Raw genomic sequence first — 212,063 nt, 5'->3', positions numbered from 1 at the left:
GAATATAGTCGTTGCATTTGCTGCTCAATCTCGGATGAATACGGAGTCATAGAATCTCAGAATTCAGTGGGCATATTCTGCTTATTATTGCATGACCCATTTCTGGATCTTATTTAATCCTCGTTCCTTAATCAAGGTAATGGTGTAATTATTGATATTGCTTTAAAGAATAGTAAAAATCATTTTTTGTCTAGTATTGGTGGTCGTCTTATGGATCCGATACTTGCTAGATCTCTAAATATTAATATCTCTAATGTTAAGCCTAGACAGATTTTACCAATGATTACCTCAAAATGTGGTTTAGCGATCGCTGATATCGTAGTGGAGTGACACAGCTAATTTTGTATATTTTAGTCTGGTCACGCCACTACTTTCTTGATGTTTTATTTCTTCTTCCCTGAACTTTTAGCGGCTTTAGCTGCTTTCTTCGCCGCTTTCTCTTCAGCTATAGCAGCTTGTTTTGCTTGTTCTCTTTCCTCAGCCGTTTTCTCTAGATAGTAATGATAATCTCCTAAGTAAACTTGGAATTCGCCATTGCGAATTTCAACAATTTTGTTGGCTACTTGAGAAATAAAATAGCGGTCATGGGAAACTAAAATCGCCGTTCCATCATAGTTTTGCAGTGCTTCTTCCAACATTTCTTTTGCTGGAATATCTAGATGGTTTGTTGGCTCATCTAAGATGAGTAAATTGGCTGGGCGCAATAGCATTTTTGCCAATGCTAAACGAGCTTTTTCTCCCCCACTTAATGCCCCAACAGGTTTAAATACAGTGTCGCCAGAAAATAGAAACTTGCCTAGCAGGGTGCGGACTTCTTCGTTTTTCCAATCAGGAACTTCATCATGAATAGTTTCCATGACAGTTTTTTTCAAGTCCAATGCTTCGGCTTGATTTTGCTCAAAGTAACCAGGAATCACGTTGTGATCGCCTAAGCTGACGATACCTTCTGTGGGTGGTTCCATACCCATAATGATTCGCAATAGCGTAGATTTTCCTGCACCGTTAGGGCCAAGAAAAGCAATGCGATCGCCTCTTTCAATTAGGAGGTTCGCTCCCAAGAATAAAATTTTATCATCGTAGGTATGAGTTAAATCTTTGATGTTCACTACTTCCCGTCCACTGCGAGGTGCAGGGGGAAAACGGAAATGCAGGGTTCTCACTCCAGATATGGGTGCTTCGATGCGTTCAACTTTGTCTAGTTGCTTTTCTCGGCTTTTGGCTTGGGTACTGCGGGTAGCACTGGCGCGGAATCGATCCACAAAGGTTTGCTGTTTTTCGATTTCCTTTTGCTGACGTTCGTAAGCACTCAGCTGTGCTAATTGATTTTCGGCTTTTTGTTGCAGGTAAGCCGAGTAGTTACCCAGGTAGGAAGCGGAAACTCCGCGTTCAGTTTCAACTATTTGGGTACAGAGACGGTCTAAAAATTCTCGGTCGTGAGAAACTATCACCATCGGCGTAGTTAAGCCTTTGAGGTAAGTTTCCAGCCACTCGATGGTTTCTAAGTCTAAATGGTTAGTTGGCTCATCCAGTAGTAGTAAATCCGGCGCTTGCAGGAGGATTTTACCCAAACTCATCCGCATTTGCCAACCACCACTGAAAGCACTCACGAGGCGATCGCCATCTTCTGGGTCAAATCCCATCTCTGGTAAAATTTTGCCGATGCGTGCTTCTAAACCGTAACCATCCAAAGCTTCAAACTGACGCTGCAAACGATCCAATTTGTGAATCAACCTATCCAGTTCCTCTGGAGTAGCTGTTTGCATCTCATGCTGTACATCTGTCAGAGATAACTGTACTTCGTTTGCTTCCTGAAATACCGTCCAAAATTCTTCTCTGACTGTGCGGCTAGGATCAACTTCAAACTCTTGATTGAGGTAAGCGATGTGCAAACTAGCGGGACGAATAATTTCGCCAGATGTCGGTTCCATTTCCCCAGAGATGATTTTTAACTGGGTAGATTTTCCCGCACCGTTAACGCCGACTAAACCAATGCGATCGCCTGATTTGACTTCCCAGTTGATATCCTTAAGGACTTCGCCTGTAGGATAAATTTTACTAATATGTTCGAGTCGCAGCATCGAGTTTCTCTCAGGTAGGAAATATATGGTTAAGGACGAAGTACCAACACCGTGTCCAATATTAACAAAAATTAACTAATAATTCCTCCGAGTAAGTGGTAACAAACCTCAACTGCCGCTTAATTTTGGTTACTTACAAATTTTGTGCTGCTTGCTTTACTTCTTCAATACTTAAACCAAGCTCCTCCGCTACTTGTTCCACAGTCAACCCCAGTTTCAAAAAACGAGCGACCATTCTTAACTTTTCTTGACGCTGACCTTCTTCTATCCCTTCTTGCTTACCTTCCTGAAAAACATCCTGAAAATATCTGGTATTTTTTAATTCACTGATGCTAAACATTTTCTCCATCTCCTCTTTAGTCATCGTGGGAAACTTGTATAACAAGATAGTCTCTATTAATTGTAATAATTGCTGTTGTTTTATTGGTGAGTTTATTTCTAATCTTGTCCTTTCTACTAACTCCCTAGCCTCTATTATTGCTGTGTGTTCAGATGTCACAATTAATTTAACAGTTGCAATACCAATTGGTGGCGACGATTCAGAGCTTAATTCATCAAGATAAATACGCCTAACTCGCTGACTCATAAAGAATTCTCTGTAGTGCTTGATATCTCCTGTGTCTACACTTCTGCTTGGGTATAAAACAACAGCACTCCAATCATTGACAGGTTGATTTTGACGCAAATACAAGCATATTTCGGCAATCAAGCGCGAATACATCTTTGTATCTGCTTGAAACTGCACTTCCACAAAGTAAATTGGCTGATCAATTTCTACATTCGGAGCAAATACACCATCAATTCTGAATGCTGTTTGTTTAATTTCAACTGACGAAAATTAGTAAATACTAGCAGTATCAAGAGAATCCCCAATCAGTTCAAAGAAGATATCGGGAAATCCTTGAAATAGGCGGTAAAATACGCTGTCTGTTTTCACAGATGGATAAGAGTAGATAATTTTACATAAATAATTATGTGCCTGTTTGCGCTTCTCCACCATCCCGCACTTCTTGCACTCGCTCTTTGGATATCCCTAATACCCGTGATATCGGCGCTAACAAATTATCATCAATAGCTTCTCCAGCATAAATACTATTGAGTTCTGTGGGAGAAATTTTAAACGTATCGCAGAATTTAGTAAATTCCTGATTGTTGAGGTCAAGTTCTTTTTGTCGCTCTTGTAATAACAGTGCGATCGCTCTCGTTCCATATTTAGGACGTTCACTAACTTTTATATATTTTTGTACTAAATAATTAACCTTACTCGTATCACCACCAGTCTTTTTTAGTAAATCACCACAAGCTTTTTTGAGAGCTTTTTTTAAAACTTCTTCTTCATTTAAAAACTGAATAATTTCACTGGTGTATTCTTGCTTAAAAAAACCCACTAAACTACCTTTATGATAAATAGGTAGATAAGCTGCGTCTGGATCAAATTGCCAATCTGAAGGTTCGTTACGTAGTAACGACATAGCTGCACCTAGGAAAATTTAATGTTCACCATTCTAAGACTATTTATACTGGCTCGCCATTAGTAATACCAATTTGAAGAATGATCGCTACAGATGTAGGTTGGGTTGAGGGACGAAACCCAACGCCTTAAAACCTTGTAGATGTTGGGTTTCACTTCGTACCCTTCTCCTGACGGAGACGCTACGCGAACGGGAAGCAAGCTACTACCCAACCTACGCATCTGTCGCATTCTTTTTTTAAATTGGTATAAAATTTTCTAAAAATCATAGTTTAGATCCCCGACTTCTTTAAGAAATCGGGGATCTGGTTTTTAGCGACAAGCTGAATCAAGTACACGATAATTTTGTAATTCTAATTGCAGCGTAGACAATTCACCAATTGTATTAGCGGCTTCTATTATTTCTTCCCAATAACGGCTGATTGTTGGGCGGACAATGTTCATAATATCTGCTTCAGAGGTGTAGTGAATCCCTCTTACATGACGCTCTATTGTATCTATCGTACTTTCAAATAAATTACAAAATATTGCTGGACGTACCTGGCTCCAATTTCCTTTAGCCGATAACTCTAAAAAATTTAATTCTTTTTTAGTCAAATCAATAGAATGAATTACCGAACATAAACCACCGTTAAAATAATCAACTCCTTTATAACGTCCAGCAGGTGTAATTCCAGGATGATTCATCTCCCGAAATAATCCACCTAAAACATCATAAGAACTTGCGCCAGTAATACAATCTTCAATACGAGAAATAAACATATCACGAGGTAAAAGTTGTCTTTAAGTGATTTTAAGTATTTTAATGTTATGAATTAATCAGTGAAAATGGTAAAAAATATGGCTAAATTAAAAAACCGTCTGTGTGTTAAATATCGCAACACACCAGACGGTTTTCAATTAAGTTAATTCTCAAACTAAAAATTAGTTCATTGCACCAGAAGTTGCTAACTCCGCAAGACGTTCTTGTTGGTCTAAAGATATACAAGATTGGATCACCGTCTCCAAATCACCTTCCAGAACAGGGTTCAAGGAATAGTTTTGACCTAAGCGGTGGTCGGTGACGCGATTATCTTTATAGTTATAAGTGCGAATCTTTTCGGATCGCGATCCTGTACCAACTTGCGATCGCCGCATCGAGGTTACTTCTTCTTGTTGTTCCCGTAACTTTATTTCATACAGTTTCGCCCGCAGAATTTGCATGGCTCGTTCTTTGTTTTGCAACTGGCTGCGTTCTTCCGTACAGAAAATTCTGATTCCTGTCGGTTTGTGCATTAAGTCAACGGCTGTTTCCACCTTGTTGACGTTTTGTCCACCAGCACCACCAGAACGAGCTGTAGTCATTTCAATATCTTTCGGGTCAATATGAATTTCCACATCATCAACTTCTGGCATAATCGCCACAGTAGCTGTGGAAGTGTGAACACGTCCCCCAGCCTCTGTGACTGGTACACGCTGTACGCGATGCACTCCAGCTTCAAACTTTAACTGGCTGTAAACATTGTCACCTTTTATTTCCAGTATGACTTCTTTCCAGCCACCCATTTCTCCCAAAGATTCGCTCACCAAAGACACTTTCCAACCTTGAGTCTGGGCATAGCGAGTATACATCCGCATCAAATCCCCAGCCCAAATACTGGCTTCATCGCCACCAGTGCCAGCGCGAATTTCCAACATGATATTCTTCTCATCATTGGGGTCGCGGGGCAACAACAAAACTTTTAAGCGAGTTTCTAAGTATTCTATTTTTTCTTCTAATTCACTAACTTCCAAAGCTGCCATTTCTTGCATCTCTGGATCACTGGCTGCTTCTTTATAAACTTGACGCGCCCCAATTAAGTCTTCTTGGGAAACTTTCCAAGTTTCATAGGTATTAACTACTTCTTCCAAAGAAGAACGAGACTTGGCGATTGTTTGATACTCATCAGGGTTTTTCGCAGTATCAGGATCGGCAAGGCGACGTGTTAATTCATTAAAGGTTTGTTCAACGGATTTGAGTTTCTCCAGCAGGTATGATTCAGCCATGACGAGTTTAATGCTCCTTAAAATAACAAGTTGGCTCGGCAAAAAATGACAATCGACCCAGCTGATGCAGGGTCGTCGTTAACAGCAGAGCCAACCCGCTACTTTTTCTTTTTATCGTCAGAACTTTGCTCGCTCGACTTACCGTATTTGCGAAGAAAACGCTCTACTCGACCTTCAGTGTCGACAATCTTTTGAGTACCAGTGTAAAAAGGATGGTTTCCAGACCAAAGATCCACATGTAATTCTGGTTTTGTAGAACCAATAGTCATTACAACTTTACCGTTGCAATAAACTTTAGCATCTGGATACCACTTAGGATGAATATCGGGTTTAGCCATTGTTTTTTCTGTGGTGAATCTATATAAATTATAACTTTCTGATTTGGTAAGCAATTAGGGCTAGGAGGTCAAAAGCTAGAACGCTTTTGACTTTTGACTTTTCCATACCCAATCTCTTATCGTTTTGAGTACTGAGGAGCTTTCCGCGCTTTATGCAAACCATATTTTTTCCGCTCTTTAGCGCGGGGATCACGAGTTAGATAGCCCTCTGTTTTCAAAGGTGAGCGATTTTCTGGGTCTAGTTGGCACAAAGCACGGGCTACACCCAAACGAATGGAATCAGCTTGACCAGTTAAGCCGCCACCTTCAGCTTTTACTAGAATGTCATACTCGCTCTCTAATCCCAGAGTTTCTAGAGGTGCTTTAATGACTCCCAGGTAATTAGCATTGAATTGGAAGTACAAATCTCCAGGCTTGCCATTCACTGTCAGTTTACCTTCACCGGGTACAAGGCGTACTCGTGCTACTGCGGATTTGCGGCGACCAGTACCCCAGTACACGGCGCGACCGCTATTTGCTTCTGCTACTACCATTAACTTTCTTCTCCAGGAATTGTACTAATTTTTAGTTCTTTAGGTTGTTGAGCTTCGTGGGGATGAGTCGAACCTGCATAAACTTTGAGCTTGGTAAACAAATGCTTACCCAAGCTATTTTTAGGTAACATCCCTTTAATAGCTTGTTCTAAAATCCGCTCAGGTAGACGCTGTTGCAGCTTGGCAAAAGTTTCAGTTTTCATCCCTCCAGGACGACCAGAATGGCGGCGGTACAGTTTTTGAGTCCGTTTTTTACCTGTGACTGCGACTTTCTCGGCATTAATCACGATCACAAAGTCACCTGTGTCCATGTGAGGTGTAAATTCAGCTTTATTTTTACCTCTGAGAATCATCGCAATTTCGCTGGCGAGGCGACCAAGGCGTTGGTCGGTGGCATCTACTACATACCACTCATGCTCAAGAGATTCTTGAGAAGGAAGGTAGGTTTTACTCATTTTTGTTTGTCCTTTGTTATTTTTGAGCCACTGCGTTGGACAGGTTGCCCGGCTTGTAGCAAGTGACATCCTTTGTCAATGACTATTGACTAAATACTAATTTTGGTTGGGTGTCGTACCAAATATCGGGAGAAAAAGGAAAATCAGGATAACCGACTCGCAACAAGCACAAACCTTGAGGAGGTGCGGCATACTTTACTTTTTCCCGGCGCTGTTCTTGCCAAATGTCTGTGAAACTAGCCAGTGTGCGCTGTTTGGAGCCTACTTCCACTAGCATTCCTACTAGTAGCCTAACCATGCCATATAAAAATCCATCTGCTTGGATTTCGATATGGAGGAATGACCCTGTACGAAGACACTCTGCTGCTTGCACTTCTACCCAAGAATGCGATCGCTTTGAGCCGGCACGATGAAAGGCCGCTAAATGATGCTTGCCGAGCATTGGTTTCAAAGCCGCCTGGATTAAGAGTTCATCCAGAGGCGCATGATAATAATGCCAACTAAAGGGTTTGACGAACAAGTTTGGTCGTTCTTCAGTGTATATCGTGTAGCGGTATCGCCGATAGGCTGCACTAAAACGAGCGTGCCAGGTGTTACCTACAGATGCCGAAGCCCTGATTGTTACGTCTTGAGGCAGATAGCTATTGAGAACTGTTGCCCATTTGTGAGCCGGTATTGCGCCTGTAGCTTCAAAATGGGCTACTTGTGCAGCAGCATGGACTCCAGCATCGGTGCGGCCTGCACCATGTAGTGTCACATGATAACCAAGAATAGTAGCGATCGCTATTTCTATTTCTTCTTGAACTGTACGCTGCTGCTTTTGTCGTTGCCAGCCATGAAAATGAGTGCCTAGGTATTGGATTACCAAGGCTACTCTTTGAGTTTCTCTAGGCTGGTCAGTTTCTAACATAGAATCTACTAAAGTTTGAAGTATAAAGTATAAAATTTTTATCCTTCATACTTTAACCTTCACCCTTTTTAAACCAGTTCAATAATTGCCATTTCAGCATTGTCTCCTCGCCGAGGTACAGTATGCAGAATGCGGGTGTAACCACCACTGCGATTACCATACCGAGTTGGAGCTTGCTCAAACAACGCATGAACTAGTTGTTTATCGTATATGTAGCCCAAAGCCGAGCGACGTGATGCTAAAGAGCCGTCTTTAGCTAGGGTAATCATTTTATCTACTTCACTTCGCAGTGCTTTCGCTCTGATCAAAGTGGTGGTAATTCGACCATGACGAATTAGCTCAGTGGTTAAAGCACGCAACAGAGCGCGGCGCTGGTCAGTTGGTTTACCAAGTTTTTTGACTCGACAACGGTGACGCATAATAGTGGACTATGAACTATAAACAGTTTTGATTTAGCCGTGTTTGGAACTTCTTTCTTGCGGTAGAGTAATACCCAAGCGTCGCTGCAGGGCTTCCACAACCTCTTCCGCTGATTTTTGACCAAAGTTTTTGATCTCTAACAAATCTTCTTGGGTAAAATCCAATAAGTCTGCCACAGAATTAACTTGTGCGCGTTTAAGGCAGTTATATGCCCGGACTGAAAGCTGTAATTCTTCGATGGGAATTTGAGCAGTTGGGTCGTCTGGAATATCAGAACCGACATCTGTTGGTTCCAAGGAGATATCTTTCAGAGGGTTGAATAAATCTACTAGGATACTGGCGGCTGAAGATAGCGCTTCTTGGGGTGAGAGACTGCCATTTGTCCAAACTTCTAGTAGCAGTCGGTCTTTGGTAATTGAACCATCTGCACGCGCTTCTTCAACGCTATAGTTAACTTTTCGCACTGGCATAAATACCGAGTCGATTTGCAAAAAGTCCAAAGATGTGGCTTCTTCACGTCCTCGTTCTACAGTGCGATAACCTTTGCCTCTTTCGATCCGAAATTCCATTTCCAGCTTACCGCCCTCAGCTAAAGTAGCGACATACTGGGTGGGATCGACGACTTCCACTTCACTAGGTAAATCAAAATGGGCAGATGTAACTGTTGTTGGCCCAGTAACGAGCAACCTACCAATTTGAGGTTGAGAAGAATAGCTTTTGAGAATGACTTCTTTCATTCTCATCAGGATTTCTAGCACGTCTTCCCGCACACCCGGAACTGTGGCAAACTCGTGTGTAACACCTGCAATTCGTACTGCTGTAACTGCTGTCCCTTCCAGATTGGACAGTAACACTCGCCGTAGAGCATTACCAACAGTTGTGCCTTGACCACGCTCTAGAGGTTCTAAGACAAACTTACTGTAATGACTCCGACTTTCCTCTGTACTAGACTCTACACATTCAATTTGAAACTGCGCCACGGAGTAGCCTCCCTTGATTAAGGTGCTGCTAGCAATCAATTGCCTATTCAATTTACTTTTGCCCTAAGACATCTTCAGGCTGATCAAACTGCCAACATCCAATGGCGGAATTTGATCTGCTTATTCAGGGTCGATCATCAATAATATGGCGTTTTGGAAAGTACAGCAGCTCTCCCTTTAAGAAGAGCTAACTGGCTTTTTATCGCCTAAGCCGTCAGAAGTTATTTAATATTCACTCTGCTCGATAGTTTGAACACCAAAAGTGTAAGTAGCTATTTTATGCAGATGAATTTTTTTATTTAGACTTCTTGTCTTTGTTGCCCAGCAGATTTTATCTAGACTCGGCGACGTTTTGGTGGACGGCAACCATTGTGAGGAATTGGGGTAATATCTCGAATGAGTGTAATTTCCAGTCCAGCTCCTTGAAGTGCGCGAATAGCAGTTTCTCTGCCTGCGCCTGGTCCACTTACCATCACCTCTATTTGACGCATCCCTTGATCAATAGCTCGACGGGCTGCACTTTCAGCAGCAGTTTGCGCTGCAAAGGGAGTTCCTTTTTTTGCTCCTTTAAAGCCACTAGAACCAGCACTTGCCCAGGAAATAACATCGCCATTTTGATCGGTGATCGTGACAATGCTATTGTTGAAAGTAGACTGGATATAAGCAAGTCCGTTGGGTACGTTCCGTTTCTGCTTTTTACTCCCAGTTTTTTTAGTTGGTTGTCTCGCCATGTTTTTTTAATTAATTTACGGAAAAACTTGCTCATCAGAACAAGCAGTGAATGATTATTTGCCTGGAGCCTTTTTCTTCCCAGCCACTGTCTGCCTTCTACCACGACGGGTTCTGGCATTGGTACGAGTTCTTTGTCCTCTAACTGGTAAGCCCATGCGATGTCGGCGACCTCTGTAGGTACCGATGTCGATTAGGCGCTTGATGTTCATTGCCTCCAAGCGCCGCAAGTCACCTTCTACTTGATAGTTACTTTCTATTTCTGCACGTAGAGATGCTATGTCGGCATCATTTAAATCTTTAACACGGGTGTCTGGATTGACACCTGTAGCCGCAAGAATTTCCTGCGACCTTGATAACCCAATTCCATAAATGTAAGTCAGACCAATCTCAACGCGTTTATCGCGTGGTAGGTCTACGCCGGCAATACGTGCCACAATGAATCTCTCCCTGTTGTTCTCGCAATTTTTGTTGGTAAGACATGGACAGTAAACCATGTCTGTAGTTTTTTTGGTGATTTTTCTATGTCACATTAACTCCCAAATGTTGAGAGTGCTATCCTTGACGTTGTTTGTGCTTGGGATTAACGCAGATCACCATAACGCGACCACGACGGCGAATCACGTTACACTTTTCACAAATTTTTTTGACAGAGGCTCGGACTTTCATGCCTTTTGTAATTGACTCCAAATATAAAATTATAGCATTTTGAGGAAAATAGTTCAGTTAAGTAAATAAAAATCTACCAACGAACAAGTTGGTTCTATGGTAAGATTCCCTACAATATGACTAATTTTTTCTGGTTAAAATTATTTTTTCCGCAATCTATAAGTAATTCTGCCTTTTGTCAGGTCGTATGGGGTTAACTCGACTTTGACGCGATCGCCAGGCAAAATTTTAATGTAATTGCGCCGAATCTTACCAGAAATATGTGCTAACACGTTAAACCCGTTGTCCAAGTCGACGCGAAACATGGCATTTGGCAAAGACTCAGTAACGGTGCCTTCCATTTCAATTAAATCTTGCTTAGACAATTTTTTTGTTCCTCAACTCAATGATTTTTCGTTCACTTGCAGCACTCATCTGCAAAAAAACATAATGTGAGAAATATATCAACAGCTTATTAATATATCTTAGCTACAATTGACTGGTATCCGGTTTAAAGAGGGGAGTCGTGAGTTATGAGTACTCTATTCCTTACCTACTCACCACTCCCTGCGCTCTAGCTAGGAAGCTAAAATGTGTTTCAATTCAGCAGTGACTTCTTCTTGGGATTGATTACCATTGATTGTCAAAAGCCTTTCACGCTTACCGTAATAATCAATCAAGGGTGCAGTTTCATTGCGGTACACTTCTAGCCGACGGCGAATTACCTCTTCAGTGTCATCTTTACGCCCTCTAGCTAGTAAGCGTGCTATTACAACTTCATCTGGAGCATCTAAGTTAACTACTCGTTCCCCACCTTGATCAGTTTTTGCCAGCAATTCTTCTAAAAAAGCGGCTTGCGTTACTTTGCGAGGAAACCCATCTAAAATCCAACCAGATACAGAATCTGGTTGACTTAGGCGTTCTTCCACTAAGTCTTGTACCAACTGGTCAGGAACTAACTCACCGCTATCAACATAACTTTGAGCTTTAATTCCCAGAGGAGTTTGCTCTTTCATGGCTTGTCTCAATATTTCACCAGTAGAAATATGAGAAATACGCAAGTGTTTTGCCAAAACTTGAGCTTGAGTTCCTTTACCTGCTCCAGGTGGCCCCAAGAAGATTAATCGCGTCACTATTGTTTCACCATTCCTTCATAGCGCTGAGAGATAACATAAGTTTGAACTTGCTTGGCTGTATCAATTGCTACGCCGACCAGAATTAATAGGGAAGTAGCACCCAATCCCCTAAAAGTTGGTACTTTCAAAGCACTTTCCACTGCGGTAGGAATAATTGCCACCAGTCCTAAAAATATGGCTCCCAAAAAAGTTAATCGATTGATTACTCTCTCTATATACTCGCTGGTAGCTTTACCTGGGCGAATTCCTGGAATACTAGAACCCATTTTCTTCAAGTTTTGCGCTACATCAACCGGATTAACAATCAATGAAGAGTAGAAATAGCTGAAGAAAACAATTGATGTTAAGTAGACCAGGGCATAAACCCAAGGGGCAGAACCACCAGGACTAAGATATGTGTTGACTATATTCGCTAGGTCAGGGTTTTTCGTGAAGTTGGCAATCAACAGTGGCAAACTTAAGATGGCAGCTGCAAAGATAATTGGCATAACACCACCAGAATTAAGGCGCAAAGGTAGATAACTGCGCTGTTCTGCCAATACTCGCCGACCGACTTGACGACGAGCCGAAATAATCGGAATGCGGCGGATGCCTTCTTGAACAAATACAATTCCAACAATGGTTGCGAGAAATACTAATACTAGTACAATTACACGACCAACAGTTTCTCGACCGCCGACTTGTACCAGGTCAATAGTATCCCCTAAAGATTTCGGTAGGGAAGCAACAATGTTGACAAAAATCAACAATGATGCGCCATTACCAATACCTCGTTCTGTGATCAGTTCGGATGCCCACATGACGAACATTGAACCGGCAGTTAGTGCGATCGCAGTTTCAGCTACAAATAATGGGCCAGGGTTTAAGGCAAATTGTTGGAGAAATAGCGCAGAAAACGCCACACTTTGGATCAATGCCCAGCCTACAGTTACATAGCGTGTAATTTGCGAAATTTTCCGCCGTCCTGCTTCGCCTTCGTTTTTCTGTAAATTTTCTAAAGATGGAATAGCCGCTGTCAGCAATTGGATGATAATGGACGCATTAATAAAGGGCAAAATCCCTAAAGCAAAAACTCCCAAAGTTGACAGTCCGCGCCCAGAAAAGATATCCAGTAAACCAAATATGGAATTATTGCCTGAGATGGCTTCAGCAAACCTAGCTCTATCAATTCCTGGTACAGGCAAAAAGATACCTAGGCGAACCAAAATTAAAATACCGACAGTGACAAGCAGCCTGCCTCTTAGTCCAGCTGCTTGTGCCATCTGCATAAAAGTTTCTTGAGCCGTTGGGGCTTTATCTCGACTGATCATAGAGTGCTACCTTTGTCGTGAACCAGGCACTGGAAGCGAGTTAGCCGTTATTTAAGTGCGCGGTTGGCTTCACCCTAAAACTTCACAACTTCCTCCAGCTGCCTCAATTTTGCTCCGAGCTTGGCCTGTGAAAGCTGCTGCTTTCACATTGAGTGGAATACTCAATTCCCCATTACCTAAAATTTTCAATGGACCCTTGACAGCAGTTACAATACCTGCGTTTTTTAAAGAATCCAATGTTACTTCTGTATTGGCAGGGAGTATGCCTAACTTCTCTACATTAATCGTAGTGTAAATCTTGCGATTCACAAGTGGAAAGCCTTTCAGCTTGGGTACACGACGGTACAGTGGCTGTTGACCACCTTCAAAACCTGGTCTGGTACTGCTACCAGAGCGAGATTTTTGACCCCGCATACCGAGGCCTGCACTGGCACCTTGACCAGCAGAAATACCCCTACCTACACGGCGACGGCGCTTTTTCGAGCCTTTTTGAGGCTTAACATCGTTTAGTCTCATGATGTTATTAGTATTTTTTTACAAAAACTCTGTAAGTACATCTCTACTAAATGTAGAGTTTTTCAATAGCAATGCCTCTATCTTCGGCGACTTCAGCCAAGGTACGCAGTGTAGATAAAGCATTAACTGCGGCTCGAGCATTATTGAGTGGATTGTTAGATCCAAGTTGTTTAGCTAAGACGTTACGTACTCCTGCCAACTCCAGAACAGTCCGAACAGCACCACCAGCAATTACACCAGTACCAGGTGCGGCTGGGCGCATGATCACCTTAGCACCACCACCAATGCCATCAATAGGATGGGGGATGGAATTAGATTTAGTAATGGGGATATCAATTAGGTGCTTTTTGCCATCGGCTACACCTTTTTTAACGGCACCGATTACATCTGAGGCTTTACCCACTCCCACACCAACTTGACCTCGTTCGTTACCGACGACGACAATCGCTCGGAAGCTGAGTTTTTTACCACCCTTAACGACCTTGCTCACGCGTCGGATTTGAATGACCCGCTCTTGCCAGTTGGTTTCTTCTTTTTTTGCGCGGTTAGTTTTACGACGACCTGTTGCCATAATCAATGCCTTTAAAAGTCAAGAGTCAACAGTCAAGAGTCAAGAGCCAATAGTCATTACTTTTGACTATGGACTATGGACTTTTGACCAATTTAAAAATCTAAACCAGCTTCGCGTGCTGCTTCAGCTAGTGCTTTGATTCGACCGTGATATAGGTTGCCACCGCGATCAAAGACTACTTTAGTAATGCCTTTTTCTAGCGATCGCACTGCGATTAATTTACCAACTTGTGCTGATGCTTCGCAGTTAGCTCCAGAACTTAAACCCGATTTTAACTCTGTGTCTAAAGTTGATGCGGCTGCTAAAGTTTGATGCTCAGTATCATCAATTACTTGTGCGTAAATATGCTCGTTAGAGCGAAATATGGCGAGTCGTGGACGTTCTGGAGACCCGTGAACCTTGCCACGGACGCGGCGATGGCGACGCTGTTTTGATTCTCTACGAGTAAGTTTCATGTTTATTTCTTACCACTCTTACCAGTCTTACCAGCTTTCCGTCTTACCACTTCGCCAGCATAGCGAATACCTTTACCTTTGTAAGGTTCTGGTGGTCGGACGGCGCGAATTTTAGCAGCTGTATTACCTACTATTTCTTTGTCATAGCCACTGACTATAACGTTAGTGTTATTTTCTACTGCAAACTGAATTCCATCTGGTGGCTCAATTTGGACTTGATGGCTGAAACCCATGTTTAAAACTAGGTTACGACCTTGTACTTGGGCGCGATAACCAACCCCTTGAATTTCCAAGCGCCGTTGAAAACCTTGGGAAACTCCCTCTACCATGTTGGCAACCAAAGTCCGGCTTAAACCGTGCAATTGGCGGGAGGTACGGGAATCATCCTTACGGACTACTTGCAAAGTTTCTCCTTCTTGGGAAACTGCAACGTTAACAGGCAGATCCCGTGAAAGTTCACCTTTAGGGCCTTTTACCACAACCTTTGTGCCATCGATAGTGACTTGCACTTTAGCGGGAACAGTAATTGGTCTTCTACCGATACGAGACATGATCTTTTTTCCTTTGTGATTTGTCTTTTGTGATTTGTCTTTTGTCAGTTGCCAGTTTAACGACTCATGACTAATGACTAATGACAAATGACTACCAAACGTAGCAAAGCACTTCACCACCCAAGTTCTGACGGCGTGCTTCACGGTCGGTCATGATGCCACTAGATGTAGAAATAATGGCTATACCGATGCCACCTAGTACTCTAGGTAATTCTTTTCTATTGGAGTAAACGCGTAAACCTGGTTTACTCACGCGTTTTAAGGCAGTAATTAGAGGCTGACGATTTTTACCCTTATATTTTAAGGAAATCACCAAATGACGTTTTACGCCTTCTCCTGTTTCTGCAAATTCAGAAATAAATCCTTCTTCTTGTAGTACTTTAGCAATACTACGGGTCATTTTAGTAGTTGGCACTTGTGTAGTTTGATGCCTTGCCATATTGGCATTGCGGATGCGCGTCAGCATATCTGCAATTGTGTCGTTAGCCGCCATCGTTCCCTCTTTAGATGAACTTATTGATCGCGAAAGGGCATTCCTAATTCTTTTAGTAAAGCGCGTCCCTCTTCGTCATTTTTTGCTGTAGTAATGATTGATATATCCAGACCACGAACTTGATCGATGCTATCGTATTCGATTTCTGGAAATATTAGCTGTTCTCTTACGCCTAGAGTATAGTTACCACGACCATCAAAGCTTTTAGGACTAATACCCCGAAAATCACGAATTCTGGGCAGTGTCAAGCTGATCAGGCGGTCTAGAAAGGCATACATTCTCTCGCCTCTGAGAGTTACCATAATCCCTACAGGCATACCCTGACGAATTTTGAAGCCAGCGATCGCTTTCTTCGCTCTTGTGACTACGGGTTTTTGACCAGTAATTACTGCAATTTCGTTGATAGAAGCTTCTAGGGATTTAGCATTTTGCGCTGCTTCTCCCAAACCTCGGTTAACAGTAACCTTTACCAACTTCGGTACTTGATGAACGTTGGTATATTGAAACTGATTGGTTAGTTTGGGGACGATTGTCTCTTGATATAAGCTTTTGAGTCTTGTTGTCGCCATAGTTTTTTGTCTTGATATCCCTGGTCTTGGTCAGGGAAGATTATGAAGGATGAAGATACAATAAGTATTATTTATACTTCAAACTTTTAGCTTCATCCTTAATCAATAATCTCGCCAGTTTTTTTAAGTTTTCTTACCTTCTTGCCTTCTGGTGTGAAGGTGTAGCAAATACGACTAGCGACATTTTGCTTGGTGGAATAGATCATCACGTTGGAACTATGGATTGGGTATTCTTTGTTCACAATCCGTCCTGATTCCCCTTCTTGCTGGGGTTTAACGTGCTTAGTCTTAATGTTGACACCTTTAACAATGACTTTGCTCAGTTGAGGTAGCGCTTGAATCACTTCACCAACTTTGCCTTTGTCTTTGCCAGCAATTATTTGCACTGTGTCACCAGTTTTGACGTGCATTTTATGAAATTCTTTTTCCTTTTGGCTTGCCATTACAGCACCTCCGGAGCCAGAGAAACAATCTTAGTGAAACTTTTGTCGCGTAGTTCCCGTGCTACTGGGCCAAATACCCGTGTGCCTCTGGGGTTACCATCTTTGTTAATAATTACAGCGGCGTTATCATCAAACCGAATGGTCATACCACTATCACGATTAATATTATGGCGGGTGCGAACAATCACAGCTTCCACAACATCTGATTTTTTGACAGCCATGTTAGGAATGGCATCTTTGACAACAGCGATAATCTTGTCCCCCACAAAACCATAACGTCTATTACCCGCACCTAAGACACGGATACACATCAGTTTGCGAGCGCCGCTGTTATCTGCCACATTCAAGTAAGTTTGAGGTTGAATCACAATTGGTCTCCCTTGAGCAGTTGTTACTTGAATAACAACTATGAGTTTTTAGTGTTGAGGATCTCTGTGACTTGCCAGCGCTTGGTTTTGCTCAGAGGTCTAGTTTCTTGAATCCGCACACGATCGCCCACTTTGCATTTATTTTCTTCATCGTGAACTTTATAGCGCTGGGTTTTAACTACAATCTTGCCGTACTTGGGATGGGGAGCGCGGTTTTCGATGGCTACTACCACCGTTTTTTGCATTTTGTCGCTCACTACCAAGCCAACTCGTTCTTTGATTGCCATAATCTCTTATTTTTCTTCCTTAGGCGGTTGATTTGCTGCTCGTTTACGCTCTCCCTCTACTGTCATTAGTTGAGCAAGGCGATGTCGAGCATGGCGGAACTGGTGGGGTTTTTCGAGTTGTCTAGTAGCTTTTTGCAAGCGCAACTGAAACAGTTGTCTTTTAGTAGCGATAATTTCCTCAGCCAGTTTCTCGTCAGTTAACTCTCTAGCTTCTGAAATCTTGGGAAGCGGCATAATCTACTCCTGCGCCTCTTCGACTTGAGGGCGCACAATAAACTTGGTTTTAATTGGCAGTTTGTATGCTGCTAGGCGCATAGCTTCACGGGCGATTTCTTCAGTCACACCAGCGATTTCAAATAAAATCCGTCCTGGCTTGACTACGGCCACCCAAAATTCTGGATTACCTTTACCAGAACCCATCCGGGTTTCTGCTGGACGCATGGTGACGGGTTTGTCGGGAAAAATCCGAATCCAGATTTTGCCGCCCCGACGAATATAGCGAGTCATCGCCCGACGGGAAGCCTCAATTTGCCGAGAGGTAATCCAAGCTGGTTCTTGTGCTTGGAGAGCGAAATCACCAAAGTTGAGGGTACTACCCCGATGGGCTAGGCCTGCCATCCGCCCGCGCTGTTGTTTGCGGAATTTAGTTCTTCTAGGACTTAACATGATTTACCCTTCATTTGAACGGTCTTCAAACTGCTGGCGACGGCGCTGTTGTTGACGGCGACGAGGTTCACGTTCACGTGTTGCTGGTTGGGGTTGAGCTTCTTCCTGTCCAGGAATAATCTCTCCCTTAAATACCCAAACTTTGATGCCCAAAATACCGTAAACAGTTTTGGCTGTGCAGTAAGCGTAGTCAATATCAGCCCGTAGGGTATGTAGAGGTACTCTACCTTCGCGCGTCCATTCTGTCCGAGCGATTTCTGCACCGTTGAGCCGACCGCTGACTTGAATTTTAATTCCTTGAATACCTGCGCGTTGCGCCCGTTGAATTGCTTGCCGGACTACACGACGGAAGGAAACGCGCCGTTCTAATTGTTGAGCAATATATTCCGAAATTAAATAAGCATCAGCATCAACTCGTTGTACTTCCACAACGTTGATCCGAATTTGGCGATTACTACCCAACACTTCTTGTAGCCCGGTGCGTAAGGATTCGATACCTTGTCCACCACGACCGACAACTACACCTGGGCGGGCTGTACGTACTTCTAGATCAATTTGGTCTGCTTTACGCTCAATTCTGACTTCGGAAATACCGGCGTTATTTTGAGCAAGTCTACCCAGCTTTTGTTCTATGTACTTACGAAGTTTGTAATCTTCTTGTAGAAGTTCTGGGTAACGGTCAGGATCTGCAAACCAACGGGATTGGTGTTCTTGGGTAATACCCAGGCGAAAGCCAACTGGATGAATCTTTTGTCCCACAAATGCTTCCTCTAAAGTGTCTGGTAGTTATTACACAGTGTCGCCGACAGCAACAGCTACTGTGATGTGACATGTAGGCTTACGAATTTGGTAAGCTCGACCTTGCGCTCTAGGTTGGAAACGTTTCAGGACTGGGCCTTGGTCAGCAAACGCTTGGGTAATCACCAGTTGAGCGCGGTCTAGACCTGCATTATGTTCAGCATTTGCTGCTGCGCTTCTGAGAAGTTTTAGTACTGGTTCACAAGCACGATAGGGCATGAATTCCAGGATAATTAGCGCTTCTCTATAAGACCGCCCCCTAATTTGGTCGAGTACGCGACGCACTTTAAAGGGAGACATGCGTATATAACGGGCGATCGCTTTTACTTCTTTAGTATCAGTTGCCATGATTTTCTCCATTTTTGTCATTTGTCATTTATCATTTGCCATTGTCTTTAATTAATGACTAATGACTTATGACTAATAACTACCTACCCGCTTTTTTGTCACTTTTTCCATGACCCCTGTAGGTGCGTGTTGGGGCAAATTCTCCCAACTTATGCCCTACCATTTGATCGCTGATAAAAACAGGAACGTGTTGTCGTCCATTATGAACAGCTATGGTATGTCCTACCATTTGGGGCAGAATTGTCGAGGCTCTTGACCAAGTTTTAATAACTTGTTTTTCGTTTCTATCGTTCAGCTTTTCTATTTTGCTGAGTAAATGATCGGCAACGAAAGGACCTTTTTTTAGAGAACGACCCATAGTTAAATTTAGGATTTAGGATTTGTGATAGTGCCGCGTTAGCAAGTCTATAAGCATTTTTTGGATTCATAAATTTTGGACTTTTGATAATTTGTTAATCTAAAATCCCAAATTTAAAATCTAAAATTCTAAGATTGACGACCACCACGACCGCGCTTAGAAGATTTACGACGACGACGTACAATCAACTTACTACTTGGTTTCTTCGGCTTGCGTGTCTTGGCTCCCAATGTTGGCTTACCCCAAGGTGTTACTGGGCCGGATCTACCAATGGGCGCTCTACCTTCACCACCACCATGTGGGTGATCAACTGGGTTCATGACGCTACCTCTGACCTTCGGACGGCGACCTTTCCAGCGATTGCGTCCGGCTTTACCTGCACTCAGGTTTCTTGCGTCAGTGTTACCCACTTGTCCAATGGTGGCGTAGCATTCACGCCGCACCATCCGAACTTCTCCAGAAGGTAACTTGAGAGTCACGTAATTGCCTTCTTTAGCAACTACTTGGGCCGTAGCACCAGCAGCCCGGACAATTTGACCACCTTTGCCAGCCGTTAGTTCTACGTTATGAACGCTTGTACCCAAAGGAATGTTTGCCAAAGGCAAGGCATTGCCATCTTCAATAGGAGATTCAGGCCCCGCAATTAAAGTTTTACCAACAGTTAAACCGTTGGGTTGGAGGATATAGCGTTTTTCACCATCTTGATATTGCAGTAAAGCAATGCGAGCGTTACGGTTAGGATCGTATTCGATCGCTGCTACTGTAGCCGGGATATTTCGCTTATCCCTTTTAAAATCGATAATTCGATAAAGTTGTTTATGTCCGCCACCCCGACGACGGCTGGTTATCCGCCCTTGATTATTCCGACCTTTGGCACGGTGTTTATAAACCGTAAGGGACTTTTCTGGCTCAGTTTTAGTGATTTCCGCAAAGTCGGATATAGTAACTTGACGAGTGCTTGGGGTATAGGGGCGATAAGAACGAGTACCCATCTTGTTTTAGACCTCTGGGAATAGAATCTGTCTAATCTTTTGTTCGTCCCCAGGTGCGACAGTAACAATAGCTCGCTTGTATTGGGGTTTGTAACCAATGAATTTGCCAACGCGACGTTTTTTCCGTGGCTGCATGGCAGTATTAATTTTGACAACCTTGACTTGGAACAGGTCTTCAATAGCTGCTTTGATGTCTGGCTTGGTGGCTTTTGGTACTACTTCAAATGTGTATTGATTCTGTTCCATCAAAATCGTCGCTTTTTCGGTAACAATGGGGCGACGCACTAAGTCAGGCAAATCACGGGGGTCAAACTTAGGCACTGTAGACCTCCTGAATTTTTTCTAATGCTGATGCTGTGACTACAACCTTGTCTGCGTGCAGCAAGTCATAAACATTTAGCTGATCAGCTGCAATAATTTTTAAATTTTCTACGTTGCGTCCTGACAGATAAATGGTGTTGGCAATGTCAGACAAAATTAATAGGGTCTTTTGTTCTGAATTTGCTCCCCAACGTGTCAAAGCTGCAACTAAATCTTTGGTTTTGGGACGAGAGAGTTCGTTAGTGAATTCCTCTACCACAATTAAGTCGTCAGCACGACTTACGAAGACTGTTCGCAATGCTAACCGCCGTTCTTTACGGTTCATTTTTAGGTCGTAGTCTCTGGGTTTTGGCCCAAATATCACGCCACCACCACGCCATAATGGCGAACGAATAGAACCAGCACGAGCGCGGCCAGTACCTTTTTGCCGCCAAGGTTTGCGGCCACCACCTCTGACTTCAGCACGAGTTTTTGTACTAGCGGTTCCTTGACGAGCATTGGTTGTTTGTCTTACCAAGGCTCGGTGTACAATATGAGCCGCTGTTTCTTCTTTGGCAACCCGCAAGTCGAACGTTTTTTGTCCGACTTCTTCTCCTTGCCAATTTTTAACTACAGTCTCAACCATTTTTTTCTCCTCTCTTACAAAGTTCTGATCGCCGGAAACCGGCGCTCAGACTTTGCGCTTTGTCATTAGTCCATAGTCAATAGTCCATAGTTCAGCTACTAGTTACTATTGACTTTTAATTATTTACCAACTTTTTTTGCAGGTACAATACTCACTAAAGCACCTGGTTTACCAGGAATTGCTCCTTTGATGAGTAACAAGTTACGTTCTGCGTCAACGCGCACAACTTTCAATTTGCTAATGGTGACGCGGGTTCCCCCCAAACGCCCTGCCATTCTTTTTCCTGGATACACACGACCTGGGGTTGTACCAGCACCAATGGAACCGGGCGCTCTGTGGTTTTTAGAACCGTGGGACATCGGCCCGCGACCAAAGTTATTCCGCTTTTGGTTGCCTGCAAAACCCCGACCGATACTAGTACCCATGACATCTACAATTTGACCAGCACTAAAGATATCTGCCTTAATTTCTTGACCTAATGTATATTCGCTAGAATTATCTGTGCGATACTCACTGAGGTGACGTAAAGGTGGGGCAGATGATTTGGCTAGGTGTCCTAGTAGTGGCTTATTTAAGGCTTTTGGTTTGACTTCGCCATAACCAACCTGAACTGCTGTGTAGCCGTCAGTCTGTTTTGTTTTAACTTGCGTAACAGTGCATGGACCTGCTTGTATAACTGTGACAGGAATTGATACTCCTGCTTCGTCAAATATTTGGGTCATGCCCAGCTTGGTGCCGAGAATACCTACAGACACAGTAACTGGTTCTCCTTTTTATTTACTGAGCAGATTCATCGGGACTCTCGGTGATTTTCCGACTGAGGGAGGACGATCCTCAGCAATTTCCAGCGGCTAATGCTGCTTTCTCTTATCCGGAAAACAGAACCCGTTCCCTTACTTTTTGGTGAATCCGTTTACTTTAATTCAGTTGGTTACTAAAACAGCCACGAGTTTCTTCCCAATGGGGATTATAAACTTTTGACTTTAGGGCAATGCTCTGAAGCTTTGCACTTTGTGCAGCAATGCTCTCGTCCAAGCAGTTGCTTAGGCACTGTTTGAGGGTAGCCTTGGGAGCGGCAGCCTCGTTGTAGTAGGACTTAAGCAGTCAGTTGCCACTCAGTATCCTTTGACTAAGAATTCTGTAATACTACATTTCTAGTATTACTGCTTAGTTTCTACGTTTACGGAAAACCTTCAACTACTGTTCAAGATTTTGTTTAGCTTATCCGGGCTGCAAAATGAAACCTAGATTTGAGCTTGATTAATGAGCCACAAGTTTCTTACTGAACTTTAAGGCTTTTCTAGTTTAGCAGTCTCTTGGCAACTTGGTTTAAATCATCCCCTGATATTTTTAATCAGTTGTAGATGTTATTCCAAATTTAAATGACAGAGAAAAACTTAACTTTCCCGCTTGGTCACAATCTCGCATTATAAATGAGATGTGTGTTATTTGTCGAGCATTTTTCCAAGAATTTTTGACAATGCTTTGCTTGCAAAGATTATGTCTATATCCTGGCTAGAAACTTCCTGAAGCGACTGGTGTTGTCAGTTTAGTGTTTCCGAAAGATTTGGACTAGTTGCTATCTTACTGTACCTTAAATATTTTACTTAACAGTAAATAATAGAGATATGTAAGTGGGATAGGATAAACGAAAATCTATGGCACTCATTACCACTGGCAACGCTTTAATCCGAGATTTGGAAAAATTGGGCGCTCTCGGTGTCTATGTCCCGTTAGAAGGAGGTTTTGAAGGTCGCTATCGCCGCCGACTGCGGGCATCTGGCTATATTACTTTGCATATGACTGCTAGGGGATTGGGCGATGTAGCGGCCTATCTCACGGGAGTTCATGGAGTTAGACCACCTCATTTGGGGAAGAAAAGTACTAGTAGCGGTGCTGCTGTAGGTAATGTCTACTATTTGCCCCCAATTGTTAACTATCAGCTAGAACAGCTACCACCAAAATCGAAAGGTTTGGTGTTGTGGATTATTGAAGGGCATATTCTTTCTGACCAAGAAGTGGAGTTTTTAGCAGAACTGCCTAGTTTGGAACCAAGAGTAAAAGTAGTGGTTGAAAGAGGTGGCGATCGCGCTTTCCGTTGGAAGCCTCTAACAGCCACATTCTCTGTCAGTCCTCAGGCTGTGTAACTTTTTGTATTCAAGTTTGGGCGATCGCTACTCTCAGCTATGGATGCGATCGCCCATTTTTTTGATTAACCCTCTTTCATCAATCTCAGTTAGCTTGAGGCTATTTCAGAATTTCGTCTAGCAGGTTTCTTGCGGGTTGTGCTTTAGTCAGTGCTGCTTGATGATCGCTGTAAGCACGAACCAGACGAAGAAGACTGCTCATCCCCGTTTTAAGTTGCTCAAGCTCCTCTCCAGCAACTAACTCCCCATCCAGTATTCGTTCGACTAGGGGTTTGATATCACCGACTTCCTGGCGAATTTTTTGCAGCTTTTCTACACTACTAAGTAAAGCCTTAAGAGAGTTGAGGATTTCATCAATATCTTGGGCATTCTCAATTGGTTCAGGCAAATCTTGGGCTTTTTTGGTATCTTCAGTGTCTAAAACCACAGGTAACTCCTGTAGTGTTGTTTCATTTTTAACTCCATTTGATTTGGCCATTAAGGTTTTCTCAAATAATTTTTCCTAGTGTATCGCTAAAATTGGTCATCTAGGTTGTTAAGTACCTTGCCCAATCACAAATGAGCGATCGCTGTTGATCTGGGTAGAGTTGCGTTCAGCAGTTGTAATCTCAAGTTGATATTTTTTCCAAGGCTATTTGATTTATACTTTTAGGTTCGTCTGATTATCGAAAAGTTTAAGAGTTGTATGTCTAGCCTAAGTTCCGACACAGTTCGCGTTTATTTGCAAGAAATTGGTCAGTTCCCTTTATTAACATCTGACCAAGAAATAACTTATGCAAGGCTTGTACAACAAATGATTGCCATTGAGGAGCATAAAAAACAGCTTAGTCAACAATTGCATCGCCAAGCAACGCCAGCAGAATTAGCAAATTTTGTAAACAAAAGCGAAACTGAAGTAACTCAAATATTTCAGCAAGGGAAACGAGCCAAGCAAAAGATGGTGACAGCAAACCTGCGATTGGTGGTTTCGATTGCTAAAAAATATCAGCGTCGTAACCTGGAGTTCTTGGATTTGCTTCAAGAAGGAGCGATAGGTTTACAAAGAGGTATAGAAAAGTTTGACCCCAACCGAGGCTATAAGTTATCAACTTACGCTTACTGGTGGATAACTCAAGCGATCACCAGAGCGATCGCAGAAAAATCCCGCACGGTCAGGTTACCAATTCATGTTAACGAGAAACTGAATCAAATTAAGAAGGTACAGCGAGAATTGTTTCAAACGCTGGGTCGTCGTGCCACTGTTGCAGAAATCGGTCAGAAATTGGACTTAGAACCAAGCCAGATTCGAGAGTATCTAAGTGTTGCTAGTGGAACAATTTCTTTAGATTTAAAGGTGGGAGATAACCAGGATACAGAACTAAGTGAACTTCTACGCGATGAAGGTATTTCGCCGAATGAACAAATAACCCAAGAAATGCTGCGCCAAGATTTAAGTGATTTGTTAGCATCACTCAAACCTGTGCAACGCGAAGTATTAATCTTACGCTTTGGACTGTTGGATAATCAAGAACGAAGTTTGGCCCAAATTGGCCAGCAGCTAAATGTCAGTCGAGAACGTGTTCGTCAAATCCAGCAGCAAGCAATGACTGCTCTACGTCGTCAACAACCAGAAATTGGACAATATTTATCTTCTTAAAAAATGAGCCCAGATCACCCCATTAGGGGTATTATCTGAGGCACATTAATTCTTGACAAATTTGTGATATTGCTATTCTTACACAATCGGCAGAAATACCAGCGATCGCAATTTCCTATTTGAACGCCGTTGAATATTAATAGAAGACTAATGAATTGGAATAGTAATCATAAATTCTGAACCCTTTCCTAGTACAGAATATACATCTAATTTACCTTTATGCTTCTCAACAATAATTTGATAGGCAATTGATAAGCCTAAACCTGTACCTCGTCCGACTGGCTTAGTGGTAAATAATTGCTCGAAGATTTTCTCCTGGATATCAGCAGTCATTCCCACTCCATTATCTTTAATCCGAATCAAAGCATTGTTTTTGTCTTCACTGAGGAAAGTTTCAATCAAAATTTGATTAGGATTCTTTTCAATTTCACTATAGCTACGTCCTAGATTCGACTCTTCTAAAGCATCGATTGCATTAGCTAAAATATTCATAAATACTTGATTCAATTGACCGCTGAAGCAGGTTATGGAAGGTAAATGACCATAATTTCTCATAACTTCAATTTCCGGACGGACTTTAGAAGCTTTTAAGCGGTGCTTGAGAATCATAATTGTACTGTCGATGCCATTATGAATATTGCAGAAGACTTTACGATCTTTATCAGAACGAGAAAAGTTCCGTAGACTAGTACTGATATTACGAATGCGCTGAACGCCTTCTTTCATCGAAGTAATTAAGTTAGGTAGGTCAGCGCGCATATACTCTAAGTCTGTTTCAGCAATTTCTTGTTGAATAGCTGGTACAGGTACAGGATAGTTTTGCTGATAAAGGTCAATTATTTTGATTAAATTATGAAAATAATTGGCAGCGTGAGCAAGGTTACCATGAATACAGCTAACGGGATTATTAATTTCGTGAGCAATTCCTGTTACTAATTGACCTAACGCTGACATTTTTTCTTTCTGAATTAGTTGAAGTTGATATGCTTGTAAGTCTTTTAAAGCTTGGGAAAGCTCTGCCGTTCTCTCTGTAACTCTTTGTTCTAAACTTTTTGTTAAATAACGCAATTGTAGATGCGTTTTAATTCTGGCTAATACTTCTTCTTTTTGAAATGGTTTAGTAATGTAATCAACTGCTCCTAAATTTAGACCTTTTACCTTAGTTTCTGTATCAGAAATGCCAGTCATAAAAATTACTGGTATATCTTGAGTTATCGGATTTATCTTTAATTTTTTACAAGTTTCAAATCCATCAATAACTGGCATCATCACATCCAGTAAAATTAAATCAGGCAATTTATCTTGAATTTTTTGAAGTGCTTTTTCACCATTCCTAGCTGTAGCTACAAAAAATCCAGCATCAGTTAGTGCGTCAGAAATAATTTCCAGATTGGTGATAGTATCATCTACTACTAAAATTAAACTATTTTCTTGTGAATTCAACATCTCTATTGTTTTGGCTTTAGATATTAAAACAGTAATTGATTAATTGACAGAGGTTTAAACTACAAAAACTCTGGAAGAGTTTTGATAATAATTAAGTAAATATACAGTGAACAAATTAATATAGAGAGAAAGTCTGTGTCCACTACCCCCTATTATTCATTTTTCCCAAACTAGGAGCATCTGTTACTATTGGTGTAAAATTTTTGCTAACAAACTCTGTCTTTGCTAAAAATTTCCAACAAGACTAAAAGAATAAGTGATTTTTAAATTAGATAGATATTAATAAATTCCTTGTCGAATGGGAATGGCGATCGCAAATTTAGCACCCTGTCCTGGTGAAGCATTTACGTCCAAAGTTCCTCCGTGTTTTTCCACTATGATTTCTCTAGTGATCGCTAACCCTAAACCAGTACCTTTACCTAAAGGTTTAGTAGTAAAAAATTTTTCAAATATTCTTTGTTGCACATCCTGAGAGATGCCAATACCATTATCAGCGATCTCAATCAACACAGACTTTTCATCACTTGTTACTGTTGTGCTAATCCAAATTATTGGAAGTTGTTCACTAGTAATAGATTCCAGCTTTTCTATCGCCTCATCAATAGCATCGATTGCATTGGCTAAAAGATTCATTAAAACTTGATTAATTTTTCCTGCATAGCATTCTATCAAAGGTAAATCACCATATTTCTTAATAATATTAATAGTCGGGCGTGTCGATGTAGCTTTAATCCGACTGCTTAAAATTACCAAAGTACTATCAATACTTTCATGCAAGTCAATTAGCTGACATTCAATGTCATCCAATCTGGAAAATAGGCGGAGCGATCGCACAATTTGTTCAATACGCTCAGACCCCTTTCTCATTGAAGATAAAAGTTGTGGTAGGTCTTGCTTGAGAAAATCTACTTCTATTTTGGTTGAGAAAATTTTAATTTCTGGAATCGTAACTTTTGTATGAGTTTCATATAATTGGAGTAATTGCAATAAATCTTCAATATACTTTTCAGCATGAATCAAGTTACCAGAGATAAAATTAACTGGATTGTTAATTTCATGAGCAATACCCGCAACCAATTGCCCTAAAGATGACATTTTTTCTTCCTGCGCTAACTTTAATTGAGTCCTCCGCAGTTCTAGATGGACATTAATTCTGGCTAATACCTCTTGATGCTCAATTGGTTTAGTAATATAGTCTACCGCTCCCAGTTGTAAACCCTTGACTTTATTAACTGGCTCAGAAAGTGCTGTCATAAATATGATTGGAATGTCTTTTGTGTTCGGGTTTGCCTTCAAACAACGACAAGTTTCAAAGCCATCCATACCAGGCATCATTACATCTAATAAAATTAAATTAGGTATTGCCTCTTCTGCTTTTTCTAAGGCGCTTTTCCCATTTTTAGCAACAGACACTCTATAGCCTGCTTGAGTTAATATTTCCAATAAAATTTTGATGTTAATTGGCACATCATCAACAACTAAAATTGAGTTGCTAGTAATATTATTCATTGAAAAATATTTAATAAACAATTATCATTTAACTTTTAACCTAAATACGGCTTGAGCATTTCTACAATAGCTTCATCTTCAAATTCTTCTATTAATTTTAAAATTGTATTAGTAAATTTTACATATTTGCTATCTAGCTTTTGAATCCGGTCTATTTCTTCTTGAATACCCATAATATAACCAGATTTAGCTGCTTGATATAAAAGAGCTATTTCTGTTGCGGGAGGAATTATTATATCCTCAGTAGCATCTGGTAAAACTTCATGAGATTGATGGCTATTTGCATAAATCCAATCTAATTTTAAGTAAAGCTTTAGTTTAGAAAATAATTCCTCAGATTGTACAGGTTTGGGTAGAAAATCATTACAGCCTGCTGCTAAACTTTGTTGGCGGTTTAATTTAAATACACTAGCAGACGAAGCAATAATTACTGTTTCTGTAAATTCTGCTTGGCTGCGTAAATTTTGTGTCATTTGCACTCCATCCATTATGGGCATTTCTAAGTCAGTAATAATTAAATCTGGTTTATACTCTTGTGCCTTACTGATACCTTCTCGGCCATTGAGTGCTTCAATTACGCGAAATCCAAGTGATTTTAGTAAATTTGCAATCACAGCGCGATTATCCAACTCATCATCTACAACCAAAATAGTTTTTTGATTTCCTTTGTATCTAATGATGCGATCGCTTCCTTTGTCAAGATACGTAGCCTTGGATGTTACACAATCTGTAACTTTTGGTAAATCTATATCAAACCAAAATTTACTACCTTGACCGTACTTACTTTCTACTTGAATTTTACCCCCCATCATTTCTACAATTTGACAACTTATAGCCAGACCTAAGCCTGTCCCTTCTGCTTTACGAGAGCTATCTCCTACTTGTTCAAAAGGCAGAAAAATCTTTTGTAATTGGTCTGGAGATATTCCGATCCCTGTATCTTCAATTTTAAATCTAATTTTATAAGTAATTGCTTGTTCATATTGATGATTAGCTATTGCAATCGAATCATGATTAATTAGTTCTATGATGAACTTGACTTCTCCATAATCTGTAAATTTAATAGCATTAATTAAAAGATTTAATAAAACTTGGCGTAAATGTTTTTCATCAACATGAATAATATTTGGTATGTATTTGCTTATCTGATAACTAAAAGCAATATTTTTCTGTTCTGCTTTAATTAGGCATATATCATACACACCTAGTAAAAAGTCATGAAAATTAAATGTTTTAGGATATAGCTCTAGCTTGTTAGATTCAATTTTAGCAATATCTAAAACATCATTAATTAACATTAATAAATGAGTGCCACAATTATAAATAACTTTAATGCCATTTTGTTGTTCAGGAGTGGCTTTTATATCACGTTGCAGAAGTTGTGCATAGCCAAGAATACCATTAAGAGGTGTGCGGAGTTCATGACTCATATTGGCTAGAAATTCGCTTTTTGCTTGGTTAGCCGCATCAGCTAGTTCTTTTGCCGTTTTTAATTCTGTAGTTCTTAATTCAACACGCTTTTCTAGTTCTTGGTTGTTTTTTTCTAAAGTTGCAAAAAAATCTCCTAACTGTCCTGCCATTTTATTAAATGATTGGGCAAGAATACTCAGTTCTTTAACCCCGGAAATTTCTACTGCTTGGTTAAGATTACCAGAGGCGATCGCGCTACTAGCTTGCGTCAAATGTAAAATAGGTTGGGTAATCCAACGGGAAGTGTATATTCCTAGTAATGTTGCTACAATCAACGCACATAAACAAAGCAAAATAGTCGTCTGATTATTGGCATTAATTTCTGCCATAAAATCAGTTTCTGGAACAATCACAATCACTAGCCAGTCTAATCCTGATTTGTCTTGCCAAGGTGTAACTTTAACAAATTGTCGCTCACCTTGAAGTTGTAAAATAAATCTTTGGCTATCTTGAATTTTTTGAAAGCTGCCCAAATTTTGTTGTAAATAATCAGCTATATTCTTAATTAAGAGACTTTTACTATTAAAAACTGATAGTCTATAAGCTTTACCATAAATAACATTGTATGGTGGCTCACTCGTCGAAGAAGCTACTATTAATCCAGACTTTTCTAAAAGAAATACTTTACCATGTCTACCAAATTTTAAATTTGTTAAAAATTCACTAATTTGAGTTAACAATAAATCCACACTAATTACACCAACAATTTTAGTCGAGTCATCATAAAGCGGATAGCTAGAAGATATAGAAAATATTTCTGGTTTATCTTCCCATTGATAAATTTGACTCCAGACAGGTCTACCCATTTTGACTGCATCTGCATACCAAGCTTCTACACGAGGATCATAATCTTTAATTGCTGTCAATCGATGACGATTTCCTTGATTATCTGTAGTATAAACAGAGAGTTTATTGATGCCACTTTTCTCAGTAACTTCATTAATTAAAAGCTGACCATCGTCTAAACGTTCAACACCGATAAATTCGCCTTTAGGATTAGCAAAGCTAATATAGCCAATATTAAATACTCGCATTTGTTGCCAGAAATAGCGCCCTGTAAGCTGATAGTCTTGTAGATTTAATATTCCTAGATTAATTGCAGCTAAATTAATTTTATTAACCTGATCAGGAGTTGCTAGGTATGTATCAAGGTGCTGTTCTACAAGTTCATTCACCTTATTAGTCAACTGATCTGCGAGGTCATTGACTGCCTTTTGCCCATTCCTAAATGATAGATATCCTACCAGACTCACTGCGGCAAAGATTTGGATAACAAAGGGGACAATGAGAATTAGACGCAAAGGTAACTTTGACGAACGCAAAATACCAAAATATTTCATAATTTGCCGACTCTGGAATTCTGAGAAGTTTAACCTACATACATATAATTAGGTTGCCCATTTTCTCAATCTGGATATCATCAGCCGCAACTATCTAATGGTGGATATTTTGGCAACATCTAGGCGATCGCCTAGATATTAATTAATACTTTTTTAAGTGCAACTTATCTCAAATTGAATAGTATGGCAACAGTAATTGTGATAAGATTTACCAAGTAAATACAAAATTTAGACACGTCAAAAATTCTTTATTTGAATATCGTTTAAAATAATCTTTTTTATAAAAAAATTAAGCATCCTCAATTTTATATAGATGATAGAAAAATAAATATTAGTTTATTTTCCTTCTTCAGGTACTTTGATCACATCAAAAGCATGATGCGCTCTTAGTACAGCCAGTAATTACATTTTTAAATAAGAAGGAGATGGTTACATAATAACTATCTCCTTATTTATCGATTGCAAAATTAACCAGATACCTTCTCAGCAGCAACAATTTCAACCTGCTGTGTCTGTGGCAATAAATACTTTATACCCTGTTTAACAAAACCTTGCAGAAAAGCCATTTGCTGATTTTGCTGAAACACTTTTTGCAAGGTTTGGCGTAACTTATCGAGATTTAAAGTACTTCCCGAATCTAGAGCTATTTCTTGCTGTGCAAAATACTCAACTAGACTTAAACCTGCCACTCTAGTGAGATAAGCTGCACTCACTCCCTGCACTAAACCACCGGCAACAAAGGTGATGGCGTTACTTTTAAGAACGCTGCTCACGGCTTTTGTAGAAAGTTCTACTAAACCCAGTTTTAGCATTAAACCACCCATTGTACCGGCTACAGTTTGCGCCTGTTCTAGAGAAAATTTTTGCTGATAAATATTACCTAAATCTATTACCATCTGGGCGTTAATTGCCGCAGTTGCTAATACATCTAGCGCTGGTACTGGGTTAGCAAAGGCTGTAGCCGCAGCTATCCATTGATATTGTTCAATAATTGGAGTAGCGCGATCGCATCTTGTTTTATTCAGCCAGTTTTTTGCTTCTGCTTTCAACGTCAGGGCTTTTCTCATGGTAGTTGTCCACACCAGCTTTTGCCCTTGCTGCACCAAAACTTCATTTAATTGCTGCGTCAGTTGCTGAATTTCTGGTGCTGGTTGTTCCATCCATTCTTGTACAGAACCATCAACTTCATGTTTCCGCACCTTGATGGGGATAGGGGATGCAGCCGTGGCTACGACATTGCATTGCATCCGTTGTTGTAATGACAGCAATACACTAGCACGTTCATCTGCTAAATACTGGTCTTGTTTGTTAAACACCAGGATTGTAGTCTGATTTGCTGCTTTTAGCTGTTGTACGGTTTGAAATTCTGTATCTGTCAAGTCACCACCAATCAGAAACAGGACAACATCTGATTTTTTCACTTCTGCTAAAACAGATCCGTCTGACTTATCACTGGCTTCTCTAAATAAAGGTGCTGTTTCTTGAAATTTGACTTTTGGCTGTTTTTTTTGCCAACTGCTAGACTCTAAAACTTCAATAAGAGTACTTTTACCTACAGATTTTCCCCCAGTAACAACCAATTTAATTTCTTGCCTATCTAATTCCAACAGCAATTGAGCTATTTGTTCTCTCAGCTGTTCTATGGTTGGATAACTTTCTGCTTCTTTTTGCAGTTGGTTAATTACTAGTTCGGTTTTGGCGATCGCGTTTTCTGCTGTTGCTCGATCCACTGGTGTACAATCTAGTTGCTCTAAAGGTGCTTTCGGACGGTTTTGCTGCCATAACCACAAGCCACCACCAACCGTTAAGATACTCAATAGACCAAATTCACCTAGCTGTACTATTGAATGATGCCAACTTTGTAGTACCCAAAGGGAAAAGGAGAGTCCTAATCCTCCCACTAAAATTGGTCGCTCTAACTTCACAACCATTATTCTCCGAGCTTTTTGGAAGGTTTCTTCTTCAGAATAGATCAAAACCCTGCTTCACTGAATTGAACAGACGGAGGTACACATTTTTTTTCCTTACTGTTGCTTGTAAGATTAAACCCCAAGCATTGCGGTATTGTGTACAAAGAGGTTTATGCTGTCTTTTTTCAGTCTTAACAAGGTGGATTTTGCTACCATATCCTATGAATACATCTACCGGGAAGATTACATAATTCGTAATTAACGCTCTTAATTATGGAATATGAATATCTCCCTCTACCTCAAATAAGTAGTCGGACACAATTAAATTTATAGGTGGAGATAGGAGACAGTCAAAAATTTGTGTACTTAATTTTGTCTGATTGTTTACTAAATAGTCATGTTGGCGATCGCAAAAAGTTTTAAACTCGCCTATGATGCTCTCAAGCTTTGATAAAAACAAACCCCCATAGCTTTAGTTAACTACAGGGGCTTGCTTATTCTTTCTTCAATTTGGTGGCGGGAAGTGGATTTGAACCACTGACCTTCGGGTTATGAGCCCGACGAGCTACCAGGCTGCTCTATCCCGCGTCGCTCTTGACTTTTCTAGTATAACCCAAAGTCTAGAGTCTGACAACTATAAAAGCGATAATTCTCCAACAACTTCTAAACGCTTGTATTTTCCGAAAGTCATAAACTTTTCTGCGAGAGTTTCTGCGGCACTGGGACTAATCCAACCCATGTGTTGTAGTAAGTGAATAGCTACAGCATATTTTGCCCGTTTTGCCCCATCTATGACTTTAATTGCTAATCCCATACCTTCACCAAGCCTGCCTATGCACTGTACGCCTTCAGCGCCAGCTTTACTGACTACTTCTCCTGGAGCTAAACGCATGAGTTCCGTATCAAACTCCCCATCTCCTGCAACTAAAGCTGGATGATGAGTCATGGCACGGACGACGCGCTCCATATCCAAATTACTACTAGAGGCTAGTAAGGCATATAAAGATGCCATCTGTCCGAGTTGCATGAGATAGGTTGGTGCGCCACAGTCGTCGTGAGCGCTGATAAATTCCTCAGATGGCATTCGCAACAACTCTGCGATTTTGCCCAAAATTAACTGCTGTATTGGGTGCTTACGTTCTAAGTAGTTATTTAAAGGCCAATGGCGTTGCTGACAAACAGCTAACATTCCGGCATGTTTACCAGAGCAATTATACTCCAGAGGACTCCGCTTACCTTCAGCTATGGGGCATTGAAGAGCCGTTGGATCAACATCGGCACGCCAAAGAATGTTAAATACCTGTCTGACTTGCTCTATTGTTCCTTTATGAGAACTTGCGATAATTGCTAAATCGCGATCGCTCAGATCGTAGCGTTCTAGTGTGCCTGTAGTAGTGACAGCTAGTGCCTGGAATGGTTTGAGTGCTGAACGGACAAACGTGGCCGTTTCAGCGTTACCTGCAACAGATAAAACCCGTCCTCGATCATCGCATACAACAGCTTGGACTATATGCCGCGATTCTATGATGCCTTCCCGCAGTAGCCGGACTTCCAGTACTGTGGCTTGAGTTCGTTTTCCCATTGTCATGGGTTAAAATTTATCTCTTTTATATTATGTTTCATTAGTCATTTGTCCTTTGTCATTATGTTTTTGATTAATGACCAATCACCAATGACTAATGACTGTTTACGACAAATGCCACACTATAGTACCAATTAGGTACATTCCCGCCAAGCCAGCAAAGGTAAATTGTAACCGTTGGAGAATTGGCTTAATTTCGTATGTCACAATCAAGCGATCGCGAGTTAAAATTTCCTGCGGCTTAATCCAAGTTTGACCATCATACCAGCCTGACTCTTCATAAAATACAGTCGTACTGTAGAGCCGATCGCGCACATAACGCCAGCCTAAATACATTCGTACTAATACTAAGATTACGCCCAGACTCGCCCCTGCTGCTCCACACAGGACAAAATGAACAGTATATTTTTGTAGAGGAAAGCTGGCGGCTGCTACTGGCCCTGACACTAGCCAGGAAAACCCCCAAATCCAAGTTATGTTTGTGATATATTCTCGCCAATTTAAGGTGCAATCACGAAACAGCCAGGAAGTTTTTAACTCTTCGTACTCATTAAGCGGTTGTTGCTCTGTGGGAACTGGGCAATTGGAGACAGAAGATTTTATCATGTAGGCTTACCCCCACCCTCATCAGCTTCTGGAATGGTAATACGTTCTGCATGAACCCAGAACGCTTCTAAATTATAAAACTCCCGCTCTTTAGGCATCATGATGTGAACAATCACATCGCCGTAGTCTTGTAACACCCAACTCCCTTCAGCTTTACCTTCAGTCCGCAAGGGACGACGTTGCCACTCAGTGTCTACTTTTCCTTCTATTGCTTGTGCGATCGCCCTCACTTGTACTTTAGAGTAGCCCGTCATCATCACAAAATAATCTGCTAGATAAGATACATCGGCTACCCTTAGTACCAAAATATCCCCTGCTTTACGCTCTGATGCTGCTTCAGCAACAGTTATAGCTAATTGCCCACTCAAATCTTTCATGCCTGCTTCTAGGCTTTTGAGTGGACTATTCTTCTCAGACACGGACTGTAACGGGAAATTTCCTTGGATATAATCAGACATTAAACCTCAGGTGCTTGATCCCTTTTGTTTTACAATTATTCACAAACAACAATTGAACAACAACTGTTTTTTTGAATACTAACAAAAAAACGTCTGTTTATGGGGTGAGTTAACAATTGAGTGTTCGGATTGCAACTAAAAACTAGAGCAAATAGCTAGTGGGTAATTTGCGGAGGTAAATCAAGCAGTAGACTTTCACTAAAAATTTTAACGAATAATTTCTTAACTATAATATAAAATCTTCGATCTTCTACCTAAAGAATGATTAGAAACTAATCTGACTGTTCTTCTCTAGCTGTCAACACTTACTCCAATTGACTGTATCTACGTAATATATTTAGCTATTGCCTTCTTGAAATGTAAATAAAACTGATGCACCCACGATTTATATAAGCCCTCACTCAAGAACATTACAGCTACTGATATTTTCTAGACCGTAGTTTTGCCATTGGCATTATTTAAGTAATTTCCGTCTTTAACTGTAGCTTTAGCTACTTTCTCAAACTACACTTCTTGTTTTGAAACTATTTTGTTCTCAATTATCTGACTATTGGCTGTGACTGATTCAAACAAAGTCTCGTAGTGATTTAAGGCTTGCTCGAAAGCGTATTGCTCTACGGCATATTGACGGCTATTGTAGCCTAGCGTTTTAACCTTTTCAGGGTGTTTATAAAGTTCTAAAATAGCTGCTGCCAAAGCTTGGGCATCTTCTGGAGGAACAATAACTCCGCCACCACTTTGTCTTACAGCTCGTGCAGCTGTACCATTTTCGGGTACAGAAGCAACTAATGCCCGACCACTGGCCAACAGAACTTGGATTTTTGACGGCATATTGAAGGATACAACATTCTTCTTCTGCACGACTAAACCAACATCAGCAGCTGCCAACATTTGCGGCAAATGTTCGCGGGGTTGAAAAGGCAGTAACAACACATTATCTGCACCGCACTCTAAACAGTACTGCTGCAATCGCTTTAAACCTTTCGCTTCACCAACAATCACAAAAGCCATTTCTGGAACATCACGTAGGACAGCAGCAGCTTGAATGACAGTTTCTAAGCCTTGAGTGAGAGCAATATTTCCAGAATACTGTACTACAAACTTGCCATTAAGATTATGGGCTGCCCGGAAAGGGTTGTTTTCTTTAGGTAAGGGGCGAATGAAATTTACATCAACCCAGTTAGGAATTTGCTCTATTTTGTCTGCATCTACACCCTTAGACAGCAAATTTTCTACAAATCCATCAGCGATAACGCTAATTTTTGAGGCTGAATGGTAAGCAAATTTTTCTAATGCTGTAAATACCTTGATGAGAAATTTATTTTTTAGTAATCCAACGTGAATAGCTGCTTCTGGTAGTATGTCTTGAAGATTGAGTACTACAGGGCAAGCGCGTAACCATCCCAACAAAGCGGCTGGTACGCATACGGGTAGTGATGGTGAAGTTGAAAGAATGACATCGGGTCGCCAGCCAACCAAAGCAGGGAAAAAACTTGTAACAACGAAACTAGCATCTAGCATGATCCGATCTAACAGATTCGGTTGTGGACGAATCCACACATAACTGCGTTGGATCTGAACACCATTTTTATACTCATTAAAATAAAATTTGCCCCGATAACCCTCATAAATTTGGCGTTCAGGATAATTTGGCATAGCGGTAACTACCCGCACTTCATGCCCACGCTTGGCCAGTCCTTCTGCTAATTCCGTCATCAAAGGGGCAATACCAATTGGTTCTGGATAGTAGTTGTAGGAGTAAATTAATATCCGCATAAGAAATTAGTCAGAGTCCCTGGCTGTTTGGATAACGCAACTGTTTGTTGCAATTTGTTGCGCCTACATCCAATTGTCTCTTTAGTTTCTTTTGATGTCAGTGGTTGTTCGTTGAAGATTGTGTAAAATTTTTTGTCTTTGCTTAAGTAATACTTGATAGAGTTTTTACTATTTAAAATAATATGTAAGTGTGTAATAAAAAACTAAAGCTAAGTATAAACCCAACTGTTTTTGCTATTAGCAGATAACTGCAATACGAAAAAATCAATGACATGAATTAGCTGCTCAACTCAATCTATGAGGCAAAAAGGGAGTCATGAAAGGAATGGAAACGCAGAGGAGCGCTGAGTTGAGCGCATACAGCCAAAGCGGAACCCACAGGGTAGGAGCGCTGAGTATTTTTGGAAACTTGATTTAGAGAATTTGAGATAAAAATTTGCGCGTTCTGTCTTCTTGTGGTTTGGTAAAAAAGATTTCAGGGGTGGCTGACTCTACGAGAGAACCACTATCCATTAAGATCACTCGGTCAGCAACTTCACGGGCAAATCCCACTTCGTGGGTAACAACAACCATTGTCATTCCATCACGGGCCAGACCGCGCATGACATCTAATACTTCCCTGACCATTTCAGGATCTAAAGCGGAGGTTGGTTCATCAAATAGCATAATTTTAGGTTGCATGGCTAATGCACGAGCGATCGCCACTCGTTGTTGCTGTCCACCAGACAACTGTCCTGGATATTTCTGCGCCTGTTCTAATATTCCTACTCTTTCTAACAGTTGCATGGCTAATTCTTCGGCTTTAGCCTTAGACCAGCGATGTACCCAAATTGGTGCCAAGGTAATATTTTGCAGCACAGTGAGATGAGTAAACAAATTAAACTGCTGAAAAACCATTCCGACTTCTCGCCTAATTGCTTCAATATTTCGTAAATCGTTGCTCAGGGTAATACCATCAATAATAATTTTTCCCTTTTCATATTCTTCTAAAGCATTGAATGTGCGGATAAAGGTTGATTTACCTGAGCCAGAAGGTCCCATCAACACTACTACTTCTCCACGATTGACTGTTAAGCTCACACCCTGGAGAACATGAAATTTTCCATACCATTTATGAACATTTTCAGCAATAATTATTGGGGTTTGTTCTTTGGTCACGGATTTTAACCTCTGAATTAAGAGAAATAGGAAACAAATGAGAAAATAATTATAACTATTGATTAATTAATTAACTGTTTTTCTAAACGTCGAGAAGCCAGCGACATTGAATAACAAAATATCCAATAAATTAGTCCAATAAATAAGTAAACTTCTGCATAACGACCGAGAAACTGCGGCTGTGCCAAGATAGAGCGGGCAATACCTGTGAGTTCTACTAAGCCTACTAAAGATAAGAGTGAAGTATCTTTAAATAATCCGATTAATTGTCCTACAATGGCGGGAATTACAGCGCGTAAAGCTTGAGGAAGTACAATTAAAAGAATTACCAAAGGTGTTTTTAATCCCAATGCTTTTGCTGCTTCAATTTGTCCACGAGGGATTGCTTGGAGTCCACCACGGACATTTTCTGCCATGTAAGCGGCACTAAATAAAATTAATCCAGCAATTCCTCGGAATACTCTATCTAAACGCCAATCTGTTGGCAAGAATAAGGGAAGCATTACCTGAGCGAGAAACAAAACTCCAATCAGTGGTACTCCCCTAACAATTTCGATATACAAGATACAGAACCAACGTATTAGAGGTAGATTACTGGTGCGTCCTAAAGCTAGTAAAACCCCTATTGGAAAAGAAAGCACAATACTGACTACAGCCATGAGCAAAGTGAGGAGTAAACCATTCCACAAATTTGTGGGTACAGGTTGCAAGCCAAATCCTCCGCCAATTAGCCACAGAATTACAGGAAAAGATAATAACCAGATTGGGGCAAGCCAAGGAGTTATTAAGTAAGAGAATTTTTTGCCGATCCAAAAACCTGCTAATAATAAAATAGCAACTAATCCTAACCAAATGCGGGATATTAAATCGAAAGGTAGAAGAATTAATAATAGACTATAAATAAAAGCATAAATAGCAGCAACTCCAAGCCTGGGTAACTGTTGTTTGTTAAAAAAAGTGCCTCCAGTGATAGCTAATGAAATAGAGGTGATCGCCAAGACAATCCACGCTCTCCAATATAGAGTTTGAGGAAATCTCCCAACTAAAAATAAACGTAAATTAACTTGAATTACTGCCCATTGTGATTGAGTAGTTACCCAACTTATTACTCCCGGTACTACCCAAAATAACAATATTATGCAGACAACAGTTAACAAGCTGTTGTACCAAGTACTAAATAGATTTTTCCGCAGCCATAGCAATTTTTGATTGTTTGTCATCTTATTTACTTCATTTATTAAGCTATCTTTCTTTAATCTGTACGGTGCGATTAAGTAAATTCATGACGATGGAGATAGTTAAGCTAAGAGTGAGGTATGTAAGCATAATTAGTAACATTACTTCTACTGCTTTCCCTGTTTGATTGAAGGTAGTAGAAGCGACAAAATACATGTCGGGATAGCCGATAGCGATCGCAAGACTGGAATTTTTTGTCAAATTGAGATACTGGCTGGTTAGTGGCGGGATGATTACCCGCAAGGCTTGGGGAAAAACCACTAGTCGCATAACTAACCCTGGTTTTAAGCCAAGCGATCGCGCTGCTTCCCATTGTCCTTTGGCGACTGATTGAATCCCGCCTCGGACAATTTCTGCAATAAACGCACCTGTGTAAAAAGTTAATCCCAAAAGCAAAGCCGAAAATTCTGGGGATAAAGTAAACCAAGGTAGTTCTATGCCATTTTGACTAATACCAACAATTCCCCACAGAGAAATTTTAGCTGCTGTTTTGGGAAACCCTAAAAAAACAGCAAAATACCAAAACAGTAATTGCAAAAGCAAGGGTGTATTGCGAAAAATTTCGACATAAATTAAAGCGATATTTTTGACTAACCAATTGTCAGATAAACGGGCAATTCCTGCACTAATACCGACAATAGTGGTCAGAACAATTCCTGTAATTGCTACTCGCAATGAGTTGATCAACCCTACCCATAAAGCAAGAGTGTAGGTGTCAGTAGGTCTGTAATTAATAGCTGTTTCGCCAATATCAAAAGATGCTTGTTGTTTGAGAAAATCAAATCCGAATTGAATGCCTAATTGTCGCAAATTCCGGTTAAGGTTACTCCATAGTATTGCAACTACAGCAACCGCCAAAAGTACAGCGATGAACTGTCCAACAAATTGCCAAAAGCGATTGTCACGCCATATAGGTGGTTTGAAATTGGTCATTTGTTATTTGTTATTTTCACTCAGCATTTTGCCAGACTTCATCGAAATGGCGGAGAATAGAGTAGTCCGCCTTTTGACCAGAGTTGATTTTGGCCACGAACGAGATTGAATTTTGTTTTGGAACCAAGGTTGCGATCGTAGACCTCAGCGTAATTACCAACGTGTTTGATAACTTTAGCGGCGAAGTCGTTAGTTAAACCCAGTCCTTCTCCCAAGTTTCCTTCTTTGCCTAAAAACCGCTTGATTTCTGGATCATTACTATTGGCAAGTTGATCCACATTCTGGGAATTAATACCCAACTCTTCGGCTTTGACTAGGGAATAAACTACCCACGTAACAACATTGTTCCAAGTTGTGTTTCCTTTGGCGACTGCTGGTGCTAAGGGTTCTGAGGAAATAGCTTCATCCAAAATCATGTTATCTTCTGCTTTGGGTAAAGTTGTTCGGCGGGAAACCAAGGCGGAACGGTCTGCTGTAACGCCGTCACAACGTCCTTCAGCGTAGGTTGCGAAAGTAATATTAACGTCTTCAAAAACAACGGGTTTATAGTTTATCCCACGTTTTCGCATTTGGTCGGCTAAGTTTTGTTCGGTGGTTGTACCAGTTTGTACACAAATTGCTTTATCTTTTAAGTCTGCCAAGGATTTAATACCACTATTTTTGCGAACCATAATCCCTTGGCCATCATAAAAAACTACTGGGGCAAATTCTAAACCAACGGAGGTATCACGGCTCAATGTCCAAGTGGTATTGCGGCTGAGAATATCTACTTCCCCAGTTTGTACAGCGGTAAACCGTTCCTTGGCGTTGAGATTGCGAAATTCTACGGCATTTGGGTCATCAAACATTGCAGCTGCTACTGCACGGCAAACATCTACATCTATACCACTGTATTTGCCGTCAGTACCCACAAAGCTAAACCCTGGAATTTCGCCACTAACACCACAAATTAGCTGACCACGACTTTTAACCGTATCTGTGCGATCGCTACCTTGGTTACTGGTTGTTTGATCTGATTCTCCACTACAAGCGGCGATGGTAAAGATTAGAGGTGCGATCGCTAGGATTAAAGCTGATTTTCGCATAAACTTCATGAATATTAAACGCTAAAACATGTGTAGACGACTATAATATTTTTGTTAAAAAAGTCGATGTTTGTAATATAAAGCTTTTTGCAGTTTTTTTAAATCGAGAGTCTCAGATCCCCGAACTCTTTTAAAAGTTGGGGATCTTATTTTTAATTAATAATTTAAGAGTGCTATTTTTAAAAATAGACTATTGAAGTTTTTAACTATTACTTAAATATTGATTCTTGAGATACAAATGTTTATAGATATTTTGTCCTCATGCTTACTTCCTAAAACATAATTTTCTTATTTCATAGAATTTAGATAAATCAGCAAATAAATTCAGCAAGTGTGCAGAAATTAATTGCATACTTCTCAATAAGCAGAAGTAGCCACACCAACCTAAACACATGCCCTTAGCAGGTTACACTAGTTTTGGTGACAGCCGCTCCACCATTTCTTATGAGGCTTTTATGGGAGCAAATCTCGAACAGATTGCCAATTACTTAGACAAACTAGGTTGGGACTACCGCTTTGATGATGAAGAAGACCGAATTATCACAGGGGTGGAAGCTGATAACCTGGAAGATTTTCTCATAGTTGTCCAATTGGATGAGGAGGGAAAATTTTTCCGAATTTTTGCGCCTCAAGTTTTGGCAGGAGTGCAAGACCATCCTCACAAAGGGGCTATTCTACAGACGATGTTAGCCATTTCTTGGGAAACCAAAATGCTGCAATGGGAATATGACCCATCCGATGGTGAAATCCGTGCCATTATTGAATTTCCGCTGGAAGACTCGATTCTCACAGAAAAGCAATTTCATCGTTGTTTGAGTGGGTTAATTCAAATTGTCGATGGCATAGCTATCCCTCGGTTGCAAGAAGTTATGGCAACAGGCGAAGATCCAGGGAATATAGAGATTGGAGAAAGAATGTTACTCAGTATTCAGGAGGAAGCACCCGGTTTACTAGAGCTTCTAGAAAGGGCTATGGAAGCTAGAAAAAAGCGGGGAATTTTTCCTAGTGAGTGAGGCGAATCACCACTTAAATAGCTATACTCCAAAGTGATACCCTCACTATATACTGAAATTTTTTAGGGCTGGATTTTATGACATCCTATGCAACCTCCTCTGCCAAAGCAGAAATGAGTGAACTCCGGCGATTAAAAGGCTTACTACCACCAGAATTGCAAAGCTGGGTCACAGTTGAAGGTACAACTGAGGTCAATCCACCCCTGATCCGTAGCGAAGAAATTGGTAAAGATCAGGTAGAAATCCAAGTTGACTTGGTGAAATGGGATGCTCTCGCAATGGATCAGCGTAATCTGCTTTTCTGGCATGAAGTTGCCCGCATACAAAATGACACAATTCCCAAAGATGGTTGGGAAATGGCAGCATTAGCTATTGGGTTAGGCGGTGCTGTAGGCGAGTTGTGGGTACAAGATGGCTTATTGCTGGTGTTAGCTTTAGCGCTGTGTGGTGTTTCTGGCTGGCGACTATATCAAAAGAATAATGGTGAGAAGCAAGTGAGAGAATTGCTAAATGCTGACGAAAAAGCGATCGCATTAGCAACTCGCTTTGGTTACAGCCTCCCCAATGCTTATAAGAGTCTTGGTAGTGCTTTAAAAACACTAATTGATACTACTCCCAGCAAACGCCAACGGTCTCGTTATGAAGCACGACTCTCTGCCCTCAAACGTAGTGCCAATAAGGCAAAAGCTAAATCTCGTTCTACAGATGAGGACAGACTGTAGAAATCAGACAGTCGTGTGGGTAGGCAATACCCACACGAAAAAGAATTTACTTACCCTTGAATAGATTTAAACTGCCGCTTCAAAAACAAAGCACTAGAAGCTAGTAAGACTAGTCCAGCAGTTGTTGTTGGTTCTGGGACTCTGGCTGGTGGTACGAATCCTGCTAATTCCTGTTGACTGGCTCTAAAAGCGTAAACGAATGTAGGAACAAGTGACTGTCCTGTTGGACAACCACTGTCAATGGGGACTTGCGAGAAGTTAGTCCCATCTGTACAAACATCAAACTGCACATTACTGTTGTTCTGAGTCACACTGAAGTCATTATCTGTACCCACAATTAAGGCGTAGGAACCATCAACAAGTTGTGGCCCAATTGCCAAGCCTTCAAGTTTTTCTGGAATGGGTTGTCCGGCGTTTCTCAGAAATTCGGCAATATCAGCAAACAGCGTCTTGCTTACAGGCGTAACATCAGCAGGTAAGGTATTTGTACCTGTCAAGCTAATATCAGTCACATCGGTTGCACCGGTCAGGTCGATTTTGTAGATGCGTTTAGTCCCAACTGGGATTGCACCAGTGGGATCTTCTACACCAAAACCACGATTATCTCGCTCTAAGACTAAAAATTCATTATTATTCAAGGCTGTGATGGCGCTAATACCAATATTGCGCCCTTGGGCGTTAGCTCCAAAAAGATTATCTGGGACACGAGCATTAATATCTGCCAAACTCTCTAGCTGATAGATGTATTGAGCAGTACTATCACCAGTGTTTGTATCGAATTCTACTATTCTTAGATTGCCACTGCGCCGTCCGTCGGGAGAACCTTCATTAACTAAGGGGTCTTGCAGCATAGCAAATAGTCTACTGCCATCTGGGCTGAGGGTTACGCCTTCATAGCCACGATTATCTTGACGGCCAGTGGAAATGGTTGGAAGACCATCAACGTAGTTAATTGTGCCATCACTTTGTCTCGGAATGAGATTGCTGGGAGTGGCAAATGCCCGAAGGAAGGAACCTGTTGGGCTGAATTCATACACAGAAGGGCCATATTCATCGGAAATATAGAAATTACCATTAGGTGCGATCGCAAATCCTTCTGGATCAAAGCTGCGACCGAGAACACTGGCATTCCCATTAAGTATTCTGGGGTTCAATCCGTTAAAATTTTGACCATTTTGGGTGAAGAGAATGGTGTCTAATAACTGAAAATTGCTAATTGCACCAGTATTTTGGTCGACATCTAAGGAAAATTTCTGTACCCGTGTGTTGTAGTCGATAACACCGCCACCAGGTCCGCGATCGGCCAAACTGTAATACACGTTGTTGTTGCGATCGTAGTACAAGTCAGAGAAAAACCCTAAGCGATTGGTGTTAGCACTATTAGTACTAGATGAAGATAAATCTGTACTATCAGCAGGTATAGTGATGCCATTCACCAGAGAAACAGCACCAACAGTACTTGTAGATCCTGTAATACTAACTACGGCAGTTACTAGCGAAAAGCTAAATCCAGAAATCCAATGCTTTACAGAAATCATGTACATTTCCCAAAAAGGCACAGTTTTCTCAGCTTTGGACTTCCAGATTAAAAAAGAGTTAATCAATGATTAAGGTAAATAATGCCACATATTTGCTTAATAGAGTGCGGTTTTTACTTGAACACGACTTCATCAAACTTTTATAGTTGATTTAGCATCTTATGAGTCTGAGGTATAACACGGACATAAGATACAAACTTTTTCATTAAAGCTTGCCATATCAACACTTGATCAGGATTTGGGGCAAGTATTGATGTTGCGGTGAACTTTTCAGAGGTAGCCAAAGGTGTAACTGGTTGCAGAAATACAGGGATATCTGGACTGATATCTGCTATCAACAAAGCAGCTTGTTTTAACTCTGCTGGATTTGTACTTTGCGAAATAATTATCTTGACAAAAGTATCTAACGATGGGTGGCTGTGGCATAATTGGAGAAATTTTGCATGATCTTGCCAATAGTCTTCGCCGCTGACGCTGGGAAGTTTCAAATCCATACCAACAGAGTCCAGGTAAGGCAGAATCATAACCAATTGTTCTGGGCGATGTCCGCCAGTCTCTAAGTATATGGGTAGATTGGTGAGCGATCGCACTTGAGGCAAAAATTCATGCAAAAAAGGCGCATGTAAAAGTGGTTCGCCTCCAGTTAAGCTAATGCTATCGTGTAGAGACGGTAGATTTTGGCGCTCAATCCATTCGAGTAATGTTGTTAAGGGGACGGGATTAGAGTGAATTTCAAAATCTCGGAATCCAGGTGATCGTTCTATCTGACAGGTATTGGGTGCATTCCATGTGTGGGAGCTATCGCAAAAGTGACAGCGCAAGTCACACAAAGCAAAGCGAATAAAAATTTGACGTGTCCCGACATTCAATCCTTCCCCTTGAATAGCAGAAAAGACCTCAATCAGGCGTGCGGTAGGTTCAACTGTGATGTTAGCAGTCATGGGATAGTGGCAATGCGATCGCGCTGCGGCGATATAAAAGCAAGTACGTTTTTTAGTTCTTGTTCTATTGTGAATCGTCGTTGGCAATCTCGGTTCTCACCTTAGATAACTAACAATCAGTCTTTGTTTCTACCGAGTCAATATGAGGTTAAGTAATTTTCTAGGACACAATAATGTTTGGCAGATTAAATTTACATGGCAACGAAAGTGCAGAGCTTCATGACTAGCCAACCCACAGAGGTAAATCTCTTAGTTACTTCCCTAAATGAAACGGCGATAGTGCAGGTATCTTCTCGCTTAAGCGTACTGGAAGCAGTTAGCTTTAAGCAAACCTGCCAAGACTTAACCCAAGCAAACCCACATCCCAAGAAAATCATTATTGATTTTCAGCAAACTATTTTTATGGATAGTAGTGGTTTAGGCGCTCTGGTCAGTAATTACAAAACTGCCCAGGAAAAAGGAATTACTCTAATTCTACGGGATGTTAGCCCTCAAGTAATGGCGGTGCTAAACCTCACAGGATTAGATCAAATTTTTCCGATGGAATCTAGTGGCGATCAAACACTTATAGAAGCGGAAAACGTCATAGAAGCGCCAAAAAGTGGTTCTCGTAAACTAGAGCAGCTACCCACCACTCATCCCTCTGTAGCTTCTTGGATGAAACGTTTTATAGATATAGTTGGCTCACTAGTGGGTTTGATGATTACAGGAGTTTTGTTTATTCCGATTGTGGTTGCTATCAAAATTGACGATCCTGGCTCCATTTTCTTTAGTCAAACTCGCTGCGGCTGGATGGGGAAGCGGTTTAAAATTTGGAAATTTCGCTCTATGTGTGTAGATGCGGAAGCCAAAAAAGCTTTAGTTAAAAATCAAGTACATGGTGCATTTTTCAAGAACGCAAACGACCCCAGAATTACCAAGGTAGGGCGATTTTTACGCCGCACAAGTTTAGATGAATTGCCACAATTTTGGAACGTTTTAAAAGGTGATATGAGTTTAGTAGGAACTAGACCACCTACACCTGATGAAGTTGAACGTTATGAAGTACCAGAGTGGCAACGTTTAGATGTTAAGCCTGGAATGACTGGCGAATGGCAAGTTAACGGTCGGTCTACAGTCCGCAGTTTTGAAGATGTCATTCGTTTAGATTTGCAATATCAAAAAAATTGGAGTTTGTTGTACGATTTAAAATTAATTTTTAAAACTGTAGCTATTTTGTTTAACAGAAAAAGTGGCGCTGTTTAGCAACAAGATTAATTTTACATTTGTCAGTAAATTGTATTTTTTCAAATCCCCGATTTCTTAAAGAAGTCGGGGATTTTATTGCTCACGAATGCTTGAGGACTGCTATAGTTTAGCTGTTAACTTTTTCCTTTCGGGCGATCGCAGTGATATGGATAAAGCCACTCACACCTAAAAATTCCACGAGTGTGTTTCTCTAAAAATGTACCAGCATGATACCTGCTTGATATATCAATTCCGGCTTTCGTTTTAATTTCATATAATTTAGGGAAGGCTGCGGCTAAAATGGCGATCGCCGCGAAGAAATAAAATACCGTGGTTCCAATTTTGGCAAATCTGCGAGAATTGCTGTTGACGTTTCGAGACATAGATATTAAAGACTAACAGCCTATCCTAGGTTAGCCTAACTTTGAAAATGTCGCCAAAAACGTTGATCTGTTTTGTCTGATTTTTCTTGGTTACACGTCAAGCAAAGAGTATGCAAATTGCTGATATCGTTTTGACCGCCCAGTGCCAAGGGGATGATATGATCGATAGTAAGGTCAGCTTCTAAAGCTGTTTTACCACAGCTTTGACATTGGTATTTATCGCGTTGAAATACATATTGCTTAACTTCTGCTGGAATGCGAATACGTGGGGTTTTATTCATTAACTTTCCTCTTGAATTAGGCGGCGCAAATCATCAAGAGGCGATTCTAGTTCTGCGATTTCTGGTTGATCAGGAATGAATTCTAGAGTTATTTTGATTCTTAATTTTCCTGGTAGCCAAGCTTTTGCACCAAGCTTCAGTATTTCACAGTCTATGCCTTCAGTAAACCATCTTTGGTACTGTTTGTAATATTTACTACCTACTAAATATCCACCCGGCTCGATTTGTATTCCACAGAAATTTAATGAGTTGTAAATTACAGAAGATAAGTCACCACAAAATACTTTTTTAATACCTTCCTGTATTTGAATAATTTTAAACACCTTATCTTTGACTGATAAAGCATCATCGGGATTGCAATTTTCTATATTAAAGTTATCTTCCATATTAATTTCTCAAGTTTTCTTACACTTCCCCAGGATTCAGATACCCGACCTCTCAAAAAAGTCGGGTATCTTGTCGTTTACTTCCTGATTTAGGTCTAAATTTGTGCTACACCATCCAACAAACCATCAGAAATAATCACCCCATTACTAGCAGCAATCTTATCAACAACATCTAATTCACCAAAATTAATCACTGGTAAAAAATAATCATATAATTGCATTGCGTGTAAACAACTATTAATTCCAGATACTGCTGCGTTATAGTCCTCAATCTTTTGTTCCACAGCACTCAGCAAGCATCGATTATTTAAAATCTTCTCTTCAGCCTCTTTTTCTAAAGTCTGCTCTAAATAAACACGAGCTTGCGGATACTGCTGTAAAATGTCATCAGCTTGTTGTTCCGCCATTGGCTGCAACTGAGTTAAGAGAATTTGGTTGATAGTTTGACGGAAAGATTTGCGAATTGTATGGGAAACTTTAGGTTCAAAATCTAACTTTAATAACTGCCTGATTGCTGGTTCAGCTTCTATCATACTTTCACAGTCATAACTTTGCGAAGTTTGCTGTAAAGTTTGACGAAATTGATAGATAGAAAAAGTGCCTTCATCATAAAATCTCGGACTTTCTCGGACGAAGCGATCGCATTCTACCCGTGCTGCACTTACTAAAGCTAATGATACCTGTTTTTCTACAACTTTTAACTCTTGTTCAATCCCGCCATCATTACCCAACAAGCGATATAACTGACGATAATATTCTGTTTTCCGAATTTTCTCCATTAACCGCTGGAATAAATTCGCAACCACTTCTTCAGAGGAATTTACTAAAATATCTTCCAATTGATTAGATAAATAGTAAAATGCCTCTACTAAAATGGCAATTAACGGTGCAGTTGCATTACGCAGATGACTGAGAGTAGCACGTCGATAAGCATCAGCTACAGAAAAAGTATCTAGCAATTCATCTAAACGCCGAATCATGCGTGATTGCAATTGCCGAAAATCTGTTTCAAAAGCATCACCAGCCTGATTAATTACTTGGTTAATTTCTTCTGTAATATGTTGGTTGAAATCTTTACCAATTTGCTGTAATTGCTGATTGAGTCGCTGTAATTCCTGCGACTTCATTGCTTCAATTTCTCGTGGTTGACTGTCTAAATCTCGATAAGTCGATTGATAATATTTTTGCAGTTTAATACAACTATCTTCTAAGTCATCAGCTAGATTTTGAAAAAGCATAGGACGCTTTTCTTGAGTAAGATAACGAGTAATTGCTGTACGAAACTCCTCAATCCCACTATCAAGAATTAGCTGATTAATTAAAGGCGTTCCTTGTTCATTTAAAATCCGCAGATAGTTCTGATTTGGAGTTTCAAAACCATTGAGCGAAATCCGAAAATTAGTATGGGAAAGCTTACCAGAAGTTACACAGTAATTATTGAATGCGTAAACAAACTGTGGTGTTTCTTCTTGACCATTTAAACCTTTAACACTTTCAGCAAAAATAGAATCTAAACCAAATCTATCACTTATGCTAGTCTGTTTAATTTGACTGCCGTAAAATCCCAGTAAACCACTGGTTTTGTAAACTCTGCTGCTATCACGAAACTGGCTGCTAATTAAATCATCTAATCGCTGCCTTAGTTGGGTATTATACCAAGTTTCGTCAATGCGGTTGAAGACATAAAAAACGCGATCGCGTATTCCCCCATTTCCCCGCATAGTTTCCAAAAGTGTAGTTTCTTCTTTTGTCATATCACCAGCAGACGCAGGTTTCAATACACACACGACTGCTGATGTATCAGAATGTTGAATTTTGGTGTAAGTTAATTGTGCATCCTTCTCTACTGGTGCATCAATTCCTGGGGTATCAATAATGACGTTGCCATCTTCCAAAAGTGGATGATTACAATAATATTCAATCCGTTTTAAAACTGCACTATTACTTCCTCTGCGTGCATATCCAGCAGCTTCCTTAAGATTGGAAAAGTTAAATTTCTCCATTGAATATGTGGCATTATTGACTGTATGAATCTGTTCGCGGTTTGCTTCATATCCTGCTAGTAATAAAATTAAGGCTTTAGCTTGTTTTGCACGTTCAGATTTACTTTCGCCACCTTCCTGCTGAATAATCGCCTCACAGCCTTGATGTAGCAAATTACTGACTTCAACTTGATTTATATTTGCGTCAGTTTTAAATCCTAGTTGTTGACATAAATAACTCGCTTGTTCACGAATTTCTACTTCACTTAAAAATGTTAAAACAACTTTTTCTTTATCCATCTCTGCATACTCAATTTTGCATTCTGTACCTGTAGCATGTCCCTCTGCACTGTAAAGTAATTCTCTCTCCAGGAGTGCATTAATTAGCATAGATTTACCTGCACTAAATGCACCTGCAAATACAATTTCAAATTTCGGGGATATTGCCTTACCTAAAGAAGTTTGCACAGATGTGATATCTTGGGAACGTAAAGCAGGTTCTTGCTGTAAAAGTTGTAATATTAATTCAACTTGCTCTTTTAAATTTGCACACTGAATAGGCAGATTTGCCATTTTAAATCCCTGGTATATTAAATATATATTAATAATGATTCAATACCCTAAACATCAGTAAATTTACTTTGAAGCAAATCGTTTGAGCTTACTAACCTATAATACAGTGCGTAGCATTGAAGTTTGACTCAACGTTTCCTTGATTTCAGATAAAAACTCATATTGCACTCCTATTTAATTTATAAAAATCGAGATACTCAGATTGTTGACTTCTTTGAAAAATGAAAAATCTTGTTGTTCACAAATGATTCAAGACTGTTATGGATGTGATAATAGGCAATTAATTACTTACGAATACTTATTAATTAAATTAGTTTTGCAAAACAATTTTCTTTTACAATTTAAATAAATAAATGTATCAATTGGCATAGTCTCTTAATCTTTTAGTAGAAATCTGAGCTATTAATAAAATCTAGCTAGAGAGGGATGAAATAAAAAACGTTTTTATAAAAGAACGTCAAGATTTGCTGGTGAAACTAAATTCAAGCATCGGTATTGAAGGTAAGTAGCCAAGTAATTTTAACTTCTAGAAATGGATTTCATCCTATTGACAACTACCACCGGAATTGTAGGTTTAATTACTCATGCTTGACGACAAATCTCTTGGCAACTCAATATACACTCAGCAACTGCTTGACGCTAACGACTGGAATGTTATTGAAACAAAGTTTCATCCAAAACAGCTACACCACAAAGAAACAGTTTTTACCACCAGTAATGGCTATTTAGGAACGCGAGGAAGCTTTGAGGAAGGATATCCGCAAGATAACGCAGCAACGCTCATTAATGGTGTTTATGATGATGTAAACATTGCTTATACAGAACTGGTAAACTGCCCTAACTGGTTGCCTTTGGTGGTGACAGTGGCAGGCGATCGCTTTAGTATGGACTCTGGAGAGATTCTCAAATATGAACGTCGGCTAGATTTGCGTTTGGGTTTACTTAGTCGTGATGTGCGTTGGCGCAGTCCTAAAGGCCATACCCTAGATTTACATTTTGAGCGTTTTGCAGGTTTAGCAGATCAACATGTTTTAGCAATTCGTTGTCAAATCACATCTATAGATTTTGAAGGTGAAATTACAGTCGAAGCAGGATTTGATGCGGAACCCACAACCGAAGGCGTTCCCCATTGGCAAATTTTACACCAAGGTGGCTTAGATCAAATTATTTGGCAGCAAAGCAAAACTCTGCACTCAGGCATTGGCTTGGGGATGGCTGCTAAGTTGGTTGTAGATGGTGATGATAATGCACCTATTTTTGTAGAAAATGGTTCTGATTCACCAGTTTTAACAACCACTCTAGAATGTTTCCCACAACAAACGGTGACTGTAGAAAAGATAGTCACGGTATTTACTTCCAGAGAGTGTAACCTACCGATCGCCTCAGCTTTATACAGACTAGCCGATGAACCGAGATATACTACCCTACTAGCAGCACACATTGCAGCCTGGGAGCAAATTTGGGAAGATAGTGACATTATTATTGAAGGCGATCGCCAAGCTCAGTTAACTGTCCGCTATAATCTTTTTCAACTCCTGGCTGTCGCACCCCACAACGATAACCGAATAAGCATTCCACCCAAAACTCTCTCCGGTTTTGCCTATCGTGGTCACATCTTCTGGGATACGGAAATTTTTATCCTACCTTTCCTCACATTCACTCAACCAGCCGTAGCCCGTAACCTACTCACCTACCGCTACCACACCTTACCAGGCGCAAGACGTAAAGCCCAAGAAGCTGGCTACCAAGGTGCAATGTTCGCGTGGGAAAGCGCCACAACTGGGGATGAAGTTACTCCTCGTTGGGTTCCTGGTGCTAACGGCGAGTTGATTCGTATTTGGTGCGGTGATATTGAAGTACATATTACTGCTGATGTCGCCTATGCAGTTCTGCACTATTGGCAAACCACCGACGATGATGAATGGATGCGTGACTACGGCGCAGAAATTATTCTCGATACAGCAGTTTTCTGGGAAAGTCGAGTGCAGTGGAACGAAGAACGCCACAGCTACGATATTTTAGATGTCATCGGCCCTGATGAAAATCACGATCGCGTTGATAATAATGCCTTTACTAACCTCATGGTACAGTGGCATTTACAGTCTGCTTTGGCGCTATGGGACTGGTTCAAGCAAGCCTATCCCGAAAAATCTGCCCAATTAGTGCAACAACTAAACTTAACTACAGAACGTCTGCACCACTGGGCAGAAATTCAAGAACGCATATTTGTTAATCAAAATACAGCAACAGGTTTAATTGAGCAATTTGAAGGCTTTTTTCAGCTAGAAGATGTTAATCTTGCTGACTATGAACCTCGTACCAAATCTCTACAAGGTCTGTTAGGAATTGAAGCCACTAGCCAAAAACAGATTCTCAAGCAGCCGGATGTGTTAATGCTGCTGTATTTGCTGCGTCAGCGCTATGACCATAATACCTTGGCTAGTAACTGGGAATATTACAATCAACGCACCGACCACACCTATGGTTCTTCCCTAGGCCCAGCAATTCACGCCATTTTAGCCTGTGACTTGAATCAACCAAGTGAAGCCTACACTCACTTTTTACGCGCGGCGTTAGTAGATTTAGAAGATGTGCGACGCAATGCAGCAGAAGGCATTCACGCCGCCAGTGCTGGAGGAGTTTGGCAGTCTGTAGTCTATGGATTTGGTGGTGTGCGGATGACACAATTTGGCCCTGTGGCTTGTCCCAATCTACCGCCTAGCTGGACACGCCTCAAGTTTCGCTTGCAATGGCGCAATGAGTCCTATGATTTCGACTTATGCCAAGAAACCACAATGGTTGTAGGTACACCAGAAGCAGCTGTCCCCGCTTGGGAAAATACTATTAATGGTGTCTTAATTGAGGCTTCTGAGTTGCATTAATTAATGCAGAATACCACCGCATATTTATTATGTACGGTTAAATGAGGAGCGCAAATTACAATAGGTTTGAGAAGACATAAAACCACAGAGAAATACAGATAAATCGTCTGTGTTTCTCTATAATTTTAACCCTAATTAAATAGTTACAGGCGATTCTACATAAATCGTTGGATCTTGTAGCTTGAATTCAATACCATGATTCATCAACTTTCTAGAGATTTTTTCGTTTGCCAACTCCAATAGACGTTTACGCAATTGTAGAGAATTTTCACTAGAACCTAAAATAAAGAATGTTACTCTTGTACGACTGGACTTCTCCTCATCTTTATGATTTAAAAAAGTAATACTAGTACTACCTGGGTCAATTCCAAATAGGGAATTAGTACTCTCAACAATTACCTGCTGCACTAAAGCTTGTTCTCGTTCTTGCAAAATGTCTAAAAAATCGAGGTAAAGTAAAACCATCACTTTTTTACCACGAGTAATATTCTCAATTTCTAAGTTTGCCAATATTGAATTAGGGATAATAAATAAGGTACTCTTAGCCGCAGTACGAATTTTGGTTGATCTGATACCAATTGACTCTATTCTGCCAAACAAACCTTCGGGAATTTGTCCAGATTTCTGTAAACGAATATATTCCCCAGGAACAAAGGGTCTATCCAAATACAACACAATAGTTCCGAGTAACTGTTCTAAGGTTTTTTGGGCTGCAAAAGCCACAGCTAAACCCCCAATTCCTAACCCAGTTAATAAACCAACTAAATTAAATTGTTGACTTTGAGCAAAAGCTAAAACAGCAATAAATCCAATAATGACATTTGCTAAAGTTTCAAATACTAACAGTAATTCGTCTACTTCACGACCAAATTTTCTTACTAGTTCAATACCATAAGCACGAATAAACTGTTGAAATAGGCGAGAAGATAACCAAGCAAGACTAATAATTACAGCTAAATCTACAATGGGAGATAAAAAAATATAGATGGATTGGTAATCTTGAATCCATACTAAAGATAAAGAAATTAAAATTAAACTACCAGCAATTCTAAATAAGTTTCTTAAAGGATCTATGAGATTATTATAAATACTGGCTACTTGTTGCGGTGCAAATTTTTGCGTAATAATTCTCACAAATGTTGGGGTATATCTTCCAGCTAATAAAGATAGAAAGATAAAACAGAGAAATACACCAAATCTTGATAAGGCTAATATTGTACTTTCACGCTGAAAAAAGTTCAGAATAAATTGTGAAATATTGATCATCATCTTTAAATTGTAATCGGCGAGTCAACATAAATTGTTGGTTCTTCTATATCAAAAGCGATACCATATTCTTTTAAACACTGAGTCATAGTTTGAGTTGCTAAATCTAAAAGCTGACGGCGCAATTCCATTGAAACATCGCCAGAACCCAAAATAAAGAAAGCTACTTGCGCTTGAGTTTTTTCTGACTCTATCGCATGATTAAGACTCTTAAAAGTTACTTCTGTATTTCGTGAATCAATACCAAAAATGTCATTAGTACTATCAAGAATTACCTGACGAATTAAGGCGCGTTCTTCACTGATAATAGCTCGATAGAATGTCAAATAAAGTATAGACATGACTTTCTTTGCACCAGTGAAATTCTCAATATTCAATTGAGTCAAAGCGCTATTCGGAACTATCATCACAGTACCTTTACCAGAAGTTCTAATACGTGTGGATCTCAATCCTATAGATTCAACTCTGCCAAAAGTACCGTCAGGTAGTCCGATATAATCATCAATCACAAATGGACGATCAAGATAGAGAACAATACCACCTAAAATTTGTTCTAATGTTTTTTGAGCGGCAAAGGCTACTGCTAAACCACCAATTCCTAAACTTGTTAATAATCCTAATATATTAATTTGATGAGTTTGAGCATAAATCAGAATTGCTAACAAAATAATGATGAGATTAGCTATCCATCTGAAAAGAATTAGTAACTCACTACTAATTTTTTGCTTACTTTGAAATGCAGCATTTAATAAATAAAAATTAAAGAAATTTTTAAATAGTTGTGCTGCTAAAAAACCACCTGCGATCGCTAAACTTAAACTAATAAGAATTTCTAATGAGTTTGTCCAATAATTCTTTGGAAGCGCCACGGAAATAAGCTCACCAATGGTAATTATAACCACAACAATTAATAAGCTTTTGTTTGGTTTAACTAGCTTTTGATATACATCATCAATTTGAATAAAATTTCTAGGCTCTAATACTAATTTTATTAATGAAACTATTAACCGACTAATAAAAAATATAAAAGCTCCAAACACCAGACCTAATAAGCCAATTTGTATCTCTTTATCTGTCAGAATTTCTGGCAAAAAAACAAGCATGTTTCAATTAATTAAGTTACCAATAACTCAACTCACACCAAGATTTGGCGCTGATTAAGCCTAAAATATGCGCCTACAACTATCAACTAGTTTACTATTGTAGTGGCACAAGGCCTAAAATTAATTAGACCTTGCTCAACACTAAATTGCCTGTTGTCGTCATCTTTTTATTCATTTGTGTGTTGATAAAATGCTAACCACAAGTAGATACTCGATAGATAGGCTACTGCTAAACTACAGACAATTAGGATAAACTGAAAGTCATTCATAATATTTAGTTTCTAGGTAAATGTGCGCCAGAAGCCTACAAATTGAAATTTGTAAACTTTGAAATAAGCATCCAAATAGTGGAATGCAGATAAAATGGCTTAAAATTCAAAAGCTTGAATCAAGCACAAGGAATTAGGTCATTAATATTGAGAAAATGACCAGAAAGATGCAGCAATCTCTCCTCAACTCTGTTGAGGTATACGGCTAAACGGTAGTGATGAATTACACTTGCCTTATTTTTGACTAGTTTTTCACCTAAGCTTGACTTGTGCTGCCAACCCTAAACTACTGTAAAAATCAGCAGAAATGACTAGGTTGGTAGCGTTTGCGAGCCTATGATATTCAGGCGGTTGTTGCTACAGATTTTATTTGCTCTTATTCTATAATAGAACAGGGAATAATAACTGATTATTTTTTATTAAAAAAATATTTTTATCTAGGATATGTTAATTAGTTGCTAGAGTCTAACAGGACTAGCAATCCAATTTAAAAGAAAGTAATTCTTGAGACAATAATGTTTATCGTAGATTTTTTGCCGCAATAACCTCTATTTTGTCCTAAATTGATATTAATAAGCCATGAGATTAAGGTTATTAATGTTACTTACTAAGTTTTATTTATATATTATTTATTTTTATAAAGATATATTTGAATTGTAAATTAACCGTACTTTAATCTAAATTAAATTCAGCAATCTTACTCTAGCTTAGTGTCTCAAATTGGGGAAAGTATGCCCAGGGTACAAAAAAAGAAATTTTATAAATCACCTTAAACGAGCTAACTTCTAGACTTAACTTGACTGTAGTTAATATTTTTTGTTTATTTACAACGAGCGCGGCAGGGTTCGAACCTGCGACCGATTGCTTAGAAGGCAATTGCTCTATCCACTGAGCTACGCGCCCAAGTCAATATTGTGGCTCTGACAGGAGTCACCTGTATAATTATATCGTTATCGTTATCAAGAAGCAATCAAAAATTGCAGATTTGCTATGGGCAAGGCTAAGATGCTAGTCGAATAAAGCAAATCTGCCATTGATTAGCTATATTGGGTGGTCAAGGCGTGGTTATTTGCCTGTTGGTGTAGATATTCTTTGGATAGCTTACACTAGGGTGGCTCAAGAGCGATCGCACAGCCTACCCCAATCACATGCTAAGTAATCGCACTCTTGGCGATGTTATCAAATGGGATTATAGATCGCATATCCACAAAGCCCCTGTGAGGAGTTATTTGCTAGTGCCATGTTTATTCTCAAACGGCAGGATGTTGAAATATCAAGCATTCAGCACCCAAAAAGGGATCAGCAAGTGCCGATCCTCCATTATCAGGGGCAAACCTTTCGGCTGATTAGTTTATTTAAAGCTAATCAAGAAGAAGAAGCCCGCGCCTTGTGGAGAGATTTGACCGATAATCGCGGCAAAGCTTGTGTGTTGCTAGAAGAACCAGAGCGTTTTAGCGTCTGGGGAAAAATTCGCTTAGAGCAGCTAGATAGTGATACTGGTGGTCATGGTAAGACAATAATCCTTATCCAAGGGAGTATTTTGCTTCTGCAAGCTGTTCATCTGGATGTTGAAGAGTTTTTAGGCTCTCGGCAAGCAACATTATTTGAAAAAGATATTGGGGAAGTTTTGCGACAGCAGAAGTTTCCCGAAATATCTTCCCCTGAGTCAGTTAAAAACTTAGTGAAAATAGATCCTCTAGAAGGAACTAAACTTCCGGCTTGGCAAGAAAATCATGTGACTACTTTCTTGCAAGAACTTTACAAGCTAGGGAAAATTTATTTTGGTAATGCCAATTTTGCCAATAAAGTGACAGATAGGTTACAGGATATGTCAGAAGGCGAGCGATCGCTATTTATGTCTTGGCTAAATCAATCTTCACTGAGTAAACTGTGGCAATAGCATGAACAAGGATGAATTATATAGACACCCTTTGGGTGGCTTCCCGAAGGGTAGGATGAAGTCTGAAACCCTTTATCTCACTCAATCCTTCACATTTCAGACTACCCTGCGGGAACCCCAGGGGCGAACATATTTCAGACTTCTAGCGTGCATATACATAGTCAATTATTATGAGTAGCTCTTACCACAATTCTCTGCATTCTAAATCTATCTTCACAAATCAGAACATTATCCTAGCCAGTATTGGCTGGGGTGTGATGGCGCTATTATATTTTTTGTTATTTAGTGCTAAAATCCCAGAAGCCAACGGTGTAGAAAGTCGTGCTGAATGGTATGTAATTGGCACAAATATTTTTGAAGCGTTAGCTTACTTGGGTGCTGGTATTTTATGCTTAAGGAATTGGCGTAGCCCCCAAATCGTCAGTAGCCGAAATGTTTGGTTGGCAATTGCCATTGGTATGCTTTCTTATTTCCTAGGAGGGATATTTTTTGGCTATACAGAAATAGTGTTAAATGAAGAACCAGATGTTTCGATTGGTGATGTATTTTTTGTACTGGCTTATATTTCCCTTGGCGTAGGCATGATTTTAGCTGTAGCTTCGAGACGGATTAATTTAGAAAAATGGCAATGGCTGATTGTATCAGCAATAGGAGTGTTTGGCAGTTTGGTGGCATGGTGGATTTCGATGCAACAAACAACGCCAACAGAACTACTAGCTGCGATTTTGAATTGGTTTTATGTAGTTAGCGATGTAGTGCTACTGATTATTGCTACTATATTGCTTTTAGCTTTTTGGGGAGGGCGAGTTGCTCAATCTTGGCGAATGATTGCGGCGGCCGCGTTTTCGCTCTACATTGCAGATATGTGGTTTAAATTTGCTCAAGGGCCTAGTTACCAAAGTGGAGACATATTAGAAGTGTTTTGGGTATTTAGTGGAGTGCTATTTGGCATGGGCGCAGTCCTCGAACATGACGCATCATTGAGTCGAACTCGCCGGGAGCGTGGACGTAAACGAGCTTAGATTTGGTGTCTACCGTGAGAAAACTAACAGATTCAGATAAACAAGAAATTCTTAAGTTATATCGAGAGACTGCTGAAACGACCTCGACTTTAGCAGAGCGCTATGACGTGAGTAACTCAACAATTAGTCGTCTGCTCAAAAGTACCTTACCAGAGGATGAGTACGAATACTTAGTTTCTTTGAAACGAGCGGCTAGGACTCCTGAAGGTAGAGCGCAGGTAAACTACGAGCAGTTGCCTTTGTTGATTAATAAAGAGCCTGATATAGAACCTCCTCCGAGCGAGAGCAAGCCTTTAGAGTTGCCCAAGCTTAAGTCCCAGGAGACAATTATCGAGGCAGAACCGGAACCAGAAGAAGATACGGAAGAATCAAATTCCGCTATTAGACGGGTGCGGCGGCGTTCCTCGTCGACAGAAAAACCAAAGCCACGAGTAATTAAAAAATTAGACATTCCCAAAGAACAACCGCCGGAAATTGTCAGCGTTCCTAGTCCAATATTGAACGAGGAACATCCAAAAGTTACCGTCTTCGCAGGAATGCTAGACGAAGAATTATTGGATGAATCCGAGGATTTAGATGATTTAGAGGATGACTTAGATGATGAAGATTTAGAAGATGATGATTATGAAGAAGATGATGATTATTTAGAGGAGGCAAGACCTTTAGTTACAAGACGTAGGTTAGGTGAAGCAGCAGTTCAAGTTTTACCTTTGTCGGCAGCCCATTTGCCGAAAACTTGTTATTTGGTAATTGACCGCGCCGCAGAGCTAATTACCCGCCCACTCAAGGATTTTGGTGATTTGGGGCAAATACCCACCATTGAAACCCAGCAAAGAACTCTGCCGATATTTGATAACCACCGGGTGGCGAAGCGTTTTTCAACTAAACGCGATCGCGTTATTAAAGTTCCTGATAGTAGAATGCTGCATAAGGCTCGTACTCATTTACAAGCTAAAGGCATCACCCGACTGTTAATTGATGGTCAAGTCTACTCTCTGTCGATGGTCTAACAAAAGAGGAATAGGGAATAGGGAATATAAAAATTTCTACACTATTGCCTGTTACCTGTTCCCTTTTAATATTAACTAATGACCTTTGACCCCGCATAAGGATTAAAAATGTAGAGATTCTTTAATAAATAGAAATTTTAGCGAAGATCAGAATGTTCTGGCTAGGATTATATTGATTAATTTCGGATAAATAAGTTGATAAATTGAGAAAATCAATCTATTTTTAAATAAATTAAATTAACTTACTGGTGGATTGCCTAATTATTTGAATAAAAAGTGAAGTTCAACCAGAAAATTTAGACTTGAGAACAATCTTCTGGGTTTGACTTTTAAATACTTTTTTACTTCAGTGGGATACAAACATTGTAAAAATTAGTATTTTTACAATCAAACGCAATAGCCGCCGCGATACTTTCAAAATGCGCCTATGCGAGACGCTGCGCGTAGACTTCGGCGTGAGTTCAGTCGAACGCTTGCTTCCCCGCAGGGGTATGCGTACTTTGCGGTTCATTATTTCATCCCTAAATTCAGCAATGCTGAATTTCGCTGTGGCAGTACATCTTAACTGGTGTGGACACTGGCAGAGTCCCAACTAACTAACTGACCAAGGAATTGCTCGACTACTGTGACTCTCTCAAAGCTAACGTTACTGAGCAAGGTGAGAAACTGCTAGGCGGTAAACACATTCAAGGTAAGTTAATGAGTAAAGTCACAAACTTGCTGTTTGCTGAACTGTGTAAAATGACATCAACCTGATGTTTAACCCTTCATGATCATGAAGGGTCTTAAAATCTCAGAAACTTTCAGTTACCCTGAACTTACTAAAAATTCTTCTAACTCCCCTTGTAATTTCTAGAATAGGCTGCTAAGATTGGAAATCGTGGGACATATGGGTCGGTGTCCGAGTGGTTAATGGAGACGGACTGTAAATCCGTTGGTTTACGCCTACGCTGGTTCAAATCCAGCCCGGCCCACCTTCAATTTTAGATTTTGAACTTGAGTAAATCAAAAATCTAAAATTCGTAAAAAGCTCGCCCGTGTGGCTCAGTGGTAGAGCACACCCTTGGTAAGGGTGAGGTCACGAGTTCAATCCTCGTCACGGGCTTTTTGAACTTGAATCTGTACAACCTTAGAACTCATTAGATTGTCCTAAATCTGTCTTAAGTTTAGGACAGTTTCCAGTAACTTGACTAGCGCATATCGCAAGATTTAACTTTGTAGATGGCGATCGCTACAGGCACACCTCCGATAAACCTGAAGAAATGCTAATAGTGCTTAGACGCGTAAGGGCTAAAAGTGTATAGGTTATGGGTAGCCTGCACTTCTCTTTCAGAAGCTCTTAGGCATCCCCTGATCTGCACTACCACTGATGAAAGTCTATCGGCTCCTTCTCCTTAGCTACTCTTTGGGCATTATATTCGTCTTCTAAAGGTAATATTGGCGTTGCTGAATTTAGGGATGAAATAATGAACCGCAAAGTACGCAAAGTACGCATTCTCTACGAGAGGCTTCCGCCAACGCGCAGCGTCTCGTAGAGAAGAAGAGGTTTTGAGAGATAAATATCAGAAAATCATCCCGCATTTATGCAACACCGTAATATTTTATTGCATGAAATATTTTTGTCTTAAAACCAACAAAGTCAACAGCCTAGTTTGAGGGTGAACAGAAAGCGCGAAGAGCTAAACGCAAATATGATTAGTCTTTTACTGAATCCGATCGCTTAACATTTGTTCTAACTCGGCAATTCGAGCTTGTAAAGGAGTCATCATCGCTGCAACTTCAGTCTCAGAATAGCGGATGGGAATGTGCTGGGGACAATTCTCACTCACGGCTTCGACATGAAACAGAATAGCTCGTTCAATTTCGGCTGGGTAATCAGGGATACGGAGTTGTTTAATCAACGCGGAATCTCCTTCAACATATTCGGCTCTTCCCCAGATTTTAATGCGTTGGCGGTGGCGATAATCCATTAAGAACAGAAATGCTTTCCCTTCTCCTGATAAGTTACCCACTGTGATGTACTGCACATTCCCTGAAAAGTCTGCAAAACCCAAGGTTTTTTCATTCAGTACTTTAAGAAAACCAGTCGCTCCGCCGCGAAACTGGATATAAGGATAGCCATTAGAACTGACTGTTCCCAAATAAAATCCATCAAGATGAGCAATAAATTCGGCAATTTGTGGGGTAATTGAATCATTAGCAGGGCCATTAGCAATATAGCGTTCGTAGGTTTGGCGCGAACCCCGTTGTAACTGCGCGGCTTGAACTTCGGGCGTAAAAGCAATTTCTCCAAATTTGCGTGGCATAATGCGCTCCTAGAGAGATAAACGAACGTGTGTCAGTCTTGTTAACATATACTGTCATAATTGTTGTGCAGATGGGTGAAACAAAATTAGACAAGCATGAGTGGCAAATTAATAGTATTTGAAGGAGTAGAAGGTTGCGGCAAAACAACACAAATGCAGGTATGTTGTCAGTGGTTGAAAAGTTTGGGTATTTCGGTGGTTGTGACTCGTGAACCAGGCGGAACAGAGTTAGGTTTGCATTTGCGGCGTTTATTGCTAGAGAAGTCTGAAGATAAACCAGTTGCTGATGTCACTGAACTTTTATTATACGCAGCAGACCGCGCCCAGCACGTTGAACAAGAACTCAAGCCCAATTTAGCCGCAGGAAAATATATACTATGCGATCGCTACACTGATTCTACAATTGCTTATCAAGGTTATGGTCGGGGTTTGAATATGAGTTTAATTGAACAACTCAACTACATTGCTACAGCTGGCTTAACAAGTGACTTGACTATTTGGTTAGATGTCGATGTTGAGGTAGGACTAAGCCGTAAACAAGGAGATAAAATAGGTTTAGACCGCATTGAACAAGAAACTATCGCCTTTCATCGCCGCGTTCAGCAAGGATATAACCAGTTAGCAGCAGCGCACCCATCCCGGATTATGCGGGTAGATGGCAGTTTGAGTAAAGAGACTGTACATAATGTAATTAAAGAAATTTTAGGCGACCGCTTGCCAATTTGGAGTTAGTCAATTGACTAGTAATTTATTTGCACAACTTGTTGGACAACAACAAGCCATAGAATTACTAACTCAGGCCGTTCACCAAAATCGAGTTGCACCAGCCTATTTGTTTGTCGGGCCAGATGGTATAGGACGGAGTTTAGCAGCCCGGTGTTTTGTAGAATTGTTATTCTCTAGCGTTGTGGAGACGCATTTATTTGCATCTGTGCAGAATCGAGTACGTCAAGGGAACCATCCAGATTTGTTGTGGGTACAGCCAACATATCAATATCAAGGGCAAAGGTTAACAGTAGCCGAAGCTGCCGAGAAAAAACTGAAGCGCAAAGCACCGCCTTTAATTCGGCTAGAGCAAATTCGGGAAATTACACAATTTCTCAGCCGTCCCCCTTTAGAAGCACCCAGAAGTGTAGTGGTGCTAGAAGAAGCCCAAACAATGGCAGAACCAGCAGCAAATGCCCTATTAAAAACTTTAGAAGAACCTGGACAAGCAACAATAATTTTAATTGCACCTTCGCCTGAATCAGTTCTGCCAACTTTGGTGTCGCGCTGTCAACGTATTCCTTTTTATTGCTTAGATACAGCATCCTTAACTCAAGTGTTGATGCAAACCAATAATCAGGAAATTTTGCAGCATCCGGCTGTGTTGAGCATAGCAGCTGGCAGTCCGGGAAGCGCGATCGCCGCTTACGAACAATTACAAACTATTCCCCCTGAGTTACTCATAAACTTAACCACAGCATCAAAATCTTATCGCCATGCTTTGGAATTAGCCAAGAAAATAGATCAAGATTTAGATACAGAAGCACAACTTTGGTTAGTTGATTATCTACAACATTCCTATTGGCAACAGTGGCATCAACCCGGAATTATTAATCAGTTAGAACAGGCGCGTAAATCTCTATTAGTTTACGCTCAACCACGCTTAGTTTGGGAATGTACTTTATTATCTGTGCATCAACAATGCAATATGCAAAACTAGTACTTTGTCAAGTTTAAATCGTGGGATAAATCAATTTTTGATTAGAGGCAGGGGGCAGGGAGCAGGGAGAAGAGGGGACTGTAGGTACAAACCGAACTTCGTTCAGGCTCCCTTGCTCCCTTTCACCTTTGGTTAAAACCCCATCTCTTGTAGGTGGCTTTTCTCCCCTGCTAAGAGTTCCCTTCCCTCCTGCTTTTTTATTTTCTTCTTTTTCCCTTTCTTGTAGCTTCTTTGCGCGTCTATGCGCCCTTTGCGGTTCGTTCTTTTATCCTACAAAACTAATTTGACAGACTACTAGAAACATTTTACAACAATTACCCAATGCAAAATTCACAACTGTAACCAAATCGAGAAATTAAAAAATTTATAACGACTGCGGCTGAATTAGGAAGCCTACACTGTACCTTTCGCGTTAGTGTCTCGTAAGAGAAGATCAGTGTAGGTAGTTCACTAATTCACGTATTGACCGACTACTATTTATTTAGCTGAGTGTGATTTCTCCTGCATAATGACATTGTTTTGAGCCACCTTACCGTTTTTGCCGTTGGTATTACCGTTATTATTACGGGGTTGAATTACGCCGTAACCGCCGTGGTTGCGTTCGTAAATAACGTTAATTTCTCCCGTTTCTGCATTGCGGAACATATAAAAGTCGTGTCCCACTAGCTGGAGTTGTTCTAAAGCCTCATCAAGAGTCATCGGTGGCATGGAAAAATATTTAGTGCGGACGACTTCGCTGGGTAGTTCGGGAGTGCGATCGCCAATTAAATCTGGTACAACTGGTTCTGGTACAACTACTTCGTTTGTAGGTTGAGCATGAGTTTTCTTATCTTGCCGTCGTTCTTTATATTTGCGTAATTGACGGGCAATTTTATCTGCAACTAAATCAATACTGGCGTATAAGTTTTCGCTGCTTTCCTCGGCACGGATGACACTACCATTTGCATAGATAGTGACTTCAGCTGCTTGTTTGGGATTAATTCGGGGATTGCGAGCTACGCTCAGGTGGACATCCACTTCATTTGTCAGGTTTTGAAAGTGACTAACTGCTTTTTCTATCTTCTGATGCACGTAATCCCTAATTGCTTCGGTGATTTCAATATTTTTGCCGTGGATGACAAGCTTCATGTAAACTCTCCCGCTCTATATTTGATGTGTGATGTGAGTTTGTTTTGCGTAAAAGGAAGTTGCGGTAAGGTCTATCACTGCTGCCAAAACAAGTTTTGTTGTAGGTTGATGCACTGCTGAATTTGCTCTAAATTTGTTGCTTTCAATTTTCCCGCGTTCCCTTGATTTATATCATCAGTGGATGTTTGCGCTTGTATCCTCTTGTTGGTCAACAATTGGATTGAGCCGCAGAATGATTAAGTATCTCACTTTGAGCAACTGCTATCTTAACTATCTTGTACATGCAGGCAACTTCTATGTATTTTCATAGGTTTGCTTGCTTTTAGTTGATAACACAACTCTTTGTCCAAGTTTTATCCAGTTAAAGATGCAAACAATATTATGAGAGTCATCAGCCAGTTCATTCTTTCTTGTTGTTTTGGCGTGATGCTTATTGCAGAGAATTCCTCCTAAGACCGTTGCGGTTATATATTCAAACTAGCACTTTGTATTTTATATAGCAGGTTCCCTTGACGTTCCTTTAAAATCCTTTGCATAGCTTGACAATTGTTGACTCTAACTGCCTAAGTTGCAATATATTTCCTGATTTTTCCAGTTGATTTTTGACATGATCCGTAGTATTAGACCATCACTTAACCGTTGTTTGCTTTATAACCAGGGATTGATGCCTTACATAGACGCACATGTATGGCAGCGATCGCTTTTGGCAGAACGTATTCAAGACCCCAGTCTCGATGATGTATTAATCTTGCTAGAACATCCCCCTGTCTACACTTTAGGACAAGGAGCCACCCCAGAATTTCTCAAGTTTGACCTTGATAATAGTAATTTTGATGTCCATAGAGTTGAACGCGGTGGTGAAGTGACTTACCATTGTCCTGGTCAACTGGTGGGGTATCCAATTTTAAATCTGCAACGTTATCGCAAAGACTTGCATTGGTACTTGCGCCAACTCGAAGAAGTAATCATTCGAGTGTTAGCAGTTTATGGTTTGGCAGGCGATCGCCTGACTGGCTTCACTGGTGTATGGTTAGAAAATCGTAAAGTTGCGGCGATCGGGATTAAAGTCAGCCGTTGGATTACGATGCACGGTTTTGCTTTAAATGTTTGTCCCGATATGACAGGCTTTCAACATATTGTCCCTTGTGGTATTGCCGATAAACCAGTAGCCAGTTTAGCTGAATGGATTCCGGGTATCACCTGTGAGGAGGTGCGCTCCCATATTGTCCAATCTTTTGCAGATGTGTTTGGTGTTGATCTCGTGGATTCTACTCATTAGAGCTAAAGCACATAATTCTATGTAGTTGTTGGTTCAAACAAAGTTGCTGGAGGTATGATTACAGAAGTGCTTCGCTTACAAAATGAGGATTAATAAAAAATCTTTTAAATTCTTATTTCTTTGCTTCTTTCTTTGCGAGACGCTGCACAAATGTGGTTTATTTCAAATAATAGTCTGATGCTAAAGATTATTAATCAAAAATCCAAAATTGGTATAACCGCCAACACTCACAAATCAACACAAATAATCTTCCCTAACTATCTGCGTTAATCCGTGTACATCGGCGGTTAAAAATTTAATTAACAGTAGACTTCGCAATTACCCCCAACTGTAATCCTGGTGGATAACTACCTTCTTCTTTGATCCGCTTAATTTCCACATCGGTGAACTGGATATTTAACTTTTGTGCGACTGCACTGACGATATCACCCCGGTCAATTACACCAGCCACCGCACCAGCAGGAGAAAGCACGGTGATGCGTGGTAACTGTTCATTTTCTAGCTTGTTGATAACTTCAGCCATAGAAGTTGATTCAGTAACTGTGGGTATTTCTGTGAGAGGATGGACGATACTTTGGAGAGTGCGGGTTTCCCATTCGCTTCTTTCTACCAAGCGCAAATCATCAATGGCAACCATACCCCGATAACGTCCATCAGAAGCTGCGAAATAAACTTGTGGCGCAGCTGAATCTAATAAATATGAGTCAGCAAAGGCGCGTAAAGTCTGATCAGCATCAACTACTCGATAGTCACGAGTCAGAGCATCACTAGCTACCATCTTCAACAAAGTTTCTTGTAATGTAGTCACGCGGTCGTAAGTGTTGGCGTTACGCAGTCCAAACCAACCTAACAGCGCAATCCATAAACCAAGTGCTAATTCTCTGGTGAAGAAATCTACAGCAAACCCTAAAGCGATCGCAGCATAACCCAAAATTTGCCCTGATTTTGCTGCCCAGTGTACAGCTTGAAAGCGATCGCCTGTAACTTTCCACAATGCTGCTTTTAATACCTGACCGCCATCTAACGGTAAGCCAGGAATTAAGTTAAATAACGCGACAACCAAGTTAATTCGCGCTAAGTCTCCCACCATCATACTGACGGGACTAGTATCAGGTATGACAATTGCTACAAGACTTAGGAGGAAAAATAACCCAACGCTTACCAATGGCCCGGCGATGGCTACTTGAAAGGCTTTACCCGGAGTTTTGGATTCTTCTTCAATTGCAGCAATACCGCCAAACAAAAATAAAGTAATAGAGTTAACTTTAATGCCTTGCGATCGCGCTGCTAAACTGTGACCTAATTCGTGTAATAATACTGAACCAAATAGCAAAAGCGCCATAATTAACCCAGCACTCCAAGCTATAGCAGACCCCCATTCTTGGTAGGCTACACCAAAATTCAAGGTTGCTAGTCCTAAAATTACGAACCACAAAGGGTCTAAAAACAACGGGATTCCGAATAAAGTCCCAATTTTCCAATTTGTTTGCATTACATTGTCCTAAAACTTAGATATCTTCAGCAGTTCACTCTAGTAACCATCAAGAAATTTCACAACTCCTCAAGGTTTGAAAATTCTTCCGCAAAAATCTTAATTAATCATATAGATATCTTACATAAATAATGGAGGTATCAAAAAATACTGTTAAAAATCAATATGAACTACGATAGGCAACAATAACTATTTTACAAAAAATAGGCGATCGCTTCCCTAACTTAATCATTCAACACCCGTTCTTTCTTCTGCCAATTCCATAAGCTCAAACTGTACTTTGTTACATAAATTTGTAGTTTACGGTAGAGTAAAGCGTAGACGCAAAGCAGTAAGCCAGCATTGCAAAGAAAAATTTCCAATCGCAACATTATATGATGAAGCTTAATTTTCTCACGTTAAGTATGGCAAGTGATAACTATAAAATTTGATGAATACTTTCAACGACTTGCTCTATAAAATCAACTGCATCTCCAAGCATTGATTCGTCGATATACCAGCGATTACCTATGTTAAGAGTAGGATCTATATCTGCTTCATGAGCAATTTTGTTTCTGCGATCCACAATTAGAGTAAGTTGTTGCTTAATATCTTTAGGAGGTTTACTCATTTTACTAGCAACCTCATCCCACAATTTTTTATCCGAAATATGCCTAATTGCATCAGCTATTTTATCAGGTTGCTGGAAGCTTTGATAGCTTAGACGTTCTCGAATCTCATCTTCTAACCATGAAGTATTATTTAATTTGTTCAAAATACTATTTGATATAGCTGGAATTAAACCAGAAATAGTATGAGACTGCTGTAAAAAGTTAGCTCCATAAATCTGCTGTATATCACTCTCTATCCAAGAGGCGATATCTATGGCTATTCTTCTATCTTCACGGGCGTTTCCCAAGGAAACTTGAAAACGGGAAAAGGCTGATTGAGTAGTATTAGCTGAAGATACTGGTTCAGTACGTTGTCCTCGATGAATTTCCAGCATACCCAATGTGACAACCTCATGGATATAATAATCCAAGGCACTAACAGTTAAAACTAGGGCAGCTCGTAAAATGTCTGAAAGATCCAGAACAGCAGTAGCTTGAACCTTAACTGAATTATGAAGAGCAATCAGATCCCGAACACGCTGGATACTAATACGAAATTGGTCAAGCGCTGACTGCATAACTGGATGATAGTGCAACAATTTTATCTGCTAAGTCAGAAAAAGTTCCTCTAAAATCATCTTGTTTCTTTTGATTAGCTCCTAAGACTACACCTTGTTGATCTAACTGTTCAGGTGTTAGCGCATAAACAGGTGTACTGTGTTCCTGTGATAGAGCGATTAAGCTGTTAAAATTAGAAATTTTTGTCATGGTAAAACTACCATTCATACCCTGCTCGGTATAGACTTGTTTTGGTAATAACAGATTGTTTTGCTCTAGAACTGGTACTAGTTTATGAGTAACTGTTTTCTCTATTTTTTCTATCCATGTTTGAAATGCCGCTGTTTCTTTACCCCTAATAATTCTATAGTTTTGAACTATCGTTCCTAAAAATTTTAAGGCAAATTCTGGAAATGGATAAGCAGCTTCCTTTAATATAGGGTTTGCACTTGCCATCCTTGCCCAACCACACCACTTTGATAAAATTCTAGACAGAGAATCAATTGCCATCACAGAAAAGAAATCAGCCGTTGTAGGCACTAAGAAAAAGTCACTTGTCATTAATAAGTTCTGATTGATTGCTCCTAAACTTGGACTCATATCAATCAGAATATAGTCAGCATTAAATTTATTAGCAGTTTTTTCTAAAAGATCAGAAATAGCACCTGGCAAGTTTTTGAGTGTCTGAATTGAGCCACTGAGTTCCTGCGCGATGCCTAATGTTACTTCGTATTCAGCAAAACCTACATGACCAGGTAATAAAAATAAACCTTCTTGTCCTTCTATCGGAATACAATCTACAGCTTCAATAGCCCGTGGCTGTGACTCAAAAGCAGGAGCCAAGCCAGTTTTGATATTTGAATGTGTGTTGTAAATGTTTTCTATTCTTGCTTCATCATCTTCAGTTTCTTCTTTTAGAGCTATTCCTGTTAAATTACATTGAGGGTCAGTATCTACAAGGATAACTGTCTTGCCCTTGGAAGCAAGCATCCAACCTAAGTTAAAAGTCGTTGTGGTTTTACTGACACCACCTTTGTGATTAAACAAGGCAATCTTGTGAACCATCTTATTTTGCTTTTGAACCTTCTGAAATCTTTTGAGTACAGGTATCATTTTAAAACCTGTATGACTTAAATATAGCTTCTGAAAAGCTTACAGAATAGTAAGTTATTTAACGTCTCCTGAACCCAACTCTTGTACACCTTCTGCTTCCAACTCAATAAGCTCAAAGTTTACTCTGTTATATAAATTCTGCAATGAAATCTCAAAGGATACGATAGCAAGTGTGATCGCTTCCCTACCGTACCCTTATCCTTCTGTACTAGCACTTCATGTTCTTCATCGTATTTCCACAGATTTGATTGCTATAAGCGATCTCACTCATGATTTTCTAATCACGTTAGCGTAGCAGTAGCAAGTCCGTGAGCGTCATTACGAATTAAAAATTATCCCCACAATCTTCTACCAGCTTTATCTTTTAATCTTTCGTGAGTATCTTCTAATAAAGCTGGAATATTTAACTCTTCTGGACATCTAGGTAAACAATCACCGCATTCTGTACAGCGATTAGCTTTCATTCCGGGAAACCAATGACCGGCATTTTCAAACATGCCATAACGATATTGCCCGTAGTCTGTCATATCGTATGCCACAGCTAAATTACGCAACCGCAATACCTCAGGGATATTGATATTTTCAGGGCAAGGTAAACAAGCATAACACTGGCTACATTTATCAGTTTCTAAAACTTTTTTTTGATGATTGTCTAAACGCTGAAAAATAGAAATTTCGGTTGATGTTAATTCACTATTACTATCAGCAACTGGTAAAGGTTCTACTAATTCTTCTGGCTTGGCTGGCCCTACACTCAAGGTAGTAATCCGGCTGTCACTGAGCAAAAATCGATAGTTTAAATCTAAAGGTGAGTAGGGCTGACACAAATCTTTGAGGGTTTGAGGTGGTGTGTAGAGTCGCCCTCCTTTGTCAGCCGGGGAAATAATAAACACGCCCATGTCTTTCTCGGTGGCTAACTGAATCGCTGCGGCATTTCGTTGAAAAAAATAGTAATAGTGCAGATTGACAAATTCAAAAAAATCTGTGTTGATTGCTGCTTGTATCACCTCTAAAGTTCCGTGAGTGGAGAAGCCAACATGTCGCACTCGACCATCTGTAACTGCTTCTTGTACAGCTTTCATGCAGCTACCTTTAGCTTGTACCCACTTTAGATGCTCCCAAGTATTTAAACCATGAATTCCCAAACAATCTAAATAATCTAGATGTAATCGTTCTAGGGATTCATCGATGTACTGACGCATACTATCAGCGTCTATTGTCGGGGGAATTTTAGTGGTGATGTACAGTTGGGAACGAGGTACAGACAAGCCGCTTTGAATGAACTGACCAAGAAACTCCTCACTTTTGCCGTATCCTCTGGCTGTTTCTAGATGATTAATTCCTAGGGCTAAGGCTTTAATGATGGTTTTTTGAGCATTTTCGACATCAGCCACATAACGCATTGTCCCTAAAGAAAAAACCGAGAGATGGAGATTTGTTTTGCCAAAGCGTCGGTATTGCATTAGTTCAAGTTCCCAGAAGTGATACCAATTTGAAAAATGATTGTGACATGGATTGCCTAAAAGCTTATACAATAGCTGTTTGACAATCCAAAATCCGTCTTGAAAAGTTTGCTACGGAGGGAAATCTTCCTTACAACTTTTCGGAAAATCCAAAATGGTATGAGTGCTGAATTCTGAGTATAAATACAATAAATAATGTCTAAGTAGAACAGTTTAAATAAACCGAAGTATGTAACGAAAAGTAAAGTTACCTAAAACCCTCTTCCTTTCTGCCTTCTGCCCTGTCATAACGACAATTTTTAACATCGAGCTACTTACATTGAGAATGAAGTGCGAAAAAGAAAGAAGGAAAAAATTATTTTGCCTCCTTAATTCTTGAACTCTTTCTTTCTCAGCACTCCGCACTCATTAATTAGCACTTTCTTTAGCTATCGCCATTATCAAAGCGCTTAATCAAATCCTCAGGACGGAGATTGGAGATAAATTCGCGAAAAGCTTCTTGTTCGGCTTCATCTGCATCACGATCTACAGGAATTGAGGCATCAGCAATGACTTCTTCCATTACCCAAATAGGCGTATTTGTACGCAGGGCAATGGAGATCGCATCACTGGGACGGGCATCAATTTCTTTTTTGACCTCGCCTTGTTGAACAATCAAAGCTGCATAAAATGTGTCCTTTTGTAAGGAATGAATAATCACCTTTTCTAGAGTCATATTCCATGTCTCTAGAAGATTAACAATTAGGTCATGGGTTAATGGCCTGGGTGGCTTTTGGTTCTCTAGCGCACCCATAATTGCTCTAGCTTGTTCTTGACCAATATAAATTGGCAAAGCGCGCCGATCTGAGGCATCTTTTAAAAGTACGATCGGGCTGCGGGTTATGGCATCTAATGCTATGCCAGCGACTTTCATTTCAATCATTGGCGAAGCCTCTACAATCCTGGGAGAGCTTGAGACATTGGTAACAATTTATACCCTTTTTTGGGCTGTATGGTGAAGGAATAAACATAGGCAGGTTCTCTATAATTGCTTCTATTAAACTCCGAACTTGGTGTGAAGACCAGAGTAAGTCAAAGGAGTCTACCTAGACAATAACCTTCTTAACCAAGTATGCCTTGAGAAAGATGTGAATGTGTTATCAACCTTATAATAAAAACAGTCAGGAATTATACTCAAAATGTCTTGCATTCTTGGAAGAATTACCAGTTTATTTTCGGACAAATTAGGCAATAAATAGAGATAGTTTCAAATAACAGCCGTGTTTACAGGATTAGTCCAAACTTTAGGAACAATCAAACCCTTAGGGGGTGATTCTTGGCAAATTACTTGTGTGAATCAGTCCTCTAATGTAATTATGCAGGATTTGGCTTATGGTGACAGTGTGGCTGTCGATGGGGTTTGTTTAACTGTTGAAGAAATTTTAAAAGACGGGTTTATTGCCACTGCTTCTCCGGAAACTCTTAGCCGAACTACCCTGGGACTTGAGGAAACACAACAAAGATATATGAATTTAGAAGCTTCGCTGCGGGTGGGGAGCAAAGTCGGTGGTCATTTTGTTATGGGTCATGTAGACGGCGTAGGTCGATTAATAGCAACAGAACAGACCGCTACTTCTTGGGAAATGACTTTTACTGCACCTGAAGCGATCGCGCGGTACATTGTCCCCAAGGGCAGCATTGCAGTGAATGGCATTAGTCTCACAGTAGCGGCTTACGAAGCAGAAGTTTTGCAATTTACTGTAGCTGTAATTCCCCTGACATACGCTGATACAAATCTTCGCTATCTTGTACCTGGCAGTTGGGTGAATTTGGAAGGGGATATTCTCGGTAAATACGTGGAAAAATTTCTTTACCCTGGTAAGCAACCAGCAACATCTACAGATGAAATTACACCTACATTTTTAGCAGAACATGGGTATTTATGAAAAGGCAAAAGTAAAAAGGTAAAAGTGAAAAGAAAAATCTTTTACTTTTTGCCTTTTTACTTTTTACTTTAACTTCCTGGTTCGCGAACTACTTGGGCTGTGCGTAAGGTTTGTAACAACTGAGCCAGACCTGCTTGTAATTGTCCGCCTGGGTCAACTGCAACCCAACCATTTTGTGTCAGGTGACGCACTTCAAAGTGCAGGTGAGGCCCAGTAGAGTTACCAGTACTACCAACTCGCCCAATCACCATTCCTGGTTCTACAATTTGACCGGGTTGTACAAAGATTTCGGACATGTGACCGTAAAGGGTTTGTTGGGCAGAACTGTGAGTGAGGATGACGGTTAACCCATAACCACCAGCCCAGCCAGCTGTATCGACCTGACCTTTAGCGGCTGCAAGAATTGGTGTACCCATAGGCGCACCCAAATCTGTACCGGCGTGGAAACGGCGATCGCCTGTTATTGGATGAATCCGCCAACCAAACAATGAAGTAATCGTCGCTGGCACAGAAAGGGGATAATTTATTCCTGTACCGCCACGATAGGCAATTGTATTTGTAAAAGGAATTTGGGGCAGAACTGATGCTAACGGAATATCGTAAGCCACAGTACTTACACGCGGTGCAATATTTCCCTCTATCATTGGTGGGGGTAAAGTACCGGCGCTTGGTGCAATGGGAGTTGCGCTGACTCTAGTAGCAAACTCGTTAGGATTAGGGACAAACCGATTAGGACGAAAAGCTGTCTTGACTTCACCACCAGAAGCAACGCGGGTAGAGCGCCATCCGTTGCTGTTGCTATTACTTGTCAAAGGTCGGGCTGGTGAAACGCTGGCTAACTGAGCATTTTGACTTTTTTTCAGCCAATTGGGGGCTGGTTTGCTATCAGAATTAGCTACACGCTGATTGTCAGTAGGTTTGCTTTGGTTACAAAAACCTGCTGATATGGCTTGCCCAGACGGTAAAATTGTGCGGCAACCACTAGAGCGTTCTGTGATAATTACAGAATTGGGTGCTTGATAGGTATTTGTAGTTGAGGTGCCGTAATTGTTGGGGTCAATATAGGCGTTGTTGTAGTCTTTGGTTTTCCCGGTTGTCGCCTCAGCTGTGCTGTTAGAGTTATTGGGTGGTTGGGCGACTTCTGGGAGTTTTTCTGGTGTAGCGCGAGGTGCAACTGGTTGGGCGACTTCTGGGAGTTTTTCTGGTGTAGCGCGAGGTGCAACTGGCTTGGCTACTTCAACTTTCGGTTGTTCTTCCCTAACACTTGTCGTTGGTTGAGAAACTTCCGGCTTGGGTTTTGCCGTGCGATCGCTAACTGGTTCTGGTTGTGAAGTCTTTGCGGCTTGTCGAGAGACATCGCGCCGAGTAGTAAAAACCGGTTCAGCTGCTGCTTCCACTTTGGGTTTAGATTGCCTAACTGGCTCTTTTGATTGCGAAACCTCTGGTTTGCGGATTCTTTGTGTTAGGTTAGCTCGCCTTTGCGAAAATTCCGTTTGCGCCTTCGGTGCTTCCGGGATAACAATATCTTTTTTTATGAAATTTGTTTTGCCTGTTGACTGGGAATTCGCAACAGGAACAATGTTGTCTATTGATGTTTCTGTTTGGGCAAATACGAAGCCACCACTAAGTAGGCTGACGCTACTTAGTAAACAGATTCCCTGTGCTGGTAGGGTAGACACAAAACGTTTTTTCGTCAGACCTTGCTTGCAAGAGTCTTGGGAATGATTATGGGCAGAGTTATTGCGCTGCGTCATTGGTTCTCTCAGTTAATTTAAATTTGCCTAAAGAGATGATGCCAGTGGTTTGTCTTGCCCAAAGAGCCAAATTAATAACAAACCTATAATGAAACCGAAGATTTACTGTAACCCAAAGTGATTGTACCGGGTTCAATGTAAAGTTCTGGTGTTTTTATTTCTGTTGTATCATAAGTTTCCAAAGAAACACGTAACTTACCCACAGATGTCACGCCGACCACAGTGCCTACCAAATTATCAATGTATACTTTGTCACCCATGTTAGATAATAATTCCAAATAGCGCGACAAGAGTATGCTTATTCCTTCTTGGTAAAGGCATTCCATACCGGATTGTAACCCCTGCAAAACAACAGAGGTGAGAATTTCCAGACAAGAAATTGGTTTGGTAGGGCGGGAGGCTTGCCATCGTTCTAGATTTATTCCAGTTTCTGGTACTGGATTTGTCCAGTTAATGCCAACCCCAATCACTGCTTGGATAATATATCCATTATTTATTTTAGTTTCTGTCAAAATGCCGCCTAATTTGCGACCATTTAATACTAGATCATTAGGCCATTTAATCCCGACATCTACGCCACACTGACGCAGTTGGGAAGCAATGCCCCAAGCACTAGCAAGAGTTAGTTGATAACTGGCAGTAGCTTCTAGTTTAGGCGCGATCGCAACCGAAAGGTATAAGCCTCCAGTAGGAGAAATCCACTGCCGTCCCCATTGTCCTCTACCGGCGGTTTGTTGTCTTGCAATCACTACAGACCAAGGTTTTTCCCCCTGTGCTAACAAATTCCAGAGGGTTTGGTTGGTGGAAGCAAGGCTGTCAAAAATATGCAGCGAAAATGGTAAATTTTCATCCTCCCTTCCTGCTTTCAAAGCTAATTCCAACTTTTGCTGATCAAATTCCACAGGCATGAACCGAAATCCCGTTGTTCAAGTTAACATTAATTGGCTGATTTTGATTTTTGTTTAGGTTAGGTTCAAGATGCACACTTGGCACTGGCGAAATTGGGAAGGATTGCCATACCTTACCTGTAGTCTCTTAGAAAATTGGCAACACGGCTTTTTTACTCACCAGTTCTGGCCGCGATCGCCCCAAGATTTAACACAAGTCCTGCACCCAAGCGCCTCAACTTATCGTTTGAAACAGGTACATGGTAATACAGTTCTCACACCCCAAGAAGTTGACTCGCAGTTAAACAATATGGCGGAAGATGAAGACTCGGCTTTCGCTGCGGCTGATGGTTTAGTCACCGAACAATCTTTACAAGCTGTGTGGGTAGCCAGTGCAGACTGTACACCTGTGTTAATCGGGGATGTTTGTACTGGACAGGTAGCTGCATTACACGCGGGTTGGCGGGGTACAGCCGCGAAGATTGTTCCCCAGGCGATCGCCCGCTTACAAGCCCAAGGCAGCAAATTAGAAGATTTAAGATTTGCGATGGGGCCGGCGATCGCTGGTGAAGTTTACCAAGTTTCTGTTGAGGTAGCTGCGGAAATTGGAGCCAGTATTATATCACATGAAGACGCACAAAAAATTGTTCATGGGTTACATGAGCTACCCAATTCCCCATTATTAGCTGATCCTGAACCTGGAAAGGTAAGAGTAGATGTGCGACGGGTAAATACTTTGCAGTTAGAAAATTTGGGAATTAGTGCAGAACAAATTGCGATCGCTCCTTATTGTACATACCAAAGTCCAGAGCATTTCTTTTCTTATCGCCGTGAACAACAAAAAAAAGTCCAATGGTCTGGAATTGTGAGTAGAAAAAATACACAATCAATCAGTGGGAGAAAAAGATCCGCCACTGATCCTAACGGTAAATATTCGCACCGAATTACTTAACCACTGTTAGCGATGAGTGAAACATCTTGGACACTGAAGCTTGAGACTGAACGCCTGATCCTCCGCCCTCAAAAATCCGACGATTATCAATCTTGGTATGCTGGTTTTTCAGGTCGATTGTCACAGCAGTACAAATATGACGAGGGGCAAATTAGCTTAGATGGTTGTGATTTCGATTGGTTTTCAAATTTGTGTAAACGCCACCAAGAACAAGCATTAAGCGATTATGCGTATATTTTTGGTGTTTTCTGTAGGCAAACGCATCAACACCTTGGCAACGTCGATATTTCAACCATTCAGCGCGAAGAAAAACAGTGGGCTAATCTAGGCTATAGCATCCATAATCAGTATTGGAGACAGGGTTTTGGAAAAGAAGCTGTAAATGCAGCACTTGTCGCGGGGTTTGAGAATTTTGGGTATCATCGTATCGAAGCCGCTATCAATCTGGATAATCATCTTTCTATTGCTCTAGCTGAAAGTGTTGGTTTGCAAAAAGAATGTGTTCGTCGTGGCTTTTACTATGAAAATGAGCAATGGGTAGATCATTTGATTTATGTAGCTCTCCCTTCTGATTTCGGTCTAGTAGAAAGACCACCAGCGATCGCTGTATAACAATCAAATGAGAGTAGAAAATTTTCAACATTCTTTTTAATAAAAACTAATGCTCTTTATGGGTAGAAAATTTTGAATTATGTTTATCAAATCTTCACCTGCTCTCTGTATGCTTTTGGCGTTATACCCATAAATTTGCGGAAAACATTAGTAAAATGACTCTGACTTTGAAAGCCAACTTGTTCAGATACTTGCTCGATAGTTTTTTCAGTGCCAGTTAATAGCTTTTTCGCTTTGGCAATTCGGCAATTCATCACATATTGATGCGGTGCAGAACCTGTAGATTGTTTAAATAGCCGGGAAAAATGATACATGCTCATTCCCACTACCGCAGCAATTTCAGCTAAAGTCAAATCCTTTGCCAAGTTTTCATGAATATATCCAAGAGCTTGACGTAACTTTCTTGGCGATAAACCTTTATCATTGGATAATTCCAGAACTTTATTACTAGTGACTGAGTGGTGTTTCAGCAAGTGAATGCAAAGTGTAGTTGTCAAAGATTCGATATAAATCTTGCTGCTTAAACCGTCTGATTCTAATTCTGATTTCAGTGCTAAACTAATCTGCTGAATTAGTGGTTCAGGTGCAGCAAAATGAGGTTTGATTTCAACATCTTTTAAATCGATAGATTCTAAAGTAATCCGATTGAAAAATGCTGGTTCCAGACTGAGGAGGATAAATTCAGCATCTGATGCCCAGCGAGAAATATGATGTGTGTTGGCTGGAATAATAGCTATATCGCCATTGAATATATTTTCATACTGAAAGCGTCCATCTAACACTCGTTCGGCTTTAGTTAAACGATGAGTCAAACTCATAGAAATGATGTGTTGCTGAGGCAAATGTTCGGGGGTTTCATGAGCAGGCTGTTGATGAATATCCAAACGAATCCCATCCCATTTAGCATGGTAACTAGAAATTATGTGCGATCGCGGCAGAACTTCTGCACAAGCATCTTCTTGAGCAAAATCAATCTTTAAGATTTTCTCTTCTTGCATCATTCTCACCGCAGACATAATTGATTTAGGTGTAACGCTATACTTAAACGGTAATCTGAAAAGAGGTACTATTTTAATGAATTATTATGTAGTATACGACGGAAATTGTAATCTCTGCGTTACTTTAGTACAATTTTTAGAAACCCTAGACCAAGGAAAGCTATTTCGTTACGCCTCCATGCAAGACGAACCAACACTTACACAGTGGGGAATTACACCGCAAGATTGTCAACAGGGAATGATATTGATCGATGCTAATACCCCTGAACGGCACTGGCAAGGTAGTGATGCAGCCGAAGAAATTGGTAAGTTATTACCTATGGGTAGTCTGTTTGTAGATGCTTATCGCGCCATACCTGGGATGAAGTGGGCAGGCGATCGCTTTTACGCACAAATCCGCGACAATCGTTATACCCTGTTTGGCAAGCGTGCTACTACCTATCAATCAGCATACTGTGTGGATGGTGGCTGCAAAATTGGTCATGATTAGTATATGAAAAGTTTTTGACAGTCTATTTTAGGGGGTTGGCATGACAGTCAGTAAGCCAAATTTAGAAATAACTTCCCAGACGGATGATATTGTGGACTGGGAACCCCCCATGCCACCCACAGATTTAATATTTGATGACGGAGAACCATTGGAGTCAAATCGCCACCGCATCGCCATGAATGTCTTAATCCGGTCATTGCAGCAAGCTTGGGCTGACCGAAACGACTTTTACACAGGTGGTAATATGTTCATCTATTACAGCAGTACCCAAGCGCGTAACAATGATTTTCGTGGCCCTGATTTTTTTGCAGTGCTGAATGTTGATGGTACTACCTCTAGGCAGGGTTGGGTGGTATGGGAAGAAAATGGTCGTTACCCAGATGTCATTGTGGAATTGATGTCACCATCTACGGCGCGGGTTGACAAAGTGACAAAAAAGGAAATTTATCAACAAATCTTTCGCACACCAGATTACTTTGTGTATGACCCCTTTGACCGCAATTCTTTGCAAGGTTGGCATTTAGATGCAAATCAGAATTACCAACCCTTAACATCTAATGAACGTGGTTGGCTATGGTGTCAGCGTTTAAATTTATGGTTGGGAACCTGGGAAGGCACGGTAGACCGAGAAACAGCAATTTGGTTACGATTTTACGATTCCGATGGTAATCTTGTGCCTTTACCAGAAGAAGCAGCACAGGCACAAGCCGATGCTGCACAGGCACAAGCTGATGCAGCACAGGCACAAGCCGATGCTGCACAGGCACAAGCTGAACGTTTAGCTGCCCGTTTGAGAGAATTGGGAGAAAATCCTGACGCTGAATAATGAGTGTATGGGTTTCAAGGTGTAAGAATGAAATTTCAGAGTTCATTAAACACTTCCAAAATATGCCGACAAAATTGTTTTAGCTTGTCGGCTATTTGTGCAGACGGCGCAGACTCACCAACGAAGTTCCAGTTTTCCACAGTGGAAAGTCGCCACGCTTCACCGCGATGATCAAAGCCTGCAACTTCTACACCAATTGCCCGACGTGTGTTTGTGATTGGATCTTGATAAAACCGGATTTGAATTAAAACACTGCGACTGCGCCAGGATTTACTGATTCCAGGAAAGTGAAATCCGATGTCTATGGAATCTGGATCAACTAAATCCCTGGTTTCTGGATCATTCTTCCAGGGTTTTAAATCTGATTTTGCATCGGGAAACTCGAATTTGAACAAATTAACTACCGTAGCAATCTTGCTGGCGAGTTCAAGGTTAGTTGCCTGTTCAGATGCGTTCACGGAAAAACACTCCTAAATAGTTAGTCGGCTTAAGGGGACTGTGACGACAGCAAACCGCCAGAAGGCTTATCTTATTGGTGTTTCAGCTTATCAAGACGTTTTAGATTTAGCAACTCTAAAATTACCCTTTCTTAACATTTATAAAGTGTGAAGTGTGAATTATGAATTATGAAATTTTAGTCTTAGGTTTAAGCTTTATTGAGCAATTATACTTAAAAATTTGGGAGGAATCTCAGAATTTTCCGCAAAATCATTTACTTGCTAAGACGAGAAATTACCCTGGCGATCTAAAATTACACTGTTAGCTGGCAAACACAAAACAAATTTAAGTTCAGTTTATGGCGCGTCAACGCTCGATTTTCTCATTAATCCTAGTATTATTGGCTACATTCCTCATTAGTTGTGGCGGCCCTGGAGTTGCAGTTGCACCACCAACATATACGGCAGATCAAATTGCACAAATTCAGGAATATTTACCTGAGATTCAGACTGTGCGCGATCGCGCAGATGAATTGAAAAATCTCATCCAAGAAAATGAGTGGATTAAGGTGGGTAACTTTATTCATGGCCCGATGGCAGAAGCTAGGCTGACCATGACTTACATTACACCCCATCTTTTACCCAAAGACCAAACCGCAGCACGTCAAATCACTAGAGATTTACTGAACCACTTGGTTAAAGTTGATCAAGCGGCTACTAATGGTAACAGTCTAGTTGCCTTAAGTAACTACAAAGCTGCTTTTACAGATGTTGACAAATTCCTACAAATACTGCCTGAAGCCAGTAAGCAAGCTGAGTCATAGGTGTTGAAGTCCTGAGTTATGAGTTAGAAGTTAGGAATTAGCTAGTCTTAACTTTTAGCTCATAACTTTTAAGTATCGAAGCAATGAGTCATGTAATTATTATCGGTTGTGGTGTCGTTGGGGCTGCGATCGCCTATGAACTGAGTCAAGTCACAGGGTTACAAATTACCGTTGTTGACCAACAACCACCCGCACAAGCTTCTACAGGTGCTGCCCTTGGCGTTTTAATAGGTGTCATTAGTCAGAAAGCCAAGGGTAAGGCTTGGCAGCTGCGGCAAAGCAGCATCCAACGCTATGAAACTTTAATTCCTGAACTAGAAGCATTAACCGGGCGTAAAATCCCTTTCAATCGTCAGGGTATTTTGCACTTATGTTGGGAGGCTGAAAATTTTGAAAGTTGGGAAAAACTAGTTGAAATTCGCTCCTCTCAAGGTTGGCAATTGGAAATTTGGGACACGGCAAAACTCAAGAGTATTTGCCCACAAGTGCATAATGACAAAATTACTGGCGCTGTCTACTCTCCTCAAGACCGTCAACTTGACCCTACAGCTTTAACCTTAGCGTTAGTTGCAGCTGCTCAACAAAAGGGCGTTACCTTCAAGTTTGGCGTGAATGTTTCAAATATCTCAGCAGCATCAATCGAAACTACAGAAGGAAAAATTGCCGCCGATTGGATTGTAGTTGCGGCTGGACTGGGTTCTACACCACTAACAGCCCAATTAAACCAAAAAATTGATATCCGCCCTGTTCTGGGGCAAGCATTACAAGTAAATTTAGGGCATTCCATCGGCAATCCTGAATTCCAGCCGATGATTACCTGTAATGATGTGCATATAGTCCCTCTGGGAGGCGGAGACTATTGGATAGGCGCAACGGTGGAGTTTCCTGCTAATGGCGATGAGATATCACCCAATTATGAACTATTGGAATCAGTCAAACAACAAGCGATCGCTTTCTGTCCCGAATTAGCATCAGCAACTATTACTCGCACATGGTCAGGGTTACGCCCGCGTCCTGAAGGTCGCCCAGCACCGATAATTGAGAAACTACCAGGATTTAGTAATATCCTCCTCGCCACGGGTCATTATCGTAACGGTGTGTTACTAGCACCAGCAACAGCCTATACAATTCGTGAGATGATTACTTCTATGGACTCTTAATAAAAAATACCTTTTTATCTTTATGCCTTGTCGTTGAATACACAAGGCTTTTGTGTGTAAAACAAATAGGAAAATAGCGTGTCTGTAACAGAACATAAAATAAAAGTTGATTCTTTAGAGTGGTTTTATCGGGAAGCTGCACCAATTGGGCAAAGTGATTTATTACCTGTAGTATTGCTGCACGGTTTAGTTTCACAAAGTTATAGTTGGCGGGATATTATACCTGCTTTAGCCAGTCAAGGAACACGGGCGATCGCACCTGATTGGATTGGTTATGGCTTTTCTGCTATGCCCGAAAAACGCGATTTTGCCTACACTCCTGAAGCATTCATTACAGCTTTAGAAGGATTTATTACAGCGTTAGAATTGGAAAAGTTTTCTTTGGTTGTGCAAGGATTTTTAGGTTCGGTTGGTTTACAATATGCTTTGCGTCATCCAGAAAAAATAGCCAACATTGCTATTTTAAATACTCCCATTTCAACTACTGCTAAAGTACCTTGGAAAATCAAACAAATGGGTTTACCATTAGCAGGTGAAATGATGACCCAAGACCCTTTATTAGTAGACCGTACACTAGAAGGTGGTAGCCGTTACCGCATAGAAGATAAAGATTTAGATGTTTACCGCAGACCTTTTTTGAAAACTTCTGCTGCTGGTAGAGGTCTACTATCAAGCATTCGCAATTTACAACTTCCCCAAGCCATGACCGAAATCGAAACAGGTTTTCAACAATGGCAACAGCCAATTTTAGTTCAATGGGGTATGATTGACCCTTGGTTATCTGTGGACATAGCACAAAAGTTTGTTGATTTAGCACCAAATGTTGAATTCATCAAACTTAATAATGTCGGACATTACCCGCAAGAACACTATCATAAAACAATTTTAGACGACTTATTACCTTTTGTGAGACGTATAGATAACTAGTTGGCAAAAATCGATATTATAAAAATGAAAGTACAGATAAACACAGAAAATTTATTTGTGTTTAAGAGATAGCTAATTGAAGATTTGGCAAAAAAATCTAATACTATTGTAAGTTAAATTTGCAAAATTTCTAGCAACTTACAAAGTATTAAAACCACATCAATGGAGATGGTGATTTATGGCTTATTCTTGGTTTAAAGCATTTCATATTATTGGCATTGTAGTTTGGTTTGCTGGGTTGTTTTACTTGGTGCGTCTGTTTATTTACCATGTTGAAGCTAACCAAGAACCAGAACCAGCACGCACGATACTGAAAAATCAGTATCAAATTATGGAAAAACGTCTTTACCGCATCATCACTACTCCTGGAATGATATTAACAGTAGCGATGGCAATTGGTTTATTAAGTACTGAACCAGATGTTTTAAAACAGAGTTGGTTACATTTCAAACTACTATTTGTCGCCATTTTACTGGGTTATCATCATTACTGCGGTCGTCTGATGAAAAAGTTAGCCGCCGATGAATGTCGCTGGACTGGCCAGCAGTTGCGGGCTTTAAATGAAGCGCCTACAGTTATGCTAGTGGTGATTGTACTCTTGGCTGTATTTAAAAACAATCTACCTACAGATATTACAGCTTGGGGAATTTTTGCCTTGATTATTTTCATGGCGGTTACTATTCAGCTATACGCCAAAAAACGCAAGCGTGATCAAGAAAAGCTGACAGCACAAATTGGACAAGTTCCTCAAGAACAAAGTTAGATAAAATAGCCTGAGATATCTTAGATAAAAAAGTTCAAAAGTATATTTGATATCTCAGGTGTGATTTGAGAAAGGCGATCGCAAAAGTAATAAAATTATTGCTGTCTACGCTATTTACGACATTACCGTTTAGGTAAGGTAACGAACCGCAAAGGACACGAAGGAAGAAATGCTTAACTGAACTGTATTGCCTTATAGGCGATATTTTAACTCAGCATTCAGCACTCTTCATTGAGCATTGGCGCTTTCAAAAACTGTCCGCTCATTCACGGCTTGAATTGGGCGATTATTATGGGGAAATAACTGGGCAAATTTAGCTATTTGTTCAGTAGATGCTTCAATGGGGGTTTCCATCACGTACCATGTAACATTTTCTGAGCAGGGTGGGGTGGTGAGAGAACCAGAGTAAGTTAGAAATCTGCGTTCTGCTGGTAGTAATGAAGCCGCGTTAATTATAGTATCTTTTACCTGGGTTTGTTCTCCCTGGGTTTGCGGTATGGCATCCCAGATAGTTTGGAGATTAGGGTTAAATTCTCCTGATTTTAAAAACACACCTATAACTGCTAAATTGCCAGCTTGATTACGGTGAACAAAATGCAGTTCCATATCATATTCTTTCCCGTTGATGTGGTGTTCACTGGGATGGTGAAAATGGAACTGAAGCAGCTGATAAGCTTGGCGATCGCTATCAATAAAACTTCCTGGTTGATAGTCAACTTCAATTGTTTTGCCATTATTAATCAAATTTAAGGGCGTTGGTTGATAGTTAACTACCAATAAATCTTGATTTTTATTATCAATACTTTTGACACTGGCAAGTTGTAAATCAATTGGCGTTTGTCTTTTACCGGAATAACAAAGCTCAAATTCAGGCGAAAGCTTACCCCAATATTCTGGCGCTTGCTTGCCGATATATCCCCAGTTCTTTGTTGTGGCTGCTTTTGGGGAAATTACACAACCAGAAAAGGAAGTTGCCAAGGCAGTCATGCTTAGTAACTTTAGTAGTTGCCGCCTGTTTAAAGTATTGCTCATGAGTTAAATTACACCTACTAGGGATTGTTTAAAAAGATCCCCCTAGCCCCCTTTAAAAAGGAGGGAAATGCTTCAGCCTCTAAGTCATCCTTTTTAAGGGGAGGCACTGTGTTGCGAGGGTTCCCACGACAGTCCGCTCAAGTCGGGAAAACCGCCCACGCGGCTGTCTCCCCGTTGTAGCAAGTGGCGTGGATTTAGGGGGATCTAAAATGTTTTGCTCCTAACAAGAGGATTTTAAAATATCCTCTCCAATATCAGTATCAGATTTACCCCCCGAAACCCCATAAAATCTAAATTTCTTAATTACAAATTATTCTTCCAACAGACGCAACAACGCCGCCGCTTCATGGTGTGCAACTTTATAGGTATACTCACCACCATCGCAGGTAGCCAAGTGCCGCGCTTTCCTAGCGTGCTTTAAAGCTTCATCTCGCTTACCTTGCAACTGTGTTTGCTCTGCTAAAAACAGTTGCACATCTACCCTTTGCAGCACATAACCTTTTGACTTTTGACTTCCGTCTTGCGGTATTAGGGCAACCAAAAATCAGGCAAGATAGACTTAGTTAGGTTACGAACTGTTTCATTGAGCGATCGCCCGATTTTGATATGTACTTCATCTTCTTGTACAGGTAAAATCTCAGCAGGTTGGCCTTCACCTAAATAAGACACTACAAAATTTGCTGCTTCTAAACCTGTAACATACGCTTTTTCTTGCGACCATGAACCGTGACGGTTGACAATCCAATCACCACTCATAAATACATTGGCAAAACTTGTCCTGGCTGGCAACATATATTGATAGCTACCAGGAGAGAAATGAGTTACCGCATTTGACAAGCGAATTACACTACTATCAATTACTTTTGCTTCTTTAAATGCAGGTATACAAGTTGCTAAATAATTCTGAACTATGGGAATAATTTCTGCATCACTTAAATTTAGAAACTGATTTGCATGATAAAAATCAGCTTCAATTACTGTTCCTGGCTCATTTTGATATTCATCATGCAGCGCATTCAAATCAAAAAATGTCCATCCAGTCGTGGCATCAAAGCCAAAGCAAGCATTAGAAGGGCGAGGAATATCAATTTTGCGGTCAAACCACAGCCGCGTTGCTAAAACATCAATCGCTCCTAAATTATTTAAATTCCGAAATTCTTCCCGACTTTGTAAACTAGGACTAGAAGCAACAATTTTTTTCATCCCAGTGACACCAACAGCAAAAACCACGACATCAGCGTTAAACACTTCATCACCACAAACCACACCTGTAGCGCGATTATTACTATCAATAATTAAATCAGTTACGCGATGTTTTGGTAATACTTTGCCACCAGCTTTTTCTATTCGTTCTACCCAAGGACGGAAGATTTTTTCTCCTACAGTTCCGCGACACCAAACCACATCAAAATTAGGCTGATGCGCCAAAATAAAATAATAAAGCATCCCTAATGTTGCCGCGGCTGAACATTGTTCGCCTGGAGCAAATAAACCTACCAACAACATCGGCTCAAACGCATCACGATAAAGCCTTGCAGACACACCAAAATCTTTGAACAGTTCACGCGCCGTCACAGAATCGTAACGCCGCCAAGCTGCATCAGAATTGTCAAAATCAACTACAGCATATAGTAAAGGTAGGGCGCTGAGACGTTCAACAAGTGGCAATCTCTGAAAGTGAGTGTAGAGAAATGTGCCTAAAGGTGCAGGTAGCTGGGGTAATTCTTGAAAAATTGGTGATTCTACTTCTAAACCTGCGGGTGAATATTGAGCAGAACGAGTCCAGGTAGTGAAGGGGTTAAGGTTTAATTCGTTGATGAGGGCAAAAATATTTCTGTAAGGATACCAAAAGCCATGAATTCCGGCTTCTACAGATTTACCGCCTGGGGTTTGCCAACCTGCTACTAAGCCACCAGGATAAGGGCCTGCTTCCAGAAGTGTCACATCATATCCTTGCTTGGCTAAATGGTAGGTTGCGCCTAAACCAGCCCAACCTGCACCAACGACTACCACACGTTTTTGTTGTGACTCTTCTACCATTTTACCCTCCGATTGTTGCAGCCCATCAATTAATGTATACGAACTTGCGTTCAGCCGGAGATGGAAATTTTCTATGACAAAATAGTTTTATTATTTTAGAGCCAGTGCGATCGCTTAAGACCTATGGTTTCTACAATCAAGCACCGCTACACTTTGGATGAATATCGCGCCATTGAAGAAAAAGCGGAAGGACGCAGCGAATACCGAGATGGAGAAATTGTGCCAATACCCGGAGGAACACTCAAACACAGCCGCATCAGTGGTAATATTTTGACCTATCTTAGCTTTCTGCTGCGCGATACTCAATTTGAGCCAATTAACAGCGATTTACGCCTATGGATTCCTGAATATCGGCGTGGCGTATATCCAGATGTGAAAAATTTATCGCGGTGTTGTATTTGAAGTTTAGTTGAAAAATTTGCTGTTTTATTCCTATCGTTGCAGGCTACATAATATTGCAGTTAATTGAAATTTATCATTTACAATCTCCACCCTCTTCCTCCCTAATATTCTTGAGATTTGAGTCAATAATCCAGCATTTCCGTTGACTTTTATAATCAAAAGTCAACGGACTGGTTAATGATTTCAAATTACCTTTAGAATCAAACAATATTTTCGATTCCTGCACTACTATAGCTGTATCATTGCTAAGTTTTTGCCATTCAGATTGTGAACTAGTTTGTGCTGTTAAATATTCAACACCTTCTGCGCTATTCCGAAACTGTAGAGTATAACTTCTCCCTTCAGTAGATGCTTTTTTTTGAGTTTCTAACAAAACTGCTCTTGCTGCCTCCATAGTTTTTTCAATGGAGCCTGACTTATTTAAAATATTTTTGAATATAAAACTACTACTTACCACTATCCATATTATACCTATGACAATAACCGCTATTAATAGCTGGGTAAAAGTGAACTTAAATGAGGTGTTGTTCTGTTTGGTAGTCATTACAGTATTAATCTTTGCTTATCTACTACTCTAATATAGCAATTCTGAATTATTAATGAGAAAATAGGCAAAATAATATTATATATAAATTTGATTATCTACTAAAAATTATATTTATACTCAGAACCAGAAACAAAAAACACGAAACAATAAATCAAATACTACTTTTATAATAGTATTTTTTCTTAAATTTAAGATAGCTATATTTTATTCGTTTATATACTCTTCTCCTATTTTATCTATATCTTTTACTCCTTTAATATTTGGCAATTGATTATATTTATCAAAATTTTTCTTAAAATGTTCTTTAAAATACTTGAAGATTTCATCTTTAGTAACATCTAAGCTAAGATAACGCAGAGATACTTCTTCTAAAGTTTTAGCGTATGCAAGGCTTACATTTAAAATATAAGTAGCTGCAATACCTCCCGCTATAGTTTCTCCAACAACAAATAAACCCGGAAATAAAATACTAAAAGTAGTAGAGCCTATGTCAAGTACCAAACCAGCCGCTAAAACAAGCCCTCTGTTCTGATCTATACTGTTAACTAATTCTTTTATCTCTTGTGAATATTTTTGAAAACTATAAATTTTGTCTAATTCTTGGAAAAGACTATATTGAGTACCAAAAGTTGCAAAAGGTGTAGTTCCTGGGATAGGTGTAAATGAACTAGCAAAAGTAGCGCTTGCGCCAGTTACAATAAACAACCAAGCTATTTTCCTTTTCTTTTTTATATTTAGTTCTTGTGAGTAAATAAAGGCATTTTGATAGGTGGTCGGTAATAATTCAATACTTTTATCTACAAGCTGCAATAGTTTTTCTTGATACTCTTGCTTCTCGATTATTGAGGTTCTTTCGTGTGGGTCTGCTGCAACTTCTAAGATTTCTATGTTTAAATTTTTTCTTGTCCCTTGAAGCTCTTTGGCTAATTCATCTACATAATTTTTCACTTCCGTCTTCAACTCAGTTAATTCTTTGTTTTTCAACATATCTATTTGGGTTAAAACAATAATTAGTGGTATTTTATTTTCCTTAATTTTTTTTATTATTGTTTTATCAAATTCTTCAAATCTTTTACCAGATCCAGCTACAGCGTACCAAACCAAGTGAATACTATCATCACTTGAAAAATTATTATTAATTACTTTTAATTTACGCTCATCTAAAAACTTAATTGTCTTATCTAAAAACTCCTGTGTTTTATGAGCTTCGTAGCCAGGAGAGTCATAAAGGTATATAGGTTTATCTTCTCTTGGATGCTTTGGATATTTTTCATACTCTGTCGTTTGGGGTTTACCAGCACCAGTTTTAATACCTTCTACTCCTTGGGTATCAATCCCAAATACTGCTTTTATTAAAGAACTTTTGCCAGCTCCAGTTTTTCCAATAATAGCTACACAAGGATATTTAAGACTATTTTTGATTTTTTGTAATTCTTTTTCTAAACTTTCTAAGTCCATAATTATTTTCTAATAAATCCACGTTGGACTAAATCATACCATAAAATTATCAAACAAATACAGTTTTTGATTTTGAATTTTGATTCAATTGTTTTGGGATGTTATTCTAAAATAGAATTATTGCAATTACATCTTAATTTACAATTTATTTTTATCAATTAAAGAAGATTTTAGTGTTACGTAATTACAGAAGAATTTATCTCACGCAAAGGCGCGGAGAGTATAATTTCTCCATGTCCTCTGCGTCTACCGAAGTTTGCTCAAAGGGGGGAACCCCCGCACGCAACTTCTCTCTGTGGTTCGTTAGAAATCTTAAGCCGCGTAACAAATAGGGGCAGGTTTTACACCCACCCCTTTGTTTTCTGATATTCTGCGTCCTACAGCAGATGCTACGGGCTTTAATGTATCAACTAAGTTCACCATGTCTTCTAAAGATAATGCTTGACGGGCATCAGAAACGGATTTTTCTGGTTCTGGGTGACACTCAATAATTAACCCATCTGCACCACAAGCCACAGATGCTTTGGCGACAGGTGCAACTAGTTCTCGTTTCCCGACGGCGTGGGAAGGATCTACAATCACAGGTAAGTGAGTGATTTGCTTGAGTGCTGCGACTGCGCCTAAGTCTAAGACGTTGCGGGTGTAATTATCAAAGCTGCGGATACCTCTTTCGCACAGCACTACATTTTGATTACCATGACTGAGAATGTATTCAGCAGCCATGACGAATTCTTCAATTGTGGCGGCTAAACCACGTTTGAGCAAAATTGGTTTGTCAACTTGTCCTAAAGCCTTGAGTAAGTCGAAGTTTTGCATATTGCGGCTACCAACTTGCAGCATATCAGCATGGGCGGCGATGACTTCAATTTGGGAAATTGACATGACTTCTGTGACTACAGGAATATTGTAGAGCGATCGCACCCTTGCTAAAATTTCTAATCCGGCTTCTGCCATTCCCTGGAAGGCGTAAGGCGAGGTGCGGGGTTTGTAAACACCACCGCGTAAGGCTTGCACTGGTGCAGAAGATAGCCTTTGAGCGACTGTTTCCATTTGTTCTAAGCTTTCAACTGTACAAGGGCCACCAATTATTACTAGTTCTTCGCCACCGAAGGCGATTGTATCTGAGAGTTTAACAATTGTTTGGTGGTTGGGATGAGATTGGGCGGCGAGTTTGGCGTTAATCATGGTTTGATTCTCCGAAAGTATAAAGTTTGAAGTCTGAAGTATGAAAGATATAGCCTAATACAGTTCGCTTAAGAAAAAATCGAAACTTAAGCGTAAACAGATCAACCCTTCTGTAGGGGGTTTGGGGGCGGCAGAATGCCCCCAATCGGGGGTATGGGGGAGAATCCCCCCAATTCTTGGTTTTTCCGACACAATCAAGTAGAAATCTGTTAACTGAACTGTATTTAAGTTAGGACAGTATTGATTGCTCAAAGCCTTGAAATTACTGGTTTTCCACTCAGCAATTTGCTATAAAAAAAACCCGGAGACTCTTAGTTTCCGGGCGCGTTCTGATTGATTGACATGACGCTATTTACCCGGAATTTGCTCTAGGCCAAAAGTAAAAGCTGTAAAAGTAGTTGTCGATATTAGCCATCATGCTCAATATTTTCAGAAACATAGGTAATAGGTGACAGGTAACAGGTGAAAGTGTAAGGGGATTTAAGGGGATTTAATACTTTTGACTTTTGACTTCCCCTCCTAGGGCGCTCCTAAAAACAAAAAAACCGCAGAGTGGGCTTCTGCGGTTCACCGGGCGGTTTCCATTGGGAAACGTGACTCACCCCCGGTGAACCGCCTTAAACCAAAAATAAAAGTAGTAATTGCTGCTGAACATAGATGATGCGCTGAGATACAAAATTGAATATATAGCTTTGCTAGGCTCACAATAACAAAAGCGATCGCTCCCGTCAAGCACCACACAACACCCAAAAAAACGATAGACTCATTACAACTCTGGGAATGCAAGCTTGTGGCTGGTTGATAACTGAAAAATGAGCTTAAGGGTGTCAGGATGAGGAGAATACTTTCCCCAAAACCCTTACAAGCTTGGTTATGCAATCTTGCGCCAACACATATACTTTTGCGGATAACTTAGTTTTATGATGCCCAGTTCCAAAATCTTCACCAAATCTTTTGACCATCATGGAGTTTATCCTTGTCCAGTTTGTCGAGTCGGTAAGATTTCACAAATGCCATTAATGGAGACGATGGCTTGTGATTTCTGCCAAGAGATTTTTACTGTTAACTTAGAGCAACAACAAATCAAGATGCCTTCGCGTCAACCGCCTTTAATTTGGCGTTGGAATGGTTTTAGTTGGACAGAAGCTCAGTTAGAAGGTGTGGAGTTGGGTTGGGGTTATGGGATAGCCGCGATCGCTTTTGTCTTTCTTCCTACTAGTTTAATTGGCATCGTCGCTTTCTACTTTCCTCCATCTATTGATTCTCCCATCACTTGGCTACCATACATCTGGACTATCTTAACTTTTTTGTCACATTTATCAATCGTTTTGTGGATTATTGTTGAGGTTTATCAAATTCCTGTTGCAGCATATTTCAGAGCTATGAATCGATGGCGAAATGGAGAAATAGGAAGATGACGGGAACACGGATAAAAAGGGACAATAACCATTGACTATTGACCATTGAAATTGACTATTAAAAACAGCTTATGAAAGAGTTGGAGCGGTATTATCGAGTCTTAGAATTAGAGCCTGGAGCAACGCTTGATGAAGTAAACCAGGCTTATAAAGATTTAGTCTTTGTGTGGCATCCCGATCGCCTTCCCAAAGATAATAGCCGCTTGCAACAAAAAGCTCAAGAAAAGCTCAAGGCAATTAATGAAGCGCGGGACAAATTGCGTTCTGTAAATGGTAACTCTTCAAATGGTAAGCATCATACTACTCCGCACTACCAGTCACCTCAACCAACAAAATCGCCACAACCCACACCTCAACCGCCAAAGCAGAGTACAGATTTGAGCGGTAAAGATTTTAGTCGAGCAAATTTAAGTAACAAAGATTTATCTGGGAGAAACTTGAGTTATGCGAATTTAAGTGGTGCTGATCTCAGTGATACTTTTATGCACAAAGTTATTCTTAGAGGTGCAAATTTGTCAGAAGCAAATTTATTTAGGGCTAACTTACTTTTAGCAGATATGAGAGAAGCAAATTTGCGTAATACTAACCTAATTGGTGCGGATCTTAGTGGCGCTGATTTGCGTGGAGCCGACTTAACAGGCGCACGAATTCGTTCTGGCGATCGCTTGCTAGTGAAACTGATTGGTGCTAACTTAGCAGGTGCAATTATGCCAGATGGTAACATTCATAGTTAATTAATGCTGCTTTATGGCTATCACTCCTTTGGCATTAAACCTAAACACTGTTCATCTCACAGACGAACAGTTCTATCAACTATGTCAGCACCAAGGTACTTATTATAAAATCTTATCGGTTTCTTCTTCTTAAAGCCTGTTCTACTGTTCCACCCTTACGGAACCGAGACAAAAGTACAGATGCTTCCGCTCGTGTTGCAGCTTTTTTAGGTGCATAGATGCGGGTACGTCCATAAACTCGCGCAAAGTTTTTACCACTAGCAGCATTACCTAAATCAAAGGCAATGAAAGGAACATATCTGTCGCTAATTTGAGCTTCATCAGTAAAGCCTTTTGTCTTGCCAATAAAGTTACGGTAGTCACGCAGAGCGTTAGGATAATTTCTTAGTTGAGGATTAGAATCGAAGTTGCTTTTGAGAGCAATCATCTGTTCTCGTGTCAAAATGTCATCTGGTCTAAAGTTACCATCATCAAACCCAGCCAGGAAACCTGCTTGATGAGCGGCTTGAATCAAAGAGAAGTGAGGATGAGAAGAAGATACATCAGGAAAAGCTAATCTGGCATTTTGCGGCAAACGAATTGGTTCCTGATGCAATTCATTGTAAGTCTTGACTAGCCAAGCCACGAACTGACCACGAGTAATGGGTGCTTGAGGTTGAAACTGACTGGATGTGGTTTCTAAGACTCCTAATTCGGCTAGTTGTCTAATTTCTGCTTCGCCGTAGACACCTCTAATATCAGTAAAGTTAATTCTACTCTCAGCAATTAGCAGTTGACGGCTTGGTTGTGACTGACAACTTGTAACAATTTTTTGAGCAGCACTGCTGAGACTATTTGTAGTTTGGATACAATTTGCCTGTGCTGAAGACAAATAACTCATTCCCAGCACACCTAAAGCTACAGCAGCAGAGCCAACCGTATGAACTATCAGTCGAGTATACATCATGACATTGCCTCCACTTGTATTTGTTAAAAGTATAAAAAGATTTGAGTAGATAGTATGGGTATAGTCAGCCAGTTTTTTTGTAGACTCAGAGATAAATATGTCCGAGTTAGCAGAAATATGCAGTTGTAGTAGATTGACACAGCTAAATTGGTGGATTATTAATCTGCATCCATCTACGGTTAATTTTATCTAACTAACTTATTACCTCATTTTAGTCGTGTCAATTCAATACATAATATCTAACTTTCATGATCTGCGTATTGGAAAAATTCAGATAATATTAACTATAGACTGTTGACTTTAAAAATTAATGAATATTGCTATCATTGGTTGTGGTTATGTTGGTTATGCAGTGGCTAAATATTGGCAGCAAAAAATGACTTTTGTTGTTACTGCTACCACAACTACCCCTGAACGTATCCAAGAACTACAAACTGTAGCGCAAAAAATCATAGTCACTAAAGGAAACGATCCTGAAACACTCCAATCAGTTTTGCAAAATCAAGATGTGGTGTTGCTGAGTGTGGGTGCAAAAAGTGCAAATTTTTATGAAGAAACTTATTTAGAAACTGCCAAAACTTTAGTTGCGATTTTGCCGCAAGTACCCAATATCAAACAAATTATCTACACAGGTAGTTATTCTGTTTACGGCGATCGCAATGGTGCTACGGTAAATGAAGATACACCAGTTGAACCTAACCATCCTCAGGGAGTAATTCTCAGAGAGACAGAAAAAGTTTTACTCTCAGCCGCCAGCGAGAAATTGCAAGTTTGCATCTTGCGTTTGGGTGGTATTTACGGAACTAATCGAGAACTGATTAAAATATTTAGTCGTGTGTCTGGTACAACCCGTCCCGGTCATGGCGATGATGTCACTAATTGGATTCATTTAGATGATATTGTGGGAGCGATCGAGTTTGCCCGTCAACAACGCCTACAAGGTATTTATAATTTAGTTGATGATGCACATCTAAGCAGTCGAGAATTGTTAGATACTTTGTTTACCAAACACAATTTACCCAAAGTGCAATGGGATGATTCTCTCAAGAACAATCGCCCATATAATGCCACAGTATCTAATCAAAAAATAAAAGATGCGGGATACAAATTGATTCATCCCCAGATGATTTATTGAGCAAAGTGCTGAGTGCTGACAATTACACTATTTTTAATCTTTAGACAGGCGTAGGCGTAGGTTGGGTTGAGGAACGTAGCTTGCTTCCCGTAGGGTAACCCAACATTTTCGGGCATTTGTTGGGTTTCACTTCGTTCAACCCAACCTACACTTATTCTTAACTGAACCGTACTGATTTATAGTAGGGGCGTATTGTAATACACCCTACGACAGATGTAGAAACTGTTTTAAAAGTCGCTACTGGTTGAATTTTTTAATTACGAATTACAAATTGGTCTAAATTCTTTCTAAAATTAATACTTTTATCGCATCTATTAAAACTTGATTTTGCTCATCTGTGCCAATAGTAATGCGGAGTTTATCTAATAATCCTGGATGGGGGAAGTAGCGGATGAGAATTTGTTGTTCTTTGAGTTTTTGATAGAGATATTCGGCGTTTCCTTGGGGTGGTTGAACTAGCAAAAAATTCGTCTGAGAATCCCAAACACAGAAACCTAATTGTTTTAAATCTCTTGTTAGTTGAATTCGTGACGCTTTAATTTTAGCTACACAAGCATTTTTATAAGTTTGGTCAGTGATGGCGGCTGTCGCCACTGCACAGGCGATCGCATCAATGTTATAACTATCCTTAACCTTAAATAATCCCTGCAACAGTTTGGGATTCGCTACACCAAAACCCAAACGCAAACCTGCTAATGAGTAACCTTTAGACAAGGTGCGAATAATCATCACATTCTCATATTCTTTTACCAAAGCCAAGGCATCTGCTTCGGCAAAATCTACGTATGCTTCATCAACAACTAAAACCCCAGATAACTGACTGGCTAGTTTTTCTAAATCTTCAATGGGTACAACATGACCAGAAGGACTGTTAGGTGAAGCAATAAATGTTACAGCACCATTGGCAGCAATTAATTCTGTTACAGGTAATTGGTAATCTTCTGTGTAAGGAATCTCGACAATATCAGCTGCTTGCATCTCTGTAAGTGTACGGTACAGCACGTAAGTTGGTGTGGGATAAACTACCTTTCGTCCTGGTTCCGTACAGGCTCGCATGACCACATTTAAAATTTCATCACTGCCATTGCCAACTATAATCCAATCACTAGACACTCCTAAAACCTGACTTGCTGCTTGGCGAAACTCACCACCAAAGGGTTCGGGATAGCGCCGCAACCAATCACCGTCAATATTTTGTAGTGCTGCTAAAGCAGTTGGTGAGGGAGGGTAGGCATTTTCGTTACTGTTAAGTTTAATAACTTGAGTACCGCGTTTTGGCTGCTCACCAGGAATGTAGCTGGCCATTGCATCAACATTGGCGCGGAAAAAATTGGTCATAGTTTTAGAGCAAAGGACAGTAAGCAACGGGTAGATGAGTATTTTATCTTGTGAATGAATATTGAAACCAGATAAATTTAGAGACGTTATACAATAACGTCTCTAAAGAAGTTTTATAGCAGTTCTCGGTTGAGTGAGGTACAGTTTTGAACTCTCTCCTGCGAGGTAGGTGTACACACAAGCTTTTTTGTCAGCAATGTTAATGCTTAGACTTGCAATATTAATTCATCGCATTGCAATGTTAATGCCTAAACTCACAATATTAATTCATCGCCTTGCAATGTTAATGCCTAGACTCACAATATTAATTCATCGCATTGCAATGTTAATGCCTAGACTCGCAATATTAATTCATCGCTCTGCAATGTTAATACTGTTAATATATTGACTTGTAAAAATTAACCCACCCTATTGGCGTAGCAACTTTAAAAGACTTGTGTGTACACGGTAGCTCCGCCTCGGAGAGGGGTTGAGGAGAGGTTCATTGAACTTACATTAATAATTAGTCTTTCACTGAAGAAGATATTAATCTGCGTTCAGAAATTGCAAATATCCATTACTGAGTTCTTTCACCGCTAAGTCATAGAATTGCTTACCGTGTTCTGGTGTTGCTAAAGCGGGATTTGAACCCATACGGCCATCTGGGTAACGGGTGCGAAAGTTAGCTGCACTGTAAATGTTGTGTCCACGTGCAACTTCTGGTGAAAGGGGTGCTTGCTTAATTGCTTCTGGATAAACATATTGAGTGACGGCTACTTCACTGGGGGTAGCATGAGATCCTTCTTGATCGCCGTATAATTCTTTAGCTAACTCGTATACAGATTTGCACATAAACCAGTTGGCTATATGACATTGCACTTGATGAGCATGGGAAATTTGTAAATCTTCTAGGTAAGCGTAAGTTTCTGAGAAAGCGGCTTTGAGAGTAGCAATATTACCGCCGTGGCCGTTGATAAAGTAGAACTTGCTAAAACCAGCTTTGACTAAACTAGTTACGTAGTCTCGCACTACTTGAATTAAAGTGCTAGGGCGCAGACTAATTGTGCCGGGAAAGGCGATGTGATGCAATGCCATCCCCACATTGATTGTAGGGCCGACGATCGCCCCAGTTGATTCACCCACACCACGCGCGATCGCTTCTGCACAAATCGCATCAGTACCAATTAACCCCGTCGGCCCGTGTTGTTCTGTAGAACCAATCGGGAGAATTATCCCCTGAGATTGCTGTAGATACGCTTCAACTTCTTGCCAAGTACTCAAATGTAGTAACATTTTTAATCTAAGTCCTCATTAAATTGCCGTGGAAAGCCAATTTTTCTGCTTTATGATTAACTCTCTACTACTCGACTTTAACTAAATTCAACAGCTTCAACCGGAGTAACGAACCTAGAGAAATAATCAAGGCTTAATCTAATTGTAAAGAAATAATAAAATTCTTCTGCTAGAGTTGCAGTTGTTTAAGTGCGACTTTACAAGAAGGGTGTATGCAGATACCAAATTTTGATCGCCTGCTATCAAGCCGATTGAGACGGCGACAAGTTTTGATTGGGGCTGGAAGCTTAACTGGTTTCGCGATCGCCAATCAATGGTCTAATAAAGTTCTTGCCCAATCTAGATTCTCCAATTATCTTTTTAGCTTAGGTGTCGCTTCCGGTGAACCATGGCCAGATAGTGTAGTGTTGTGGACACGTCTAGCTCCCGATCCGCTCAATGGAGGTGGGATGCCACAATATAACGTTCCAGTGCTGTGGCAAATTGCAACTGACGAAAATATGCGACAAGTTGTCCGCAGTGGCGTACAGATGGCTACTCCTGAATTTGGACACTCTGTACATGTGGAAGTGCAAGGATTACAACCTGCTCGTTGGTACTGGTATCGCTTCAGAGTAGGTGATCAAGTCAGTCCTATTGGGCGGACACGCACTGCTCCTGACTCCAACGCTTATGTCAATCGCTTTCGTTTTGCCTTCGCTTCTTGTCAAAACTGGCAGCAAGGATTCTATGCTGCCTATCAAAATCTGGCTCAAGAAGATTTAGACCTGGTGGTTCATCTTGGTGACTACATCTATGAGGGAGCGCCGTCAAATTCACCAAATGTACTCCGAAGACATGAAGGTACTGGGGAGCCATTCACACTGGAACAGTATCGCAACCGCCATGCTCAGTACAAAACTGACACCAGTTTGCAAGCAGCCCATGCAGCATTTCCTTGGGTAGTGACTTGGGATGACCACGAAGTTGACAATAACTGGGCAGATGAAATTCCTCAAGACCCAGATAGACAATCACCAGAAGTTTTTCTAGCTCGTCGTGCGGCTGCTTTCCAGGCATACTACGAACACATGCCACTGCGAGAGTTTTCCAGACCCAAAGGCATTGATTTGCAATTGTATCGACGCTTAAACTTTGGTAACTTGGTTGAATTTAATGTTCTCGATACTCGCCAATATCGTACCAACCAACCTTGTAATGACGGAATTAGAGCGCGTTGTGCAGAAGCTTTTGATGAAAACGCAACTCTGGTTGGTACTGAACAAGAGCAGTGGTTATTCAACAATCTAGAGCGATCGCAAGCACGCTGGAATGTTCTGGCTCAACAGCTTGTGTTTACCCAGTATGACTGGACGGCTGGCCCTGACAGTGCCTTCAATATTGATGCTTGGGATGGCTATGTAGCTTCTCGCAGTCGTATTCTCAACTTCATTGCTCAACGTCAGCCAACCAACCCAGTTGTAATTTCTGGTGACACACACTCCAGTTGGGTAAGCGACCTGAAGGCTGATTTTAATGACCCTAACTCTGCGACAGTCGCTACTGAATTCGTCGGCACATCTATTAGCTCAAGCTTTGGTGCAAGCGATCGCATCGAGGCTGCTTTACCAGAAAGTCCCTGGGTCAAGTATTTTAATGGTAGGCAGCGCGGTTATGTTGTTTGTGACCTCAATCATCAGCGCTGGCGCAATGATTATCGACTACTGGCTCAATCTCCAGCAACTGGGCCGACTGTATCCGATCCTAACGCCCCAATTGTAGAAACTGTGTCCTTTGAGTTGCCAAATCAAGGTACAGTAGAGCGCGTTTAAGGCGTTCTCGTAGCAATCATACAGAAACTTATGCACTTGACAAACTTTGCCTAAAAGACAACCTATCTAGCACCTTCTGGATAAGTTGCAAGAAAATCTTCTTTCGTTCAAAAGTTGCTTGACTTTACCGAAAATGATACAAACTAGGCAACGTTTAAGGATTACTAGAATGCTTGTTTTGTCTGCTTTCTAGCCTTAGCATAAGTTTCTGTATGGATGCTAATACTGATCAAAGTAGTTTGTACAGTAAATAGTGATATTATTTCTCAATAAATATTTCTGCGTCAAGGATACGAAATGCTAGATAACGAAGTGAATAGTATATCTTATGCCCTGTTATCGGCATTTTTTGCATCCTTGACGACTATATTTGCCAAGATTGGAGTCGAAGCTATTAATCCCAATTTAGCAACCGCAATCCGCACGGTAGTGATTCTAATCATGATTTGGGGTTGGGTTGTCGCTAAAGGACAACTAGATGCAATACTGACGATTAGTCCAAAAACCCTACTGTTTCTTGTTTTCTCTGGGTTATCAACTGGTTTATCTTGGTTATTTTACTTTCGGGCTTTACAAGCCGGAAAAGCTTCTTTAGTCGCACCTTTGGACAAATCGAGTTTGGTTTTGGTGCTGATTTTTTCGGTATTTTTTCTCAAGGAACCCCTCACGCTGCAAGTGATATTGGGAACTGGCTTGATTTTAACTGGTATACTTATTTTGATTCGTTGAGAGTCAAATCAAATAGTACTCAGTCAAGATATTCTAAACCATATATCTAACACCAAGTTTTCAAAACACGACCTTGTAATTCCTTTCCTAGCCAAGGTGTATTACTTGAAAGTGTATGCAGATTTTTCCTTTCAACTTTCCAGGTTTGTGTAGGATCAAATAACGTTAATTCAGCTTTTTGATTGGGAGTCAATGTATTCAATTTCTGTCCCAAACATTTCGCTGGATTGCTACTCAATGCTTGCCATAATTCTAAAGCTGTAAATTCTTCGGTTACGACAAGATTTTGCCACAGTAAAGACAAGGCTAACTCCAAACCAATTGCGCCGGATGGTGCTTCAGCAAAGGCTTGGACTTTTTCTTCATAAGTATAGGGTGCGTGGTCGATCGCGATCGCATCAATTACACCTGTGCGTACTCCTGCACGCAAAGCCTTTAAATCGCTGGGATTGCCTAAAGGCGGGTCTAAATGCAAGCTGGTATCGTAACTTTTAATGGCTGTGGTATCTAATAATAAGTGCATCCAAGTCGTGCTGGCGGTGATGGGTAAACCAGCAGCTTTAGCTGAAGCAATTAATTCCACACTGCGGGCTGTGGAAACACGCATAATATGAACTTGGGGATTACCTGTAGTCGCAACTAATTCTAGCAGAGCAGCGATCGCAGTTGTTTCGGCACTGGCGGGGATAGGTGGTAAACCAAAACGTAGCGCATCCACGCCTTCGCGCATCATACCATTGGATGACAACTGGCGATCGCAAGGCCAAAAAGCCATAGGTTTACCCAACGGCTGAACATATTCCAACACTCGCCGCACCAAACCAAAATTATCTAACGGATGACTATCAGTAAAACCGACAACCCCCGCAGCTGCTAAATCAGCTAATTCTGTTATCTGCTTTCCAGCCACATCCAACGTAATCGCACCCCAGATGTTAAGCAGGGGTGCAGGGAAAGAAGTTGTTCCTTGTTCCTGCATCTTCTGCAACTGTGCTACAAGTGCAGGATGATCAATAGATGGAGATGTATCAGGTAAAATACCAATTCTGGTAAAGCCGCCAGCAGCAGCAGCTTGCAACAGAGACGACAAAGTTTCCCGTTCTTCAAACCCAGGTTCGCCAGAGTGGCTATATAAATCTACTAATCCATTCCCCAGAATTAATCCCCGACAATCTCTAACTTTAGCATCGCCACCAATATCAGAAATCTGTGGAGCGACAGCTTGAATCTTACCATCAGCAATTAAGACATCTGCTATTTGGTCAATTCCCGAAACTGGATCAATTATCCGTACTTGTTGTAAAAGTTCAGTCATAAAAATTACAAGTTAGGAGTTACTAGTACCGCAAGGCGGAAGTCAAAAGGAGCCAGTGCGTTGGGCGGGTTACCCGACTTAAAGCAACTGGCGTTCAAAAGTCAAAAGAAATACAGCGTGAACGTTTCATTGATTTGAAATGGGTTGTTTATTTCCGCCGCGCTGTACTAGTTGAAAGTTATAAGTGATCTACTCTTCACTGTTCACTCCTAGCTTAGTTCCTCACTTCTTACTATTCACTCTGTTTTATAATGCTCCAGCTGCGGTTTTATCTAATAAACCAGCACCTAAATGAGCCGTGATATTCATTGCTTGTAATACAGGGAAACCACCGAGTCCGTTGGGGTAGTCAATAACGCTAACTGCACCATTACCTTGACGAAAATTCCAGAAGTTTTCCGTAGGTAAACCCAGAATATGACAAAGCAAGGTTTTATTAGTCGCGTCGTGAGCCACCACTAATCCAGTTTTAAGTTGATTGTCTAATGCTGTTTGCACAATCGATTGCCAAGCTACAACACTACGTTCCCAAACCTGTTGTAAATTTTCCCCTTCAGGCATTTGTACTTCAGCGGGTGTTGTCCGCCAACGGTGCAATTCTCCAGGAAATTCTTGGTCAATTTCTGTTTCTAATTTTCCTTCCCAAAGTCCATGACTAATTTCTCTTAAACCATCTTGTAGTTCTAAGTTAATGCTGGGATGCTGACGCAATATAATCTCTGCTGTTTCTTTTGGACGCAGCATTGAACTACTCACAGCAAAGTCAATTGCTACATCTTTGAGAAATTCCCCGGCTTTTTGGGCTTGATTTCTCCCATTATCATTAAGGGGAACGTCAATTTGTCCTTGAAATCTAGTTTGGCGATTCCATTCTGTTTCGCCGTGACGCACCAACAACAATCGCACTCCCTGATGGCTGGGACGCAATGATGGTAAAGTTTCCCCCATGTGTTGCGTCTGATTCATCGATTCTAGTTGGACTGCTTCATCCAATCCTCCAGCAAAATTCAACACCGTAACACCACAGTTAGATTGCTGTATGGAATGGTAACGACTGGGAGGAATACCCAATGCTGTGCTAATCAAAGCGCGATTAATGCCGTTATGTCCAAGTATCAGAATGGTTTTGCCTTGATGTTGCGGCAAAATTGCTTGCCAAAATTGTCGCGCTTGTTCGTACAAAGCCAAGACAGGAAAATGTTCTCTTGTTCCCTCCGCATTGCTAACGAGCATCGCTAATTCGTGAGGGCGTTCATGCCAAATACGGTAATCCTCGGCAAATTTTTGCTCAACCTCAGTAGTGAGCATTGCTTCCCACAAAGGTAGGTCAATTTCTAATAACTTATCGGAAGTTTGGACAGTAGCAGACTCTTGAACATTGGCTAACTCGCTTTGAATAATCTCGGCTGTGAGTTTGGCGCGTCGCAGAGGACTGGTATAAATCGCATTAAATGAAATATTACTGAGGGCTTTGCCTACTTTACTAGCATCTTTACGACCTTTTTCCGTCAATGTTGACGCATCGGTGCGTCCTTGAATACGCCGCTCAGTATTGTAGCTACTTTGACCGTGACGCACAATGATGACACGAGTCATGGGCTTTACCCTCCTCTATCTAAAGGATTAATTTTACTCTAAAGTGTTTGCAGAATAATCTATTTAGATAGAGTGACCAAAACTAGGGTGTGGGGTGTGAAGGGAGAAGAAAAAACTTTCTTTTAGTACAGTGTTTACTACCAACCCAAAAATTGTATCGCGGACTTTTCCAGAATTAGCGATCGCTCCTCATCAAGTTTTTGCCGCCGGAAATATTTGAAAAAAGAAGGCTGAAGCATAAAGGATGAAATTTCTTTTTCACACTTCATACTTCACACTTCATACTTCATTTACGGTTCAACTAAATTTTCTATTCCCTGAACCACCGTAGCTGATTCAATTTTGTCACCAGCCTTCAGTTTATCCAAAACATCCTTGCCTTCGGTGACATAACCGAAAACCGAATAACGTCCATCTAGCAAGTTACGTCCGGCTGGGGTGAGTTCTGGTTCAAACAAGAAAAAGAAGACTTGAGAAGAACCGCCATTCACTTGGCTTTCAGGACGAGCCATAGCCAACGCGCCAAAGGATGAGAAAGGTAACACGGGCATATCAAGATAACGACCCGCATCTTCTAAGGTAATGCCGTAGGTTGGTTTTTTATCCCCCTCTACGAGAATTTCTAGAGGAATAGCGCGATATTGACCTGTTTTGGGGTCAATAAAACCCTGTTCTTTTCCGGTCGGATCTCCAGTTTGCAAGACATAAGATTCTTCAGAACGGGTAAATTCTAAACCGTTATAAAAACCCCTTTGCACCAAATCCACGAAGTTACCAGCTGTGACAGGGGCGCTGTAGCCATCCACAACAACAGTTAAGTCACCTTTACTGGTTTTAAATTCAATGGTAGAACGACCTTTAAGTTGGGGTAGGTTGCTGTACTCCTCAGGAACTTCAAAGGGAAATTCCTTCACCATTGATTCTTCCAACAGAGAAACCAAATTCAGCAATTTGTTTCTATCTTGCAGAATTTGTTCTTTGTCTTTGGTTTTAACCAACTCTTGCAGTTTAGCCACGCCAGATTTTAACTCAGTAATCCAGGCATCTGCTTGGGATTGGCGTTCTTCAGGAACACTTGCTAGGATTTGTGCAGGCTTATCAAGAACCCTAGAAGCTTTACTGAGGTCTTTGGAGATAGCACCCCAGCGCCGATTAGCCCGCAACTGGTTAGAGATATCTTCTAGACTGGCTTGTAGTTGCCGTACTGGTTCATTATTAATTGGGAGTGCATAGCGCAACAAAGCTTTGCCGTCGGTAATTGCATTGCCAGATGGCAATGCGGCATAACTGGAAGAAGTCCAGCCAGATGTATTTATGCCTAAAAATATTGTTACTAACAGTATTGTTACTAGGCTGGACTTTAGCCAGGATTTTATGATTTTAAGCATGAGTATGGCTCAAATGCAGCATGAATATTGTTGACTGGGCATAACCCATCAATAATCTTCCCACAGTAGGAGTGCTGAGAAAGTATGAAGTGTGAACTGTGAAGTATGAAGTGTGAGGTGTAAAATTTAATCCTCCTGCCTTTTGACCCATCCCTGTTTTGACAAGTTCTATGGCGGGAAAACTGCACATCATTGACTGGCTAAACTTTTTGCTTTATGGGTGATACCGTTTCAGACTTCTAACTACCCTGCGGGAACGCCAGGGGCGAACAGACTAGCCTGCGGCAAGCCGCTAAAAGCGTCTACATACTTCAGTTGACTAATTAACCAATTACTCCGCTTGAAGGGTACAATTAATGCCGATTGTCTTCCAAAATTTGAAAGCTTCATGATTTCCAGTAACGATTTTCGACCCGGTGTATCAATTGTACTAGATGGGTCTGTATGGCGAGTGATAGATTTCCTCCACGTTAAACCCGGTAAAGGTTCTGCGTTTGTCAGGACAACCCTGAAAAACGTTCAAAGCGGAAAAGTGCTAGAAAAAACTTTCCGGGCTGGGGAAACTGTGCCGCAAGCGACTCTAGAAAAAATCACGATGCAGCATACCTATAAAGAAGGCGATGAGTTTGTCTTTATGGATATGGAAACCTACGAAGAAGGACGACTCAGTGCTACGCAAATTGGCGATCGCGTCAAGTATCTCAAGGAAGGTATGGAAGTCAATGTGATTCGTTGGGGTGAGCAAGTATTAGAAGTGGAACTACCCAATGCTGTAGTTTTGGAAATCACCGAAACTGACCCTGGACTCAAAGGTGATACGGCGACAGGTGGCACTAAACCAGCAAAATTAGAAACTGGTGCAACTGTTATGGTTCCCTTGTTTATTTCTCAAGGAGAACGGATTCGCATTGATACTCGTGAAGATAAATATTTAGGCAGGGAATAAATTATCTCTGAATCAGAGCTAATTCCGATTTAAATCCCTCTACAGGGATTAAATCCCTGCCCTCACTGAAAATTCTTAATTTACGGACAGGTTGAGGTAATAAAAGCTGTGCCATTGGACTTTAATGAAATCCGACAACTGCTGGTAACTATTGCACAAACAGATATTGCAGAACTAACACTCAAAAGTGATGACTTTGAGCTAACGGTACGTAAAGCTGTGAGCATTAGCAATCATGCTGTACCGATGAGTCAAGCTGCTGTCAGTGGTGTGGTTGGTGCAGCAGTGACAACAGTTGCGACTCCAACGCTTTCTACAGAACGTGTTATGGATAATGCGGCGGCAGGTGCTGGCGTGCAATTGTCTGTCAATGCACCTTCAACAATTGATAAAAGATTAGTCGAAGTTTCCTCTCCAATGGTGGGAACTTTTTATCGCGCACCTGCACCAAGCGAAGCACCATTTGTGGAAGTAGGCGATCGCGTCCGTCAAGGACAAACGGTGTGTATCATTGAAGCAATGAAGCTAATGAACGAGATTGAAGCCGAAATATCAGGACAAGTTATGGAAATTCTTGTCCAAAACGGAGAACCTGTAGAATATGGTCAACCTTTGATGAGAATTAACCCTGATTAAGTATTAATCTATATATGAAATGAGTAATTGTTAACCTTGTGTGTTTTTACGGGTCATTCCTGATGAAACAAGCGTTGCCTGTACCGCCGGAAGTGGTGCAACAAGTAGCCGAATATTTCAGCCTGTTAAGTGAGCCGATGCGTCTGCGGCTGCTGCACTTATTACGGGATGAGGAAAAATGCGTACAAGAATTGGTAGAGGCAACACATACTTCGCAGGCAAATGTCTCGAAACACCTGAAGGTAATGTGGCAAGCAGGAATCCTTAGCCGTCGCAGTGAAGGAACTTGCGCTTACTACCGGGTGGAAGATGAAATGATTTTTGAGTTGTGTAATCAGGTATGCGATCGCCTCGCCACAAGGTTAGAACAGCAAGCTCGTAATTTTCGTATTCTGAATACCAAACTTTAAGTTATTTGTCAATGGTCATTTGTCATTGGGATTGACCAAAACTAGGGTGTAGGGTGTGGGGTGTGAAGAGAGAAGAAAAAACTTTCTTTTTGTACACCCCACCTCGGAGCTAATAGGGTACAAGCCCCCATTAATTTCCCCGACACCCGACACCCTAACCTCCACACCCTTCTTTTTGACCTTTGACTAAAATTGACTAAAGCGGATAATTTTTATCAAAGCTTTCTCGCGTCAAGGGTTGTTGCAACTCTACACCTTCACCACCTAACACATCCAAAGGTTTACCATTCACGTCAATATAAACCTTGGCCTTAGGATTTAAGCTTGAGGCTGTGTAAACAACTTGTCCTACACGACCTACCATTGAGGTGCTACCACCACCACTGGTAAAGCTATCCGATAGATTAACATGTACTTCATCACCTTTGACTCTCAGCCCCAGTAGCTTAGTTCCTTTGGGAATTGTTGTTGTGGAATCTGTACTTTTACTTGGCCCTTCTAACAAAGCTTGGAAAGCTTTTTCTAAGGCTACATTAGGTTGGTTAGCTGCTACTTCAATTGGTTGGGGAGCCAAAGCAATATTTTTGTTTTGGGGTTTTAGCCAGTAAACTTGAGCAGGTTTTTCATTTGGCTGAGTAGCAGTTGATGGCTGTCCTGGTTTTTGGATAGTTTGAGAGGGATTTGAAGAATTTGATGGTACAGGAGTTTTGTTGGACTGGGAAGCAAACCAAGCTACGCCACCACTAACTGCAATAACGGACGCTGAGACGGCTGCTATTACACCCGAAGATATCCGATTAGATCCTTGTTGGTCATTCATAATTAAAAACCTTCCTGACTGAGGGCTGAGATATTTTTTTATGTGAAGAGCAGCCTGGTTATGGACGATACTAACAACTAGAGAGTTTCCAGAGATTTAAAGCATGGCTATATCAGCCTAAATAGTGCGATCGCTTATTTTAGAGATTCCTTCTCTAATTCTAGAATTTGCGCTTTAAATCCGTCATCTGCCAAATTCTATAAATCTGATTGTTTCGTGAGATTTTGGAAATTATTAACAATTAGGTGACAGGGAACAGGTGACAGGTGACAAGGAACAGAATTGTCATCTATTACCTTTTTCCCTAACTTTAAAAGTTATGTTGCATTCAATTGCAAACTACTGCCAGTATTATTCCTATGTATTTTTTGGCGTTTAATTTTTAACTTCTATTGCTGATGTAATCCATTGTTTAAGCGTAGTTATAACTTCATCAATAGCAATTTCTTGAGATTGACGAGTTGCTCTTTCTACCACTTCAACTTTACCGTTGGCGATTGCGCGTCCCGTAACAATTCTATAAGGTATGCCAATTAAATCAGCGTCTTTAAATTTAACTCCGGCGCGTTCATCACGGTCATCTAATAATGTTTCAATGCCGGCTTGATTGAGTTCACTGTAAAGTTTTTCGGCAACTTGCACTTGTTGGGCATCATTAATGTTAGGAATTGTGACGATCGCATGATAAGGTGCGATCGCTACAGGCCAGATAATCCCATCTTTATCGTAAGATTGCTCAACAGCTGACTGTGCCAAACGCGACACACCTACACCATAGCAACCCATAACCAAAGGTTTTTCTTCCCCTTGTTCGTTGGTATACGTTGCACCCATCGCTTGGGAATATTTTGTGCCTAATTGGAAGATGTGACCAACTTCGATGCCACGAGCGCTTTCTAATCTTTGTTCTGGGTTGTGGATAGCGCGATCGCCTGGTCTGGCTTTACGAAAATCTACTACACTTTCTGGTAGCTTAAATTGCTCATTCCAATTAGCACCAACAACGTGATAACCAGTTTCATTCGCGCCTGTGACGAAATTTTTTAAATCAACTGCGGTTTTATCTACCAACCGCACAAACTTAGCGTGAACTTGTTTGTTACCAGCAATATATTCGTCACCAATATCCGGTGCAATATAACCTAAAGGTAGAGATTTCGCCGCCCAGGTTTGTTGAGTTTCCACACTGGGTACATTTAAAGAAATGATTGCTTTTGCGCCGTAGTTACCTGCTAACCGAGTCAATTCATTTTGTAATTTGACTTCATTGACTTCTTGATCTCCGCGAATACTTACCAAAACCAACACAGTTAACCCATTGTCATAAACTGTTTGATATAGAACGGTTTTAACAATTTGGGTGGGAGAACATTTCAAGAATTGACAGAGTTTTTCAATCGTGTCGGTTCCAGGTGTTTCCCTTTTCTCATAGTTGGTAAACGGTGAAGCTTCTGCATCCGCAGGTAGAGAAACGGCTTTTTCGACGTTGGCGGCGTATTTACCATCTTCGGTGTAGAGAACCTCGTCTTCCCCAGCTTCTGCCAACACCATAAATTCTGTAGAACCAGAACCACCAATTGCGCCAGAATCAGCTTCCACAGGGCGAAATGCCAACCCAGCCCGCCGTAGCATGTTGCTGTAGGCTTGGTACATATCTTGGTAGGTTTTTTTCAGGCTTTCTTCATCGACGTGGAAAGAATAACCGTCCTTCATGATGAATTCCCGTCCGCGCATTAAACCAAAGCGGGGGCGAATTTCGTCACGGAACTTGGTTTGCAGTTGGTAGAGATGTAGCGGTAGCTGACGATAAGAGCGAATCATATCACGAGCGATCGCTGTGATGACTTCTTCATGAGTCGGCCCTAATCCTAATTGTTGCTCACGGCGATCGATTAGGGAAAACATAATTCCCTCAGCTTTGGTGTAAGTATCCCAACGTCCTGATTCTTTCCATAAATCAGCCGGTTGTAATTGGGGTAACAAACATTCTTGTGCGCCTGTGGCGTTCATTTCTTCCCGCACAATTTGAGAAACCTTTTGCAATACCCGCCACATGAACGGGAGATAAGCATAAATACCGCTACCGATGCGACGAATATACCCTGCACGGAGTAATAACTTATGGCTGGGAATTTCTGCATCAGCAGGATCATCCCGGAGTGTAACGAATAACATTTGTGACAGTCGCATCGTTTAGTCCTTTTCCAAATTGCAAATCTTTATGTCAACTAAAGTATGAAGTATGAAGTGTGAAGTATAAAGTGCTTGGTCATTAGTTAATTTTCATATCCCCTTCTGCCTTCTGCCTCCTGCCTTCCGCCTTCCTATTACTACTTCAGGAGAACCTTACCTTGTCAGACGTACTTTATCAAGCACAGCCACCTCTGGAATTTATTCCGCCAGCATTCAATCCTTTATTTTTACGAGTTGTTCACACGTTTCTACCTAGTTGGATACAATGGCAAACTGCTATTTCCCAAATTGAAGCAGAGAATGTAGAAGTTTTAGCGGATACTTATCGCCAGTTTCAGGAAGGTAAAATTCGCTTTTTGTTGGCGTTTCGTCATCCTAAAGTAGATGATCCCTTTTGTTTGGGCTACTTGCTGTCTCAACTTGTGCCGAAGGTAGCACGAGAACAGGGTATAGCATTACAGTCTCCCATTCATGCTCATTTTATCTACGATCGCGGCATTCCTTTATGGGCTGGTTCTTATGCTGGTTGGGTAGCTTCGCGGTTGGGTGGAACTCCTATCCAACGCGGTAAGGCTGACTGGACAGGGTTGCGTTCGGCGCGTGATTTGTTCGCCAATGGTAAATTCCCGATGGCTGCTGCGCCGGAGGGTGCAACAAATGGACTATCAGAGATTATCAGCCCATTGGAACCCGGTATTGCTCAGTTAGGCTTTTGGTGCGCGGAAGATTTGCAAAAAGCCGGACGCTCAGAACAGGTTTTAATTGTACCAGTTGGGATTAAATATAGTTATACTGCTGCGCCGTGGAGTGCGGTCGCGCAATTATTAAGTGAGTTGGAAGCTGCTAGTGGTTTGCCTGTGAATGCGGGAAGGACAGATAATATTGCTTCAATGGAGTTACTTTATCCACGATTGTTAAGTTTGGCAGAACATTTATTATCTTTAATGGAGCAATTTTACACGCGCTTTTATCATCAAAAGCTGGCTGATGCTCAAACTGTCGGGGAAATTAAAGATAGAAATGAAGCCCTAGCATTACGATTGCAAGCTTTATTAAATGCAGCATTACAAATATCTGAGCAATATTTTAACTTGCAACCGAAAGGAAATTTTACTGACCGTTGTCGCCGGGTAGAACAAGCTGGTTGGAATTATATATTTAGAGAAGATTTTAAGGATATAAAAGCATTATCGTCTGTAGAAAGAGCGTTAGGCGATCGCGTCGCTGAAGAAGCCAATGCGAGAATGTGGCACATGCGTTTAGTAGAAAGTTTCGTTGCAGTTTCCGGCAACTATATAAAAGCAAAGCCAACAGTCGAAAGGTTTGCCGAAACAACTTTAATTTTATGGCAGATGGTTGCCAAAATTAAAGGTGATAAATCTTTTCCGCGTCCACAATTAGGTAAACAGCGAGTCAAGATTACTATTGGGCAACCGATATCTATATCTGAGCGTTATTCGGCATATAAAGAAAGTCGTGCTGGTGCAAAGCAAGCTGTTGCTGATTTCACAAATGATTTACAACAAGCAATGGAAAGTTTGATTTGATTAGAAAGAATCGAACCCAATACTTTTCGGTATACTTGTAACGATAAAAACGCTCAGAAAGTTTTTTTGATTAGGGGTAGAAGTTACAAAAGACCGTAGCTATTCCGGTTAATAGCTACGGTCTTTTGTAAGTTGTATTATTCAGGGCGAACGATGGGAATTGAACCCACGAATGGTGGTACCACAAACCACTGCCTTAACCACTTGGCTACGCTCGCCATTGACTTATCGATTCCTCATCATAGCACCTTTTTAGTGATAGATCAAGCATATTTTAAGAGGAAGGGACTTTACTAATGTGTAGTCCAGGGACTCTAATAACTATCAGAGTATGACGGAGAGAAATATGAAACTCTTAACTATTATGGCATTTGCGATCGCTACAAGTATAGCTGTAGCTGGCGTAGCAATGTCCCAAACCAATCCCACTCAAGATAAATATGAAGAGTATGCGGTAGATCGGCTGACAGAATACTTAAAAAGTGATGTGTGTAAAAAAACATCTAAGCTAATAGAAAATTTACTAAATTCAAGTTGTAACAAAATAGTTGATTCAACCAATCCGCAGATCCGAGAGGTGGTTTCTAAAACGACGGACAGGCAGGACTTTTTGTTGTTTAGTGTGTATCGTACAGATTTAACATTGGGAACTTGGCTACCTGGTTACAAATTTGAAACGGTGGGAGCATTTAATAACTTTTATACTTACAGCGCCGAACAGCAATAATCGGCGTTGCTGAATACTGAGAGGATTGAGGCTGACACGGATACGCAAAGACACGGTGATTATTATTAATGCAAATCCCAACATCACAATTATGCAACACCCAATCATTTTTACTAACATTTAAGTAGAAAGGTGCAAATAAACCGAACTATGTAACGGAAAGTAAAGTAGCTAGAAAACCTCTTCCCTTCTGCCCTCTGCCTCCTGCCTTGTCATAACGACAATTTTTAACACCGGCCTACTTACATCTAGGATTAAGCTTAATTAGCAAGAGTTACACCTTTACCAATGTCATCTGCGTACCTGCTGGTATCTCACGGAAGCCGTGATCCACGTCCAGAAATTGCTTTGCAGCAATTGAAAGAGTTAATCGACAAAAAACAGCAAAGTTACTCATCAGATAAAAAGCTAGTAGGTTTAGCTTACTTAGAAACGCGTCCTGAAGCTTTGCACGTCCAAATTAAAGAATTTGCTCATAGTGCTGTTGTTGCTGGATGTAATAGCTTAATAATCATCCCGCTATTTCTGCTACCGGGAGTCCATGTAATGCAAGAAATCCCTGAAGAAGTAGCACTAGCACAACAAGCTATGGGTAGGGATATGATCATTGAGTTACAACCGCATTTAGGTAGCCACCTTGGTTTAACAATGTTATTTGCCAAGCAAATGACAGCCATCCCAACAGATAGATGGATTTTATTAGCACACGGTAGCCGTCGTTCTGGCTTTCAGCAACCAGTAGAAGCTATGGCGGTAAATTTGGGTGCTGTAGTTGCTTACTGGTCTGTGTCTCCTAGTTTAGAATCGCAAGTAGAAGAGTTGGTGGCGGCTGGCCAGGAAAAAATTGCGATTTTGCCATATTTTTTATTCGCAGGTGGCATAACCGATGCGATCGCTCAACGAACAGAGGCGCTAAAATTAAAATTTCCTGCTGTGACTTTCCAATTAGCTCAACCTTTGGGAGCAAGTGCAGAGTTAGCCGATTTGATTTGGGATTTGATGAATAAATGAACTGCACAGAACAAGAAAGGCAGAAAAATTTCGGAAAAGTTTATTTAGTCGGTGCAGGGCCAGGAGATCCCGGATTAATGACCCTCAAGGGTAAAAGTATACTAGAGTGTGCCGATGTAGTTATCTATGATGCCTTAGTGAGTCCGGCAATTTTGGCAATGATTAATCCCCACGCCGAACAAATTAACGCTGGTAAGCGGATGGGGAGACATTCACTATTACAAGACGAAACAACGCAACTACTAATTGATAAAGCTCAAGATCATGCCATAGTGGTGCGACTCAAAGGCGGTGATCCGTTTATCTTTGGTCGTGGCGGCGAAGAAATGGCAGAATTAGTTAAAGCTGGCATACCTGTAGAAGTTGTGCCGGGAATTACATCGGGAATCGCCGCGCCAGCCTATGCTGGGATTCCCTTAACCCATCGACTGTATAGTTCGTCAGTGACTTTTGTAACAGGTCATGAAGCCGCAGGTAAATATAAACCGAAAGTAAATTGGCAAGCGATCGCCCACGGTTCTGAGACGATTGTAATTTACATGGGCATTCACAATCTACCGCACATTATCGAAGAGTTTACAGCAGCAGGTTTGAGTTTAGAAACACCGATTGCTTTAGTGCGCTGGGGTACGCGACCCGATCAAGAAGAATTAATTGGTCAGTTAGGGACGATTATAGAGCAAATTGAAAAAACTGGATTTGAAGCTCCGGCGATCGCGGTGATTGGTTCAGTCGTGAAACTGCACGATATTTTGTCTGAGTGCCGTCCAGTTTGATTGTTGGTGTAACGCTTGTTCAAACATCAATACACCTGGCTTTGTATTTTATCTGTCGTAAGTAAGTTGGTAAGAAAAATTCCAGGTATATGAAGAAATATAAATTATTTGTAGGGTGTGTTATGCCGTAGGCTAACGCACCTTGAATTGCTGACGGTGCGTTGCGCTGCGCGACAACACACCACTACAGTTAATTTAATTTTACAAAGATAACAAGTTAATTATGGCTTTTGAATTCTAATACCTTACTTTTACCAGGATTCATCAATCCATAAGGATCAACCATTTCTTTAAATTTTAACTGCTCAGGATCAATTACTTTTCTACCGCCGTCCTCAATAATATAAGTGTGAGGATTGGCAATAAACACGCCCTTAGCTTCGTGGTAGTGAATAATTTCATTTAGGCGTTCTTCGGTGGTGTAGCGCACAAGTTGTAAAGCAGCAGGAATTACCCTACCATTGACGCGAATAAATTCTAAGTGCATCATCACTTCATCACCAAAATGATGATATAGCTCTTCTACCAATTCCAAAGCTTTGTCGGCAGGAAAAATACTTTGCAAGTAAGTAATCGAAGTATCTACAGTCCTGGCGTGCAAGGTGGTATGGTTCCAGGTAAATTCAGCCAAATTTATGCCTTTACCGGCTTCCTGTGCTGGCTTTTGATAGGTAATCTCTCCGCCATATTGCTGCACCAAACCGGGTAATAATTCTAAACTTGGTTCCGCAACCATCAAAAATGCTGGGTGAGTACCTTCAGAAATATATTGGTGCAGGGCAGTAAAATATTGGGGAATTGGAGATGCAAAGATAGCAATTAATTTTTTCATTATGCCATCGGCATTACCTAGAGACTGACCAAATTTTGCCGCTGTCATAAAATCGTCAAAGCTGACAATTACTTCCGCCCAAGGATAAGCAGGGGCAAGTGGAATTTCGACTACGGTGATAATGCCGTTAATTCCCCAAGCGTGGTTTACCTTCTGCACATCGTCACCGCGCAGTTCAATCACACGGGGTTCATCTTCTAAAGTTACCACGCGCAGTCCTAAAAGATTGCCGCGATCGCCTAATAACCCGTATTGTATCGATCCAATTCCACCACTTCCACCAGCGATAAACCCGCCAATGGTGGCTGTACGGTATGTAGAAGGAGCCATCCGCATTTCCCAACCAATTTCTCGTGCTTTTTTATCTAAAGCTGCTAATTTGACCCCAGATTCTGCCCGTGCTACTCCTGGTTTTACCCAGAGAATCTCCTGCATCTTTGTCATGTCTAAAATTACGCCGCCGTGCATCGGTACGCATTGCCCATAATTCCCAGTTCCCGCACCGCGCACAGTTACAGGTATACGTAATTTTGCACAGATAGCTGCGACTTTGAACACTTCTTGTTCATTGGCAGGACGCACCACAATATCTCCGACTTTACCAGCAAGTTTGGGTACGAGGACGGGGCTGAAGGTGTGGTAATCCTGGGATAATTTGGCTACTTGGTGGGAGTCAATGATGGTTTCTATATCTGCAAAAGCAGTGCGGAGATTCTCTAAATTGATATTGTGCATAACTTTTCTTTTTTTAGCGCAAAGTAACGGGGAAGTTCACGCAAAGTAACGCGGAGAGATTAATTCTCAGCGTACCTCTGCGCTTTCCTTTGTGTTCCTGTGCGTTTTAAAAATTTAGTTTTGTTTTGGACGGCGCTTTCGTGCCACTTACTTAATATTTTTGGTGTTGCATAAATGCGGGATGATTTTCTTATATTTATCTCTCAAAACCTCTTCTTTGCGTACTTTGCGGTTCATTATTTCATCCCTAAATTCAGCAACGCCATATTTTTCAACGGTGTAGGGTTCTGAGGTGATATAGCCTTGCTGTGCTGAAGTGTTATCTACCAAAAAAGGTGCAGGATTCAAGTTGTGGGGGCGTTTTTGGTCGTCTGTAAAACCATACTTAACTTTGAGAAGTGGCAATAGGTGACATTTGCTGCCGCAGAGACATAAATTGGTTTGTCTTTGAGGTCTGCAAGAGTTTTGATTGCTGTGTTGGGATGGACGATAAGACACTGCGGGTCTTTCTGAAAGATTGCCGCTACGGTAATTTTGGGGATTTCTTGGGCAATGGCGTTAATAGCATTGATGCCATATCCCATGAAAAAATTAACTGCACCCCCTACTAACAACTGAGTGCCGCTAGGTACTTGTAGATCGCCCATTTTAATGGTGACATCTAAACTGTACTTTTGGTAAATACCAGTAGCGATCGCTTGATAAAATCCGCCGTGTTCTGCTTGTGCATACCAGTTTGTCCCAAAGCTGACTTTATCTAACTATGAATTAGAATTTGCTGGTTGGCTACTGTTGGTGCAAGCAGCTTGCTTGCTGCTACCCATGCAAGCGGAAGCATACTGAATAAACTGGCGGCGAAGAAGGCGATGAATCACTGTTGTTGAGGGTGGTAACAAATTCAGAGAACAAAAGAAAGTTTTAACTCAGTCTGAGTGTACATTCTAAAATTAATTTTTGATTTACCAAAGAGAAAGGCTGAATTGCTAAAGCGCGTTTGAAAATTTTGATAGCATCCAAGTACTGTCCAATAGCGGCATAACATAAGCCCATACCATGCAATGCTCCAAAATGCACGGGATTAATCTGGATGACCATTTGACAGTCTGCCAGAGATTCTTTATATTTACCGACACTGTAATACAGAAAAGCGCGGCGATTCCATGCTTCGGCAAAATCAGGTTGTTCTTTAATCAGTTTGGTTAACACTGATTCGGCTTCAGTGGTTTTACCTGCATCCAGCAATTTTTGACTTTGGTCGATTTTTTCCAGCCCCTGAATTCCCTTTTGCTGAAACCAAATCCGCCATAGTTTCTTAGTTGCTTGTTCCCGAACTAAGGCATTAGGGTTTTTCAAATCTTCAAGTAAGGAATTGATTGATAAAGAATCCATGAATTTGAGAAAATTGGAGATTAGTGTTTTTATCTTAGTAATAACTTTCGCACAAAATTATCTCTTAAGTCATGTTTAAAGTCATCTTTAAATTTATCTCGCATCAGTATGAATTATCAGCAAATTTTGTGTAATCAATTGTATTAACTAATACTGGAACTCCGAAACTCTACATAATAAATTTGTAAACAATTAGCCATTAAAAAACAGAAATTTAAGAAAAGAAAACTTACTCTAGATAGTTGACAAATACTGAGTGATTAATAATTCATCAAAATACTACTTAAACCCAGATGAAGGGAGAGAACAGGGAAACAATGTGTGTCGTGAATTCTATTTAGCAACTTATGTGATTGAGGTGATGCGTTACAAGTACCTAGATTTGCAAATTTCGCTTCATTGGTCGTTAGCGGCATTTTGAAGCCCAAGGTGTGGCGCGTTTGGCAAAATTGAATCATCTGTTAGCCAGACTAACGCCTTTGCAACAAGCAACGGCTAAGTTCAATTTGGCAATTGTTAGTTTGTTATTTAGATGCTGGTACAGGGGATAACTGGCATTTTGTTAAATATTTACATATATCTATAAGTAGAGAGCAAGGTTTAGTTTCTTGACTATTATTTTTCTCATAGCTATGCCTAAGATAATTTGGCTGATTTTGCCAACTGATTTGTGGAAGTAACAAGTTTTGTTTAAATTTTATCAACCCTAGATATTTTTAACCAAAAAGTCTGGATTAAACTGTATTAGCTTATAAGTAAATAGACACAAATAAACGAAAGTGTCATACTTATTTTAAAATGAGCATAGCTTAGGTAATTATTGATTTATAAATCTTCGGTTATTCATCTGCGTAATTTATGTTTAATAAAGCCAGATTGGATAAAAATCAAATCTATTTTGATATTGATTATTTAAGGATAATGTTATATGTGATATAATAAAATTATGCAATAAAAATCAATATAAATTGGTTTTATAGTCAACTATTACTAAATTTAGAGGAAATCGCTAGAGCGTACATACTGACTAATGTCATACCCAACCATTGGACAACTTGAAAGAGAAATTGCACAGCGTATCAGTGCTTTATATAGTGAACAATTAGGGCAACGTCCTGTCCAAGTCGTTTGCCATTTTTTTGATACAGAATTGGTCATTTCTTTAGAAAAAGCTGCTACCCAAGTTGAGGTGACGCTGATATCTGGAGGCTATGAAAACTTAGCCGAGCAAGTACGTTTATTTTTAGACAAAATTATTAAACCGCAACTGCAAGATTTAATTGAGGAAGTGATTGGCAAACCAATACTTGATCTGATGACTAATACAAATTTAGCAACAGGTCGTACTGGGATAATTGTGGTTTTACAACAGATACCAGAAGTGCGTAATCCTGAATCTATTCCTAAAGCAAACTTAAAGAATTTGGCTGAGTGAGATGGCGAGACAGAACGACTTCTAATTTACTAAAATCATAGGGTTTAGCGAGATAGTCATCGGCACCTGTTAAAAGGAGGCGTTCGGAGTTATGTATGAGATACCCAGGAATAACTGTAATGATGGGAATTCCTGCGGTTTTTTGCTCTCGCTTTAGATAATCGATAACTTGACCGCTACTAATATCAGAAATCATCATATCTAAGATGATTAAATTAGGTTGATGTGTTTGTGCTAATATCAAAGCTCTTATTCCTTGTTTAGCACAAATACAATCAAAATTTAATGCTTTAAGGCAATAATTTAGCAGTTCTAAATTCTGTAAATTTTTTTCTACAACTAAAATTAGTGGCTGTCTATTCATAAACAACAAGTCACATTTAAATAAAAACTACGTACCCAAGTTCTACATTTTCAGCCTAAGAATGACCCCGCGAAAAGTGAGGTTGTGTTCTCTGGTAAATATTTTGAGGGTTGTACGAGGTTATCTTCACGCGGCTGTATGCGGCTTGAGATGGATTAGCTCGTGTATGGCTCACTAGGTTGATTGTCTATGCTGAAGTTGAGGGTAGACAAAAACAAGCTAGAGACACTATCAAGCAAACATCATGATTAAAAGTGTACATTTCGTCAAGTGTTGTTTGCAACTATAGCAAGTATAAATTTTTCTCAAGAGGTCTATAGTGTTTACTCGATTTTACGATTTTCTGGAAGATAGAGAACGCCCAAAGCCTTTGGAGGTGAGGCTTTACCAGCTAATCCCAGAAATGCTAATCATCAGGTAACATAATTAGAAACTGGTAAGGAATATTCGCACTCAAAGCCTGTATTCGCAACAGCAAAGCTTCCGTCACCCCAAACAGCAAACAAGCGATATAGGATGCCATGTATAGCAGGTGACAGGGAACAGGTGACAGGTGACAGGGTTAAAAGTCTTTTAGTGCATGAGTTTTATTATTGACCGATGTCCTAACTGCCTTGGCTACTGCTATACCAAAAATTAAAATAGCGATCGCAAGGTTCGAGCAAGCTTTGTATCACTTCTAGCTTGAGTTGAGCTTCTTTTGAGAGTTCCGTAGCAATAACATTGCTCTCAATAGTGCTACTCTGCCCAAGCAAGGCTGCGCTGAACTGCTTTTTGCCAAATAGTGAAGTTCACTACGGCATTATTCTTATCTTGATCAGGTTCAAAGATGCGGTCTATTTGCCTTTGACTGACCAATGTTGTGTAATTATCCCAAAATCCGGCCGCTAAACCGGCGGCAAACGCTGCACCTTGTACGGTTGTGTCGCGCATTTTCGGGCGTTCTACGGGAATACCCAAGACATCAGCTTGGAATTGCATGAGAAAGTTGTTCTCACAAGCACCACCATCAACGATTAACCGCCCCATTGGGGTATTAGAACAAGCATTGATAGCTTGAACTACTTCCACAACTTGGTAGGCGATCGCTTCCAAAACGGCACGAACTAAATGCTGGGGTTGAACGCTGGCAGTAATCCCAAAAAAAGCTCCTCTGGCATTCATATCCCAATGCGGTGCGCCCAATCCACTAAAGGCAGGGACAAAGTATACTCCACCATTATCTGGAACGTGGTTAGCCATTGCTTCGGTTTGGGCAGCAGTATTGATGAGTTTAATACCATCACGCAACCATTGGATACAAGCACCAGTAGTAAACATACTGCCTTCTAAGGCATAACCAATATCTAAATTACCGCTGTGGTTGACTTGTGTCCATGCCAGAGTTGAAATCAGTTGATTTGGAGAACGGACAATTTGTGAGCCAGTGTGAGCCACCAAAAAGCTACCAGTGCCATAGGTGCATTTCATTAAGCCGGGGCGATCGCAGCCATGACCAAACAACGCTGCTTGCTGGTCGCCTAAAATAGCGGTGATGGGAATTTCTACACCCAGCAAGGCCGTATCAGTAAGGCCAAATTTGCCTAAACTGGGTTGAATCTGGGGGAGAATTTGCAGAGGAATCTGGAAGATTTGCAACAATGTTTCATCCCACGCGCAGGTTTTGAGGTTCATTAACATTGTGCGGCTGGCGTTGCTGTGGTCGGTCGCGTGGACTCTCCCTCCTGTTAAGTTCCACAATACCCAAGTGTCAATAGTCCCTGCCAAAACATTGTTTAAGTCAACGCCTGTAACTTTGTCTAATAACCATCTCAACTTCGTAGCCGAAAAATAAGCATCAACCACCAACCCAGTGCGATCGCAAATTTCTGGTGCATAACCTTGTGCTTGTAATTGATGACAAAGTGGTGCAGTGCGGCGGTCTTGCCAAACAATGGCTGGATGTAGGGGTTTACCAGTGTTTTTATCCCAAATTAAGCAAGTTTCCCGCTGTACAGTTAATCCCAAGGCGGCTATTTCTGATGGAAAAATCTGAGCATTGGCGATCGCATTTCGCATCACCCAGCATGTATCTTGCCAAATTTCTTCAGGGTCATGTTCTAACCAGCCTGGTTGCGGATAATACTGCGTTAGTTCTTTATATGCTTGCCCAACAATTTGACCAGCGGCGTTAAACACAAAAGCCCGGTTGCCTGTTGTACCCAAGTCCAAAGCCAAGATATAGCCTGATGATGGAGATATACTGTCCAATGTCACTTATCAAGTATGAAGTGTAAAGTATGTAGACACCCTTTGGGTGGCTTCCCGCAGGGTAGTATGAAATATACTTTATATTGTTCGGGTAACAATATCACAAGGCGTTGGCTGGACATAACACTTGATGATATTTCTACATTATTTGCCAATCTTCCTGACTTAGACCGTAGACTAGCACTTCAGTTCCGAAGATTTCTGTTGTCCCTTGTAGTTTTTCGCCTAGTTTTTGGGCTACGCGCACAGAAGCTAGATTTTGGGGATGAATCAAACTAATAATATGCGATCGCTGTAGTTGTATAAAAGCATAGTTCATTGCTGCTGTTGCGGCTTCTGTCGCAAAGCCACATCCCCAATAAGACCGGCGCAACGACCAACCAATCTCAAACCCAGGCCAGCCTTCTGGTTGCCAACAGCCAATTCGACCAATCATTTCACCACTTTGGCGTTCTTCAACTGCCCACATCCCATAACCACGCAGTTGCCAATGACCAACTATCATCGCCATATTTCGCCAAGAATCCTCACGAGATAAAGGTTTACCAGTACCGATATAGCGCATCACCTCTGAATTACCGCACATATCAGCATAAGCATCCAAGTCTGCTTCAGCAAATTTTCGTAGGCTAAGGCGTTGAGTTTCAACTTGAGGAAACATGCTAATTTGATTTTAAATTATTCAATATTATGTGTTTTTTGGAATCAAAAGTAATTAAACCTTGTTGTTGTAATTTGCCTAATAATCGTGTGATTGTGACTCTGGTAGTGCCGCAGGCACTAGCTATATCTTCATGAGTGAAGCGCACGCTTAAGCGAGTTCCACCCTCTATAGATTCACCAACTTCTTGTTTTAGAAGCTCTAATAAATAGTGCAAACGGTCTTCTACCAATTGCTTTTTAGAGATAACTAAAAATGATTCTGTCTGTTGTAAACGCTGATTGAGTTTTGGTAACAAAATATAACTGAGTGCTGGCGTTACAGCTATTTCTGATACGTAAATTGGTACTAACTCAACATCTGATAAGGCTATAGCTTGGTAAATAGATAGAGAAGTTAGACTAGAGCCAAATACCATTTGTGTTTTTGCCAAGCCTAGCAAAATTTCTTCGCCGCTTTCGCTAAAGGTGCTAAGTTTGACCCAACCTCGACAAACATACCAAATAACTGAAGTATTGAGAGGAATAGTTTCACCTTTAGCATGTTTGTATATGGGACGATTTTGAATGAAATCACTGTAATTCTCGGCTGATTGTAATTCTGTTTGCTGGCGATCGCAAATCTTCCGCAGTAGCCAAAGTAAATATGTAGCTTGAGCTTGTTGATTCCGCAACACTGTGACTGTTAAAGCTGCGTCAAAGTATTCGCCATGAGATTCTTGCAAGCGCATGACTAACTCCTTGGCTCTATCTACATGATATAGCTCATTAAGTTCTTTACGAAAATGCTGTCGTTCTTCTAGACAGACAAAGTTAATTATTGATTTGCCTATCAGAAACTGTTTGGAAATATTCAGCAATTTAGCAGTAGTAATGTTAGCGTTTTGAATAATCCCTTCTGTATTCGTGACCAAATAACTGTCTGGTGCAAACTCGAATAAATCCTGGTAATTTTGGCGTTCGGTTTCTAGTAAATTTTGTGTTTCTTTTAATTCTTCGTTTTGCTGATACAGTTCTTCTGTTGCTAACTGTACCATTTTGGAAGTATTGTAAAGTTCTTGAAAAGCTTGTGGTAGCATATCTGGAGGAATCCAAGGCAAAACACTAGCAGTTTGATACAAATCTGCTAGAGGTTTGTGCAAGGCTTCTAAACTTTGGATAAATACTTTTATATTCACCTTTAATTCCTGGTATTCGCTTGCAAATATTTAACAAAGTTACCACACTTCAAAAATCTTATAAAGCATAATAATGTAGTAAGCTAAACCGCATTGTCATGCTTTGTCTCAGCAGGAATTACTGCTAGACTCATTCTAAATATTTTCATTAATTCTATTTTGTGCGAGTTTTGCAACTAAACACATAATAGGTAGCTTATCAATTAAGATACTCTCATTTTATTTAATTGTGCATATTATTAAATGTAGATATTATCTTGAGAATAATTTATTAACACAGATTTAGCCCAAAATTATCTTACACCTAACTGGTATAAGTAGAAAGGTGCAAATAAACCGAACTATGTAACAGAAAGTAAAGTAGCTTGAAAACCTCTTCCCTTCTGCCTTCTGCCCTCTGCCTCCTGCCTTGTCATAACGACAATTTTTAACACCGACCTACTTACATTGCTTTTAGCCTTGAGACAAAAATTTAGCATTTAGCTAAAAACTCTGATATCTAAGATTAAACAAAAACTGCGATCGCTCTGCACTCTTTAAGAGCATTTTTTTCAACATAATTTATATTTTCCTAAATCACTTCATGCAAAAATTTCTGTCTATTCGAGAAATTGTTAGTACATTAATATTGTTTATGCACTTCTGATTCACCTAGATTAACGATACGGATTACTTTTTCCCCTAGCTTCTATCGAAAGAATAAAGCCACTACTACCGTAGGTATAGCCTTACCTGTAGTAAAAAAAGAGAAACACCAGGCGATTGGAAATCGCGGCTACACAAACAAAGTCCGCCTACACGGACTCGGACTACCTCAAAACCCGTACAGGCGGGTTTAGTTTTTATAGCCTTAAACTTCAGTCTGTTCGCGTAGCTTGCGCCTTAATGCTATCGCTGTAACTAAAAAGTAGATCATAAATATAAAGGCTTAATAAATGCTTTTAAAGTTTCGTTTGTAATCCCTATCTAGACAGCTAATATCCATTTATTTCCTTTAGCTTAATTAAGCTTTCATTGGTCAGATATATGTAAAATTATAATTTATCTAAACTTTATATATTTGGTTTATTCTTATCGTTAAATATGTGATTAATTCAAACTTTTATAAAGATTATCAACATAAAAAATCAGTAATTTTCCTCTTTAGCTCTTGGCAAATAAGCCTTTATATTACTGATAGTTGCGTTGTGTGGCTCTATAAAACAACAGTATTTATCAGAACGGTGTGTGTTTATTGTCTAATTTTCTAGTTGCTAATTAAATGAAATTATTTAATGTAATTGATTTTAAAACAGCAACATAATGTTGTCTTTATCCTGAAGATATAAATCAGAATTTTAGGCTCAGAGCATGACGCAACTTGTACTAGCCTTAATAAAAAAACCATCATCCAATGAAGCAATATAACTTTACTCTGTTAATACTGCTATTAAGCACAGGTTTTCATTTTATCAGCATTCCATGTCAAGCTCAAACTGCCAGAAGAGCCAGTGAAATAAATAACAATATTTCAGCAGAGAACGTCTCTTCTAATGAGAATAATAATGAGCGATCGCCAATAATTAATACAGATGATTCTGCAAATACTAAATCAACTATCATTTCAGAAAATTTAGGAAATACAACTCCTGTTAGTGATAATCAAGCTAATACTCAATCTAAGTTCCGTATTCCCATAAGTAGCAGAATTTTTGCTTCGCCTTCGATGCAACAATAAAACAGCACTTTTATTTACTTGACTCAGAACCCCGATTTTTTCAAAAAATCGGGGTTCTTGTTGTTTACAAATGATTTATGGATGCTATGGAAATATTGCTTTTCAGTAAAACTTGTTCATAAAGTTTTCCGGCGATACCCCAGGTGAATTCTGTTTCTACTAATTGTCTACCGTTATGAGACAATTCCGATCGCAGTTGTGGATGATCAAATAGTTGGCTAATAGCTGTGACGTACTCTGCTGGCGTATTTGCTCTGAAAGCACGTAATGGCTGATTAGCAATATCTACAGCTAATCCTTCCAAACCGCGATCGCTTGCTACTACTGGTACACCAGCAGCCATTGCTTCCAAGGTTTTATTTTTAATCCCAAAGCCAGTTCTGAGCGGTACAACGCAAACAGTAGACTGATGTAAGTATTCTGCCATTGAAGACACACGACCAGTCACGACGACTCCGGGAATATTGTTCAATTCTAAAACTTCTGGGGTAGGTCTAGCGCCGACAATACTAAAGGTGGTGTCTGGATAATGTTTTTGCAGTTTAGGTAAGACTTCCACAGCAAAAAAACGGGCTGCATCAATATTATGTGACGCATCCATCGCTCCGACAAAGATTAATCGATATCCGCCTGGATCTTGGTGGCGATAAGGAAACAGTTCTAAATCTACACCGTTGGGAATAACTTCGATTTCTAGATCAGGACGAAGTTTGAGGAATTCTTGGCGATCGTCTTCTGTGGTGACTACAATGTTGGAAAATTTATTGCAGTAACGCTGCTCGTAGCGCTTGAGAATCAGAGACAGATAAAGGCGATCGCGCAGTGCATTTTGAGCCGCACCCATTTCCAAATGGTCACGCATCCAGCCGTATACTGAACTGTGGACATCAACCACCGTATTTACACTGTTACGGAATTCTGGTCTAATATAAATTTCATTTACACTATGTTCACATGTAATCACATCACACTTACTTAAGCGGACATAATCATCAACACAAGCTTGCATCTCTGGAGAATAGCGGTGTAGAACATTTGGTGGTGTAGCTTTTAAGGCTGACTCCATAAAGCGCGATGTCTTACCGAATAAACGAGCGATCGCATTTTTTTCTTGGGGTTGTGGCGGTAGGGGAAAAACAATCAATTCATTTACATATTTTCGTAATTCCTCTATCTCAGTAAATGTTGTTTCCTTAGTATTTTGTGTAATCAAAGTGACATCGTGGTTATACTGAAGGTATCTAAGTAGATTAAAAGTTCTGATTTCTGTTCCTCCACGACTGGGCGGATATGGAAATGTGGACGATAGCATTAATATCCGCATAAAATTTCTCTGCTCCTTTTACCGCTAAATATTTTTATGCAATTATTTTGTTAATCGATAATACTTTAACTTTTATTTTTTAAAATGTAAGCTGATTTTATTTAAAAAAATATCATAATTTGATTAAGCAATATTTCTGTAAATTTCTCAATAAAAAAGATGAATAATAAACCACTTCTGTCTATTATTACTCCTACCTTAGGGAAATTTTCTAACTATTGGCTAGAAAATCTTTTAAAAGTTGAAGGTTCTGTGCAATTCATTCTAGTTTATCCTCCAGCAATCAAACCTAAAAATATAGATGATCCCAGAGTAACAGAACTAATCAGCCCCTATAAAGGTGAAATGCCACAAAGGTTTGTGGGTTTACTTAATGCTCAAGGGGACTATATTTTAGCCTTAGATGATGATGATTATGTGCATCCCCAAGTGTGCGAATTATTAGCGAAATATTTTAAAAGATTTCCTGAAAGTTGGATTTTGCGGTTACAAAAGCTGAATATTGACATTAATGATGAAAAACGCATCAAACAACCGTGGGAAGAAATTCCAGATGTTGAGCAACTAGAAATATGCAAAAAAACTCCAGAAAATCCTTATCCTTACCAAAAAGGTAACTACAAGGGTTTATTAGAAGTTCCCATCGCTCCTTTAGACAAAAGCTTTGATTGGCGTTATCTTTTCTGGCCATTCTTGACTAGAGAAGATAACGATGGTTATCATGTTGAAAATTTTAATAACATTGTTTGGCGAAATGATCTAATTCAGCAAGCGCTTCCTGAACTATCACAAGCAACAAAGGTAATAGGAGCAGTAACGTGGATACCATCAAGTGGATTTGATCGATTATCTGGCTTATTTGTACAAGCTAACTTTTTCGAGAAAGATGCTGTTATCGGTCACTGGATGCCAAAACCAGAGCAGATTAGATATATAGATAAAGATCCAGCTTTGAAACCACTTAGATTTCATATTATTTCTGATGCTTTGTTAATTAAACACTTTCCCCAATATGGTTATTTGTGGAATCTTGTGTTTAGTAAGTTATATGATGTTCCGCGGCTTGCCGGAAAATTTATTAAGTTAAAGTTAGTTAAGAAGAGACAGAGATAATTATTCCTTTTATAGCAAAGTGCTGAGTATAAACCCACTTAATTTTAAAGGCTTTGAGCAATTAACAATGTCCTAATGGCCTTGGCAGTTGCCATAACACTAAATATACATGCAAAAATGGTACTTTTACTACTTTGATTCATTTTGATAACTTGTCACCCATTAAGGTCGAATTCACGTTAAATTATTCGTGAACAAAAAGAACCCCGACTTCTCACAAAAGTCGGGGTTCTGAGTTTTTACACGAAAAACTCTAGGCGATGCTCAAATCAACGCGGACAATTAAATCGTTGAAGTCTCTATCGCCACCTCTTGGTAAATCTTCAAATCCAAAGATGTTACTGCCTAACAAAGAGATTTGGTCTGCTTGTGTGGGATTCGCACCTAAGAATGGGAAGTAAACTGCGGGATTGCTGGGGTTGCTATCAAAAATTGCTTCTGGTGTGCCGTTAGCAATAAGGAATGGTGCATAGATACCACCTGGTTGGAAAGTTGCAGTGAAAGTTGCTGTGCCATTGTTGGCTGTGAGGTCAATACCAGGCACACGCGCATTTACAGCAGCTTCAGTATAACCAGTTTGTCCAGGTAAGATATCTGCTACACCATCGTCATTGAGGTCAATGCCACCATTAGCATCGGTAACTCGATAGAAACTGACGTAGTTTCTAAAGGCCGCATCTCTGCTTACTACAAAATCTGCTCTTACTAATTCAGTTACATCACGTAAGTCAATTAATTCGGCTTGTGATTGACCTTGCAAAGTTGTACCGATGGGTAAAACTGTGTCGGTAGATTGAATATTCACTACCAAATCTTGGAAAGGCTCATTACCTCGTTGAAATTCCCACGCGAGGGAGAATTGGTCGTTGCCCAAGTCGGTGATTCTTTGGGTATTGGCATTAGCAAAGACGACGCGGTTGAGGGGGATATTTCCAGCCAGAACAGCATCAGTTGTGCCATTTTGAACAACATAGAATCTGAGACGATCGCCTGATTCAAATTCTAGCAGCCGGGAGACATCAGATGGATTCAAGCCGCGATTCACGGCGGAGAATACTGTTGTTGCCCTACCTAAAGCAGCTTGGGTATAACCTGCTTGTCCTGGGGCGATACCATCGATTCTGCCTTCAGCATCATCTACGGTAAACACGGCCAGTTCGTTTGTACGATTGGCATTACGTCCTGTGAGGTCTACTTGCAGTCTAGTTTTTTCACCACTGCCTTTGATTGTAAAGACATCACTGTTAAGATTCTGGACTAGTGGGCGATCGTTATCGGCAATGGTGACGGTTGCAGTTGTGTTAAATGTGCCAAGGTTATAATTGTCTCCGTTCACCACAGTCAAAGTTACTGTTTCGTCACCTTCAACCAAATTATCATCAATTGGGTTGACGGAGATATCTACAAAGGTTTGACCAGCCGCGATGGTTGCAATACCTGTAAGGCTGTCGTAATCACTACCATTAGTGGCAGTACCGCCAATGGTGTAGTTGACATTTAAGGCATTATTTGTGTTACCTGTGCGAGAAATGCGGAAAGTTCCAGGGGTGGAATCGGTTTCTGCTGCATTGGGATTGGGACTGGTGATGCCGACAGAGGTAGCCAAATTCAGTGGCTTGTCTAACTCCAGGATAATGATTTCGTTGTTGTCGATATCTCCTGGTCTACCTTGGGAGAAGGGATAGTTGTTGTCGTTGGCAACTAAGATGGTGTTTGCATCCAACACCAACACATTTTCAATGGTGACAAAGGGGAAGGTAAATGTCGTACTGCCATCTCTATTCAAGTCGTTGGGGTCTTGAATATTCAGCAAGTCAACGATTAACTCTTTTTCGACAAAGCCGTTAGCATCTCGTTTGGAGAAGTCAACTTTGAAGATTTTTTTGAACTGTGCTGCACTACCTTGTCTGTTATCCCGTTCGATGACCAAATATTCATTTTCGTTGACTACGGTGAGGTCGCCAATGGCATTGCTGGGGTTATCTAACTGATAGTAACCAACCAAGCCTTGATATTGCTCTGACGCGACATCAAATTTATAAATCCGCAGTGAACCTACAGGATCGCCAGCTACAGTACCTTCCAGCAGTGGATACAAAGTTTGTCTGTCGGGACTGATGGCTAAACCTTCAAAACCTCTGGAACCGCCAAGGTTAGGGACAGCTGGTTGTCCAACAAATTGATCGCGGACTAAATCACCTATGCCGGGGAAGTCTGTGAAGTAGGCATCAACACCCAACTCAATGAACTGTTCGTATTCTGCTGTCGGGTCGCCATTGTAGTCTGGTGACAAGAAGAAACTTTCGCTGCGGAAGGTGTAAGGATGTACCTGCAAACCTGCGGCGTGGGCATCTGCGACTAAAGTTGTGGGAGTACCCAAAATACGATCGCCATCACTGATTTGTCCATCGCCGTTGAGGTCGTCTGGTCTACCATCACCGTTGCGGTCTACTGTGTTGGAGGGGACAATTGAGCGTTTGCTTGGCCCGATACCAACAGCGTAAGTTGCGATCGCAGCTAGTCCTGTGGGTGTAATTAAGTCGCCGTAGGTGCGGGTGTCGCCACTGACAACAAAGTCGAATGGTTGTTGGTTTAAACCAGCGATTAACTGAATCAAGGGCAGATTAATGCCAGCAGCGGGGAAGAGTTCTTGTCTCAATTCCCGCAGATTAGCTACCTCGAAGGATTGCACAAAGATGCGGCTGGGGTCGGTGAAGTTTTCCGCAACTAATGTGTCAACCAGTAATTGATTCAAACTGGTGTTGATTGGTGTTGTGCCGTCGAGGAGTTTACCGACCGACTCAAAGTAAATGGGGTGTTTGAGTTCGGGATAAATGCCAATTTTTTTGCCTGTATCGGCTTCGACGAGTTTGACTAAATCAATGATTTCTTCCAGAGTTGGAACTTTCAGCCCATCATTGTTGAATCGAGTTCCTCGCAATGCTGGTAGCCGTTCAATAGCGTTCAGGGTTTTGATTTCATCGAGGGTGAAGTCTTCTGTAAACCAACCTGTGAGAGGAACATCATCAACCAATTTAGTGGTTAGACGGTCAGCAAATTCAGGACGGAGGTAAACGTCGGTGCTGGTGACAGTCGTGTTGACTGAACCATCGCGGTTAAGCACTGCCAAAGCATTTTCATGACGGGCTACCAAACGTCCATCTTTGGTAGCTACTAAGTCTGGTTCGATGAAATCTGCACCTTGAGCGATCGCTAGGGTGTAGGCTTCTATGGTGTGTTCTGGTCGTTCACCACTTGCGCCACGGTGGCCAATAACTAAGGGTGCATTACCACTTAAGGTGTTAAATTCTTGGCGGTTGAGGACATCGGGATTTTGGGGCGATCGCACAAACTCTCCGGTGAGGCGATCGCGCACTAAATCACCAGTACCAGGGAAGTCACTAAAGTAACCATCTATTCCCAACTGGATAAACTGCTGATATTCCGCCTGGGGATTGCCGTTGTAGTCTATTGCCAGGAAACGGTCTTCGTCGCGGAAGGTATAGGCATGTACTAATAAGCCGGCAGCATGGGCATCATCTATTAAGGTGGTTGATGCTGTTAAGGTTTTATCAGCGTCGTTGATTAAACCATCACCGTTAACATCATCGGCTACACCATCACCGTTAGCATCCACACCTTGAACCGATACAATCATCCGCTTCCAAGGGCCAATGCCTTCGGCATAGGTGGCAATTTCTGCTAAACCTGCTGGTGTGCGTAAGTCTGCATAGGTGCGAGGGTCGCCACTAACTTGAAAATCAAAAGGTTGATACTCAATTAAGGAACCATCAACTCTGACATCACGAGCATCTAATAGCTGAATTAACGGTAAATCAATACCAGCAGCCGGTAAGAGGACATCATTGAGTTGCTTAAGATTGCCGACTTCAAAGGATTGAATAAATACTCTTGCAGGGTCAGTAAACTCATTGGCAACTAAGAGGTCAACTAACTTCTCAGTGATATCTTGATTGATTGGTGTTGTACCGTCTAACTGTGTACCAACCGATGCAAAGTAAACGGGATGCTTGGTTTCGGGATAAATGCCAATTTGCTTACCTGTATCTAGTTCCACCTGCTTCACTAAGTCAATAACTTCCTGCAAGGTAGGAATTTCGTACAAGTCGTTAAATACTTGGGTGCGGAAACTGGGTTGAATTCTAGCACGGAGAGTTTTAATTTCCGCTAGGGTGAAATCTTCTGTGAAGAAGCCATCTTCTTCAATACCATCAATAAATTTTTTGGTGCGGCGATCAGCAAATTCTGGATGATCTAAAACATTGGTGGTGTTAATGATATTCGGTTCGTGACGCGCAATCAACACACCATCTTTGGTTGTTACCACGTCGGGTTCGATGAAGTCTGCACCTTGAGCGATCGCCAACATGTAAGCACCAAGGGTATGTTCTGGTAGTTCACCGCTTGCGCCTCGGTGTCCAATTACAATTGGTGGTTGACCATCCAAAGTATTGAGATTGGTGATGTTGGGTGTAGGAATAGGTGCATCTAACAGTTTGCCAGTTGCATCAAAGTGCAGCAAATAGGGGCCAAACTCATCGCCAACCCAGAAAGTTCCGTCTTCCGCAATCACGAAGGATTCAATATCGAAGTCTGCACCAGTTAACAGGCGATCGCTGGTGTTCTCGTTGACAATCTGAAAAGGAACTTTGTTGTTAGGGTCAGATAACTGAATAAAATCCAAAATATTGACGCTACCGTTACCCCCTGGTTCTGCACCCCGGAAACTCGGATCGGCGCGATAAATCCGCAACAGGTAGTCTGCGCTGTTGTTTTGGCTACCAAAGCCGTTGTCAGAGAGGAAATAGAAGGAATCATTATCAGCCTTCTGTACGCCACTAAACCCTTGGATTGGTTGAGCAGCAAATGGTACATTCCGGCCGTTAGTATTTCCAGTAATTGCACTACCAGATCGTGGCCCTTCGGCAAAGGTATCTGCTGGAAGTGAAGCAAAACCCTTGAGTGTGACTCTGGGGACAAATAAAGAAGTATCGGGATTGCGCGGATCGTAGCTGGTGGTATCGATTACTAAAGCTTCCGGGAAAGCGTTGGCGATGTTTTCCCAAGGTACAAACTTAAAGTTGGTGTTGATGTTTTCGAGTTCACCGTCATCTTCCACAAGTACGGCGGGATCGTTAGAACCATCTTGGGTGATGAATAAACCAGAGGGGAAGTTGGGGCCTAAAGGCACATTCACAACATCTGCGCCATCGGATTCTTGTACACTGTCAATTGAGCCGTTACTACCGACAGCAAAGCTACCGATGAATTGATTATTGCCTTCACGGGTGTAAGCAACAAATGTGTTATCGCCTTGGCTGGAAGCTAAGAGATAGCCCTGACCATCTTTACCATAATAAATAGTTAGTCCTTCCACATCGTCGGTCAGGTTATTACCACCCAAAGCCCGGACTTGATCAATCAGTGTACCTGTATTGCTGGCATAGGGTTCGGCCTCGAATTTCCAAATACCAACATTTTCCTGACCAATGTAGAGGTAGCCTAATTCTTGGTCTGCTACCATCCCCTCAGTTTGGGGATCAATACCCTCTTCTGTCGGAATGCTAAATTCCCGCACTCGTTCTGCGCCAATTTTACCGTTACCTTGGTCGATAAGTTTGAACTGGGCAACATCTCCAGTTTCCCGACGACTAACGAAGGTATAGTAATCATTGGTCACAGGGCTACGGTATAATGCCAACCCGTAAGCACTGCGTTCGTCTGATATATAAGGTGGTTCAAAGGGCGGTGCTTGGAAGAGAGTACCAATACTACTATCGGTAATGTCTTCTAAATATTCACCAGGGGTTGAGGGGTTGGGGTTAATTTTAAAGATTACCAGTTTGTCATTTTCGCGATCGCTGGCTACGGCAATATCAATTGTGCTATCACCTAATTTGAAGCCGTATTGTAAATCAATATTGTTATAGCGAATGTCACCGGGATTCACTTCTTGCAATAGTTCCCCGGACAAGTTGTAAACCCGCAGTCCAGCATTTTTTACTGAAGTCAATACTAAGCTATCAGCGGCATTGTCGGCGTTGACATAAATAGCTGGGTCATCTGCATCCGCAGCTTCAATATCATCATCTAATAAATCGGGACGAGTTTCGACAGTTGGTACAACGCTGGGAATTAAATTTGCATCCAACGTCAAAATTTGCGTAAATTGAGTGGCGCTGAAGTTGTTGTCACTAACCAAAACAATTGACTGACGACCATCTGCTAGTTTGGGGCCAAATTCTATACCTTCTATGTTGTCCAATCCAGTTGGTAAATCCAAATCATTCAAATTCAACACCAAGCGCTTTTGGGCTGGTTGAATTGCGGCTAATTCTTCTGGACTCAAACTGTTGAGTGATTCGATACTGCTGATATCGGTTGCGCCTTGGAGAGAAATTTCGTAAATTTTGATTGTATTGCCTGTACCAGGAAGCCCGACAGAGAAGGAACGTTCTACAGCCAGTAATGTGCCGCGATCGTCAATAGCCAGTAAATCTACTAAGCCGTTGGTATTAAATCCATTAGCGGGTAGTGGTGCATCTGCGACTGCTTCAGTGACATATAGGTATTCTTTTGTTGGCTGTCCCGTGGCCAAGTTGTATTGCAGGATGCGCGTCGGCGTACCAGTGGAAACGGAAGCAACAGCCCCATCTTGGAAGAGGGCGTTTTCTGTAGCGGTAAATAAAGTTGTTTGGTCTGGTGTGATAGTCAGACTTTCAAAGGCTAAGTTATTCCGTATACCGGATGTTTGCGTATCACCTGCGTTAATGATGCCGTCGCCATTGGTATCTTCGACTACTGGCAAAAATTTTGTGGGGACAGGAAGCGATGCCTCCGGCAACCTAACGGAACGCAATTGCTGGCCTGTGCTGAGGGAAAATTCGCTCACAAACGGATTGATCACCCGTCCAGCACCAGGATTTACTTCTCCTTCCGAAGAAATGAAAACTGTACCGTTGTTAGTTAATACAATGTCTTCTGGGTCTAAACTCAATGCTGGAAAGAGGTTCCCGTTGATATCTCTCAGTCCAGTAACATTGGTAAAAGTTACACTACCAGCAGCAGGATCGCCTGTGAAAGTATAAAAACGGGCGTTTTCTGAGCGATCGTCCGAAATTACATAGTAACGATTATTGGCAGCATCGTAAGCTAGACCAGACAAACCACCGACTGCTACTGGTGTACCATTAATTGCACCTGCTGCACCAGAGGGAATAAAGCCTGTAGGAAAGATTTGCTGTCCTAAAAATCCTACGTTGGTGATAGTTTTACCTGCTTGCATATTTTTGGGGGTAGATAAATCAGGATTTAGAGAAGCAATTTGAACTTTTAGTCACCAAAGATTGCGATTAAACTTACAATCTCTGCTGTGTCAGTTGGTGAGGTGTGCGATCGCAATTGGGCAATAAAATATAACCACAAAGATAAACTTCGCAGTTTAGGCGATCAGCTACGCTGGGCGGTTACGCCATCGCGCAATTAGACTAATTTGGTATTCAGTGCTTCACGCTATCCCAATTAGATTAAGAAATGCCTAGCAAATGGTTAAAACAGGTGAAAAACCCACGGTGTCGTCAGACACGGTGAGTCACGCTCATATTTAGATTTTGGCAAGATTTACGCACAGATAACTCTGATTACTAGGTACGATGCTATTACAGCAGATCCTGTAAGACCTGTAGTAGCCATTGTCATTAGAAGTACAATTGCAGGTAAACCCATTCCAGCAGCTTTCTTTACGAATTCATCTAACAATTATGATTAACTGAATGATAGGACTTACGTAAAATACCTCTCAAACTCTTATTTCTCCGTCTACTCTGTGTCTCTGTGGTTCGTTTTTTCGTGACATGTACGTAAGTCCTGAATGAATAAGCCTAAGATATATAAAGAATTAAGATAGAGTCATAAAAATAGATAAAGTTAATTTAAACCTCGTCTACTTTGAGAATCGTAGTTTTTTATCGAGATTATGAGATTGCTTCCTTACGCCGCAATGACACAACAGAATAATCAAAAACTCCAGATCCCAACATAGATGAGGTTTAATATCGCGTCATATTCGTCGTGAGTTCCAAAAACTACCTTTTATAGTATCCTATTGATGGAATGATCGCCTTTCATCATCTAACCTCAAGCCATTGCTTCAAAACTTTTGAAATGTGCAGTAGTTTATAATTCCGCAAAAATCTACTGTCTGAGTAAGTTGGAGAAAATAGTGTTACCGTGAATCAAAATGAGCAGGATGAAGGGAATGAGGAAAACTAGAACTTTTGGCGAGTTCTTTAGCTTCCTGTGTTCCCCCATTTCCTGAAAAACAACATTTGGCGCTCTAAAATCAGTAACTATTAGCGGAAATTGCCAGGATTCAAACGAGTTCGTCCTTGAGATTGAGTGGGAGTTTGACGGCGAATTGCTACGCCATTTCTTAATTTTGTCCCAGTTCCACCATCTTTGCGATCGAGGAAAGGTTTGAGATTAATACCACTTCTAGATGAGCTAACTTGGCGATCGCGTCCACCCAAGATTGTACGACCGATGTTGTATATTTCTTCTACTCCGCCTCTATTGTTGCGATAAGTGTTTACAGCGGTGGTTTGCTGTCCACTATCAGCAGAAACTAAGTTTTGGAAAATACTATTGCGGACAGTATATGGGTCTTTGTCACGTGGTACTGTTAGGACAATGCGACAGCTAGAGTTAGCCTCGGTGGTAACACAGACAATATTTTCGTTGTTTAAGAAACCTGTCTGGAGTTCTTGCAAGCCATCAGGACGATATTGTTCTAAGCGTTGAGCAATGGTGACACAACGTTTATAAGGATCCCAACCACCACCCAACGCCGCAGGAGCCGCCCAAGAAAAGAATTGCCCTGGTTGGCTTTCAGGCTGATACATCACGATGTACTGACCATTGCTATTTTGGCAGCTAAACCTAGTACCAGCGGTTACAGTACCAGTGGAGGAAGTGGGTACGCCTGTTGATGTATCAACTGGAATTGATGAACCTGATGGATCGGAAGTGGTGGGTACAACGATCGCACCATCATCATTAACTTGAGCAAAGGCGGCAGAATTACCCAAAAATAAGGATAAACCCAGACCGCTCAAACACAAAAACTTCAGGGGTTGTAATGCCATAAATCATCCTTTGGTATATGAGGTAGCCAATTGATAATTAAATTGACGCAAAAATTTGTGTTTTGATTCAGCGAGAACGACGCTTTTTTTCTTCTTGTTCTTTTTTCTCTTTCAGCAGTTGTTTCACCCGTGCTTGAATGGCGGTGTGACGTTCGACTCCTTCATAGCTGTAGCGGTTGTAGTTACCACGAGTAATCAGGTTTTCTAAATAACTGACTCGTTCATTCCCTCCTGGGTGGGAAGATAACCAAGTAGGAGGAGCATTTTTTCTTTGTTTATCTAGAGTCGCCATTAAGTTACGCAATCCATCAGCAGCATAGCCACTAGCCACAATCAACCGTGTACCAAGGGTATCGGCTTGACGTTCCATGTCGCGGCTGTAACTGAGGGCGAAAAGTTGACCAACTGTACCACCTAAAGGCAGATATTGGGTGACGTTAGAAATCAAATTACCTTGGGTGACTAATTGAAAGCCGTGGGATAGAACTACGTGAGATAATTCATGACCGATTAATCCAGCTAGTTCTGCTTCTGAGTTACTTTTTGCGATCGCACCTGCATTAATAAAAACTTTACCGCCTGGTAGGGCAAAGGCGTTGAGTTCTTCTTCGGGAATCACAAAAAATTCGTATTTAAATTCGTTGCGTCCGGCAATTTTTGCTAGTTTTTGTCCGATTTCATCCACATAAGCCAGCACTTCTTCATCTTTTACTAGAGGTAGCTGTTTTTTTGCTTGCTTGGCGACTGAATCACCTACAGCACCTTCTCCCTGTAGGAGCAAGATGGTAGAGTCTAAGGCGGAAAACGGCCCAAGCAGGCTACCAGTTACGGCGTAACCTAATGCACCTGTGATGATGTTAGCTATGGTATTACCGCGAATTTCTCCTCGAATATGGGATTTGTAGCGTTTGAGATTTTTTTCTGCAAGTTCTGTAAACTCTGGTGCTTGGGGATCATTAGGATAGAGGATGGCAAACTGACGCGCTGCTAAAGAAGCTTCTATCCATTTCTTGTCGTCTGCCAATGCTGTGACTCTAGCTTTAATTAACTCTGGTTGATCTGGATATAGTGATGCTCCCCGTTCTAAAATATCTAAAGCTTCTTTTGGGCGATCGTATTGTTTGAGAATTTCGGCATAGCGAATATGACCGAGAATAAATTCTGGATATTGCTCAACCAGTAGTTTTAGTGGTACTTCAGTTCGAGTTTGCAACTTAGCGGCTATCCCCGCCTCTGATTCGCGCCAATATACTTTACCTGCTGGCGATAGTTGCGTAGGGTCAAGGATGGCTAATTTACGTTCTTGGGTTGGTGCATCTGTTTTGACAAAGGTTGCTTTTGCCTCACGGTAGAGTTTTTCTGCATCTGCAATTTGTCCGGCGATGTATAGCTTGTCTGCTTCGATAAACTTTTGTTGACGGGCGATTTCTTCGGGAGTGAGTGCGGGTTCTGTTGCGGTATCTGGTGGTTTGGATTCAGAGGCTTCTGGTTTTTCGGTCTGGTTTGGCTGTGGTGTGGGAGTTGAGGCTTCTGGATTGGGTGTATTTGTCGTTTCTACAGTAGTAGCAGGTTCTTGTGCTGGAACGGGGGCTATCGGTTGTGTCAGGATAATTAAAACTGATGTAGCAACTGATAACAATATCCAACTCAAGGTTAGCAGCAGAGACTTCCCGGTTCGTTTCATGCTGGAGTTTACCTATGCAAAGGGCTGTTATTTTAATGCTATGTGTAACACTCCCCATCCGCCTAGAGCGATCGCTATTATTTTACCTCTAGTAGGGACGCAAAGCCTGGCGGTGCTACATTCTACTAAATATTTTTCCCATTTTCTTCAAATCAGAATAATTACAATTTAAGAGTAAAAAAGTAATGATAAACACTATTTGAATTTTATCTTTCCTAAAAAAGTTAGGGGCTGAGAGAAGAAACACTATAATAGTGATCCAAGTCTGTTAAAGTGATTCAAGTCAATGCTATGCAGCAAAAAGCTGATGAGATTGTCAAAACACTCAAGAGTAAAGGATTGCGAGTGACTCCCCAGCGCTTCGCAGTATATGCAAATCTACTGGAACGAGAAGACCATCCGACTGTGGAGCAAATTCTGACAAACTTGAATCAGGATGCGCCGACTTCATCCCAAGCCACCGTTTATGCGGCGCTGCAAGCATTACGCGAGGTTGGCTTGGTGCGAGAAGTGCTTCTAGAAGAAGGCGTATCGCGTTATGATGCTAATGTTGCACCACACCATCACTTTCGCTGCAATTGTTGTGGTGCAATTGAAGATATTGATTGGAATACATTCCAATGTATTGATCTGAGCAAACTGCGGTTGGGATTAAAAGCGGAACGGTATGAAGTGACTGTTCAAGGAAGTTGCGATCGCTGTCAGGTGAAGTATGAAGTGTGAAATTTCAGTGCGATCGCCTGCTCATCATCAACACGAAAATCAAAAATATGATAGACCATGATCGTCTCTTCAAAGAATTATTATCTACTTTTTTTATTGAGTTTTTAGATTTATTTCTACCGCAAGTAGTCAGCCAAATAGATCGTGATTCCATTCAATTTTTCCCCCAGGAAGTATTTACTGATGTGACATTGGGAGAGAAGAAAGAAATTGATTTACTGGCTCAAGTGCGTTATCAAGAGCAGGAAACCTATTTTTTAATTCACGTTGAAAATCAATCTTATACTGAAACAGCATTTGCCAAACGGATGTTTAAGTATTTTGCTCGGTTACACGAAAAATATGATTTACCGATTTATCCAGTTGTTATCTTTTCTTTTGATGAACCAAAGCGCCCTGAGCCGCAAAATTATCGCGTGACGTTTGGTGATTTAAACGTACTAGAATTTCAGTTTGCAGCCATTCAATTAAATCGTTTAAGTTGGCGAGATTTTCTCACTCAGCCAAATCCAGTAGCAGCAGCGTTAATGGCAAAAATGAATATTCCTCAGCATGAGCGTCCGCAGGTGAAGGCGGAATGTTTGCGATTGCTGGCAACGCTAAAATTAGATCCAGCCCGAATGCAGTTAATTTCTGGGTTTGTGGATACATATTTGCGCCTGGATGACACTGAGAAACAAGTCTTTCAAGCAACAATAAGTACAATGGGGTTAGACGAACAGGAGGAAATCATGGAAATTGTTACTAGTTGGGAACAGGAAGGCGCTCAAAAAGCTTTAGAAAAAGTCGCACTAAATTTACTACACGAAGGTATAGAAACTGAAGTGATCGTGCGAGTAACAGAGTTAACTTTAGAGCAAGTTATTCAGTTACAAAAGCAGCTAACACCAAGAAATTAACCCTCTTGAATCACTAAATGGGTAAATTAAAATATTTTGATGATTTACGTCGTCATGCACCTGATGATTAATTCTGTGCGTTGCTTTGTTAACACACCCTACAAAATCAGGCGATCGCTGTACAATTGAGGTCTGAAGTCTAAAATTTCAGCGCGATTACAATACAATGGATGGGTATTCTATTGATATCTCAGTTCTATGAATGGTTCAAGTGAAATTGATGCTCAAGTAACATTGCCGATGGAATTATATCAGGCGATCGCACAACGAGCGCAGGCTCATGGACATTCGGTGAATCGGGAGATTGTAGCACTCCTGACTCCTTTGCTGATGCAAATACCCAATGAGCTAAAGTTGGAATTTGCAGCATGGGAAGCAGCAAGTGACGAGGATTGGCTGAGTACGGAAGGAATGTTGGCATCTCTGGAAGAATGAGATGGCGAGAGGGGATATTATATTAGTAAGTTTACCAGATTCGGATAAACGAGAAGAAAAGGGTAATCGTCCTGCGATCGCTGTACAAACAGACATTGCGGTTTCGCACATGTTGATGATTGTCCCAGTTACTTCTTCCTTGGCGGCATTGAGGTTTGCGTTTACTGTTAGGATTGAGCCATCAGCACTGAATGGGTTGACATTGCTTTCGGTAGCAATGGTTTTTCAGATGCGGGCGATCGATCCAAAGCGAATTATTCGTAAAATTGGTGAATTGGAGCCTGAGTATTTGATGCAGATTGATGGGGAAATTTGGCGAATGTTGAAGCCCCTGGAGGTTTAAAAATGAGCATTGTTACGACAATTTAGATATTAAACAGCCAACACTTCGAGATTAGGCGATCGCTGTCAATGGAAGGCTGAAGTGTGAAGTCTGAAATTTCAAACTTCATACTTCAGCCTTCATACTTCACACTTCATTACAGCATCTAATAGCAAATCTGCGCCAAATCGGACTACATCAGTACATGGTAAACCTGTTTCGGCTGTGGTTTGAGCGATCGCTTCTTGGGCTGCAAACTCGTCTAGATGAGCAGTATTCAACGCTATGCCCACTACAGGTACTTTGCCAAATGCGCCGCCAGCACTGGCAACAGATTCATACATTTGGATTACTTTCGTCAACGATGGAATGGGTACATGGGGATTATTCTTGTTATGGGTTTGTCCCGCCCGATGTACCAGTACTAGTTGGGTGGGTTGAGAACCACGCATCAAAGGTAAAGTTGCTGTAGAACCAGGATGCAGTAACGAACCTTGTCCTTCGATGTGCAGAATGTCATAGTTTTTGCCATAGCGCATCACTATTTGTTCGACAGCGCCAGCCGCAAAGTCTACCCTGACGGCATCTAAAGCTACACCATCGCCTTCTAACATTAAACCAGTTTGACCTGTAGCGATGAACTTAGAACTCCAACCCCGCAGTTTTCCCGCCCAATGTAGTTCTAAACTAGTAGACATTTTCCCAATCGCCATGTCAGTTCCCACCGTCAAAACCCGACGACAAGGAAGATTACGCGCCAGTCCACTAGCTACATCTATATTTGGTGGTTCTTTCCGTACATCCCAAATCAATTGTCCTGGTTTTAGCAGTGCATTTAACTCTGCGATCGTTGCCAATGGCGTGTGTAAACCATTTACCACGGACATTCCAGCTTGTAGCGCATCTTTGATTTCCACCCAATAATCATCGGGTACAGCACCACCTTTTGGCGCAATCCCAATTACCAAAACTTCTGGTTTGTATTCTAGGGCTGCTGCTACCGATGGCACAATCGGCACATCACGCTTGACACCTGTGATTTCTGGTAAAAATCTGCCAGCAGTTTCCCGGTCAATCACTGCTACGATTGGGGCTTCACTGTAGCGCAAAATTGCCAACCCTGTTTTGCCCTGAGATCCTGTAACTCCTTCATGCAGCAGAATAGCTATTCGTTGATTAAGTGGCAAACGCACTATATTGTACCCCCAAGCCTGGTAAATCGTTTGGTAAAACTCTCCCCTCCACCACCAATGCACCTGTAAACGGATCATCAATTAAGTTTAGGTGACTATCTAAATCTAAATAATCAGCTAGTGGTGCTAACTGCGCGGCGGCGGTGTTGGCTAGTGAACTGTCAGAATAGCAGCCAAACATCACTTGCAAATTATATGCCCGTGCTGTGTGTACCATCCGCATCGCCTCGGTTAAGCCTCCTGACTTCATCAGTTTGATATTAATACCATCTACGTAGTTTGCCAAATGGGGAATATCAAAGCTGGTAAAGCAACTTTCATCGACAAAAATTGGCAGGGGCGAATTTTGTTTGAGTTCGGCTAAACTTCTTTCTTGACCCCTTGCCAACGGTTGCTCTACATACTTTACACCTAAATCAGCCAGCCAATTGCACATTTCAATGGCATCTGTTAAACTCCAGCCGCCGTTTACATCCACAAAAAATTCTAAATTAGGTGCTTCTTGTTGCACAGCTAATAGCATTTGCCGATCTGCATCAATCCCATCTGGGCTACCAAGCTTTACTTTGAAAAGCCGGACATCCATAAATTTTAACCAGTCTCGCGCCCTAGCTTTAGCACCTGCTGGTGAATTGATCCCAATAGTTACTGAAGTTGGTACGATGATATTGCGATCGCAGCCCCAAATCTGCCACAGTGGTAAGCCGACACGCTTTCCTAACCAATCGTACATCGCCATATCTAACGCAGCATGTACTGATGAGGGAACCTGCTGTTGAGTTAACAGTTGCTCAACTTGTTGTCTCTGCAACGGGCTAAAAGATGCTAACAATGGTACAATTTGCTCTAAAGCGCCTTTGATTTGCTCTGTTTTTTGAGCATGATTACCGACACCAAACGGTGATGCTTCACCCCAACCCTCTATCCCATCTTGAGTGATCTTTACCCAGACATTTGTTGTCTGTGCAGTTGTCCCACGACTAATTGTTAAGGGAAATCGTTTATTGACAGTAAATACATTTACTTCGACTTGCATAAGTATGCTATTTGATGGCTAGGACAAAAAACTGTGTAAGAGGAAATTTTAGCTTATTTTATATTTATTAATTACTTGTCGGCGTTGCCCAGAGTTCTTACATAGCCAGATCAGATTATTTAACTTTCAACCAACTAAAAATATTTTCTGCTGTTACTTTCCAATCTATGAACACATCAATAACAGGTAAAATATCAGCATTATATTTCACTTCTGGTAGCTGGTTTGGTTGAAATACCATCACTGATTTATCATTAGGATCAATAAACCAACCTAATTTAGTTCCGTGGTTAATACAGAAAATAATTTTATTAATTACCCGATTAGGAAATTGATCAGGTGATAAGATTTCAATAGTCCAATCTGGGTAGCTTTCAAACCTATTTGCAATTTCCCCATCTTCGTCAGTTGGGATGCGTGACCATTCAAACACAGCAATATCCGGCACTAGAGAAAGTCCACTCAAAGTGCAGCGTAACTCTGTTAAAGCTAAAGCTTTTTGTTGAGGTGCACCAACTTGATTAATATTAGCTGATAAACGAGTTTGAATTATGCTATGTTTTCCTTGTGGCATTGCTTTTTGGTAAATGCGTCCGTCTATATATTCACTAGCTGGTTTAGTTTCTGGTAATTTCAAGAACTCTGCTAAGGAAAGGTTAGAAGATACTTGAGTTGATATAGCCATCAGCAATTACTCCTCTAATAATTCCAGCCAATAATCTACGGATATTCACAATAATTTTGCCAAAGGTAAGATAAACCCAGGGACAATATCTTCACCATTTAAAATTGCCGTAGCGGGATATTGAGTAATGGAACCATCCCGACGATAAACCAAAGCTTGCTGATTTTGGCGGTCAATTAACCATCCCAACTGCACACCGTTGGTGATATATTCTGCCATCTTAGCTTTGAGTTTTGCCAAGCTATCATTTTTAGAACGAATTTCTATGACAAAATCAGGTGCTAGATTGATAAAAGCATCCTCTTGCTGATCCCAATTTTCTGGTAAGCGTCCTTTAGCTACAAATGCAGCATCAGGAGACTTGACAGCAGTATTTGCTAATCTAAAGCCTGTACTAGAACCAAAAACTTCGCCTAAATCCTGACTTTCTACCCAAGCCATTAGATAGGTTATTGCTTTTGCCTCTCTATTTCCCGAAATTCCTCCAGTTGGTGGCATAGTTTCTATAGTTCCATCAGCATTACGTTCAAACCGCAGTTCTGGGTTTTGCGAACTCATCAGCATTAATTCTTCATCAGTGACAGTATACCAAGGCTGCACTGTTGCTTTTTCACTGTTCATGATGATGGTGTGGCGAGCTAGATGGACATTTCAATTTTAGGCTGAGATAGTATTGTATTGCTTGTTGATTCTATCTTCTATGCTTTTTGATCGTTTTACCGCAGCCCTTACCTATGCTACCGAACTCCACGCTAACCAAGTACGTAAAGGTTCTGGTGTGCCTTACATTGCCCATTTACTGGGTGTTGCGAGTATTGCTCTAGAATATGGAGCTAATGAAGATGAAGCGATCGCATCTCTACTACATGATGCCATAGAAGACCAAGGCGGTGCCGCCACACGCGCAGAAATTCGCCGTCGCTTTGGGGATACTGTAACAGCAATTGTCGACGGTTGTACTGATAGTGATACTACACCCAAGCCGCCTTGGCGATCGCGTAAGGAAGCTTACATCACACATCTTTCTACAGCTTCTGAGTCAGTCTTACTTGTATCAGCCGCCGATAAACTCTACAATGCTCGGTCTATTCTCAAAGATTATCGCCTGTTGGGTGATTCACTTTGGGAACGCTTTCAAGGTGGCAAAGATGGTACTCTGTGGTATTACCGATCGCTTGTCGATGCCTTTAAAAAAACTGGTGACACGGAAATTTTTGCTGAATTAGAACGAGTAGTAACAGAAGTCGAAATCTTGGCAGCCATAGGAATTATGGGCGTTGCTGAATAATGGGGCAATTAAGGCTGACACGGAGATGTACAGACACGATCACACGGTGAGGGAGTTGGAGTGTTGGCGGTTCTCGTCGAGTCCAAATTTAGTTATAGCAGGTGACAGGGAACAGGCTTCCGCCGTGAGCGTCAGCCGAACGGTGACAGGTGACAGGGTTAAAAGTCTTTTAGTGCATGAGTTTTATCATTGGCCGATGTCCTAACTGCCTTGGCTACTGCTTACATCTTTGAAGCTAATGTAGTGTAATTTACTAACTGGAAATACACTCCTTGGACTCAACAAAAAACCGCAGAAATATTTGGAGGGGGTTTGGGGGACGCAACCGTCCCTCAATCGGGGGCTTGGGGGAGAATCCCCCAAATCTTGGCTTAGACAATGATTAATTTGTACAGTGCGTAAGTCCTAAGCCAAATCATCATAAAATTTGAAGCACAAAGGAGGAAAACTTCCTCACTTCATACTTCAAAATTTAATATTTCTTGATGACAGACTGTAACTTGAATAACAGCCTTTTTTTGGCTAACGGAACATACTACTGACTGAGGTATCTTCGTGAATCCGCCAGATGGTTTCTCCTAAAAGATTTGCCACGGTAAGCACTACTAATTGGGGAAAGCGCTTGTTATCTGGTATGGGAATCGTATTTGTGACGATGACTTCCTCAAACAAGCCGCTCGACAACCGCTCAATTGCAGGTGGGGAGAATACTGCATGAGTCGCACAAGCATATACCTGACGCGCTCCTTCTTCACGCAGCAACCTAGCTCCTTCGGAGATTGTACCGCCTGTATCGATCATGTCGTCTACTAAAACGGCTGTTTTGCCTTTGACATCGCCAATCACGTTCAAGACTTCCGCCACATTATGGGCTTGACGGCGCTTATCAATAATGGCAAGTGGAGCATCATTTAGCTTTTTCGCAAATGCCCTCGCCCGTGCTACACCACCGACATCCGGAGAAACAACTACAAGATCAGGCAGTTGCTTGCTGGCTAGATAATCGAGGATGACGGGTGAACCATAAACATGATCAAAGGGTATATCGAAGTAACCTTGAATCTGAGCAGCGTGCAGATCCATTGCGACAACGCGAGCCGCACCTGATTCGGTAATCAGATTGGCAACCAATTTGGCTGTGATTGACTCTCGTCCTGCGGTTTTGCGATCGGCGCGAGCATAACCATAATATGGAATTACGGCTGTTACCTGTCTAGCCGAAGCTCGACGACAGGCATCAATCATAATCAGCAATTCCATCAAGTGATCGTTAACTGGTTGACAAGTTGGCTGGATTAAATAAACATCACAACCCCGAATAGATTCTTGGATTTGAACATAAAGTTCTCCATCCGCAAATCTTTTGCGAATCATTGGCCCCAAGTCCATCCCCAGGTAACGAGCGACTTCTTGAGACAGTTGGATATTAGCAGAGCCAGAAAATAGCCGCAGGCGATGGTTTTCAGTTAGTCCTGTTGCAACTGGCTGCACTTTTAAAGCGGCAGAACTTAGCACAGCAGATCCTCGAAGTGCATTCATGGCGAGATTATCATTTAAGATATTTACCAGATTTAACCGGAATAGGCTAAATAAACATCTGTGAGCTTTATTTAAGCTTTCATAAAAACTTTAAACATTTCTCAATAGAACTACCATCAGTCCATTTTTCAGTCTTTAGTGGTAAACAAACGATCGCATTCGTAACTGACATATAGTGTGTAATTTATCCCTGTGGTTGAGTTGTTCTCAACAACTCAAATTTCCTCTAGATTTAGTCTGGTAGAGTAATGCTCCTACCAATTGTGTTGATTAATGAGTCCAACTCTTTTCAGCTTAAATGAAGTAGAACTGGAACTCAGACCGTAGAAATACCCAAAATAATTTAATTTTGGGGTAGAAGAATATTTTATGATATCAGCTACAAAATTATAAACTGACAAACTAAATTTTTGGATTACAAATTGGACAAAAATTTTTAAATCTGCAAAATTAGCCTTGAAGCTAAAAAATCTGGATTTTAGGCTAGGGAATCAAGAAGAGGACTGAATGATTTCTCCTTTGCTATTTATGCAAGCTTTCCTGAACCAAAACACGATCGCACCTTTTATTAGGGTAGAATATCGCCGCAGGTAACTAACTTGAAAAAGGGAGTAGTCGTACTCCAGACTCAGCTTTGTGATAGCTATCTCTTCAGATATTCTTAAATTTGAATTTATTTATGCAACCACCAATTACAATCGGCACCGTCTTACAAAACCGTTACCGGATAATTCAAATCCTTGGACAAGGGGGATTTGGTAGAACGTATTTAGCCGAAGATCAGCGGCGCTTTAACGAACTTTGTGCAATTAAAGAATTAATTCCCATCGCTACGGGGGCTGCTGCTTGGGAAAAGGCACAAGAGCTTTTTCAGCGAGAAGCTACTATTTTGTATCAAATTGAACACCAACAAATACCGAAATTCCGTGAAAGATTCGAGCAAGACCACCGCTTATTTTTGGTAGAAGACTATATTGCAGGTAAGACTTATCGAGCTTTACTGGTTGAGAAACAATCTATAGGTCAAAGTTTCAGCGAACCAGACGTGTTGCAGTTGATGCGATCGCTATTACCTGTATTGGAACACATTCACAGTCGCGGGATTATTCACCGAGATATTTCCCCAGAAAATATTATTTTACGAGATAGCGATCGCTTGCCTGTCTTAATTGATTTTGGTGTAGTTAAAGAACTTGCAACCCGTTTGCAAATGCCAGATAGTAATATCAACGCTACCAGTGTCGGCAAATTAGGCTATTCTCCCAGCGAACAAATGCAAACAGGACGAGCTTACCCTAGCAGTGATTTGTATGCTCTAGCTGTCACAGGGATAGTACTACTAACTGGTAAAGAACCATCTGAGTTGTTTGATGAAACTCAACTTACCTGGAATTGGCAACGATTTGTGAAGGTGAGTCCGCAATTTGCTCAAGTAATTAATCGGATGTTACACCCTTTACCAAGCGATCGCTATCAAAGCGCAGCTGAGGTCGCCCAAGCATTAAAATTCATCGAGCAACCTGGTGTACAATCATCTCCAGAAGTGTCAAATTTCCAAACAATTGCGGTCGGTCGTCGTCCCGATGCTGTCATACCACAGCCATCCAACCGACCAGAACCCGTAATCCCCCCCAGTCGTTCTAACTCGGTTTTAGATAATCCCTTAGCGTTGGGCGCAATTGGTAGTGCGGTAGTTATCTTAGCTGGATTTGGTTCTTGGGCGTTGGTGAGTTCTATTCGCAGTCAGTCTAATACATCATCAGATACAACACCACCCACACCTCAAACTTTCCCATCACCAGTCATTTCTGGAGGTACAACATTTGGGACACCTACACCCACCAACGTTGAACCCACTATCACAAGTAAGCGTCTGAGATTGGGAGCATCTAACACAGCCACAGTTGAAAATTCTCTCAAAGCCAATCAAATTATTGAATATACCTTTTTTGGGCAAGCAGGAGCCAAGTTAACTACCATGTTAGAACAAGGAACAGGTATTGCGTTGACTGTTTTAGATCCCAATCGCCAACCAGTTGACAGTAGCGCTCAACAAGTAAGCTCTTATACAGGAATCTTGCCGACTAATGGTAGCTATACCATACAGTTAACTCTCGCTCCTGAAGTTAGTGAAAGTGATTATAATCTCAGGGTTGCGTTAGAAAATCCACTCCAGCCGTCACCGACAGAAACTCCCACCCCAACATTTACACCAACACCAACACCAACACCAACGCCAACACCAACATTTCCGTCAATATTTACGCTAACACCAACACCAACATTTCCACCAACATTTACACCAACACCTCCAACTGACGACGACAATCTACCTGTAGATAGCACACTTCAACCAGCGCCAGAGCTACAAAACACACCTTAATACGCACTCAGATACGGCGCATAGCTATGGTGTACACACAAGTCTCTTAGTCAGCAATGTTAATGCCTAGGCTTGCAATGTTAATTCATCGTCCTGCAATATTAATGTCTAGACTCGCAATGTTAATTCATCGTCTTGCAATATTAATGCCTAGACTCGCAATGTTAATTCATCGTCTTGCAATGTTAATGCCTAGACTCACAATGTTAATTCATCGTCTTGCAATGTTAATGCCTATAGCATCGATTCAGTAATCAAAAACCTAACCCCCCAACCCCCTTCCCTTGTAGGGAAGGAGGAGCTAAACTCCCCTCTCCGCGTCGGAGAGGGGTTGGGGGAGAGGTTCTTCCGGCATTACTGAATTGGTGTTCTAGACTCGTAATGTTAATACATCGCCCTGCAATGTTCTGTTAATACATCGACTTGTAAAAATTAACCCTCCCTACTGGCGTAGCAACTTTAAAAAACTTGTGTGTACACGGTAGCTCAACCAAGAGGACAGGTTACAGTCAAAAATTTGTGTAATTAATTCTGTCTGATTACTTATGACTATCTCTTATAACTACATCCCTCAATCTGATCCACCCCTACCTCCTTGGGAAACGCTACCAACAATGTATGATTTACCCAGCGATAACCCAGAGGAACCAGGTTTGCCAGACGATTTTCATTTTTTACAGCCGTTACTTTTATATTTAACTTTTCAACCAATTCACTGGAATCCAGACCTGGTTTATAGTGCGGCTGATTTAAATCTCTATTACGATGTTCAACATCCTTTGTGGTATAAGCGCCCAGATTGGTTTGGTGTTGTCGGAGTCAAAAAACTCTATAAAGGTAAGGATTTGCGTTTAAGTTATGTCACTTGGCAAGAACCTGCAAATCCTTTTGTTGTTGTGGAGTTATTATCTCCTGGGACAGAAGCAGAAGATTTGGGAATTAGCGAAAGAGCAGATGATAAACCTCCTAGCAAATGGGAAGTTTATGAACAAATTCTGCGAATTCCTTACTATATTGTTTTTAGTCGCTACACAAATGAACTCCAAGCATTTCGGTTAGTAGGCGGTCATTATGAACCGATGAATCTAACTGAAGGACGCGTACTCATGCCAGAGTTAAGTTTAAGCTTGGGTGTATGGCAAGGTGCGTTTCGAGATATTGAAAGGTTGTGGTTGCGGTGGTTCACTTTAGAAGGAGAATTAGTTCCTGCACCCACAGAAGAAACTGTTGCAGCTAATGAACGAGCTATTATTGCTGAACAAGAAGCGAGACATGCCAAACAAGAAGCCGAACAAGCCAAAAGAAAAGCAGAACAATTAGCAGAACGTTTACGAAAATTGGGTGTGAATCCTGATGAGTTAATTTAACGTGAGATAAACCCCCAGATAGACTTGCGATCGCCTAAAAATTGTCACAATTAATGACGAGAATAGTTATTTTTGGACAATCAATCCTATGGGCTTCGGTATTGGTGATTTATTCTGGATTTTTCTGCTTCTTTCTTCCCTACAACCTATCTGGCAAAAACGTCAGGTAGAATATCGGCGTGTTCGCAGCCTCCAAGAATTTCAGCAGCAACGCAAAAGTCGGGTGATTTTGCTGATACACCGCCAAGAATCTATTAGTTTATTGGGAATTCCCTTATCACGCTACATCACGATTGAAGATTCAGAACAAATACTGCGGGCAATTCGCCTCACGCCTCCAGATGTTCCCATAGATTTGATTCTGCACACTCCTGGTGGTTTGGTACTAGCTACCGAACAAATTGCTAGGGCATTAATTCGCCACCCATCAAAAGTCAGCGTTTTTGTACCTCACTACGCCATGAGTGGCGGCACAATGCTGGCTTTAGCTGCTGATGAAATTGTTATGGATGCTAACGCTGTTTTGGGGCCAGTTGATCCTCAATTGGGTAACTTTCCAGCCGCCAGCATTTTGAAAGTGGTGAAAGATAAACCCATCGGTGAAATTGACGACCAAACTTTAATCATGGCAGACCTTTCAGCTAAAGCAATTCAGCAAGTACAGCGCTTTGTGCGGACTCTGCTTAAAGATAATATCCCTAGACAAAAGGTTCAGCCAGAAAATATCGAACCGATTATCGAAGCATTGACAACCGGACGCGTTACCCACGACTATCCCATCACTGTAGAAGAAGCAACAGAAATGGGGTTACCCGTCACAGTCGGATTGCCCCGTTCCATTTACGAACTTATGGATTTGTATCCACAACCACAGGGCGGACGGCCAAGCGTACAGTACATTCCCATGCCTTACGATGACCGTCGTCCAATTTTACCTACACCCAAAGGTAGACCTTTAGAAGAACCTAATCAAAGATTTTGAAGTTTTGGCACTGTCTGGCTAATACTTAGGGTGTGGGTGTGGGTGTGGGTGTTGGTGTTGGTGTTGGTTTAGCTGTCGGTGTTGGTTTAGCTGTCGGTGTTGGTTTAGCCGTTGGTGTTGGTTTAGCCGTTGGTGTTGGTTTAGCCGTTGGTGTCGGTGTTGGCTGAGTCCTAGGCTGACCTATAATTTCCTTAGCTTCTGCATTTAGCTTCTGACGGAGTGCTAAATCAGCAATTCCTGTTTCTGGAAGCTGATTTTTTTTCTGATACTCCTTAATCAACTCTTCTGTCCGAAGTCCAAAGAATTGATCACGAGGGAGAGGGGTATTTGGTTTCAGTACTGCATTTAAATTTGCTTGCAGAATTTGCACAATGTTGGCAGCAAAGTCTTGGGTTTTGGGGCCTGCGATCCCATCAACACCAAGCTTGTAGCCTTTTTGAAAATCACTTATTGTCTTTTTTGTTTCCTCGTCTGTCAGAGTTGTGTTTGTGACTTTAACTTTGTAACCTAGTCCCCGTAGCACAGCACGAAACTCCTGTGGCGTATAGTTACGTTGACGAGCCGCAAAGGTACTGTCAGAAATCAGTACACCAGCAGTTACTAAGCAAGTAGCAGCAATGATTGCGCTAGATTTACTCAACTCACACCACATATCTCAAACTCCTTTGAGTTAAATCAGAATTATATAGAGATTAACAGGTGCATTTTACGTTTGCTAAAGTTTTTTTCTCAATGTTTAATCATTTGTGATTAATTAGCGTCCTGTTAATTAAAGTTAACTAAATATTGATATAAATTTTTTGCCATCTTTCTTGAGAAGTATTTAAGTACCTGTGCAGAATTAATTACATATTATAAAGTCATTGCGAATGTATATTTAATTTTGCATTACTACTTAGTAAACATGATTAACTTTAGGCAACTGTATATAAAAGATGACAAAGTAATTAAAAGGGAAAAGACAACAGAGAGCAGTTTTCCTCGTTAAGTTATAACTTATTACTTAAAGCTTGTATAATCTAAAACTAAAAATGGTTACTCAAACATTGTCAAAACGGAAAAACCTATGGTTTGAAAGATTGATGGCATTAATCGCCACAATAAACTTAGGCTTAGTTCTGTTTGATTTGACTTATGTACAGTGGCGTGATTTTTACTTGCGGAGATTACCCAATATTACCCAAATCTATGATCCAATTAAGGGCATTGAACCCCATAGAGAAACGCAAAGTTATTTAAAAGCAGTAGATGCACTAAAAGAACAGGTAAGTCAGACAGGGTTAACATCACCACAAGCGAAGACAAAGCTAGAAGAACTGAGTCGTCTTAGTGCTGAGATGATTGATAGCAATCCATTTGCAGCAGTTGGCAAGAGTGGTACTCTAGAAAAAATTAAAAACCGGATGCGCGATCGCATCGGCGAAAATTCTGCCAAGCAGTCCTTTGACACTTTTTGGAGTCAAGCTTATCTATCCGAAACAGGCTGGAATCAAGAAATTAACTTTTTTAATCAAAAAATTAGTCCTTTAATTGCTACCAACTACTATCGCCAAATCGATGAAAATGGTGAATATGTTAATGATTTTTGGCTAATTGACCTACCATTTGTCACTATATTTGCCGTAGAGTTTCTGGCACGTATCTTTTATATCAAACGTCGCCATCAAAGTTTTAGCTGGTTAAATGCGATATTTTGCCGATGGTATGACATATTTTTGCTATTACCATTTTGGCGATGGTTGCGAGTTATACCTGTAATCGTGCGCCTTGACCAAGCACAACTATTAAATCTCCAGCCATTGCAGCACCAAATTAATCAAACAATAGTCGCGAATTTTGCCGAAGAACTCACAGAAATTGTCGTAGTCAGAGTAATTAACCAAATTCAAATTTCGATTAAACAAGGTGATTTCACCCGCTGGGTGTCGCAACAAGAAAGTCTACGTCCTTATATAGATATCAATAATGTTAATGAAATAGAAGCGATCGCCAGCATTTTAGTGCAAACCGTCGTCTACCAAGTTCTACCTAAAATTCAGCCGGAATTGGTGGCCATTTTACGTCACAACATCGACACTGCACTTCATCAAGTCCCCATCTATCGCAATCTCCAAGGATTACCAGGAATCGGACAAGCACAAACTCAACTCAGCGAACAACTAGCCACCCAAATTACTACCAGCTTGTATGGTGCTTTAGTCAGCGCTGTCGAAGATCCTGTAGGTGCAAAACTCACAACTCAACTTGTGCAAAGCTTCACCACAGCTTTAGGGGCAGAAGTACAGCAAAAGCATGTAATTGCCGAAATTCAAAGCTTACTGTTTGATTTCTTAGAAGAAGTCAAGCTTAACTATGTGCAGCGCCTATCTCAAGAAGATATAGACGAAATTGTCGAGCAAACTAGACAGCTAAGAACACAACCATTCATTCAGCCAATAGTAGAGCAAGGTTCTGCGATCGTCGAAAGGCGCAGAAAACCTTTATAAATAAAATTTTTAGCACAAACTTTATTAACTTTGATTAAGCTCAAAGCTTTATGACATAAGCTGTTGAGCTTGTTCACATGGCTAAAATTACTGCGAAACTTTCAGATTTTTTTGTCATGTCAACTGAGAATAGTTCGCACTTGGGTTATTCTTATTTAAAGAGGCTGCACTCCCAAAATTCCAAAAATCAGGGAGCTAAGGCACGCTAGTTACTGCAAGTTTGTCGCACTTTGAGGGTTAGTCTCTTGAAATCGTTCAGTTTCGGTTCAGAAATAGACCAAAAATACCTTGTTGACGTTAATTGGGCAGATCGCTGGCAAGTCTATCAACGTTTAAAGGAGCTAGATATTCCCTGTTGCTGCGAGACTAACCAGCCATTGCAAGTTGAAATTGCTAACCCTTTGGCTGTAGTTCAATTTTGGTGTGTGATGCAGCGATTTACGGCTTGTCGTCAAGAACTAATTCAGATTCTTGAGCATAATTGGCACAGCCGCTACCAACAGTAATAACTAGGGACAGATGTCTGAAATCTCTCACGTAGTTAGAACAGAATTATTTGGTAAAAAAGAGGGCAAAAAATATGGGTACAATCTACAGTACGGAAATTACGGAATTTTGCCTTGAGGGCAGATTTATAGATTTTGTTATTAAAGATGGTTATAAGTTAAAAGGTTTAAGGTTAGAGACTTGCGAGGGTGAATGCTATGTTAAGCTGGCGAAACATTTAAGGGCTGCTTTTGATTGGCGATTACCACAAGGCACTTGGTTGCAAGTTGTTGGTACAAAAAAATACGACGCGAAAAAAGATGAGTTTACCCTCAAAGCTGAACGAGTCATGGCAGCGCGTTCTGATTTAGGAAAAGTTTCGTCAAGCACTGCATTACAGGAACCTCCAGCTAGTAATGATGCCCAGGCAAAACCAGCAAAAGCGAAACAGACAATTTTAATGTGTCAAAAGTCTGACTGTTGGAAACGCGGTGGTAAAGCCGTTTGTCAGGCATTTGAGGCAGCATTGAGCGATCGCGGTTTAGAAGACCAAGTTACCATCAAAGGTACTGGCTGCATGAAAAACTGTAAAGCTGGCCCCAACGTGGTTATGCCAGACAAAACTCGCTACAGCCGCATCCAAACATCCCAAGTTTCTACACTGATGGACAAGCATTTTGCTGACAAGCGCAAGGATAAGCAAACCGGCAGTTTAGAACCTTTAGCAATAAATATCTCTAATTTCGATGAAGTTTCTGTAAAAATTTCGGCAATTTAATGAGAATATTTAGAAGTGTTTTTTTAATGTGTTCCCTCAATGCTCGGCTGTAATTCTTGAAATAAATTTGCAAGAGTTACCTGTGAATGGCTTAAGCCAATTTAGTAAATTTTTGAAAAGTAAAAACTACAGGGCTAGTACCGCAAAGCGGAAGTCAAAAGTCAAAAGAAATACAGCATAAACGTTTCATGGATTTGAAATGGGTTGTTTATTTCCGCAGCGCTGTACTAGTATTTACCAGCCTGTTAATTTTTTAGGTAGGGTGCTGCACTCTACCCAAACTTATCAATTGCTAATTCTGTCAGTTTAGTTTTTTAACCCTGCCACCTGCTATAAAAAAACTACACCTGTCAGGCAAGGAGCAAGGGAAAAAGAACTCATGATAAATGACTCAGCACTTTTATCTGCCATTGTTTTAGCTGGTGGTAAAAGTTCTCGTATGGGACAAGATAAAGCTTTGCTTCTTGTTAAAGGTGTCCCTTTATTACAGAGAGTTTGTAACATTGCAGCGGCTTGTTCTGACACTGTGTATGTTGTAACTCCCTGGCCAGAACGCTATCAATATTTGCCTTTACCTCATTGTCAGTTTATTCAAGAAGTGCCTTTGTTGGGTGCAATTGGTAATGAACCTTTAAACCACGGCCCTCTGGTGGGGTTTGCTCAAGGCTTGGCACAGGTGCAAACTGATTGGGTGATGCTGTTAGCTTGCGATTTACCGAAGTTGCAGGTTGAGGTGTTGCAAGCATGGGTGGCTGAACTTGATAGTAATAGTATAGGAGATGCGATCGCGGCTTTAGCACATCATACTAAAGGCTGGGAACCTCTATGTGGTTTCTATCGCCGCCGTTGTTTGCCACAACTATTAGATTTTATCAACCAAGGCGGGCGATCGTTTCAGCAGTGGCTTCAGCAACATCCTGTAAAAGTTTTGCCATTGCCTGCTGCGGACATGCTACTTAACTGTAACACCCCAGAAGATTGGGCATTGATGCAATAAAAACAGCATTTCAGCCAGCAATTAACTGAAAATCCAAGTTTTGATTAATCTTTCTAACTAGTAAAAAGTTTTACTATAAATTTTTTACGAAAATCAACAATTGTTATTTAATTAACAATTATTTTTTAAGCTAGTACTGTATATTGTGTAAAGCTTTTCTCAATAAACCTTGTATACTTAAAGGCGAGTGGCGTAGCTATAAATTCTTGGGGAGTTTTGGCTAGTGTCTCCACTCGCCTTTTTTATAATATATTAGGCACAATCATAACAAGTGATTTTTTTATATGTATCGTCGTTGGATATTATCTGCATTAGCAATTATATTAGGTCTAGTTTTAAATGCGTGTAGCACTGCAACCATTCAGCCGCCACAGGCACAAGTAACCACAATTACGCCAACATCTAACCAGCAAAAATCAGCTAAGAGAGTTGTTACCCTTTCATCACTTGCTACAGATATTATTTATCAACTTGATAAAACAAAGCTAGTCGGTATTGCTGGAAGTACATTATTTAAAAATGACTCAAGCTTTAAAGATATTCCTCGTGTTAGCGAAGGCCAAACTCCTCCTAATTTGGAAAAAATTGTTGCCCTAAAACCAGATTTAGTCATTGGCGTAGAGGGTTTTTCTAACCAAGCAATTCAAAGGTTACAGGAATTAGGAGTTCCAACTTTACTCACTCAAGTGAAGACATGGGAATCTTTAGAAAATCTTACTCAAAAACTTGCTGAGTTAATTGGTGCGAATCCCCAGCCTTTATTAAATCACTACAAAAGTTTTTTGCCAGATAAAGCAACACATAATCTCTCTACTCTAGTTTTGGTGAGTAATCAGCCCATTCTAACGCCGAATAAAAACAGTTGGGCTGGAGATTTGCTAGAAAATTTTCAGGTGAAGAATGTAGCAGCAGAATTACAAGGAAAAAGTCCTTTTGGTGGTTATGTTACTCTATCAGCAGAAAAAGTTTTAGAAGCTAATCCAGAGACAATAATTGTAGTTAATCCTCCACAAGCAAATTCACAAACTGAGATTTTAGAATCATTTAATAAAGAACCTTTCTGGCAAAAACTAAAAGCAACTCAGAATAATCGAGTTTATATTTTTGACTATTATGGATTGGTAAACCCAGGCAGCATAGATGCAATTCAAAAAGCTTGTGAGCAGCTTAAAAAAGATTTGTTTGCATCAAATTGAACAACGCTTTGGCTTTCCTTTTTTTCTACAAAGCTATAGATAGCAAAACAAAGATGACTATAGAGAAAGGGGATTTAAGCTGAACATAATTTGTTAAACACAATTAATTGCACAGATATTAAAAATTAGTAGATTGAAAAATTTAGTTTTTCATATCGAACATAAATTGGCTCATTTAAAAAAATACTTAGCCATTAAAAATCGCGGTCGATAAAATATCTTACCGCGAGTCGCTAATCATACTGTCAACAATTATGTAGTTAAATCTTCTATCTAGAAACAAAAGAAATATTGTTCATGCTGTCATTATGTCTAAAGTTGTGATGAGGCTACAGCATCTTTGACTTTCCGCTTTTTTAAGAAACTGGACATAAATGGCCGTTCAAAAAATAAGTAAAACCAATAAGAAATGATGAGTGAAAATACTATGCCTAGCAAGTAAGATGCTGCTGCAAACATATCTGGTGAGATTGGCAGATAAAACAGGAAGTAACGCACAAAGACTAAAACTATACCATGAGTCAGATATAAGCTATAAGAAAATGTTCCAAGTGCGATCGCCCAAGGATGTTCTAATATCCGTAGTATTAAAGATGGCTGTTTTCCGTCAATTATTGATTTGGTTATAAAAATAAATAGACAAGCAAATGCCAAACCAGCAAAACTCTGATTAATCCATATGTGCAATCCTAGTGGCCGCCATTCAGTTATGAAGGCAATACAAGTAAAGATGATAGCCAAGCGTCCCCAAGGTAGAAAATTTCTCATAGCTGCTAGCTTGGGTTTTTGAGAAAATCCAATATCTGCGGCTGCCATTCCTAAACAAAATATGCCTAAAAGCCAAGGACTGGCTTGTTCAAGAAATCCATTTAACAAGTATAGAGGTGTTAAACCAATTGCAAAGGCGATGATGACAAGCATCAATAATCCAAAACGCCGCCATATAGGCAACAATAATAGCGGAAACAAAAAGTACATTTGCCATTCTGTGGCAATAGTCCACATAGGTGAGTTGATAGTTATGTATGTATGTTCACTAAAATTGTGGACTAATAAGAGGTGAGATAAAACATCAATCAAAGAAAACTTAGGTGAAAATGAGCCGAGTCCAGCTACTTCATTCCATTGAAATGCAGTGAATTTCTCTACAATGAAAATTCCTGCTCCTATTAAAAGACAGATAAATAAATTTACGTAATAAGGTGGCAGAATTCGCCGCGATCGCCTCTTGATATAATTAATCAAACTTCCTGGCAATTTGCCATCTTCAGAACGAGCTACTGGCAGCATTAAAACATAACCAGAAAGCACAATGAAACTAATTACACTAAATGCTCCATATTTCATAGTCCTGACCAACAAAAACCAGTGTAAAGGCAATTGCTCTCCAATGGCTGGTTCAATATGGACAAGTACAACATACAGAGATGCTAATCCACGTAAACCATCTAAATACGGGAGATGGAGTCTCTTCTGGGTAGATTTTTCTGTGATTTTTGTCATTGAGTTAATCTCCTACTATGTTTTAGATGGTAGATTCCCAGACTTTTCTTAGTAGTAGAATTCCTGTTTAATTAAAAAGCATTTATTTTTTATCTTCTTTTAAAAAGAAATTGCATATTGTGTTAGCTAATGGTCATTTATGTAAAGAGAAAACGACCAGTAGTTGATTACCTAAAAACTTAGTTTGGAGATGGCAGAGGTAATTCTGTAGACTTGACCACTTCTTTACCATCACGGCTTTTAATTACTTGGGCAGGTACACCCACTGCTACTGAAAATGGAGGAATATCTTTAGTAACAACAGCACCAGCACCAATCACACTACCTCTACCAATGGTTACTCCATCTAATACTTTCACTCCATGTCCTAGCCAACAATCATCTTCAATTACAATCCCCTTACAAGTAATACCTTGGTATTTAATTGGCTTCTTCGGATCTGTAAAATTATGATTATTGGCATATATTCCAGTATGGGCTGCAATTAAACAGTGTTTACCAATTTTGATATCTCCAGGGCCTGCAATACAAACGCTAGGGCCAATAAAAGTATCGTGATCAATGTGAATACAAGTATTATTTAATGCACCTATCACAACATTACGCTCAAGGATAACGCCGTTTTCTAGATGAATTATATTATTTTCGTGTCCTTTTCCATCTATACGTACACCTTTAAAAATATATACTCCATTACCAATTTCAATAGAATCAGTACTGATAAATTCAACACCATCTTGAATATAAACTGAGCTACCTATGTGCAAAAAAATAGTGCGATATAGCCAATTGCGTAACTTGACACCCCCAAGAATTGTTGGAACATCACTTAAAAAAGTCATTAATAAAAGTTCTTGAAGCCGCTTCAGTTTTGCAAAATATTTCAAGTTATTCATGGCTCTATTATTTCCAACTAAATTATGAATTTGGAGATTTGTAGAATCGTAAAATGCCTCAATAAAAACATCCTGTATTTGAGTCTTGCTATTTATCATCTTTATTTTTATATCTGCATTACTAGGCTGCTGATTAATAAAAAGTAAGATGGATCAAGCTTTTCAAATATTTGAAAAACTCAAGGCAAGCTCTAAATTTAGAAACTATTAAATACAGGTACTATTTAATTGTTAGACATAGCTATACAAGAAATGCTGTATTTATTTACAAGCAAATTCTGTAATTAGTATTTAGTGTATGTACTTATTTGGAAATTAGAGAAAATACTTTTTTATATTCGTTACTGATTAATACTGAAACTTAATGCTTTATCACAACATCAAATACCTAACTACCGATATTTGTTAGTTAGAAATTTGACAAGCTACTAGAATTTCAGATGTTCAGTTATCAAATATCAAAGTAGTTATTTCAATTCAATTACATCTGTTTATACTGTTCCAAAGTCGGAACCAAATTTACTCGCTGCTATCAAAATGTAATTGTTGAATTTCTCATGAAATTTCCAAGCAAGTACAAACACGTTAATTTAGGGGGGAGTGTCTCCAACTTCAGCCATCACGTTGAAGTTAATCATCGGAGCAAACAAATAAAAACTTCCCCGATTACTATAACGGCTTACTTGCAGCCAGTTTTTAGAGTCTGCTGCTGTTGTCATCATTACGTACACAGAGAATTTAGATACTCACTAAAGCGCCTTTATAGTGACACAAATAGTGTGCTTCCACCATCCTAAAAGAGACTTATAAAAGTATTATCAAGAAACGGTAAAGTTTAAAGGAAAAATATAAAGATTTCAAAATCAACATAATTGTTTTATCCGTAGCTTTCTAGTTTAAGGCATTAATTATACTGCTACATAAATTTCTATTAATTAAATAGATAACTACTAAAAAGCAGTGTAAATACAGACATTAAAAAGTGACCATTGCTTTAATTTTAGTGCTTCATTAGACCGTAAATTTTACTGTTAATCTTTAAAATTAACTATTGGCAGTAAGTTTTTATTTTTATTCAATAAAAACTTATCTAAAAAGCGATACAGGTATGTAGCTGCTGCTTAGTATTTAATCCTGCAATGTCTACATCCATTCCTGTAAAACTTTATTATTGCAACTTTAGCCCGTTTTTAACTTATTCGTATTGAATTTTACAAACGTAGTTTTTGACTGACTTTTTAACTCCCATAAAATATTTGTTTAAAATGTCTATTGTTCCGGTCACAGTTACCTATATTTAGAGGAAAAATGCTATTATGCGTCAGGGATTACCATTATTCGTCAGTATCTTGATTGTTAGTAATTTGAACGTTAATACTGTAGCACTAGCAAACATACATTTAGCCCAAAAATTCGATTGTAATGATGCTCAAACTCAATTAGAAATTAATATTTGCGCTCAGTTCGCATATCAAAATGCGGATAAAAAATTGAACCAAGTTTATAAACAACTGTTACCAAAATTGTCAAAGTCTAGACAACAAAAATTAATTGCTGCACAGTTAGCATGGATTAAATTTCGTGATGCTAGTTGTGAGTTTGAAAAAAGTGCATACGAAGGAGGAAGTATCGCTCCCGCTATTTATTCTGTCTGCTCGGAAGAAATCACAAAACAGCGTACTCAACAATTACGCAATTATCTCCAACGCGACCGTTAATTCAACATATTATGTATTGTTAAGTTATTAAAAATAAAGTAAAAAAATGTAAAGTAAATTAAAAATAAAATTGCCAGGAATGAAGCGATCGCAATTCGCGGAGTCACTCACTGCGGTAGTCTAGATGAGAGTGAATAATATTGCCTGGTTTGACATATCGTTATTATGACTTCAGTTGTTTCCAGTGCTACACGCACAATTCGTATTGGTTCTCGTAAAAGTCAACTTGCTCTAGTTCAGACCTATTGGGTAAGAGAGCAATTACAAAACAGCTTCCCAGATATAAATTTTGAAGTCCACACCATGTCTACCCAAGGCGACAAAATCCTGGATGTAGCATTGGCCAAGATTGGCGATAAAGGACTATTTACTAAAGAGCTTGAACTGGGAATGATCAACCAGGAAATTGACTTTGCCGTTCATTCTCTCAAGGATCTGCCGACTAATTTACCAGAAGGGTTAACACTAGCGGCAATCACGGAAAGAGAAAACCCAGCCGATGCCCTAGTTGTACATGAAAAGTACAATGACAAGCAAATTGACACTCTACCAGCAGGTGCAGTGATTGGGACATCCTCATTGCGGCGACTAGCACAGTTACGCCATCAATTTCCCCATTTTACTTTTAAAGACGTGCGTGGAAACTTGAATACCCGTTTGGCTAAACTGGATGCTGGTGAATACGATGCGCTAATTTTAGCAGCAGCCGGATTACAGCGCTTGGGAATGGGCGATCGCGTTCATCAAGTTATCCCCAAAGAAATTTCTCTCCATGCTGTTGGACAAGGTGCTTTGGGAATAGAATGCCGTAGTGATGACAAAGAGTTGATATCCTTACTAAAAGCGATCGAACATCCCGAAACACGCGATCGCTGTCTAGCAGAAAGAGCATTTTTGCGGGATCTTGAAGGTGGTTGTCAAGTACCTATTGGTGTAAATACTGAAATTGATGATGGTAATTTAACACTGACTGGTGTGGTTGCTAGTGTAGATGGTCAGAAACTAGTTAAAGATACCGTCTCCGGGACAGTCAGCAATGCCGAAGCATTGGGTACAGAATTAGCCAACCGCCTGCGACAACAAGGCGCACAGGAAATTCTCGAACAAATCTTTGCCGAAATCCAACGGGGTTCTTAAACTACTGGCAAACAGATGTGGTTAGATAAAAATAATTACTAATTCGTAATTCGTAATTCGTAATTAATGAACAGAGTAACTTCGTTTTAAAAAAGCAAATTGCAGATTTTTGCTTTGCCAAATGCTAAATGCAGCATTTGGATAAATGGCTTGATTGTGAAAATTTAGGCAGAACTGGGGAAACAACAAATACCATGCGGATTCTATTCGTTGCAGCAGAAGCAGCTCCCGTTGCGAAAGTAGGAGGAATGGGTGATGTTGTGGGAGCATTACCTAAAGTCTTGAGAGAAATGGGGCATGATGTCCGAATATTCTTGCCTTATTACGGCTTTTTGCCAGACAAAATGGAAATTCCCAAAGAGCCTATTTGGCGGGGATATGCCATGTTTCAGGACTTTGCAGTTTACGAAAGTGTTCTGCCTGGTACTGATGTACCCTTGTATTTATTTGGACATTCTGCCTTTAATACTCGCCGCATCTATGGCGGCGAAGATGAAGATTGGCGGTTCACTTTGTTTGCCAATGGTGCGGCTGAGTTCTGCTGGAATTATTGGAAGCCAGAAATTATCCACTGTCACGATTGGCATACAGGGATGATTCCCGTGTGGATGCACCAAGACCCAGATATTACCACTGTGTTTACTATTCATAACTTGGCATATCAAGGGCCTTGGCGCTGGTATCTAGAGAAAATTACTTGGTGTCCTTGGTATATGCAAGGACACAATACAATGGCAGCAGCAGTACAATATGCTAACAAAGTAAATACAGTTTCCCCAACTTATGCCGAGCAAATTAAGACACCTGCTTACGGCGAAACCCTCGAAGGTTTGTTGTCCTTCATCAGTGGTAAGTTATCGGGAATTGTTAACGGGATTGATACTGAAGTTTACAACCCAGCCAACGATAAATACATTACCCAAACCTTCACGACCGACACCTTAGAAAAACGCAAGGCAAACAAAATTTCTTTACAAGAAGAGATGGGGTTAGAAGTCAACTCCAACGCCTTTTTGATTGGCATGGTAACTCGATTAGTCGAACAAAAAGGTTTGGATTTGGTCATCCAAATTTTAGATCGCTTCATGGCCTACACAGATGCCCAATTTGTGTTGCTAGGGACAGGCGATCGCTATTATGAAACTCAAATGTGGCAATTAGCATCCCGCTATTCTGGACGGATGGCAACTTATTTGCTGTATAACGATGCCCTATCCCGCCGGATCTATGCTGGTACTGATGCCTTCTTAATGCCCAGCCGTTTTGAACCTTGCGGTATCAGCCAAATGATGGCAATGCGCTACGGTTCTGTTCCCATTGTCCGCCGTACCGGAGGATTAGTTGACACTGTATCACACCATGACCCCATCAACGAAGCTGGTACTGGTTATTGCTTTGATCGCTATGAACCATTGGATTTGTTTACCTGCATGATCCGCGCTTGGGAAGGTTTTCGTTACAAACCCCAATGGCAAGAACTACAAAAACGCGGCATGACTCAGGACTTTAGTTGGTATCGCTCTGCCAAGCAGTACGATAAGCTTTATCGCTCAATGTATGGTTTACCAGATCCAGAAGAAGAACAAGCACCACAACCAGAGTTAGTTTTGAATCAGTAAGATTGTTTATTGTTTCAACGCAGAGGAACACAGAACTTTTGATTTTCATCTGCGTTCATCTGCGTCCATCTGTGGTTAATTACAATTATCCTGATTGTGGTCTGCATTTTAGATTTGGAACTGTCAAACTGCTGGATTATCAACAACGATGGACGGAATTAGAGAATAGCGATAATCCTTTTGCAACAGTGGTAATGGCACATTTAAAGACGCAGCAAACTACTAAACAGCTAGGAGAACGGAAAACTTGGAAATTTAGCTTAATTAGGCGATTGTACGAACAAGGACTTGAAGAAAGAGATATTCGCAACCTCTATCGTTTTATCGATTGGGTTATGATTTTACCAAAAGGGTTAGAAGCAGAATTTTGGCAAGATTTTAAGTTATTCGAGCAGGAGCTTACCATGAGTTACATTACCACGGGCGAGCGCATTGGCTACGAGCGAGGAAAGGAAGAAGGTAAACAAGAAGGAAGACAGGAAGGAAGACAGGAAGGAAAACGAGAACAAGCTCAAGCCCTTGTACTACGGTTACTGCAAAAACGGGTGGGAAATTTACCACCAGAAGTTCGCCAACAGATTCAAAATCTTTCTTTAGAAAAATTGGAAGCACTGGGAGAGGCTTTATTAGACTTCAGTGCGAACGCTGATTTGCTGAACTGGTTACAAGCAAATCAAACTGTTTGATTGAATTTCGGGAAAGGCCGTTTACCTGTCCCTGGACTACGTAAAACTCAAAAATATTTACTTTTATCAACCCATTCCCAAATAATTCTGCACAATCTGCAAAATTCTCTCCGCTGCGTGTCCATCGCCAAAGGGATTTATGGCGTTAGCCATCGCATTGTAAGCAGTTGGATTACTTAATAACTCCGCCGCCGCCGCCAAAATATTCTTACTTTCAGTTCCCACCAGTTTAGCTGTACCCGCCTTCACAGCTTCAGGACGTTCTGTAGTGTCTCTCAAAACCAACACTGGTTTACCCAAACTCGGTGCTTCTTCTTGTAAACCACCAGAATCAGTCAAAAGAAAATGCGATCGCCCAATTGCTCCCACCAATTCGGCATAATCTAAAGGTTCAGTTAAAAATACTCGTGGATGTTTACCTAATAATGCTTGCAATGGTTCTCTGACTGTGGGGTTGCGGTGTAATGGTAAAACTAAAGCTGTATCAGGAAACTTATTTAATATTTGCAGAAAACCTTGGGCGATCGCTTGGAGTGGTTCTCCCCAATTTTCTCGGCGATGAACTGTGGACAATAACACGCGATATTCATTCCAGTTTAAACCCGGCACATTACAAGCTGGTTCAATCGCCGCCACATTCAACAGGGCATCAATAACTGTATTCCCCGTCAAGTGAATTTCCCCTAAAACACCAGAACGTTGCAAGTTCTCCACAGCTAAAGTTGTTGGTGCAAAATGCAATTGGGTGATTTGCGAAATTAACCGCCGATTCGCTTCTTCTGGATAAGGATTGTAAATATTATCAGTTCTTAACCCTGCTTCTACATGACCCACAGGGATTTTTTGATAAAAAGCTGCTAAGGCTGCGGCAAAAGCTGTTGTCGTATCTCCTTGGACGATGACTAAATCTGGCTTATTTTTTTGGAATAACTCTTCTAGTCCGCGCAAGCTACGGCAAGTGATATCACTTAAAGATTGTTGAGGCTGCATAATCTCCAAGTCGTCATCTGCTTTGAGGTTAAACAGTTGCATTACTTGTTCAACCATCTCACGATGCTGTCCAGTTAAAATAACTTGCAGTTCAAAGCTAGGAGACTTTTGGAAAACCTGAATCACCGGCGCTAGTTTAATTGCTTCCGGACGCGTACCCAGGATAATATAAACTCGCTTTTGATTAGTCATTGGTCGATAGTCAAGAGTCAGACAATTTTGGATTTTAGATTTTAAATTTTAGATTGACCCCACGGATCAATCCGCGGGCTTGTACCATTAAGGAATCATCGGTCAAAAGTCAAATGACTAAAGACACGTGACCATTAGTTAATAGTAATTGGTCAATCCTCAAAATCAACCATTGACAAATAAACATGAAAAAACCCGGCTTAACCGGGCAGATGTACTGTTTGTCGTTTTTAGTTAAATAGTTATACTTTGATGTCACAGGTTAAAGGACAAGCGGCATATACAGTAGTCTGGTGAAGATTTTCAGATTCTCCATGCAGCCAACTTAACCACTTGATTTGACTTGGATGCACACCTTTAAAGGTGAGGACAGCCGCTGCGATCGCAACTGCCAAAATGTTGAACAATATTAATCCGCCTCCTACTAGTAAAACCGCACTAACAGGCATGACAGATTGTAAAACAATCGACAACAGACATCCGACCGTAGCCATTAAAACAACTAAGGGAAAACCGACAACCAACAGGCATACTGCCAGCGTAAAAGTCCATATCAAAAAGCTTTTAATCATCATCAAGGAGTAGGTCTTTCCGAGATTAGAGCTTTGAGCCGAAACCATGACTTTTCCTCCTACAGGTACACAGCAAATAAATTTAATTTCAGTTAGATACCGCTGTTGGCGAATCAACTGACTCTTTCAGTGAATTCCAGTATATAAAAGGGACTATGAAAAATGAGCATTTAGTAACTTAACTTTACAGTTAATTTTTTGTAATTATGAATGTAAAGTTCGGTTGATTTCTTCCTAGGTAACTAGTTTCTGCCATCTATCGCAAGGAGTAGAAGCCACACAACATCAACTTGCCCAGAGTCTTTTCAACTCATCAAATTGATCCCCTTAACATTTCTTATAAAATACAGCTTTATTTCTCATAATTTACAAATGTGGCTGAAGAAAATACCTGCTGCCGATTTGGCTGTTAATTGCTAGTAAATTACGTTGATTCTGGTGAAAAATTTCTCATCTAACAGCAGGAAATTTTTAAGATTCCGCTGTTGTATATATTATTTCTATAATGCCTGCTGGTTATCACTGAAGGTTGTCACAGTATATAGTGTGCTAAACAGGTATGGATGGACTTAAGAGTTCTCTCATATGTGTGGCAAGGTTAGCAACCTATATAACAAAATATACTAGCAGCCAAGCCAAATGTAACGAAATATTGCTTTAAAGTCCTCAGCTAAGGAATAGCAACAAACCTGCTTTCTACCGTCCTTAGAACCACGAAGATAGATTTTTTGCGGATTCAAGTTGATAACTGCCCAATTTTGAAGATATATGACAGAATCACAGCCCCCTGCCAATTCAAACCCTGTTGCTTCTCGGAATGTGCCACCTATGCCACCGCCACCACCATCATTAACGACGCAGCGGCAGCACACGCAAACATTGGATATGTCTATGAGGAACACTACTCAACCTGCACCACCGCCACCAGCATCTCATCGTCCTGGAACTCCCCCAGCAATGGCTCATGCTGCATCAGTTAAAAGCAATCCTTCAGGATTAACTTTGGCGCAAATGATTAAAGAAGCTTTTGATAAAGGTTATTCCGATATTCACTTGGGTGTAGGTGAAATTCCGCGTTACCGCAACCGTGGAGAAATTCAACCAACCGAGCATCCAGAAACTGATCATGAATCTTTTATGAGTTGGTTGCGGGAAATTATGACTGAAGCAGAGATTCAGCGATTTGAGGAACACTTAGAATTTGATGGTGCAACTCAGTATGAGTTTGCCCGTGTACGAATCAACGTCTTTAGTTCACTCAAAGGCCATTCAATGGTGCTGCGGTTAATTCCACTAAAAATCTTATCGATGGAACAGTTAAGATTACCCTCAGTTTTCCGAGATATCTGTCATCATCACAAAGGTTTGATCTTAGTCACCGGCCCGACTGGTTCTGGTAAATCAACAACAATGGCGGCGATGATTGACTATATTAATCGAGAAATGGCCAAGCACATCATCACCATCGAAGATCCTGTTGAATTCGTCCACCAAAGCCGCAAGTCTTTAGTGAAACAGCGGGAAGTGGGGATGCACACGCGCAAATTTGACAATGCTTTAAAAGCAGCCTTGCGGGAAGATCCAGATTTGATTCTTGTAGGGGAAATGCGGGATAAAGAAACAGTTAACACCGCCCTGAAAGCTGCTCAAACTGGTCACTTGGTGATGGGAACATTGCACACCAATAGTGCGGTGAAAACCATTGAACGGATTCTCAATCTATACTCTGGTGAAGAACAGGATGCTATGCGAGTAGCCTTGGCTGAATCTTTGGTGGCAGTCATCGCTCAAGGATTATGCCGCACGACTGATGGTAAACGAGCCGCGTTCCACGATATCTTAATTAACACTGAGGCAGTTAAAGAATGGGTCAAAGACGGTAAGTATGATGAAATTACCGAACTGATGAAGCAAGCCAGTTTCGACGGTATGATTACGATGAATCAGTCACTGCTCAACCTTTATCAAGAAGGCCGCATTACTGAAGAAACAGCCTTAGAAATGTCACCAACTCCTAACGAAATGGCTCAGTTTCTCCGAGGACGAGTTTAATTACAGTAAAGGTAAAAAGTAATCTGCCTCTACTTTTTACCTTAGAGTTCTCTAACCCCTGTAACTAACTTGACTACAGATAAACTCTTTTTACCTAAACTCTTCAAAGGCATTGCCTTATTTACACCCGGAGGAGATTTAATTTATTGCATCGACCCGAATAAGCAGGGTCGATGGCATTTGCATTTGTGTGCTGCTTTACAAGAAATCCTAGATTTACCAGAACCGCCTCACTTTTTAGTACCTTGTTATACAGCGACAGTTGACCACTGGTTAGACCCTCATACTCAGCAAATCCGAACTTTTGCAGAAGCTTATCCAGCAGTTCTCCAATATCAAGCTTTGCTGAATGCGATTTTTGGCACTGGTGATTTAATCTGGCAAGCAGCGCCTTGGCAGGATGGATTGTGCGATCGCATGGTGTTGGCTACTTATCGTTCCACTTTTCCCCAACTTTGGGAAGACCACGACTTAATTATTAACCTAGACCTTTCGGAAAAAGCTCCCAAATACCATCCACCAGTCAGAGCTATACAGACGGTACAACAAAAAAACCAATGTTATGTTTTACGTTTATTTGTGGCAGGTCATAGTGCTAACACAGAACGTATTCTGCAAAATTTACACGAACTGTTAGAGCGATCGCTAGGATATCCCTACACGATGAAAGTGATTGATGTTTTAACTCATCCAGAACAAGCAGAAATCGATCAGGTGTCTGCAACTCCTACTCTGGTGAAAGTTTGGCCTCAACCGATTCGGCGCATTGTTGGCGATTTAGATAACGCCGAGAAAATTTTCCAGATGTTAGGTGCTACGGAAAAATCTTGAAAAAGTGCTGAGTACTGTTAGCGATAGCGGGGCGTTCAGCCCGTGCTGAGTAAATTTACATTTAGCTACTTAAACAGCGTTCAATTGTTGCTAAAACAGACTGGGAAAGAGTCAAAAAATCATAGCCGCCTTCCAAACCAAAGAGAATTTTCCGAGTTCTACCTAGACAACACTCAGTGAATAAACCATAATCTTCTGGCAATAAATTCATACTTGCCAAAGGATCAGCCGCATTGGCATCGTAACCGGCACTGATAATTAGTAAATCTGCTTGAAAATTTTCTAAAAATGGTAGTATCTTTTTTTCTAAAAGTGGGCGATAGACGGCGATATCGCTACCTGGAGGGATAGGCAAATTTAAGACATTATTATGAAAACCATGTTCGGAAGCTCTACCAGTGCCGGGATAGCAAGGATATTGATGTAGAGAACAGTAGGCAATTTGTGGGTGAGCTTCCACGATCGCCTGAGTACCATTACCATGATGTACATCCCAATCGAGAATAGCCACACGGTGAATTTCTGGTTGTTGTAGCGCATAAAAAGCCGCGATCGCCGCATTAGAAAATAAACAAAACCCCATCCCCGCATCGCTTTCAGCATGATGTCCCGGTGGACGCGCCAGTACAAAAGCTGGATTTTCTGTGGCTAGTACAATATCAACACCATCCAACCAAGCACTTACTGCCAACAACGCCACATCATAGCTGTTGGGAGAAACTGGTGTATCACCATCTAGATAGCCTCCGCCACTAGAAGAAATTTCCCAAACTTTTTTAACGTAGGATGGGCTGTGAGCTTGTAACAACAAAGACATCAGTGATGGTTTGTCTAAAACTGGAGTAGGCGATCGCCAAGTAATTTTATCGGCAAATGCAGCTTCTTTTAAAGCGTTGACGATCGCCGTCAGACGTTCTGGCTTTTCTGGATGGTAGTTTCCAGTCTTGTGATTCAAAAACTCATCAGAATAGATGACTGGTAGCATAGGAGGCAATCATCAAGTTACTGAATGCCATTGTAGCTTTAGTAGTCTTTCTACTCTTGTGTAAATCCAATCATTTCATCAGTTGGTTCATCTAGCATTTCTGGAACTAATGCTGGGTTACTTCTGCGTTCTTCTGCTGATTGTTCTCGAATCACATCATCCATTTTCGCTGGATGTTTTATTTTATCTAGCATTTCTGGGCTTAATTGCGTTGCGTCGCCTTCGGGATTCATTTTTTCCGCTTGGCTAGGAACTGTTTGCTTATCCATGAATTTTATCTCACCATTTCTAGACCCAGCTTAAGCAATGCAGCAACCAAGCAGACACTATCTTGAGGCTTAAGTTGCCATCTGACTGAGATTTAACCCTAAACTGTTGTGCTGTGGCTACAAGTTGCACTATTTCAATTATGGGTAAAAGCTTCACATCCTCTCGTGTGCTTCCCTGCTCCTCTGCGCTTATTTACCCAGTTCGGTAAGTAACCGCCTAATCACCACTGCATCATCAGCATCAGGAACTTTGAAAAGGTAATTTTGCAAATCTTCAACTGCTTGGGGATGATGCCCAAGTTGATAGTACAGCAGACCGCGATCGCGTATTTCTAACATCGCAGTGGGAAATAGCAGTAAAATTCGTTCAACCGCAGCCAGCGTTTTTGCCAAATCTTGCTGTTTCAGATATATGTATTTTAAATTCGTCAGCATCCGGGCTAAAAATTGCCGATTGCTGACAGTTGCTAAAAATTCTGGTTTTAAACTTACAGGTTGCTGAAACATTTGAGTCAGCTTTTCCTGGCAGTCTTCTGTAAACATTACCTCACCACCATTGAAGGCATCTACAAAAATCTCCATATCTGGAATATCTGGACGAATGAGAAAATGTCCTGGTAGTCCTACACCCACCATTGGGAAATCAATCCTACGAGTAATTTCCAGGTAAATCAACGCTAAAGTAATCGGAATTCCCGTGCGACGGTCAATCACGTCATTTAAAAAGCTGTTGCGGGGGTCGTAGTAGTTGGTACGATTGCCAGTAAATCCCAAGTCATCATAAAGATACTGATTTACACTTTGAATCAACCGCAGCGGATAGCGTGAAGCAGGTAAACGTTCTTGAACCTCTTGTGCCATTGTATCGAGGGCATTGGCATATTCCTCAGGGTCAAGGCTTGGATATTCTTCTTGGGCGATGTATAGTGCTGCCTTGGCCAAGTTGATATACTCGTCAGGTTGCTGAATCTCTTGGTAAAAATATTGTCTTGCTGACGAGAAATTCATAAGCAAATTCTGCTGTAAGTATATAGATGAAGCTAGAGCAAATAGGGACTGAGCGATTTTTGCACCTATCTCTATCTTAAGTTAATGGCCTTAAATTAAGGACTTAGAATTGAGAATCGAGAAATTATGTGGGGATGTAAACTCCCGCTGCATTGATGGCTGGTGAATTTATGATTTAATTTTGTGTCTGGAGGACAATTTCTTATCCACAAGTTAAACAATGCAATTTGCCCTACTTAGATTTTTACAAGAACTAGATATTTTGATCATAAATTAATTCAATATTTTTGCATCAATCTATCTATTAAGCTGTTATTAGCAATGTATTAAAATGATAATTGTCAAAACTTTATTTTCGCACAAATGTATAAATTTTTGTTTATTAGAGCTTCAAATAAATCTTATATTGTAGTTACTTAAAGTTCATAATTTAGATTTTAAAGGAATTAGATTTATTTACAAAGTTTTATTCTAAAATTTAGCTTGTATTTGCTTGTAAAGCTTACCAAATCTAGGTTTTTAAATTATTAAACAGAAATTAGAATTTAATTATTGTGTAAACTACCGTGTTTATACTAGTCAAAAAAATAATTAGCGATTAATCTAATTAAATATACGAGCGAGAGAAAAATAAAAATTACCTCGCTAATATTTTGAATACAGAAATGTATTTTAAGGTGTAGTTGTTACACCAATATCTATAATCTGCAATCGCCGCTAGAGATTAAGGAAGTTTTTGTCCATAGCATTTGTGGCTTTATGGCACAAAAATTGCTGGATTTTTACAGATGTAACCAAGGAAATTTACACTACTCACTTTTAATCATTTGAAAACTATGCAATCTCTGAAAAACTTTCTCAAAACAAGTGCATTTTCTCTATTGGGTTTAGGATTATTAACTGCACCTGCTCACGCTGTGAATATTACTACCACCAGTAATCCTAATGTTTTAGTTAATAACATTTTAGGTTCAGGTATTACAGTATCCAATGCTACCTACAACGGCGCATCAATTGCATCGGGAATTTTCACAGGTGGTTTGGCTTCAGGCATCGGCATAGAACAAGGTATCATTTTAACTACTGGTGATGCTAGATTGGCAGTTGGACTGAATGATAGAGATGATGCTACAAGTATCAATGGATTGTCAGGTGATGCTGACTTAAGTGCTTTACTTGGTGGATTAAACACTCTTGATGCTAGTGTTCTGGAATTTGACTTTACCTCAACTACTGGCAACTTATTTTTCAACTATGTCTTTGCCTCAGAAGAATACAACGAATTCGTGAATACGAATTTTAACGATGTATTTGGTTTCTTTTTGGATGGGCAAAACATTGCACTAATACCTGGAACAACCACACCAGTTTCTATTAATAGCGTCAACGGTGGTAATCCAATAGGAACCAATGCAAGCAATTCGCAGTTTTTCAATAACAATGCTGGTGGATTATTTAACATTCAATATGATGGTTTTACCAACGTCTTCACTGTAAATATTCAGGGATTGAGTGCTGGTACACATCGTATTAAACTAGCGATCGCAGATGCTGGAGATTCTAGTTTAGACTCAGCGGTGTTTATCCAAGCCGGTACTTTTTCTGGCGAACCCCCAAGAGACGTGCCTGAACCTACTACAATTTTAGGTGTATTAGCATGTGGTGGTTTAGGTGCAACATCACTCCGCAAGCGTAAACAGTCACAAAACCCAGTAACCAAAGCCTAAAGCATTAATGAATCCGGGCGATCGCATCTAGTACTAAGAAAGCAGAAGCCAAGCACGCTCCACGAGTAAGTTAAACGCAAAAAAATATCTAAATTATCTTCTTAAACTTGGTGAATTCCCCCTAGTGCAGCCTAGCTACACTAGGGGATTCTGTATTTATAGGAGAAATTATGCTAAAGCTTTGCAAGCGATCGCCTAAACTATTACACCGTGCTATTAACTCTCAATGAGTTTGGCAACCTCTAGGGTACAGTTTAGCAGTCAGCATCGGATAGTTCGATTAAAATAGGAATTACAGCGAAATCGCTTCAGCTGCTTTTTAAGGAATTACTAACGGAGTTATGTCCCCCTCCGGTGCTAGAGTGAAAGATGACATTGCTTAATCTTTTGTCATCTACGACCTCATCTGAAATATAGCTTCAATCATTAGGCTCAGCATGGTCACCACCGCAGAAAAAACAAACATAGGCTACATTACCCAAATCATTGGTCCGGTTGTAGACGTTAAATTCCCTGGCGGTAAATTACCGCGAATCTACAACGCTTTGACCATCAAAGGCACTAACGAAGCTGGACAACAAATCAACCTCACTGTTGAAGTACAGCAATTGCTGGGCGACAACCAAGTGCGCGCTGTTGCTATGAGTACCACCGATGGTCTAGTACGCGGTTTGGAAGCCGTCGATACAGGCGCTCCCATCAGTGTACCAGTAGGTAAAGCTACCCTCGGTCGGATTTTTAACGTCCTTGGCGAACCTGTGGACAACAGAGGCCCAGTCAACGCGGAGGAAACCTTACCTATCCACCGCGATGCTCCTAAATTAACTGATCTAGAAACCAAACCTTCCGTTTTCGAGACTGGAATTAAGGTTGTTGACCTCCTAACTCCCTATCGACGTGGCGGTAAGATTGGTCTGTTCGGCGGTGCAGGTGTCGGCAAGACCGTGATCATGATGGAGTTGATCAACAACATCGCTACCCAGCACGGCGGTGTATCCGTATTTGCTGGTGTAGGAGAGCGTACCCGTGAAGGGAATGACCTCTACAACGAAATGATTGAATCTGGGGTTATCAATAACGAGAACCTCAACGAATCAAAAATCGCTTTGGTTTACGGTCAGATGAACGAACCACCCGGAGCGAGAATGCGGGTTGGTTTGTCTGGTTTGACAATGGCTGAGTACTTCCGTGATGTGAACAAGCAGGACGTATTGCTGTTTGTTGACAACATCTTCCGCTTCGTCCAAGCAGGTTCGGAAGTATCGGCGCTGTTGGGTCGGATGCCTTCGGCTGTAGGATATCAACCTACACTAGGTACTGACGTAGGTGCGCTGCAAGAACGGATTACCTCTACTACAGAAGGTTCTATTACCTCCATCCAAGCGGTGTATGTACCTGCGGATGACTTAACTGACCCCGCACCTGCAACCACCTTCGCTCACTTGGATGGTACAACAGTACTGTCTCGTGGTTTGGCATCTAAGGGTATTTATCCAGCGGTTGACCCCCTGGGTTCTACTTCCACCATGTTGCAGCCCAACATTGTTGGTGATGAACACTACAACACTGCTCGTGCTGTCCAAGCAACCTTACAGCGCTACAAAGAACTACAAGACATCATCGCCATTCTGGGTCTGGATGAATTGTCTGAAGACGACCGTCTCATCGTAGCTCGCGCCCGGAAAGTTGAGCGCTTCTTGTCTCAGCCGTTCTTCGTCGCTGAAGTATTTACTGGTTCGCCTGGTAAGTACGTGAAGTTGGAAGACACCATCAAAGGCTTCCAGAAGATTTTATCTGGTGAGTTAGATGATCTGCCAGAACAAGCCTTCTACTTGGTAGGCGATATTAACGAAGCGATCGCCAAAGCCCAAAAGCTCAAAGGCTAATATTCAGTGAACAGTCATCAGTGAACAGTCGTTATTATCACAACGATTACTGTTCGCTGAACATTTTCTCACTGATAATTGATAACTGATAACTGAAACATGGCACTAACCGTTCGTGTAATTTCTCCAGACAAAACAGTTTGGGATGCTGAAGCTGAAGAGGTAGTTCTACCCAGTACAACTGGTCAGCTAGGCATCCTCAGTGGACACGCACCTCTGTTGACAGCCTTGGATACTGGTGTGATGCGCGTCCGTCCCAGCAAAAATCAAGACTGGAAAGCGATCGCTCTTTTGGGTGGTTTTGCAGAAGTTGAAGCTGATGAAGTGACAATCCTAGTAAATGGTGCTGAACGTGGCGATACTATCAACCTAGAAACTGCACGCACAGCTTATAACGAAGCTCAAACTCGCCTAGCTCAAGTACCAGCAGGCGATCGTCAAGCTCAAATCCAAGCAAATCAAGCCTTCAAACGCGCCCGCGCTCGTTTTCAAGCTGCTGGCGGTTTGGTATAAACATTGCTCATAATTTTCAATTTTGTAGGGTTGGCTATCTGCTTACCCTACAAATTTTTTAAGGAAGTGTTTTTATGAAAATCCTATTATTAACGTGATTTCGATGAACCTCTCCCCAACCCCTCTCCGACGCGGAGAGGCGCAGAAATATTACTAGTTTCCAACGGAAAAATCAGAGTTTTAAAGCCTCTAACGCCACTTGCTACAACGCGGGAAACCCGCGCAACGCAGTGGCTCCTCCTTGCAGGGGAGAGGTTTGGAGAGGGGTTTTTGATCTCCGTCGAACTCACGTATTATTCACGTGATTTCGATGAGTTATAAAACCGGAAACCCTTTTTTATTTTCCTGACTCACCCTGATTTCTACTTTTTCTCTACCTAGTGTCAAAAAAATCTAATCTTGTGGTTCAATACCTGCTGCTCGTAATTGGGCAGCTAGGCGTTCAGCACGTTGTCGTTCTTGTTCCGCTAACTCGAAACCCCAAAGTAGTAGTTTTCCTTGCTCATCCCACCACCGTAACCAATAACCTGTGCGATTCTCACGAGTACCTTGCCATACACCAAGGTAAAGGCTCACTGCAGCTATCCAATAACGTTGATTATCATTAGGTGTTTCTACAGTGTACCTATCTGTCTTGTCGTCTAAGCGATACATCTCAAAACTGCCGCTATCGGGTTCAAAAATAATGTAGTTTGGTACTTTGAGGATGCGCTCGTAGAAAAACCATTTGCCAGGAGGATAGGTTGGTTTGGCAGAATACTCTGTCCCTTCTGTATCGGAAATAAATTCCACTACAATTACGGGAATTTCACCCTGTAGTTGGGGGGTGTAACTGCGGATTACGTCTGCTCTATCAACGCTGATTTTGGGAATATACGCCCAATCAGGGGCTTTAATCACCATTCTACCGCTTAGAGTAGCGCAAATACCGTAATTGGTTGATGTTAAGGCATTTTCTGGAATTTTCCCCGCTAGTTGTAAGCTTTCGGTTAGTGCTGCTGCTAAGGCTGGTTGGTTGATGTTGTCCACAGGCTCATCTGGAAGTTTGTAATCATCAGGTAGTTTTTCCCAAGTGATTTGGTAGTTTTGGGTGGCGGCTGTCATGTTGAGGAAGGGTGTAAGTAGGTCGGTGTTAAAAATTGTCGTTATGACAAGGCAGGAGGCAGAGGGCAGAAGGCAGAAGGGAAGAGGTTTTCAAGCTACTTTACTTTCCGTTACATAGTTCGGTTTATTTGCACCTTTCTACTTAAGGGGTTTGTTTCTATTCTTCGTCGTCTATGTCTAAATCGCTTTCTTCTAGTGTTTGATGTGGTATGGCTGCAATAATTGCATCAATTACTTTAGATACTGGTAAAATTTCAATATTAAGGTCGGGAAATTTGGTTCCTTTCGGTACGATCGCTCGTTTAAATCCCAATTTAGCGGCTTCTTTCAACCGCAGTTCCATTTGGGAAACCGATCGCACTTGTCCGCCTAAGCCAACTTCGCCAATCAATACTGTACCTGGATCGACGATGCGATCGCGGAAACTGGCAACAATTGCGATCGCTACTCCTAAATCTACGGCTGGTTCTACTACACTCAATCCACCAGCAGAAGCAACGTAGGAGTCTAATTTTGACATGGGAATTCCTACACGTTTTTCTAAGACGGCGAGAATTTGTACCAACCGGTTGTAGTCTACGCCAGTCCCGGCGCGTCGGGGGGAGGGGTAACTGGTGGGACTCACCAAGGCTTGTAATTCGACAACGATGGGGCGAGTTCCTTCGCAAGCGACGACAATTGCAGTACCGGGTGCAGGATCATCACGATTGCCTAAGAATAACTCGGAAGGGTTAGGAACTTCCCGCAGTCCATGTGCAACCATTTCAAAGATACCGATTTCGTGGGTTGCACCGAAGCGATTTTTCACGGTTCTTAATAAGCGGTGAGAAGCAAAGCGATCGCCTTCAAAATACAGTACTGTATCTACTAAGTGTTCTAATACTTTCGGCCCGGCGATCGCGCCTTCTTTGGTGACGTGTCCGACAATTAACATGGTGATGTCTTCATGCTTCGCCACTTTCATCAAGGCTGCTGTACATTCTCTTACCTGCGCTACCGAACCAGGTGCGGAAGTCAGCGCCGGAAAAAACACGGTTTGAATACTATCAATTACTGCCACATTTGGTCTGAGGGAGTCTATTTCCCGTAAAATTTCTTCTAAATCAGTTTCTGGTAAGACATACAAATCTGCACCTATGCGCTCAGATGGGTCTATTTCTGTTTCAACTTCTAATACTTCGGCATTTACAGTCACTTCCAATTCTTCTGTGTCTACGGCTACTTCAGCTTTTTTCCCATTCTCAACCATGCTGACAGATTTGGATACACCCAAGCGCATAGCACGCAATTTTACTTGTTGTCCTGATTCTTCGCCCGAAATGTAGAGGATGCGGTATCTCTGCGCTAATTGATTTGATACTTGCAGCAATAATGTCGATTTTCCAATCCCCGGATCACCGCCGATTAATACCATTGAACCGGGAACAATACCACCGCCCAACACCCGATCTAATTCTCCATAGCCAGATTCCCAACGAGTGACTTGGCGATCGCTAATTTGATCAAATGTCAACGAAGCTCTTGCTTTGGCAGGTTTAGTAGGGGATTTACCATTATTTTGCTCTTTGTGCCAACTTCCGACTCCCCCTCTTGTGGGTACATCAACTGAAGATTGAATAGCAATTTGTTCTTGTAAAGAATTATAAGTATCGCAATTCGGACATTTACCAAACCACTGAGGGGATTCTGCCCCACATTCGTTACAAATGTAAAAGGTTTTAGGCTTAGGCATTATTAAATCTTAATTAACTTAATTATTCTTAATTTTTTCTTAATTCTCGCAAAAATCTAAAATCGAAGAATAGTGGTTTTTACAGCATTTTTCAAATCAATTGTGGGAATGATATCTTAATATTATGGTATTAAAAATTAATCATGAAAAATTTTAGTTAAGGAGCGTTGAAAAACTTTGGAAAGCCATAAAGAAAAAATCCTGGTGGTAGACGATGAAGCCAGCATTCGCCGGATTTTAGAAACGCGCCTTTCTATGATTGGCTACGATGTTGTGACTGCTGGCGACGGGGAGGAAGCTTTGGAAACTTTTCGCAAATCCGAACCCGATCTAGTTGTTTTGGATGTGATGATGCCAAAGCTAGATGGCTACGGCGTGTGTCAAGAATTACGTAAAGAGTCTGATGTCCCTATTATTATGCTAACAGCCTTGGGGGACGTTGCCGATCGCATCACCGGATTAGAATTGGGTGCTGATGACTACGTAGTTAAGCCATTCTCCCCCAAAGAACTAGAAGCGCGAATTCGCTCAGTATTGCGGCGGGTAGATAAAACTGGTGCTTCGGGAATACCCAGTTCTGGGGTAATTCACGTAGGAAACATCAAAATCGATACCAACAAGCGGCAAGTTTACAAAGGTGATGAGCGTATTCGCTTGACAGGTATGGAATTTAGCTTACTAGAGTTGCTGGTAAGCCGCTCTGGAGAAGCTTTTTCCCGTTCGGAAATTTTGCAGGAAGTGTGGGGATACACACCAGAACGCCATGTAGACACTCGTGTAGTAGATGTGCATATATCTCGGTTACGGGCAAAATTAGAAGATGATCCCAGTAACCCAGAATTAATCCTGACAGCACGAGGTACGGGTTATCTGTTTCAACGCATAATTGAGCCAGGAGAAGAGTAAGGAAAAAGTATGAAGTGTGAAGTATGAAGTGTGAAGACTTTCAAACTTGTTCCTCGTTCTCTCTTTTTCAGACTTCAGACTTCAGAATTTAGAAAGATGACTAAACCTGATCCCAATCGAGTTTTGCGCCAGCTACCCATAGTTGTCGGTGGACTAGGCGCAATACTTTTGCTAATTAACCGTTTGTTAACACCAGAACTCACACAATCCCAATCTCGTGGCGATGCGTTGGGTGTAATTTTGAGTGCTGTTTTGATTTTAACGGGTTTGATTTGGCAACAAGTACAGCCGCGATCGCCTGATGTTGTAGAACTAATTGGGGAAGAAGGTTTTATCCTCGCCGACGATTTACCAGAAACCGTGAAAACAGAACTAGCATGGGCATCTCATTTGATATTAACTAACACAGTCACGCGATCGCTGGTAGTTGTTTATCAAGGCAAAGTTTTGTTACGTCGCGGTATTCTGGGACTTAAATCTGAAGTAGTACCCGGAGCAATCTTAAAACGGGTGCTAGAGAAACAACAGCCAATTTATTTAGTTAATTTAAATATATATCCCGGCAAAATTGAATTTGATTATTTACCCGAAAATACTCAAGGTGTAATTTGTCAACCCATTGGAGATAGAGGCGTAATGATTTTAGGAGCAAATGCGCCGAGAAGTTACACCAAACAAGACGAAAATTGGATTACTGGAATTGCTGATAAATTGGCTGTAACTTTTCAAAAATCAGAAATTGAAAGTTAAAAATTAAGCATTATGCAAATTATTTATTGGCTCATATTAGCCTTAATGCTTGTGGGAATTATTGGTGCTGTAGTCCCGGCGATTCCTGGTAGTAGTTTGATTTTAATTGCGATCGTTATTTGGGGAATTGTTAGTGGTTCTTTTGCAGCGATAAAAATACCATTAATTGTGACAGTTATCGTTTTGCTTTTGAGTATAGGAGTCGATTTTTTAGCTAGTTATATAGGAGCAAAACAAGCAGGTGCTAGTAAATGGGGGCAAATTGGTGCAATTGTTGGGTTGATTTTAGGATTTTTGGGATTATTGCCAGCTTTACCTTTTGGTGGCCCCTTATTGGGAATGTTAATCGGGCCATTATTAGGAGCAATTATCGGTGAGTTTATTTACCGCAGAGAATTATGGCCAGCAGTTAAAGCCGGTATTGGAATTATCGTTGGTTCAATAGTAGGAAATTTGATTCAAGGGTTGTTAGCAGTTGCAGCAGTTGTAGTTTTTCTAGTCACAACTTGGCCACAAGTATTTGGGGCATAACCTCAAATTAAAACCTTAACTTTGAGAATCTTGCTTTCTTTGATTCGTTTGCTCAATGGGCTGTCTAATTGCTTCTTCTGCTACGAAATTTGGTGGCTACCGTAGTCGGTGCTGAGTTTGCAGTTTTGAGTGCGATTCGCCTTCCCATTAACTACCTCACTCATCACCTTTTTGAACGCGATCGCACGGCCAATCATTAAATAACACAGCACTATTCATCCTGATGATGATTCTGCTGGATTCTTTGAGCGATCGCTTCCTCGGCTATGCGAATATTTTCTTCTATGGGTTGACCATCTTCAGTAAAGATTGACGGATATATCATTGCTTCTGAGTCGGGAGTACGGCGACTAAACAGGATTTCCAACGCTTCTATATCTTCTCGATGAGCCAGTACATAAACTCTCAATTCTTTTGTAGACATCTGGGCAAAATTAGCCTTCATTTACAAATCTCCAAGTTCCATCACGAAATACAAGGATTTGTAGTTCATTACCTGCCAAAATAAACACATTGCCAGTTATGTCACTAAAACGAAATAGCTGAATTTACCGGTAGAAATTGGACAAGTACTAGCAAATAATTACACACATAAGTGCTTGGCGGGTTGTAGGATATATATTCTTTTCCTCAATTGTTGACAGAAATAATATTAGTAAATGTAGTGTTATGCCGTCAGGCGATCGCACCATTTTTACCAGGTGCGATCTACTTGACGAATAACTAAACAGTCTGCAACGATTTCTGCGCTTCTGTGGCGACTGCTTCAACTTCATCATTCACCAAAGTTTCTAATATAGATTTGGCTTCTGTACCACCTAATCGAGCTAAGGCTTGAACAACTCTATAGCGGATTTGCCAGTCGGGATTGGTAGCATAGGAAGCTAATAGAGGAATTGCTGCGGTATCTCCCAACTCCCCAAAAGAACTGATAGCAGCTGTTTGCACTAATTCATTTTCTGACGAAAGTGCTTCTGTGAGTAAGTCAAAGGAGCGTGGATCACCTAATTCTCCTAATGTGGCAATAATGCTGAATTGGACTAACCACTCACCACTAGAATGGTATAGCTGTCGTAAATCTTCAAAAGCATCGTGTAGTTTCAGCGCTCCTAAACAGTCTGCGGCGGCTGCTTGCACATCGGCTTCGGGGTCATTGAGCAAGCGATCGCGTAAAATATCCAAGGATAACCGTAAATCCTGCGTACCAAGTGTATCCATCTGACTTACAGCTGAGTACCGAACTCTTGAGTTACTATCTCCCATAGCAATTTGCAACAGTTCCAAACCAACTACTGGTTCTAGTTCGCGGATTTGATTGACAGCCCGCAAGCGATCGCCCAAATCTTCAGAACTGAGCATTTGTCTTACAGACTCAGGAGTAATACTCATTTAATTATCCTAATTTCAAAGATGTTTTAAAAAAATAGTCTATAGTTTATAGTCAAGGGTTAACTGTCCATAGTCAAGAAAACTCTTTACGGATGACCAATGAGTATTGATTATTGATTACGATTAACTTGCTGCCATTGCCCGAATCACATCACCACGGGTAAGGATACCAACTACTTGGCTCGCGCTGTCAAGTACAGGTAAACGATGCACATTGCGATCGTGCATCATTTGTGCGGCTTCTTTTAATGTTTTGTTTGGAGAAATAGTTACAGGATTTTTGCTCATTACTTCCCCAACCGTTTGCCCTAATGCTTTGTGTAAATCGCGATCGTAAGTAGCAGGATTTTTTAGATAAATTACACTATCCAAAAACATGATGTAAGCAGGCGGAGTCACACCAGTTTCTTGCCACATCAAATCAGTTTCGGAGATAATCCCTACTAATTTACCGACATTATCCACCACAGGTAGCCCACTGATGCGTTTCTCTGCCAAAATTTGGATAGCTTCTTTCAGTGGAGTTTCCGCTCGAACAACAATTGGATCGCGGCTCATTACGTCGGCAACAGTTTTAGACATTGGCTTGCTGACACCATTTTTTACAGTCCCTAGGACTATTGTAGAAAATTGCCGGGATGAACAGTATTGAGTTAATACATTGTTACTTGTGAACAATCAATTTTAGATTGACCCCACAAATAAATCTGGTGGCTTGTATCATCAAGGAATTATGGGCCAATGGTCATTTATCATTTGTTATCTCCCCATTTCACCTTAAACCTTGCTGATGCAGCAACTCATTCAGCCAAACTGTATCTGTTGCTGATAATGCGGGTATGGGATCACGAGCGTAATCTATCCTCAAGTCATAACTTCCTTGCTCGTAAAGGTCATTGATTATCTGTTGGAGATTCAATAATGGCTCCTTGTCTTGCGATCGCAATTATTAAGCGATGATGAATCCCAGACCATAGTGCTGGATGCTCTAAATAGGGATTCATCCCAGGAAATGGGAAGATCATAAGTTAAGTAAAAAGTCAAAAGACTTTAATGGCTGCTTTACTCAGCACTTTTCAAGGCGGCAATAATTTGACTGTTAGCTTGGGGAAAAGCATAATTCTCTAGCTCATCTAAGCTTACCCAGCAGATTTCATCGCATTCTAGCGGTTGGGGAATACCTGCTAGGAGATGACAGTGATGCACTGTTAAAGTAACGCGCAAATGGGTATAAGTGTGGTCGATGGTGATGAGATGCTCTTTTACTTCAATTGTTATACCTAATTCTTCAGCTATCTCCCGCCGAATACACTCTTCAATCGTTTCTCCAATCTCGATTTTACCACCAGGAAATTCCCACAAGCCGCCCATTGTACCTTCTGGACGACGGCGATCGATTAAAATTTGCTGCTGGTTATTCCAAATTACAGCAACACCAATAATTTTATGGGGAACAGAACTAATTTCACTCATAATTTATGGGGATGTTAGGTGACTAATCAAAAAACTCGGCAGACACTAAGATAGGCTGCCGAGTTTATAAAAATTTATCGTTTAAATTATTTTTAATTTATTAAATATTGTCGCAGATGTTGCTCAAAGTCACAAGCTATGATTTGACTGCTATTTATTAATCCTGGAAATTTGACGAGGCATATTCCCATTTAGCAAATCACCAGCGCGTTAACGATTAGTAGCTGTATTGAAGATGTCGCTAACGCATAGCCGGGATTTGGAATTTAGGGAAGGTAGGTTGTAAAGATTTCGCACGAGACAAATTTTTAAGTTTCATACCTTGGCTGTGACTGAAGATAAATTCAACAATTTTGAATTTTTGATGGCAAATTTGCCACCACTATTCAATTTCGTGGTTATTAGTTTCGGTTTCTTGTAATGCAATTTCAAAATCCATCCGCTGCTCTGCATTACGTAAGAAATACCCACTAATCATTGCGGAAGCAAGCAGACGACCGAGGCTTTCCCGACTTGTGGTAATGGTCATCCCAAAGTGTTCGGGAGGAAGATTCCCCAACAGACCGACAATGTTGCGCTCCATAACTTGAAATACTTCAGGAGATGTCGGTTTAGACAGATGGCTAACTGTTTCTGGACTCAAGGATTTAACATACTGCCACAGTAAGTTGGCGGTTTCGGAATCGCTGTTAAAAAATTCTGAGACTCGATTGGATTGGTTACTCACGTTTTGCCTCCTGTACTACCGTTGCCGGCTGCTATGTTTGCAACTGAGATAATTAAGTGCCTGTTGTGTATTTGACTTAGCTGCCATTTTGGCGTTCCTATCAAATAATGTAACAGGCACATTCTTACTTGGAAGTCGGTGTAACCGTACCTAAATCAGGGTATTTTTTCGCCCTCTAACTTGCCAAATACTCATTCATGCTGGCTTTAGATTTGCGGAGTTTGTTTAAGGCTTCTCTTTCGATTTGTCGAACCCGTTCACGGCTAATATTCAAGATTTCTCCAATTCTGGCAAGGGTTAAGGCTTGACCATCAATTAACCCAAAGCGTAAGGTAATTACTTCTCGCTGCTGGGGTGTGAGTTCCTCCATCAGTTGCTCTAAATCATAAGAAAGGGAAGTTTGCATGACAAATTCTTCAGGAGAAGCGCCTGGATCTTCCAACATTTCTCCGAGTTCTGTGTCGTAGTTATCTCCCAATCGCAAATCTAAAGAAAGGGGTAAACGAGCTTTTTCGAGATATTCTCGGACTTGTTTGGGCGTTAGGTCTAATTCTGTAGCCAATTCTCCTACAGAAGGAGCGCGTCCTAGCTTTTGAGATAGATGACGCTGGGCTTTTTTGATTTTATTTAACTTCTCGGTGATGTGAATGGGTAGCCGAATAGTGCGAGCTTTTTCAGCGATCGCCCGCGTAATTGCTTGTCGAATCCACCAATAAGCATAGGTTGAAAATCGATAACCTTTGGTGGGATCAAACTTTTCCACACCCCGCTGCATCCCAATGCTACCCTCTTGGATCAAGTCAAGTAAGTCAACGTTGCGCTTAATATATTTTTTCGCTACAGATACTACCAATCGCAAATTGGCTTCGACCATTTTACGTTTAGCAATTTCACCCTCAGCGATCGCTTCGTTCAACGCGGATGTTTCTAGTTTTGACTCTTTTGCCCACTCTTCTAAAGTCGGCTCACGACCCAACTGACTAGCTAAGGATTCTCTAACTTCTTGTAAAGTAGTTGAACGCTGCACCTGTTTGCCATAACAAATCTCTTCTTCATGGGTTAACAGTGGTACACGGCCGATCTCGCGCAGATAAGTCCGCACGAGGTCTGTGGCTGTCTGAGCGGTCTTCATGGCGCTACTCATTGGTGATGATGGGTTGATTGCTTGAGTCATTAACCAGTAGATAACTAACTAATAGATGTTTGTTGGGGGTGCTGCCCAGTTGACTGGGAACCCATGCTATGGTTTACGATTTACGCGCCCGGTGGTTTCGGTTGCTTTTATTAATCAAAGTTAGGCTCTTAATTGCTAGACGTTACAGTTTTTTCACGCTTTATACAAGTATCTACGGATAGATAAAGGTAGCTAGAACAACACCTTTTCTCTTTAAGCTTTGTTAAAAATTGTAACATTTCTGAGAAATCTTGAAAAGCCCTACAGCCTGAAAATAATTGGATTTGAGAATGGTTGTAATAGTCTAAGCACAGGAGTTAATCAACCTCTGTTGCTCATCAAGCAATAATTGAGAACCATAGACTGTAGTTGATGGGTGTAAAAAAGTCATGCGCTTGTTTTTCCTAAGGGATTATGCTGAAACTCTTAACATATGAAGCTTTGGGCATAAATATAATCACCTCATCTTGTTTAGCGCGATCGCTCCAGTCAATTAATAAATATTCTTAGAGAACAGAAATAATTTACTCATATTTGTTAAAATATCTCAATGAAAACTATAATGTTTCTTCTATAATAATTACTTAATTTTCCTTGTAAATACTGCTTAATGCAGATTCATAGAAAAAGGGTAGGAGACAAGATAAATCTTTAAACTGCCTCCAAACCCCTCATACTCCAGTTAAATTCAGTGCCACGCCGGGCGAAGAGACAACTAACGCCTCATGGAATAATCTTGAAGGGCTTTTACGTCCAAAGTAGTATTTTGTAGAGAACGGATAGCAGCGACTGTAGCTTTCGCCCCAGCAATGGTAGTAATGATGGGGATTTTGTAAGCTAAGGCTGTACGACGGATGAGCCGAGCATCAGTTTGAGCTTCTTCGCCGGAAGGCGTATTGATGATCAGTTGAATCTTCTGATTTTTAATCGCATCGAGGACGTGGGGACGACCTTCATGGAGTTTCAACACCAACTCAACATTTAAGCCATGTTCCTGAAGTACTTGGCGTGTGCCAAAAGTCGCCATGACTGTAAAGCCTAAGTCGATAAATTCCTTAACTACAGGAACCGCCGCAGTTTTGTCGCGATCGCTCATGGACACAAATACAGTACCATTCAAAGGCAAACGCTCACCAGCAGCTAATTCAGCTTTGGCAAAGGCGCGACCAAAGTCGCTATCAATGCCCATTACCTCACCTGTTGATCGCATCTCTGGCCCTAGTATTGTATCTGTACCAGGGAATTTATTAAACGGTAAAACTGCCTCTTTCACGGCAATATGTGAGGGGATAACTTCCTCGGTAAAGCCCAACTCCTCAAGAGTTTTACCCGACATAATTAAGGATGCCAGCTTCGCCAGTTGTACACCTGTAGCTTTAGAAACAAAGGGTACAGTCCGGGAAGCACGAGGGTTAGCTTCGAGAATGTAAACCTGAGGAGAATATGTACCTACACCCACAACCGCAAACTGAATATTCATCAACCCGATCACAGAAAGTGCTTGAGCGAGTTGCACAGTCCAAGTGCGGATTTGATTGAGAACGGCTGGTGGGAGAGAAATCGAAGGTAAAGAGCAAGCGGAGTCTCCAGAGTGAATTCCGGCTTGTTCGATGTGTTCCATGATCCCACCAATCACCACCCTTCCTGTATGATCGGCGATCGCATCTACATCAACTTCGATCGCGTTTTCTAAAAATTTATCAATCAAAATTGGGTGTTCCGGCTCTACCTGCACCGCAAATGTCATGTAGCGCTCTAATTCTGTATCAGAGTAGACAATTTCCATTGCTCGTCCGCCCAATACATAACTAGGACGCACCACTACCGGATAACCAATGCGTCTAGCAACAATTAGTGCATCTTCGTAACTCCGCGCAATCCCATTAGGTGGTTGAGCAATATTCAATTGCTTGAGAATCTTCTCAAACCGTTCTCTGTCTTCGGCGATGTCAATGGAATCTGGTGATGTACCCCAAATTTTAGTGCTGTTAGCGGTAGCGGGGCGTTCAGCCCGTGCTGAGGGATGTTCACTGAGCGAAGCCGAAGTGTGAGTGCTGAGTGCTTGTTGGAGGGGAAGGGATAATTTCAGGGGTGTTTGTCCACCGAATTGGACGATAATACCCACTGGATTCTCGGCTTCGATGATGTTGAGGACATCTTCTTTAGTTAATGGCTCAAAGTAGAGGCGATCGCTAGTATCGTAGTCAGTGGAAACTGTCTCTGGGTTGGAGTTGACCATGATGGTTTCATAACCTGCTCCTTTTAACGCATAAGCAGCGTGACAGCAACAATAGTCAAACTCAATTCCTTGGCCAATACGATTGGGGCCGCCACCCAAAATCATCACTTTGGGTTTATCTGTAGGTAAAACTTCCGTTTCTTCTTCGTAGGTGGAATAGTAGTAAGGGGTGAATGCCTCAAACTCAGCCGCGCAGGTGTCAACAGTTTTGTAAACCGGCACAACTCCCAACTGTTGGCGATATGCCCGAACTTCATCTTCTGTGGTTTTGGTTGCAAAAGCAACTTGGCGATCGCTATATCCTTGCCGCTTCACACTATAAAGTTGTTCTGTTGTCAACTGTCTTAAAGGCGTGCGCTTGAGGAATTTTTCTGTCTCCAACAATTGCTGCATTTTATCTAAAAACCAAGGGTCAATCCCTGTAAGTTCGTAGATTTCTTCAGGAGTTAACCCTACTTGCATAGCATGACGCACAGCAAAAATGCGATCGGGATTTGGTGTCCGCAGCAAGGCGCGGATTTGTTCACCACTGGGTAATTTTTCGGCTTTGTCACAACCCCAACCAGCGCGTCCCGTTTCCAGAGAACGCAATGCTTTTTGGAAGGATTCGTTAAATGTCCGCCCAATCGCCATTGCTTCCCCGACTGATTTCATTTGAGTTGTCAGCACTGGTTCAGAACCAGGGAATTTTTCAAAAGCGAAGCGAGGAATTTTGGTAACTACATAATCTATAGTTGGCTCAAAGGATGCAGGGGTTTTTTTGGTGATGTCGTTGTTAATTTCATCTAAGGTGTAACCCACAGCTAACTTTGCCGCAATCTTCGCAATGGGGAAACCTGTGGCTTTAGAAGCCAAGGCGGAACTGCGAGAAACACGGGGGTTCATTTCAATCACTACTACATCCCCAGTCACAGGATTAACGGCAAACTGAATATTAGAGCCGCCAGTTTCCACCCCAATTTCGCGGATGATTTTAATTGACATATCCCGCAGCCGTTGATATTCCTTGTCGGTGAGGGTTTGGGCGGGCGCAACGGTAATCGAGTCGCCAGTATGGATACCCATCGGGTCAATGTTTTCGATGGAGCAGATAATCACAACATTATCTGCCAAGTCGCGCATTACTTCTAATTCATATTCTTTCCAACCTAAGAGGGATTGGTCGATGAGAATTTGCGAAACCGGACTAGCATCAATCCCCACCTGAGCCATTTCTTCAAATTCTTCTTGGTTGTAAGAAATACCACCACCAGTACCACCCATCGTAAAGGCAGGACGGATGATTAGAGGATAAGTACCTATTTTCCGAGCGATCGCTTTGGCTTCTTCCAAAGATGAGGCTGTACCGCTAGGACAAACCTGTACACCTAACTTAGCCATCGCTTCGTTGAATAGTTTCCGGTCTTCAGCTTTTTCGATCGCTGCTAACTTTGCACCAATTAATTCCACATTATATTGATCTAAGACACCGTTTTTGGCTAGGGTAACGGCGATATTGAGAGCAGTTTGTCCTCCCATTGTCGGGAGTAAAGCATCCGGGCGTTCCTTAGCAATGACTTTTTCCACGAATTCTGGTGTCAACGGCTCAATGTAGGTGCGATCGGCCGTTTCTGGGTCAGTCATAATTGTTGCTGGGTTAGAGTTGACTAACACCACTTCATAGCCTTCTTCTCTCAACGCTTTACAGGCTTGGGTTCCAGAGTAGTCAAATTCACAGGCTTGCCCAATCACAATCGGGCCAGATCCTAACAGCAGTATTTTTCGGAGGTCTTGACGGCGGGGCATAGTCTTGGGGTTGGAGTAAGAGAATACAAATCCTGATTATTTTAAGGGTCTTTGCCCTCAGTCATATTGTCTATTATCAATTTTTCCGGGTTGGATCGAAAAGGAAGAGGCAGAATATCCACGCAGCACAAGCCTGCGCCCTGCTACGCTCTAAGCGCAGCCATGCCCGCAGGGCTTTACAGCACTTTTTCAAGCCTGGGCTGTCCGGAAATCAAGAAGTGGGCGAGAAAAAACAATTACATATCTTCATCTTTTACTATCTTATGCTCCTGACGCTTGTTTACTGATTCAGCGTCTCTACTTTTTTGTGCGCGCAGTTTTAATTAATTCTCAAAAAGTAAATTCTCGATTATGTGAGAGTAATTTTTATTTAAGCTAATCATAATTCCAATTATTTAGATATGATTTTCATGCTTGTATTAATATTGACCAATCTCAAAAATATTTTTTAAATAAAAATATTTCGCAGCCACTTAATTGCGAATAATTTTTAATATGTCTCTCTAACGATTATTCCATATGCTGATTTTTTGTGTATTTAAATAAAAAATGCAGAGAAGCTGATTACTTCTCTGCATTTTTTATCTTTTGTTAATATCGGGTGCTAGGATATTTTTCTTCAGTCTCTACTAGACTAAACTAGACAAGGCGAATTCTAGTTTTGGGCAGGTTGTACAAAACCTAAAGTTAAACTATCTTTTGCCAAGAAATGACCTAAGTGATAAGCCCGTTCTTCTGTTTTTAACAGAATTTTTTCGTACAGATAGCGTGTGCCACGGTCGCCCAAGCTCTCTGCCTGAGCGGCTTGACGGCGAATTACGTTGATGATTGCTTGTTCTGCTACTAGGTCATTTTCTACCATCTTCCGGGAAGAATATACGCCATCAGATTCCTGCTCGAAACAAGTTAATTCTGCCAGTTTGCTGAAAGAAGCTGCGGGTACGCCACCTAATCCATTTAATCTTTCACCAATTTCATGAACGTGGTCTTGTACTTCGTCGTAACTTTCATTAAAAAACTTATGTAGTGAGTAAAATTCTGCACCTTCTACTACAAAATGGTGTTTCTGGTACTGCAAGTAGAGTGCCTGAAAACTAGCTAATACGACGTTTAATCCTTCTGTAACTGGAGCAGTAACACTGTGGTCTAACAATACAGGATTGTCATAAACCTGACCAAAATTTTGTAACAAAGTTTGCGTATCAGACATGGTTCTCCTCGCTTTTTCACAGTTATAGCTTTTAACTGCTTAGTTTCTACATATTAACATTCTAAAAATAGAAGCAAGTCCAGAGAATATCATAAATTTTTAATTTTTTTGTTGGTAGAATTGCAAATTTTTACTCTTAGTAGACTCTATCTATACCTAATTACATAGTGCGTAGCTACTGCCATTGTGGAGATATTATCTTTTACAGCATATTTTTAAGAGCCATGGGAGAAGATACAGGCTTTCACAGGCTCAAGCGATCGCTAACCAATGGCGTTCAGCATTGGTGGCAGTAATTTTTTTTATGCACCGACTTCCTCCCCCTGTCCTTGAAAGGAACAAGAGAACTAATGACTATTGACTATTAGAGAAATGCGCTACACTCAATTTAGGGCGAACTATCATCAGTTCGTTACAAGACTTCTTGGAAGATATCCCTATCGCAGGAAGTGGGTCGAAGCCCACTTTTTTTATTGAATTTTCGCATGACTCATCCGTTAGTCCCACAAATTATTGATTTGGCGACACCAGTAGCAGAAGAACTGGGATTAGAAGTCGTTGGCGCAGTGTTTCACACCAACCAACGTCCACCAGTCTTGCGGGTAGACATCCGCAATCTCCAGCAGGATACTGGTTTGGATGATTGTGAAAGGATGAGCCGCGCTTTAGAAGCCTGCTTAGATGCAACGGAGATCATTCCAGATACCTATGTTTTGGAGGTGTCTAGTCCTGGTATTTCGCGCCAACTGGAAACCGACAGGGAATTTATTTCCTTCAAAGGATTTCCTGTAATTGTTTCCACTTCGCCACCCCACGACGGACAAGCAGAGTGGAATGGTCAGTTGATTCGCCGGGATGAAACCAAAATTTATTTAAACCAAAAAGGTCGTGTAGTAGAGATTCCTCGTTCTCTAATTACTAGGGTGCAACTAGACGAACGTCAGTAAACGAGGGATTAGAAGTTAGCAGAGACTAGGTGCTAGGGGCAGGGGACTAGAGTCAAACTAATCTCTAATCCCTATTCGTTAATGCGTAGTTTTGAATTTCTGTTTTCTTAACCCTAGCTTCTCAATTCTAGCCCTTAGCCCTTAATCCCTAATTTTTAAAGGAGATTGCTTATGTCAATGGTTAGTCTACCAGGTTTAAAAGAATTAATCGAAAGTATTAGTCGCGATCGCAATTTACCTCGTCTAGCAGTGCAATCGGCAATTAGAGAAGCACTGCTCAAAGGTTATGAACGTTATCGTCGCGCTCAAAATTTAGAACGCAAGCAATTTGATGAAGATTACTTTGATAATTTTGAAGTCGAACTCGATATCGATGAAGAAGGCTTTCGCGTCCTCTCAACAAAATCTATCGTTGAAGAAGTTAGTAACACCGACCATCAAATTTCTTTAGATGAAGTACAACAAGTCGCCCCAGAAGCTCAGTTAGGTGACTCTGTAGTATTAGATGTCACCCCTGACCAAGGAGAATTTGGTCGGATGGCAGCCATGCAAACCAAGCAAGTCCTGGCGCAAAAATTACGGGATCAACAACGCCAAATGGTGCAGGAAGAGTTCCAAGATTTAGAAGGAACTGTACTGCAAGCCAGAGTCCTGCGATTTGAAAGACAGTCAGTGATTTTGGCAGTCAGCAGTACTTTTGGTCAGCCAGAAGTAGAAGCCGAATTACCAAAGCGAGAACAACTACCAAACGATAACTATCGGGCTAATGCCACCTTTAAGGTATACCTAAAAAAAGTGTCCCAAGGTCAGCAGAGAGGTCCACAACTTTTGGTATCTCGTGCAGATGCTGGGTTAGTAGTATATTTGTTTGCCAATGAAGTCCCCGAAATCGAAGACGAAGTAGTACGCATCGTTGCTGTAGCGCGAGAAGCCAATCCTCCATCCCGTTACGTCGGCCCCCGGACTAAAATCGCTGTAGATACATTAGATCGCGATGTTGACCCAGTGGGTGCTTGTATTGGCGCTAGGGGATCACGCATTCAAGTCGTAGTTAATGAACTGCGCGGCGAAAAAATCGACGTGATTCGTTGGTCACCAGATCCAGCAACATATATTGCCAACGCTTTGAGTCCAGCTAGAGTAGATGAAGTCCGGCTGATGGATCCAGAAACCAGACAAACTCACGTATTAGTAGCCGAAGACCAACTGAGTTTGGCAATTGGGAAAGAAGGACAAAACGTGCGCCTAGCAGCCCGCCTAACTGGTTGGAAAATTGATATTAAAGATAAAGCCAAGTACGACTACGCAGGTGAAGATACAAGATTTGCCGCAGCCCGCGCTCAAGCTCAACTAGAGCAAGAAGCAATGGAACTAGAGGAAGATGACATGGATATGGAGGAGCAAAATCAACAAGAATTAGAAGATGAATCTTTTGACCCTAATGAAGAAGAGTAAATTAGCTTTGGACAGTTCTGCTAATATTTACCTCGGTATGAGTTTTAATAACTACTTGAGAAAAGATGAGGTATAAGTAAAAAATTCGCTATGCTAGACTGACCATCGCCTAAAAGTTTTTGACCGCAGGCCGCCTATAGAAAACTAATGAAACCAAATTATCGGCGTTGTATTAGTTGCCGCAAAGTTGGCTTGAAGCAAGACTTTTGGCGGATTGTCCGCGTCTTTCCATCTGGAAAGGTACAATTAGATCAGGGCATGGGGCGTTCTGCCTATATTTGTCCGCAAGCAAGTTGCTTGCAAGCGGCAAACAAAAAGAATAAATTAGGGCGATCGCTACAAGCAACAGTGCCAGAAACACTGTATCAAACATTGTGGCAACGTCTAGCTCCAAGTCATCACCAAAATCAAATCTCAGGTTGAAAAACTTGGTGGCGGTAATCCCCAGAGGGTTGTGCCGAAAGCCGAAAAACCTCGTGCTGAAGACATACTCTCTGTAATTGTTGGGGTTAGTGCCAGAATAGTAAATGGGTGTAATTAGCAAGCGGCTCTTTAATTTAAAAAGGAACCAAGCAATACCCCCAAAAGTTTTACTAGATTGTGTTGTGGAAGACTCAGAATCAGCAAAACAAAAAACTACAAAATGGCAACCTGGTAGCGCTCAGGCGCAGTTAGGCATCAAAAGTTCCGATAAAAAAAATTTATGGGGGCTAGTCAATTACCATTTTTGGCACAGATGCCAACATTAACCCGAAACATCTCTCTTTCCTGATTGGAGGCACCGGCAAAATTACCAAGGGCAACCGAAAAACAGTGATCTAAGGATGGAGATGTCGCACTCCCAGGCAACCATCCGCCAAAAAACTGTAAATTAAAGGGGAAGAGTGGATGAACAACGGCAAAGTTAGAATCTATGAATTATCAAAGGAATTGAATTTGGATAACAAAGAGCTATTAGCAATTTGCGACCAGCTCAATATTGCGGTCAAAAGCCATAGCAGCACAATTTCAGAATCAGAGGCAGAACATATCCGGACGGCTGCTGAAAAATTGGCAGTAACGAATGGAACACCTAAAAGAGAACTAGGAACAACCACCCACAAACCAAATTCACACCAAACTGGCTCCCATAGCCGACCTGCACCACCACACAAACAACAAATTTTGGAAATTCGCAAACCCAAAATATTGAGAAATCCTAACACCAATGCCCCAGAGGCATCAGTTGCTACCAACACTCAATTTGCTTCCTCTGAAGTCAATTCTCCAGCACCTCCACGGCCTTTCGCTACACCAGTCTCATCCATGAAGCCGACGGCACCAACTCGACCTGTACCCCGGAATCAGTCTGAGATTTCACAAGCACCTGCTGTCACAGACACGACCCAAAAACCGAATACTCAAGCAACAGAGAATATAGCAGCAGAAAAACCAGAAAAAACTGCTGTTGCCAAGTCTAGACCGGAAAAACCCCAAAAACCGCAACTATCTGCACCTCCTGCAAGACCAGAAGCGGAAGCGGAAACAGATGATGCAGTTAGTAATCAGTCAAGTCCGGCAGAAAAACCGATCCTGAAACGCGATCGCGACCCAGTTAAACCGACAAAGGCCGGTAAACCATCTGGCACAGAAACATCGCAAACTCCTGTGCAGAAGCAGAGTCGTCCCACTCCAGGCCCTGTTAAACCAGAGCAAAGAACCAATAGACCCACTGCACCAGGATCAGGAGACGGGCCACGTCCCCACAGACCAGTCAGGCCATCAGAACAAGTGGCAGCAATGCCAATTGCGACTCCGCCTAGTAGACCAGCAGCAGGAGCAACAGCGAAAGCCGGATCGGAAGATGATGCTGTAGTGCCAGACCTCTTAGATTTGAAGCGGCCAACGCCGCCTCGTCTAGCCAAAGGTGGGAAAAAGTGGCAAGAAGAGGAAATCATTGACGAAGTTAAAGAAAAAGCTGGCAAGGGAGTCCTCAAAGGTAAGCGGGTCAAACCGATTCTGGATGATGACTTTGAAGATGAAGATTTACTAGATGAAGAAGGTCTAGAAATACCTGCTACTGTCCAGGCAAGTCTTTCCATAGCTCGTCCGCCCAAACCGAAAGCGGCTCGACCAGCACAGCCAGCAATTGCCGCTGCGATCGCAGCTCCAACTTCTAGAGGCGCAAAGAAACCTCGTTCTCATCGCGGCGACCAAAACCAAAATCGTCGGCAAGAAGCAGAGCCAAAACGCGATCGCCCAGAAAAAATTGTGGTGACAGGCTCCCTGACAGTGCAAGAACTAGCCAATGAACTGGCAGTTGCGGATACAGAGATCGTGAAAGTCCTGTTCCTCAAAGGAATGGCGGTGAGCATTACCCAAAATCTGGATATTCCGACCATTACCTTAGTAGGTAAAGAGCTAGAAGTAGAAGTTGAAACTGCCGAACCAGAAGCAGAAGCCCGTAAAGTCACAGAAATGATCGACGTGGCAGATTTAGAACATCTGATCCGTCGTCCGCCAGTAGTGACAATTATGGGTCACGTAGACCACGGTAAAACAACCCTACTCGACTCAATTCGCAAAACCAAAGTTGCGGCTGGAGAAGCTGGTGGTATTACCCAACACATTGGTGCCTACCATGTGGACATAGAACATGAAGGTAAACCTCAGCAGATAGTATTCTTAGATACTCCTGGTCATGAAGCCTTTACAGCCATGCGAGCGCGTGGTGCTAGGGTGACAGACATCGCTGTTTTAGTAGTGGCGGCTGATGATGGAGTGCGTCCACAAACGGTAGAAGCTATCAGCCACGCCCAAGCCGCAGAAGTGCCAATTGTGGTGGCTATTAACAAAATAGACAAAGAAGGCGCACAGCCAGACAGAGTGAAACAAGAACTCACCCAATATGGTCTAACGCCAGAAGAATGGGGTGGTGAGACAATCATGGTTCCCGTGAGCGCGATCAAAGGAGAAAACCTCGATACGCTACTGGAAATGATTCTCTTAGTGGCAGAAGTTGGAGAACTTTCTGCTAACCCTGATCGCGTTGCTAAAGGCACAGTAATTGAAGCGCATCTGGATAAAGCCAAGGGAGCAGTCGCTACCTTGCTAATTCAAAACGGCACACTCCATGTGGGAGATATGCTCGTTGCAGGCTCGGCTTTTGGTAAAGTCCGGGCAATGGTTGATGACCGCGGACGCAGAGTCGATGTGGCTTCACCTTCCTTTGCCGTTGAGGTATTAGGTTTAAGTGATGTACCCGCAGCCGGAGATGACTTCGAGGTCTTCTTGAACGAAAAAGAAGCTCGTGCCATTGCCAGCGATCGCGCCGACAAACAACGTCTATCACGACTGTTACAGGGACGCATCACCCTCACAACCATATCGGCTCAAGCACAAGAAGGCGAGTTGAAAGAACTCAACCTGATCTTAAAAGGCGACGTGCAAGGTTCTGTAGAAGCGATCGTCGGTTCGCTGAAGCAAATTCCGCAAAATGAGGTGCAAATCCGGATGCTGTTAGCATCGGCTGGGGAAATCACCCAAACAGATATTGACTTAGCCGCCGCCAGTGGCGCAGTCATTATTGGCTTTAACACCACCTATGCTAGTGGCGCTAGACAAGCTGCTGATGAGGCCGGTGTGGATGTTCGGGAGTATAACATCATTTATAAACTCCTCGAAGATATCCAAGGAGCCTTAGAAGGTCTGTTAGAACCAGAGTTGGTGGAAGAACCCCTCGGTCAGTGCGAAGTCCGTGCTGTATTCCCAGTGGGCAAAGGAGCCGTTGCCGGTTGTTATGTGCAATCTGGTAAGCTGCTTCGCAACTGCAAACTGCGAGTGCGTCGCGGCGGTAAGGTGGTTTACGAAGGTGTCCTTGACTCCCTCAAACGGATCAAAGATGACGCTCGTGAAGTCAATGCCGGTTATGAGTGCGGTATTAACGTAGACAAATTCCACGACTGGGTAGAAGGTGACATCATTGAAGCCTACCAGATGGTTACTAAGCGTCGTACTCTGACATTGACAAGATAGTGGTCAATGCTAAGTGCTGAGTTAAAAGGTAAAAGTTAAGTGTGTTGAACTGAGAATAAGTTAGTTCCACACCTAAAACTTAAAATTTAAACTCAGCACTCAGAACTTAAAATCAAAACTTTTTTATGTCCTCGTTTCGCTCTGAACCTATATTGTGGATTCACATTGCTGGATTGGCGACACTGCCAATTTTTTTGCTAATGTGCTTGTTGTTCTTATCTGTGGGTGAGCCACTTTTACCAGTGTGGGGTGAGCTATTTTTAGTAGCTATTATTGGCGTTGCTCCACTGTTGTGGATGCAGCTACGCCGTCCATTTTATATATATTCTCTTTTGGGAGTAGCTCTCAAACCCGAAAATCTCACCGAGCAACAGCGTAAGATACTTTGTTTAATTAATACTAAGTTAAACCGTTTACTGTCCTTGGTAACAGCGATAATATTAACTCTGGTGTTGTGGCAGCTTTACAAGGCTGTTCCCCAGGTACAACATTTAGCCAGCTTTTTGCCACAGTGGCGCGGTTTGGGTTTAATATTGGCTGCTTTAGCTTTTTTAGCAAGTAATTTATTTTTACAAATTCCCGTGAGTGTGGCGCGAATTTTAGTGACTAATGACACAGAATTTGCTGCCTTAGAACCGTTATCTTTAGAAAGAATTAAGCATGATTTCACTATTTTAGGGGTGCAAGTTAATCAAATTTTACCCAGGTTGTTTCAATCCTTAATCGGGATCAATAGAAACTCGCAGCAGCCCTAAAAATTGGAACCTGATAAATATTTTGCAGATTACACACTGTTTTATATGGACAGCTTTGTATTTGCTCAAAACAAAAACTGCCATAACTGTTAAAGTTAAGGAATAAGGGACTATGACTCCAACTACTGCTGCTAATCGTCAATTTCCCGCTGATACCGAAATTTGGTATAACCTTAAATGTGCGATCGCTACCAGTTCCGGTTTCCAACGCTGGCAACTAGAACGTGATACCCAATTACAAGGGCTGCGCCTGGAACAGCAAGTAAAAAAATATTTAAGAGAAACTTTAGAAACTTTAGCTTACTAAAATCAAGTTAATCTGGGCGACTTGCTGATCAGAGCAAGTTTAAAGGAAAGCATTCTTACAGTGCTTTCCTTTAATTTTGGCTATACCATTTCACGTTAATCACGATGCACATAAATTTGTATCAAATTTTTTGTGAAATCGTATGTATCATAGCTGATTTCTGGCTTTGAGTTGCAGATATCTTTCAACTAACTGATCGGTAATCTGATTTGCTGGCGCATCTAGTACCAAGACACCTTTTTGCTTTAGTTGAGCAAAAGCAACCTGGCGCTGTGCTAATAAATCTAAAGCCACAGCACGACTATAAGCTGCTGTCACATCTTGAGTGAATGTATGTGCTAGGCGATCGCTTTGGGGATCTCGGAGAGTGACGCAGAACGGTAAATAGCGGGGTGCTAACCGCGACAGTGCAGCCAGCAGTTCTGTAGAAGCGGTGACATCTACTAAATCAGTGATGACTACCACAAGTGCGCGACGAGTTTGCCGTTGCACTACATTAGTGACAGCCCCTAAATAATCAGATTCCAGTAACACTGGTTGAATTGGAGTTAAACAATCAATTAACTTACCGAGATGAGATTGGCCGCGTTCTGGAGAAATCCATGTGTGCATCTGACGATCAAATACACCCACTCCAACGCGATCGCCCCGATGTAACCCCGCTAATGCTAAAGATAAGGTAGCATTCAATCCCCAATCAAATCGCTGTAAGCCCTGGACTTGCGCCGTCATCAACCGACCGCGATCTAATAAAATGATTAAAGTTTGCTCTTGTTCTGGTTCCAACACCCTAACCAACGGTGGTGTATTACCTCCAGTTCGACGCGCAGTAGCTTTCCAATCAATAAATCGTAAATCATCGCCAGTGCGATAGTTCCGCAGTTCAGCAAACTCCGTACCAATCCCCATGCGCCGAGATTGGCGAATTGAACCAGAGGATTGTAACGTTAGACGGATAGAGAGCGATCGCAACCCCACTAAATCAGGATAAACTTTGACGGGCAAACTTTGTGGAATCTGCCAATCATCCCAAGCTAATCCCCAAGTTCCCAACTGTCGCACTTGAATATTTCCCCAAGTAAATTCTCCTCGTTGTGTCGGGTGGACAGTGTAAGTTAATTCTTGAGTGGTGCTTGCGGGAACAGTAGCGCTGAGTGTAGGTGTAGACACGCCAAATTCGGCGGGATAGTAATCACGAATTTGAATAATCGCGTTGGTATTGGCCGATGTCACCGCCAACATCACCGGATTATCTCGCCCAATGGATAAGCGTTGCGGTAATTCGCGCTTAACTTGCACCCGCAAAGGACGGACTCGCAAACCATCAACAATCATTAATCCTAGAACGATCGCATCAAATAATAAAGTCAGGGCGATGCTGACGGGAATGGTGATCAATAGGGATAGGATGGGAGCGATCGCAATTCCCGATATCAATAAAAAATAAAGTCTTTGAGAAGGAACCATTTTTAAAATATTTATAATTTTTTGCTGATTGTTGAATTAGAAAATAATTATTTTTGTGAGAAATCTAAACCCAACTTTCCCAAGCAATTTCTCGTACTTGTCCCATTCGCTCAAAGTCACTATCACATGAAACAATGATCAATGAATGGCGTAAGGCTGTCGCCGCTATCCAAAGATCATTTTCACTAATGCCTATAGTATTTAATTGAGTGGTGCTACGTTTAATTTTTTCTTTTGGGCCAAAATGCTTGATTAATTCTGATTTAAAATCGCCATAAATTTCTGTGATTTCTTTATCAATTCCATATAAGTTAATTCGCTGCAAAAACGAATTTATTTTTATTAAGTTAGCAGCTTTTTGTTGCGAATTTTGTGCCATAAAGCGCAACTCTCCAGCAACAATGACACTAGTTACCAGTTGTATTTGACCAAGCGATCGCAAGTGATTGGCAACACTAGGTACACCCTCCATCAAGAAGGAACAGTGATTGGTATCAAGAAGATACATGATTAAAATTCAAGTTGCAGTCGGCTTTCATGAACTAGTTGCAGACATTCTCGGATATCAGAACCTTCCCAACTCCCGACAAATTCTAATAAATCTTCGGCTGTGGAATTGGTCAAAGTATCTGCTGCTATTATTTGTTGAGAAATTTGATTGTTTAATGATATATTTTCTGGTTGGTGTTTGGCTTGCAAAAACTGAATAAAATCTAAAATTTCCTGCAATAAAGGTTCAGGTATTTTTTCTATTTCTTGTTTAATCTGTTCTTTAATTGTCATTTTTACCTCGATATTTATCCAATTGTAAACCATTAATTGTCTTATCAATTTTCATCATTCATCTAGGGACTTGAACTTGATTAATTACCGACGCAATAATCGCATCAATTTGTAAACCGTCTAGCATTGCTTCTGGTTTGAGAAGCAAGCGATGGCGCAAAAGTGGCGAAGCTACAGCTTTCACATCATCTGGTGTGACAAAATCACGTCCAGCTAACCATGCGGCTGCTTGGGATGTCTGTAACCAAGCACCAGTAGCACGGGGTGATGCACCTAAAGCTAAATCGGGAAATTGACGCGAAGCTCTCACCAACGCTAAGAGATAATCGATAATCTTTTCAGATACTTCTACTTTTTTAACTTCTTGTCGTGCTTGTAAAATGTCAGCTACTGTAGCTACTGGTTTTAAGCGACTAATGTCTATACGTCGCGCTGCAAATCCGGCTTGACGATTGAGCAACATTTGTTTTTCTGCGGCTTGGTCGGGGTAATCTACTAATAGTTTGAATAAAAACCTGTCTAACTGCGCTTCTGGTAAAGGATAAGTACCTTCAAATTCCAAGGGATTTTGTGTAGCAATTACCCAAAATAAATCTGGAAGGGGTAAGCTTTCACCATCCAAAGTGACTTGCATTTCTTCCATTGCTTCTAACAGCGCCGCTTGTGTCTTGGGAGGAGTGCGGTTAATTTCATCTGCTAGTAGTACTTCGGTGAAGACTGGCCCTTTTTTCAGTGTGAAACTGCGACTGTTCAAGTCAAAAATATTTGTCCCAGTAATATCTGACGGTAAAACGTCTGGTGTGAGTTGAATGCGGCGAAACTCACCTTGAATTAATTGCGCTACAACTTTGACTAGGAGTGTTTTCCCTGTTCCTGGTACACCTTCCAAAATTACGTGTCCGCCAGATAACAACGCTACTAACAATTGCTGTACGAGGCTAGATTGTCCTACGATGATTTGATTAAGCTTTTGTTCAAGGTCAATAAATACAGAATGGTTTTGGCTCATAATTTTTCAGAATAGAATTTAGAAGTTAAAAATCAGAATTCAGAATGAATTCTAGACAATGCCTCAAATTAATGTGAATTTGACGAACCTCTTACTTCCACCTCCTCTACAAGCTACGGTGTACACATCAATTGCATCAACCTGCAATGCTAATTCATCGCCTTGCAATGCTATTCATCGACTTGCAATGTTAATTCATCACCTTGCAATGTTAATCCATCGACTTGCAATGCTATTCATCGACCTGCAATGCTAATTCATCGACTTGCAATGTTAATCTATCGACCTGCAATGTTAATCTATCAACTTGTAAAAATTAACCTACCTTACTGGCATGACAATAGGAGCGAGGTTTAAAGAGAAGTTAAATCCAGTCTATATTGGTTTACTTTTGAATTTTCCTAATAGCTCCCCATTTTGCCAACCAGCTTAACAGTTCTCGTTCACTGATGCGCTGTTTTCGGGTTGATGATTTTAATACTGTGTCCAGTTCTGCTGCACTTTTACCTGTTTTCTCTTGCCAAATTTGCAACAGTGGTTGCTGTTCTAGCGGTATTGTTCCTAATCCTAAAGCTTTTTGCAGTTGTAGTTGTTCTTCTCTACCCACCATTTCTACAACAAAGTCGCTGGATTCCGCTTTTTGCAATACTCCCGCTAAGGCTTGGATATATGCTTGGCTGTTGTCTATAACTGGCGTATCTAAGGCTATTGGTTTACCAAAGCGTTGATTTTGCGCCCAAATTAACACTAATAGTAAAATTCCTACTTGAACTAGTGCCGGTAAGAGAGGAGTTTTTGCAAAATAACTCCATAAGTCACCTTGGCCTTCACTTTGCCTCACGTCAGCATCTTTATAACCGTGAATATATTCATCTACAAATAATTTGTTGTCTTTTTGACTGACTAAACTTGCTAGATACTGGAAATTACTTAAATTATCTTGGTAAGCATTGGCAGCTAAATAGGGCGTGCTAGAAAAAATTACCTTGCCTTTATCAGCTTTTTCTTCCCAAACAATAGCACCAAAGCGATCGCCTAAATCAATTCGCTGCTTGTCGGCTTTTACATTACGTCTGCGTGTAGCAATTTTAATATCACCAAAACTTGATTTTTGCAAAGAGTGAAAGTTAGCTTCTGTTACAGATGTTTTGACACCTAAAATTATCAATGTATTGCCTTTCTTCAACCATTTCTGTTCATCTAACAACAAATAAGGTTCTCTGGGGTAGCTACTAACCCGCAGCAGAGTAACTGGGGTTTTTTCTGCTTTGAAATCGTCAAGAGGCTTTTGCCAACGCTGAATAGTAATACCCTGCTGTTGCATAAAAGCATACCAAGCACCATAGCCATCAGCAGCCCGACTATAAGTAGAACCAGTGTAAATTTTAGTGTTAGGAGCGGCGAATAGGCTAAGTAACATTATCACACCAAGAGCGATCGCTCCTATCCAAGCAATGCGGTTTGAACGTTTCATAAATTTTGGTCAATAATCGTTTGTCATTTGTCCTTTGTCCTTTGTCAAAAGGCTAAACGTTTAAATTTCATACTTAATACTTCATACTTGTTGACTAACAATCTCCTGGTATGCTTGCTGACATTGCTGATAATTTTCTGGCAAAATCTCAGCATTACCAAAACACAATCGCTCGTGGATAGTAATTAAGGTTTCGTAAGGCTGTACTGGGGTGACATTTGAGCGGAGCAATTGTAAATACTCACCATCTGTGCGACTAAATTTGTGAGGGACGAGTTTAGTATCATGCAAGTGCTGCAAGATTGCCAAGTAAAGACAACGACAAGCCTCACGATAGTTACCCTGACGGTAAAATTCTTGCGATCGCTCCAACAACAATGCTACAGATAAATCACTAGCGCGATTTTTGCTCGCAGCATCAAAAGCATCTTTTCCCCCAAATAGCCAAGAATATACATAAGGACTAAATTCTTGCCACAAGCGCCAAAGCACAACCGCCAAAAATAACGCAAGTATTAGCCAAAACAAAAACGTCAGCACATTACTCAGCCAAGGACTAATTTTCCATCCTGGAGACAAGCGCGGTAAAGAACCTTGAAAGCGCTCAAACTGATATTCAATCCATTCTCCGACTTGTTGCTGAAACTGAGACAGCTGCCAACTCCAGCTAGTTTTTTCAAATGTATCGGTGGACATAGAGGGAACTAGTAACTTTTTTTGCTCTTTTGTAGCATTATCCAGCCAATTAAAACAAGCAACGCCCCAAATACGAGAAATCCCAAATCCCACGCCAACTGATTTGTACCTGGTTTTACATGATGAATACCTAGAATTTGGTGGTCAATTATGCCTTCAACTACATCAAATAATCCAGCACCAATCAGCAAAGACCCAAAAAAAGTTTCGGATGACCAATCAACATTTTTACGACCGCCAGCACGCCACAAAAGGATGATTCCTGTCACAGTCAATACAAAGTCTAAGGCATGAAACAACCCATCCCAGACCATGTTTAAATCTATATTCGAATCGTTTGTCAAAGGTTTAACGTTACTGAGCATATGATGCCATTGGAGGATTTGGTGCAGCAAAATTCCGTCAATAAAGCCACTTAATCCAAGACCTAAGATAATTCCAGCAATAATTAGTGGTCGCTGCTGATACACATTTTCATTCTGTGTCACAATCATTAACCTCACATACAGGTTTTGTGATCACAATAGATTTGTTGTGTGTAGAATATCTTCTATCTTTTGGTATTTCCTTTAACCCTATCCGTCTGAAGCTTTAATCACCTTGAGGATAATCATTCCACAAAGTTGTAATTTCGCGTAAACTTTGGTGATTTCCATTACCTAAAATTACATGATCTAGCAACGGAATACCTAACAACTGCGCTCCTGCTAATAATTGACGCGTCAATTCTATATCTTCTTGACTAGGTTCAACGTTCCCAGAAGGATGGTTGTGGGCGACTATTGCTCGTGTTGCACCTTGACGAATCACCTCCCGAAAAATTTCCCGTGGTGAAGCGAGGGTTTCTGTAGCAGTACCAATAGTAATTACTTGCGTACCTAACAAACGGTTCTTAACATCTAATAAAAGTACGGCAAAACGTTCTTGCGTCTGCCACATTAAATCTTGACTAAGTGCGGCCACCGCAACCATCGGGCTATCAATTGGTGTTTTATCTAAAGGACGGGATTGAAACGCACGTTTGCCAAGTTCTACCGCAGCTAAAATGGTTGTGGCTTTTGCGGGGCCAATACCAGGAATTTGCATTAACTCAGCCGGGGTTACTTCTCGTAAAACTGCCAATGGGTCACGTTGGTGTTTGCTTAATTCTTGCAAAAGATACTGCCCTAAACCCACGGCTGAAAGTTTTCCAGGCCCTTGACCAGTACCTAAAAGAATTGCAATTAATTCCGCTGTAGCTAAAATTTTTGGGCCATGAGTCATCAAACGCTCACGCGGACGCTCATTTGTAGGTATATCGGCAATTCTGAGGCAATAGGTCATAGAAGCACTAATAAAATAGTTACCTAGATGGAACTATTTTTAGTTATCCCTTGCTTGCGCCCATAATTATCCTAAATTGTGAAAATCTTTAATTTTGGTAAGTTACGCTAAGTAGAAAGGTGCAAATAAACGGAACTATGTAACGGAAAGTAAAGTAGCTTGAAAACCTCTTCCCTTCTGCCTTCTGCCCTCTGCCTCCTGCCTTGTCATAACGACAATTTTTAACACCGACCTACTTATATGCGACTTAATATTCTGTAACAAGTTCGTCGAACTGAAGATGCCCATAATTGTGGCGATTAAGCCAGAAACAGACACTATGAGCTAAAATCTTGCGATTGAGACGACTGGTAAGATGCCACATATCTGTTCATACACTGGTCTTGTGTAACGAAATAATAAGTCGCACGTCGCGTTATATACCAATCCTGGTTGATTGGTAGACATCAAGAAGCTCAAAACCCCGACTTTCTTGAAGGATACTCTTGACGAATAGGGAGTCATATTCCTTAATAAAGCTTGTAATATTAGCAAACGTGAACTCAATTGAACGATACATAAAGTACATCTGATTGAAACCCTTGATGAGTTAACCCCAAACCTGATTATCAACGCAGAAACAACCGCAACTCCCGATGGGGAAATCACATCAATTATTCATCAACATTTGGCTCAAAAAGACTTGCTACCACGAGAACATGATGTAGCTGCTTATCCATTAGTGGTAAGTCATCAGGTTCATCCAGTTTCACTGAGATAGTTTAATTTATGTTACATTAGCGGAGTATTTACTTTCAATTAATGCTACTGTTAGTTGAGATACATAAAAATATATTTAATTTGTTTATTTAAAATGTTAATCCTAATCTAACAAAATTGATGCTTGATTTTCATACCTTAGCAGAATTTTCTCGCAGCAACTGTGTTGGTATTTGTGTATTTCTTGTACCAGCTAACTTAATTGCCACGCTATTAACTATAATCATGACGGTCTTACGTCGCCCAATACATCAAATACAGCCAGCCGTTAGTATTGCCATTATTTTTGCTTTAGTGATGATACTACACGTATATACTTGGTTTGTTATTGGTATAGTCATGGCTCCTACCTATATTTTATTGTCTCTAGCAATTAGTTGTTTGTTGACTAATATTGCAGTGATGATTTTCTACAGACGCTTTGTTAACAACTCTAATCTTTCTAAAACTGCCTAATAGAAACTAATTGACAAACAGTACCCAAGCATAAACGCCAACAGGTAAATACAGATTTATACTAGTAATGAATCTGTATTTACCTGTAATTTTTTTACCTATTAAAATTTTTGAGAAAATAAGCAATAGTCAAAATAAAGTCTTTAAACATCAATCTCTTTAAATATCTAAGATTAATGTCATGGTAGCTTGATTATAAGTTGCCCAGTGGTAGTCAGCCGCATACTGACTACTACTGGGAATTTCTCCGTAATTGATTAGGCCAACTAAGGAGACACAGCTTATCATGACAAATAACTACGAAGATTCGCATCTGCAAGATGATATAAAAAATTACCAATCTTTAGATGGTTTACAGATTCTTGTAGTAGATGATAGTGAAGATAGTCTTTTTTTGACTAGTTTTATTTTAGAAAGCTACGGAGTGCAAGTAACAACAGCAACATCAGCTTTAGCAGCACTGGAAATAATCAAAAATTCAAGATTTGATATTTTAATTTTTGATATTGCGATGCCAAAAGTAGATGGATATTCTTTAATTCGCAAAGTCAGACAAATGTTGCGGTTGCAAAAACAACTGACACCTGCCATTGCTTTAACTGCTTTAAATTCGGAATATAGCCATAATCTGGCGTTGTTATCTGGTTTTCAAAGTTATGTCAGTAAACCTGTAGAACCTAATGTTTTAATAGCTGAAATTACGAAACTTTTGAGATTTTATGAATGGGAAAATAGTGAATGACCAGTGCGATCGCTAAAATACATACAGACAGCATAATTTCTACCCAGGTAAATCCAGCAGGCGATCAATGATTAACCAATTCCAAAACTACAATCCTAGTGGTGTAGGTGAAATTAATGGCAACCTCTTTGGTTTGCCATGTGATTATGAGTCAGCAAACTTAATCGTTTTTGCAGTACCTTGGGAAGTCACGGTTTCCTATGGTGCAGGTACAGCAAAAGGCCCACAAAGAATTTTGGATGCTTCAATTCAACTGGATTTATTTGACTTTGACAACCCTGATGGCTGGAAACAAGGAATTTTCTTAGTTGACATTCCCCAAGATATTTTAGAAAAAAATAATTACTATCGTACCTTAGCTGCCCAAATTATCGAAAGACTCGCACAAGGTAAATCCCTCGCAGATACGCCAGACTTAACCCCAGTTCTGACAGAAATTAATCAAGCTTCTCAACAGGTGAATCAATGGCTATTTACCCAGTGTCAAGAAGCAATGAATCAAGGTAAGCAAGTCGCAGTGATTGGTGGAGATCACAGTTCGCCATTGGGTTGTTTCCAAGCATTAGCGACTACATATCACAACTATGGCGTTTTGCATATTGACGCACATGCAGATTTACGCAATGCCTATGAAGGATTTGAATTTTCCCATGCGTCCATTATGTTCAATGCTTTGAAGCTACCGCAAATCTCTAAGTTAGTCCAGGTAGGTTTACGTGATATTAGTCATGATGAAGTCCAAATGATTGACCAATCTCATGGTCGGATTGTTGCGTATTATGACCCAGCCATCAAGCAAAAGCTTTATTCTGGAACCACTTGGATTGATGTATGCCGCGAAATTATCAGTCATTTGCCAGAATATGTTTACATGAGCTTTGATGTGGATGGCTTAGATCCGAAACTTTGCCCAAATACAGGTACTCCTGTTGCTGGTGGGTTAGAATTAGAGCAAACGTTCTGTCTCTTGCGTGAGTTAGTGAATAGCGGGAGAAAAATTATAGGCTTTGATGTTTGTGAAGTTGGTGATGCAGAGTGGGATGGCAATGTAGGTGCGCGAATTGTGTACAAGTTGGCGAATTTAATGAAATTATCTCAGCGATGAGAGCAGGCGATCGCATCTTGCCATAAAACCAGGCGAGACAAAGGGCAATTGCGCTTTCAGCCAACAGAACCTAAGATAATTTCGGTTGATGCCACAGGCACAAATTCAACTGTGAACAATAGTAATCTCCATCACTAATTTGCTGCTTGTGGTCAGCTATCCAATCGTAAAGTTTTGCTGCTCTTGCTAATGCTACCCCTTCAGAACGATAAAGTTGAGGACTAGGAAAGAAGACTTCGCCATTGATGTGTATCCCTGCAATCAACCAATAGTCGCTGCTTTCACCCTCTGGTAAAATTTCTAGAAAGCCGCTATTGTAAGGCTTGATTATTCCTATATTCATGTACAAAGCAATCGAACTCTCAAAATATAATGTTGACAACAATCATTTCTCTTTAATTTACCGAGGGTTTTCCGAAATAAAAGTAGTGTAAGCTCTATTTGTTATGGCTCAGATATTTGATATATGATTAGTTCTGTGTGAGATATGTATAGTAGAGTGACTTTAATAACGGCGTGCAGAAAGTAAATACTTAATTTTAAACACTATTTTATTGCAGTCTAAATTTTATTAGCTGATTTATCCAAGCTTTCAGATATGCTCTACAAATGCACTTTGTATCGGTAGCAAAAAGTATTTAAGCAATTAAACATATCGTAACGAGAGGATAAATTCCATTGACTGATAACACACTTCTACAAAGAATAAATCAACATCAATATCTGCGTGACTTACGAAATAAATTGCTACATCTTCATCGGATGTTACTAGATACAGAACGTATCTCCTATGAACAGGTTCGCGGACGAGTATCAAGTAGTGAACTCTTTCAATTGGTTGTTGCTGATGAGCAATTTGCTTGGCTACATTGTATTTCTGAACTAGTTGTGCAAATCGATGAAACCTTGTCATCTGATCAACCCATATCATTAAAAGATGTACAAAATTTGATCGCCAGTGGCCGGATTCTAATTGCACCATCAGAAGCAGGTAATGAGTTTGCTAGAAAATACTATGCTGCTCTCCAGCGTGAACCTAGCGTTGTGTTAGCACACGCAGAGGTATCAGAACTTCTGGCCAGCAAGTAAATCAGGTTAAGTGAAAAACAGAGTACCTACGGATGCGTCAGATGGAAAAACTAATCAAGAAATTGCTGTGGCGCTGTACATTCCATCTGGAACAGTGCGAGTTCACATCCACGTAATTTTACAGAAGTTAGGAGTCAATGGGAAAAGAGATGAAGAGAGGTTGCAATGCAACCTCTCTTCAAGACGTATAGTATTACCCAGGTTTTCATCAAGATGGTGCAGTTCGCAAAGTGTCACTTATAATACTTGCGGTTATCGAACAGCGGTGTTATCTTTTATTTGTGTGAGGAGCAAGTTGAAATTAAAAAGCGTCTGGGGTGGAAACACGGCAACACTCCCAGGCGCTTTTTATTAGAGATACATTGGAATATAACGCCTGTACTAAAATTATTTATCGAAAAATTATTTTACCTGAACCGGATTGGGTTAATTGCTACTAAGATAAAGAGTTGGCTTGAAGACTTAATAAAGTGTTACATAAAATACTTGCCATTCCAGAAAAGCAGTGATAACTTCTAGTTGTGTGTGAGGAGCAAGTTGAAAATAAAAAGCGCCTGGAGTGGAAACACGGCAACACTCCTAGGTGCTTTTTAATTTAGGTGGCAAGGACAGCATAATTTGTACAGTTAATAAACTGTCACACAACTGATTTACTAATTCAAAAAATAAATGCTATTTTATATTTGTGTGAGGAGCAAGTTGAAAAGAAAGGGCGCTTGGGGTGGAAACACGGCAACACTCCCAAGCGCTTTTTCATTTGTCTTGATTGTTTTAACTGGCGACAAAAGTCCACTCCAACACCTTAATAGGAGCTTCTTGGAGTGCTTGAACTAGCTCGGATGGAGTTTCAAATTTTACTTGGGATAAATTACAAGTTTCGACATTGACTGTAAATTTTTCATCCTCAAACGGCCAAGGCTGAACCGTAACGAAGGAATCGCTGCGTTGCATAATGTCATAACGTTGACCATCAGGCCCCTTGCTAATTTCTAAAAACCGCTCATCAGCAGGTAGCTCGTGCTGACAGAGAATAAGAGACAAGCGATCGCACCACTGCATGAATGCGTAAGCTGCATCAGCTTCGTCTTTGTCAATCCCCAACTCTTCAAGCAAATATTGCTGCTTTGGAACTTGCTCGTCTAAAAACTTGTCTAACTCTGGGGCTTTACCTCGATTAGTCTCATTTATCCGACACAGATGCTTAGAAATTAGTAGAGTTACCCAGCGTCCGCGATAGTGAGCGTTTTTAACCAGATTTGCCAATTTATCAACATCAATGTTTGGATTCAACATAAAATCCATCGGTGCGCCAGCTTCCGTGAGATTATCTTCTTCCCACTCTTTTTCTAAATCATCGTGATGAGAAATTGCTGCCAATGTTTCATATAACCGTAATGGAGCATTTTTCCGTCGCCACTGTCCTGCTATTTGCGCTGCAAGTAAAGCATGGGCGCGATGATAAATAACTTCCCAACCATTTTGTGTAGGCTTAACAATCACAAATCAATCTCCCTGAGATAGTGCTGACTCACAAAAAGTAGACAAAAGAACACAATAAAGTGAGCCAGGGAATAAACTCCCACTGACTCAAGTCATTATCATTGAGGTTGGACAAAGGAATTAGGAAGAAAACTTAGGTAGTTTTGCTTTCTAGAGGGTTAGCAACATATTTGAATGCAGGCTCAGAATTCCACGGGCCGCGCTCATCATGACCATTGCCATTACTTGACAAATTGTAGTAAATATCGACCGTTTCATCAGGTTGAATATTGCCAAAAAATGGATCTGTCAATTTACCCAGTGAATCGAGAGCCTTCATAAACATTTGAGTATGAGAAACTTCCCGCGTTAGAAGATGCACCAAAGTATTTTTAGTACCTTGATCTGTTGCTAACTTAATTAACTCTTCGTAAGTTTGACGAGCGCCAGCTTCAGCTGCAATGTTAGCCCTTAAATCGCGCACCACATCTCCACCTTCGTTGATGTAGCTTGCTGTCCAAGCGTTACCTTGGCTATCTAGAAAGTGGGGGCCGATACCGCGAATAGCAAACAGAGTACTTTTATAAGCCTCTGTTTGATCTGTGTTTTTAGTATGAGCCTCAATGAGTTTACCAACCATCTCTAAATGCCCAAATTCTTCAATGGCAATATCCTGCAACATATCCCGAATTCCAGCATTTTCCACATGGAAGGATTGCACCCAATATTGCAAAGCAGCTGTTAGTTCTCCGGTTGCTCCGCCGAATTGCTCAAGGAGTAACTGAGCAAAACGGGGATTGCTGTCACCAATGTTTACAACATGAATCGGCTCTTTCTTATGGAAAAACATGCAATGCCTCTGCGATTATTTTCAACAAAAATATAGTGGGCAATAAATTTTATTAACTTGGCAGCTTTTAGATAATTTTGGATACTGCCAAGAATATGATTAGTGTGTTGCTGTCTGAAAACTAGCTTTCTACAGTAGGCACATCATTACAATGAGTGAGAACCCGTGTTTCAGAGCTTGAAAGAGTATTATTTGGCAACTCACCAAGCAGATTCTCGATTTAATAATCGTCTATTGACATCAGCTTAGACATTACTGCTTCTTTGCAGCAGTCCCCATAGGTAAATAGCGATAATTGCCCCAATTACTGCAATAAATAAACCAGGGAGACTAAAACTTGTGGCGGTTAATTGCAAAGTTCCTAATTGCAGTAATGAATATAAACTACCACCAATAAAAGCACCAATAATGCCCAAAATCATTGTCGAAAGGATTCCGCCGCCTTGATAACCTGGGTAAATAGCTTTAGCGATCGCACCAGCTAAAAGTCCTAATATTATCCAAGCAAGAATATTCATAATGACCTCAAAAATCTCATCTGTATCCAGATTATCAAAATGAATTTATCAGCGTTTCCTCCAGATGAGGTAACTTTTGAAGTCAAAAGTTAGATAAAAATTTATATACCCATTTATAGATAAAAAACTATTTTTATATGCAGTATATTTACTTATTAACACTCAAACTTTAGTGATTTTTGTCTAAAATTTAGTTTGTTAGGCTCAATTTATAAAGAAGAAGGAGTTTTTATTATGCTTGGGTTAATAATTACTTGGTTAGTCACAGCTATCAGCTTTTTGATTATTTCTCGACTACCGATAGGAGTGGAAATAGACAATTTTGGTAAAGCCTTAATTACCGCCGCAGTTTTTGGGATATTGAATGCACTCTTGCTCCCGGTTTTAACATTATTCACCTTGCCATTTATTATTCTGACTTTAGGTTTATTTTTCTTGATTTTAAATTCAATTATCTTTAGTTTATCAGCTGCTATAGTGCCTGGGTTTCGCTTAAAATACGGCTTTTGGAGTGCTTTGCTTGGCTCACTTGCGTTGGCAATCATTAATTCTATTCTCTTGAGAGTCATAGCACCGCTTACTTGAGCAAAACAGCGAATATTCTATAGGACTAGTATTTGATTTCTGAAAAAGCTCCGTACATCTGGAGAGAGAGAAAATCAAAGGTAGTGTTTCGGAGAAACCACTCAAACATCCACTTTAAATGAGAGAATGTTGGAATTAAAGCGCAAAAACGTCTAACCCAGGTTTTTGCTTGTAACCAAATATCTTCTATAGGATTTTGGGATGGGCAGTTAGGAGCAAAG

At 40.9% G+C, this 212,063-nt stretch carries 201 protein-coding genes, 5 tRNA genes and 9 pseudogenes; 77 read left to right on the top strand and 138 right to left on the bottom strand.

Going from position 1 to position 212,063, the window contains the following annotated elements; genetic code table 11:
* Positions 1-383: 383 nt before the first annotated feature.
* The 35 genes and pseudogenes from IQ259_RS01060 to rplC form a co-directional block, all read right to left on the bottom strand.
* The gene (locus IQ259_RS01060; RefSeq protein ID WP_193879526.1) at positions 384-2,078 is read right to left on the bottom strand and encodes an ABC-F family ATP-binding cassette domain-containing protein; all 1,695 of its coding nucleotides are present in this window, start codon (positions 2,076-2,078) and stop codon (positions 384-386) included.
* A 133-nt stretch (positions 2,079-2,211) separates the two neighbouring features.
* Positions 2,212-3,015 (bottom strand): annotated as a pseudogene (locus IQ259_RS01055) (Rpn family recombination-promoting nuclease/putative transposase).
* Positions 3,016-3,049: 34 nt separating this feature from the next.
* Positions 3,050-3,550, bottom strand: a complete 501-nt coding sequence (locus IQ259_RS01050; RefSeq protein WP_193879523.1) for a hypothetical protein — start codon at positions 3,548-3,550, stop codon at positions 3,050-3,052.
* A gap of 311 nt (positions 3,551-3,861) precedes the next feature.
* On the bottom strand, positions 3,862-4,311 hold the full coding sequence (locus IQ259_RS01045) for a type IIL restriction-modification enzyme MmeI (protein ID WP_228014266.1): 450 nt from the start codon (positions 4,309-4,311) through the stop codon (positions 3,862-3,864).
* 162 nt (positions 4,312-4,473) lie between these two features.
* Positions 4,474-5,574 (bottom strand): peptide chain release factor 1, encoded by a 1,101-nt coding sequence (prfA, locus tag IQ259_RS01040; protein ID WP_193879513.1) that lies wholly within the window; start codon positions 5,572-5,574, stop codon positions 4,474-4,476.
* 98 nt (positions 5,575-5,672) lie between these two features.
* On the bottom strand, positions 5,673-5,912 hold the full coding sequence (gene rpmE / locus IQ259_RS01035) for a 50S ribosomal protein L31 (protein WP_193879511.1): 240 nt from the start codon (positions 5,910-5,912) through the stop codon (positions 5,673-5,675).
* 116 nt (positions 5,913-6,028) lie between these two features.
* Positions 6,029-6,445 carry a 30S ribosomal protein S9 gene (rpsI, locus tag IQ259_RS01030; RefSeq protein WP_193879509.1) on the bottom strand — a complete coding sequence of 139 codons (417 nt, stop codon included), beginning with the start codon at positions 6,443-6,445 and terminating at the stop codon, positions 6,029-6,031.
* The gene (gene rplM, locus IQ259_RS01025) at positions 6,445-6,900 is read right to left on the bottom strand and encodes a 50S ribosomal protein L13 (protein ID WP_193879506.1); all 456 of its coding nucleotides are present in this window, start codon (positions 6,898-6,900) and stop codon (positions 6,445-6,447) included. The genes rpsI and rplM overlap by 1 nt, the downstream gene beginning before the upstream one ends.
* Before the next feature lie 82 nt (positions 6,901-6,982).
* Entirely contained in the window at positions 6,983-7,810 is an 828-nt protein-coding gene (gene truA / locus IQ259_RS01020; RefSeq protein WP_193879504.1) for a tRNA pseudouridine(38-40) synthase TruA, read from the bottom strand.
* 68 nt (positions 7,811-7,878) lie between these two features.
* On the bottom strand, positions 7,879-8,229 hold the full coding sequence (gene rplQ, locus IQ259_RS01015) for a 50S ribosomal protein L17 (RefSeq protein ID WP_193879502.1): 351 nt from the start codon (positions 8,227-8,229) through the stop codon (positions 7,879-7,881).
* A 33-nt stretch (positions 8,230-8,262) separates the two neighbouring features.
* Positions 8,263-9,210, bottom strand: coding sequence for a DNA-directed RNA polymerase subunit alpha (locus IQ259_RS01010; protein WP_193879500.1), 948 nt, complete (start codon positions 9,208-9,210; stop codon positions 8,263-8,265).
* A 335-nt stretch (positions 9,211-9,545) separates the two neighbouring features.
* A complete protein-coding gene (gene rpsK, locus IQ259_RS01005; protein WP_015113409.1) occupies positions 9,546-9,941 on the bottom strand; it encodes a 30S ribosomal protein S11 in 396 nt (131 codons plus the stop codon).
* Positions 9,942-9,995: 54 nt separating this feature from the next.
* Positions 9,996-10,376: a 30S ribosomal protein S13 gene (rpsM, locus tag IQ259_RS01000; RefSeq protein ID WP_193879498.1), complete on the bottom strand. Its 381-nt coding sequence runs from the start codon at positions 10,374-10,376 to the stop codon at positions 9,996-9,998.
* Positions 10,377-10,494: 118 nt separating this feature from the next.
* The gene (gene rpmJ, locus IQ259_RS00995; RefSeq protein ID WP_010998333.1) at positions 10,495-10,608 is read right to left on the bottom strand and encodes a 50S ribosomal protein L36; all 114 of its coding nucleotides are present in this window, start codon (positions 10,606-10,608) and stop codon (positions 10,495-10,497) included.
* A 140-nt stretch (positions 10,609-10,748) separates the two neighbouring features.
* Positions 10,749-10,973: a translation initiation factor IF-1 gene (gene infA, locus IQ259_RS00990; protein ID WP_006276978.1), complete on the bottom strand. Its 225-nt coding sequence runs from the start codon at positions 10,971-10,973 to the stop codon at positions 10,749-10,751.
* A 192-nt stretch (positions 10,974-11,165) separates the two neighbouring features.
* On the bottom strand, positions 11,166-11,720 hold the full coding sequence (locus tag IQ259_RS00985; RefSeq protein WP_193879484.1) for an adenylate kinase: 555 nt from the start codon (positions 11,718-11,720) through the stop codon (positions 11,166-11,168).
* Entirely contained in the window at positions 11,720-13,033 is a 1,314-nt protein-coding gene (gene secY, locus IQ259_RS00980; protein ID WP_193879481.1) for a preprotein translocase subunit SecY, read from the bottom strand. Before secY ends, IQ259_RS00985 begins: the two co-directional genes overlap by 1 nt.
* Before the next feature lie 69 nt (positions 13,034-13,102).
* Positions 13,103-13,549, bottom strand: coding sequence for a 50S ribosomal protein L15 (rplO, locus tag IQ259_RS00975; RefSeq protein ID WP_193879477.1), 447 nt, complete (start codon positions 13,547-13,549; stop codon positions 13,103-13,105).
* Positions 13,550-13,595: 46 nt separating this feature from the next.
* Positions 13,596-14,120 (bottom strand): 30S ribosomal protein S5, encoded by a 525-nt coding sequence (gene rpsE, locus IQ259_RS00970; RefSeq protein WP_193879474.1) that lies wholly within the window; start codon positions 14,118-14,120, stop codon positions 13,596-13,598.
* A 92-nt stretch (positions 14,121-14,212) separates the two neighbouring features.
* Entirely contained in the window at positions 14,213-14,575 is a 363-nt protein-coding gene (gene rplR, locus IQ259_RS00965) for a 50S ribosomal protein L18 (RefSeq protein ID WP_193879470.1), read from the bottom strand.
* A 2-nt stretch (positions 14,576-14,577) separates the two neighbouring features.
* A complete protein-coding gene (gene rplF / locus IQ259_RS00960; RefSeq protein ID WP_193879467.1) occupies positions 14,578-15,126 on the bottom strand; it encodes a 50S ribosomal protein L6 in 549 nt (182 codons plus the stop codon).
* Between the two features lie 91 nt (positions 15,127-15,217).
* The gene (rpsH, locus tag IQ259_RS00955; protein ID WP_193879464.1) at positions 15,218-15,619 is read right to left on the bottom strand and encodes a 30S ribosomal protein S8; all 402 of its coding nucleotides are present in this window, start codon (positions 15,617-15,619) and stop codon (positions 15,218-15,220) included.
* A gap of 20 nt (positions 15,620-15,639) precedes the next feature.
* Complete coding sequence (gene rplE / locus IQ259_RS00950) at positions 15,640-16,188, bottom strand: 50S ribosomal protein L5 (protein ID WP_193879462.1); 549 nt, start codon at positions 16,186-16,188, stop codon at positions 15,640-15,642.
* A 98-nt stretch (positions 16,189-16,286) separates the two neighbouring features.
* Positions 16,287-16,631 (bottom strand): 50S ribosomal protein L24, encoded by a 345-nt coding sequence (gene rplX, locus IQ259_RS00945; RefSeq protein ID WP_193879459.1) that lies wholly within the window; start codon positions 16,629-16,631, stop codon positions 16,287-16,289.
* Positions 16,631-16,999 carry a 50S ribosomal protein L14 gene (gene rplN / locus IQ259_RS00940; protein ID WP_193879456.1) on the bottom strand — a complete coding sequence of 123 codons (369 nt, stop codon included), beginning with the start codon at positions 16,997-16,999 and terminating at the stop codon, positions 16,631-16,633. The genes rplX and rplN overlap by 1 nt, the downstream gene beginning before the upstream one ends.
* Before the next feature lie 38 nt (positions 17,000-17,037).
* A complete protein-coding gene (gene rpsQ, locus IQ259_RS00935) occupies positions 17,038-17,286 on the bottom strand; it encodes a 30S ribosomal protein S17 (protein ID WP_193879453.1) in 249 nt (82 codons plus the stop codon).
* A gap of 6 nt (positions 17,287-17,292) precedes the next feature.
* Complete coding sequence (rpmC, locus tag IQ259_RS00930; protein ID WP_193879450.1) at positions 17,293-17,520, bottom strand: 50S ribosomal protein L29; 228 nt, start codon at positions 17,518-17,520, stop codon at positions 17,293-17,295.
* A 3-nt stretch (positions 17,521-17,523) separates the two neighbouring features.
* Positions 17,524-17,952 (bottom strand): 50S ribosomal protein L16, encoded by a 429-nt coding sequence (gene rplP / locus IQ259_RS00925; RefSeq protein ID WP_193879447.1) that lies wholly within the window; start codon positions 17,950-17,952, stop codon positions 17,524-17,526.
* A 3-nt stretch (positions 17,953-17,955) separates the two neighbouring features.
* The gene (gene rpsC / locus IQ259_RS00920; protein ID WP_193879444.1) at positions 17,956-18,711 is read right to left on the bottom strand and encodes a 30S ribosomal protein S3; all 756 of its coding nucleotides are present in this window, start codon (positions 18,709-18,711) and stop codon (positions 17,956-17,958) included.
* 30 nt (positions 18,712-18,741) lie between these two features.
* Positions 18,742-19,098: a 50S ribosomal protein L22 gene (gene rplV / locus IQ259_RS00915; RefSeq protein WP_193879441.1), complete on the bottom strand. Its 357-nt coding sequence runs from the start codon at positions 19,096-19,098 to the stop codon at positions 18,742-18,744.
* A gap of 79 nt (positions 19,099-19,177) precedes the next feature.
* Positions 19,178-19,456, bottom strand: a complete 279-nt coding sequence (gene rpsS / locus IQ259_RS00910) for a 30S ribosomal protein S19 (RefSeq protein ID WP_015113427.1) — start codon at positions 19,454-19,456, stop codon at positions 19,178-19,180.
* Between the two features lie 128 nt (positions 19,457-19,584).
* Positions 19,585-20,448, bottom strand: coding sequence for a 50S ribosomal protein L2 (gene rplB / locus IQ259_RS00905; protein ID WP_193879439.1), 864 nt, complete (start codon positions 20,446-20,448; stop codon positions 19,585-19,587).
* A gap of 6 nt (positions 20,449-20,454) precedes the next feature.
* Positions 20,455-20,769, bottom strand: coding sequence for a 50S ribosomal protein L23 (locus IQ259_RS00900; protein ID WP_193879436.1), 315 nt, complete (start codon positions 20,767-20,769; stop codon positions 20,455-20,457).
* Positions 20,762-21,394, bottom strand: coding sequence for a 50S ribosomal protein L4 (gene rplD, locus IQ259_RS00895; RefSeq protein ID WP_193879433.1), 633 nt, complete (start codon positions 21,392-21,394; stop codon positions 20,762-20,764). The genes IQ259_RS00900 and rplD overlap by 8 nt, the downstream gene beginning before the upstream one ends.
* 119 nt (positions 21,395-21,513) lie before the next feature.
* Positions 21,514-22,149, bottom strand: coding sequence for a 50S ribosomal protein L3 (rplC, locus tag IQ259_RS00890; protein WP_193879430.1), 636 nt, complete (start codon positions 22,147-22,149; stop codon positions 21,514-21,516).
* Between the two features lie 903 nt (positions 22,150-23,052).
* Between rplC and IQ259_RS00885 the strand changes: the two genes are divergently transcribed.
* Positions 23,053-23,541 carry an NAD(P)H-quinone oxidoreductase subunit N gene (locus IQ259_RS00885; protein WP_193879427.1) on the top strand — a complete coding sequence of 163 codons (489 nt, stop codon included), beginning with the start codon at positions 23,053-23,055 and terminating at the stop codon, positions 23,539-23,541.
* 100 nt (positions 23,542-23,641) lie between these two features.
* On the opposite strand, the gene IQ259_RS00880 is transcribed toward IQ259_RS00885, so the two are convergent.
* Complete coding sequence (locus IQ259_RS00880; RefSeq protein ID WP_193879424.1) at positions 23,642-24,019, bottom strand: hypothetical protein; 378 nt, start codon at positions 24,017-24,019, stop codon at positions 23,642-23,644.
* A gap of 207 nt (positions 24,020-24,226) precedes the next feature.
* Between IQ259_RS00880 and IQ259_RS00875 the strand changes: the two genes are divergently transcribed.
* Positions 24,227-25,177: an RpoD/SigA family RNA polymerase sigma factor gene (locus IQ259_RS00875; protein ID WP_193879421.1), complete on the top strand. Its 951-nt coding sequence runs from the start codon at positions 24,227-24,229 to the stop codon at positions 25,175-25,177.
* Between the two features lie 147 nt (positions 25,178-25,324).
* Here IQ259_RS00875 and IQ259_RS00870 read toward each other — a convergent pair whose 3' ends face one another.
* From IQ259_RS00870 to IQ259_RS00810, 13 genes are all read right to left on the bottom strand, one after another.
* Positions 25,325-26,623: a response regulator gene (locus IQ259_RS00870; RefSeq protein WP_193879418.1), complete on the bottom strand. Its 1,299-nt coding sequence runs from the start codon at positions 26,621-26,623 to the stop codon at positions 25,325-25,327.
* 279 nt (positions 26,624-26,902) lie between these two features.
* Positions 26,903-28,132, bottom strand: a complete 1,230-nt coding sequence (locus IQ259_RS00865; RefSeq protein WP_193879415.1) for a response regulator — start codon at positions 28,130-28,132, stop codon at positions 26,903-26,905.
* A 35-nt stretch (positions 28,133-28,167) separates the two neighbouring features.
* Positions 28,168-30,942 (bottom strand): hybrid sensor histidine kinase/response regulator, encoded by a 2,775-nt coding sequence (locus IQ259_RS00860; RefSeq protein WP_193879411.1) that lies wholly within the window; start codon positions 30,940-30,942, stop codon positions 28,168-28,170.
* A gap of 467 nt (positions 30,943-31,409) precedes the next feature.
* Positions 31,410-32,873, bottom strand: coding sequence for a YcjF family protein (locus tag IQ259_RS00855; protein ID WP_193879409.1), 1,464 nt, complete (start codon positions 32,871-32,873; stop codon positions 31,410-31,412).
* A gap of 490 nt (positions 32,874-33,363) precedes the next feature.
* Positions 33,364-33,440 (bottom strand) — tRNA-Met (locus IQ259_RS00850).
* Between the two features lie 46 nt (positions 33,441-33,486).
* Entirely contained in the window at positions 33,487-34,440 is a 954-nt protein-coding gene (locus IQ259_RS00845; RefSeq protein WP_193879407.1) for an asparaginase, read from the bottom strand.
* A 99-nt stretch (positions 34,441-34,539) separates the two neighbouring features.
* A complete protein-coding gene (locus IQ259_RS00840) occupies positions 34,540-35,040 on the bottom strand; it encodes a CGLD27 family protein (protein ID WP_193879404.1) in 501 nt (166 codons plus the stop codon).
* Entirely contained in the window at positions 35,037-35,498 is a 462-nt protein-coding gene (gene rsfS, locus IQ259_RS00835) for a ribosome silencing factor (RefSeq protein WP_193879401.1), read from the bottom strand. Before rsfS ends, IQ259_RS00840 begins: the two co-directional genes overlap by 4 nt.
* Positions 35,499-36,002: 504 nt before the next feature.
* Complete coding sequence (locus IQ259_RS00830) at positions 36,003-37,274, bottom strand: WcaI family glycosyltransferase (protein ID WP_193879398.1); 1,272 nt, start codon at positions 37,272-37,274, stop codon at positions 36,003-36,005.
* 414 nt (positions 37,275-37,688) lie between these two features.
* Positions 37,689-38,432, bottom strand: a complete 744-nt coding sequence (locus IQ259_RS00825) for an amino acid ABC transporter ATP-binding protein (RefSeq protein WP_339383863.1) — start codon at positions 38,430-38,432, stop codon at positions 37,689-37,691.
* Between the two features lie 62 nt (positions 38,433-38,494).
* Positions 38,495-39,652: an amino acid ABC transporter permease gene (locus IQ259_RS00820; protein ID WP_193879394.1), complete on the bottom strand. Its 1,158-nt coding sequence runs from the start codon at positions 39,650-39,652 to the stop codon at positions 38,495-38,497.
* Between the two features lie 22 nt (positions 39,653-39,674).
* Complete coding sequence (locus IQ259_RS00815) at positions 39,675-40,601, bottom strand: amino acid ABC transporter permease (protein WP_193879391.1); 927 nt, start codon at positions 40,599-40,601, stop codon at positions 39,675-39,677.
* 38 nt (positions 40,602-40,639) lie between these two features.
* The gene (locus IQ259_RS00810; protein WP_193879388.1) at positions 40,640-41,686 is read right to left on the bottom strand and encodes an amino acid ABC transporter substrate-binding protein; all 1,047 of its coding nucleotides are present in this window, start codon (positions 41,684-41,686) and stop codon (positions 40,640-40,642) included.
* 455 nt (positions 41,687-42,141) lie between these two features.
* Between IQ259_RS00810 and IQ259_RS00805 the strand changes: the two genes are divergently transcribed.
* Positions 42,142-42,699 carry a hypothetical protein gene (locus tag IQ259_RS00805; protein WP_193879564.1) on the top strand — a complete coding sequence of 186 codons (558 nt, stop codon included), beginning with the start codon at positions 42,142-42,144 and terminating at the stop codon, positions 42,697-42,699.
* 77 nt (positions 42,700-42,776) lie between these two features.
* Positions 42,777-43,421 carry a DUF3318 domain-containing protein gene (locus tag IQ259_RS00800; protein WP_193879385.1) on the top strand — a complete coding sequence of 215 codons (645 nt, stop codon included), beginning with the start codon at positions 42,777-42,779 and terminating at the stop codon, positions 43,419-43,421.
* 50 nt (positions 43,422-43,471) lie between these two features.
* On the opposite strand, the gene IQ259_RS00795 is transcribed toward IQ259_RS00800, so the two are convergent.
* Complete coding sequence (locus IQ259_RS00795; protein WP_193879382.1) at positions 43,472-44,959, bottom strand: esterase-like activity of phytase family protein; 1,488 nt, start codon at positions 44,957-44,959, stop codon at positions 43,472-43,474.
* A 140-nt stretch (positions 44,960-45,099) separates the two neighbouring features.
* Entirely contained in the window at positions 45,100-45,900 is an 801-nt protein-coding gene (locus IQ259_RS00790) for a 7-carboxy-7-deazaguanine synthase QueE (protein ID WP_193879561.1), read from the bottom strand.
* Positions 45,901-46,095: 195 nt separating this feature from the next.
* Between IQ259_RS00790 and IQ259_RS00785 the strand changes: the two genes are divergently transcribed.
* Positions 46,096-47,145, top strand: coding sequence for an anti-sigma factor antagonist (locus tag IQ259_RS00785; RefSeq protein ID WP_193879379.1), 1,050 nt, complete (start codon positions 46,096-46,098; stop codon positions 47,143-47,145).
* 116 nt (positions 47,146-47,261) lie between these two features.
* On the opposite strand, the gene IQ259_RS00780 is transcribed toward IQ259_RS00785, so the two are convergent.
* From IQ259_RS00780 to IQ259_RS00765, 4 genes are all read right to left on the bottom strand, one after another.
* Positions 47,262-47,510, bottom strand: a complete 249-nt coding sequence (locus IQ259_RS00780; protein WP_193879376.1) for a hypothetical protein — start codon at positions 47,508-47,510, stop codon at positions 47,262-47,264.
* Between the two features lie 35 nt (positions 47,511-47,545).
* Positions 47,546-47,791 carry an HNH endonuclease gene (locus IQ259_RS00775; protein ID WP_193879373.1) on the bottom strand — a complete coding sequence of 82 codons (246 nt, stop codon included), beginning with the start codon at positions 47,789-47,791 and terminating at the stop codon, positions 47,546-47,548.
* Positions 47,791-48,177 (bottom strand): KGK domain-containing protein, encoded by a 387-nt coding sequence (locus IQ259_RS00770; protein ID WP_193879370.1) that lies wholly within the window; start codon positions 48,175-48,177, stop codon positions 47,791-47,793. The genes IQ259_RS00775 and IQ259_RS00770 overlap by 1 nt, the downstream gene beginning before the upstream one ends.
* A 95-nt stretch (positions 48,178-48,272) precedes the next feature.
* A complete protein-coding gene (locus IQ259_RS00765; protein ID WP_193879367.1) occupies positions 48,273-50,732 on the bottom strand; it encodes a dynamin-like GTPase family protein in 2,460 nt (819 codons plus the stop codon).
* 584 nt (positions 50,733-51,316) lie between these two features.
* Between IQ259_RS00765 and IQ259_RS00760 the strand changes: the two genes are divergently transcribed.
* A complete protein-coding gene (locus IQ259_RS00760; RefSeq protein WP_193879364.1) occupies positions 51,317-53,614 on the top strand; it encodes a glycoside hydrolase family 65 protein in 2,298 nt (765 codons plus the stop codon).
* 135 nt (positions 53,615-53,749) lie between these two features.
* On the opposite strand, the gene IQ259_RS00755 is transcribed toward IQ259_RS00760, so the two are convergent.
* From IQ259_RS00755 to IQ259_RS00745, 3 genes are all read right to left on the bottom strand, one after another.
* Entirely contained in the window at positions 53,750-54,880 is a 1,131-nt protein-coding gene (locus tag IQ259_RS00755) for a mechanosensitive ion channel family protein (RefSeq protein WP_193879556.1), read from the bottom strand.
* A gap of 5 nt (positions 54,881-54,885) precedes the next feature.
* On the bottom strand, positions 54,886-55,983 hold the full coding sequence (locus tag IQ259_RS00750; protein ID WP_193879361.1) for a mechanosensitive ion channel family protein: 1,098 nt from the start codon (positions 55,981-55,983) through the stop codon (positions 54,886-54,888).
* 1,099 nt (positions 55,984-57,082) lie between these two features.
* Positions 57,083-57,155: transfer RNA gene (locus IQ259_RS00745), tRNA-Arg, on the bottom strand.
* Positions 57,156-57,285: 130 nt separating this feature from the next.
* On the opposite strand from IQ259_RS00745, the gene IQ259_RS27480 reads away from it, so the two are divergent.
* From IQ259_RS27480 to IQ259_RS00720, 6 genes are all read left to right on the top strand, one after another.
* Positions 57,286-57,411, top strand: coding sequence for a hypothetical protein (locus IQ259_RS27480; protein ID WP_255525216.1), 126 nt, complete (start codon positions 57,286-57,288; stop codon positions 57,409-57,411).
* A gap of 81 nt (positions 57,412-57,492) precedes the next feature.
* A complete protein-coding gene (locus IQ259_RS00740) occupies positions 57,493-58,152 on the top strand; it encodes an Npun_F0813 family protein (protein WP_193879358.1) in 660 nt (219 codons plus the stop codon).
* 170 nt (positions 58,153-58,322) lie between these two features.
* Positions 58,323-59,174 (top strand): hypothetical protein, encoded by an 852-nt coding sequence (locus tag IQ259_RS00735; protein WP_193879355.1) that lies wholly within the window; start codon positions 58,323-58,325, stop codon positions 59,172-59,174.
* A 14-nt stretch (positions 59,175-59,188) separates the two neighbouring features.
* Complete coding sequence (locus IQ259_RS00730; RefSeq protein ID WP_193879352.1) at positions 59,189-60,184, top strand: transposase; 996 nt, start codon at positions 59,189-59,191, stop codon at positions 60,182-60,184.
* 891 nt (positions 60,185-61,075) lie between these two features.
* A tRNA-Tyr gene (locus tag IQ259_RS00725) sits at positions 61,076-61,158 on the top strand.
* A gap of 59 nt (positions 61,159-61,217) precedes the next feature.
* Positions 61,218-61,289: transfer RNA gene (locus IQ259_RS00720), tRNA-Thr, on the top strand.
* A gap of 598 nt (positions 61,290-61,887) precedes the next feature.
* On the opposite strand, the gene IQ259_RS00715 is transcribed toward IQ259_RS00720, so the two are convergent.
* Complete coding sequence (locus IQ259_RS00715; protein ID WP_193879349.1) at positions 61,888-62,490, bottom strand: pyridoxamine 5'-phosphate oxidase family protein; 603 nt, start codon at positions 62,488-62,490, stop codon at positions 61,888-61,890.
* Positions 62,491-62,586: 96 nt separating this feature from the next.
* Here IQ259_RS00715 and tmk point away from each other — a divergent pair, with 96 nt between their 5' ends.
* Together tmk and holB are read left to right on the top strand one after the other, a co-directional pair.
* Positions 62,587-63,222, top strand: a complete 636-nt coding sequence (gene tmk, locus IQ259_RS00710; RefSeq protein WP_193879346.1) for a dTMP kinase — start codon at positions 62,587-62,589, stop codon at positions 63,220-63,222.
* Between the two features lie 4 nt (positions 63,223-63,226).
* Entirely contained in the window at positions 63,227-64,195 is a 969-nt protein-coding gene (gene holB / locus IQ259_RS00705; protein WP_193879343.1) for a DNA polymerase III subunit delta', read from the top strand.
* A 477-nt stretch (positions 64,196-64,672) separates the two neighbouring features.
* Here holB and hpf read toward each other — a convergent pair whose 3' ends face one another.
* Positions 64,673-65,323, bottom strand: a complete 651-nt coding sequence (gene hpf / locus IQ259_RS00700) for a ribosome hibernation-promoting factor, HPF/YfiA family (RefSeq protein WP_193879340.1) — start codon at positions 65,321-65,323, stop codon at positions 64,673-64,675.
* Between the two features lie 607 nt (positions 65,324-65,930).
* On the opposite strand from hpf, the gene lipB reads away from it, so the two are divergent.
* Positions 65,931-66,602 carry a lipoyl(octanoyl) transferase LipB gene (lipB, locus tag IQ259_RS00695; RefSeq protein ID WP_193879337.1) on the top strand — a complete coding sequence of 224 codons (672 nt, stop codon included), beginning with the start codon at positions 65,931-65,933 and terminating at the stop codon, positions 66,600-66,602.
* Positions 66,603-66,897: 295 nt separating this feature from the next.
* Here lipB and IQ259_RS00690 read toward each other — a convergent pair whose 3' ends face one another.
* From IQ259_RS00690 to IQ259_RS00670, 5 genes are all read right to left on the bottom strand, one after another.
* Positions 66,898-68,094 carry a site-2 protease family protein gene (locus IQ259_RS00690; RefSeq protein WP_193879334.1) on the bottom strand — a complete coding sequence of 399 codons (1,197 nt, stop codon included), beginning with the start codon at positions 68,092-68,094 and terminating at the stop codon, positions 66,898-66,900.
* A 418-nt stretch (positions 68,095-68,512) separates the two neighbouring features.
* Positions 68,513-69,262 (bottom strand): HEPN domain-containing protein, encoded by a 750-nt coding sequence (locus IQ259_RS00685; protein WP_193879330.1) that lies wholly within the window; start codon positions 69,260-69,262, stop codon positions 68,513-68,515.
* Positions 69,246-70,307 (bottom strand): ParA family protein, encoded by a 1,062-nt coding sequence (locus tag IQ259_RS00680; protein WP_193879327.1) that lies wholly within the window; start codon positions 70,305-70,307, stop codon positions 69,246-69,248. The genes IQ259_RS00685 and IQ259_RS00680 overlap by 17 nt, the downstream gene beginning before the upstream one ends.
* 380 nt (positions 70,308-70,687) lie before the next feature.
* A complete protein-coding gene (locus tag IQ259_RS00675; protein WP_193879324.1) occupies positions 70,688-71,818 on the bottom strand; it encodes an aldo/keto reductase in 1,131 nt (376 codons plus the stop codon).
* Between the two features lie 424 nt (positions 71,819-72,242).
* Positions 72,243-72,740: a bifunctional nuclease family protein gene (locus IQ259_RS00670; RefSeq protein WP_193879321.1), complete on the bottom strand. Its 498-nt coding sequence runs from the start codon at positions 72,738-72,740 to the stop codon at positions 72,243-72,245.
* A 337-nt stretch (positions 72,741-73,077) separates the two neighbouring features.
* Between IQ259_RS00670 and IQ259_RS00665 the strand changes: the two genes are divergently transcribed.
* Positions 73,078-73,743, top strand: a complete 666-nt coding sequence (locus IQ259_RS00665; protein ID WP_193879318.1) for a riboflavin synthase — start codon at positions 73,078-73,080, stop codon at positions 73,741-73,743.
* 68 nt (positions 73,744-73,811) lie between these two features.
* On the opposite strand, the gene IQ259_RS00660 is transcribed toward IQ259_RS00665, so the two are convergent.
* On the bottom strand, positions 73,812-75,497 hold the full coding sequence (locus IQ259_RS00660) for a M23 family metallopeptidase (RefSeq protein ID WP_193879315.1): 1,686 nt from the start codon (positions 75,495-75,497) through the stop codon (positions 73,812-73,814).
* 83 nt (positions 75,498-75,580) lie between these two features.
* A complete protein-coding gene (locus IQ259_RS00655; RefSeq protein WP_193879312.1) occupies positions 75,581-76,405 on the bottom strand; it encodes a biotin--[acetyl-CoA-carboxylase] ligase in 825 nt (274 codons plus the stop codon).
* Positions 76,406-76,475: 70 nt separating this feature from the next.
* Here IQ259_RS00655 and pgeF point away from each other — a divergent pair, with 70 nt between their 5' ends.
* Both pgeF and IQ259_RS00645 read left to right on the top strand, forming a co-directional pair.
* A complete protein-coding gene (pgeF, locus tag IQ259_RS00650; protein ID WP_228014263.1) occupies positions 76,476-77,336 on the top strand; it encodes a peptidoglycan editing factor PgeF in 861 nt (286 codons plus the stop codon).
* A gap of 12 nt (positions 77,337-77,348) precedes the next feature.
* Positions 77,349-77,948, top strand: a complete 600-nt coding sequence (locus IQ259_RS00645) for a GNAT family N-acetyltransferase (RefSeq protein ID WP_193879309.1) — start codon at positions 77,349-77,351, stop codon at positions 77,946-77,948.
* A gap of 86 nt (positions 77,949-78,034) precedes the next feature.
* Here IQ259_RS00645 and IQ259_RS00640 read toward each other — a convergent pair whose 3' ends face one another.
* Complete coding sequence (locus IQ259_RS00640) at positions 78,035-78,946, bottom strand: AraC family transcriptional regulator (protein WP_193879553.1); 912 nt, start codon at positions 78,944-78,946, stop codon at positions 78,035-78,037.
* A 76-nt stretch (positions 78,947-79,022) separates the two neighbouring features.
* Here IQ259_RS00640 and IQ259_RS00635 point away from each other — a divergent pair, with 76 nt between their 5' ends.
* Positions 79,023-79,436 carry a thiol-disulfide oxidoreductase DCC family protein gene (locus tag IQ259_RS00635; RefSeq protein WP_193879306.1) on the top strand — a complete coding sequence of 138 codons (414 nt, stop codon included), beginning with the start codon at positions 79,023-79,025 and terminating at the stop codon, positions 79,434-79,436.
* A 40-nt stretch (positions 79,437-79,476) separates the two neighbouring features.
* A complete protein-coding gene (locus IQ259_RS00630) occupies positions 79,477-80,262 on the top strand; it encodes a Uma2 family endonuclease (RefSeq protein WP_193879303.1) in 786 nt (261 codons plus the stop codon).
* A 35-nt stretch (positions 80,263-80,297) separates the two neighbouring features.
* On the opposite strand, the gene IQ259_RS00625 is transcribed toward IQ259_RS00630, so the two are convergent.
* On the bottom strand, positions 80,298-80,720 hold the full coding sequence (locus IQ259_RS00625; protein ID WP_193879300.1) for a hypothetical protein: 423 nt from the start codon (positions 80,718-80,720) through the stop codon (positions 80,298-80,300).
* Between the two features lie 338 nt (positions 80,721-81,058).
* Here IQ259_RS00625 and psbQ point away from each other — a divergent pair, with 338 nt between their 5' ends.
* From psbQ to hemJ, 4 genes are all read left to right on the top strand, one after another.
* On the top strand, positions 81,059-81,523 hold the full coding sequence (gene psbQ / locus IQ259_RS00620; RefSeq protein WP_193879297.1) for a photosystem II protein PsbQ: 465 nt from the start codon (positions 81,059-81,061) through the stop codon (positions 81,521-81,523).
* An 83-nt stretch (positions 81,524-81,606) separates the two neighbouring features.
* Positions 81,607-82,683: an FAD-binding oxidoreductase gene (locus IQ259_RS00615; RefSeq protein WP_193879294.1), complete on the top strand. Its 1,077-nt coding sequence runs from the start codon at positions 81,607-81,609 to the stop codon at positions 82,681-82,683.
* A gap of 78 nt (positions 82,684-82,761) precedes the next feature.
* Complete coding sequence (locus tag IQ259_RS00610; protein WP_193879290.1) at positions 82,762-83,610, top strand: alpha/beta fold hydrolase; 849 nt, start codon at positions 82,762-82,764, stop codon at positions 83,608-83,610.
* Positions 83,611-83,788: 178 nt separating this feature from the next.
* Positions 83,789-84,373 carry a protoporphyrinogen oxidase HemJ gene (gene hemJ, locus IQ259_RS00605; RefSeq protein WP_193879287.1) on the top strand — a complete coding sequence of 195 codons (585 nt, stop codon included), beginning with the start codon at positions 83,789-83,791 and terminating at the stop codon, positions 84,371-84,373.
* 228 nt (positions 84,374-84,601) lie between these two features.
* On the opposite strand, the gene IQ259_RS00600 is transcribed toward hemJ, so the two are convergent.
* The 3 genes from IQ259_RS00600 to IQ259_RS00590 all read right to left on the bottom strand — a co-directional run bounded on the left by IQ259_RS00600 (position 84,602) and on the right by IQ259_RS00590 (position 87,445).
* Positions 84,602-85,405 (bottom strand): carbonic anhydrase, encoded by an 804-nt coding sequence (locus IQ259_RS00600; protein ID WP_193879284.1) that lies wholly within the window; start codon positions 85,403-85,405, stop codon positions 84,602-84,604.
* A 310-nt stretch (positions 85,406-85,715) separates the two neighbouring features.
* Entirely contained in the window at positions 85,716-85,898 is a 183-nt protein-coding gene (locus IQ259_RS00595) for a hypothetical protein (protein ID WP_193879281.1), read from the bottom strand.
* Positions 85,899-85,933: 35 nt separating this feature from the next.
* Complete coding sequence (locus IQ259_RS00590; RefSeq protein WP_193879278.1) at positions 85,934-87,445, bottom strand: FAD-dependent oxidoreductase; 1,512 nt, start codon at positions 87,443-87,445, stop codon at positions 85,934-85,936.
* 123 nt (positions 87,446-87,568) lie between these two features.
* Between IQ259_RS00590 and IQ259_RS00585 the strand changes: the two are divergent.
* Positions 87,569-87,820, top strand: a pseudogene (locus IQ259_RS00585) (Uma2 family endonuclease); the annotation flags it as partial.
* 100 nt (positions 87,821-87,920) lie between these two features.
* Here the strand turns inward: IQ259_RS00585 and IQ259_RS00580 are convergent.
* From IQ259_RS00580 to aroF, 3 genes are all read right to left on the bottom strand, one after another.
* A complete protein-coding gene (locus IQ259_RS00580; RefSeq protein ID WP_193879275.1) occupies positions 87,921-88,391 on the bottom strand; it encodes a hypothetical protein in 471 nt (156 codons plus the stop codon).
* A gap of 207 nt (positions 88,392-88,598) precedes the next feature.
* Positions 88,599-89,852 carry a GTPase gene (locus IQ259_RS00575; RefSeq protein WP_193879272.1) on the bottom strand — a complete coding sequence of 418 codons (1,254 nt, stop codon included), beginning with the start codon at positions 89,850-89,852 and terminating at the stop codon, positions 88,599-88,601.
* Positions 89,853-90,164: 312 nt separating this feature from the next.
* A complete protein-coding gene (gene aroF, locus IQ259_RS00570) occupies positions 90,165-91,037 on the bottom strand; it encodes a 3-deoxy-7-phosphoheptulonate synthase (RefSeq protein ID WP_193879269.1) in 873 nt (290 codons plus the stop codon).
* Between the two features lie 923 nt (positions 91,038-91,960).
* Here aroF and IQ259_RS00565 point away from each other — a divergent pair.
* Positions 91,961-92,455, top strand: coding sequence for a hypothetical protein (locus IQ259_RS00565; protein ID WP_193879548.1), 495 nt, complete (start codon positions 91,961-91,963; stop codon positions 92,453-92,455).
* 71 nt (positions 92,456-92,526) lie between these two features.
* Complete coding sequence (locus tag IQ259_RS00560) at positions 92,527-93,189, top strand: pentapeptide repeat-containing protein (protein ID WP_193879266.1); 663 nt, start codon at positions 92,527-92,529, stop codon at positions 93,187-93,189.
* Positions 93,190-93,301: 112 nt separating this feature from the next.
* On the opposite strand, the gene IQ259_RS00555 is transcribed toward IQ259_RS00560, so the two are convergent.
* Positions 93,302-94,135, bottom strand: a complete 834-nt coding sequence (locus IQ259_RS00555) for an S-layer homology domain-containing protein (protein ID WP_193879263.1) — start codon at positions 94,133-94,135, stop codon at positions 93,302-93,304.
* Between the two features lie 310 nt (positions 94,136-94,445).
* Here IQ259_RS00555 and IQ259_RS00550 point away from each other — a divergent pair, with 310 nt between their 5' ends.
* Positions 94,446-95,270, top strand: coding sequence for an NAD-dependent epimerase/dehydratase family protein (locus IQ259_RS00550; RefSeq protein ID WP_193879259.1), 825 nt, complete (start codon positions 94,446-94,448; stop codon positions 95,268-95,270).
* On the opposite strand, the gene IQ259_RS27475 is transcribed toward IQ259_RS00550, so the two are convergent.
* The 3 genes from IQ259_RS27475 to IQ259_RS00540 form a co-directional block, all read right to left on the bottom strand.
* Positions 95,264-95,386, bottom strand: a complete 123-nt coding sequence (locus IQ259_RS27475) for a hypothetical protein (protein ID WP_255525215.1) — start codon at positions 95,384-95,386, stop codon at positions 95,264-95,266. The genes IQ259_RS00550 and IQ259_RS27475 overlap by 7 nt on opposite strands.
* Positions 95,387-95,546: 160 nt before the next feature.
* Positions 95,547-96,608: a histidinol-phosphate transaminase gene (hisC, locus tag IQ259_RS00545; protein WP_193879256.1), complete on the bottom strand. Its 1,062-nt coding sequence runs from the start codon at positions 96,606-96,608 to the stop codon at positions 95,547-95,549.
* A 525-nt stretch (positions 96,609-97,133) separates the two neighbouring features.
* Positions 97,134-97,880 (bottom strand): creatininase family protein, encoded by a 747-nt coding sequence (locus IQ259_RS00540; RefSeq protein WP_193879253.1) that lies wholly within the window; start codon positions 97,878-97,880, stop codon positions 97,134-97,136.
* Between the two features lie 212 nt (positions 97,881-98,092).
* Here IQ259_RS00540 and IQ259_RS00535 point away from each other — a divergent pair, with 212 nt between their 5' ends.
* Both IQ259_RS00535 and IQ259_RS00530 read left to right on the top strand, forming a co-directional pair.
* A complete protein-coding gene (locus IQ259_RS00535) occupies positions 98,093-99,691 on the top strand; it encodes an alkaline phosphatase (RefSeq protein WP_193879251.1) in 1,599 nt (532 codons plus the stop codon).
* A gap of 297 nt (positions 99,692-99,988) precedes the next feature.
* Entirely contained in the window at positions 99,989-100,420 is a 432-nt protein-coding gene (locus IQ259_RS00530; RefSeq protein WP_193879248.1) for an EamA family transporter, read from the top strand.
* A 46-nt stretch (positions 100,421-100,466) separates the two neighbouring features.
* Here the strand turns inward: IQ259_RS00530 and IQ259_RS00525 are convergent, their stop codons facing one another.
* From IQ259_RS00525 to IQ259_RS00510, 4 genes are all read right to left on the bottom strand, one after another.
* Complete coding sequence (locus tag IQ259_RS00525) at positions 100,467-101,735, bottom strand: dihydroorotase (RefSeq protein ID WP_193879245.1); 1,269 nt, start codon at positions 101,733-101,735, stop codon at positions 100,467-100,469.
* Between the two features lie 246 nt (positions 101,736-101,981).
* Positions 101,982-103,331 carry a histidine phosphatase family protein gene (locus IQ259_RS00520; RefSeq protein WP_193879242.1) on the bottom strand — a complete coding sequence of 450 codons (1,350 nt, stop codon included), beginning with the start codon at positions 103,329-103,331 and terminating at the stop codon, positions 101,982-101,984.
* A 290-nt stretch (positions 103,332-103,621) separates the two neighbouring features.
* The gene (locus IQ259_RS00515; RefSeq protein WP_193879239.1) at positions 103,622-104,719 is read right to left on the bottom strand and encodes a peptidylprolyl isomerase; all 1,098 of its coding nucleotides are present in this window, start codon (positions 104,717-104,719) and stop codon (positions 103,622-103,624) included.
* Between the two features lie 243 nt (positions 104,720-104,962).
* Complete coding sequence (locus IQ259_RS00510; protein WP_193879236.1) at positions 104,963-105,109, bottom strand: hypothetical protein; 147 nt, start codon at positions 105,107-105,109, stop codon at positions 104,963-104,965.
* On the opposite strand from IQ259_RS00510, the gene efp reads away from it, so the two are divergent.
* The 3 genes from efp to IQ259_RS00495 all read left to right on the top strand — a co-directional run bounded on the left by efp (position 105,108) and on the right by IQ259_RS00495 (position 106,711).
* Positions 105,108-105,665 (top strand): elongation factor P, encoded by a 558-nt coding sequence (efp, locus tag IQ259_RS00505; RefSeq protein ID WP_193879233.1) that lies wholly within the window; start codon positions 105,108-105,110, stop codon positions 105,663-105,665. The genes IQ259_RS00510 and efp overlap by 2 nt on opposite strands.
* 108 nt (positions 105,666-105,773) lie before the next feature.
* Positions 105,774-106,301 carry an acetyl-CoA carboxylase biotin carboxyl carrier protein gene (gene accB / locus IQ259_RS00500; RefSeq protein WP_193879230.1) on the top strand — a complete coding sequence of 176 codons (528 nt, stop codon included), beginning with the start codon at positions 105,774-105,776 and terminating at the stop codon, positions 106,299-106,301.
* Between the two features lie 62 nt (positions 106,302-106,363).
* Positions 106,364-106,711: a helix-turn-helix transcriptional regulator gene (locus tag IQ259_RS00495; RefSeq protein ID WP_193879227.1), complete on the top strand. Its 348-nt coding sequence runs from the start codon at positions 106,364-106,366 to the stop codon at positions 106,709-106,711.
* A 196-nt stretch (positions 106,712-106,907) separates the two neighbouring features.
* Here IQ259_RS00495 and IQ259_RS00490 read toward each other — a convergent pair whose 3' ends face one another.
* Positions 106,908-107,531 carry a GerMN domain-containing protein gene (locus tag IQ259_RS00490; RefSeq protein WP_193879224.1) on the bottom strand — a complete coding sequence of 208 codons (624 nt, stop codon included), beginning with the start codon at positions 107,529-107,531 and terminating at the stop codon, positions 106,908-106,910.
* A 375-nt stretch (positions 107,532-107,906) separates the two neighbouring features.
* Positions 107,907-109,721, bottom strand: coding sequence for a proline--tRNA ligase (locus tag IQ259_RS00485; protein ID WP_193879221.1), 1,815 nt, complete (start codon positions 109,719-109,721; stop codon positions 107,907-107,909).
* A 161-nt stretch (positions 109,722-109,882) separates the two neighbouring features.
* Between IQ259_RS00485 and IQ259_RS00480 the strand changes: the two genes are divergently transcribed.
* Positions 109,883-111,271, top strand: coding sequence for a 1-acyl-sn-glycerol-3-phosphate acyltransferase (locus IQ259_RS00480; RefSeq protein ID WP_193879219.1), 1,389 nt, complete (start codon positions 109,883-109,885; stop codon positions 111,269-111,271).
* Between the two features lie 145 nt (positions 111,272-111,416).
* Here IQ259_RS00480 and IQ259_RS00475 read toward each other — a convergent pair.
* Positions 111,417-111,489 (bottom strand) — tRNA-His (locus IQ259_RS00475).
* Between the two features lie 128 nt (positions 111,490-111,617).
* Between IQ259_RS00475 and IQ259_RS00470 the strand changes: the two genes are divergently transcribed.
* The 3 genes from IQ259_RS00470 to cobA all read left to right on the top strand — a co-directional run bounded on the left by IQ259_RS00470 (position 111,618) and on the right by cobA (position 113,785).
* Positions 111,618-111,998, top strand: coding sequence for a DUF4359 domain-containing protein (locus tag IQ259_RS00470; RefSeq protein WP_193879216.1), 381 nt, complete (start codon positions 111,618-111,620; stop codon positions 111,996-111,998).
* A gap of 288 nt (positions 111,999-112,286) precedes the next feature.
* Positions 112,287-113,009: a sirohydrochlorin chelatase gene (locus tag IQ259_RS00465; protein WP_193879213.1), complete on the top strand. Its 723-nt coding sequence runs from the start codon at positions 112,287-112,289 to the stop codon at positions 113,007-113,009.
* Complete coding sequence (gene cobA, locus IQ259_RS00460) at positions 113,006-113,785, top strand: uroporphyrinogen-III C-methyltransferase (protein WP_193879210.1); 780 nt, start codon at positions 113,006-113,008, stop codon at positions 113,783-113,785. Before IQ259_RS00465 ends, cobA begins: the two co-directional genes overlap by 4 nt.
* A 217-nt stretch (positions 113,786-114,002) precedes the next feature.
* Here the strand turns inward: cobA and IQ259_RS00455 are convergent, their stop codons facing one another.
* The 4 genes from IQ259_RS00455 to IQ259_RS00445 all read right to left on the bottom strand — a co-directional run bounded on the left by IQ259_RS00455 (position 114,003) and on the right by IQ259_RS00445 (position 116,741).
* Positions 114,003-115,352, bottom strand: coding sequence for an FAD-binding oxidoreductase (locus tag IQ259_RS00455; RefSeq protein ID WP_193879207.1), 1,350 nt, complete (start codon positions 115,350-115,352; stop codon positions 114,003-114,005).
* A gap of 147 nt (positions 115,353-115,499) precedes the next feature.
* Entirely contained in the window at positions 115,500-115,700 is a 201-nt protein-coding gene (locus IQ259_RS26975) for a hypothetical protein (protein WP_228014262.1), read from the bottom strand.
* The gene (locus IQ259_RS26970) at positions 115,697-116,035 is read right to left on the bottom strand and encodes an ABC transporter substrate-binding protein (protein WP_339383864.1); all 339 of its coding nucleotides are present in this window, start codon (positions 116,033-116,035) and stop codon (positions 115,697-115,699) included. The genes IQ259_RS26975 and IQ259_RS26970 overlap by 4 nt, the downstream gene beginning before the upstream one ends.
* Positions 116,036-116,270: 235 nt before the next feature.
* Entirely contained in the window at positions 116,271-116,741 is a 471-nt protein-coding gene (locus tag IQ259_RS00445; protein WP_193879204.1) for a tetratricopeptide repeat protein, read from the bottom strand.
* 1,030 nt (positions 116,742-117,771) lie between these two features.
* Between IQ259_RS00445 and IQ259_RS00440 the strand changes: the two genes are divergently transcribed.
* Positions 117,772-118,176, top strand: a complete 405-nt coding sequence (locus IQ259_RS00440; RefSeq protein WP_193879201.1) for a DUF2294 domain-containing protein — start codon at positions 117,772-117,774, stop codon at positions 118,174-118,176.
* Here IQ259_RS00440 and IQ259_RS00435 read toward each other — a convergent pair.
* The 5 genes and pseudogenes from IQ259_RS00435 to IQ259_RS00415 all read right to left on the bottom strand — a co-directional run bounded on the left by IQ259_RS00435 (position 118,145) and on the right by IQ259_RS00415 (position 122,628).
* On the bottom strand, positions 118,145-118,540 hold the full coding sequence (locus IQ259_RS00435; protein ID WP_193879198.1) for a PleD family two-component system response regulator: 396 nt from the start codon (positions 118,538-118,540) through the stop codon (positions 118,145-118,147). The two genes, IQ259_RS00440 and IQ259_RS00435, sit on opposite strands and share 32 nt — an antisense overlap.
* A 323-nt stretch (positions 118,541-118,863) precedes the next feature.
* Positions 118,864-119,063: pseudogene (locus IQ259_RS00430) on the bottom strand (ABC transporter permease); the annotation flags it as partial.
* Positions 119,064-119,278: 215 nt separating this feature from the next.
* Positions 119,279-120,790: a glycerol kinase GlpK gene (glpK, locus tag IQ259_RS00425; protein ID WP_193879195.1), complete on the bottom strand. Its 1,512-nt coding sequence runs from the start codon at positions 120,788-120,790 to the stop codon at positions 119,279-119,281.
* 139 nt (positions 120,791-120,929) lie between these two features.
* Positions 120,930-121,451 carry a GNAT family N-acetyltransferase gene (locus IQ259_RS00420; protein WP_193879192.1) on the bottom strand — a complete coding sequence of 174 codons (522 nt, stop codon included), beginning with the start codon at positions 121,449-121,451 and terminating at the stop codon, positions 120,930-120,932.
* 1 nt (position 121,452) lies between these two features.
* Positions 121,453-122,628 carry a helix-turn-helix domain-containing protein gene (locus tag IQ259_RS00415; protein ID WP_193879189.1) on the bottom strand — a complete coding sequence of 392 codons (1,176 nt, stop codon included), beginning with the start codon at positions 122,626-122,628 and terminating at the stop codon, positions 121,453-121,455.
* Between the two features lie 1,393 nt (positions 122,629-124,021).
* Here IQ259_RS00415 and IQ259_RS00410 point away from each other — a divergent pair.
* Positions 124,022-124,345 (top strand): hypothetical protein, encoded by a 324-nt coding sequence (locus tag IQ259_RS00410; RefSeq protein ID WP_193879186.1) that lies wholly within the window; start codon positions 124,022-124,024, stop codon positions 124,343-124,345.
* 64 nt (positions 124,346-124,409) lie between these two features.
* On the opposite strand, the gene IQ259_RS00405 is transcribed toward IQ259_RS00410, so the two are convergent.
* Positions 124,410-125,669, bottom strand: coding sequence for a glycosyltransferase family 4 protein (locus tag IQ259_RS00405; RefSeq protein WP_193879183.1), 1,260 nt, complete (start codon positions 125,667-125,669; stop codon positions 124,410-124,412).
* A 159-nt stretch (positions 125,670-125,828) separates the two neighbouring features.
* Here IQ259_RS00405 and IQ259_RS00400 point away from each other — a divergent pair, with 159 nt between their 5' ends.
* Positions 125,829-126,782, top strand: a complete 954-nt coding sequence (locus tag IQ259_RS00400; protein WP_193879180.1) for a glycosyltransferase — start codon at positions 125,829-125,831, stop codon at positions 126,780-126,782.
* 253 nt (positions 126,783-127,035) lie between these two features.
* On the opposite strand, the pseudogene IQ259_RS00395 reads toward IQ259_RS00400, so the two are convergent.
* From IQ259_RS00395 to IQ259_RS00385, 3 genes and pseudogenes are all read right to left on the bottom strand, one after another.
* A pseudogene (locus IQ259_RS00395) lies at positions 127,036-134,085 on the bottom strand (phytase); the annotation flags it as partial.
* Between the two features lie 1,069 nt (positions 134,086-135,154).
* Positions 135,155-135,946, bottom strand: a complete 792-nt coding sequence (locus IQ259_RS00390; RefSeq protein ID WP_193879175.1) for a COP23 domain-containing protein — start codon at positions 135,944-135,946, stop codon at positions 135,155-135,157.
* 67 nt (positions 135,947-136,013) lie between these two features.
* Complete coding sequence (locus IQ259_RS00385) at positions 136,014-137,630, bottom strand: M48 family metallopeptidase (RefSeq protein ID WP_193879172.1); 1,617 nt, start codon at positions 137,628-137,630, stop codon at positions 136,014-136,016.
* A gap of 291 nt (positions 137,631-137,921) precedes the next feature.
* Here IQ259_RS00385 and IQ259_RS00380 point away from each other — a divergent pair, with 291 nt between their 5' ends.
* From IQ259_RS00380 to IQ259_RS00365, 4 genes are all read left to right on the top strand, one after another.
* The gene (locus tag IQ259_RS00380; RefSeq protein ID WP_193879544.1) at positions 137,922-138,353 is read left to right on the top strand and encodes a Fur family transcriptional regulator; all 432 of its coding nucleotides are present in this window, start codon (positions 137,922-137,924) and stop codon (positions 138,351-138,353) included.
* Positions 138,354-138,400: 47 nt separating this feature from the next.
* On the top strand, positions 138,401-139,252 hold the full coding sequence (locus IQ259_RS00375) for an Rpn family recombination-promoting nuclease/putative transposase (RefSeq protein WP_193879169.1): 852 nt from the start codon (positions 138,401-138,403) through the stop codon (positions 139,250-139,252).
* A gap of 198 nt (positions 139,253-139,450) precedes the next feature.
* Positions 139,451-139,687, top strand: a complete 237-nt coding sequence (locus IQ259_RS00370; RefSeq protein ID WP_193879166.1) for an Arc family DNA-binding protein — start codon at positions 139,451-139,453, stop codon at positions 139,685-139,687.
* A 1-nt stretch (position 139,688) separates the two neighbouring features.
* The gene (locus tag IQ259_RS00365; protein ID WP_193879163.1) at positions 139,689-140,030 is read left to right on the top strand and encodes a type II toxin-antitoxin system PemK/MazF family toxin; all 342 of its coding nucleotides are present in this window, start codon (positions 139,689-139,691) and stop codon (positions 140,028-140,030) included.
* Positions 140,031-140,149: 119 nt separating this feature from the next.
* Here the strand turns inward: IQ259_RS00365 and IQ259_RS00360 are convergent, their stop codons facing one another.
* From IQ259_RS00360 to IQ259_RS00345, 4 genes are all read right to left on the bottom strand, one after another.
* Positions 140,150-141,202 (bottom strand): DUF1611 domain-containing protein, encoded by a 1,053-nt coding sequence (locus tag IQ259_RS00360; RefSeq protein WP_193879159.1) that lies wholly within the window; start codon positions 141,200-141,202, stop codon positions 140,150-140,152.
* The gene (locus IQ259_RS00355) at positions 141,186-142,238 is read right to left on the bottom strand and encodes a dipeptide epimerase (RefSeq protein ID WP_193879156.1); all 1,053 of its coding nucleotides are present in this window, start codon (positions 142,236-142,238) and stop codon (positions 141,186-141,188) included. The genes IQ259_RS00360 and IQ259_RS00355 overlap by 17 nt, the downstream gene beginning before the upstream one ends.
* A gap of 115 nt (positions 142,239-142,353) precedes the next feature.
* A complete protein-coding gene (locus tag IQ259_RS00350) occupies positions 142,354-142,923 on the bottom strand; it encodes a Uma2 family endonuclease (protein WP_193879153.1) in 570 nt (189 codons plus the stop codon).
* Between the two features lie 45 nt (positions 142,924-142,968).
* Positions 142,969-143,544, bottom strand: coding sequence for a Uma2 family endonuclease (locus tag IQ259_RS00345; RefSeq protein ID WP_193879150.1), 576 nt, complete (start codon positions 143,542-143,544; stop codon positions 142,969-142,971).
* A 79-nt stretch (positions 143,545-143,623) separates the two neighbouring features.
* Here IQ259_RS00345 and IQ259_RS00340 point away from each other — a divergent pair, with 79 nt between their 5' ends.
* Positions 143,624-144,211 carry an HD domain-containing protein gene (locus IQ259_RS00340; RefSeq protein WP_193879148.1) on the top strand — a complete coding sequence of 196 codons (588 nt, stop codon included), beginning with the start codon at positions 143,624-143,626 and terminating at the stop codon, positions 144,209-144,211.
* Positions 144,212-144,733: 522 nt separating this feature from the next.
* On the opposite strand, the gene IQ259_RS00335 is transcribed toward IQ259_RS00340, so the two are convergent.
* Positions 144,734-145,750, bottom strand: coding sequence for a ribose-phosphate pyrophosphokinase (locus tag IQ259_RS00335; protein WP_193879146.1), 1,017 nt, complete (start codon positions 145,748-145,750; stop codon positions 144,734-144,736).
* A gap of 679 nt (positions 145,751-146,429) precedes the next feature.
* Between IQ259_RS00335 and IQ259_RS00330 the strand changes: the two genes are divergently transcribed.
* The 3 genes from IQ259_RS00330 to IQ259_RS00320 all read left to right on the top strand — a co-directional run bounded on the left by IQ259_RS00330 (position 146,430) and on the right by IQ259_RS00320 (position 150,482).
* Complete coding sequence (locus tag IQ259_RS00330; RefSeq protein WP_193879144.1) at positions 146,430-148,133, top strand: serine/threonine-protein kinase; 1,704 nt, start codon at positions 146,430-146,432, stop codon at positions 148,131-148,133.
* A gap of 545 nt (positions 148,134-148,678) precedes the next feature.
* On the top strand, positions 148,679-149,500 hold the full coding sequence (locus tag IQ259_RS00325; RefSeq protein WP_193879142.1) for a Uma2 family endonuclease: 822 nt from the start codon (positions 148,679-148,681) through the stop codon (positions 149,498-149,500).
* An 88-nt stretch (positions 149,501-149,588) separates the two neighbouring features.
* Complete coding sequence (locus tag IQ259_RS00320; RefSeq protein WP_193879140.1) at positions 149,589-150,482, top strand: hypothetical protein; 894 nt, start codon at positions 149,589-149,591, stop codon at positions 150,480-150,482.
* Between the two features lie 25 nt (positions 150,483-150,507).
* On the opposite strand, the gene IQ259_RS00315 is transcribed toward IQ259_RS00320, so the two are convergent.
* Positions 150,508-151,134 (bottom strand): peptidoglycan-binding protein, encoded by a 627-nt coding sequence (locus IQ259_RS00315; protein ID WP_193879138.1) that lies wholly within the window; start codon positions 151,132-151,134, stop codon positions 150,508-150,510.
* 379 nt (positions 151,135-151,513) lie between these two features.
* Between IQ259_RS00315 and IQ259_RS00310 the strand changes: the two genes are divergently transcribed.
* The 5 genes from IQ259_RS00310 (at position 151,514) to IQ259_RS00290 (ending at position 156,425) form a co-directional block, all read left to right on the top strand.
* Positions 151,514-152,968, top strand: coding sequence for a hypothetical protein (locus IQ259_RS00310; protein ID WP_193879136.1), 1,455 nt, complete (start codon positions 151,514-151,516; stop codon positions 152,966-152,968).
* Positions 152,969-153,213: 245 nt separating this feature from the next.
* Complete coding sequence (locus IQ259_RS00305) at positions 153,214-153,474, top strand: Asr1405/Asl0597 family protein (RefSeq protein WP_193879132.1); 261 nt, start codon at positions 153,214-153,216, stop codon at positions 153,472-153,474.
* Between the two features lie 74 nt (positions 153,475-153,548).
* On the top strand, positions 153,549-154,232 hold the full coding sequence (locus tag IQ259_RS00300) for a (2Fe-2S) ferredoxin domain-containing protein (protein WP_193879129.1): 684 nt from the start codon (positions 153,549-153,551) through the stop codon (positions 154,230-154,232).
* A 379-nt stretch (positions 154,233-154,611) separates the two neighbouring features.
* Positions 154,612-155,229 (top strand): molybdenum cofactor guanylyltransferase, encoded by a 618-nt coding sequence (locus tag IQ259_RS00295; protein ID WP_228014261.1) that lies wholly within the window; start codon positions 154,612-154,614, stop codon positions 155,227-155,229.
* Positions 155,230-155,513: 284 nt separating this feature from the next.
* On the top strand, positions 155,514-156,425 hold the full coding sequence (locus IQ259_RS00290; RefSeq protein ID WP_193879125.1) for an ABC transporter substrate-binding protein: 912 nt from the start codon (positions 155,514-155,516) through the stop codon (positions 156,423-156,425).
* 312 nt (positions 156,426-156,737) lie between these two features.
* Here the strand turns inward: IQ259_RS00290 and IQ259_RS00285 are convergent, their stop codons facing one another.
* Positions 156,738-157,928, bottom strand: coding sequence for an acyltransferase (locus IQ259_RS00285; RefSeq protein WP_193879122.1), 1,191 nt, complete (start codon positions 157,926-157,928; stop codon positions 156,738-156,740).
* Between the two features lie 179 nt (positions 157,929-158,107).
* Positions 158,108-158,824, bottom strand: coding sequence for a DapH/DapD/GlmU-related protein (locus IQ259_RS00280; RefSeq protein ID WP_193879538.1), 717 nt, complete (start codon positions 158,822-158,824; stop codon positions 158,108-158,110).
* A gap of 1,316 nt (positions 158,825-160,140) precedes the next feature.
* Between IQ259_RS00280 and IQ259_RS00275 the strand changes: the two genes are divergently transcribed.
* The 4 genes and pseudogenes from IQ259_RS00275 to IQ259_RS00260 form a co-directional block, all read left to right on the top strand.
* Positions 160,141-160,542: a lysozyme inhibitor LprI family protein gene (locus IQ259_RS00275; protein WP_193879119.1), complete on the top strand. Its 402-nt coding sequence runs from the start codon at positions 160,141-160,143 to the stop codon at positions 160,540-160,542.
* Positions 160,543-160,707: 165 nt separating this feature from the next.
* Complete coding sequence (hemC, locus tag IQ259_RS00270) at positions 160,708-161,679, top strand: hydroxymethylbilane synthase (RefSeq protein WP_193879116.1); 972 nt, start codon at positions 160,708-160,710, stop codon at positions 161,677-161,679.
* A gap of 194 nt (positions 161,680-161,873) precedes the next feature.
* The gene (glgA, locus tag IQ259_RS00265) at positions 161,874-163,298 is read left to right on the top strand and encodes a glycogen synthase GlgA (RefSeq protein WP_193879535.1); all 1,425 of its coding nucleotides are present in this window, start codon (positions 161,874-161,876) and stop codon (positions 163,296-163,298) included.
* A 62-nt stretch (positions 163,299-163,360) separates the two neighbouring features.
* A pseudogene (locus IQ259_RS00260) lies at positions 163,361-163,984 on the top strand (DUF4351 domain-containing protein); the annotation flags it as partial.
* 66 nt (positions 163,985-164,050) lie between these two features.
* On the opposite strand, the gene wecB reads toward IQ259_RS00260, so the two are convergent.
* Entirely contained in the window at positions 164,051-165,166 is a 1,116-nt protein-coding gene (wecB, locus tag IQ259_RS00255) for a non-hydrolyzing UDP-N-acetylglucosamine 2-epimerase (RefSeq protein WP_193879114.1), read from the bottom strand.
* 242 nt (positions 165,167-165,408) lie between these two features.
* Positions 165,409-165,786, bottom strand: a complete 378-nt coding sequence (locus IQ259_RS00250) for a hypothetical protein (protein WP_193879532.1) — start codon at positions 165,784-165,786, stop codon at positions 165,409-165,411.
* 720 nt (positions 165,787-166,506) lie between these two features.
* Between IQ259_RS00250 and IQ259_RS00245 the strand changes: the two genes are divergently transcribed.
* Both IQ259_RS00245 and IQ259_RS00240 read left to right on the top strand, forming a co-directional pair.
* A complete protein-coding gene (locus IQ259_RS00245) occupies positions 166,507-167,790 on the top strand; it encodes a type IV pilus twitching motility protein PilT (protein ID WP_193879111.1) in 1,284 nt (427 codons plus the stop codon).
* Between the two features lie 69 nt (positions 167,791-167,859).
* Positions 167,860-168,621 carry a circadian clock KaiB family protein gene (locus IQ259_RS00240; RefSeq protein WP_193879108.1) on the top strand — a complete coding sequence of 254 codons (762 nt, stop codon included), beginning with the start codon at positions 167,860-167,862 and terminating at the stop codon, positions 168,619-168,621.
* A gap of 61 nt (positions 168,622-168,682) precedes the next feature.
* Here IQ259_RS00240 and IQ259_RS00235 read toward each other — a convergent pair whose 3' ends face one another.
* The 3 genes from IQ259_RS00235 to IQ259_RS00225 all read right to left on the bottom strand — a co-directional run bounded on the left by IQ259_RS00235 (position 168,683) and on the right by IQ259_RS00225 (position 170,883).
* Positions 168,683-169,606: a histone deacetylase gene (locus tag IQ259_RS00235; RefSeq protein ID WP_193879105.1), complete on the bottom strand. Its 924-nt coding sequence runs from the start codon at positions 169,604-169,606 to the stop codon at positions 168,683-168,685.
* 50 nt (positions 169,607-169,656) lie between these two features.
* Complete coding sequence (locus tag IQ259_RS00230) at positions 169,657-169,875, bottom strand: hypothetical protein (protein ID WP_193879102.1); 219 nt, start codon at positions 169,873-169,875, stop codon at positions 169,657-169,659.
* Between the two features lie 189 nt (positions 169,876-170,064).
* Complete coding sequence (locus tag IQ259_RS00225) at positions 170,065-170,883, bottom strand: SirB1 family protein (RefSeq protein WP_193879099.1); 819 nt, start codon at positions 170,881-170,883, stop codon at positions 170,065-170,067.
* Positions 170,884-171,719: 836 nt separating this feature from the next.
* Between IQ259_RS00225 and IQ259_RS00220 the strand changes: the two genes are divergently transcribed.
* From IQ259_RS00220 to atpC, 3 genes are all read left to right on the top strand, one after another.
* Positions 171,720-172,610, top strand: a complete 891-nt coding sequence (locus IQ259_RS00220) for a choice-of-anchor L family PEP-CTERM protein (protein ID WP_193879096.1) — start codon at positions 171,720-171,722, stop codon at positions 172,608-172,610.
* Positions 172,611-173,047: 437 nt separating this feature from the next.
* Entirely contained in the window at positions 173,048-174,496 is a 1,449-nt protein-coding gene (gene atpD, locus IQ259_RS00215) for a F0F1 ATP synthase subunit beta (RefSeq protein WP_193879093.1), read from the top strand.
* A 99-nt stretch (positions 174,497-174,595) separates the two neighbouring features.
* Entirely contained in the window at positions 174,596-175,009 is a 414-nt protein-coding gene (gene atpC / locus IQ259_RS00210) for an ATP synthase F1 subunit epsilon (RefSeq protein WP_193879090.1), read from the top strand.
* Positions 175,010-175,402: 393 nt separating this feature from the next.
* Here the strand turns inward: atpC and IQ259_RS00205 are convergent, their stop codons facing one another.
* Positions 175,403-176,113: a Uma2 family endonuclease gene (locus tag IQ259_RS00205; protein ID WP_193879087.1), complete on the bottom strand. Its 711-nt coding sequence runs from the start codon at positions 176,111-176,113 to the stop codon at positions 175,403-175,405.
* Between the two features lie 157 nt (positions 176,114-176,270).
* A complete protein-coding gene (gene radA, locus IQ259_RS00200) occupies positions 176,271-177,845 on the bottom strand; it encodes a DNA repair protein RadA (RefSeq protein WP_193879084.1) in 1,575 nt (524 codons plus the stop codon).
* Between the two features lie 177 nt (positions 177,846-178,022).
* Here radA and rpaB point away from each other — a divergent pair, with 177 nt between their 5' ends.
* The 3 genes from rpaB (at position 178,023) to IQ259_RS00185 (ending at position 180,032) form a co-directional block, all read left to right on the top strand.
* Positions 178,023-178,751, top strand: coding sequence for a response regulator transcription factor RpaB (gene rpaB, locus IQ259_RS00195; RefSeq protein ID WP_006196591.1), 729 nt, complete (start codon positions 178,023-178,025; stop codon positions 178,749-178,751).
* Between the two features lie 96 nt (positions 178,752-178,847).
* Complete coding sequence (locus tag IQ259_RS00190; RefSeq protein ID WP_193879081.1) at positions 178,848-179,501, top strand: cofactor assembly of complex C subunit B; 654 nt, start codon at positions 178,848-178,850, stop codon at positions 179,499-179,501.
* 12 nt (positions 179,502-179,513) lie between these two features.
* Positions 179,514-180,032: a DUF456 domain-containing protein gene (locus IQ259_RS00185; protein WP_193879078.1), complete on the top strand. Its 519-nt coding sequence runs from the start codon at positions 179,514-179,516 to the stop codon at positions 180,030-180,032.
* Positions 180,033-180,243: 211 nt separating this feature from the next.
* Here the strand turns inward: IQ259_RS00185 and IQ259_RS00180 are convergent, their stop codons facing one another.
* From IQ259_RS00180 to IQ259_RS00135, 10 genes and pseudogenes are all read right to left on the bottom strand, one after another.
* The gene (locus tag IQ259_RS00180; protein WP_193879076.1) at positions 180,244-180,477 is read right to left on the bottom strand and encodes a hypothetical protein; all 234 of its coding nucleotides are present in this window, start codon (positions 180,475-180,477) and stop codon (positions 180,244-180,246) included.
* A gap of 278 nt (positions 180,478-180,755) precedes the next feature.
* Positions 180,756-181,421, bottom strand: coding sequence for a phycobilisome degradation protein NblB (nblB, locus tag IQ259_RS00175; protein ID WP_193879073.1), 666 nt, complete (start codon positions 181,419-181,421; stop codon positions 180,756-180,758).
* Between the two features lie 123 nt (positions 181,422-181,544).
* Positions 181,545-182,003 carry a CBS domain-containing protein gene (locus IQ259_RS00170; RefSeq protein WP_193879069.1) on the bottom strand — a complete coding sequence of 153 codons (459 nt, stop codon included), beginning with the start codon at positions 182,001-182,003 and terminating at the stop codon, positions 181,545-181,547.
* A 190-nt stretch (positions 182,004-182,193) separates the two neighbouring features.
* The gene (locus IQ259_RS27700) at positions 182,194-182,340 is read right to left on the bottom strand and encodes a DUF4058 family protein (protein WP_193879066.1); all 147 of its coding nucleotides are present in this window, start codon (positions 182,338-182,340) and stop codon (positions 182,194-182,196) included.
* A 13-nt stretch (positions 182,341-182,353) separates the two neighbouring features.
* Positions 182,354-182,446: pseudogene (locus IQ259_RS00160) on the bottom strand (DUF4058 family protein); the annotation flags it as partial.
* 37 nt (positions 182,447-182,483) lie between these two features.
* Positions 182,484-182,894 carry an 8-oxo-dGTP diphosphatase MutT gene (gene mutT, locus IQ259_RS00155; protein WP_193879060.1) on the bottom strand — a complete coding sequence of 137 codons (411 nt, stop codon included), beginning with the start codon at positions 182,892-182,894 and terminating at the stop codon, positions 182,484-182,486.
* A gap of 382 nt (positions 182,895-183,276) precedes the next feature.
* The gene (locus IQ259_RS00150) at positions 183,277-183,621 is read right to left on the bottom strand and encodes a DUF760 domain-containing protein (RefSeq protein WP_193879057.1); all 345 of its coding nucleotides are present in this window, start codon (positions 183,619-183,621) and stop codon (positions 183,277-183,279) included.
* Between the two features lie 175 nt (positions 183,622-183,796).
* On the bottom strand, positions 183,797-184,753 hold the full coding sequence (locus tag IQ259_RS00145; protein WP_193879054.1) for an RNA polymerase sigma factor, RpoD/SigA family: 957 nt from the start codon (positions 184,751-184,753) through the stop codon (positions 183,797-183,799).
* Positions 184,754-185,510: 757 nt separating this feature from the next.
* Positions 185,511-188,819 carry a carbamoyl-phosphate synthase large subunit gene (gene carB / locus IQ259_RS00140; RefSeq protein ID WP_193879052.1) on the bottom strand — a complete coding sequence of 1,103 codons (3,309 nt, stop codon included), beginning with the start codon at positions 188,817-188,819 and terminating at the stop codon, positions 185,511-185,513.
* A 655-nt stretch (positions 188,820-189,474) separates the two neighbouring features.
* On the bottom strand, positions 189,475-190,029 hold the full coding sequence (locus IQ259_RS00135) for a Dps family protein (RefSeq protein WP_193879038.1): 555 nt from the start codon (positions 190,027-190,029) through the stop codon (positions 189,475-189,477).
* A 485-nt stretch (positions 190,030-190,514) separates the two neighbouring features.
* Here IQ259_RS00135 and rimP point away from each other — a divergent pair, with 485 nt between their 5' ends.
* The 6 genes from rimP to IQ259_RS00105 all read left to right on the top strand — a co-directional run bounded on the left by rimP (position 190,515) and on the right by IQ259_RS00105 (position 197,507).
* Positions 190,515-190,976: a ribosome maturation factor RimP gene (rimP, locus tag IQ259_RS00130; RefSeq protein ID WP_193879035.1), complete on the top strand. Its 462-nt coding sequence runs from the start codon at positions 190,515-190,517 to the stop codon at positions 190,974-190,976.
* Between the two features lie 171 nt (positions 190,977-191,147).
* On the top strand, positions 191,148-192,431 hold the full coding sequence (gene nusA / locus IQ259_RS00125) for a transcription termination factor NusA (protein WP_193879032.1): 1,284 nt from the start codon (positions 191,148-191,150) through the stop codon (positions 192,429-192,431).
* Positions 192,432-192,578: 147 nt separating this feature from the next.
* Complete coding sequence (locus tag IQ259_RS00120; protein ID WP_193879029.1) at positions 192,579-192,854, top strand: YlxR family protein; 276 nt, start codon at positions 192,579-192,581, stop codon at positions 192,852-192,854.
* Between the two features lie 465 nt (positions 192,855-193,319).
* On the top strand, positions 193,320-196,445 hold the full coding sequence (infB, locus tag IQ259_RS00115; RefSeq protein WP_193879026.1) for a translation initiation factor IF-2: 3,126 nt from the start codon (positions 193,320-193,322) through the stop codon (positions 196,443-196,445).
* Between the two features lie 125 nt (positions 196,446-196,570).
* Positions 196,571-197,200, top strand: a complete 630-nt coding sequence (locus IQ259_RS00110) for a low-complexity tail membrane protein (RefSeq protein WP_193879023.1) — start codon at positions 196,571-196,573, stop codon at positions 197,198-197,200.
* Positions 197,201-197,312: 112 nt separating this feature from the next.
* Positions 197,313-197,507: a hypothetical protein gene (locus IQ259_RS00105; RefSeq protein ID WP_193879020.1), complete on the top strand. Its 195-nt coding sequence runs from the start codon at positions 197,313-197,315 to the stop codon at positions 197,505-197,507.
* A 147-nt stretch (positions 197,508-197,654) separates the two neighbouring features.
* On the opposite strand, the gene IQ259_RS00100 is transcribed toward IQ259_RS00105, so the two are convergent.
* From IQ259_RS00100 to IQ259_RS00060, 9 genes and pseudogenes are all read right to left on the bottom strand, one after another.
* The gene (locus IQ259_RS00100) at positions 197,655-198,974 is read right to left on the bottom strand and encodes a DUF58 domain-containing protein (protein WP_193879017.1); all 1,320 of its coding nucleotides are present in this window, start codon (positions 198,972-198,974) and stop codon (positions 197,655-197,657) included.
* A 64-nt stretch (positions 198,975-199,038) separates the two neighbouring features.
* Complete coding sequence (locus IQ259_RS00095; protein ID WP_193879014.1) at positions 199,039-199,482, bottom strand: type II toxin-antitoxin system VapC family toxin; 444 nt, start codon at positions 199,480-199,482, stop codon at positions 199,039-199,041.
* A gap of 2 nt (positions 199,483-199,484) precedes the next feature.
* On the bottom strand, positions 199,485-199,757 hold the full coding sequence (locus tag IQ259_RS00090; protein ID WP_193879009.1) for a DUF2281 domain-containing protein: 273 nt from the start codon (positions 199,755-199,757) through the stop codon (positions 199,485-199,487).
* 58 nt (positions 199,758-199,815) lie between these two features.
* On the bottom strand, positions 199,816-200,766 hold the full coding sequence (locus tag IQ259_RS00085; RefSeq protein WP_193879006.1) for a MoxR family ATPase: 951 nt from the start codon (positions 200,764-200,766) through the stop codon (positions 199,816-199,818).
* Between the two features lie 385 nt (positions 200,767-201,151).
* A complete protein-coding gene (locus tag IQ259_RS00080) occupies positions 201,152-202,240 on the bottom strand; it encodes a DUF4350 domain-containing protein (protein WP_193879003.1) in 1,089 nt (362 codons plus the stop codon).
* Between the two features lie 81 nt (positions 202,241-202,321).
* Positions 202,322-202,936 carry a DUF4129 domain-containing protein gene (locus IQ259_RS00075; RefSeq protein ID WP_193879000.1) on the bottom strand — a complete coding sequence of 205 codons (615 nt, stop codon included), beginning with the start codon at positions 202,934-202,936 and terminating at the stop codon, positions 202,322-202,324.
* Between the two features lie 8 nt (positions 202,937-202,944).
* The gene (locus IQ259_RS00070) at positions 202,945-203,430 is read right to left on the bottom strand and encodes a DUF2243 domain-containing protein (protein ID WP_193878997.1); all 486 of its coding nucleotides are present in this window, start codon (positions 203,428-203,430) and stop codon (positions 202,945-202,947) included.
* A gap of 97 nt (positions 203,431-203,527) precedes the next feature.
* Complete coding sequence (gene radC, locus IQ259_RS00065; RefSeq protein WP_193878993.1) at positions 203,528-204,259, bottom strand: DNA repair protein RadC; 732 nt, start codon at positions 204,257-204,259, stop codon at positions 203,528-203,530.
* 247 nt (positions 204,260-204,506) lie between these two features.
* Positions 204,507-204,626: pseudogene (locus tag IQ259_RS00060) on the bottom strand (IS982 family transposase); the annotation flags it as partial.
* A gap of 512 nt (positions 204,627-205,138) precedes the next feature.
* On the opposite strand from IQ259_RS00060, the gene IQ259_RS00055 reads away from it, so the two are divergent.
* From IQ259_RS00055 to speB, 3 genes are all read left to right on the top strand, one after another.
* On the top strand, positions 205,139-205,474 hold the full coding sequence (locus IQ259_RS00055; protein ID WP_193878990.1) for a hypothetical protein: 336 nt from the start codon (positions 205,139-205,141) through the stop codon (positions 205,472-205,474).
* A 286-nt stretch (positions 205,475-205,760) separates the two neighbouring features.
* The gene (locus tag IQ259_RS00050; RefSeq protein WP_193878986.1) at positions 205,761-206,216 is read left to right on the top strand and encodes a response regulator; all 456 of its coding nucleotides are present in this window, start codon (positions 205,761-205,763) and stop codon (positions 206,214-206,216) included.
* Between the two features lie 67 nt (positions 206,217-206,283).
* The gene (gene speB / locus IQ259_RS00045) at positions 206,284-207,321 is read left to right on the top strand and encodes an agmatinase SpeB (RefSeq protein WP_193878983.1); all 1,038 of its coding nucleotides are present in this window, start codon (positions 206,284-206,286) and stop codon (positions 207,319-207,321) included.
* 70 nt (positions 207,322-207,391) lie between these two features.
* Here speB and IQ259_RS00040 read toward each other — a convergent pair whose 3' ends face one another.
* Complete coding sequence (locus IQ259_RS00040; protein WP_193878980.1) at positions 207,392-207,664, bottom strand: hypothetical protein; 273 nt, start codon at positions 207,662-207,664, stop codon at positions 207,392-207,394.
* 335 nt (positions 207,665-207,999) lie between these two features.
* On the opposite strand from IQ259_RS00040, the gene IQ259_RS00035 reads away from it, so the two are divergent.
* Together IQ259_RS00035 and IQ259_RS26965 are read left to right on the top strand one after the other, a co-directional pair.
* The gene (locus tag IQ259_RS00035) at positions 208,000-208,410 is read left to right on the top strand and encodes a hypothetical protein (RefSeq protein WP_228014259.1); all 411 of its coding nucleotides are present in this window, start codon (positions 208,000-208,002) and stop codon (positions 208,408-208,410) included.
* A 43-nt stretch (positions 208,411-208,453) separates the two neighbouring features.
* Positions 208,454-208,555, top strand: a pseudogene (locus IQ259_RS26965) (LuxR C-terminal-related transcriptional regulator); the annotation flags it as partial.
* A gap of 626 nt (positions 208,556-209,181) precedes the next feature.
* On the opposite strand, the gene IQ259_RS00025 reads toward IQ259_RS26965, so the two are convergent.
* From IQ259_RS00025 to IQ259_RS00015, 3 genes are all read right to left on the bottom strand, one after another.
* Complete coding sequence (locus tag IQ259_RS00025; protein ID WP_193878974.1) at positions 209,182-209,910, bottom strand: DUF3891 family protein; 729 nt, start codon at positions 209,908-209,910, stop codon at positions 209,182-209,184.
* A 133-nt stretch (positions 209,911-210,043) separates the two neighbouring features.
* On the bottom strand, positions 210,044-210,739 hold the full coding sequence (locus IQ259_RS00020; RefSeq protein WP_193878971.1) for a manganese catalase family protein: 696 nt from the start codon (positions 210,737-210,739) through the stop codon (positions 210,044-210,046).
* Positions 210,740-210,984: 245 nt separating this feature from the next.
* Positions 210,985-211,257: a GlsB/YeaQ/YmgE family stress response membrane protein gene (locus IQ259_RS00015; RefSeq protein WP_193878968.1), complete on the bottom strand. Its 273-nt coding sequence runs from the start codon at positions 211,255-211,257 to the stop codon at positions 210,985-210,987.
* Between the two features lie 234 nt (positions 211,258-211,491).
* Between IQ259_RS00015 and IQ259_RS00010 the strand changes: the two genes are divergently transcribed.
* Positions 211,492-211,842 (top strand): phage holin family protein, encoded by a 351-nt coding sequence (locus IQ259_RS00010; protein WP_193878966.1) that lies wholly within the window; start codon positions 211,492-211,494, stop codon positions 211,840-211,842.
* Positions 211,843-211,867: 25 nt separating this feature from the next.
* Here IQ259_RS00010 and IQ259_RS00005 read toward each other — a convergent pair.
* Positions 211,868-212,063 (bottom strand): annotated as a pseudogene (locus IQ259_RS00005) (IS630 family transposase); the annotation flags it as partial.

It is taken from the genome of Fortiea sp. LEGE XX443 (assembly GCF_015206815.1).
GTDB lineage: Bacteria > Cyanobacteriota > Cyanobacteriia > Cyanobacteriales > Nostocaceae > Nostoc_B.
This window is presented reverse-complemented; position numbering and strand designations above follow the sequence as displayed.

What these genes read in the sequence shown, in the direction of transcription:
- IQ259_RS01060 (WP_193879526.1), bottom strand. Translation starts at nt 2,078, where the DNA reads ATGCTGCGACTCGAACATATTAGTAAAATTTATCCTACAGGCGAAGTC.
- IQ259_RS01050 (WP_193879523.1), bottom strand. Translation starts at nt 3,550, where the DNA reads ATGTCGTTACTACGTAACGAACCTTCAGATTGGCAATTTGATCCAGAC.
- IQ259_RS01045 (WP_228014266.1), bottom strand. Translation starts at nt 4,311, where the DNA reads ATGTTTATTTCTCGTATTGAAGATTGTATTACTGGCGCAAGTTCTTAT.
- prfA (WP_193879513.1), bottom strand. Translation starts at nt 5,574, where the DNA reads ATGGCTGAATCATACCTGCTGGAGAAACTCAAATCCGTTGAACAAACC.
- rpmE (WP_193879511.1), bottom strand. Translation starts at nt 5,912, where the DNA reads ATGGCTAAACCCGATATTCATCCTAAGTGGTATCCAGATGCTAAAGTT.
- rpsI (WP_193879509.1), bottom strand. Translation starts at nt 6,445, where the DNA reads ATGGTAGTAGCAGAAGCAAATAGCGGTCGCGCCGTGTACTGGGGTACT.
- rplM (WP_193879506.1), bottom strand. Translation starts at nt 6,900, where the DNA reads ATGAGTAAAACCTACCTTCCTTCTCAAGAATCTCTTGAGCATGAGTGG.
- truA (WP_193879504.1), bottom strand. Translation starts at nt 7,810, where the DNA reads ATGTTAGAAACTGACCAGCCTAGAGAAACTCAAAGAGTAGCCTTGGTA.
- rplQ (WP_193879502.1), bottom strand. Translation starts at nt 8,229, where the DNA reads ATGCGTCACCGTTGTCGAGTCAAAAAACTTGGTAAACCAACTGACCAG.
- rpsK (WP_015113409.1), bottom strand. Translation starts at nt 9,941, where the DNA reads ATGGCGAGACAACCAACTAAAAAAACTGGGAGTAAAAAGCAGAAACGG.
- rpmJ (WP_010998333.1), bottom strand. Translation starts at nt 10,608, where the DNA reads ATGAAAGTCCGAGCCTCTGTCAAAAAAATTTGTGAAAAGTGTAACGTG.
- secY (WP_193879481.1), bottom strand. Translation starts at nt 13,033, where the DNA reads ATGATCAGTCGAGATAAAGCCCCAACGGCTCAAGAAACTTTTATGCAG.
- rplO (WP_193879477.1), bottom strand. Translation starts at nt 13,549, where the DNA reads ATGAGACTAAACGATGTTAAGCCTCAAAAAGGCTCGAAAAAGCGCCGT.
- rpsE (WP_193879474.1), bottom strand. Translation starts at nt 14,120, where the DNA reads ATGGCAACAGGTCGTCGTAAAACTAACCGCGCAAAAAAAGAAGAAACC.
- rplR (WP_193879470.1), bottom strand. Translation starts at nt 14,575, where the DNA reads ATGAAACTTACTCGTAGAGAATCAAAACAGCGTCGCCATCGCCGCGTC.
- rplF (WP_193879467.1), bottom strand. Translation starts at nt 15,126, where the DNA reads ATGTCTCGTATCGGTAGAAGACCAATTACTGTTCCCGCTAAAGTGCAA.
- rpsH (WP_193879464.1), bottom strand. Translation starts at nt 15,619, where the DNA reads ATGGCGGCTAACGACACAATTGCAGATATGCTGACGCGCATCCGCAAT.
- rplE (WP_193879462.1), bottom strand. Translation starts at nt 16,188, where the DNA reads ATGGCGACAACAAGACTCAAAAGCTTATATCAAGAGACAATCGTCCCC.
- rplX (WP_193879459.1), bottom strand. Translation starts at nt 16,631, where the DNA reads ATGGCAAGCCAAAAGGAAAAAGAATTTCATAAAATGCACGTCAAAACT.
- rpsQ (WP_193879453.1), bottom strand. Translation starts at nt 17,286, where the DNA reads ATGGCAATCAAAGAACGAGTTGGCTTGGTAGTGAGCGACAAAATGCAA.
- rpmC (WP_193879450.1), bottom strand. Translation starts at nt 17,520, where the DNA reads ATGCCGCTTCCCAAGATTTCAGAAGCTAGAGAGTTAACTGACGAGAAA.
- rplP (WP_193879447.1), bottom strand. Translation starts at nt 17,952, where the DNA reads ATGTTAAGTCCTAGAAGAACTAAATTCCGCAAACAACAGCGCGGGCGG.
- rplV (WP_193879441.1), bottom strand. Translation starts at nt 19,098, where the DNA reads ATGGCAACTGATACTAAAGAAGTAAAAGCGATCGCCCGTTATATACGC.
- rpsS (WP_015113427.1), bottom strand. Translation starts at nt 19,456, where the DNA reads ATGGGTCGTTCTCTAAAAAAAGGTCCTTTCGTTGCCGATCATTTACTC.
- rplB (WP_193879439.1), bottom strand. Translation starts at nt 20,448, where the DNA reads ATGGGTACTCGTTCTTATCGCCCCTATACCCCAAGCACTCGTCAAGTT.
- rplD (WP_193879433.1), bottom strand. Translation starts at nt 21,394, where the DNA reads ATGGTTGAGACTGTAGTTAAAAATTGGCAAGGAGAAGAAGTCGGACAA.
- IQ259_RS00885 (WP_193879427.1), top strand. Translation starts at nt 23,053, where the DNA reads ATGGCACTCATTACCACTGGCAACGCTTTAATCCGAGATTTGGAAAAA.
- IQ259_RS00880 (WP_193879424.1), bottom strand. Translation starts at nt 24,019, where the DNA reads ATGGCCAAATCAAATGGAGTTAAAAATGAAACAACACTACAGGAGTTA.
- IQ259_RS00875 (WP_193879421.1), top strand. Translation starts at nt 24,227, where the DNA reads ATGTCTAGCCTAAGTTCCGACACAGTTCGCGTTTATTTGCAAGAAATT.
- IQ259_RS00870 (WP_193879418.1), bottom strand. Translation starts at nt 26,623, where the DNA reads ATGTTGAATTCACAAGAAAATAGTTTAATTTTAGTAGTAGATGATACT.
- IQ259_RS00865 (WP_193879415.1), bottom strand. Translation starts at nt 28,132, where the DNA reads ATGAATAATATTACTAGCAACTCAATTTTAGTTGTTGATGATGTGCCA.
- IQ259_RS00860 (WP_193879411.1), bottom strand. Translation starts at nt 30,942, where the DNA reads ATGAAATATTTTGGTATTTTGCGTTCGTCAAAGTTACCTTTGCGTCTA.
- IQ259_RS00855 (WP_193879409.1), bottom strand. Translation starts at nt 32,873, where the DNA reads ATGGTTGTGAAGTTAGAGCGACCAATTTTAGTGGGAGGATTAGGACTC.
- IQ259_RS00845 (WP_193879407.1), bottom strand. Translation starts at nt 34,440, where the DNA reads ATGACAATGGGAAAACGAACTCAAGCCACAGTACTGGAAGTCCGGCTA.
- IQ259_RS00840 (WP_193879404.1), bottom strand. Translation starts at nt 35,040, where the DNA reads ATGATAAAATCTTCTGTCTCCAATTGCCCAGTTCCCACAGAGCAACAA.
- rsfS (WP_193879401.1), bottom strand. Translation starts at nt 35,498, where the DNA reads ATGTCTGATTATATCCAAGGAAATTTCCCGTTACAGTCCGTGTCTGAG.
- IQ259_RS00830 (WP_193879398.1), bottom strand. Translation starts at nt 37,274, where the DNA reads ATGCGGATATTAATTTACTCCTACAACTACTATCCAGAACCAATTGGT.
- IQ259_RS00820 (WP_193879394.1), bottom strand. Translation starts at nt 39,652, where the DNA reads ATGACAAACAATCAAAAATTGCTATGGCTGCGGAAAAATCTATTTAGT.
- IQ259_RS00815 (WP_193879391.1), bottom strand. Translation starts at nt 40,601, where the DNA reads ATGACCAATTTCAAACCACCTATATGGCGTGACAATCGCTTTTGGCAA.
- IQ259_RS00810 (WP_193879388.1), bottom strand. Translation starts at nt 41,686, where the DNA reads ATGCGAAAATCAGCTTTAATCCTAGCGATCGCACCTCTAATCTTTACC.
- IQ259_RS00805 (WP_193879564.1), top strand. Translation starts at nt 42,142, where the DNA reads ATGGGAGCAAATCTCGAACAGATTGCCAATTACTTAGACAAACTAGGT.
- IQ259_RS00800 (WP_193879385.1), top strand. Translation starts at nt 42,777, where the DNA reads ATGACATCCTATGCAACCTCCTCTGCCAAAGCAGAAATGAGTGAACTC.
- IQ259_RS00795 (WP_193879382.1), bottom strand. Translation starts at nt 44,959, where the DNA reads ATGATTTCTGTAAAGCATTGGATTTCTGGATTTAGCTTTTCGCTAGTA.
- IQ259_RS00790 (WP_193879561.1), bottom strand. Translation starts at nt 45,900, where the DNA reads ATGACTGCTAACATCACAGTTGAACCTACCGCACGCCTGATTGAGGTC.
- IQ259_RS00785 (WP_193879379.1), top strand. Translation starts at nt 46,096, where the DNA reads ATGGCAACGAAAGTGCAGAGCTTCATGACTAGCCAACCCACAGAGGTA.
- IQ259_RS00780 (WP_193879376.1), bottom strand. Translation starts at nt 47,510, where the DNA reads ATGTCTCGAAACGTCAACAGCAATTCTCGCAGATTTGCCAAAATTGGA.
- IQ259_RS00775 (WP_193879373.1), bottom strand. Translation starts at nt 47,791, where the DNA reads ATGAATAAAACCCCACGTATTCGCATTCCAGCAGAAGTTAAGCAATAT.
- IQ259_RS00770 (WP_193879370.1), bottom strand. Translation starts at nt 48,177, where the DNA reads ATGGAAGATAACTTTAATATAGAAAATTGCAATCCCGATGATGCTTTA.
- IQ259_RS00765 (WP_193879367.1), bottom strand. Translation starts at nt 50,732, where the DNA reads ATGGCAAATCTGCCTATTCAGTGTGCAAATTTAAAAGAGCAAGTTGAA.
- IQ259_RS00760 (WP_193879364.1), top strand. Translation starts at nt 51,317, where the DNA reads ATGCTTGACGACAAATCTCTTGGCAACTCAATATACACTCAGCAACTG.
- IQ259_RS00755 (WP_193879556.1), bottom strand. Translation starts at nt 54,880, where the DNA reads ATGATCAATATTTCACAATTTATTCTGAACTTTTTTCAGCGTGAAAGT.
- IQ259_RS00750 (WP_193879361.1), bottom strand. Translation starts at nt 55,983, where the DNA reads ATGCTTGTTTTTTTGCCAGAAATTCTGACAGATAAAGAGATACAAATT.
- IQ259_RS00740 (WP_193879358.1), top strand. Translation starts at nt 57,493, where the DNA reads ATGTTTATTCTCAAACGGCAGGATGTTGAAATATCAAGCATTCAGCAC.
- IQ259_RS00735 (WP_193879355.1), top strand. Translation starts at nt 58,323, where the DNA reads ATGAGTAGCTCTTACCACAATTCTCTGCATTCTAAATCTATCTTCACA.
- IQ259_RS00715 (WP_193879349.1), bottom strand. Translation starts at nt 62,490, where the DNA reads ATGCCACGCAAATTTGGAGAAATTGCTTTTACGCCCGAAGTTCAAGCC.
- tmk (WP_193879346.1), top strand. Translation starts at nt 62,587, where the DNA reads ATGAGTGGCAAATTAATAGTATTTGAAGGAGTAGAAGGTTGCGGCAAA.
- hpf (WP_193879340.1), bottom strand. Translation starts at nt 65,323, where the DNA reads ATGAAGCTTGTCATCCACGGCAAAAATATTGAAATCACCGAAGCAATT.
- lipB (WP_193879337.1), top strand. Translation starts at nt 65,931, where the DNA reads ATGATCCGTAGTATTAGACCATCACTTAACCGTTGTTTGCTTTATAAC.
- IQ259_RS00690 (WP_193879334.1), bottom strand. Translation starts at nt 68,094, where the DNA reads ATGCAAACAAATTGGAAAATTGGGACTTTATTCGGAATCCCGTTGTTT.
- IQ259_RS00685 (WP_193879330.1), bottom strand. Translation starts at nt 69,262, where the DNA reads ATGCAGTCAGCGCTTGACCAATTTCGTATTAGTATCCAGCGTGTTCGG.
- IQ259_RS00680 (WP_193879327.1), bottom strand. Translation starts at nt 70,307, where the DNA reads ATGGTTCACAAGATTGCCTTGTTTAATCACAAAGGTGGTGTCAGTAAA.
- IQ259_RS00675 (WP_193879324.1), bottom strand. Translation starts at nt 71,818, where the DNA reads ATGCAATACCGACGCTTTGGCAAAACAAATCTCCATCTCTCGGTTTTT.
- IQ259_RS00670 (WP_193879321.1), bottom strand. Translation starts at nt 72,740, where the DNA reads ATGATTGAAATGAAAGTCGCTGGCATAGCATTAGATGCCATAACCCGC.
- IQ259_RS00660 (WP_193879315.1), bottom strand. Translation starts at nt 75,497, where the DNA reads ATGACGCAGCGCAATAACTCTGCCCATAATCATTCCCAAGACTCTTGC.
- IQ259_RS00655 (WP_193879312.1), bottom strand. Translation starts at nt 76,405, where the DNA reads ATGCCTGTGGAATTTGATCAGCAAAAGTTGGAATTAGCTTTGAAAGCA.
- pgeF (WP_228014263.1), top strand. Translation starts at nt 76,476, where the DNA reads ATGCACACTTGGCACTGGCGAAATTGGGAAGGATTGCCATACCTTACC.
- IQ259_RS00645 (WP_193879309.1), top strand. Translation starts at nt 77,349, where the DNA reads ATGAGTGAAACATCTTGGACACTGAAGCTTGAGACTGAACGCCTGATC.
- IQ259_RS00640 (WP_193879553.1), bottom strand. Translation starts at nt 78,946, where the DNA reads ATGCAAGAAGAGAAAATCTTAAAGATTGATTTTGCTCAAGAAGATGCT.
- IQ259_RS00635 (WP_193879306.1), top strand. Translation starts at nt 79,023, where the DNA reads ATGAATTATTATGTAGTATACGACGGAAATTGTAATCTCTGCGTTACT.
- IQ259_RS00630 (WP_193879303.1), top strand. Translation starts at nt 79,477, where the DNA reads ATGACAGTCAGTAAGCCAAATTTAGAAATAACTTCCCAGACGGATGAT.
- psbQ (WP_193879297.1), top strand. Translation starts at nt 81,059, where the DNA reads ATGGCGCGTCAACGCTCGATTTTCTCATTAATCCTAGTATTATTGGCT.
- IQ259_RS00615 (WP_193879294.1), top strand. Translation starts at nt 81,607, where the DNA reads ATGAGTCATGTAATTATTATCGGTTGTGGTGTCGTTGGGGCTGCGATC.
- hemJ (WP_193879287.1), top strand. Translation starts at nt 83,789, where the DNA reads ATGGCTTATTCTTGGTTTAAAGCATTTCATATTATTGGCATTGTAGTT.
- IQ259_RS00600 (WP_193879284.1), bottom strand. Translation starts at nt 85,405, where the DNA reads ATGAGCAATACTTTAAACAGGCGGCAACTACTAAAGTTACTAAGCATG.
- IQ259_RS00590 (WP_193879278.1), bottom strand. Translation starts at nt 87,445, where the DNA reads ATGGTAGAAGAGTCACAACAAAAACGTGTGGTAGTCGTTGGTGCAGGT.
- IQ259_RS00580 (WP_193879275.1), bottom strand. Translation starts at nt 88,391, where the DNA reads ATGACTACCAAACAGAACAACACCTCATTTAAGTTCACTTTTACCCAG.
- IQ259_RS00575 (WP_193879272.1), bottom strand. Translation starts at nt 89,852, where the DNA reads ATGGACTTAGAAAGTTTAGAAAAAGAATTACAAAAAATCAAAAATAGT.
- aroF (WP_193879269.1), bottom strand. Translation starts at nt 91,037, where the DNA reads ATGATTAACGCCAAACTCGCCGCCCAATCTCATCCCAACCACCAAACA.
- IQ259_RS00565 (WP_193879548.1), top strand. Translation starts at nt 91,961, where the DNA reads ATGCCCAGTTCCAAAATCTTCACCAAATCTTTTGACCATCATGGAGTT.
- IQ259_RS00560 (WP_193879266.1), top strand. Translation starts at nt 92,527, where the DNA reads ATGAAAGAGTTGGAGCGGTATTATCGAGTCTTAGAATTAGAGCCTGGA.
- IQ259_RS00555 (WP_193879263.1), bottom strand. Translation starts at nt 94,135, where the DNA reads ATGATGTATACTCGACTGATAGTTCATACGGTTGGCTCTGCTGCTGTA.
- IQ259_RS00550 (WP_193879259.1), top strand. Translation starts at nt 94,446, where the DNA reads ATGAATATTGCTATCATTGGTTGTGGTTATGTTGGTTATGCAGTGGCT.
- IQ259_RS27475 (WP_255525215.1), bottom strand. Translation starts at nt 95,386, where the DNA reads ATGCCCGAAAATGTTGGGTTACCCTACGGGAAGCAAGCTACGTTCCTC.
- hisC (WP_193879256.1), bottom strand. Translation starts at nt 96,608, where the DNA reads ATGACCAATTTTTTCCGCGCCAATGTTGATGCAATGGCCAGCTACATT.
- IQ259_RS00540 (WP_193879253.1), bottom strand. Translation starts at nt 97,880, where the DNA reads ATGTTACTACATTTGAGTACTTGGCAAGAAGTTGAAGCGTATCTACAG.
- IQ259_RS00535 (WP_193879251.1), top strand. Translation starts at nt 98,093, where the DNA reads ATGCAGATACCAAATTTTGATCGCCTGCTATCAAGCCGATTGAGACGG.
- IQ259_RS00530 (WP_193879248.1), top strand. Translation starts at nt 99,989, where the DNA reads ATGCTAGATAACGAAGTGAATAGTATATCTTATGCCCTGTTATCGGCA.
- IQ259_RS00525 (WP_193879245.1), bottom strand. Translation starts at nt 101,735, where the DNA reads ATGACTGAACTTTTACAACAAGTACGGATAATTGATCCAGTTTCGGGA.
- IQ259_RS00520 (WP_193879242.1), bottom strand. Translation starts at nt 103,331, where the DNA reads ATGACTCGTGTCATCATTGTGCGTCACGGTCAAAGTAGCTACAATACT.
- IQ259_RS00515 (WP_193879239.1), bottom strand. Translation starts at nt 104,719, where the DNA reads ATGCTTAAAATCATAAAATCCTGGCTAAAGTCCAGCCTAGTAACAATA.
- efp (WP_193879233.1), top strand. Translation starts at nt 105,108, where the DNA reads ATGATTTCCAGTAACGATTTTCGACCCGGTGTATCAATTGTACTAGAT.
- IQ259_RS00510 (WP_193879236.1), bottom strand. Translation starts at nt 105,109, where the DNA reads ATGAAGCTTTCAAATTTTGGAAGACAATCGGCATTAATTGTACCCTTC.
- IQ259_RS00495 (WP_193879227.1), top strand. Translation starts at nt 106,364, where the DNA reads ATGAAACAAGCGTTGCCTGTACCGCCGGAAGTGGTGCAACAAGTAGCC.
- IQ259_RS00490 (WP_193879224.1), bottom strand. Translation starts at nt 107,531, where the DNA reads ATGAATGACCAACAAGGATCTAATCGGATATCTTCGGGTGTAATAGCA.
- IQ259_RS00485 (WP_193879221.1), bottom strand. Translation starts at nt 109,721, where the DNA reads ATGCGACTGTCACAAATGTTATTCGTTACACTCCGGGATGATCCTGCT.
- IQ259_RS00470 (WP_193879216.1), top strand. Translation starts at nt 111,618, where the DNA reads ATGAAACTCTTAACTATTATGGCATTTGCGATCGCTACAAGTATAGCT.
- IQ259_RS00465 (WP_193879213.1), top strand. Translation starts at nt 112,287, where the DNA reads ATGTCATCTGCGTACCTGCTGGTATCTCACGGAAGCCGTGATCCACGT.
- cobA (WP_193879210.1), top strand. Translation starts at nt 113,006, where the DNA reads ATGAACTGCACAGAACAAGAAAGGCAGAAAAATTTCGGAAAAGTTTAT.
- IQ259_RS00455 (WP_193879207.1), bottom strand. Translation starts at nt 115,352, where the DNA reads ATGCACAATATCAATTTAGAGAATCTCCGCACTGCTTTTGCAGATATA.
- IQ259_RS00445 (WP_193879204.1), bottom strand. Translation starts at nt 116,741, where the DNA reads ATGGATTCTTTATCAATCAATTCCTTACTTGAAGATTTGAAAAACCCT.
- IQ259_RS00440 (WP_193879201.1), top strand. Translation starts at nt 117,772, where the DNA reads ATGTCATACCCAACCATTGGACAACTTGAAAGAGAAATTGCACAGCGT.
- IQ259_RS00435 (WP_193879198.1), bottom strand. Translation starts at nt 118,540, where the DNA reads ATGAATAGACAGCCACTAATTTTAGTTGTAGAAAAAAATTTACAGAAT.
- IQ259_RS00420 (WP_193879192.1), bottom strand. Translation starts at nt 121,451, where the DNA reads ATGTTTCCTCAAGTTGAAACTCAACGCCTTAGCCTACGAAAATTTGCT.
- IQ259_RS00410 (WP_193879186.1), top strand. Translation starts at nt 124,022, where the DNA reads ATGAAGCAATATAACTTTACTCTGTTAATACTGCTATTAAGCACAGGT.
- IQ259_RS00405 (WP_193879183.1), bottom strand. Translation starts at nt 125,669, where the DNA reads ATGCGGATATTAATGCTATCGTCCACATTTCCATATCCGCCCAGTCGT.
- IQ259_RS00400 (WP_193879180.1), top strand. Translation starts at nt 125,829, where the DNA reads ATGAATAATAAACCACTTCTGTCTATTATTACTCCTACCTTAGGGAAA.
- IQ259_RS00390 (WP_193879175.1), bottom strand. Translation starts at nt 135,946, where the DNA reads ATGGCATTACAACCCCTGAAGTTTTTGTGTTTGAGCGGTCTGGGTTTA.
- IQ259_RS00385 (WP_193879172.1), bottom strand. Translation starts at nt 137,630, where the DNA reads ATGAAACGAACCGGGAAGTCTCTGCTGCTAACCTTGAGTTGGATATTG.
- IQ259_RS00380 (WP_193879544.1), top strand. Translation starts at nt 137,922, where the DNA reads ATGCAGCAAAAAGCTGATGAGATTGTCAAAACACTCAAGAGTAAAGGA.
- IQ259_RS00375 (WP_193879169.1), top strand. Translation starts at nt 138,401, where the DNA reads ATGATAGACCATGATCGTCTCTTCAAAGAATTATTATCTACTTTTTTT.
- IQ259_RS00370 (WP_193879166.1), top strand. Translation starts at nt 139,451, where the DNA reads ATGAATGGTTCAAGTGAAATTGATGCTCAAGTAACATTGCCGATGGAA.
- IQ259_RS00365 (WP_193879163.1), top strand. Translation starts at nt 139,689, where the DNA reads ATGGCGAGAGGGGATATTATATTAGTAAGTTTACCAGATTCGGATAAA.
- IQ259_RS00355 (WP_193879156.1), bottom strand. Translation starts at nt 142,238, where the DNA reads ATGCAAGTCGAAGTAAATGTATTTACTGTCAATAAACGATTTCCCTTA.
- IQ259_RS00350 (WP_193879153.1), bottom strand. Translation starts at nt 142,923, where the DNA reads ATGGCTATATCAACTCAAGTATCTTCTAACCTTTCCTTAGCAGAGTTC.
- IQ259_RS00345 (WP_193879150.1), bottom strand. Translation starts at nt 143,544, where the DNA reads ATGAACAGTGAAAAAGCAACAGTGCAGCCTTGGTATACTGTCACTGAT.
- IQ259_RS00340 (WP_193879148.1), top strand. Translation starts at nt 143,624, where the DNA reads ATGCTTTTTGATCGTTTTACCGCAGCCCTTACCTATGCTACCGAACTC.
- IQ259_RS00335 (WP_193879146.1), bottom strand. Translation starts at nt 145,750, where the DNA reads ATGAATGCACTTCGAGGATCTGCTGTGCTAAGTTCTGCCGCTTTAAAA.
- IQ259_RS00330 (WP_193879144.1), top strand. Translation starts at nt 146,430, where the DNA reads ATGCAACCACCAATTACAATCGGCACCGTCTTACAAAACCGTTACCGG.
- IQ259_RS00325 (WP_193879142.1), top strand. Translation starts at nt 148,679, where the DNA reads ATGACTATCTCTTATAACTACATCCCTCAATCTGATCCACCCCTACCT.
- IQ259_RS00320 (WP_193879140.1), top strand. Translation starts at nt 149,589, where the DNA reads ATGGGCTTCGGTATTGGTGATTTATTCTGGATTTTTCTGCTTCTTTCT.
- IQ259_RS00315 (WP_193879138.1), bottom strand. Translation starts at nt 151,134, where the DNA reads ATGTGGTGTGAGTTGAGTAAATCTAGCGCAATCATTGCTGCTACTTGC.
- IQ259_RS00310 (WP_193879136.1), top strand. Translation starts at nt 151,514, where the DNA reads ATGGTTACTCAAACATTGTCAAAACGGAAAAACCTATGGTTTGAAAGA.
- IQ259_RS00300 (WP_193879129.1), top strand. Translation starts at nt 153,549, where the DNA reads ATGGGTACAATCTACAGTACGGAAATTACGGAATTTTGCCTTGAGGGC.
- IQ259_RS00295 (WP_228014261.1), top strand. Translation starts at nt 154,612, where the DNA reads ATGATAAATGACTCAGCACTTTTATCTGCCATTGTTTTAGCTGGTGGT.
- IQ259_RS00290 (WP_193879125.1), top strand. Translation starts at nt 155,514, where the DNA reads ATGTATCGTCGTTGGATATTATCTGCATTAGCAATTATATTAGGTCTA.
- IQ259_RS00285 (WP_193879122.1), bottom strand. Translation starts at nt 157,928, where the DNA reads ATGACAAAAATCACAGAAAAATCTACCCAGAAGAGACTCCATCTCCCG.
- IQ259_RS00280 (WP_193879538.1), bottom strand. Translation starts at nt 158,824, where the DNA reads ATGAATAACTTGAAATATTTTGCAAAACTGAAGCGGCTTCAAGAACTT.
- IQ259_RS00275 (WP_193879119.1), top strand. Translation starts at nt 160,141, where the DNA reads ATGCGTCAGGGATTACCATTATTCGTCAGTATCTTGATTGTTAGTAAT.
- hemC (WP_193879116.1), top strand. Translation starts at nt 160,708, where the DNA reads ATGACTTCAGTTGTTTCCAGTGCTACACGCACAATTCGTATTGGTTCT.
- glgA (WP_193879535.1), top strand. Translation starts at nt 161,874, where the DNA reads ATGCGGATTCTATTCGTTGCAGCAGAAGCAGCTCCCGTTGCGAAAGTA.
- wecB (WP_193879114.1), bottom strand. Translation starts at nt 165,166, where the DNA reads ATGACTAATCAAAAGCGAGTTTATATTATCCTGGGTACGCGTCCGGAA.
- IQ259_RS00250 (WP_193879532.1), bottom strand. Translation starts at nt 165,786, where the DNA reads ATGGTTTCGGCTCAAAGCTCTAATCTCGGAAAGACCTACTCCTTGATG.
- IQ259_RS00245 (WP_193879111.1), top strand. Translation starts at nt 166,507, where the DNA reads ATGACAGAATCACAGCCCCCTGCCAATTCAAACCCTGTTGCTTCTCGG.
- IQ259_RS00235 (WP_193879105.1), bottom strand. Translation starts at nt 169,606, where the DNA reads ATGCTACCAGTCATCTATTCTGATGAGTTTTTGAATCACAAGACTGGA.
- IQ259_RS00230 (WP_193879102.1), bottom strand. Translation starts at nt 169,875, where the DNA reads ATGGATAAGCAAACAGTTCCTAGCCAAGCGGAAAAAATGAATCCCGAA.
- IQ259_RS00225 (WP_193879099.1), bottom strand. Translation starts at nt 170,883, where the DNA reads ATGAATTTCTCGTCAGCAAGACAATATTTTTACCAAGAGATTCAGCAA.
- IQ259_RS00220 (WP_193879096.1), top strand. Translation starts at nt 171,720, where the DNA reads ATGCAATCTCTGAAAAACTTTCTCAAAACAAGTGCATTTTCTCTATTG.
- atpD (WP_193879093.1), top strand. Translation starts at nt 173,048, where the DNA reads ATGGTCACCACCGCAGAAAAAACAAACATAGGCTACATTACCCAAATC.
- atpC (WP_193879090.1), top strand. Translation starts at nt 174,596, where the DNA reads ATGGCACTAACCGTTCGTGTAATTTCTCCAGACAAAACAGTTTGGGAT.
- IQ259_RS00205 (WP_193879087.1), bottom strand. Translation starts at nt 176,113, where the DNA reads ATGACAGCCGCCACCCAAAACTACCAAATCACTTGGGAAAAACTACCT.
- radA (WP_193879084.1), bottom strand. Translation starts at nt 177,845, where the DNA reads ATGCCTAAGCCTAAAACCTTTTACATTTGTAACGAATGTGGGGCAGAA.
- IQ259_RS00190 (WP_193879081.1), top strand. Translation starts at nt 178,848, where the DNA reads ATGACTAAACCTGATCCCAATCGAGTTTTGCGCCAGCTACCCATAGTT.
- IQ259_RS00185 (WP_193879078.1), top strand. Translation starts at nt 179,514, where the DNA reads ATGCAAATTATTTATTGGCTCATATTAGCCTTAATGCTTGTGGGAATT.
- IQ259_RS00180 (WP_193879076.1), bottom strand. Translation starts at nt 180,477, where the DNA reads ATGAAGGCTAATTTTGCCCAGATGTCTACAAAAGAATTGAGAGTTTAT.
- nblB (WP_193879073.1), bottom strand. Translation starts at nt 181,421, where the DNA reads ATGAGTATTACTCCTGAGTCTGTAAGACAAATGCTCAGTTCTGAAGAT.
- IQ259_RS00170 (WP_193879069.1), bottom strand. Translation starts at nt 182,003, where the DNA reads ATGTCTAAAACTGTTGCCGACGTAATGAGCCGCGATCCAATTGTTGTT.
- mutT (WP_193879060.1), bottom strand. Translation starts at nt 182,894, where the DNA reads ATGAGTGAAATTAGTTCTGTTCCCCATAAAATTATTGGTGTTGCTGTA.
- IQ259_RS00145 (WP_193879054.1), bottom strand. Translation starts at nt 184,753, where the DNA reads ATGAAGACCGCTCAGACAGCCACAGACCTCGTGCGGACTTATCTGCGC.
- carB (WP_193879052.1), bottom strand. Translation starts at nt 188,819, where the DNA reads ATGCCCCGCCGTCAAGACCTCCGAAAAATACTGCTGTTAGGATCTGGC.
- IQ259_RS00135 (WP_193879038.1), bottom strand. Translation starts at nt 190,029, where the DNA reads ATGTCTGATACGCAAACTTTGTTACAAAATTTTGGTCAGGTTTATGAC.
- rimP (WP_193879035.1), top strand. Translation starts at nt 190,515, where the DNA reads ATGACTCATCCGTTAGTCCCACAAATTATTGATTTGGCGACACCAGTA.
- nusA (WP_193879032.1), top strand. Translation starts at nt 191,148, where the DNA reads ATGTCAATGGTTAGTCTACCAGGTTTAAAAGAATTAATCGAAAGTATT.
- IQ259_RS00120 (WP_193879029.1), top strand. Translation starts at nt 192,579, where the DNA reads ATGAAACCAAATTATCGGCGTTGTATTAGTTGCCGCAAAGTTGGCTTG.
- infB (WP_193879026.1), top strand. Translation starts at nt 193,320, where the DNA reads ATGAACAACGGCAAAGTTAGAATCTATGAATTATCAAAGGAATTGAAT.
- IQ259_RS00110 (WP_193879023.1), top strand. Translation starts at nt 196,571, where the DNA reads ATGTCCTCGTTTCGCTCTGAACCTATATTGTGGATTCACATTGCTGGA.
- IQ259_RS00105 (WP_193879020.1), top strand. Translation starts at nt 197,313, where the DNA reads ATGACTCCAACTACTGCTGCTAATCGTCAATTTCCCGCTGATACCGAA.
- IQ259_RS00100 (WP_193879017.1), bottom strand. Translation starts at nt 198,974, where the DNA reads ATGGTTCCTTCTCAAAGACTTTATTTTTTATTGATATCGGGAATTGCG.
- IQ259_RS00095 (WP_193879014.1), bottom strand. Translation starts at nt 199,482, where the DNA reads ATGTATCTTCTTGATACCAATCACTGTTCCTTCTTGATGGAGGGTGTA.
- IQ259_RS00090 (WP_193879009.1), bottom strand. Translation starts at nt 199,757, where the DNA reads ATGACAATTAAAGAACAGATTAAACAAGAAATAGAAAAAATACCTGAA.
- IQ259_RS00085 (WP_193879006.1), bottom strand. Translation starts at nt 200,766, where the DNA reads ATGAGCCAAAACCATTCTGTATTTATTGACCTTGAACAAAAGCTTAAT.
- IQ259_RS00080 (WP_193879003.1), bottom strand. Translation starts at nt 202,240, where the DNA reads ATGAAACGTTCAAACCGCATTGCTTGGATAGGAGCGATCGCTCTTGGT.
- IQ259_RS00075 (WP_193879000.1), bottom strand. Translation starts at nt 202,936, where the DNA reads ATGTCCACCGATACATTTGAAAAAACTAGCTGGAGTTGGCAGCTGTCT.
- IQ259_RS00070 (WP_193878997.1), bottom strand. Translation starts at nt 203,430, where the DNA reads ATGATTGTGACACAGAATGAAAATGTGTATCAGCAGCGACCACTAATT.
- radC (WP_193878993.1), bottom strand. Translation starts at nt 204,259, where the DNA reads ATGACCTATTGCCTCAGAATTGCCGATATACCTACAAATGAGCGTCCG.
- IQ259_RS00055 (WP_193878990.1), top strand. Translation starts at nt 205,139, where the DNA reads ATGCTTGATTTTCATACCTTAGCAGAATTTTCTCGCAGCAACTGTGTT.
- IQ259_RS00050 (WP_193878986.1), top strand. Translation starts at nt 205,761, where the DNA reads ATGACAAATAACTACGAAGATTCGCATCTGCAAGATGATATAAAAAAT.
- speB (WP_193878983.1), top strand. Translation starts at nt 206,284, where the DNA reads ATGATTAACCAATTCCAAAACTACAATCCTAGTGGTGTAGGTGAAATT.
- IQ259_RS00040 (WP_193878980.1), bottom strand. Translation starts at nt 207,664, where the DNA reads ATGAATATAGGAATAATCAAGCCTTACAATAGCGGCTTTCTAGAAATT.
- IQ259_RS00020 (WP_193878971.1), bottom strand. Translation starts at nt 210,739, where the DNA reads ATGTTTTTCCATAAGAAAGAGCCGATTCATGTTGTAAACATTGGTGAC.
- IQ259_RS00015 (WP_193878968.1), bottom strand. Translation starts at nt 211,257, where the DNA reads ATGAATATTCTTGCTTGGATAATATTAGGACTTTTAGCTGGTGCGATC.
- IQ259_RS00010 (WP_193878966.1), top strand. Translation starts at nt 211,492, where the DNA reads ATGCTTGGGTTAATAATTACTTGGTTAGTCACAGCTATCAGCTTTTTG.